The following is a 230686-nucleotide window of genomic DNA, read 5'->3' as shown; positions in this document are numbered from 1 at the left end:
CTGTTCAGTGGAAACAAACTGTTTTTCATTTTGCAAACCATCACGTGGACCTACTTCTCTTATAAAAGCCGATTGAGGTAGCTTCATCACTAATAGCTCCTAACCTAGTTTTTCAACTTGAATTAAAGAGTCGCCCTCGTTTACAAAATCTCCTTCGTTAACGAAAACATTTACGACTTTACATTTATAAGGAGCAGTATGCGGAATTTCCATTTTCATAGATTCTAAGATTACATAATCTTGATCACTACTAATTTCGTCTCCTACAGATACAAGACATTTCCATACGCTTCCAGCCATCATTGCAGTTAAGTTTTCCATTTTTAATTACCTCATTTCACTTTTTGATATTCACTAATAAAACTTGTTGTATAGTCGCCTTCTTGGAATGCATCCGTTGATAGAATATCAATCAAAAACGGCAGATTTGTTTTAATACCTTCAATTTCTACCTTTTTAAGATAATTGTGCAGTTGAATTACAGCTTCTTTTCTTGTATTAGCCGTAACAATCACTTTCGCTAATAGTGGATCATAAAACGGTGATACAACCCATCCATCATAAAGATGTGTATCAATACGTACACCAATCTCCTCTGGGAAGTTACAGTGTTGAACTGTTCCTGGCGATGGGAAGAAAGTTTTAGGATCCTCAGCATACACCCTTACTTCGATAGAGTGACCATTCATTTCTACATGAGTTGGACGAATTGGAAGTGTTTCACCAAATGTGATACGGAACTGCCATTCAACTAGATCAATTCCTGTAATTCCTTCCGTTACACCGTGCTCAACTTGTAATCTAGTATTCATTTCTAAGAAGTAAATATTTTCTTTTTCATCAACTAAAAATTCAATTGTTCCCACGTTTACATATTTCATTTGATTAGCTATTGTTAGGGCATATTCTTCAAGTTTCTTTCTACCTTGTGGAGAAAGGAATGGTGATGGTGCTTCCTCAACAACTTTTTGGTTTCTTCTTTGAATAGAACAATCTCTTTCAAATAAGAAAACAGCGTTACCATGAGAATCAGCAGCGATTTGTGCTTCAATATGTCTCGGTTTAATAATCGCTTTTTCAATGAATACATCATCATTCGCAAAAAATTGAAGTGCTCTCGTTTGTGTTGTTAAAAATTCTTTTTCTAGCTGTGCTTCGTTTTCGATTAACTTCATACCGATTCCGCCGCCACCACTAGAAGCTTTTAACATAACAGGATAACCAATTTGCTCTGCTATTTCTCTCGCTTCTTCAACTGATTGAATTGGGTGAGAGTTTCCTTTAATTAATGGAATGTTTAATTGCTCCATTATTTGTCTAGCTCTAATTTTTTCGCCCATCATCTCTAAATGCTCTGGCTTAGGACCTACAAATAAAATACCTGCTTCTTTACATTTTCTAGCAAAATCACTATTTTCTGATAAGAAACCATAACCAGGATGAATAGCTGTTACATTATTTTCTTTTGCAATTTTTATAATTAAATCTGCGTTTAAATACGTATCTTTTGTATGATTACCTTTTAAAGAAAATGCTTCATCACTTAACTTAACATGCAAACTTTCCTTATCAGCATCTGAATAAACTGCTACAGTTTGATAACGAAGCTTTTTACATGTTTCAATAATTCTACATGCGATTTCCCCGCGGTTTGCAATAAGTATTTTGATCATATTCTCTCTCCTTATCGGCATCCTAATTGACGTGCAATTACCATACGTTGAATTTCTGACGTACCTTCACCAATTTCAAGTAACTTAGCATCACGCACTAAACGTTCGATGCCATACTCTTTCATGTAACCATATCCACCATGAATTTGTAATGATTCATTCGCAATTTTGGAAGCGATTTCAGATGCGTATAACTTAGCGAATGCCGCTTCTTTCGTAAACGGTTTTCCATTGTCTTTTAACCATGCAGCTTTATGCACCATATTTCTTGCTAACTCAATTCCCATAGCCATATCAGCTAATTTAAATTGAATAGCTTGGAAACTAGATAAAGGTTGTTTAAATTGTTTACGTTCTTTTGCATATACTAATGCTTTATCAAAAGCCTTCTGTGCAATACCTACAGCAAGTGCTGCAATTGAAATTCTACCACCATCTAATGTATATAAGAATTGGCCAAAACCTTTATCAGGATTGCCAAGAATGTTTTCTTTTGGAACACGTACTCCATCTAAAACAATTTGAGTCGTATTAGAAGCACGAACACCCATCTTGTCATAAGGATCTGTAATTGTTAATCCTTCTGAGTCAGTTGGTACGATAAACGCACAAATATTTTTCTTTCCTCTTTCATCAATAGAAGTATAAGCAGTTACGATAATTGTGTTAGAATACTGAGCATTTGTAATCCAGCATTTTTCACCAGTAATCACATACTCATCACCGTCTAAAACCGCTTTTGTTTGTGTTCCACCAGCATCAGAACCCGCATTTGGCTCAGTTAAACCGAAAGCTCCAAGTGTTTTTCCTTGCGCCATTGGAACTAAGAATTTTTGCTTTTGCTCCTCTGTACCGAAATAATAAATTGGAGAAGCACCTAATGAACATGTTGCAGCAAAGCTTAAACCTGTTCCTCCACATGCACGCCCTATTTCTTCTACAGCTAACGCATAACTAATCGTATCGCCACCGCTACCGCCGTATTCTTCAGGGAACGGAATTCCTAATAAACCTAATTCACCCATTTTTTTGAACGTTTCAATCGGGAATTTGCTATCACGATCAAGTTCCTCTGCAAAAGGCTCAATTTCCTTCGCTGCGAAATCTCGTACCATTTCTTGAATCATTTGCTGTTCTTTAGATAATAAAAAATCCATGTGTTAGTCACTCTCCTTTTAATATTTAGGTACGTTTTTAAAAACGTAAGAATGTCTCCAACTGCAGCAAATAGCAGTGGAGTCCCATATTTCGTGTATAAGAAATAAATATTTTAGTCTTACAATTGATAATATTCGATATTTTCTACCATTTTCCTTTAATCTATGTTCGACAAATTGAGACAAAAGAGGAAAGGTTAGGAAAAGTGGGAGGAGTGGTGGAGAGATAGTTTGAAGTGCTACTAGTCCATGACAATCAAGTTTTCCTCTTAAAAAAACAAAAATCACTTCATTTATTAATGACGTGACTTATTTCTAGTTAGTAATTATTCCTTTAATGGAACAATAACAGAACCCATTAAATACTCTTGTCCACTACTATTCTTCTGAACTACTAAAACTTCATAGGAACCAGCCTCTTTGGTTGAACTAGTTGCAGAGTATTTAAAGAATAAAGTATTACTCTTTTCTTTAATCGTGGGAATTTCTACCACACTAAATCCTTTTAACTTTTTATATGCAGAATTTAACTCATACTTTGTTTTTTGAGAATTTTTCCTGCTAAAATTAGCATCCATTTCAAATTTAAAATTACCTTCACCTGTGTTATAACTTTCTAAGTACCACCTGTAATCATTTTCTATATTATTTGCCAGATTGACCAATTCAAAATGATAATCGCCTGTTTTTAATTTTAAAAGTCTACCATTATGATTACTTAATTCGATACTATTAAAGAAAGGTATATACTCACGCAATTCAAATGTAAATATACCATTATCATGAATTGATGTATCAATTACTTTCGTTTTTTTACTAACTAATACATTATCACGAAATAATCTAACATTTGTAATTGGTGCTTTATTGTAATTATCGTAGAAATATAAAGTTATTCTTTTCGTATAATCATTTTTATTAAAGAATAAATAATTTTTTTCTTTTTTAATTTCTCCTTCTAATTTAGCAACAGCAGAAAGCATGGGATGCGTAGGGTGATTATTTTTTTGGGAGTTGCATGCTGTAAATATAGCAATGAGTGTAGCGGTTAGTATAAATAAACAAAGCTGTTTTTTCAATAATATTCCTCACTTCTTTTTTTCCTAATTTAAATTTCAAAAAGAATAAACTATTTGCGAGGATATCTGAAAAACCATTTATACGTTCCGTCACGATCATTCGCCCTGCTGTACAAAGTCTTTTTTGAGCCAAGTAAAGGTTTGTAAGTGTATTTGTACTTTTCTACCTTAATTTTATTAGCACTCCATAATTCATAGATATAACCTTTTTGTGCAGTAAATTCTACAGTTGATGTTTTTCCCCAACTCTTACCAAATGTTCCCCCTAGATTTGCTTCGGCAATTTTTTTAATTCCAAATTCAGTAGAACCGGAAAGGGTATAAGTAGAATTTGAAGTAGAAGATAATGTAACTGTCGCTTGTGCATTTACAGCTTCAAATGCATCTTTATCCCATCCATTATATTTATAAGAATAGGCGTAATAATTCCACTTTTTATCTTTCCAGGGACCTAAAAGTTCAGAACTGCCAAATTCATTAGTCGATCTATAAGTAACACTAGGACGACTATTTGAAGGGACAACTGCTGCCAGTGCAGATAATGGGTCGAAGATAGAAAAAATAATTCCATATGACAAAATTAATCCAAGTCTTTTTTTCTTAAATTGTTTCACTAAAATTCTACCTCCTTTTATATTTATTTCGGTATGTTTCAACAAAAATACACAATAATTTTTGTATATAAGTGGATACTTTATGAATGTTTTCCAAATATCATTTTAATTTTAGACTAATGCCTTACTATTAAGTTATTAATCCTAAGGAGGTCTAGCTATGAGAAAGAAAATAGTAGTTATATTTGTAGTTATTGCATTTGAAGTGATCAGTTCTTATTTGTATATAAATATTAAATTAGATTTAACTAAGGATACTGTAGAAGATTATCTTGTGACAGAAAAAGGGGTTGCTAAAAAAGATATTAAAGTGAGTAAACCCGTCTATGATTGGATTAAAGCAAAAGGAGACAAAAAGTGGTTTGTTTGTGTTGAAATACTGGGTGATCAGGGAACTTATTATTATTATAAAGACCACCAAAAAAATAAAGTAAAATTGGATTATTATATTTTACATGGGGTTGAATATAGTGCTAGAGAATATGAAAAAATAAAAGGTAAAACCCCTTAAAAAAAGGAGGCGACCTCCTTTTTACCAATTAAATGTTTTTACAATATGAAAGTTATTATACGATAAAGCTAAGTTATTTAAGAAGTCGTATGGTTTGATAATTGAAGGACGCTGCCAAACTGTTTTAAAAACTCCACCTCCCATTGATAAAGTACTAGGCTTTTTATATTCAAAACCTGCTTTGTAATACGAATACCATACTAATTCACTACAATAAGTTTTTTTAATATTAGTTGGATTTGGAGTAAAGTTTAAATCATAAGGTATATTTTTATTATTTTGTTCGGTCCAGCAATATGCAACACAGTTTTAGAATCAATCACGATCCCTGCATGACCTACTATCCCCTTTCCACTTACCCCAGGAGCTGTACTCTTTGAAAGATTTTACCTGAAAACATCGTTACAAGGCTGGGATATAATTGAATAATTTGTGAATTTTTTCACATTTTAATATATCTCCCCATAATACATACTTTTATATAAAAAAGGGCACCTATCCATCAAATAACGATGTAATAGATACCCAGATACAAATTTATTTTTTATTAACCAACATACTCAAATGCTCAGCAGCCGATTTTATATCTTCTTTCCCTAAGATCGCAGAAACAATTGCAACACCATCAATATCTGTTTCCATTAATTCAGAAACGTTTTTTTCATTAATTCCACCGATGCCTACGATTGGAATTTTTACTGCCTCACGTATTCTTCGTAACTCATCTCGTGCTAAATATTTTGCATCTAGTTTTGTACTCGTCGGATACACTGAACCAATTCCAACATAATCCGCACCTTGTTCCTGTGCAATCATTGCTTCTTCTAATGTTGATGCAGATACACCAATAATCATATCTTCTCCAACAATCTGTCTAGCTACAGTTAAAGGTAAGTCTTCTTGACCGATATGCAATCCATCAGCCTGTATCGCCAAAGCGATATCTAAACGGTCATTAATAATCAATGGAACATTATATTTTGAAGTTACTTCTTTTACTTGCAAAGCAATTTTGTAAAAATCTAGACTACTACAATTTTTTTCTCTTATTTGTACGATTGTTGTTCCACCTTTAATTGCTTCCTCAATAGATTGAACTAAATCTCTTGATCCTAATACATCTCTGTCAGTTACTAAATAAAGCTTATAATCTATTTTACTTTTTGTTATAGCCATTCGATTTTTCCTCCCGTTAGAAGTGTATCAACAGAAGCTTTAGATACTTCATCAAATAAGTTTATTTTAAATGTACCGATTCCTTGCCCTTCAGTTAGGCGAGCCTTAGCAAGCTCTCCACATAGTCCCATCGTAGTAATACCGGAAACAGCTGCAAGGAAATAATCAGTCGTTGCACCAGCATAAGTTCCAATTAGTGATGTACTCATACATCCAGTTCCAGTTACATCAGCTAGCATTTTATCTCCATTTGAAATGGTACATACTCGGTCCTGTTCTGCAATAATATCTACTGCACCTGTAATTGCAACTACTGAGCCTAATTTCGCTGATAGAGATTTCGCAATTTCAACGCCGTCTTCTTCACCAGCTACAGAATCCACACCTTTAATTTGAACATTTAAGCCAGCAATCATTTTAATTTCTGACATATTTCCACGAACTACTGCAAAACGTACTTCTTTCAATAATTTAGCAGTCGTTTCTGTACGTAAAGTAGTTGCTCCTACACCAACAGGATCTAATATAACTGGTACGCCTAATTGATTAGCTTTTTTACCAGCTTTAATCATTGATTGGATTGTTCTTTCATTTAATGTTCCAATATTAATAACAAGAGCTGATGCAAAAGATACCATTTCTTCTACTTCGGCTAAATCATCTGCCATAACTGGTGATCCACCTAGAGCTAACACCATATTTGCACAATCATTTACAGTTACATAATTTGTAATGTGATGAACTAAAGGCTTTTTCTCTTTCACGCTTTCAAGAATTTGACTCATTTCATTCATAGTTAACATTTTTTTCTCCCCCGATTTGCTTTGGAACAAGCTTATTAATAACAAACTGAACAACTATATAAATGACACAAATTAAAATCATACTTGGTACAGTAGCCCCAAGGAAGAAATCTAATTGTACAAACTTACGATAAATAAAAACTCCTAAAATCCATGTAATAACCGCAATCCAATCAATTTTCAACGATTTACTTATACTTGTTCTTTTTAGGATAAAATAGTCCGTTAATAAAATTGCATATAGCGGCGCAAAAAATGAACCAATTGTATATAAAAATCCTTCATACTTTTCAATTGGGAAAATAACGGCTAATAATGTTCCTATAGCTGTAACGATAAGGGCTATATGTTTTCCATTTAGTTTTGGAAAAATGGTTGTAACTGATATTCCGGCAGAATAAGCATCCATGAATGTTGTTGTAACAGTCGCTAGGACGACGATACCAACCGCAAATAATCCCAGATTTGCACTCATTAAAACAGCAACCGGGTCTACTTCATTAAATGCCAGTGCTGCGCCTAGCCCAATAATATACATCCAAGAGCTTCCAAACATATAACCTATAAAACTACCAATTGCTCCATCCTTTGTTGTCTTTGCAAATCGAGTATAATCACTAATTAATGGAATCCACGATAGTGGCATTATGACCGATAATTCAACTGCTTCTCCAAAAGATAATCCAGTAGTGCTTGGTTGAGTTAAGATTTTATCACTTTTAAAAATAACAAAACACAGTACAATTGTTAGAACAAATAATAAACAAACGGCTAAACTATTAAGTTTTTTTGAAGCATTTTGTCCAAAGTACAACCAGATCGCGATTAATACTCCAATTACTAAACACCAAACCCATAAGTGATCGAATTTATAATCTTTTATTGTAACTAAATTGATAGAGCGAGCCCCTGTTAAAATCATAATTGCCGTCCAGCCTAGTAACTGTAAAACATTTAAAATCGAAAACAAATAGCTACCGTAACTACCAAATGAAATTTTTGTAGATTCCATTGCTGACAATCTTTGCTGAGAACCAATGACTCCACCTAAAATGAGCAATAATGTTCCAAGTAAATGCCCTACTAAAATGGCCGTTAAACCTTTCTTAAAACCTAGTGGTGCTACTAGGGCACCAGTCATAATTTCCGCTACAGAAACTGCCGCACCAAACCAAAGTGTTGTAAAGTTCCACTTCGTCATTTTTGCATTTTGCTTAGACATGTTGAACGCCTGCCTTTTCATACAATGAGTAGAAATGATGGACAGGACCTACTCCTTTTCCAATTGAAAAGGAATGTTGGATTGCTAATGTTATATAGTTTTTCGCCTCTCTAATTGCCTCATTTAATTCAAGTTCATTTGCTAAATTAGATGTGATCGCTGAAGATAAAGTACAACCTGTACCGTGGGTATTAATTGTATTAATTCTAACGCTGTTAAAGCTTGTAAACTCCTCACCATTAAAACAAATATCGGTCGCTTCACCTTCTAGATGACCACCCTTTACAAGGACGTTCTTTGCACCTAATGAGTGAATTTGAATAGCAGCTTCTTTCATCTCTTCAATCGTTGTAATTTTACTTCCAGTAATCACTTCTGCTTCAGGAAGATTTGGCGTAATTACAGTTGCTAAAGGAATGAGTTCTTGAATTAAAGCTTCCTTTGCATCTGGACTTAATAAGTCAAATCCACTTTTTGAAACCATAACTGGATCAACTACGATTTGCTTTGGTTTATATTGCTTAAGTTTCTCAGCAATTACTTTAATCGTCTCTATTTGAGATACCATTCCAATTTTTACAGCATCTACTTCTATATCAGTAAAAATTGCATCTAACTGACTAGCAATAATCTCTGGTGTCATATCTTGTACAGCGAACACTCCTTGCGTATTTTGAGCTGTTACAGCTGTAATTACACTCATTCCAAAAACATGATGAGCTGAAAATGTCTTTAAATCCGCTTGAATACCTGCACCACCACTTGAATCAGAGCCGGCTATCGTTAATACTTTTTTCAATTTTCTTCCCCCTATTTCATGAATAGAACTCTTTGATCTTACAGATAGAAGATGAAACTTGATTTTAAATACAAAAAAGCACAAATCCCATAAGGACTTGTGCTCGAACAAATCAATGTTATGAATACAAAAAATGTATTCTACCGTTCACTTTCCTACGCTGGCATTATCCAGATCAGGTTAAAGGGTCAAAGACTACCTGTGTCTTAATCTCAGCCGACCATTTACGGCACCCCTAGTACTATTCAATTATTTACTTTAATTACTTTATCATCTTAATTAATCCTCTAAATTTATTCAAGTATTTAGACTGATTCCTTTAAATTTTGTCTTTAAAGAAAACCATATTGCTATTTTGAATAATTAACTGTATCACAATTTGAACTACAAGTTTTTGCGATCGAGCAAGAGCCACATTTACCTTTTTTCGTTTTCTTTATATATCGTAAAAGTGTCCACCCTGCATATCCAAAAATAAGAGCTCCTATTATAATATTGACAATCATAAGTAGATACCCCTTTCTCTAGTAGCCTAAGAGACTTCCAATTTGATAGATAATTAATGCTAATATATATGCAATAACTAATGCATATCCAACTGAGAAATATGTCCATTTAGCTGAACCTGTCTCTTTACGAATTGTCGCAACTGTTGCTAGACATGGTACATACAATAAGACAAAAACCATAAAGCTAAATGCGGAAAGTGCAGAAAACTGTGTTGACAGTATTCCTTGTAAAGAATGTGCATTTGGCACGTGATAGATAATATTCATAGCAGATACGACAACCTCTTTAGCTAAAAACCCTGTTAGTAAAGAAGCACCTGCTTGCCATGTACCAAATCCTAAAGGTGCAAGTATTGGTGTAAGTATACCCCCAATCATTGCTAAAAAGCTATCATCCATCGAAACACCGAAACCACTTGGTCCCATATAAGATAATAACCATATAGCTACAGAACCACCAAAAATAAACGTACCAGCTTTTCGAATAAAGCCCTTCCCTTTGTCCCATGTGCTTCTAAACAAAGCTTTACCTTGTGGCATACGGTATGGTGGAAGTTCTACGACAAATAATGAAAACTCACCTTTTAATATAGTAGATGAAAAAACCTTAGCTAATATTAATGCAACTACGATTCCAAGTATATACAGTGAAAAAACAACTATTGCTTGATTTTTCGCAAAAAACGCTCCAACGAATAGTGCGTATACTGGTAATCGCGCCGAACAAGACATTAATGGTGTTAACAAAATCGTGAGTAGTCTCTCTCTAGGCTGTTCTATTGTTCTAGCGGCCATAACCCCAGGTACATTACAACCAAATCCTATAATCATTGGAATAAATGCCTTTCCGGTTAAACCAACCATCTCCATCGAACGATCCATTACTAAAGCTGCGCGAGACATATATCCAAAATCTTCAAGGAATGATATTAGTAAAAACAAAATAAAAATTTGTGGAACAAAGACTAAAACTCCACCAACACCGGCAACAATTCCATCAAGAATAACTGCTTTGATAAAATCAGATGCATGAATTGCATTTAAGCCGTTAGTAAGCCAGTCTGTTACAGGTCCTGATAAAAAACCATCTAATGCGTCGGATAAGGGTAACCCTAACCAATCGAAAGTAAGCTTAAACATTAAAAACATTGTTACTAAGAAAATAGGAATACCCAAAATTGGGTGTGTCACAAATCGATCAATGCGATCAGTTAATGTAACTGCTTCATTCGATTCTTTCTCTACCGAACTACCAATTAAATTTGAAATCATTTCTTTTCTTACAGAATAAATCCATTTTGAAGGTGCTACACCTTGTTCACTGTTTAATTGTTCCGCTGTTATTTTAATTACTTGGTCAATTTTACTAAAATCGTAGGATGAAGCTATAAATTCGATTACCTCTTTATTCCCCTCTAAGATTTGTATTGCAGTCCATCTTTTAGGAATAGATAAAGTTGTAGGTAATAATGTCATAATATTTTTAATACCATCTTCAACAATTTTTCCATAATCAATTTCAAACTCAACTTCAGATTGAGGAATTGTCGCTAATACTTCATTTACTTCGTCTGTTCCCTTACCCGACCTAGCATCAATTGGAATAACTGGTACTTTTAATATCTTTGAGATACTAGAAGGATCAATTGAAATTCCTCTCCTTTTAGCAACATCAACCATATTTAGACCAATAATCATTGATTTATTAAACTCTAGAAGTTGAAGAGTGAGCATTAAATTTCTCTCTAATTGAGCAGCGTCAACAATATTAATCATCCCATCAAATGTTTCATTTACAAAAAAATGTGAAACAACGGCCTCATCTTTTGAAAGAGGGCTCAGAGAATAGATACCTGGTAAATCAATTAGATTTCCAAGTTTATTTTTTATAGTCCCTACCTTTTTTTCAACGGTAACCCCACTCCAATTTCCTACATATTGGTATGTACCTGTTAAATTATTAAATAGAGAAGTTTTTCCTGTATTTGGATTTCCAATAAGCGCTATATTTAACATATTTTTTCTACCTTTATCCCAGATGCATCATGAAATCGAATGCCAAGTGATTGTCCGCAATTTTCAATCATACAAGGCCCTTTGAACGGCATTGTACATTGTAAGCAGACCATAGCCCCTTCACTTATCCCTAGATCTAAAAGACGTCTCTTCACTGCCTCACCTAGTGATGACAAGTCCGTTATTTTTGCTTTTTCGCCTTTTTTTAATTCTGAAAGTAACATAAGTGATTCCCCCGGATCGAAACTTATTATATATAAACAATTAATAATGATAATCCTTATCAATATCTTTATCTTAAATTAAGTCAAGTTAATTGTCTACCTACTTTTATGAAAAGGTTTACCTAAGAAAAAATTCCCAAAATCGAGCAAAAAAAGCAAGAAAAAACCCACAAAGAAAATTCGATGTAGGCTTTTTAGAAAACAATGAGTGATTATATCTTTATTATTTTAGATCTTTAACTTCTTTTAATACACTTTCCAACTCGTCACCAGCCTGGTTAAGTGTATCTGCATTCAATGGAGATACCTTTACTCCTGCTTCAATAATATGGAGTGGCGTTTCAACTTTTTCATAAAGTGATTTGTCTTTATCTTTTACTGAGTCTTCGAATTTTTCCCATGATTTTTCAAGAGATTCTCCGCTATCTTTTGCCTTTGCTTCATCATTATTCGAAATTTGTGTTTTTAATTCTGAAATCGTTTTGATCATATCATCAGAACCAGTTTTAATGGCATCGTCTGTTTTCGTTCCACATGCAGATAAAGTTAAAGATAGTCCTAAAGCCATTGCTGCGACTAGTTTTTTATTAGATAACATTTTTCGTTCCCCCTGAATTTTTACTACTTTTTTTATTGTTTTTATTTGAGAATCTATTATAAATTACAGCAATACAAGCTATTAATAACAAGATTATTTGAGGTATAAAGCTCTCCCAAGTTGAATATATCGCAAAGAAATCAATTGTTGGAATAGGAGCTTGCGTCGCTGGAAGTAATCCTGATAGTTGTAAACCATGAATTCCCATACCTGCAAACTTAAAACATAAGTAGAACATTAAAATACTTGAGACAAGGAAAAACGGTCTCATTGGAATTTTTAGACCAACCTTTAAGATTAAATAGCTCAGTATTGCTAAAATTGCAAATCCTAATCCGATTCCTATTAATAAAGTTGATAATTTAATTGATGATGCCATTCCAATAAAGAATAATACGGTTTCAGTTCCTTCACGAAATACTGCTAAAAATGCAAGTATTGATAAAGATAATAGGCTACCAGTATTTAACGCCTTATCACTCTTAGTTTTAATATATTGTTGCCATTGCTTCGTATTAGATTTGCTATGTAACCAGTAACTCATATATAAGAGCATGACAGCAGCAAATACCCCAGTCCAGCCTGCAATTAAGAAGTTATTACTTCCAAAAGCACCTGCTGAGAATAAAATGTTTACGATAACACCTAGAATGATACTGACACCTAATCCAGTTCCAACACCAAACCAGATCCACTTACTTTTCTTTTCTTGTCCTGACTTTTTAATAAATCCTAGTAATGCAACAACTACTAGTAATGCTTCTAAGCCTTCTCTAAGTAAAATTGTAATAGCATCTAGCATTGTATAACTAGTTTTAGACGCTAATGGTAATAGATAATCACGCATATCTGTAATTGTTTTTGTAGCCGCTTTCACATCAGGCGTTTTAGCAGTTAGCATTGCATAAGAAGTAACCATATCTCTTTCAGCGTCAGTGTAAACTGATTGAGATTGTGTTAATACAACACCTTCAATATTGATCCAAGATTTTCTAAATTGATCAATCTCCGAAGTTGCTCCTGATACATTGTTATCTTTTAATTCTGCTAATGCTTTGTTTAATATTTCAATTAAATCTTCAACACTACCTGTACTTTTTGAATTTAATTTTGAACTAGCAAATTGATGAGAAATAAACTTTTCATTTACTCCTTCTAATTCTTTAAGTGCAGTAACGAGTGCACTTTGATTCACTGTTTTTTGAGCTAGGTTGTACTGTACCATTCCCATAGCTTCCTCGATTTTGCCATACGCATCAATCGACTTATTTTTTATTCCATCCTCTTTATCAAGCCATTCGTCGTTGAATTTTTTATATTCCTGCTCGGCAGATTTAAAATCTCCATTTTGTGCAGATTGGATTGCACTTTCTACAAACGAATTTGCATGTGTTAAATCCTCTTCAGGGCTTGCCGCAAAGGTTTTAAATGGTAAAACTAGTAATAGTAAAGCTGTTAAAGTTACTTTAATAAGAGTCTGCTTCATTTTTGATTTTCCCCTTAAATATAAATGATAATCATTATCACTTCTTGATAATAAAGCTATTTCAGATTTTAGTCAATTATATTTTTATTAACTATTTTTAATGTTTGTATCAATATTCGGCAAAATAAAAAAGCAAAAAGGATAAAACTTTTTGCTTCAGTGTGTAATAAAGTTTAAAAATCATATTCAGACTGTTTGAAAACCTTGCCTTTTAAGAGGTCATTAGTTAGATGAGGTAACCAAAACCTTTTGTTCAATATTTAAGATGTTATAAAGTTCATCAAGTTTTTGTATCTCATAAGTAGGAATTAAATCTGAGTCATTTGAAAGCATTTTTGAATTGACCCAGCAAGTGTCGATTCCTGCCCCTGCCCCACCAATTATATCCGCGCTAAATGAATCTCCAATAATCAATGTCTGATCTAATTCAATATTTGGAATTCGATCAAACACGTAATGAAAGTATTCTTTCATCGGTTTTTGATAACCAGTATCCTCGGAAACGAAAATATCTTTAAAGAAAGAATAAATATGAGCTGCATTCAATCGTTTATATTGTGTTTTAGAAACCCCATTTGTAACAATATATAAGTCGAACTCATTCTGAAGACTTGTCAGTAATTCAAACGCACCTTCAACTAATTGATTTCCCTCACCTAAATAGTTTTGATAAGACTGTTCCAGCATAAAACCATCAACTTCAATACCAAACTCTTTAAATAAAGTTGAAAAACGTGTATTCACTATATCATCTCGAATTATTTTACCTTCTTCAAAAGCCTTCCAAAGTCCATGATTAATTTCTTTGTATCGTGACTTAACTTCATCTGTTAATGGTAAATTTTGATCTTTAAATAGAGATTGTAATGCTACTTTTTCTGCTGCACCAAAATCTAATAATGTATCATCTACATCAAATAATAATGTTTTGTATGTTTTCATAACATTTCCCCATCTCTATTTATTTAATTCATATTTTACTAGATTGATTTTTAACTAGCTTAATACGTTTCAAACTTATCCCGCTTAATTTAAAAATTAATATACCACTTATAATAAGCAAAACACCAATTAGATGCTTAGAAGAAAATGGAACTTTCTCAAGACCTAGCCATCCCATAGAATCAAATAACATTGCAAACAATAATTGAGATGTGAGAACAATTGAGATCGCATAAGTTGGTCCAAGAATTTTAGTACTATTCGTTAAGCAGAAAACAACACCTACACCGACTATTCCGCTAATCCAATACCAATTTTTCATATTATGCAAAACAAATAATTCCTTACCTTCAAATAAAAGCCCCATTCCTAAAGAAGCTAAAAAGCCCATTCCTAATACAAATGTAGTAGTTACCCATATTCCTGCCCGTTCATTAACTTTACTATTGAATATGTTTTGTAAACCAATTAGTGATCCTGCTATTAAAGATAATATTAATCCATAAAGCATAAATTACACCTCCAAAAAATTTCTGTATGAGTCCTAAAATTATCATTCGTATATATTATTTCTTGCAAGAATACTCAAACCGGCTCGATTTTTAATAAGGATACCCCCATTTTTTCGCTCTACCAGGTCATCCTTACAGAACTGTTGAATAACTCGATTAACATGTCGATAACTCGTTCCGATTAAATTTGCTGCGTCTTTAAGATTGATCGGATTTAAATTATCGTTTTGTAAAAAATCCGCTTCGTGGTATGAAACCGATAATAAGTAACTTGCTAGTCGAACTTCTACTGGATACATTAAATTAAAGCTCATTGAATTCGACTTAATAAGAAACTTTTCCGTTATGATTTCTAATAAGAATTGAAGAAACGGTGCATAGTCTTTACCAAATTTTTTTAACCAGCGATAATCTACAGCAATCATCTCAACTGCAGATATAGCTTGAACCGTATTTATATAGTTAGAGCCTCTTACATATTCAACATCTCCAATTATTTCAAGAGGCGTTTTAAATGATAGAATTAATGTTTTACCTTCCGCTGAAGAAGTATAAACTTTGATTTTCCCTTTTACTAAAATAAACAAAGTTTTTGGTGAGTCTCCTTGAGAACAAATAAGTTCTCCTTGCATGAATCGTTTAAGCGTTAAATGAGCTTTTAAATCTTCATTAAAGACTGCTTCAATATTATGTTCAGCTAAAAAATGATTAATTTGTTCAATATCACTAGAGATTTTCAAGTTAACTTCACCTCCTGTAAATTTACTTTTAAGATCCTAACACAATCACACCGATTATCATCATACCAATTCCAATAAATTGTGACGGACTAATAGTAAGCTTTTTGACTCCGAACCAGCCTCTACTATCAATGATAAATGTTAAACTTAGCTGTGCGATTAAAAGAACAGAAATTGAAAATGTCACACCAATAATATGAATTGATGTCACATTACAAAAGATAACAAATGCTCCAAGTGCCCCACTTAATAAATAAATTGGATTCACTTTCTTAACTTCAGCTAATTTTTTATCTTTTATTAATAGTAGGACGCATAAAGCCACAATAAAACCTGTAAACTGTGTAATTGTAGCTGCTTGCCAAGTACCTATATCACTACTTATTTGAGAATTAGCAACACCTTGTAGTGTAATGAATGCTCCACCAACAATTGCTAATAAAATTCCTTTCATATTTTTCTCTCCTGTCATATTGATTTCTTCATTATTAAACGATATTTGAAGGTTGTTTGGGAAGGACATATGTCCTAAAGAGAAAATTAATCAATCTCTGCAATTGTGGAAAAATTTTCAGATTATGTAAATTTCTGTGGATAGTTTGTAGATATAGTTTTGGGAGTGTGGGAATTCTGTGGATACTCTGCTATTATGTGGAAAACCTCAAATAAAAATGTGGAATATTGTAACTATTAGTGGATAAATTGGTGTTGTATTTCTTTGAGGCGTGTCTAGTTTTGTGGATATCTTGTTGTTATATAGTTGAAGTCCAGATACTATATGAAGAAATACACTCTGATCTAGTGAAAAAACTACAAATAAAGTATATTGGTTCGCAATTAAATTCCTAGAGTCTGCAATAATTTGAGGAACTGCAAGTAAATTTCGATAACCGCAATTAAAATGATCAAATCTGCAATTAAATTTCTGGAATCGCAAATAAAAATAGTAAATCTGCAATTAAAATTATGAAAATCGCAAATAAACGTTTATTATCCCATACCGCTTACCGTATTTCACGTGTAATTTCACTAGAATCAGATGATAATACCTATCCTAATCAATCTTTTTGATCTAAAAAGGTTAACACAGTCCAATTATTACCTAGTTTCAGCTATTTATTAGAGCTAAGCATAGCTAGGCTCGAAAGAATACTCCTAAATACATAAAAAAATCAGGCCACTGATCTAGCCTGATTCACTTTTTATTTACTTACTTCCTCGCTTACTAAACTTGATTCCATTAAAAGTTTAATTTCATTTATCTTATTTTGATTAAATAAATCAACAATTTTACTTCCAACAATGACTCCATCACAATCATGGCTTAATTCATTTACTTGTTCTGGGGTAGATACACCGAATCCAGCTATTACAGGTTTATTACTAATTTCTTTAACAGTTTTTAAAAAGGATGATAGGCTGGCGTCTAACTCATTTCGAACACCAGTAATCCCTTTTACTGTTACTGTGTATAAGAAACCTCTTCCTTTTTTAGCAATTTTAATGATTCGTTCTTTTGGTGTAGCCATTGTGACTAATCGAATTAGTTCTACACCAAATTCTTCAAGTTTATGAATGATAATTTCTTCTTCTTCGATTGGTAGGTCAGGAATAATACAGCCGTCTACTCCTGCTTGTTGAAGGTCAGATACGAACTTGTCAATTCCATAAGCTAAAATAGGATTCATATATGTCATAACGATTAAAGGGACAGAAATTATTTTACGAACTTCTTTTATCTTTTCAAGTACAGCTCTTAAAGTTGTACCAGCTTGTAATGCTCGAATTCCCGCTTGTTGAATTACTGGTCCGTCTGCTACTGGATCTGAAAACGGAATACCAACTTCAATCGCTGATGCACCAAATTTTTCTAGTAAAGCTAGCCTTCCTCCTAATACTTCAAGACCACCATCTCCTGCCATTACATAAGGAATAAATAGTTTTTCCCCTTTTTTAAGTCGTTCAGAAAATTGGGATTCAATTCGATTCATCATTATTTTTCCTCCTTTAATCGCTCACGAACGGTATGAACATCTTTATCGCCTCTGCCAGATAAACAAATGACTAAATTTTCATCTTTCTTCATCGTTGCTGCTAGCTTGATTGCATATGCTACTGCATGTGCGCTTTCTAATGCTGGAATTATTCCTTCTAATCTTGCTAATAATTGGAATGCTTCAAGTGCTTCTTCATCTGTGATTGATTCATATTTTACTCGTTCAACATCTTTCAAATAACAATGCTCAGGACCTACCCCTGGGTAGTCAAGCCCTGCAGAAATTGAATGGGCTTCTTGTATTTGACCATCTTCATCTTGAAGTAAATACATTAATGCACCGTGTAATACACCTGGTACACCTTTAGTTAAAGATGCTGCTTGCTTATCTGTATTGATTCCATGACCAGCCGCTTCTACTCCAAATAACTTTACACTTTCATCCGTTATAAATGGATGGAACATACCAATTGCATTACTTCCTCCGCCAATACAAGCTACTACTGCATCAGGAAGTTTACCGTTCTTCGCTAAAAATTGTTGTCTTGTTTCTTTTCCGATTACACTTTGGAAATCTCGTACCATCATAGGGAAAGGATGTGGCCCCATTACTGAACCTAATAAATAGTGAGTGTCATCTACATTTGCAACCCAGTAACGAAGGGCTTCATTTACTGCATCCTTTAATGTCGCACTTCCTGATTCGACACTAATCACTTTTGCGCCTAGTAATTCCATTCGGAAAACGTTCAGTTCTTGTCTTCGAACATCCTCAGCACCCATGAAAATAACACATTCTAAATTTAAAAGGGCACAAACTGTTGCAGTTGCTACACCATGTTGTCCCGCCCCTGTTTCAGCAACGATTTTTCGTTTACCCATTCGAATCGCAAGCAATGCCTGACCAATCGCGTTATTAATTTTGTGAGCACCTGTATGATTTAAGTCCTCACGTTTTAAATAAATATTAGCTCCGTTTGCATGCTTAGTTAAATTTTCGGCGAAATAAAGTGGTGTTTGGCGGCCTACATAATCCTTTGACAATCTTTCAATTTCCTCGTTAAATGCTGGATCATCTTTAATTTTTGAATAAGCTTCTTCTAATTCAGTTATGGCTTGAACTAGCGTTTCAGGTATATATTTCCCTCCATACATACCGAAATGACCTTTCACATCTGGAAGTGTGTACGTAGACATTTAAATTCCTCCTAATTTTACTTTTTTTATAAAACTTTTTATTTTTTCTTGATCTTTTTTACCGTTCGTTTCAACTCCACTACTTACATCAACCATTTTTGGTTTTACGACGCTACTAGCAGGTATTACATTCTCAATCGTCAGCCCACCGGCTAAAATCAAGTTATCTATTTTTTTTGAACCCATAAGCTCCCAGTTAAATGTTGTTCCATTACCACCACGATATTTGCCACTCGGGCTATCTACTAAAATATAATCACAATCATATTCTGCGATTTTTTCAACGTCCTTTTCCGATTGAACTCGTAATGCTTTGATTACTGGAAAGGATAATGAGCGACAAAATTCTGGTGTTTCATCTCCATGTAACTGAATATGTGTTAAACCAACTTCCTGGTAGATGGATTCTAATGTTTCCTTTGTTTCATTTACAAAAACGCCAATCTTCAATATCGAATCTGGCAGTGATTCGATAATCTTTTTTGCTTCAGAAATTTCAATACGACGTTTACTTTCTGCAAATACAAATCCAACTGCATCAGCTCCTGCATTTATTGCACTTTGAGCTGTTTTTAAATCGGTAATGCCACAAATTTTTACTTTCACTGCTTAGCCTCCTTTAGAATAGGAACCATAAGCTCTCTCATGTTGGATGATAATTCATTACTCCTCATTAATGCCTCTCCAACCAAAATTCCATTTGCTCCAGCATTTCTTACTCGTTTTGCATCATACTCATTGAAAATGCCACTTTCACTAATAATGAAACCCCCAGTTGCTTGAATAAGTGGTGCTAGACTTTCTGTTACTCCTAGGTTCACTTCAAAGGTTTTTAAGTTTCGGTTATTGATGCCATATAGTCGGGGGCCAATTTTTAGTGCTTTTTCTAAATCTTCCTCGTCATGTACTTCCATCAATACTTCAAGATTTTGCTGTTTAGCATATTGATATAAATGATTTAGTTTTGTATAAGGTAATGCAGCAGCAATGAGTAAAATAATGTTTGCTCCATGCTCTTTTGCGATATCTATTTGAACTGGATCAATAATAAAATCCTTGCATAATATCGGAATATTAACGGAATCACGTACGATTTTCAGATCTTTAAAGGAACCTTTGAAGAAAGTTGTATCTGTTAAAACAGATATTGCGGCTGCTCCATTTTCTTCGTATTTCTTTGCTTGTTCTGCGGGATTAAGATTTGTATTAATATCCCCTTTTGATGGTGACGCTCGTTTAAACTCCGCAATGATCGATAAATGGTCTGCAGCTTTTAACTTTTCAATTAATGATAAATTCTTTTTTTGATCCGCTATTTTCCGACTAATCGCTCTTAAACTTTTGATTTCGATTTGTTTTTGAGAAATAATACGATCTAAAATGGTTTCCATTTATATAACCTCTCTTTTCAGTTTGCTAGTTTTTTCGACTAGTTTTTGTAATTTCTCATAAGCTGCGCCAGAATCAATGCTCTCTTCAGCCTTCTTAATACCATCTGTTATTTGATTGACAATACCTGAAGTATAGATTGCTAAACCAGCATTTAATAAAACCGTATCTCTAAAAGCTCCTTTTTCTCCTTTTAATACTCGAAGAAGAATATCTGCATTCCTTTTTGCATCTCCACCTTTGATTTCTGTATTTGGGTAATAAGTTAATCCAACTTCTTCCGGATGAAGGGTCATCTTTTTCAGCTCATTATTTTCTAGTAGGACGATATGATTTTCACCAGCTAACGATGCTTCATCTAAATGACCTGCACCGTTTAATACAATCGCTCGTTTACGTCCTAATTTATTTAGCACTTCAGCAAATACTTCTAAATAATCTCTTCTGTAAATTCCTAATAGTTGGGTCTCTAATTCAACTGGATTTGTTAAAGGTCCAATTAAGTTAAAAATGGTCGGAATTTGCAATTCACGTCTAACCTTCATAACTTTTTTCAATCTTGGATGAACATATGGTGCAAATAAAAAGGTAATTCCTATTTCGTCTATAAGCTCCTCGGAAGCTTGTGTTGGAATCGATAGCTCCACACCTAACTGCTCTAATACATCAGCGCTACCTGTTTTGCTGGACATGCTACGATTTCCATGTTTCGCAATTGGAATTCCACTTCCCGCAATAACAAATGCCGAAGTTGTACTCACATTAAAGCTCGATGAGTTATCTCCACCCGTCCCGCAATTATCAATGACATTATGAAACTTCCTAGTAAATCCTACCGTATGATTTCGAATTGCGTTTACTAGTCCTGCGATTTCGTTTACTGTTTCACCTTTTGTTTTTAAAGCAACTAAAAATGCTGCGATTTCACTATCTGATATTTGATCATCCTGTAGAATCCGACCGACAGCTACTTGCATTTCTTCTGCTGTAAACGACTCACGATTAGCTAAGCGTTGAAGGTACTCTTTCATCTTTTAATTCCTCCTTTATTTCATTTAAAAAGTTTAATAAAAGCTGTTTTCCCAATTCTGTTCCAATAGATTCCGGATGAAATTGCATACCGTAAATTGGATATTTTCGGTGTTTAATAGCCATAATTTCTTGATCGTCCATAGCAAATGCTAAAATTTCAAATAATGGCGGTATCGTTTCCTTTTCAATTACCAGCGAATGGTATCGCATAACTTCTAACGGTTGGGACATGTAGGCAAATAAATTGCTACCATCATGCCTAATTTTGGATGTTTTTCCATGTTTGATTTGTCTAGCTTTACTAATTTTTGCGCCGAATGCATAACCGATTGCTTGATGCCCTAAGCAAATGCCTAGTATTGGGACAGTCTTATGAAAAGTTTCAATTAGTTCAATCGTTTCCTGCTTCTCTTCGGGCTTACCTGGTCCCGGAGAAAGAATAATTGCCTTTGGATTTATTTCTTTTATTTCATCAATTGAAATTTTGTCATATCTAGCGATTTTCATTTCTTCGCCAAGCTCTCCTAAAAATTGATAAAGATTGTAAGTAAAAGAATCATAGTGATCAATTATTAAAATCATGATTTTCCTCCAAAAAAGCTTTTAGTTTATTAATGGTTTCTTCATATTCGTGTTCGGGTTTGCTGTCATAAACAATACCTGCTCCTGCTTGAATATAGGCCATTTGATTTTTTATAATCATCGTTCGAATAGCTAATGCAAAATCAAGATTTCCATTAACGGATACATAACCGACTGCACCGGAGTATACCCCTCGCTTTGAACGCTCTAATTCATTAATGATTTCCATTGCTCTAATCTTAGGTGCACCAGAAACGGTTCCAGCTGGTAAGCAAGCAATAAGAGCATCAAGTGAAGTATGTGGTTTTTTTATTTCCCCACTAACTTCTGAAACGATATGCATTACATATTTATATCTCTCAACGTTCATATATTTTTCTAATTTGATTGTTCCAAACTCGCAAACTTTGCCCAGATCATTTCTTCCTAAATCAACAAGCATTTTATGTTCGGCAAGCTCCTTCTCATCCTGTAATAAATCCCTTTCAATTTTTAAGTCTTGTTCATCTGTTTCCCCTCTTCGTTTCGTACCAGCAATTGGATTCGTTATGACCTGATTACCTTTAACTTTTATTAAGCTTTCAGGGGAAGTACCAGCAACAACGCTATCACCAAAATCGATATAATACATATATGGTGAAGGGTTTTGGATTCGTAATTTTCGATAATAGTCAAATGGATTTCCTTCAAATTTTGCTCCCATTCGATGAGATAGAACGACTTGAAAAATATCTCCTTTTTGAATAAATGACTTTGCCTTTTCTACTTTGGACATGTAGTCAGCTTTACTAACTTCAGACTCGAAAGTAGAAAATACAACTGGCTTTACTTCCTCCTCTTGATTTGAGTTAGCTACAATTACTTGCTTATACTTCTGAATTTCGCTCTTCAAATCTTCTAATGTTGTTTCATCGGAAAGCTTTGTTCCAACCAAATGAATTTTCTGTTCCAAATGATCAAATACAATAATGACTTCAAAAAACATTAAATGGAGATCTGGCATTCCAATCACGTCTTCCAACTCATCACCAATTTCTTCAAATTGGCGAATCATATCGTACCCAACATATCCAATTCCTCCGCCAATGAAAGGAAGTTCAAGTGCTTCCAAGTAATCCTGCTTTGGTATTAGCTCTTTCAGTTTTAAAAGAGGATTTCCAATAAACTCTTCTTTTTGACCGTTGTTATGGATGATTTGGCCACCTTGATTCGTTCCAATTAATTCAAAAGCAGGTTTTGAACCGACAAATGAATAACGACCAGAATCTTGATGCTTAAACGAACTTTCAAATAAAAACTTTTTGCTATCGGTCAATTTCTTAAATAATGAAATCGGTGTAAACAAATCCCCCATTATCGTTTCAATGATTATTTCTGCTTTGTTTTGTACTGACAATTTGTTCGACCTCCAGGAATTTAATGATGAGTATAAAAAAAGTCCCCTATACGCACAAAGATTGTGCATATAGAGGACGATTAGTTGCTACCGCGGTACCACCTCAGATTGGATCAGATTTAACTGAATCCCACTTTTCGGATACGAGAATTAGTTGCATATAATTCCGATACCCTATCCTTTTAACGGTGGAAATCCGTGCATCCCTACTTTACTGTTCAAGATGCCTCTCGTAAGCCCATTCGATAAAGGTTCCTGTATTAGACTCCCACCATTGTCTAACTCTCTGTGACATTCACCAATATTTACTCTTCTTACTCATCGATTTATGTTTATATAATTTAAAAGAAATACAAAAAGGGCCCCCCGTCTTAAAAAGGACGAGAGACCCGTGGTGCCACCTTCATTAGCTGATTAACAGCTCGCTTTGTCGGTATCCAATCAACTTTTCATTGAATACCCGTCTTTTGTAACGAGAAGACTACTCGCCAAAGCCTACTACTTATTTAAGGTTCGGTTTGAATGCTCAGAAGTCCATTCGCGATTACTTTCACACTGATTCGCACCAACCATCAGCTCTCTTTAGTTTCCGTAATCGTTACTACTCTTCGTCAACGCAAAGTAAATATGGATGTTTATTTAAATTAATTGTCCTTATATTATTATGCAAAAAATAAAAAGTCAACAAGTTTATTTCTACAAGATTCGATTTTTTAACTTTTTAGAAAACTAATATCATACGTTTTTATTAATCGCATACACAACCTAATTTTGGAAAGAATAAACCTAATTAGACCTTCCATCAAAGAGGTATCAACATGAGAACTAATACAACAACAATGAAGTCAAATAAAGAAGAAGTTTTATCAAATAATCTTAAAAATAATATTGAAATGATTCAAGAATATTTAAGTCATACAGAAGATTTGGTTGTTAAGATTATCCATAAAAACACTCAAATTTTTGCTATTTTGTTTCTTGAATCGATGATAAAAATTGAGGCACTTCAATCATTTATTATTGAACCTATTTTAAGAGAAACAAAGGATGAAACAGGCAATATTGTCAAATCATATGAGATTAAAAACTCAACAAATATCTCAGAATTAGGAGATAGTTTATTAGACGGATTTTGTCTTATTTTAGAAGAAAATAATTCATTCGGAACTCTAGCAGCAGCCCCAGATGATAAAGGACGAGCAATTCAAGAACCCGCTAATGAACAAAATATTAATGGTGCCCATGATGGTTTTGTCGAAAGTATAAATACAAATATACAATTACTAAGAAAACGAATCCGTACACCCGAGCTAAAAGTTAAATATTTTACGATTGGTAAGATTACGAATACTAGAGTTGCTATGGTTTATATCGATTCAATTGCAAATCAAAAACTTGTTGAGGTCATAGAAGAAAGAATTTCAGGTGTTGAGTTAGACAGTCTTCAATCAACGGGGCATTTAGAAGAGTTAATTGAGGATAATACTTTTTCACCATTTCCACAAGTATTAAATACAGAAAGACCAGACCGGGCTGTATCCTATCTTTTGGATGGAAAAATAAATTTACTTGTAGATGGGAATCCTACCGTATCAATTGTACCAATAACCTTTTTTGCTTTTTATCAAGCTCCTGATGATTATACTCATAGATGGCTGATTGGATCGTTTTTTCGAATTATAAGAGTTTTTAGCTTTATTATTGCAATCTGTCTACCTGCAATCTATATCGCGATTGTATCTTTCCATTCTGAAATACTACCAATCGGAATTCTTTATTCAATTAGAGTCTCTTTAGAGTTTGTACCATTTCTTCCTCTTGCAGAGGCATTTATGATGCAAATCATATTGGAGCTGTTGAAAGAAGCAGCTATTAGACTACCATCTCCTATCGCTCAAACAATTGGAATAGTAGGTGGATTAGTAATTGGTACGGCTATTGTTGAAGCGCATTTAGTATCAAATACCATGATTGTTGTGATTGGTTTTACAGCGATTGCATCATTTGTAGCCCCGGTCAGTGAAATGGGAACTAGTATGAGATTATTAGGATTCCCAACTATGATTATGGCGTCGGTACTAGGTTTTTTTGGGATTACTTTATCATTAATGTTAATCTTTATGCACATGTGTAAATTAAAATCTTTTGGTATGCCGTACTTTTCACCAATGGCACCTTTTAGAAAGGAAGATATTAAGGATACATTTATGAGACTCCCTATATGGAAACAAAATACAAGACCAACTGATGCACTTCCCCAAAAACTTGAACGGCAAAGAATGTTTAGGGTGTGGAAGAAAAAATGATAACGAATAGTAATTCGATTTCTAAATTACAGCTTTATTTTTTTATTGTCCAAAGTCAAATAGGTATTGGATTACTCTCCTTGCCAAATGTGGTTGAAAGTACAGCTAAAGGTGATGGCTGGATTTCCACGCTAGTAGCAGGATTAGCAGTTCAAATTACAATATTCATCTACTGGCTATTACTAAGAAAATATCCAAATGAAATCTATACGGAAATAACAAAAAAAATTTTAGGTAAATATGTGGGGAAGTTATGCAATTTATTTATCTATATTTATTTTATTATGATTGGAAGTTTGGCTTGTATTCTTTTTATAAGAACCATAAATCTCTGGTTACTCCCACTTACTCCTATGTGGGTATTATCGCTTATTATTGTTTTATCGAGTATTTATTTAACAATTAGCGACTTAAGAATCATTTCAAGATTTTTTGTTATATCTTCCGTCTTAATTATCTTACTGTTTTTTCTTTCCTTTTTTACCTTTTATTTACCAAAAGAAGTTCGCTTTATTCTACCAGTTGGACATTCTGGTGTGAAAAATATACTACTGGGAAGCCATAAATCATTACTCTCAATGTTAGGATTTGAAAGCCTTTTACTAATATTTCCTTTTATTCTTGATTCAGAAAAAGGAATTTTTAAAACTGCGAGTTTTGCCAATATTACGGTGACACTATTCTATACATATTTCACCATCCTTTGTCTATTAAGCTTTAGTCCAACACAGCTTTTGCAAATTCGGGAACCTGTTTTATATCTATTTAAAGTACTTTCATTTGAAATGATCGACCGTTTAGATTTGATTTTTTTATCAGTCTGGATCGTGCCTATGACAACATCGGTAATAATTTACATGTTTTTATCAGCGAAAAGTATTAGCAATGAAAATTCATTCAAAAAAATTGTTATATTAAATGGAATCCTTATTTTTATCATTACAATTTTGCCAATCGGTGAAGAACAACTAGCTCTTTTTAACAAATATGTAACTTATTTGAGTTATGTAATAGTATTTGGGCTTCCGTTCATTCTCTTTTGCCTATCCTTCATCATCTCTAAGACTGAAAGGAGTGAGCAATTATAAGAAAATCCTTCTTAATCACCTTATGTTTGTTTACCTTTTTTTTAGCTAGTTGTTGGGATCAGAATCTATTAGTAGATAAAAAAATGGTGAATGGGATCAGTTTGGACTTAGACAAAGACAATACTATATTAGCCACAGTTAGAGCATTAAATATCGAAAATAAAGGTGGCGGCCAATTTGAAGTGAAAGACGAACTTGTCAAAATAAAGAATTCTAATGTAGCTGGAATGGCAATTGATATTAATAATAAACTACCTGGTCAAATTGATGTAAGTAAAGCTCATATTATCTTAATTGGAAGTGAACTTGCAAAAAAAGGAATTTACCCTTTTTTAGAGGTTTTTTATCGACCTAGGCAAGCCTCCCCTTCTACTAGAATTGTTATTGCAGAAGATAAAGCATCTGACATTATTTCACTCGATCCTGGAACTAGTCCAATTGCATTCGAAATCTTAAAAGGATTAGAAGCTGCTGAAGAAACGACAAAAATTCCGAAAGAGACTGTTTTTTCAGCTTGGAATCAGATTACTGATGAGGGTCGTGATATGGTTTTACCTTATGTAAAAAAAGATGAGAATGATAAAATTACAATTGGTGGAATAGACTTATTTGATGGGGATCGGTTCTCAGGAATTAGTTTGCCTGATGAAAAGGGAAGCCTGTTATTATTGATGATGGACCAAATAACTAAGTATAGTGAAATGGCTATAAATTTAGGGAAAAATCGTTCAATCTCATTTAGGGCAAAAGATATTAAGAGGAATTTAGATTTAAAAATAGATAAAAAAACGTCAAAAATTACTTGTAAACTAAATCTAAATCTTGATTTAACAATTACTAGCTACTCGGGTAAGGTGGGAGAAAAACTTAACAAGGACAAGTTAAATAAAGAAATTTCACAATTCCTTACTAAACGGGCAAATGAAATCACTAATTCATTGCTAGAAGCTAATTGTGATGCATTTGGGATTGGAAGAAGAATTTCAAGCTCTCATCAAACTTTATGGAAAAAATTAAATTGGAAGAAAGATTATAAGGATGTTAAGTTCAAAACTTCCGTTAAGGCAAAAATTGATCGAACTGGACCTGTTTTTTAATGGATAATATTTATAATAGATTAATTTCTTGAGCAACATAATGTAAGGATTTGAAATAAATCTGTTTTTAGGAGGAATCATACTTTGAGACTAGGTAAAAAAAATGATACATTCTTTGAAATGCTCTTAAATATCGCAAATAATGTAAATGAATGTTCGATTTATTTTGATGACTTTAAAATAAAAAATGCTACTGATTTAAAAACATTCTCTGCAGAAATGAAGGCTTATGAAACAAAAGGTGATACATATATTCATCAAATTATTGTTGAATTAAACAAAACATTTATTACACCAATTGAACGTGAAGATATACTAGAACTTGCTAATAAAATGGATGATGTACTAGATGGAATGGAGCAATGTTCAGCAACATTCGAAATGTACTCCATCGTTCAAATCGATGAATTCATGGTGAAGTTTGTTAAAAATATCCGTAGTGCTGCAAACGAAATTTTAAAAGCAATTCAATTACTTTCAAGGAAGAAATTATTAGAAATGCGCGTACATGCAATCCAAGTAAAGGATTATGAGTCACAATGTGATGCGTTATTACGCACTTCCATTAAAGAGTTATTTAAAAATGAAAAAGATCCAATCAAAATAATTCAGTTCAAAGAGATATATGAAATGTTAGAATCTGTTTCTGATAGTGCACAAGATGTAGCAAATACACTTGAACAGATTATTATGGGTAATGCGTAATTAAATTGTTACTAAAAAATACAGCCTGTTGACTGTATTTTTTTATTTTTCTTCCAATAGTTTTATTGCAAGTTTTCTAATGATCGATCTTGGAATGAATCGAACAGATTGCGCTAAAATTTTATTCTTAATACCTGTAATAACAATGGTTTTCTTCTTACTAACTGCCTCATAAGTCAACTTCGCAACTTTTTTGGGGGTCATAATTTTACCTTTAAATAGCTTTGAATTATTTCCACCGGATGAATTTATAATTCCCGTTTTAGTTGGTCCTGGGCAAACAGCTGTTACAGTAACTCCTGTATGTCTTAATTCCTCTGAAAGAGCTTCACTAAATGATAGTACGTAAGCCTTTGAAGCTGCATAGACGGACATTTTTGGCCCTGGTTGAAAAGCTGAAGTAGATGCAATATTAATAATTTGACCTGACTTTTTTTGAAGCATATTTGGTAGGAAGTATTTTACTAACGCTGTTAAAGTAACAATATTTAGCTGAATCATCTTTAATTCTTTATTTAAATCAGTCCGACCAAAGTCTCCGTATAGAGCAACTCCAGCATTATTTACTAGAATATCAATCTCCAGTTGTGACTTTGAAACTTGATCAAAAATGGACTTAGCAGAATTTACTTTAGAAAGGTCTTCAGCAATAACCATTACTTTTATATTGAATTGCTTCATCAATGAATTAGCCATTTCTTCTAATTTAATTTTATTCCTAGCTACTAAAACTAAGTTGAAATGATCTTTTGCAAATAATTTAGTTAACTCGTAGCCTATTCCTTCCGTTGGTCCGGTAATTAATACTGTTTTACCCTTTTGTTTTTTGAAAGTCATTATGATTATCCTTTATCTTTTTATCGTAAGAACACTTTGTTTTACTATATGTTCAACTAAATAAAAAAAGGATTCCTACTTTATTTCTCGTAATATTTCTTCACTAACTCAATAAATAGTTCCATCGATTTCGTTTGAAGTTCGATTTTATCTGTGATAATTGAAAAATTCCGTTGAATCGGTGTCCCCTCTACTTTAAGGTAATCAATGGTATTTAACTGCTTTTCTTTTTTTATTGCTAGTTCAGAAAGATAGGTAATTCCCATACCAGCTTCTACAGCCTCTTTAATTAATTGTGTACTACCAAATTCAATTATGTTTTTAGGACGTATCTTTAATAATTCAAATAATCGTTCAGTCGCTTCCCTTGTTCCAGATCCTTCTTCCCTAACAATCCATGTTTCATTTTCAATTTGATTCAATGTCACAGCTTCAATAGCATAAATTTCGCTTTTAGTTCCAGCAATAATATACATTTCATCATTTGCAAAAGGTTGCATATTTAAATTTGTATGCGTCGCTTCTCCCTCAACTATACCAATATCAATTTGATAACTAAGTGCAGCCTGAACAATTTCTCGAGTATTCCCTATTTGCACCGATGGGATGACATTCGGGAAAAGTCTCTTCATTTCCGCTAAAATTTGCGGTAATACATATTCACCAAATGTATAACTTGCACCTATTTTAAGATGACCACTAGCCTCATTCATCAGATCATTCACAAGTGTCGACATACGTTTGTATAAACTAGTTATTTCCTTTGCATGCAAATAAACGATTTCTCCAGCTTTCGTTAACTGAACATACTTATTCGTTCTAATCAAAAGCTTTGCACCGATATGCTTCTCAAGTAATTGAATTTGCTGACTAACGGATGGTTGAGTCATATGTAACTCCTCAGCCGCTCTTGAAAAGTTTCTTTTTTCAGCGACCGCCATAAAAACTAAAAGAATTTGATCCATTTTCTATCTCCTAGTATCAGATTTACTTATTATCAATATTAACATCATTTATTTTTCTTATAATAAGTAATTTGATAAAACAGGTAAATAAAAAAGACTGATTCAAAATGAATCAGTCTCACGCTGTTGAAAAACAACCTTGTCAATTAACTTACCAAATTTTCGTAAAGAAGTAGAGTGATGTTGATTTCCACTACAGGATGCTCGCTTTCCATGGGGCGAGACCTGAGCCTCCTCGGCAAGCCTGCGGGGTCTCAGCCTTCCCGCATATCCCATAGGAGTCGAGCACCCCTCCGTTCCAATCAACTTATTCATTAAAAAAAGTCTGCAATAAAACCTAAACAAATAGCCTTTACTAAGAGTATCCTAACAGATGTTTATTAATCAGTTTGTAGATCAATAAGAATCGAACATTAATTAATAAACAAATCAAATGAAATTGTTTTTCTAAAAATTAGTTCATAATATTTTTAACTTCTGAAAAAACCCTCATTAGTGTTATTGGAATCATAAAATTCCTCAAACATATTAAAATTAAAACCAGTAATAGATAGATCATCCAAAAATGATAATTTCATTATTAATAAATGTTTATTTAATGTCCGCTTTCTCTATTGACCGTTTTATATTTCAACACTCTTAGACTGATTCAAAATGAATCAGTCTTCTTTGATGACTTAACTTTTCGTATGAAATTAATTGCTAAGTATGCTAAAACCATAAAGACAAGATAGATTATTGCATAAAACCAGTACTCTTTATTGGTAAGTTTATTACTTAGAAGACTTAAAATGAAGAATGTTGTCAATGAACCTAATAATAGCCCAATTAATGATTTTAACTTCATTACAATGCACTCCCATTAAAGTAATTATAAGTACTTTATAGAAACCTTTTTACAGTCTATATAGTTCATTATTGATAAGAATATTCCATTCTAACCTTTTTAAAGTGCAAAAATTAAGCTCTTTCTAAACGATCACTCCTATAAAAAAGGACTGATTGCAAACACTTGTCAACAATCTGATTCTCTATTACTAGATTGAACTCCGACATCAATTAGATCACTTATAAACTCTCTAATATTTCCTACTAGGACACCGCCATGTCCAGTACACATTACACTACTATCAAACTGATTTACTTTTTTTAGTCCACCTAGAAAATGATCTAAGTGTTCTGTTGAGACTCCGCCATCTCTCAAATATTTTACCCACTCATTTCTAAGGTCATCTCCTTTAGAGACCAAACCATCCTTTGATAATGGATCACCGAAGAAACATAAGAAATCACCCGTAAAAACTATTTTTGATGGACGATGATAAAAAACGACCGAACCTGGAGTATGGTACCCTACTAAATCATGCTCAAACTCCTTTATTACTTCAAAAGCTTCAAGGTCATTACTAAACTGAGTTAATTCAAGTGAATCAATCAAATCATTATCATTTGAATGGATAAATTTCTTAGCATTTTTAAAAATACTAGAACCTTCAATATGGTCCTTATGTCCATGTGTAGCTAAAAAGAGATGGACGTCTTCTGGCGTTTTCCCCAATTTAACTAGAGCTTTCCTAAGATACTTAGAGTGTATCCCTTTTCCTGAATCAATGAGAGTAACTCCATTATCTTGAATTATAAAATAGCAATTATTATATGACTTCCATTCGGTATCCCATATCGCTAAAGCATATATGTTATGTACCACACGTTCAAAAGAAACCTCCACGTCTTCACCTCCAAAATAGTTAGCATTCCATGATTAACTAAAAATCGGTCTGAAATACCTACATTATAGTGTTCTATATTTAAGACTATTAACCTTTTATAAATATGTTATCTAGTCATAATGAATAAATAGCATGAAAGATTTATTAGAATTAATAGGTCTTATCCGCTATATCAAAAATACATAAGACATAAATTTAACTTTTCAGAAAAAAATAGTTTAGAAAATTAATATGCTATAATCTTTCTAATTTTATAAATATAGTCCTGGAAGGAGCGTATAATGTGGAAAAAGAAGTAAATTTAAAGAAAAATATTGGCTTTTTCGTATCAACGTCTTTAGTAATCGGTACAGTAATTGGTTCTGGAATCTTTATGAAACCTGGGATCGTGCTGTCTTCAACTGCTAACTCCACTATGGCTCTTTTAGCCTGGATTATCGGTGGCGTTATTACACTAGCAAGTGGATTAACGATCGCTGAAGTAAGTGTAAAAATCCCGAGAACTGGTGGATTATATGCATACATAGAAGAGGTTTATGGTGAGAAGTGGGGATTTTTATGCGGTTGGGTACAAACCCTTGTCTATGGACCAGCTGTTATGGGTGCTCTTAGTCTTTATTTTGGCTCTTTATTGGCAGATTTTTTCGGTTTTCAGGGAAGTAGCAAAATTATTGGTATTATCACGATTATATTACTTGGTGGTCTAAACATACTAGGCACTCAGCTTGGTGGATTCATTCAAACAATCTCAACTGCTGGAAAACTAGTCCCTATTATTTTAATTGCTGTTTTTGGTATTCTTCAAGGGGACGTATCAGTTTTTAATGCAGAGAGTGGTAGTTCTACTCAAGCACTTAGTATGGGCGCAGCAGTATTAGCGACTTTATGGGCATATGACGGTTGGATGAATGTAGGCTTTATGGCAGGAGAAATGAAGAATCCTTCAAAGACTCTTCCTAGAGCAATTATTTCTGGTATTGTGATTGTTATTTTAGCTTATCTTTCTGTTAATATCGCAATGCTACATGTTTTATCTGCAAGTAAAATTGTTGAATTAGGTCCTAATGCAGCTACAGCAGCAGCTTCTTCACTATTTGGTAATATTGGCGGAAAAATTCTTGCCATTGGAATTTTAATTTCTATTTTTGGCTGTTTAAATGGAAAAATTCTTACTTTCCCAAGGGTTACATTTGCAATGGCAGAACGAAACTTCCTACCTGGTTCAAAAGTATTATCTAGTATTCATCCTAAATTTAATACACCAGTAGGCTCAACTGTTTTTCAAATTGTTTTAGCATTAGCAATGATGATATTCTGGAATCCTGATCGACTTTCTGATATGGCTATATTTGCAGTCTTCTTATTTTATGGACTAGCATTTAATGCAATCTTCATATTACGTAAAAAAGATAAAGGTGGAAAGAAATTATATAAAGTGCCTTTATATCCGATCACTCCGATTGTAGCAATTATAGGTACACTTTACATCGTTGGTAGTACGATTATAAATGCACCAATAGATGCACTTGTATCAATTGGTATTGCAATTATTGGTTTGCCTGTTTATTGGAAACTAAAGTCGACTAATAGATTCGATGAAAAATATAAAGCAAGTTGATAGATAGGTATGAATCAAGGTTTATAAAAAGCAGGTAAAAGATTTCAATATCTTTTACCTGCTTTTTCTGTTCACTATTACTTATGTGCAAAAAATACTAATTGAACTAGGAATAATACTGCAAATAAATAAACAAATGGGTGCACATCTTTAAATTTACGTTTTACGATTTTCATGATTGGGTAAGAAATGAAGCCTAAAGCAATACCGTTTGCAATGCTTGATGTTAATGGCATAGTAACGATGACTAAAAATGCCGGGAATGCTTCTTCAAAATCATCCCATTTAATCTCCGAAATACTCTTTATCATAAAACAGCCAACAATAATTAAACTTGGCGCCGTAATTGCGGCCACTTCTGATACAGAACCAATCATTGGGCTAAAAAATGCTGCGATTACAAATAAGACCACAACAGTTAATGACGTTAAACCAGTTTTTCCACCAGCACCAACACCAGCAGAGGATTCTACTGTTGCTGCAGTCGGGCTTGTTCCTAACATTGCACCAACAATTGTTCCAATTGAATCAGCAGAGAATGCACTTCCACCCTTTTCTAACTTACCATTTTTGATAAGACCTGCTTGTTTAACGATTGCTAGTAAAGCGCCTGTTGTATCGAATAACATGACGAGTAAGAATGAAAAAATTACACTATAAAGTCCATATTCAATAATGTCTTTGATGGAATCAATTGGGTTGTATACTAAAATTCCTTTTGGTAAATGAGGCATCGCAACAAAACCATTTGCAAAATTTAACTGACCTGTAAAATATGCAATTAAACCTGTCGTAATCATCCCTAGAAATAATGCGCCATTTAAGTTAAGTGCCATAAATACAATTGTTATTAATAAACCGATCAATGTAAGTGCGACCTTAGGAGAACTAAAATCACCAATTTGAACTAGATTAGTAGGATGATCTGCGACAATACCTGATAAACGTAAACCAATAAAAGTAATAAACAAACCAATTCCAGCAGCGATTGCATGCTTTAAGTTAGCAGGAATGGCTTGTATTAATTTTGTTCGGAAGGATGTTAAAGAAAGTAGTAAAAATAAAATTCCGGTAATAAAAACAGCAGAAAAACCGACTGAATAAGGAAGATTATGTCCTCCAATTACAGAATAAGTAAAATAGGCATTTAATCCCATTGCAGGTGCAATAACGATTGGATAATTTGCTATTAATGACATTGTTAAAGTACCAATAATCGTCGCTAAAATAGTAGCTAAAAATGCCTGGTTAAACGGTACACCTGCATCCTTTAAAATCATAGGGTTGACAATAATGATGTACGCCAAAGTTAAAAATGTAGTTAAACCAGCTAATACTTCAATTTTAACTGAAGTATTTCGTTCTTTAAGTTGAAACATGTGATGACTCCTTTATTATATTAAAATAAAAAAAACTGCCCGCTTTTCATGAGAAAAAGCAGGCAGTTTTACAATGTAAAGAAAACAAAAATCCAGAGCTCTTCCTCATAGTCTAGCAGTTTACGGGCGCTAGGTAGAAACTCTTGAACCTTATTTTCAAGTTTATATGAGAAAATATTAATATATTTTTTCTATCATACGACCTGACCTACAGTCTGTCAATAAAAAACATTTTTGTTATATAATTTAGAAAATAATACAAAGAATGTGGATAAAATAGTAGTAAACAACAATTATTTAAAAGTACTTTTTAGTAATAGTCGAATGGTATTCTCATTAAAAAGCTATCTATGTTATTCTGAAAGTATAATTTAGAATTTAAGGAGTTGTTTAACATTCGTTTAAATAAATTTATTAGTGAGTCTGGAAAGGCTTCGAGACGTGGAGCTGACAAATTAATTAGTGAAGGTAGAGTAAAATTAAATGGTAGAGTAGCCAAAGTCGGTGACCAAGTTGAACCTGGCGATGAGGTAATTGTAAATGGTGAACATATTAGATTAGCTCGAAACCATGTTTATATAGCCTTAAACAAGCCAGTTGGTATAACGAGTACAACTGAAAAAGGTGTTAAAGGCAATATTGTTGATCTCGTAAACCACCCATTACGTATCTTTAATATTGGAAGACTTGATAAAGACTCTGAGGGTTTGATTCTCCTTACAAATGATGGAGATATTGTAAATGAAATTTTACGAGCTGAAAATAGGCATGAAAAAGAATATATTGTATCAGTAGATAAACCAATAACTCCTGACTTTTTAACCAAAATGTCTGAAGGGGTAAAAATATTAGGTACAAAAACATTACCATGTGAGGTAAAACAGCTTTCAAAATTTGATTTCCAAATCATTTTAACACAAGGCTTAAACCGTCAAATTCGTCGCATGTGTGAGGCACTTGGATATGAAGTATACCGATTGCAAAGAACTCGAATTATGAATATTAATCTAGGCAATCTACCAATGGGTCAATGGAGAGACTTATCTAAGAAAGAAAAAACTCAGTTGTTTAGAGAATTAAATTATGAACCAAATGAATGGTGAATTTAAAAAAGACTGATTCAATTTAATTGAATTAGTCTTTTTTTGTTTTTTAAAAAAAAAAAAATTTAAATTAATTAAAAAAAAAAAAAAAAAAACTACTATTAAGTAATATTAATAGCAGCTTCTTTGGGTTTTAAGATTATAAGCCTAATTGACTCTTAATCGTTTCTAACGTTTGGTTTTTATAGATCGTTTTCGGTGTTGGTGCATTTTGTACTGATGGATTTTTCTGCAAGTAATTTTTCTCAATAAAAGCGAAATCTTTTGCGTCTACAGTACCATCAAAATTGATATCAGCACTTCGTTTGTTTGTTCCCCAGTAAGTTTGAACATAAAGTGCATCTTGTACATCGATTACGTTATCTTGGTTAACATCTCCACCAACTAAATTAATGTTAGTTGTTTCTGATTTCCCATATAATACGCTGTTGTATTCAAAACCGAATTTTTGAGATTTCTTCGTAATAAAGTGACCTGGAACATTTATTTCAAATGTATAGGCATCTTTGCTTAATGCAAGTGGTTCAAGATTAAATTTACCTCTACTAATCAAATTAGTAGCATCTAAACTATAAGCACCATTTGTTACTTTTAATGTTGCTCCTACTTTTGTCCAGTCACGAGATCCTAAATAAGGTACTTGACCCTCTACTTGCACTAGATACCCTTCAGGAATTATATTTCCTTGAACACGGTTAAATTTTGGTTTTAATTGGAATCGTTTACCTGCGTTTAATAACCTCACGGTTTGACCATTAGCATCTACGATAGTAGCTGATGGGTTAATATATCCGATTGGATAAAAAACTTGATCTTGTACTTTTACTTTTACGTTTATTACTTCAGAGCGATCGAATACCATTGCTTCTTTAAACTTCACTTTAACTTTATTACCAGTTACTTGAATTTCTGCTTTATCCTTAAATTTATTAGTTAAAGACGCCTCTACAAGATTTACGAAAGGAATACCTACAGCCCCAGCATCATCAAAATTCCAGGTTGCTTCTTTTACACCTTGTACGTTGTCTAGAACTAAAGATGCAGATAGAATATCTCCTGATCTAGCTAGTTGTACGTTATGCTTAGCATATGCAACTGGTGTACCTTCTTTAACAAAGTAGTATTCTTTCCAATTTGCTTGATTTCCAGCAGCATCATACCCAATTAAGTTGAATGACAGTGATTGTGTACTTTCATCCATTTGTACTTCATCAACCCACTTGCCGTTCTTGTCCATATGGATTGGACCGTTAGGAATAGGAAATCCATACGTATATACTGCAAAGTTTGATGTTTCGTCTACATCAATACCAGCTTGTTGCATATCTGTTAAAGCAGCATCTTTTACCTCCATTTCAAAAGGGTAAGTCTCTTGTCCTGGCTTATACTCAATAAAAGGTGAATCTCCATCTAGGGAACTTTTTACTGTTGGTGTGTCAATATCAATAAAGATATCGTCATAATTAACTTTCTGTTTACCATTTGGTAATGTTGTAATAAATTTCAGTTTATAATGTCCAGGTTTAGCCTGACTCATCTCTGATGATACAGGTTGTTTTTTATCACCTGTAAACTTGTAATATGATCCAGTAAATGCTTGTTGTATAAAGTAGTCGACATCTGACGTTGCACTTTTCATATTAAGCGTGCCAACAAGTCCTAAGTCTTCATTTGTATTACCGTCTTGTAATACAACATCTAACGTGTTAACTGGAGAACCTAAATTGAACTTTAACGATGTTGCTGATGTTTTAAACGCGTCATATGTTCCATAAAATAATGGAGAGATCGCATGCGATGATATGCTAAGCGTGTCAAAGCCTTCATCTGATTTTTTGAAACTAAATGGGATACGGTATTGTTCTGATTTATTTGAGCTATTAGTGATTAAAATGTACCCTTCATAAAAACCTTTTTTAGCTGTAGAAGGCACAGTTAGTGTTGCTTTTACTGTTTTAGCAGAATTTGGATTAATTTTAATTGAGTCACCTAAATCTACTACTACGCCATTCTCTTCTAATCCGTTTGCTCCTTGTGCGTTATCTACAACCTTGACATCGAATGTTTGCTTTTTATTACTATTGTTTGTAAATTCAATATCTTTCTTTAATTTCAATTGAGAATTATCTTTAATAAATTGTCTACCGAAACTTAACCCACCTGTTTCATTCTCTGCTTTTAATAATTTATCACCAACTGGAATTAATGTTTCATCTTGTACCTTTATTTCTGTTTGAGTGTGAAGAGCTTGATATGGATCTACGCGACCTGCTCCTACTTCAAAAACGCTATAGTCTCCATTAAGTTGATCAGCAGTGTTCATCAGAATTGATTTAACGTCTGCTGGCTCAAGGTTTGGATTTTGTCCGATTAATAAGGCCGCCACACCAGCTGCAAATGGTGATGCCATAGATGTTCCATCCATTCTTTGATATGCGTATTTATAGTCTTCTGGTGTATCATGATTTGCAATATAAGAAGGAACTGTAGATAGAACACTCACACCAGGTGATGTGATTTCAGGCTTCATTTGGTAGTTTCCATTAACTGGTCCTCTTGAGCTGAAGTCTGCTAGCTTATCACCTTCAGTAGACTTTTCCTTTAAATTTGTAAAAGTGAACGTTGTATTTCCATTTGCAATTTTGGCCTTTAATTCTTCTCCTGCTTTCTTTGTCATTGAGAATGCAGGAATATATTCCATTGATTCACCTAAGTTATATCCAACATGGCCATCAACATTGTTGTACATAATGACAGCTTTTGCTCCATTTTGTTTTGCAAACTTCACTTTATCTACTAGAGCAAAGTTTCCACGCTGAACGAAAGCAATTTTTCCTGCTACATTTTTATTTTTGTAATCATCTAATGTTCCTAATCCAACATCTACTAGTTCAAGAGATTTTCCTTCTAAACTATTAAAGTTATCAGCGAAGCTCCTAGCCATACTTATAAGATCAGTTGACCATCCGCCTTCTACTTTTCCTTCAAATGTTGAAATTGTCGTTGGTACATCACTCGCTCCTACTGTTAAAGCAAATGCTGCCGTACCTGGTGATCCTAAAGTATAAGCATTAGGTCCACTGTTACCTGCTGAAACCACCGCTGTTACGCCATTTAGTACAGCATAATTTATTGCCGTACTAGTTGGATAATACGGATCGTTAATTCCCGCCCCTAATGAAAGGTTAATAACATCCATACCATCTTGAACTGCTTTATCAATACCTGCAATTACATTTTCAGATGATCCGCTTCCGTATGGACCAAGCACACGGTACATATATAGATCCGCATCTGGAGCAACTCCTTCTACCGAAACTTCACTATCATTTTTATTTTGTCCAACAATTGTTCCCGATACATGCGTACCATGCTCTGTATAGTAAGTGCCATTACCATTACTTTCAGGTTGGTTTGAAGCCTGCCAGTCTTTGTAAGTAGCTTCCATTGGATCATTATCATTATCTACAAAATCGTATCCGCCTTTAAAAGCGTCTTTTAAATCAGGGTGATTATAGTCAATACCAGTATCTAGAACCCCTACTTTAACACCTTTACCTGTTATTCCTTCTTTATGTAGCTTGTCCACTTTTAAATATGGAATACTATCTACTGATGTAGTTGTTTTACTAGCAACATCTGTTGGAACATCCTCTTTAATTGGATCTACATTAAAAGCTATATCTTTATATATCGTTTTAACAGCATCTGATTTTAAAAGTTCTTTTACTTGGTTTGCAGGAAGTGTAATCGCTGCACCATTAAATGCTGTTTTATACGTTTTTGTAATAACAGGAGCGTTTTTCTTTTCCTTACCCTTAACAAATTTGCCTACATCTTCTTTAAAAACTTTGTGCTCTTTGTCAACTTGTGCTTGTGCTGATGATTTTGTTAATGACTTTCCATCAACTGCTGCCTCTAATACTGCAACATTACTTGGATCTGAATTAAACTGAACGATGACAGAGATGTTTTTATCAGAATTCAGTTCACTTTCTTGAAAGCCTTGAAGCCCCTCTTGATTGTTCAATTCTAGTTGTTTTAATGCTTCTCTTTGCTCTTTAGTAATTGAAGCTAAAATTTCTTCTGCTTTAGAAGTTGCTGCTTTTGCCGTTATGTATGACTTTGCACTAAAAGGTGCAATAAGCAGACTCGTTGAAAGGGCAAGTACTGCCGAGTGCTTTGCTAATGTTGTTACCTTCATAGACTTCATCCCCCATTTTTATCTTTATAGTTAAAAAATTCTTACTATTTCAATAGTAATAGCATTTAGGAAAAAAGCATATTGTGTTAATTTTTATCGAAATTTTGGTCATTTTGTAGGTTTTTTTTCCTAAAAACTATTGAAATTTGAAAGGAAATTTCATTAAATATTAAAAAAGCATGAAATTTTGCTATGAAATTTGTGTTATTTTTAATTTGAATTGAAAGTATTTGACTTTAAAAAATTCTAGTTATAATAAATTAGTAGGTATTTCAAAGTCTTTGTACTTTCTAGTTTCTTAGATTTATGCTCGCAAAAAACTTCATAGTAAGGCAACTGGGATTTGAAAAGGAGAGAACATATGCTTGAAGGAGAAATCATTAAATTTTATCGTAAAAAAGCAGGACTAACCCAAGAGGAATTAGGAAAAGACATTTGTACCGCTACCCATGTAAGTAGAATAGAAAGAGGGGAAACCCGTTATTCTGAAGAAATTATTCAACTGTTCTCTCAACGTCTTCAGATTGACATTAAAAATGAGATAGCCACTGTTCAAGATATCGAAAAGAAATTACAAAAATGGCATAATGCAATCATATTAGAGCGAATGAAGGATGTCATAATAATTAAAGAAGAATTAGAAAGTATTCACTATATTAACGCATCCAACTATGCTACCTATTATCAGCTATTATTAGCCCGCTACTTTATTTTAAGTAAAAATACAGATAAAGCAGATCGCATTATTAAACAGATCAAAAAAGATTCTCCTCCTATGTCGGCATATGAAAGGAACCTATTCCATCACGTTAGAGGGATCTATTATTTAAATCAATATACACGACTTGGAAATCTAAATAGACAAATTGCACTACAAGAATTAAAGAAGGTCAATATAGAGGAATATGGAAATAAAGAATATTACTATCATCTCGGTTCAGCCTATCATTGGACTCGGTCTAAAGTAATGGCATATTTCTACGGTGAAAAGGCATTTAGATATTTTAATAAAACAAATAATTACGCAAGAGCAATTTTGGCAGAATCATTAATGCTAGTACAATTAAAAGACAGCGCACAACTAGATTTTGAAGAGATTGTAAATAGGTATGAAAGTTTAATTGAGCATAGCGAAGCTTTAGGACTTTTGGATAAGAGTGGAATGATCTTACATAATTTAGGTCTAATGTATTTTTGGAAGCAAGACTTTAAAAATGCACATATCTTTTATAAAAAATCCATTGAAGAAGCTGATAAACAATCATTGCCATATTTGAATCGTTTATACAACTATTTAGATAATGCTGGGGAAGGAAAGCTCCTATCTACAAATGAATTGCTAGAAGAAGCATATGAAGGACTTGCTCTTTCAGAAAAAGCTACAAATGATTTATATAGAATTCTCTTTAAGCTTTTAATTTTACGTTTTAACGAAAATTTTGATGAATATTATAATTTCATGGAACAAACTGCATTTCCTTTCTTTAAGGAACACCATCATGTCACACACTCAAGTAAGTATGCTAAGTTGCTCTACTCGTACTATGTTAAGACTAAGCAATATGAGAGAGCAGTTCAAGCTGGAGAAATGTTTATTAATGGTAATTAGTTAAAACGGGTAAGACAGAATAGATTAAGGGACTGATTCTATTGAATCTGTCCCTTACAATGAATTTTAGTTAGTCTATCATTCTAGTAAAATTAATGTACAAGTAAGTCCTTCTCTAACTGATTGAATTCATCAACAATTAAATTAATTAACCCTATGAAATCTGATAATTCCGAATATTTAACAAGCAACTCTTCCACAGTGTGCTCTTGGAGGAAGCTTTGTAGTTCAACTGCTTCATGATCATCATTATTTTTATAGAATAGAGCAACTGCAATTGCTTTAACTAAATAGTTAGGTGTTATTCCAAAGTTTATTAACTCTCTTGCTGGCTTAATAAAACGGTCATTTGCTCCTAATTTACGTATTGGAGAACGAGCAACACGGGATAATTCATCTGAAATATATTCATTATCGAATCTACCTATTATTTTTTTAATATAGGCGTTATGTTGTTCTAAGTCAAAGTTATATTTTTTAACTAATAACTTTCCTGTTTCATCTAAAATAGAATTAACAATACTTCTAATATTCTCATCAGAAATTGCTTCCTTAATCGTTTTATATCCGTAGAAATTGCCTAAATATGCAGTCGCCGCGTGACCAGTGTTTACGGTAAATAGTTTTCTTTCAATATATGGAAGTAAATCCTCTACATAAGTTACACCATCAATTGTTGGAACTTCACCTATCATATTTGATTGGTCAATTACCCACTCATAAAATGGTTCTACTGCTACTAATAATTTATCTTCATGACTTTGAATCGGTACGATTCGATCTACTGCAGCATCTGGAAAACTGACCGACTGTTCAGTTTTTTTCTTCTGAGATAATGTCATGTTTAAATAAACTTCTTCTCTTAAAAAAGTACTTCCACCTATCATATTTTCACATGCAATGATATTTAACGCTTTATCTGAATTCTTAGCCCTTTCAACTAATCCATCTGCAATTAGCTTTGCTATTTTAGGAAGAATTGATGGACCTACCGCTGTTGTTACAATGTCAGCCTGTGCGATTACTTTTGCTACTTCCAGAGGATCTTTCAGACTATTAATACCTCTTACATTTGTTATCTTTATTTTTTCTTGGGTACGATCTGCTAACATGACAGCATACGATTTCTTTTCATTCAGCTCATTAATAATCTCTTCGTTTACATCAACGAAGCAAATCTCATATCCTGCCTTGTGTAATAATTGTCCGATAAATCCTCTTCCAATATTTCCTGCGCCAAAGTGTACAGCTAACATCTTACTCCTCCTCGCTAAACATTAAAATTAGTTCCTCTTTTGATGTGGCTGCGACTAATTTATGTACATTTTCTTCCTCTGAACAAAGAATCGCAATTTGAGATAAAAGCTCAAGATGCTCATTATCTTTTCCGGCAATACCGAATACTACCTTTACAATATTTCCGTTCCCAAAGTCTACTCCGTTAGGAATTTGAAGAATCGAAATACCAGATGAGATTACCTCTTGTTTTGACTCCTCAGTTCCGTGTGGAATCGCGATAAAGTTCCCCATATAAGTTGTTAAAGACTCTTCTCTTTCAATCATCTTTTCAATATAATTTTCTTTTACATAACCGTTTTTTACTAAAAGATTTCCTGCTAAACAAATAGCTTCAACCTTTGTTTTTACATCTACATTTAATAAAACATTATCTGTTGGTAATACTGTCTGAATCATTTATTAATCCCTCAATTCTTAAATCTTTTTTGTAAATTTTCATATAATGCATAGCTTAATTTGTTATATATATTTGTATAGTTATTAGATGTAAAGATCCGAGTTGATTCTTCATCTTCAATAATTGTTGAACTAATAGTGCTCAACACCTCTAACTGACCTGTCTGCATTTCAACTGGAGCTAGTAATAATAATAATGTATTAATTTTTATTGACTTGTGGTCCATTGCCTTGACTACCATTGGCTCATGAAGCAAAAAGGATAAAAACACTGGTTGCATAACATATTCTGACCGACAATGATACAATGCTATGCTAGTACCTGGTATCCCTAGGCCACCCTTCTTTTCTCTTTCTGCGAGTTGATTAGTCACCTCAAAATAATCACCTATTAATCCTCTAACATTTGCTTGTTTGCATACTTCCAATAATAAAATAGAAGAAGTTGGAATAAACGGTAATGAAATTGTCTCAAAAGTATTCAAAATATGAAGTACAGTTTCAGAGTACTGATGAACTACTTCAATATTTTGTTTAATTAATTCTGGCGTTTCTAGCTTGATCTGCTTTTGAAACTTTTTGCTATGGAGCTTTCTTAGTAATGTTGCTTCTGTAGTAAGAGAGTTGCGTTTTATTTCATCACGAATCTGCTCAGCCTCTTTCTTTGGCAATAAAGGATTAACGGTAATATATTTTTTGGAAAATCCCGGCATCTCAACTGTAGATAAAATAATGTCATATTGTTCAATTTGAATATTTCTTAAGTTTGCTAAAGACGATACTTCGATATCTGTTATTTCTTTTATCTCTTTTTTGATTCGACTCGCTAACATTTTAGAAGAACCAATCCCACTTGAACATAATACAAGCGCTCTAACTTCTTTACTGTTATCATAGATTACTTGAGATGAACCAAAATGTAGGACAAGATAAGCGATTTCCTCAGTTGGAAAAACAATCGATGGAAAAGCTTCTTTTAATCCTTCTTGAATGATCTTAAACATTGCAGGATAATCCTCTTGAATTTGGCCTGCTAAAGGATTATTTGCATCTAGTTTTTTTTGAATTCGATAGATTGCTGGTTCAATATGAGTAATTAGTCCCTCAAATAATGCTTGGTCTTCTTCAAAATTTATTTCAAGTTCTTTAGATACATAATTGATTAACTTTTTTGAGCCTACAACGATTTCCGTACTGCTCTCTTCTAGCCAATCATTTTTCTCTTTACGTTGCCTTGCACCTAATAAATGCATCGTAATATACCCTTTTTCAACATTTGGAATATTAACTTTGAACACTTCTTCTAATTCATTAACAATCTGACCTGCGATATTAAATTCTTTAGAGGTACTTAATTCCTCGAGAACCTGTTGATCCATTTGTACTACTTCGCCTTCAATAATTCTTTCAATCGCTAAAGATAAGTGAATTGTAAATGTCATAAATGCACTATCAGCTAGAGAATAAGGTAATTGTTGCTCAATATCCCGAATCATTTTTCCAATCATGGTGAGTTTTTCTAGTTTTATTATTTCTAATAATCCATTTGAGAAACTATTCGTTGACTCATGCTCATCTTCTACTACAGATAAAAACTCATATTCATTTAATTGCTGTGCAATTAGATGTCCTAGGGCTTTTCTTTTTTTTCGTTCTGAACCTAGTAAAGCAATGCCGTACCCTTTCTTTCTCATTAGCTCCAAATTGAAGTCTTTTAACCATTCTTCTACTTTATTAAGATCGTTACTAACTGTTGCAACGGTAACATGCAAATCATTTGCTAGTGAGCTTAGTTTAATAGACTCCGGTTCTTTTAATAAGGAACATAGAATTAACTCCTGTCTTTCTTTTTGAGTAAACTCTTGCCCACTTTTTAATATTGCAATTTGAAGCTCATTTTTTTGCTCAGGTTTCCCTTCAATATACATTCCGACACCCAATATCTTTTTTAAGAAAAGACTATGAGCCAAGGCAATGCTTTCGACTCCTTTTAGTTCCCGTTGCACAGTTCGGCTGCTAACATTTAAGTTCTCTGCAATTTCTTGAACATTGATTCCATTTGGATGATCCAACAACAAATTAATGATTTCTCTTTCTCTTGCTGATATATACATATATACCTCTTTAAATTTTTATTATTTTAATAAAGAATTCACTAATTCATCATACTTTGGACTGTTTAAGAAGTTCTCTACGGAGATATGAACTGCATTCGGTACTTTTGCCTTTGCTCGATCAGTTAAATCTTTATGAGTTATTACAACATCTACATCATTTGGCAAATTATTAATTGCTACATTCGTAATCTCTAATTCTATTCCCGCTGTTTTTACTTTTTTGCGTAATATTGATGCTCCCATGGCACTAGATCCCATACCGGCATCACATGCAAAAATAATCTTCTTTACTTCTTTATCAATACCAAGAGAACTAGCTACTTCTTTTTCAGTCTGTAATAGACTAGCTACTTTACTTTCTTTACCTTTTAAATCTTGTGTTTTTTGGGCTGCTCTCTCTAAATCATCATCCGATGCAACTGACTTAGATGATTTTAGAACTACAGCTGAAACAATAAATGAAACGGCTGTTGCAACAAATACTCCTGCAAGAATCGGTAAGTATCCTCCTTTTGGAGCCATTGCTAATATTGCAATAATACTTCCTGGAGAGGCTGCTGCTACTAGACCTGCGCCTAATATATTGAAAGTAAATGTACCGGCCACACCGCCAGCAATAACTGAAAGGATTAATAAAGGTCTCATTAGGATGTATGGGAAATAAATCTCGTGAATCCCACCTAAGAAATGGATAATCACAGCTCCTGGTGCTGTTTGTTTAGCTGTACCTTTTCCGAAGATTGTATATGCTAATAGTACACCTAAACCTGGTCCTGGATTGGCTTCTAGTAAGAATAAAAGTGACTTTCCAGCTGATTTTGCTTGTTCAAGACCAATTGGACTTAAAATTCCGTGGTTGATCGCATTGTTTAAAAATAAGATTTTTGCTGGTTCAATAAATATGTTTGCCAATGGAATGACATTTGCTTTTACCATCATATCTACACCGTTAGCTAACACTTCTGTTAGTGTCGATACAACTGGATTAACGCCTATTAAACCAATTATTGCTAAAATTGCTCCTAAAATACCCGCTGAGAAATTATTAACTAACATCTCAAATCCTGACTTAACTTTTCCTTGTATAGCTTGGTCAAATTTCTTAATAGCCAAACCACCAAGTGGTCCCATAATCATAGCGCCTAGGAACATCGGCATCTCTGCACCAACAATTACCCCCATTGTTGCAATAGCACCAACAACTCCACCTCGAATATCATGGACCATTCTTCCGCCAGTAAAACCAATTAGCAATGGTAATAAATAAGTAATCATTGGACTTACTAATACCGCCAACTTTGCATTAGGTAACCATCCAGTAGGTATAAACAGTGCTGTTATTAATCCCCATGCAATAAACGCACCAATGTTTGGCATTACCATACCGCTTAGAAAACTACCAAAGCTTTGTATTTTTACTTTTATGTTATTTTTTTCTGTATTCAATATTTTACCTCCCCTGTGAAGCTTATATATAAATGATAAAACGCTTACAGTATCAATACAATGAAATGAATATTCGTATTTGTCGCCTACTAATGTGACAAAATTTAAAAGGGCTAAATAAGATTTAGAAAAGGAAACAACCTTTTTCTTTAATGGCTACTTTTATAGAATGCTAGATTCCATTCACACGAGCAATAGGTCTCTTAACATAATCAAAAACATGACATGATACCTATAAAAATACCACTACATAAGGCCCACAAACCGGAATAAAGAATAGAAATAAAAAAGGAACATATTCAAGATATGAATATGTTCCTTTTGATTTTATATTGTGGAAATGAAAGCTTTTATCCTACTACTCTTATCCGACCTGTCCACTATATTTAGATTCTTCTTCTGGGAATAAAAACCCCAACTCATGGTGTTCACCTTCATAGACTGAAGATTGAGTTATACGAATTTCAGAATTGAAATCAACTACTTCTAATTTACAGTACGCGCGGTTAATTTGTAGTGCTTCATAAAACTCATTAACAGTAGAGACATTTTGTCCATTTACTTTTGTAATGCTTTCGCCTACTTTAATGTTCATTTTATCTGCTACAGAATTTGGTAAAATCCCTAAAACAATTAGGCCAGTTGATTTAACTGTAAAGTATGATGGTGTATTAATATCTCTATTTTTATGAATATAGTTTATAGCTTCTCGTCCCACTACTGCGATAGCTACAGCTATGAATGCTACAAATCCAATAAAATAACTTAATATTCCACCTACACAAACTATAATTGCTAAAGCTACTATTTGTTTACCCACAGTTTTAACTGATTCCTTTGGTAGCATTCCTTGAATTAACTGGTAAAATCCAATCCCAAATGGTACAAAAAGAATTGAATAACCACTATCACCTAAAGCAAGTGTCGGCCACCATGAATAGTCACTAACGATCGAACCACTTGGTATTAGTAAAAATAATGGTACCATCCATAATCTATTTGCCTCATGTGCCCCTACTCTTTTACCACGTTTACTCTCAATAAATAAAGGAGTTGTATGATTTGCGGCATTACGTTGAACTAAAATTCCTTCAGCCAATAAAAGTAAAGCCAATAGAATTGTTATAGCAGGAAGCATGGCATTCAAATCATTTGGTATAAAGTTTTTCAAAAAAGGTAATGAATCTTGCCCTCTATTAAGAAACGGAAGAGCAACTAATGCTAGTCCAAAAAGATAAGCAGGAGACATCCATCTGAATTGTAAAATTAGTGCACAAATAATCGTTAACACACTTAGTAAATAAACCATTTCAATCGGAATACTAATTCCAACTACCAATGTTATAACTGAAAGAATTAATCCGATCAATAATCCATTCCAAAGTGAAGTTTTCCACTCGAACGTTACATTAAAATTTCGAACTGAAAAATGCTTACGTTCTCGTTTTACACGTAAATTACCACAGAAAATTGATGCGATGAAAAATATATAAGTAAATGGATTTAAAAATAGCTTACCTAATCCAACTAAGAGTTCAGATAATAAATTTGACCACATAACATTCACCACCTTTTTTATATAATAGATTGATATTCTTATGTTATCGGTTTATTGATATTTTTTCAAAGAGAATATGCTGCAAAACAATAAAAAAAGCACACTTCTCCATAAAGTGTACTTTCGACATACTAAACTAAAACTCCTGCATGGATTGTAATTTCAAATCTATTTCCCGGGAATTATGTCAAATGAGGGCGAAATAAATTTCCTTCTCTCAGATTGACCACCAAATCTTAGAACTCTGTCTATACAAAGAGGACAATTCAAAATTGTCCTCTCTGTGTATTATTATTGAGCTACCATATCTAAAGCTTTTTCTAACTGTAGATCATTCTTTTCATCTTTAATTTTATCAATTAATGATGATTCAAGTTTTTCTGAAGTTAGAGGATCAATTTTACCGTTAACAGTAATCCCAACAGCTTTTTGGAAGTTCTTAACAACTGTCTCTGTTTGCTTGCTGAAATATCCATCTTTACGGCCTGGGTCGTATCCTAATCCTTTTAACATGATTTGCGCTTGTTTAATATTTTCATCATTGTCATCGAATTTAAATGTTTTCTTTTTATCAATTGGTGTTGCGTAGAAATAATCAGGTTGTTTCACAGCAACATCTGGTTTAATACCTTTTTTGTGAATCCAAGTACCATCTGGAGTTAACCATTTAAATTGCGTTAACTTAATATTACTACCATCTTTGAAATCTAATGTGGATTGTACAGTACCTTTACCATAAGATTTTTCACCAATTAATTCATAATGTCCTGCTTCACTTAATGCCGCTGCTAAAATTTCAGCCGCAGATGCACTTCCTTTATCAATTAATACATCAATTGGATATGGTTTCGCTTTATTTAATTTAGTATAATACTTCTCACGTTGGCCATTTCTATTTTCAACTTGTAAATATGGCTCACTTTTTACAACTAATTCTCCTAAAACGCCTTCTACAGCTTGTAGGTACCCGCCAGGATTTCCTCGAACGTCAATTGTTAAACCTTGGATATTTTGATCCTCTAGTTTTTTCAATTCTTTCTTAAACTCGTCAGCCGTTTTTTCATTAAATGAAGTGATATGAATATAACCGATTTTTTCGTTGTTTACGTCTTTCACCGAACTAAACACTGTATACATTGGAATATCATCACGTTTAATTGTAAATTTAATTGGGTCCGGAACTCCTGGACGTTGTATTTCAATCGTAACATTTGTTCCTTTTTTACCACGGATTTTTAACACCGCATCATATTGAGATAAACCTTTTACGCTCTTACCATCAACTGATAAAATTTCATCCTTTGGTTTCAGGCCAGCCTTTTCCGCAGGAGAGTTCTTAATTGGAGATACAATTATTAGTTTGTCACCATCTTTAGAAACTTCTGCCCCAATTCCTTGGAAAGATGAACCTAATGATTCATGGAACTGTTTGGCTGTCCTTCCATTCATATAAGTAGAGAACGGATCATCTAAAGTTGTTACCATCCCTTGGATTGCACCTTCAGTTAATTTATCGGGATCAATTTTTTTCACATATTGATTTGCAATAATTTCGTAAGCTTTTTGTATTTTAGCAATATTTTCATCTTCAGAAGCTTTTACTTCTTTACTCTCAGAGAATTTAGAAACGATTGTACTTGTACCATCATCAAATGTAAATTTTCCTACCCCCAAACCAACAACAAATGTTGCTGTCGCAAGTAGAGCCGTTGTTTTACGATTCATGCAGAACCTCCTATTTTTCGTTCCTTAAGAACGTACCAATCTATTAAATAGTGTATGTACCTGAAAAAGCATCACACAGACGTGCGATGCTATTTCTGTTCTATTATATGATAAGCCTGTATCACTTATGTTTGCAAGTAGAACACGATTTAATAAATTTTTATTAGAAGAGTTTAATTTATTTTGGTAGATGTTGTAAGTATGGCGTTAGATTAATACCGATCTTGCTCGCAAGTCTCTCACCTAGTTTTGCATCTGCACGATAGAAGTTACAAACTGCACGAAGCTTAATTTTTTCATCTACATCTGCTAGATCAGCACTAATATTTTTAATTACAGCATCCTGCTCCGCTCTACTATATCTATTCCATACTTCTCCTGCTTGGCCGAAGTCATTTGTTTTTTCTATTTTTTTGCGCTCAGAAACACCACTTAATGGCTGAGCTACTTCAACATAATCCGTATCCTCTTTTGGCGTATCCGAGTAGCTATTTGGCTCAAAGTTAATTTGATGTGTTTGCTGACCAAAAGGCATATGTCCATCACGTTGACCATTCGCTACTTTCGCAAAAGGACAGTTAATTGGAAGTTGTAAATAATTTGCCCCAATACGATATCTTTGGGTATCTGAATAAGAGAATAATCTTCCTTGTAGTAACTTGTCCTCAGATGGTAATATACCAGGAACTAACACGCCTGGATTAAATCCAACTGATTCAGTTTCCGCAAATATATTTTCAGGGTTTCGATTAAGGACCATCGTTCCAACAAATTGTCGAGGAATCACATCTTCAAACCAATCTTTTGTTGGGTCTAAAGGATCAAAGTCGAAATCATCCATATCTGCTGGATTTAATACTTGAACATATAAGTCCCATTCTGGAAAATCCCCGTCTTCAATTGAATCATATAAATCTCGACTTGCATGGTTAAAATCTTTACCTTGAACTTCACTGGCTTCTTCCATTGAAAGATTTTCAATTCCTTGCTTTGGTACCCAACGAAGTTTTACATAAACAGTATTACCATATTCATTTATCCATTTATATGCGTGAACACTTGAACCTCTCATTTGACGATAGTTCGCTGGAATACCTTCATCAGAAAATACATGTAATAACATATTTGTTGACTCGGGTGTTAGAGACATAAAATCCCAGTATCTGTTAGGTGTTTGTAGATTGGTCCTAGGATCTGGCTTTAATGAATGAACCATATCAGGGAATTTCATTGCATCGCGAATAAAGAATATAGGAAGATTGTTACCCACAAAATCATAGTTACCATCTTCGGTATAAAATTTTACAGCAAATCCTCGAGGATCACGTAATGTTTCAGGAGAATGTAATCCATGAATAACTGTTGAGAAACGAGCAAATACTGGTGTTTCTGTTCCGGCATCTTGTAAAAACTTAGCTTTCGTATATTTTTTCATACTATTTTTAGTAATGAAAACACCGTGTGCTCCAGCTCCACGTGCATGCACAACACGCTCAGGTACTCTTTCACGATCAAAATGAGCTAGTTTTTCAATTAATTGATAATCCTCTAATAAAGTTGGACCTCTACGTCCCGCTGTAAGTGAATTTTGATTATCTCCAATTGGCACGCCTTGATTTGTTGTTAATCGGTTATTTGTCATATCATTTCTCCTTAATTAGAATAATTATAATCTAGTAATAATTATATAATAAGCTGACTTATAATGAAAATCAATATCAAATTATAATTATTATAAACTATTAATTGATTTAATTAATTCTTCACTATGTAGGTATGACTTGCCGTTCTTATATTAAAAAAGGTGCTGATTTAATAAATTCAACGTAAAAGAGCCATATAAATACTAAAATTCATCTATAACTCAACATTAAGCATTCCAAATCGAACCATTTTATTAGTTTTTTATGATAATATGTGTTCTTTTTAATAGTTTAGTTGGCTTTATTTGCGTTTTGGAAATTTTAATTGCGATTCTCCATTTTTATTTGCCATTCCACAGTTTTATTTGCGACTATTCATCTGTTTTATTTGTATTCAATAATCACAAAAAACAAAGAAAAAAACCTATCCTAATAATTTAGGATAGGTTTTTAGTAAATTAAAAATTAATATATTTCATAGGATCTACTGCATTTGATTTAGCATAATTCCATTCACCTTTATGTAATTCAAAGTGTAAATGCTGTCCCGTAGAATGACCAGAATTTCCCATATAACCAATTTGCATACCTTTTGAAACAGTTTGTCCAGTTGATACATTAAAACTATCCAAGTGAGCATATACAGTTGTCCATACTTGTCCATCAATATTATGCGTTATAAATACACAATTTCCATAAGAAGATGAGACATAAGCACGAATTACAACTCCATCAGCTGCCGCTACAACTGGTACACTTCCCGCTGAAGCAATATCAACACCTTCATGGAACTCTCCACCCTCAAATGAACGCTGTCCAAATCCAGAAGAGATATAACCGTTTGCTGGTCTTGTAAAGTTACCACTAGACACGGTTGGTGTATTATCAGAACTACCAGTACTATCTGAATTACTAGCATTAGTTGAACTACTAGAGCTTTCAGATCCACTTGAATGGTTTGTACTAGTAGATGATTTTTTACTTTTTGCAGCAGCTTCTGCTTTACGTTTAGCCTCCGCTTTACGTTTAGCTTCTGCGGCAGCTCTTTCAGCAGCTTGTTTCTTAGCGATTTCAAGCGCTTTTTGCATTGCAGCCTGCTGACTTGCTAGTAATTCATCTTGTTCCTTTAAATCTAAAACATCTGCATGAGCTTCGCTTTCTTTAGCTTTTAATGAAGCCATTAATTTGTTCTTTTCGCTAACCTGACTTGCTAGTTGATTATTTAGACTCTTTAAGTTCGTTAAATCTCTTTCGATTTTTTCTTGCTTTATAGTCAAATCATCTTTTTTAGCACTAACTTCTTTTAAGTCCAAGTTTTGCTTGTTAATAATGTCCTCGTCAGCCTTCATAATAATTTGTACGGCAGTCATTCGTTGAATTAAATCTCCGAAACTATTAGCACCTAAAATGACATCAATATAGGATACCATTCCACCGGACTTTTGAAGAGAACGCATACGGTTTTTCAATAATTCTTCACGAGATTTAATACGTTCTTCAATAAACTTAATTTCTTCCTTTAGTTTTGAAATTTGCTTTTTCCCATCACTAACTGCATCTTCAGTTTGGTTAACTTTTTGTTTAGTCAGTTTCATTTGAGCATCAAGTTTTTCAAGCTCCGCAACAACTTCATGCTGGTCATGCTTTATATCAGCAATTTTGTTGTTTGTTGCGTCCGTCTTATCCTTAACCTCACTACGCTTCTTTTTAATGCGGTCAATTTCAGTTTGGTATTTACTTTCAGCAAAAGAAACGGATGGGATAGCACCGATGATGAAAGTACTGCATAACATAATCGTTATTACTTTCGTTGATTTTCTCTTATTCATCTAAGATCCCTCCTTATGTATATAGAAAAGCCCTAGTACCTGTATCAACTCAGACAGACGTTAAATTGGGAACTAGAGCTTATCAATCGTATTACTCTATTAAAACTATAAATGAAAAATTTAATCTTATTTACGTAAAAACTTACGAATTGACATAACAGAACCCCACATCCCGATTACTGCACCAATACCTATTAAAATCGCAGATAGCTGGTACACAAACGGTGAAAATGGTAATAATGTAAACATTGTTCCTGCTAATTTTGGCATTAGCATATTATAAATGACTTTATAGCCTGTTAATAGTAAAACAATTGGAATAACGGATCCTAACACACCTAACAGTAAACCTTCTAATAAGAATGGCCAACGAATAAAGTTATTAGTTGCCCCTACCAATCTCATAATCTCAATTTCACGTCGTCTTGCCATGATTGTTATTTTGATAGTATTAGAGATTAAGAACATCGCAGTAAATAATAGACCGAAAATCAGTACTAAACCGATATTACGCCCTACCGAAACGGCATTAAATAATTTTTGAACTTGTTTTTTACCATAAATTACTTCATCAATATATTTTAAGCCTTCAATTTTTTTGGCTACTGGTGCGATTTGTTCTGGAGAATCTGTTTTAACAATATACGTATCATTTAATGGATTTTGCTGTTCAAACAGTTGGAATGCTTTCCCATCTTCTCCCATACTTTTAATTAGATTGTTTAGTTCTTGATCTTTCGACGAAAACTTAACAGTCGTTACATGATCTAATTTTTTGATTTCTTCTTTTAAAGTAGCTTGTTGCTCTTTGTTTGCTGTTAAATCCACTAAAACACGTACTTCTACATCTTTTTCTAGAGTTGTACCAATATGGTTAACATTCATAATTACAGTTAAAAATACACCAACAAGCATTAAAGTAACTGCTACAGCACTTATCGATGCAAACGTCATCCAACCATTTCGTTTTAAACTACGTAGTCCCTCACGAACATGTCTTTTTGCAGTTCTAGCTTTCATAACCGTACACTCCTCTCGCTTGGTCGCGTACAATTTTTCCAGCTTCAATTGCAATTACACGTCGCTTAATCGTATTTACAATATCTTTATTATGAGTTGCCATTACAACAGTTGTTCCACTATCATTGATTTCTTTAAATATGTCCATAATCTCCCATGTAGTTTCAGGGTCTAAGTTACCCGTTGGCTCATCGGCGATCACTACTTGTGGTTTATTTACAATAGAACGGGCAATCGAAACACGTTGCTGTTCACCACCAGAAAGCTCTGTTGGTAAGAATCGCGCTTTATGTTTTAATTTAACAAGTTCAAGTACTTCCATAACTCTTTTCTTGATTGTTTTCGGATTTTCTTCAATAACTTCAAGTGCAAATGCAATATTTTCATAAACTGATAAAGTCGGTAACAATTTATAGTCTTGGAAAACTACCCCAATATTTCTACGTAATAAAGGAACTTTTTTATCCTTCATATGGCTTAAATCCATTCCATTAATTAAGATCGCACCCTTTGATGGTTTTTCTTCACGGTACATCATTTTAATGAATGTCGACTTCCCGGCACCACTTGGTCCCACGACATACACAAATTCACCTTGGCGAATTTTTACATTAATACCATCTACCGCAAGAACACCATTAGGATAAGTCTTATAAACATCTTTTAACTCAATCATGACATTCTCCTTAATTTTTTGTTCCGTTTTCTTCTATCAAACTATATAAGATCCACTCTGGATGAAATTATACTTAACTTTACTTGATCTTATTATTTCGCCTGCTATTTACATATTTCGATAAATTCAGCTAAGCTCCTCTATTATACCACTTAAAAAATGTCAAAATTGATAAATTTATGTTACATTTTAATAATAGACAGGATTATTTCCGAACGTTTCACGAGCTTGTTTAACAAATTATGGAAAAATGTAACTAAAATGAAAAGAAACAGACCTTTTCTAATTAACAGAAAATTGTCCGTTTCTTTAATTTTTTTCTATAGAATTTAAAACATTTTATTTTTTAGTTGCAAGCCATTTCGCTACACTTTTCGCGTCATTTCCTTGAACAACTCCACTAGGCATTGAACCTCTACCATCATGAATGATATTTTCTATTTCTTTTTCAGAGTATTTCGCTCCGACCTTTTTTAAGCTTGGTCCAATTACACCTTCAAGTTCTCCACCATGGCAGCTAGCACAGCTTTGTTTAAACAACTTTTCCCCACTTGCAACCGATACCGGCTCACCTGAATCATTCTTTTTACTTGTATTATTATTTGAACCACACGCTGTAATCGTTAACAGCATACCACCAGTTATAAAAGCAAGAAGTAGCTTTTTCACAAAAATCATCGCCCCTTTAAAAATCCCATAACTATAGTCTACTACTAATAAAAATATTTATTTTACCTTTTTATGTCAAATTTGTGAAACCTTCTCCAAGAACTTCTGTTGCATCTACGACTGTAATGAAAGCATTTCGATCAACTGACCGAACGATATCACGAAGAGAAGAAAATTCAGATTGATCAAGTACACACATTAATACTAAACGGTCTTCATTTGTATATCCACCAACACCAGTTAGCTTTGTTACTCCACGATCTAATTCGTGAACTATTGCTGTTGTTACAGGCTCCACTTCTGAAGTAATGATTAGTGCCATTTTTGATCTAGCAAGGCCAATTTGAACTAAATCGATTGTTTTACTCGTAACAAAAAGTGCAATCAGTGCATACATACCGCTTTCAAGATTAAAAACAATTGCAGATGTAAGAACAATTAATCCGTCAATAAATGCTACACAAATCCCAAGTGATAAACCAGTATATTTATGAACAATTTGAGCTGCTAAATCTGTTCCACCAGTAGAAGCTTTCCCTCGGAACACGATTCCTAGACCTAAACCAATAAATAGTCCACCAAAAATTGATGCTAAAAGTGGATTATCAGTTGCTGGTTTAATATTGTATAAATCAACTAAATAAACAACAAGTGGAATAAAAATAGTTCCAACTAATGTTTTAGCCCCAAATTGTCTACCTAAGAAAAATACCCCTGCAATAAATAAAGGTATATTAAATGCCCATTGTACAAATGCAGGATTAAATCCCATCGTACTCTTTAAAATCGTCGAAATACCACTTACTCCACCAGAAGCAATATGATTTGGTAATAAAAACACACAAAACGCGATAGCAATAATTGCAGAACCAACTAATACAAAAAAGTACTCAAAAAACGTTTTTCCCCACCCTACAGTTAGAGCAGTAGAATATCTGATCTTTTTCAAACTTATCCCCCTCAAATATTTCTCACTAACAGACAACTTTTCTATTTTATATCCTTTTTATCGGATACTCTCTCTATTTTTTATTATGAAAAAAACAATAAGATTTAATTACATATAAACAAAATTTACTTTCTTCCATTTGTAAAACACCTTAAAAATAAATATGATTCATGTAACTCCCTCACATTAGTAGGGTAAAATCCTTACTAACCCCCTAAGGAAAAAAGCTCAAAAGAATAACATTTCCTAATTTAGAAGATGTCCGTTTAGACAAAGTCCAAAAAAATTGATGTTCAGACTAATTGCAAGCGTTTGGCGGGCAGTCTGATAGAAGATGGTTTAGGTTAAAAGATGGATTTACAGACTAACTAAATGATTAAATATACCTCTTTTGTCCTCAAAGATTAGGGCTGGTAAGAAAGAAGTTTCCCCCAATCTTATCAGCCCATTTTTCAACATTAAATCTTAGAACGTAAGTAAGCATCAATAAATGGATCAAGATCTCCATCCATTACTGCATGTACATTACCAACCTCTGTGTTTGTTCGGTGGTCTTTAACCATTGAGTATGGGTGGAAAACATATGAACGAATTTGACTTCCCCAGCCAATTTCTTTTTGTTCTCCACGAATTTCATCTAATTGAGCTTGTTGCTCTTCTATTTTACGTTGATATAGTTTTGCTTTTAACATTTTCATTGCATGTTCACGGTTCTTAATTTGTGAACGCTCTGTTTGACATGTTACTACTGTGTTAGTTGGTACGTGTGTAATACGTACTGCTGAGTCAGTTGTATTAATATGCTGACCACCCGCTCCACTTGCACGATACGTATCAATTTTTAAATCCTCTGTACGAATATCGATTTCAATTTCTTCATTAAACTCAGGCATTATTTCACAAGAAACGAAAGAAGTATGACGGCGACCTGATGAATCGAATGGTGATATACGCACTAAACGATGAACGCCTTTTTCTGCTTTTAAATAGCCATATGCATTATGACCTTTAATCGCTAAAGTTACACTCTTAATACCAGCCTCATCACCAGGTAGATAATCTAAAGTTTCGACTTTAAATCCACGTTTTTCAGCCCATCTAGTATACATACGTAATAACATTGAACCCCAATCTTGAGACTCGGTTCCACCTGCTCCTGGGTGAAGCTCAAGAATTGCATTATTTTTATCATATGGCTCGCTTAATAATAATTGAAGTTCGAAATCATTTAGTTTTCCAGTTAAAGATTTTACTTCAGTTATTAGTTCTTCAAATAGTTCATCGTCATTTTCTTCTTTAACTAACTCATATGTTACTTCAAGATTCTCATATCCATCATTTAAATCATTGAATTCATTAATAACCTCTTTTAAACCATTTACTTCACTAATTACTACTTGTGCAGCTTTTTGATCATCCCAAAAATCTGGCTCTGACATAAATGCTTCAAGCTCATCTAGTCTTGCCTGTTTTGTTTCGACGTCAAAGAGACCCCCTAAATGCTTGAAGGCGTTTCGCCATCTTTTCTAGTTCTTGCTTTACTTCTACTAATTCCATTACATAACACCTCGTTTAAATTTTACGAACAATAAAAAGCAGGTAAAGACAAGTAGTAAAGTGAGAATAACCTTTGAAAGTTACTCTTCTCTTTTAATAACTACTTGCCCTTGCCCCTTTTCATATAGTTTCTATTTTATTAGATTCCTTTACCGTGGCAGTTTTTATACTTCTTACCTGATCCACAAGGACAATCTTCATTACGACCAGTCTCTTCGCCTTTTACGATTGGTTTTTTCTTTACTTCACCATCACCATCATTACTTACATGAATTGCATCGCCTTGTACAGCTTCACGCTCTACGTCAGCTTCAATTTCAGCTTTCATAATAATGCGAGATACTTCTTCTTCAATAGAAGCAATCATCTCTTCAAACATTGCGAAGCCTTCCATTTGATATTCACGTAGTGGATCAATTTGTGCATATGCACGTAAATGGATTCCTTCACGAAGTTGATCCATTGAATCGATATGAGCCATCCATTTGTTATCAACTGTACGTAATAATACAACTTTTTCAAACTCACGCATTTGTTCAATTGGTAAAGCTACCTGTTTTTCTTCGTAACGTTCGAATACTGTTTTTTGAATTAATTCAACCATTTCATCTGGTTCAATTACACGTAATTGTTCAACTGTAATTTCATCTTCATTTAATAAGTTTGCTTCTAAGAAATCAATGATTCCTTCTACATTCCACTCTTCTTGAAGCTGCTCGTTTGGAGTATGAGCTTGAACTACTCTGTTAATAGTACCTTCAATCATATTTTTAACAATTGGTTGTAAATCATCTGAATCAATAACTTCAGAACGTTGAGCATAAATAACTTCACGTTGTTGACGTAATACATCATCGTATTGAAGTAATTGTTTACGAGCATCAAAGTTATTACCTTCTACTCGTTTTTGTGCGGATTCAACTGCACGAGAAACCATTTTACTTTCAATCGGTTGAGAATCATCTAAACCTAAACGGTCCATCATAACTGATAAATTTTCTGAACCGAAACGACGCATTAATTCATCTTCCATTGATAAATAGAAAGTTGTCACACCAGGGTCTCCTTGACGACCAGAACGACCACGTAACTGATTATCAATACGACGGCTTTCATGTCGCTCAGTACCAATAACAGCTAATCCACCAAGCTCACGAATACCTTCACCTAATTTAATATCTGTACCACGACCAGCCATGTTTGTCGCAATAGTAACTGCGCCACGGTGACCAGCCAATGCGATAATATCAGCCTCACGTTCATGGTTCTTCGCATTTAATACTTCGTGTTTAACACCTTTACGTTTTAACAATTGAGATATTAACTCTGAAGTCTCGATCGCTACTGTACCAACTAGAACTGGTTGTCCAGCTTTGTGACGCTCAACGATTTCATCAACTACAGCATTAAATTTTCCACCCATTGTTTTATATACTAAATCTGGTTTATCCATACGAGCGATTGGGCGGTTCGTAGGAATAACTAGAACATTCATATTATAAATATTACGGAACTCTTCTTCCTCAGTTTTTGCTGTACCAGTCATACCAGAAAGCTTTTTATACATACGGAAGTAGTTTTGGAAAGTAATTGTCGCAAGCGTCATACTTTCGTTTTGGATTTTTAATCCTTCTTTCGCTTCAATCGCTTGGTGAAGACCTTCACTGTATCGGCGACCTTTCATCAAACGACCAGTAAATTGGTCAACGATCACAATTTCACCATCTTGAACTACATAATCTACATCATGAGTCATCGTAACATGAGCACGTAATGCCTGAGTAATATGATGGTTTAAGTTAACATTTTTCAAATCAAATAGGTTATCTACGCCAAAAGCTTTCTCTGCACGAGAAATACCATCTTCAGTTAATAAAACAGATTTCGTTTTTACATCGTACGTATAATCTTTGTCTAGTTTAAGCATTCCAACAAATGCATTCGCTGCAATATAAGATTGTGCAGACTGTTTTGCTTGTCCAGAAATAATTAACGGAGTACGTGCTTCGTCAATTAAAATTGAGTCAACCTCATCGATAATAGCATAGTTTAGTGGACGTTGTACTCGTTGTTCAGCGTATACAACCATGTTATCACGTAAATAGTCAAATCCTAATTCATTATTTGTACTATACGTAATATCACAAGCATATGCCTCACGCTTTTCATCTGGTTCCATACTATTTAGATTTAGACCAACAGTAAGTCCTAAGAACTCATACAATTGACCCATTTCACGCGCATCACGACTAGCTAAGTATTCATTGACCGTAACAACGTGAACACCTTCGCTACTTAAAGCATTTAAGTAAACAGGTAAAGTAGAAGTTAAAGTTTTACCTTCCCCTGTTTTCATTTCTGAGATATTACCTTCATGTAAAGAAATTCCACCTAATAACTGTACAGGATATGGAGTCATACCAAGCACACGAGTAGCACCTTCACGAACAACGGCAAACGCTTCAACTAAAATATCATCAAGAGTTTCACCTTTTTGAATACGCTCTTTAAATTCAAATGTTTTACCTCTAAGTTCATCATCAGATAATTTTGTATACTGATCCTGTAAAGATAAAACTTGATCAACTTGTTTTTGCATTTTATTTAATTGTCGCTGATTAAGATCAAAAACCTTTTTTATCATTCCAAGCATTCGTAACGCTCCTCTATTATAAAGTCATAAACTAAAATGTCATTAAGTTAGTAGATACTATTTCTAATTTTATCATTAAATGAAGATAAGTGACAACCTTATGTCGAGATTGTTCTATTAGAATTAATTAATTTTTTTGAAAATAAGTAAATAAGACCAAAAAAGGACTAAGCTAATTCTTCAGCTCAGTCCTTTTATTATTATTTTTATTAATTTTATTTGGCTTCAATTAAACCGTAACGACCATCTTTTCTAGCGTAAACGATGTTCGTTTTATTCGTTTCACCGTTTAAGAATACAAAGAAGTTATGACCTAACATATTCATTTGTAGCACTGCTTCTTCTGCATCCATAGGTTTTAAATCAAATTGCTTTGTTCGAACTAACTCAATATCATTTTCGTGCTCTTCTACTGCAACAGCTGATTCAGTAGTAGATGGTGCAAACATGAATTTTAATGAACCTTTTTCTCTTAACTTACGATTTACTTTCGTTTTATGTTTTCTAATTTGACGATCTAGTTTATCAATAACTAAATCGACAGCTGCATACAAATCTGCATGCTCTTCTTCTGCACGTAATAACATATACGTTCCAGGAATAGTTACTTCAATTCTTTGCTTGTCGTGGAATACTTTAGCATTAACTCTCGCCGTTAACTCTTCGTCAAAATAACGATCAAATCGCGATAATTTTTTATCTACGTAATCACGAATCGCTGGAGTAATTTCAATATTTTCGCCTCGGATGTTTAGCATCATATGGGTTTCCTCCTTCATCAAGCTCCAAATAATGAAAGCTGTCATATTTATATTCTACACTTCTATCTCAATTTCCTCCTTGAAATTTTTGTCAAATATGAGAAATCTCTGTGTCCATTTATTGAACTTTTTTGGTTTAGATCAGATTATTTTTTATAATAATTTAAAACAAACAAAGGCTTACTCAAATGAGTAAGCCTTTGTGTTCCGAATCTATATAAGCAAATATTTACTTATTAACGGATAAATTAGATTTTAGTAACATTAGCAGCTTGAGGTCCACGGTTACCTTCAACGATTTCGAAGCTAACTGCTTGGCCTTCTTCTAAAGATTTGTATCCTTCTGCGTTGATAGCTGAGAAATGTACGAATACATCGTCTCCATCTTCACGCTCGATAAATCCAAAACCTTTTTCTGCATTAAACCATTTTACTTTACCTTGCATTCAAATCCATTCCCTTCAGTCGAAAACTTGTGAATCTTCTCCACAATTCAACTATACATCATAAAACTAGGACAAGTCAAAAGTAGCTTATCGCCTTTTTTTTCACGAATTCGACAAATAACGAAAAATTCTAACTATTCCCTTACCTATCATATTCGCTTACCTTCTGACCTGCCCTATTATTATTTTCCTGTTTTATGAAACGAAAATTTATATCATTTTTCCTACTAAAGTTTTTCCTTCTTCATAACCTCTGACCCTACACCTTAAATCTATATGGTACAGTAGTTACAATAACGCTTCGTTTATGAAGTAAATACGCTCGTAGTAACAAGCTTGATTGATTATGTAAAACATTATGCCAATTTTTTCTCGTAATAAACTGTGGTATTAAAACTGTAATTTCAAAGCCTTGCTCATGAGCTTTAGCTTCCATTTCATCTATTACTTTTAAAAGTGGTCTAGTAATTTCTCGATACTCTGAGTGAGCAACAATGAGTTTTACGTTAGGATTCCAAGCTTCCCATTTTTCTCTCATTTGCTCTTCACTTTCTTTATCAAAAGAAATGTAAACAGCATAAACTTCATCCGCAATACCTTGAGCATATTGCATTGTACGTTCAACTACTTTTGTGATCCCAGCAACGGGAACAACCATAATATTTCCACTAATTTTTTCAGGAATATCATTATTTAATCTTAATTGGTCACCTACTGCTTCATAGTGCTTACGAATTCTTAAGAAAAGAATAACAATTATAGGTAAAAAAACAAATATTGACCAAACTTGATTTAACTTAGTCGTTAAGAAAATAATCGAAACTGTTGCTGAGATAAATGCCCCAACAAAGTTGGCAGTTAATTTCGGCAACCAGCCAGCCGGTTTTTCTCTAATCCATTTAATTACCATACCTGTTTGAGAAAGTGTAAATGGTACAAATACACCAACAGCATATAATGGAATTAACGCTTCTGTTTTACCTTGGAAAGCAATAATTAATAAAATTGAAGCTACACCAAGTGTAATAATACCATTTGAATATCCTAGACGATCTCCTCGAAGTAAGTACATTCTTGGCATAAATTTATCACTTGCTAAGTTATAAGCTAGTAATGGGAATGCAGAAAATCCTGTATTAGCTGCTAATACAAGGATTAGCGCCGTTGTCCCTTGTATAAAGAAATAGATTATATTTCGTCCGAAAATATCGGAACCTAATTGGGACATAACTGTTTCTTCTGCATTTGGTACAATTCCATACCAGTAAGCTAAAAACATAACTCCCGAAAATAGTACTGCTAAAATCGAACCCATCAACAATAGTGTTTTTGCCGCATTTTTATCTGAAGGTACTTTAAAGTTCGGAATTGCATTTGAAATTGCTTCTACACCAGTTAAGGCTGAGCAACCAGATGAAAATGCTTTTAAAAGAATAAAGAGCGAAATCCCTGGAACAACCGTACCAATAGCTGAATGCGCTGTTTGTGGCGCATGGCCTGTAAAGACATTATATAAACCTACGATAATGATAATAACAAGTGCTACAACGAATAAATAAACTGGATATGCTAAGATCGAAGCAGATTCAGTTAGTCCACGTAAGTTTAAAATTGTAATACATATAACTAGAATAACAGCAATAAAGACTGTATGAGCGTGCAAAACTGGAAAGGCGGACGTAATCGCGTCCGTTCCTGCTGACACACTAACCGCTACTGTCAAGATATAGTCAACTAGCAAAGATCCACCGGCAACTAAACCTGGAATAACACCAAGGTTTTGTTTAGATACGACATAAGCGCCTCCACCATGTGGATAACTAAAAATAATTTGGCGATAAGATAAAATTAATGCTAATAATAAAATCAGAACGCCTATACCAATCGGAACCGAATACCAATACGCTACCGCTCCAACCGTAGTTAAAACGATCAGAATCTGCTCTGGACCGTATGCTACTGAAGAAAGCGCATCTGACGATAGGATCGCCAAGGCCTTCGTATTCGATAACTTTTGTTCACTTAACTCTGTTGACTTAAGTGGTTTACCAATTAAGTATCGTTTTAAAATCGATAACATATGTGCACCTCTACATAAAAAGTTAAAAACTAAACCATTTGAGTTTATCACATTATTAGAAAAAATTGTGTGATATATTAAGAAAATCTTTCCATAAATTTATTAAGGTTTTGACAAAATAATTAATATTAACTTTCCTCCAAATCAATTTAAAATACAATAAAATGAAAAGCCACTTTAAAAACTTTACAACTCAAATAATAGAAGCTTTCGTTTTGTATGAAAATCCTTTTTAATTTCCTTACCAACATACAGAAAGAACTTAACCTATCTGCTAAGTTCTTCCCTATTTTCTTCTTATATAGTTAACCATTTTAGTACAGCCCGATTCGATTGTTGGCCTTGATCCAACTAGTTTAATGCTTAACTTCTTAATTTATCTCTTTTTTTAGTCTTTTGTTTTATCTTTATTTCTTATTAAAATAACTAAGCATTTTTTCAGCCACTTTCATTGGTTGAACTTTGTATGTTCCCTCGTCAATTTGTTTTTTTAATTGCTGTATACGTTCATCACGTTTTGCGATTATCTGATTGGCGATTAGATTATCCTTCGCTTGAGGGGAGATTTCTATTTTTCCTTCTTGTTCTCGTTTATTTAGTTCGATTTTTTCTATGTTGTATTGATGTAAATGAACTTTATCCTCATCAGATGCATTACCCTTCACTTTTCTCACCTCATCGCTAATCGTTTTATACCTCGTCACTTTATTATTAATTATATTTTTGTTTTATTCTGCCCAATGACCACTATTTATATCGGTAAAACTAGTGGTAAAATTAAGTCCTTTTATACATGACAAGTTACCTAGTTTTATGCCCGAATCAAAGTGAGTGAATGTACTTCCGTGGCACCATTTTGTAACAATATTGTTGCGGCATCTTGTACCGTTTTACCAGTTGTATACACATCATCAAGTATTACGATCGATTCGTTATCGAAATTTTCCTCACCACAATAAGAAAAAACTTGTTCTCGGCTTAGTCTCTCATAACGGTTTAACTTACTTTGTTTTTCAGTATGAATTCTTTCTAAACAATTTGTTAAGTTTAAACCTGCGTATTGTGCGAGTACTTCAACTTGATTAAAACCTCTTTCCTTTAGTCTCGCATCACTTAGAGGTATTGGAACTATTTTATAATTTTCGTAAGAATTTTCATAGTATTCCCTCAAATCACTTGCAAATATAGATGCTAATTGAACATCACCAAAAAATTTAAAATTATTGAGCCATTCTTTTATTTCATTTGTGTAATGAAATATCGACTTATTAATAATTAACGGCATATCTGGCTTTAACCTCATATACTCTATACAATTTTTACAATGCTTTTGATTCTCCATAATATAACCACAACAAATTTCACAAACAGGACCAATAATTCTTTTAAATTTCGCTAGACATTGTGAACAAACTGATTCATTGCTTTGAAAAAACAATTTATGCAAGGAGAACTTCTCAATAAATCGAACACCACAATATACACAAATCACTTATGATCCAACCAACCTTTCTCGAAACCTAAATGATTCATTAGAAGTATCTGCTTTTTAGCTTTGACCATTTCTTCGCTAATTCCATTGTGAAAAAAGATAACTTCTCCATTTGCATATTTAATATGCCTACCAGCACGCCCTGCAATTTGAACTAGTGCACTTTCAGTAAAGATCTCTTCATCAGCGCCTATTACCGCAATTTGGCTATTCGAAATCGTAACGCCTCTCTCTAAAATTGTCGTTGTGATTAAAACTTGAGTATCACCATTTCGAAAAGCACTTACTTTTTCATGTCTTTGAGGATCTTGACTATTAACTGATGCTGATTTAATTGTTATCTTTTTAACAGCCTCTTCTATAAAAATACATTCATTAATTGTAGGGACAAACAAAAAGATTGGGCAGCTTTTTTGAATAAATAATTTTATCCATTTTTCTAAAGAAGTTGGAAGTTCTTGTGATTTGCGGATCGTTTTACGCCAGTTACCAATCCATTCAAAGCTCGGTACTGGTAGGGGTTGCCTATGGTATCTTGCGGGGACCATTACATTTTTGATTTTATCTTTAAGTGCAAGTAGTTGTTGTTCACTAGAGGGGGTAGCAGTCATTTGTACTGTAGAACCTTTAATTGTTCTTGATTCATTTGCAACCCAGTGCAAATGTGTTTCAATATTATAAGGAAAAGCATCAACTTCATCGATAATTAATAAGTGGAAGGTACGCCTAAATTTCATTAACTGATGTACTGTACAAATTGTTATCCTATTTCCATCCCATATCTCTTCACTACCTCCATAAAGTACTGAAAGTGAAATAGTAGGAAAGGCTTGTCTGAATCTAGTCGCTAGCTCTAAAACAACGTCAACTCTAGGAGTTGTAATACAAACGAATTTACCTTGCTGAAGTGCAGCTTCAATCCCTTCAAACAACATTTCTGTTTTTCCTGCACCACAAACTGCCCAAAGTAGCAAATTCTGATTTTCGTTCACAGCTTCAACTACTTTAATAGATGCTTCTTTTTGCTGAGGTGAAAGTTTTCCATCCCATTCGAGTCCAGTAATTGATGAATCTAATTTCATATCAACTTCATTAATGACTAGCTCTATACATGTCGACATTTTTCCCATAATGATACATTTTCGACAATATGTACACAGTGATGAACATTTTGCACAAAAGTGAGTAGAGAAAAAGTGTTGATTTTGATTACCACAACGGAAGCATTGATAACGAGTTTTAACTTTTTGAACCGCTTGAATGACTAGACTGGTTGGAGGGATATCCTGATGATTTGTTGAGGGGAGAAGTTGGAGTTTTCTACCGTAAAATTTGTCCATTTATTAACCTACTTTCTTTTAGTAATTGCCCAATATGGGCATCTTTCAATATTACATTCAATCAGTCACTAATAGCATGAACACTAGTGAAAATTTCTTGTCAGCTATATAAATAATTTGTGTCTTTTACATTTGTTAAGCATACCAAAATCATTACGATAACAAATTTTCACAGCACAAAACAAAAAAAGCCCCTAATCAAAGGAGCTCCTTCTCAAACAACATACCAACCCAACCCTAAGGCACCTTCACCAAGATGCGTTCCAATTACTGGGCCAAAATATGAAGTTTCTAATTCAACATTCGGATATGTTTCACTAAGTTGTTGGGCTAATTTTTTTGCATCTTCTTCACGATTTGAGTGAATAACGACTGCTTTCATTTTTTCGCCTTTTGATGCAACTTCGCCAAATAAATCTGTAATTCGTTTCATTGCCTTTTTTTCAGTTCGGATTTTTTCAAAGGCTACAATTTTTTTGTCTACAAATGTTAGAATTGGCTTTACTTGAAGCAAACTTCCTACAAATGCTTGTGCACTAGAAAGTCTTCCACCGCGTTGTAGGTGATCTAAATCAAAAACCATGAAGTAAGCATTTGCAGATTTTTTTATTTCATCTAAACGCTCAATGATTTCAGTTGGTCCAGCACCCTCCTTTGCCATTTTTACAGCCTCAATGACATAAAACCCTTGGACCATGCAGCTAATTTCTGAATCATAAGCGACTACTTCTAAGTTATCAATCATTGAACCAGCTGATACAATACTCTGATATGTTCCACTAATTCCACTTGATAAAGTGATTGCAACAACAGCCTCATATTCTTTTGATAGCTGTTCAAATTTTTCAATTATCGTGCCGTATGCAGGCTGTGAAGTTTTTGGAAGCTCCTTTTGTTCACGGACCTTGAGGAAAAATTGTTCGGCTGTAATTTCTACTTCTTCTTGGTAGGACGCATCTCCGAAGATTACATTAAGGGGCAACATATGTATATCTAAAGAATCTCTTACTTCCTTTGGGATATAAGATGTACTATCTGTAACAATTGCAGTTCTCATTGTCATATCCTTTCTTATTATATATAGTAACGTTTATCTATGTATTTAATGGTTTAATTTTACACAACTAATTAAGTAAAATCATTGTATTTCATTCTCTTTACTCTGAGCCAATTCGACAATTCAGTTAGACTTAGAAAGACTTATTATACTTAAAAGCCTCTTTATTGAAAAGAAAAAGTGGGCATTATTTTATTGATTCCATGTTTCAGACTAAAAGTGTAAAATCAAATTAATTGCACTTTGTCTAAAAAATAAAACAGAGTACCGATCTTCCGATACTCTGTTTTTGCACCTTACTATTTCACTTCAACCCAAGCGTTACGAATTGCCGTTACTACAGCGTGAGTACGATCATTTACTTCTAACTTTTGCAGAATATTACTTACATGGTTTTTGACAGTTTTTTCACTAATGAAGAGAGCTTCACCTATAGCACGGTTACTTTTACCATCTGCTAACATTTGAAGTACTTCACATTCTCTTCTAGTAAGTAAATGTAATGGACGGCGTACTTCTACTTCGCGAGATTTAAATAACTGTTCCTTAAGTGATAGTCTTCTAAATTCTTCTACTAGATTGTGAGTAATCTTCGGATGTAAATAACATCCACCTTTTGTAACGACTTTAATCGCTTCAATTAGTGTATCTGAGTCCATTTCTTTTAATAAATAGCCTCTTGCACCCACCTTTAAGACATGAGTTACATATGATTCATCATCATGAATTGACAAAATGATTACTTTTGCATCAGGATATTTTTCTAGTAATGCTTTTGTAGCAGTTACTCCGTTCATTGTCGGCATGTTTATATCAACAATTAATACATCTACTTGATGTTGATCCATGATACCTACGACCTCTGTACCGTCTGAACCTTCAGCAACAACATCAAAACTCTCTTCAAAATCTAGGATTCTCTTAATTCCTTCACGAAACAGTTTATGATCATCTACAATTGCAATTCTAGTTTTCATTTCATTACTCCTCTGTTTATTTGTTCTAGTTTGCTAATCTATCGAAATTTGTATAAATTGGTATTTTTTTCTAAATTATAGTATATTCTAACATGTTTTACGGGTGGTTTGGACGCAAATATCCAAAAACATGAAATAAAATTTTACTTTTAAAAATTTTCAGACGTTTCATTTTGAAATACCATTTCTAACTCATTCTCTATTTCTACATCTAAAGTAATGCTAATTGTCGTACCTACTTCTAGTATTGATTCGATTTTAAAATCACCATTTAGTAACTCAACGCGTTCTTTCATTCCTATTAATCCAAAAGAGTTTTCGCTTTGGCCATCTTCAACAGGAAAACCAACTCCATCATCCTGTACTAAAACATTAATTTTATTTCTTAAAAACTCTAATCTAACAAAAATTGTTGATGGATTAGCATGCTTACATGCGTTTTGAACTGCCTCTTGGACGATTCTAAAGATCGCAACTTCTATTTTTGAATTAAGTCTTTTTTTGCTTTGACCGCAATATTCAAATTTAATTTCAATATGCTTATACGACTCAAGCGATTTTAAATATTTATTAAGGGCTGGAACTAATCCTAAATTATCTAATGCCACTGGGCGTAGATCGTATATAATTCTTCTTACTTCCCCTAGCGCACAACGGACTTGTTCCTTTATATCACCTAATTCCTTTCTTGCATCCTCTTCTGGTCTTTGGCGATATGTTTTAATTAAAAAATCTGATTGCATTAATATACTAGCCAACGTTTGGGCAGGCCCATCATGTATTTCACGTGATAACTTTATGCGCTCTTCTTCCTGAGCTTGTATCAATTGAAATCCAAATTCTTGTTTTTGTTTTACATCTTCAAGTAAATGACTAACTTGCTTAAAGTCTGTATTAAGGTAGTTTAAAACAATTGAAATACGGGCAACTAACAATTCGGCTTTTTGTAGTTTCTCTAACAAAATCTGAAGTTTATATTCTAATTCTTTTCTACGATGGTTTAGAACTTTTTCTTCTTTTAATGAAAGAAAATGCTGTTCCTGGATATTTTGGGCTGTTTCATATACTGCCTTTACTTGAAATTCAGTATATCTAGTATAATCCCCATCTACTTCAGTTAATTTTTGGCGTGCCGCTCGTGCTAATAAGTCTAATCTAACCGTATTTTCAATCTTCTCTACTACTTGTAATTTTACTTCTTCAAGCTCTACTCTTAATGTCTCGTATTCAGAGCGAGTATCTTCAACAATTCCAAACACATGGGACTTACTATCTATAACAGATGAGAGCATATTATCCATGATTTCGTCTAGTGTCTGATTGTCCATTTTCCTAGCTGTCATTCACCTTTTCCCCCATTAGTCTATTACTAAATGACTAATAAATTTATGTATATTTAATATTATAATGTAATTAGGATTATAATTGTACAAAAATTTGAAATAAGCAAAAATTTTTATATTTTCCGATTCAACCCTTATTTTTCCAATACATATTGGTATTTTATTATATTTTTTAAAAAATACATACCCTTCTATAACATCCTTAACACAATGTTAACAAGTGTTACAAATATATTACGATTGACCCAATAAAAAAGCTGATTCCCGTAAAAGAATCAGCTTTTTGCCTATTTATTGATTGGTACTATTTTCATTTTCAGAACTACTATCTGAATTAATTGTATTAGTTGTATTTTTTGCAGGTGGTTTTTCTAAACCTAAGTGAACACGGAATTTGCTAGTAATTTCGCTTACACTCTCCTCTTCAGGAACATAATAGTAAATACCGTGAATCGTATCGTCGTGACCTTTTAGTTTTATTGTTTCTAAGTCATTTTCAGAGATATTAGGTAAATGCTTCGCAAGTGAAATACCACCGCTCATTTTCATGTTCGTACTAATATTTTTGCTGAACACTTTCGCATATTGATCCATTTTCATGATTGTTTCAGGTGATTTTATTTCATTTAAGATCGCTTTAATTACTTGCTGTTGTCTTTCTTCACGCCCAAAATCACCACGAGGATCACGTTTACGCATACGTGAATACGCTAATGCCTGTTGTCCATCTAAATGCATCATACCTTTTGTAAAGTAAACCTTTTTCCTTGGTGTAGTATCTGTATTTTCCCAGAAGTCAAAAGGTACATCAACATCTATTCCACCAACAGCGTCAACTATGTTTTTAAATCCATTAAAGTCGACAGTAACGTAATAATCAATTGGTACATTTAAGAATTGCTCAACAGTATCAACTGTTAATTGTAAACCGCCATATGAATATGCATGGTTTATTTTAGTTTTATCTGCATGTCCAGGGATACTTACATATGTATCACGAGGAATACTCATTGTTTTAATTGTCTCTTCTTTTGGATTAAAGGTAGCAAGAATCATCGAGTCAGTTCGTCCACCCTTTCCACCAGTTGAATAGTTCTCAATCCCTAAGAAGAGAATCGATATTGGATCTTTCGATATTGCAACTTTTTCATTTCTTAAGTTTGAAGAAATGTCTTCTCCTTTTGTTGCTTTATTTAATTCTAGATATGTTCTAACGCCTTTATATCCTACAAACACTAAGGCTACTACAATGACAAGTAATAATAGCCTACCAATTAAGCCTCTCTTTTTCTTTCTTCTTTTCTTGGCCATTTTTCGAGAATGATTCTGATTCATACGTTCGAAGAGACCTCCTTTAAAGTTAGTATGATTGTTCTATTTGAAATTAGTCAAAAATTCACTATTTATAATAGCTAAACTACTACATGTATTTAACAATACTTTCATTTATATGGCAACTACCATTTGTTAACTCAATCATCCAGTTTTTGAAGATATCTACTTCATCAATCTTAATCCAAAGTTCAAAGCTTACATCTTCCATGTGGTTAACATTTTCTAAATGATAATGTGAGTTACGTAAAGCGAACTCTACTTTACCTAACAATTTATAATTAATCTTTATGTTCATTACTTTTACTAATGAGCGCTCAACAATTCCAACAGCGTTTAACCCTTCACTGACTGCCTGTCCATATGCACGAATTAATCCTCCTGCTCCAAGCTTTTTACCGCCAAAATACCTTGTTACAACAACAACAGTATCTTTTAATCCTCTCTTTTTCAAAACTTCTAACATTGGAACCCCAGCCGTACCACTCGGTTCACCATCATCATTGGCTTTTTGAATTTCATCGTTTTCACCGATTAAATAAGCTGAGCAATTATGGGATGCATCAAAATGCTTTTTTTTAATTTCTGAAATGAATCGTTGCGCATCAACTTCAGTTTTCGCTTCATTTATGTAACAAATAAATTTCGATTTTTCAATCTCAATCTCATGACTACCAAAGCCACAAACCGTGAAATAATTCGCTAGCATTTAACACCTAACCTTTCGACTAAATTAAACAAAAATTTCGACTCACTTCAATATATTACTACAATTATTCATTCCATTCCTTAAAAAACACTAACATTCTTCAAAAGTAAGTATTTACTGACAAGATTTTATACAGTAACATTAGTAATAATGCTTAATTATCTAGTAGGAAACTTTAAGCAACTACAATATGATCAGCCGATTTGATCTAATCATTTCATACAGAAGTATAGTTTTCTTATTCATACGAATTTCAAACTGTCTATCCGCTATGCATAAAAAAATTTATATCATCTACTGCTTCCACATCAAGAGATTTCTACTCAATTTAAATTAAATTTAACCATATTGAAAACTAAGTGATATCCATTTCATCTTTAATCATATCTAGTCATGTCCCCACTAATATTTGTTTTTTCATTTACTATTTAAAGTTTTATACAAAAGTTTATTCGGCTTACGCTTTTTTCGAGGAAGAAGATTATCTAAACGTTCAAAAAATATTAGAATCATATTTCTTCTGCGGTAATAAGTTTAATAATGCGGTGATTAAAACTGCGGTTAATAAGAGCATTTTATTTACCATCATAAAATTAAAAGGGACACTCCACTCTGAAAATTATATATAGTCCTTTATGAGACTTTATAAATTATAAATTGCGTTAACTTAATTCAAAGCCAAATAGAACAGCGATGAAAAGTGCTAAACGAATGTTTGACATAAGTTTAAAAATTTTGGGCAATTACAAAAGAGGGAGTTGATTTTTGGAAGAAAATAAAAATAGGATTACTTATGATTTAAAGTAAGGATAAAAAACCTAAATTTATTCATAATAAATTATAAGGAGAATCATCAAAATATTGTTATTACATACCCAATTACAAAACAAAGGTAATTAAAAGGTAGTAAAATCCTCTTTTGTTCTTATATCAGATGCTTTTATTTAGTTATTTTCTTACAATAACGTATGATAGTGCATTTAAGTATGGAGATATCTATATGGGGTTTTGATTTCTTTGGAAAAGTGCTATTCAAAGCGACGTATTTTTCCACTTACTTTATGCTAAAATAATAATAACTAAAAAGTCGACCTGGACAAAAACTTGATCTATTACTAATTAATGTAATGCCGATTAATAAATCATTCTTGCACACACTACAAGTGTAAGGTACCCTTGTGAACTTTTTATGTGGAGTAATAAGCCTGTAACATAAAATTAATTTGATTTTTTTCTGCGAACATTTATAATTGTTATGATGTTATACAACGTAAACGTTATACATTAGGACATGTTGCAATGCACTTGCAAGGATGGGCCTAAATTATAAACTGGGGTGTTTAAATGGCCTTACAGAATACTCAACAAAAGGTTGAAAGCCGATATTCCATTCAACAACTTGAGTCATTAAAAAAGAAAAGTATTTTTTATTCATTTATAAAAAGAACATTGGATATTGTCTTTGCGTCGCTCGCGTTTGTTATTTCTTTACCATTTGTATTGTTCTTTATTGCTTTAATAAAAATTGATTCTCCTGGCCCTGCTCTTTTCATACAAGAACGAGTTGGATTAAATGGGAAGATTTTTAATATTTATAAGTTAAGAACAATGCGTATGGATGCAGAGATAAATGGACCACAATGGGCTAGTACGGATGATCCTCGCATTACAAAACTTGGTCACTTCCTTCGAAAAACTCGTATCGACGAATTACCGCAGTTTGTCAATGTCTTACGTGGAGATATGAGTCTTGTTGGTCCTAGACCTGAAAGAGCGTTTTTTTTAGTCAAATTTAATCACGAAGTACCAGGCTTCACTAATCGCTTAACAGTCAAACCAGGGTTAACTGGTTGGGCACAAGTGAATGGCGGGTATGAATTAACACCGAAAGAGAAGTTAGTCTTGGATTTACATTATATAGAACATCGATCAATCATTTTGGACATTCGAATTATGTTTAAAACAATTAAAGTTGTCTTGACTGGTGAAGGTGCTCGTTAAGTAATATAAGACAAGTTCAGAATTCTCTTAATTAAAAATAAGAATAATTTAACAAAAGGCCTTTTCTCATTTGGGAAAAGGCCTTTTAATTTCTTTAATAATAAGTTGTATTAATCATTAAATAATTGTTAAGGTAAAAAAACACTTTAAATTCCGAAAATTACCCACAATTTCTGAAGTTTATTAACAATTTGTGGATAACATATAATACTTATCCACAAACCACTTGTTTATAAATTAATACAAGCAGCTAAGAAATATTAAGATACGACAAAATTCTTTCAAAATAAAAAATGTTAAACATTTCTTCCTGTCGATAAATACTAATTTTATTAACAAGTTATCCACATATTAAAAACAAATTGCATTCATCCTAAATAGATTATGAAAAAGCAGATGCTCGTCTCTAATTTATCGAGCATTAGAAATGAAACAATTAATTCAAAGTTTGTAACAAATATATTTACTCTTTCCATAAGAACTTGAAAAATCAAAAAAAAAAACAATGCAATAAGAAAAAACCTTATTGCATCGCTTTTTGCTATTTTATAACTTTAATCGTACGAACACTTTTGTTTCCTGATTTATCAATGACATAAACCTTTAAATACGTGTTTGCTTTCTGTACTTTTATTGACACAGAAAATTTACCACTAGAATTAACGGAGCTTTGACCTATTAATGTACTTCCTCGATAAACCTTCACTGAAGCATTTTTCTCAGCACTTCCTGTTACAGTTTTTGATTTTGAAGTAACATTATTAACAACTGGAAGAGCTGGTGGTGTTTTATCTAATACTTTTAAAGACTTTGTTGCACTTACATTTCCAGCTTTATCCGTAGCAGTTACACTAACTGTCGAACCACTTTTTTGCTTTGAAATTGTAAACTTATAGCTTTTATTTGATGCGGCTGTTGTGCTTTTTTGAAACTTACCATTAATGTATAGTTTAACTGTAGAACCTGCTTCTGCCGTTCCCGTAACAGTAGTTGATTGATCTGAAACTGTACTCATTGTTGGTGTTGTAGGTTTTGTTTTATCAATTGTAAAGGTGATTGTAGTTGTGTTACTTTCCTCATCTTTCACAACTAAAGTGTATTTGCCTTGTTTACTAACTATTTGACCATTTTTAAATCCTGCACCATTTAATAAAGCAGTACCTTCATCAAAGGTAATTTTTACGTCTTTATTATATGAAATATTATTTTTTACCCCAGTTACGATTGGAGCTACAAAATCTTTCTTTTTGGCAATATATGAAGAAGCGATATAACCTGATTTTTTCCCATCAGTTGATTTTACTGGGAACCATACAAAATGATTTAAGCTACTATTTGGTTCAGTGTATTTAAATTCTCCATTAATAACAAATACCTGATTTAAAGGTTGATCTGTATATGAAGATGAAGTATTCGGTTGAGTTCTTAGCTTTGTGCCAGCCATTGTTACTTTAACGATATCGCCTTTTTTCAATAAATAAGCAGACTCATGTAATCCACTTGTCATCGTATAAACCGGCTTATTAAATTTTATACTTTCGTTTAGTTTTGGATCATAAGTAAAATCATCATATGCAAATGGATATTGAGCAAGTTTTGTACTTCCTAATAAACTTTGGTCTTCAATGATGTTAAATACTTTATCTTGATAAGTTTCCAAGTTCCTTATGATTAAATGGTCATCATTTCTTTTTAACGGACTATTCACAGGCATTGTGCCGTTATACGCCATTACAGGAAAATACCAGTTTTCAATAATTTCTCTTCCTGCATCTTTTATTTTTGGTAATGACGATAATTTGTACTTCTGGTCTAAAATATTAACACCAGTTTCAATATTATATACGATGTCACTTTTCAATTTCTCTGTATCAATGTTTGAATCCGTCACTTGCATAATTCCAAATCCATTATCTGTAGAAACAACCGGTTGTCCTTTTTCATCAAATTGTCTCCATGATGATTCTTTCATTGCAATTGATTTTACAACCTCAGGTGGAATATTCTTACTTAATGCTGCATTCGTTAATAAACAGTTAATTTGTTGATTAGATGGATTTACATTTTGTTTAATTGCGCCCATTGGTAAACATTTCGTGGACCAATCCGTTGCTGCTGATGCTTTTCCAGCAACTAAGCCAATGGAAAGCGTCGTTAATAAACCTACTTTTAACATTGTTGATTTCAAAATTTTACTCCTCCCCAATCTAGTTAAATAATTTTCTATTTTTCATTGTAACATATAAACATATTTATCTTAAAAATTGTTACTCAATTAAACTAGTAAAAAAGTGACTCACGAGGAGTCACTTTTTTATTTTAATTCTTGTCTAACATAACTTGAAGATACCCATCCAAAGCTTCCGTCCGCTAATTGGATTTTATACCATTTTTTTGTACTATCCATTGTTAAAGTACCATCTGTATTTGTAACAATACTTACATAAGTATTAAGGTTCAACGTACTAATTATATTGCTTACAGCTGTAGTTGCAGATGAGCGCACGTTTAAAGCATCTGTTGTTCTACCTAAGTTTTTAACAGATAAAGTTTGACTATAGGCATTTAACTTGATACTGTTTGTCCAAAAAACATTTCCATCAATTGATAATTTAATCCAATAATCATTTGTTTTTTCAAGAAGAAGGAAGGCGGTACCAGCTGAGATCGATTTCACTTTAGCCGCATCTCCCTTTGCAGTGTATAGATCAATGTTTCCTTTTGCAACTGCTTGGATATTAGCAGGGAATACATCACTACCAACAGGGGTAGATGGACTGCCCGGAATCGTAGTATTCGGTTGAGCTTTATCATAATACGCTTTATCAAACGGTAGAATTTTTTGCATATGTTGCGCAATCAAATTACCCCAGTTTGGATCAGTCGCGTAATAAAAATTCATCCCTTCACTCGCTGCATCTATTCTTACATTACTCATATCTTTAGTACTAAATCCAAGATATGCACCATGATATTTCCAGTTACTTGGATTTAAATAGGTAGACTTAATTGAGCGTGCAATATACTCTATATTTTCTTGTACACTCATAAATTTGTATGATGCTATGTATGGTGTTGCATCATATGAACCAAAGCCAAATAAGTTATTTTTTCCTAATGAAATTTGAGAAGTACCAAATCCACTTTCATGAATGGCATGTGCTGCTAAATAAAGTGCATTTACACCATATTTATTTCCAGCATTAATAAATAATTGTCCTTGATTAGTCAGTATACTCTTAGCTCCGCTTTTCACATTACTAGCAATATAGGTATTAATTTGCGCAGCAGTTACAGGCGAAGGTGTACGCAGATCGATAAACTGGTAGCTATCTCTTGATGTCATTGGGTCACCAGTCTTTACTTGCTTGATATATGATCCAGATACATATCCCGTTTTACCATTGTAACTAACTTTATACCAATTGTTAGAAGCTTTATCAGTCGCAATTAAAACCATATTAACCGGTATTACTGTAAGTAATGATGAAGAAGCATCATACGTTTGACGCATATTTAATTCTGAAGTCGTAATATACGTCGTATCTGTTATATTAGTTATTGTCACGACATCACTTTTTCCGAAATCCACTGCTTTTACATATCCACTTACACCGTTATAAGTCACACTATACCAATTACCAATTTTTTTGCTAATCGGAATAACTGTATCTTTTGGAATTTGAATAAGCTGTTTTGATGTATTGCCGAACAATTCATATAAATATGTTGCATTAAGTGCTTTATAATTCGTAGTAGTAAGCGTTGTAAAACTATTTGCAGCTACATCTTCACTCTTAACATAAAGATTTTGTCCATTGTAATTAATTCGATACCAGAGCTTCCCTACTACATCTGTTGCTTTTTGAGTTGAGGCAAAGCCATTATCTCCACTAACTGTAGTTACTACAGGTTTAGTTGCATCTGGAGTTGAGTATAAGTTCGTGACTGCTTTTGTAAAATAGTATGCAGTACTTGTTGTTTCATATTTTATTTCATTTACTTTTGTAAAGTTGCTAATATGAACATATCCACTTACACCGTTATAAGTCACACTATACCAATTACCAATTTTTTTGCTAATCAGGATAACTGTATCTTTTGGAATTTGAATAAGCTGTTTTGATGCATTACCGAACGAATCATATAAATATGTTGCATTAAGTGCTTTATATTTCGTAGTGGTAAACGTTGTAAAGCTATTTGCAGTTACATCTTCACTCTTAACATAAAGATTTTGTCCTTTGTAATTAATTCGATACCAGAGCTTCCCTACTACATCTGTTGCTTTTTGAGTTGAAGCAAAGCCATTATCTCCACTAACTGTAGTTACTACAGGTTTAGTTGCATCTGGAGTTGCGTATAAGTTCGTGACTGCTTTCGTAAAATAATATGCAGTACTTGTTGTTTCATATTTTATTTCATTTACTTTTGTAAAGTTATTAATATAAACATATCCCGTTTTACCATTAAGCGTGACGATATACCAGTTACCAACACGTTTTGATGATGAAATAACCGTACCAGCCGGAATACTTGATAGCGCTTTAGATGATATACCATATGTTTGATATAAACTTGTATTTTTAATTGCTTTATATTTTGTTTGGGCAAATGTAGCTACAGCACTTTTCGTAACATCTGCGCTATTTACATACAATGTTTTGCCATTGTAACTAACGCGGAACCATGTTTGGCCAATGCTATTTACAATATTTTGAGTACTATAAAACCCATTATTAACAACTACAGAATATACTGCAGCTTTTTTGGTATCAGGCGTTGGATATAGTTTAGTAGTTTTATTTGTAAAATAATATGCAGTCGCTTGAGTAGTATATTTATAATATTCCTTTAAATAAGTACCACTTACCCAACCAGTTTTTGAACTATAAGTCACTTTGTACCATTTACCATTTCTTTGAGTAGCAGTAATTACTTTTCCTTTTGGAATAGTCAAAATGGACTTATAAGTTGTACCTGCCCCCTGTCTTAAATTTAGATTTGCTGTCGTTTGATACTTCGTTTTAATATTTACGATCGCTGCACTCGCTTTTGATGTTTCCAAACCAATATTAGGACAGGAAATGCTGGAGGTGCCTACTAAGATGCCTGTTGATACCAAAAGTACTCTTCCCATTTTTTTCATGTATCTAACTTTCCTTTCCTACCATTTTTACATTTAAACCGTAGAATAAAACAATCCAATTCTATTAAGCTAGTAAAATTAATAAATTATAAATGTTTTTAAAATGAAATTAACAAAAATTAACACTAAAGTTAAGTATAAGTCATAAAATGTCGGAATTTGAATTGTTTTGTTCAATAATTATATCGGTAAAAAAAGGAAATTGTTTTGTTTTATCGAAACGACAACCATTTTGTAATTAAATTGACACAATTCTAAAAAAAAAGTTAAAAAGTCCATATAGAAGACATTTACTCTTCTCCATGGACTATGGTTTTCCTACAATATTATGTTTAAGTGGGACTAAAATCTCAAAGTACTTTGTTTTTTTCATTACTTTTTGACTATATGTGAAGTCTCCATAACAATATGGATATCTGAAATTTTTCTTATTATTATTACACGTATAAAGCTCAGGATTCGTCTCCACCATCGATAGTGAATACGTTTTAGCAAGTTGATCTGAATGTTTACCACCATGTTTTTTTACAAAATCAATATAGGCAATTCCCATATTGTAACTTTGTATTATGGTTTGTAAATCAACGCCTTGTTTTTTACCATAGGAATATACGTCTTTAAAGTGTGAGACCCCTTGTTGTATGCTTTTTGAAGTATCTTGAATACTATCCTTTGCAAGTCCTAGTGATTCTGAAGCCTGCATTGGATCTTTTCCTTTCCCCTTCGTTTCTTGCATCATTAGACCTAGTAATAAAGGAGTGTATTCTTCTAAATCAGACGCCTTTAATTCAGTATAAACTTGTGTTTCATACTTCAACACGCCTTGGAAATAGTAACGATAGATCGCAAATAACCCAATAATTGACATCAGAAGTGTAAATAAAAGAAGTTTTTTAATAAATTTCCACATTCTATTCTTTTTCATTACCTCCAAACATTTCTCTTTAATACATTATAACGAATATTCCTATTTAAAAAAGCAATGTGCTAAAACTACATATATTTGACATTAAAATGTGAAAAAAGAAATATTTCTTTTAATAAAAACTTAATAAGAATGTCGCCCTTTTAACCCCAGCTTAATATTTGCGGGCTCCTCCAACTCTGAATCTACAAAAAAAGAGTCCAATCTTAATTGGGCTCTTTTCAAGTAATTATCAAATTTTCGTAAAGGGAGTTTAGTGATGTTGATTTCCACTACAGGGTGCACGCTTTCCATGGGGCGAGATTCTTTAGCCTCCTCGGCCAGCCTGCGGGGTCTCAGCCTTCCCGCATATCCCATAGGAGTCGAGCACCCCTTCGTTCCAATCAACTCTTTCATCAAAAAAATGATTATACTAAAAAACTACTCTAATAACTTTTACTAGAGTAACACAATAGCTTGTTAATCAGTTTGTATGTCAATTAAGACCAAACATAACTTATTATAATAATCATTTATACTTGTTTTTATAAAAATTTGTTCTTAAAAATTTTTAACTTCTCAAGAGTAAACAATTACTAGAGTTTGTTGTTATTCTAAAACCGCTCAAACATATTAACATTTAAAACCATTAATGGATCATCAAAGAATGAATTGTATTATCAATAATGTTCACTTAACTTACGTTTGACCATTTTTATTTCATTACCCTAAAAAGAGTCCAACCTAAGGTGGACTCTTTTACTACACTTTACTTTATCTCTTTTACTTCTACTATTCGATCCATTTTCAATTCATCATTTTCTCTTGAGAAGTGGTAAGTAATTTCAAATGATTTCACTTTAGTTTTTCCATTTTTTTCAGTTATCTCATACGTCTCATTTGTTGTAATGATCATACCTGAATCATCTTGCTTTGAATTTTTCATAGAAAAGCTTGTGAGTTTTTGTGTTGTATCTTTTTTCTTAATTTTGTCTTGATATTCCTTAGACTGTAAGAATGCTTGGCCATTTTGATTAAACAATCCGTTAATTAATTGCTTTTCTTCCAAATCAGAAGAAGGCTTAGGACTTGGTAAATACTTATCAAAAAATCGTTTAAGTCCTGCAAAGAATCCATCTTTTTGACCAGTATCGTCCTGCTTTTCAACTGGCGTATCAAACATTAAATCCACATATTTTCCTGTAACTGGAATATCATCTGTTTTAAATAACTCACCATCTTTTTCAATTTCAGCGTGAACTACTGTTTTACCATTTAATAAAAACGGACCAAATCGATCTAGGTCACTTACTTTTTCCCCAGTGTCTTTTCCATTTACAAAAAGTTCTGCATCAGGTTCGTTGGAGTAAATTTGAACATAACTAACATTAAAGGTTAATTCCTGTGATAATTTATTTTTTGTAGCAGAAGAAAAATCTATATCAACTGCATCCTTAACATCACTATAAACACCTTTATATGAAACAGCCAAAGTGTACTTTCCAGGTAAAATTTTGTGATATGTTGTTTCGTATTCGTCTGTTTTCAAGTGTGTAATATGATTATTTAATTTTAAGTCAATGTCGTCAATTGGCGAAGAAATCGTTAACTCGAATGGTTGGGCACTTATTAAATAAGTTTGATAAATCCCTAAAAATTTACTACCCTTTTTAATTGAAAGCACATAATTTCCACGACTATCTATTAATTTACTATTAACCACTTTATTATTTTGAATCATATCGTCTAAATTATCTAATACATCATAGCTATTCAAGTAATCCATAAATGCGATTACTGAGTCTTCATCTAGGGATGCCCCCGTACCGCCTTTTTGTAGCATATGTGTGACTTCTTTAAAATTATTATCTGACACAGCTTTATCAAAAATCTTCACTAATCTTTTAGGCGAATTTAAGTAATTTAATGTTAAATGTGTAATTAATATGACGATTATCGGTATTAAAATAAACATCCATTTTCTATTAAAACTAGGTATTCGTTTATTTCTCATTGTTCGTATACCCGCTCTTGACAAGGAATTTTGTTCTCTAAACTGAGTTTCCATTTATTTTTAACTTCCCCTTAAATTTTCATTCTAAATCATGCTTGTTTTTACTATATAAATTGAATCTAAATAAATACTTAAAAAAGTAAACTATAGTCTATCATACTATTTTTTATTTAAAGGGTAAAAAGAAATTTTTTTAATATTTAGTGGAAGTAATTGGTTTCATTTCTCTTAAATATATGTATGACATCCTCTCTATTTACTTGTTAAACTATAAGGACTGAGAGATAGGAGGAGAAAAAGTGAAGCCGTTAGTTAATCGGAAAGAATCGTTTTATTTTATATTACTTTTAATTATTAGTATTCCAATTTATTTATTACTAATTTTAAGTGTTGTTGGTCTTATTATTTTAGGAATATTAATCGTTTTACCACTCTTTGCCCATTTAATTTACACCGCCCACATACGTATAAATGGTGTTAAGATTACTGAAAAACAATTTCCAGAAGTATATTTGAGAACAAGAGAAATTTCAAAGGAAATGGGCTTTTATTTTCTACCAGATTTTTATGTAATCCAATCTGGAGGATTATTAAATGCTTTTGCTACGCGTTTCTTTGGACGGAATATGATTGTTTTATATTCAGATCTATTCGAAGAGATTGAATCAAACCCAAAAGTAGTTGATTTTGTGATTGCACACGAACTTGCACATATTAAACGAAATCATATTCTGAAACAAGCTTTAGTATTACCTGCAAATTGGGTTCCTTTTTTAGGTTCGGCTTATTCACGTGCATGTGAGTATACAAGTGATCGAATGGCTAGTTATTATATAAATGATTTTGAAGCATCGACTCAAGCACTTACGATGTTAGCAGTTGGACGCAAATATTATCAACGAATTGATCAACGTGAATATTTATTAAATAGTAGCAATGAAAAAGGTTTTTTAATTTGGTTAAGTGAACGATTAATGTCGCATCCAACTTTACCAAAACGTATTAACGCTTTGCATCATTTTAATAATGTAGAAAGCGATATTCTATTTAAAACTCCAAAACGCGTATACGGGATTGCTATAACTGTTTTTGCATTGTCGTTCGGAGTTTTAGTCGGTGCAGGCTTATTAGTAGAAAAAGCGATTCCACTAGCACAATCATTCGTTGATGGTTATTTATCTAAGGAAACACCATTAACGCAAGCAGTACTTGATAACGATGTTGAACAAGTTAAAGAGTTAATTGACGAAGGTGCAGACGTAAATGAATTGAATGATGACTACGAGTCTCCACTTCTCGTAACTTCATATACTGATGAAGACCATCTTAACTTAGAGATGTTAAAATTATTACTTGATAACGGAGCTGATCCTTCTATAGGAGATGCAGATGATTGGACACTCTTACATGCCGCTTCTTCTTTGGGAGACAAGCAAGCAATTGACTTACTACTAAAATACGGAGCAAATATTAACCAGCAAGACAGTTCTGGGGAAACACCTATTTTTGATACAACATATGATGTAGATGATGTAAAAACATTCCAATACCTAATTAAAAAAGGTGCAGACTTATCAATAAAGAACGTGGATGGAATGACAGTAAAAGAAGTAGCAAAGGAAAATGGAGCAACGAAAATCATAAAATGGTTAGCTAATCAAGGAAGCGAGATTAACCTTTAAGACATACTCCTGTAGCTATTTTCTTTTCAAACGCATTGTATTATAACAAATGAAAAAAGCAAAGTTCATTAATCACTGAACTTTGCTTTTTTTAATAGCTTATTAAAAGGAACTGTAGTTATTTTTCTTAAGATTTTTTGTATATCCAACTATTCCCTTGATTTAATTAAATTTAAATTATATTGTTCTACATCATTAAGCTGTCCGCCATATGCTGGATTAGGTTTATACCAAGACTTCGAGCTAAAATAAATCGTCAAATCACTAGATTTAAATACTAAACCGTGCCTAGCATAGATTTCATTTCTGGCTAAACGTAAATCATTTGGAGCTAATTTAATTAGATCTGCATTCGTTAGTTTTCTACTATTACTACCTGGTAAAATATAATCTTTTGATTGCTTTTCTACATCGGTAACTTTTGTTTCCTTAGTAGTTGTTTCTTTAGCTACTTCCTTAGTTTTTGTTTCAGCCGTCTTTTCACTTTTTGTTTCTTTTTTTACATCCTTATCCGCCACTGACTCTGTAGAAGCATTTTTTGGATGAATATTACCTTCGTTCATTATTTTTGGGTAAACATAAAAAATTGCTGTAGCGCCTATTATTAGTACTCCAGCTATTGCGAGTATTAACGAAAAGTATCGTTTACTACTAAAACCATCATCCTTATTCTTAAGTTTTCTATGTTCTGAACGACTTTCAACTTCATTTTCTCCCTTATTAGCCAAATCCTTTCACTCCCCTAATACAGTAATAAATAGATACACTTATCATATTATCTAATCTATTTGCTTAAAATCCAATTATTTTAATAGAAGTTTAATACGTTATTAACACAATTGAAAAGAGCGTTTTTAAAAAAATTATACAAATAAACAAAAAATCCCTAGCTCCTCAAACGGAGTTAGGGATCATTCACCACTATATTTATTGGATATTGACGCTTATATATTTACCACCTCTAGTTCCAACAATCACTTGTTGGCCAACTACAACTGGAGACGCCTCAATATTCGCACCTAGATTAATCTTATTGATAATTTTTCCGCTACCACTAATTAAGTACATGTTACCAACAGAATCACCTTGAATTAAGTAAGCTTTATTGTCTTTTGTATAAACCGCTACTGTAGAAGACCACGCATAGTTTGGTAAATCTAAATGCCATTTTTCTTTCCCAGTAACTGTATCATAACTAATTAATAAGCCACCATTCATCGTTTTATACCTTGAAATATTAAAAATAACCTGTCCTTTTAATGGTCCAGTTCCAACAATTGGTGTCCCCAGTAGTCCACCATTAACTGGATGATTACCTTTTATCGAATAACCTGGTATTTTCTTCTCCCAAATTACTTTACCAGTAACTCCATTTAACTTTTGAATGCGTGCATAGCCTTTAGTTCCTTGTTTATCAATTTCAGAACCTGTGTATAAAAACGGTGTACCATTAGAATTCTCAATGACAATTGACGCATCCGTATCGTCATATGCATTATTTGCCCAAATTGGCCTTTTCTTAATAATATCTAGCGCTTGAATACTGCCACCATTATCGGCGAAATATGCAATGTTTTTGAATACTGCTACTGAATTTTCAATACCTTGGTAAGAATTATTTTTAAGTTTATATCGATATTTTGAAATGACTGGAGAAATTTTTATCTTTTTAGCCTTTGGATCATATTTAGTATTTAGTTTTATAAAATAAACTAGTCCATTTTCCCCACCAACTAACATAGCATCATCATCTCGGTTAAATAACGCAGATCCATCAAAAGCACCCCAACCACGGAAAGAATAAGAATCTATTCCAGGAATAAATGCTAATTGAGAGCCATCAATTAGACTAAAAATCCTCATGCCTATTTTCCCGGTTTGCGGTATACCTTGTCCAACGTATAAAAGAGGATATCCACGTGGATCAAGAGCCACGCTACCCTTAATTGGATTTTGAATATTAATTGGATTTCTCGTTTTCTTACCTGTTGCCAAGTCTAAAAAGTAAACTCTCCCATCTAAAGACCCATAAACTACTTCTTTAAAATTTGACTTTGTTTTAAATTGAGAATATAAATTCATAATTTTTTGTTCTTGTGGTTTCCATTCAATTACGCTAGGTTGACCAGTCCATCCTGAGCCCCCGCCCCATCCAGCTGAAGAAGAAGTTTGAAAAGACCAGCTCTTAACTAACTTTTGCTTTGAAATAACTGTCGTTCCCATCGAACCATTATTTCGGAAAGGTCCGCCTCGAAAGCTCAGTATTCCATTAACGGTTTGATACTGCTCTGGGAAAGGCTTTGTAAAAACTTTTGTGCTATTACTGAAACTATAAGTTAGGTTTTTACTACTTGGGAGTGGATTCAGTTGAAGTGCTTCCCACTTTTTTTGTTGATTCGTCTCAACCTTTTGAATTGTTGACTGTTCACTGCTCTCTTGATTTATTGCAGCTTTTACTTCATTACTACTTATTAAATTTGTCTCATGTTTAGTGCCTCTGTGTATCAACGATGGTGAACTAAATATACTTGTTAAAAGTATTGCAGCAGAAAAGATTATACCGATCTTTGTCTTCAATTAAGCTCTCTCCCTCATATCTTAGTAGACTATTAATATGAAACTACTAAGATTATATAGAATAGGAAGTAAGCAATTTGTCACATTTTGAAATTATCTAGTTATTTTTACTTAAAGATCGCTCACTACATATTGAATGCTAATAATTCTTACTCTAGTATTAACAGTATAATTTTCATTCTTTTCAATAAATTCCCACTATTTACACCTTGAGTCCCCTAAAACTTATGTTACATTTAAAGAAGAGAATTGATAGATTACCAGCTCAGGAGGGAACATCCTTGATCCAGACTTTGCAAAAAATTATTGGCAATCGGAAATTAAAAGAGTATGAAAAAGTTGTTCAAGAGATAAATTCAAAGGAGCCGTTCTTTGAAAGTCTAACCGATGAAGCATTACGTAAATTTACTTATCAATTAAAGCAAAAATTTTCTAATAACGAAGCTGTTATTCATGAAATTACAATAGATGCTTTTGCTCTAGTGCGCGAAGCATCCAAACGCGTTTTAGGGATGCGCCCCTATGATGTCCAATTGGTCGGCGGACTTGCATTACTTGATGGAAATATTGCTGAAATGCCAACTGGGGAAGGAAAAACATTGGTTTCCTCATTACCTGCCTATACTCGTGCGCTTGAAGGAAAAGGCGTTCATATTATTACTACAAACGAATATTTAGCCGGACGAGATGCGGACCAAATTGGGCAAATTCACGAATTTTTAGGTCTTACAGTAGGTTTGAACATTCCCAACTTAACTTTTGAGGCTAAAAAATCTGCATACAATGCAGATATTACTTATGGAATCGGAACAGAGTTTGGTTTTGATTATTTACGCGATAATATGGTCACTTCTTTAGTTGAACAAGTTCAACGCCCATATCATTATGCAATTATTGATGAAGTTGACTCAATATTAATAGATGAAGCAAAAACACCACTAATTATTGCTGGAAAAAAACCAACAAATACACACTTATACTCGCTATGTGCGCGCTTTATTCGTACGTTTCTAAAAGATCGCGATTATTCTTTAGATGAAGAAACTAAAGCAATTACTTTAACTGAAGAAGGTATTTCAAGGATTGAAAAGGCATTTATGATTGATAATTTATATGACCTAGAACATACAACGCTTTTCCACTATGTTCATAATGCATTGCAAGCTGATTTAACATTTCAACGCGATGTTGATTATATTGTTCAAGAAGGCGAGATTCAACTAATTGATTTATTTACTGGCCGAATTATGGAAGGACGATCGTTAAGTAACGGTCTCCATCAAGCAATTGAGGCAAAAGAAGGATTAATAACAACTGAAGAAAACCATACCGTTGCGTCTGTAACAATACAAAATTATTTCCGTATGTACCCAATTCTTTCTGGCATGACTGGAACTGCAAAGACGGAAGAAAAAGAACTCCTACATGTTTATAACATGGAAGTTATTCGAATTCCTACAAATAAACCGGTAATCCGTATTGACCACGAGGATATTGTGTTTGAAAAAACAGAAGAAAAACTCAGAGCAGTTCTGGCTGATGTAAAATTACGACATAACAAGGGACAACCAATTCTAATTGGGACAACCTCCATTCGTCAATCTGAAATTTTAGCGGAATTATTAGAAAAAGAATCGATAAAGTTTCAGCTCCTTAATGCAAAAAATGTTGAAGAAGAAGCAAAGATGATTGCTCTAGCTGGTCGGAAGGGCATGATTACCATTTCAACCAACATGGCAGGTAGGGGGACTGATATCTTATTAGGTGAAGGGGTATCAGATTTAGGTGGTCTTCATGTAATTGGAACCGAACGTCATGAAAGTGAGCGTATTGATTTACAATTAAAAGGGCGTGCAGGGCGACAAGGAGATACTGGTTCATCTCAATTCTATCTTTCATTAGAAGATGAATTATTTGTAAAATATAATCCAGAAAAGCTAGAGAAATTATATAAGAATCTACAAGCCGATCAATTTGGTAAGGTACTAAATTCCACCATACATGACTTTGTTTCATCTACACAAAAGTTTTGCGAAGAAAAACAGTCCTCAATTCGTGATTGGCAGCTTAAATTAGATGGTGTTGCGAATGAACATCGCCGTATTATTTATCAATTAAGAAATAATTTTTTGCAAAATGAAATTGGGATAGATTGGCTTATTGGTCAAGTTGAAGAAACTGTTGACCACTTATTAATGCAATTCTATCCTAAAGATAGTTCACCTGAAGATTGGGATCTATTTGAAGGAAAAACAGCACTTGAACAACTTATACCACCACTTCGAATAGATATTGAACATTTTAATACTGAACAAGAGATTTGGCATAACGTAAAAGAAGCTTTTTCAGTATATAAAGATGTATTAAGTGGGATAGAGGAAGAGAAAAAAGTAAAACTTATTAGTATTTTAAAAAGCACGGCATTAAGTACTATAGATTTATATTGGACTGAACATTTAGAGCATTTACAACAATTGATTGAAGGGATACACTTAAGACAGTATCAACAAGAAGATCCAATTCGACTATATGAATTTGAAGGATTTACTCTGTTTAAACATACTTATAACTCAATACAACAAGAAATATCAACAAATCTTGCTTCAACATTCCAAGAATTATCTTGTCCACAGGGGGTAGTAAAACAAAATGTTATCATCGATTAAGCGTTTATTACAAAAGGGTAAAGATTCAACAGTTTCATCGAGTGATTTATTGCAACAAACATCTACTGATCAAGCAGTTCAAGTTGAAGAAAACGAAGTGGTTGAAATTTTTCCTAAAGTTTCATTCCATCCATTAATGCATATTGAAGATGAAAAGCGTTATGTATATCAATTTTTAAATAATGAGCTTTCTCCTTTAAAACCAAATCAATTGTCATTATCTGCAATCGAACTTGAAACTAATGATGACGGAAGTGCAACTGTTACAGCATTCGTTCGTAATAGTTTAGAAAAATTAGTTCGTTTAGAAGATGCTATTCTTTTATTGATTAGTGAAGAAGGAGAACTATTAGCTAAAAAAGGATTTAGATTGGAAGAGCTTGGCGAAATGCCTCCTTGCAGTAGCCGCCCATGGCGCTTTGTATTTGAACGAGAGTATTTACTAAAAGAGGATTTACCTGAAACAGGATTTGAGTTAGCATTTGATTTATCGAAAACTATCCACAGATTAGATATAGATCCATCATGGGAAGGACGACTTTCTGAAGAACAAATTACAGAATTAAGCAATCTTGTAAATTCCTTACCTAAATTACGCATAAATGAAGTGAGCTTACATGCTTTACGAGCAAGCTATAATGAAGAAGGAAACTTAGGCGTTAATATTTTAGTTCGAAATGGATCAACACAAGCTGTTAATTTAGAATTACTACCACTAGAAATGTTAAATGAGAATGGCGAAATAATTGCGAAAGGATTATTCACACTACCTCCATTAACAATCCTGGCAAATACGAGTAAACCATGGACATTTATCTTCCCTAAAGAACTAGTAGAAATAAATGCGTTCTCACAATGGACAATCAGAATACCTGATCAAGAAGTTATTTAAGGAATAATTAAAGTATAGATTCAAAAAGTTAAAAGCAGGATTTTTGATCAAATAAGATCTTAAAGCCTGCTTTTTTGTATTTCCTGCCCCTACTCTCTCCAAAGAAACTTGCCTCTATCTACCCATCAGAAGAATATCCTTCTATTAACTCCTTAATCATCATTAACTTTTCTTCATCTGATTTTAGCTTATATTCTACTTTCTGACTTAAATACATACTAATAATCTTTGTAGCTTTACTAATTTGTTTATCAAAGATGTAATAAGAAATTGGTAATGTCCTCTCTTCTCCATTCCTAAACTGTATTTTTGTTTTTCTTTTCTCTTTTATATATTTATTTATTTGGATAAAATTTAGCCATTTACAAGATATGTTATTTTGCGAAGATGTAGGAATCATAATAATTGATAATGTGGGATTAATCATAAGAGGAATCTTTTTCATAGTTGGATATTTACTTTTTACGACTTCGAGATGACCTTTAATAGATTGATTATGGTAGAGGGCGGATTCTTTTAAGATTGCTTTCATTGGCCGTTTTGAATAGATTACCCCTTTGTTTTTATCTGTTATTTTGGTTAAATACTCTGCATGATCTGCAGCTTCAATCAGCATTGTTTCATACGTTACAACATAATCTAATTTCGACATATATGCCTCCTTTGAGGATTTTATACATATCGATTATATCAAAATTATCTTTCCGTATTTTTGAAACTTCTATGACCGTCTAGCCAGTGTTTTAGTAAACTTTACTTCTTTTAAAAATAGTAATATATAAAATTTCAATTGATTATTTCTGGCAAATTTAAAGTTTTAAATTCAATACTCAACTTTCACTCTATTTTCTTATTCTTAATTGATGTTTCCAAATATGATATATTTCTTATTTTTTTATATAGTTACTTCACCGCGGAATAAACATAAGGGCATGCCTTTTAGGAAGGCAGTAAGCATGAAAAGTAGTGAAGAACATATAAATTATGAAGTTTTTTCAGGAAAATTGAGGCCAAGTACATTCGAGGAATGCTTAAACCAGTATTCCCGAATGATAAAAGCAACTATGAAGAAGCTACATATATACAAAAACTTAGATGAATATTATCAAATTGGTCAAATAGCATTATGGAAGGCTTATCAACACTATCAAAGTGATAAAGGGAGCTTTTCAAATTATGCATTTGTTACAGTAAGGGGCTATTTACTAAATGAGCTAACAAAGGCAATTAAATATGATGAGCGAAATGTAGTCGTAGAACAAAACCACGGGGATGTAATATATTGCGACGAGACATTTTCACTAGATCATTTTATAAGTTTTCTAGATGGTATTTCTCCCCTACAAAAGCAAATTCTAATTAGGCGTTTCTATTACGATCATGAGTTTCCACAAATCGCATATAACCTAAATATGAATGAATCAAGTGTTCGATCTAGTTATCGTTATGCATTAAAAAGACTAAGAGAACCAAAATAAAACTAAAAGAATAAAGTAATCTAATTAATGATTACTTTATTTTTTTACTTAACTAATGTAGTTTCATTATCTTCCAATTATCCCATTACTTTTTTCCTACTTATGTTTCCAGATAGACTATGTCACTGTGACTAGAAATTCAATTCTTATTATCATTTTTTTCTGATTTGACCTAAGGTAAGAAAATTATCCTAAAATTACTAAATTTTCCCAACCAATTATTAGTGTTTCGACATTTTTTAATCTAATGTCGAAATCTATTTTCTCAAAATTTTTCCAATTGTTGCAAATATAAAAAAACACCTTGATTTATCTAATGCGTTTAATATAATTGAAATATTAGTAATATTATTGTTTTTTTTGAAACTACAAATTCCTACAAACTACGTATTGGATTCATTATATAATTGTTTTATAAACTTTTTAAAAATTGTAATTAATAAACTAGAACTCCCACTAGAAAAAGGCAAACCAATTGAGAGATTGGGACGCAAAGCCACTGATCTTAGTTGTGAACATAGGAAAAAAGCACTAATTCACTGTATTTTTTAACTATTAAACGAACTAAGATAGCAGGGTTACCTAGGTATTTTATACCTTAATTTTAGGAGGCCATTATCCATGTACAGTGAATTGGAAAAACATTCTGCCGAATTAAACTGGATCGACTTACTACTAGAATGCATTGAAGTAGGCATAAGTCCTGATGAAGTGCGATCATTTCTTTACAATTGCGTTAAAGATTCGTGTCAAAACTAGGAGAACTACTCACTACTATGATATACTTTTTGTAATAGTCAAAAAGATATGGAGTAGCTTATATGATTGGAGAACGAATTAAAAAACTACGTTTACAACATGGAATGTCACTTACAGAGCTTGCAGAACGTGCTGGTATCGCAAAATCCTACATAAGTTCGATTGAACGAAATCTACAAAGCAATCCTTCAATTCAAGTACTTGAAAAAATTGCTGGCGTCTTCAATACAACGGCAGAAAGCCTCCTGAAAGATGATATTGATCCAACAAAAATTATTGATTCTGAATGGATGGATATCCTTCAAGAAGCAATTAATTCAGGTATACCAAAAGATGAATTATTAAAATTTATTGAGTTTAACAAGTATAAGCAAGGCAAATAAACCTTCAAATTAAAATGTTTCCATTTTAATTTGAAGATTTTTTTCTAACAAAAATAAGAAGGGCACTCTTCAAACGAAAGAGTGCCCTTCTTATCATTTATTTACGTAAATCATACTTTAAAGAAATGTTATCGATATATCCAGCATCCTTGCCTGCGCTTCCAGATTTATCTTTAGCATATGTAAGCTTTAACACATGATTACCTGGTTTGATTCCAAGATTTACATTAGACCAGTGGTTATCTGTTCCTGACGCATTGACAAGAACATTGCCATCTAATGAAATCGTTAAGATATCCTTATCTAGTTGTGATAGAACTAAATAATCAAAAGATAAGAATGCGTTGTATCCGTTATTTGGTACATTAATTGTCACTTCAGCAGTAGAAGAACTATTATTAGAAATGTTATTGCTAATTAAATAATAGTCAGTTTTCCCATCTACTTTTGAATTAATTCTTTGCCAATCACCAGCAATTGAAAATGGTGAACTAGCACTTTCAAAGTCTGCTAGATAACTCTTTTGCGGCTCATATAATCCACTAGCTAAAGAATCTAAATCATTAAGTGTATCATTTTTAATAGTTGTAGCTTTAGTAGCTAACGCTTTTGATTTCTTAAATTCTAAGTCATTTGTTGCAGTATTGATAACATCTGTTATTCTAGCAATTTCACCTGATAAATAATCTTTTAGTTTTGCATCACTAGTGTTTTTTTGTACTTTAATTAAATCTGCTAAACTTGCTTTAGCTTTATCTAATTCATCCTCTAAAGCATCAAGCGCTTTTGCTTGCTCAGCAGAAATTGATAGTTTGCCATTTGCAACTTGTGAACTGAAATCTGGTTTTAATCCCTTTACTTCAGCTTCAACACCACTAGTCGTTTGCCCATTTAGTTGGTTTACTAATTGGGTAAATTCGTTTGGCGTATTTTGTTTAATGCCAGTTAAAGCATTGTTAATCGCTTCAACGTGTTCACTTGACTGACCATTAATTGTATTAGCTCCAGCTTGAGATAATTCACCTTGTTTATTATTTACCCCATCTTCTGAGTTAGATAACAAAGAATTTAATCGATCCTTCATCGCACCAATTGCATCTGAAGTTTTTGTACCCAGTGTACTACTTACAGTAGATTGCGCATCATTTAAAAGTCGAGAGGCAAAATTTGTAAATAACGCTCCAGCATTTGTAGATGCGAATGCAGTACCTGTTGTTAAAATTCCTGCAGCCAATACGCCGACTGCAACTTTCTTTTTAATTGATTTCTTCTCCATTTTCCTTCGTGCCTCCATTAGACAGATTACACTTTTAGTGGTTTTGCAATTTTATGAATTGGTAAAATTGAAATAAGTACGTAACCCTTAATATCTTTAATAGGTATAAACCCAAAATCTTTACTTCTACTATCGTAGCTAATTCCCGGCTCTCGATTATCGCCCATAACAAATAATTCATTTTTAGGTACCGTTATTTTTTCCATATCTTCCGAAGTCCCATTTGTAGAGATTTCAGGGACTGGTTCGTTATTTACATAAATAATTCCCTTTTTAATAAAAACTGTGTCCCCAGGAACGCCAATTATTCGTTTTACAACATCAAATCCTTCAGATTCTAATCTCATAATCGCGACATCACCCAACTCTGGATCATGTGTAAAACGAGCTAATTTATTCACAAAGACTAAATCCCCATCATTTAAAGTAGGGTACATTGAAAATCCGCTCACCTTTGTTAGCCCAACTGTATTTAGCAAGATTACTAAAAGAACACTTAAAATCAGGAAGAATTTTAGCCATTCAGTTAATGATTGACTAAAAGTTTTTGTACTCTTTTCTTCTAATGTATTTTGTTCTTCAATTTTAGTAGCACCCATTACTGTTGACCTACCTCGCTTGACTGTTCTTGGCTGTTTCTATTTTGTGAATCATCTTTTTTTGAGTTAGATGTTTCATTTTCATTATTTGAGTTCACCATAGGAACCTGCTGATCCATTTCTTCTTCAGCTCGTTTCTGAGCGTTTTGTATAATTTTATCAATTTTTGCTTTTGCTTCTTGTACATCTTTTTCGTTCTTACTATCTATTTGCTTGATTAGTTGATCTCCATACTTTTGTAGCTCTTCTTGCGATTCTAAGCTTTTTTGCGTTGCATATTTTTGAATTTCTTCGGCAGATTCATTAGACTTTTCTTGCACCTCTTTAACTAAGCGTGCTTTTTGCTTAATTGTTTCTGCTTCTGTCATACCAATAATATAATCACTTGCTTCCTGAGTTTGTTTTTTTGTCCACGCAGTCATTGCTGCTGGTAAATTCGTATCGGCAAATGAAAATGTTGTTGCGATAAGTAATCCACCACTTAACGTAACAGATCCAATTAAAAGCTTATTTATTTTTTTGGAGATCCATGTTTGTTTTTCTGTTTTTTCTGTATTATTCTGCATAATTTACCTCCCAATGACTACAATGAAAAAACAAACCTTTAGAGAATTTACTTCTTACTTATTAATTGCATCTACTAAATCTTGTAGCTGTTTAGTTGCATCGCTAACAGTTTGTTTTTGCGTATCTTCTAAAGTTTTGATAGAATCAGCTTTTTGTGTATCAATCTCATTTTTTAGTGAAGCCTCAATGCGAGCAATTTCAGATGATAAGTGATCTAAAACAGCTTTTTCTGAATCAGACGCTTGTCCATTAATTAAAGTAGAGATTTCAGTTTTGGCATCATTAATTTTTTGCGTTAAAGTGTTCACAGCTGTTGTGCGAGAAGAATTTAAATTAGTTTGAAGTTTTGTATCCGCACTTTTAGCAACTGCTGAAAGCTGAGTGTTAAAGCTACTATTTAGCGTATCTGATAATGCATTTAAATCAGAAGTTGTTTTGCCGTTTGTTGTTGAAACATAGTTAGCAAAATCGGTAGGAATACTCATATTTAAAGCTGCCATAGCTTCAGAAATTGCCGCAATATGCTCATTTAAAGCCGCACTAATTTGTTGATTTGCCAACTTTGTTTGAGCGTCTCCAACTGATTCGATTGTGTTTGCAGCATCAACTTTGTAATTATTTACGTTAGTTTTCATATCTGCAACAGAAGAATCATATTTTGGTTGGTATGATGAAGAAAGCTCAGTTTTTGCATCAGAAGTTTTCGAATTAGCCCAGTTTGTTAATAACTCCCCTGCATTAGTACTTGCGAATGCAATCCCTCCAGAAATAACTAAACCAGCAGATACAATACCTATTACAACTTTACTCTTAACCTTTTTCATTTCTTTCTCTCTCCCTAAATTGTATATATTTTGTATTCTGTTCTCCAGTGAGAACGTATACAATTTAACTATACAAAAGACTAAATAATCTAACAATTACCCTAAATTTTTAAAAACAGCTCTATCTACAAACTTCGACATAATTATTTGTCTATTTTAAGAATTAATTGACTAATTTTAAGTTTTTATGTTGTTTTATGTAGCCAAAACAAATCTATTTGTCTATAAGACTATAAACTAGTACTTCATACCTAATTCAAATAGTTATTTACACCCGCTTTTTAGTACTACTTATTATAGAAAATATCGAAATTATCACTAATTTGACGAGAAATTAAGTATAAAATTTATTAATGAATCTGAAGACATAGGAAAATTTTCTTATCTCTGAGAGACAAAAATTCCCTGCTCCTTTCTACTTTTAAGCCTCGATTTTAGTCATTATTATTGGATTTCAATAAAAAAACACAGGATGATTGTTAATTTCCCTGTGTTTTTTTATTGATTTAGTCACATTTATTTTAAAAAATAACCTAACTAGTTATAAGAAGGTCATTGAGATTGAATAATAGTCTATTAATCCGTTAATCCTATTAATATAGTTTCAAATTAGCTATAACCCCTCAATTAAATAATTTCCACTAATCTACTATCACCATAATAGATTAGGACCATACTATATTACATAAATCAAAAGTAATTGGAGATGTTAAATTCTTGAAAAGTACATTATTTCTGTTTATTAGTGCAATTTTATTGCTTGCTATAGTAATAGGAAATGTTGTTGCAATTAAAAATCCACAGAAATCGACTTCAGGAACCGCTAAAACACAACAAGCAAAAGTTGTTAGTCTTAAGTCTCTATCATTTAATTCATCAAACTATACATTTACAAAAGTTAATCAAACTCAACAAGTTAAAGTAACAGCAACTTATTCAAATCAAACAAACAAAGACGTTACAAACTCAGTTAAATATACAGTTTCAAACAAATTAGTAGCATCAATTAGTAGTTCGGGTTTAATAAAGTCTAAAAGTAATGGTACTACGACTTTAACGGCAAGTCTGAATGGCGTAGTTGCGACTACTACAATTACAGTTAATACTACAGTCCCTCCTATCAAGACGTTAGTATCATTAACTATCGTTCCAAGTAGTCTTGATCTAACGACAAACCAATCTAAAACACTCGTCGTCCAAGCAATCTATTCAGATCAATCAGTCATAAATGTTACCTCTCAAAGTGTATTTTCTTCTTCTAACCAAAACGTAGCAACCGTCAACACTTCGGGTGTTGTAACGACTACTAATCAAGGGTCAGCTACAATCAGCGCTAGTTTTGGTGGCTTAACTCAGTCAATTCTAGTAAACGTCTCAGCTCCGAACGGACAAGTTAATGTTAAAAATTTTGGTGCAGTTGGTAACGGTACAACAGATGACACTGCCGCTTTTCAATCAGCGATTGATTATCTTGGCGCAAGAGGTGGAGGTACTGTATTCGTTCCCGCAGGCACTTATAGTTTGAATCCAATCTTTTTAAAACCATTTGTTAACATAGAAGGTGAGAGCCGTGATACTGTTACTCTAAAACTGTCCGATACAAGTGGGTCTGGTTATTATCGTGTCATTACAATGGCAAATGATACAAAAATACAAAATATTACGTGTGATGGAAATGCATCAAAACATCCGGATGGCATTGAGCACATGCATTGTATTTTTGCATATGATGCGGATCGAATCGTAATAGATAACAATCGATTAATAAATGCTGTCGGTGATGGAGTCTCTATTTCAGGCTCAACACTTGCTAGTGACGATGTAACAATTTCTAATAATATTCTAGAAAATAATGGTCGTTCAAATATAGTCGTTGAACAAGCAAATCATTTAAAAATCTTCAATAATATTAGTACAAGCACAATCGGACGTCCTGTGTTACACTTTGAACCGTGGGAAGAAATGAATTTTGATGATGCAAAAATATACAATAATACTTTTACCTCTAATGCATCCGATGGAGCATACTGTATTCAGCTTGAGGGTGGAAAGAATGATAATAACTATTTCAATCATGTTGAATTCAACAATAACACAGTAACATGTACTACTGGTGGATTTTTAGTAATGGAAACAAATGGTGCAAAAATTCATGATAATACTATTAATGTAGAACAGTTTTTTATTTGGATAAAAAACAAGGATCTAGAAATTTACAATAATACAATTCATACAGAGGAAGGTTTTAGGGTAGAAGGTACTTGGGGAATCAATTCTGTAAATACTCAAGTTTACGATAACATCGTTTCTACAAACCAAAACGCAGTTACAGTCGTGGCAGGCTCAGAGGGTACAAAATTTATGAGAAATGACTTTACTGGAAATGGTACTGGTACAGCTGTTTATACTTTTGCATCCGTGACAGATATAAAAAATACTTCCTTCATTGATAATACGTTTACGAATTTTGATACCGGAATTGTCACAGATTATAATGTTTATGATGTTCTAAAAATAGATGGACTCACAATTCAAGGGAATACGTTTAAAAAGATTAACTCTTTCGGGGTAAATATCAAGGGAACTACAAAAAATGTAACAGTAGATCAAAATACTTTTACTGGGGTTTCAGGGGTTTCAATAATTGTTCAAGATGGACCTATGACAAACATAAATATTACAAATAACTCGATTTCCTCTGGTAAAAATGGTATTTACCAAACAGCGAGTGGAAAAAAAGGTTCTTTATCAGGATTAATTATTTCAGGGAACCTCATTTCTTACACTACAGATAAAGGTGATGCATGGCACACTGGCGCTGCAATTGAATTAGACCAAAACACTACTCCGCCAACAAATGTTTCCATTACAACTAATACCTTAACTGGTAATGCCGTCAATAAGATTACTGTTCCAAAAGTATTGCTTCCTTTCGTTCAAAATAATATCTTCAACTAATATATAAATTGGACAAGCTAAAAAAAAGCGAGATCAAATGATCTCGCTTTTTTTCTAATCATACTTTTACTTTAATTCTAGTTGTGTACGTAATTCATTTGAGAGTGCTAGGCGGTTCTTTTCAGGGACCTGATAATAGTAAATCCCTTTAATCATTTCTCCGCTTCCCTGCAACTGTTCTTGTTCAACATTCCCACCTGCTTGGCGGTAGTCTTTTTGAATTTTATACATTTCCTGTAATGTAAAGTTTGTTACTAAATTATTTTGAATCGATTTTAAAATATCATTATAAGCAATTAAATTTTCAATTCTTGCCCCTTGATGGATAACGGCTTCAATAATTTGTCTTTGTCTTTCTTCCCTACCAAAGTCACCTCTAGGGTCATCGTGGCGCATACGTGTAAAACTAAGCGCATCTTCCCCATCCAGTGAAATTGATCCCTTTTTGAAATGCACTCCATCATTCCAAAAGTCCAATCCGTTATCAACCTTTACACCGCCAATTGCATCTACAACATCCTTAAAACCTTCCATATTCACTTCCATATAATAGTCTATTGGAATATTTAAGAATTTTTCTACTGTATTAATTGACATTTGTACTCCACCAAAGGCATAGGCATGATTAATTTTATCTACTTTATTTTTTCCATCAATTAATGTACGGGTATCTCGAGGAATACTAATAATTTTCGTTGTATTAGTATTTGGGTTAACGGTTAGTACCATCAATGAGTCAGATCGCCCTCGATCACCTTCACGTTTATCAACACCCAGTAACAAAATAGAAAATGGATCTTTTTTAACGACACTTACTGGCTCAGATCTTTTAGTAGTTTTTTTAATCGGTTGATAAATTACTTTACCCGTACTTTCTACTTGATGATATATGAACAAACCAGTTAACCCGGCTACTACTACTAAACCCATTAATGTTAAACCAAATCTTAAAAGGATCTTTTTCCACGTCACGATTACTTGCTCCTTTTTCACTATAAATCCTTAAATAAGAACGGCTCTATTACTAACGGATTATTCTTTATTAAGAACAAAACTTAATTATTACAGCTTATTAGAAAATGGACCTTCATCAAAGGAATTTAAATAGATTAGAAAATAACCTATAAATCTAAAAACTTTATTATATCTTTGACATTTTCCGCTATAAAAACATTTTTACTTTCTATAACTTCTTCCTTACTTTTAAAACCGTATCCATACGTTACAGCAATAAAGTCAACGCCGGCGTGTTCAGCTCCAATTGCATCATGTATGCTATCACCTATTAAAACAACTTCTGATAAATCATTCTGTTGCAAATCTTTTAGACACATTTGAATGATGTCCGCTTTACTCAGCGTATCCATCTCATCAATCCCATTCACCGAATCAAAGTATGACTTTAACTTAAAATTTAATAGGATTTCCTTTGCCAAATCGTCCCTTTTAAGAGTAGCTACTGCAATTTTATACTCTTTCTCCTTTAATGTAATTAGTAGTTCATGAATAAATTCATAATGTTTTGCTTCAAATTGACCTTTTTCCCTATATCTTTCCCTATAGATTTCTACAGCTTCTCTCGCTTCGCTTTCATTATAACCACATTCTCGCATAAAGGAGTAAAAAGGTGATGGGCCAATAAAGTTCTTTTGTTGAGCTAAAGTTAAGTTTGGTCCCCCCATCTTATTTGCTGTATAACTAGCGCCTACCATAATTCCTTCTGAGGTGTCTAGTAATGTTCCATCTAAGTCAAATATAACAGTAGAATATTTCATTTTACCTCCAGTTATTTAAAGATTAAGCCTTACTAATTAGGTTGAGATCACAATACATTGTGGTCGTTACAAAGTTTATTTTCATTGCTTGCTCAAGTGACTCCAATTGCTCTCTCATATCCTCATTCTTCTTTACAAGCTCTTCCATCTCTATATTGTTAATCAAATCAGTAGAGAAGTAATTTGTCATTTTATCTAGCGTAAAACCGTCAAAGCCAGCAAGATAGACTGTATCTACCGACAAACGATTTAATAAATTTAATAACATTAAACCAGCATTATCAGAGATTGTTACCTTGTCTACGAGTAAGTCAGAGTAATTGACTACAAGTGAATCAGATTCTAGTGTATTAGGAATATTTGATGTAGTTATAATTGAGATAGAATTTTTTATCTCTTTGATTGAATCGAACATACTATTGAATCTTTTGATATTACTCATAAATATCGCATCAATTTGATATTGTTCTGGTATAAAATTCACACTAAAGACATAAGGATTTTGATCTTTAATAAAGTTGGAAATCTTATCTCCTTCTGTTTCAATTGATTTACCTGGAGCGATTATTAGTATCTTTTTATTGGATATTCTTTCTGTTAAGGCTTCTAGATCTTCTGAATCGTCAACCAAATGAATTTGATGATTAATATATAAGTCTTCTATATATAATTCATCGTAAATATCCCTTTTCTTAATTGGGAGTTGTTTTAAAATTGTATTAATAGATTTTACTGAAATGGTTTGTTTATTTATTAAGAATGAAGCATAGTTCGGATGGCAATTGTTTATAGCTGCGATATAGTAAGGGACCGAGTATCCCCAATTAGATTCATTTGAAAACTTACTTAAATACTCATCTACAATTTCCAGTAAAGGAACAACATTGTACTTTTTCTCTATATTTTCATTAATATATTGAGTTACAAGCTCAGTACATAGATTGCCCGCTCCTCTCCCCATCCCAAATACTGAGGAATCAATAATGATATTTCGCTTTGTATGAAGTGATAGGAGTTCCTGAGCATTTGAAAATGATAATTGGAGATTATTATGTGAATGAAATCCAATACTAATTGATTCATCTAAATTATGATCAATTAGGTGATACATTCTTAACAAATTATTTTTATACATAATACCAAGTGTATCGACTAAATAAAATGCAAATGGCTTTAACTTATTTACTTTTTTAATCAACTCAAGAAGCTTTTCATCAGAATAGCTTGTAGTACCAACTGGTTGTATAAAAACTTTGTATCCCTTATCCATTAACATTTGACCATAAGCTAAGGCTTCTTCAATTTCTTTTTCGTTCTCATGAAATGTTATTCGAAAACCGTCTATGGATGTACCATCATTGTCTTTAATTTTATCGATTGAAATATAAGGTTGATCGATCATTCCTACATAGGTAATGTTTTTATTCTTTGGGCTTATAAATTCTTTAATCCTTTCAACATTATTAAAAATTGACTTATGATTATCAAAATCAACATCTCTAACAAAACCACATTCTATAATATCAATATTTGATTTTGTTAATTTTTCAATTATTTTCTTAATGCTCTTTTGCCCAAAGTTCCAATTATTAATATAGCCACCGTCGCGTAATGTGCAGTCGAGTAACCTAATATTATTCATATTTACACCACGCATTCCAATCGATCTTTAATGATCAATCTCACTTTATCTAGATCCTTAGGGGTATCAACGGATAACGTAGTAACTTCAGCTTCGATAAATTTGATTTTTTGTCCGTTTTCTAAAAATCTAAATTCATCGATATCTTCCGCCTCTTCAATAGGTCCCCTTTTAGCGTTATAGCAAAACTCTAAAGCACTTTTAGTAAAACATTGAACGCCGACAAATTTTTTAAAATTAAACTCATAAGTACCTTTTGGATATGGAATTGGACTTCTAGCCATATACAGTCCATTTCCGTATATATCTGTTGTAACCTTTATTTTCGAAAAGTCGACAGCCTCTAACGGATTTTTTAAAACCGTCATAAGATTCGCTACATAAATTGAACTTGAATCAACATCTTTCGGTAATATTTTAGATATTGCTTCAGACTCGATTAATGGTTCGTCTCCATTTACATTTACATAAAAGTCAGCATCTACCTTAGTAGAGACCTCATAAAGTCTATCTAAGTGTGTTTTATGACTCTCAGATGTCATTACTGTTTTAATACCATATTCCTCGCAAACAGATTGAATCCTTAGATCATCTGTCGCTACATAAACTTCACTAAGTTCCTCTACCATCTTTACTTGTTGATGAACCCACCATATCATTGGTTTCCCACATATATCAGCCAAAGGTTTACCTTTAAATCTTGATGAATTAAATCTAGCCGGAATAACTCCAATCATTTTCATAGAATTCTCCTCCTAATTTCCTGAATATACGTTTCTTATAACGAACAAAATCATATAAAAAGTTTGTTAATGATTCACTAAAGTTAATAATAAAACTAGTTTGTTCACAATAAAGAACAATAGATAAAGTTAAATTATCACTTAATTATATTAGTGTCAATTGCTAAAGATAAAATATTCCGAATTTAACTCTATACTTAAAATCCAAATTTTAGTGATCCAAATTTTGTATCTAAATAGTCTTTTTACTTAATAATTGTTGGTTATCATTCTTATTTAGAATATCTTCTAGGTTTACCCTTTCAAACACCTCGAGCATTCCTCCTCTTGTAGCATTGTAGATTTTGATTTGATTACGATCTGCAAATTTCTTTGCTTCTTTATAAGCATTAATCATTCTAATAACTGCCTCTGATGAAGTTTCTCTATATCCATAGTCCTTAAAATGTTGTGGACTATTAAGAGAATAGTTGCAATCTACACCTATCAAATAGATTTCACTAAACCCCATATAGACTGCTAATTGGATCATTGAATATGTAATAGAATATCCATCATATATTACCTTAAAAGCGTCATCACTAAATTTAGTTTTATATTTTTTATGAGGAATCATATGATCTAACAAATTTAATGGAAAAACATAATATCCTTCAGACACTTGCTTTTGTTTCGCAATTGTGTGGCTAATAAATTTATATTGTAATCCTGAATTTTCTATGGAAGGTTGCAGTAGATTAAATACTCCTACATCTTGAATACCATAATATGTTGGTCTCCAGTCTGTCTCATCAAAAGCTAAACAAATTGAATTCATACTAATCGTTACTTCTTCTTTTAAAAGCTGTAAATCTGCAGCAGTTAAACTAGGGCCTGTAGCTACGATAAAGCATCTTTGACCTTTGTGTTTACTTTGAAGTATTTTTAGTTGTTCATATTGACTAGTTTTATTCACTTTGATTACTCTAAAGAGTTTGTTTAGATTAAATACACTTCTAGGAATTATATGTTTAAGTAAGGCTCTTTTTGATTTACTAATATGGGAAATAAAAAAATATGTAAATTTATTTTTACACAGAGCTTCTTTAAGCGCCATGTTCATTCACCCCTTAATTTAAATTCGTTAAACTTTATTAGCTTTTTAAAATTTTTTTAGAGTAGGATTGGTCCCCACTTACTGGGTTGTTACTAATATTTAACTTGTTTAATTTAGGGAGTTTGTCTAGGAGTCTAAAATCAGAAATATTATTATTGCTCAAATCTAGCCTTTCTAAATTTAGAAAATATTGTATTCCGTCTAAATTGCTAATATTTTTTCCACTTAGGTCTAATTCTGTCATCTTGATTAGTTCTAAAATCGAAATCCACTTTTCAAAGGGATTTGAAATCTTCTCTCTTATAGCTTTTTCCATATTGCGATCAATAAAACTAGCCACCCCGGCGATTTCAGACGTAGTATAAAATTCCAAATCGAGTTTTTTGGCTTCATTAATGATTGTTTGCATTGTTTTTGTTGAGACTCTCCACTTTCCACTTTCTTCAGACTTCTCATCCCAACCAAAATCATTCCAATCTACTTCGTCTGGTAAAATCGAATGACACATAAAGATTATATTTTTCCCAGCATCTTTTGCTATTTTAAGTATCTCTTTAATTGAATTTGCACCATCTAACTTTATATTATCTATACAAATAGACTCAACAAAGCCAGTATGATTAAATGATACTAGTTTATTATTTCTTAAATCTCCTCTAACGACCTTAAAATATTTAGGTGTAATTTCTGAAACAATACTTTCATTGTAACTGGAATATGGAAAAGCAAAGGAAACTGTTTTTTTAAATTTTTCTTTTGTTTTAGAATGAGCCTGATTTTCAATCCAACTAAATAATGCTTTTATTTCATTCTCAATCCATGTACTTAAACCATTTTCATTGACGTAATTAGCTGCGTTTTGATGATTGAAACCATGATGAGCTATTTCGTGACCCATTGACTGTAGCTCAATAATCTTATCGATTTCTTCTTGAGTATGTTCTCGTTTACCTTCGTGATGATGGAAAGCGTTTATATTAAAGGTAACTTTCACATCATAATATCCAAACATATCTTTTCCATATTTATACCAATCATTAACCCTAAAGCTATCATCAAATGAAAATGCTATACCAGGTTTATTGATAAACGGTATGGATCTTTTGTCACTAAGCTCTTTACTAGAATCTGTGTTGTTATTTTTAATATCTATTGTTAACCTTCTCCAATATTTTCTTTTATAATAATTTGTTATAAGTTTCTTTAGAGTTTCTTTTATTAATTTTTTCATTTGATACCCCACAATCCTTTATTTAATGTACAAATCTATATCACTGACATTCCAAGCTTATTCTCTATCGAAACTAATCTACCGTTACTCATTTTAAAAACTGTATCACAATTTTTAATTGTACTTAATCTATGTGCAATAATAATTAAAGTCTTTTCACCTTTTAAACCATCAATTGCAGTCATGATATCCTTTTCGGTGTCAGTATCCAATGCTGAAGTTGCTTCATCCATAAATATAATTTCTGGATTATGATATAGAGCTCTAGCAATTCCAATCCGTTGACGTTGCCCTCCTGAAAGCCTGATTCCGCGTTCTCCCACTGGTGTGTCCAATCCACTTGGTAGACTTTTAACGAAACCTTTTAGCTGAGCTTGCTCTAATGCTTTCCAAACAGCATGTTCATCAATCTGATCTTTTGGAATTCCAAATGCTACATTTTCTCTAATCGAATCATCTGTTAAGAATATTGTTTGTGGGATATAACCAATCTTCTTTTGCCATACAGATTTCAATTCACTTATATTTTTACCATCCACTAAAATACTGCCTTTTTCTGGTTCGAATAACCCCAAAATCATATCTACTAATGTCGTTTTACCTGCACCTGACTCACCGATGAATGCCACTGAATGCCCTATTGGGATCGATAATGAAATATCTTTTAAAGAGTATTCTTGTTGATTTAGATAACGAAATGAAACATTGATTAACTCAATAGAATCTGTAAATGCTCTATTCTCATTTTTAATTGAATCAGATTCACCGTCTATTTGAGTTGGATACGTTTCATTATTAGTAAATAAATCCTCGTAAACTACAGATAAAGAAGGTTTACTAAAGCGAATGCTTGTTACTGCTGCCATAACACGATTAATTGAAGGCATTAATCGGAATGCCGCCATAGCAAAAAGTGCCATTGTAGATACTATATTTGATGTATTTTTACCTTGTAAAATAATGATTAGAACCATCACCAATACAATCATTACTAAAATCGTTTCAATAAAAAGACGAGGAGATTGTTCTAACATTATTCTATAACGTTTGATATTTGCATTAATTTGACTTTTACTTGTATATGCATTAACGAAAAAGCTTTCTTTACCTGATACTTTTACTTCCTTACTTGCTCCTAAACCTTGATTAACCCATTTAATCATCGTTCCGTTAACAGCCTGTTGCTCTTTTGCAAATTCGTTCACTTTTTTTCGAAAAACTTTAAAAAACAAATATACGCTTCCCCCTAATAAAATTGAAGCCACAAGGGTTGAAAGAGTATTTGTATAAAGTAGCAGCCCTATAATACTAGCAATTACAAGCAATTCCGTTAATAACAGAAATGCCGACATAATAATTCCTTGAAATAGATTCTGCACTTCTATATTTACATTTCGAAGTAAATCTGAGGTATTTCTTTGAATATGGAATATGTAGGGCTTTGATAAATACTCCTTAAATAGTCTCCTAGATAGTTTAACTTGTTGATTTAAAATAACTCGGTTTTGAGCATATTGGAAAAGGAGTATATATAAATTTTTAACAATGAAAATTATTAGTAATATACATACCGAAAATATTAAAAAAGATGTTGTCGATTGGAAATTAAACAGTTTATATAAAAAATTGATGCTAGAATGTTCTTTAATAATGGAAGGGTTTGTTACAATTCCTACGAATGGTACAATAACTCCTATTCCAAAAGTTTCAAAAAGCGCTGCAATTATCATCATAAAAAATAATAAAAGTAATTTTTTCTTTTCCCCTTTCTCAAATAAGAGAAGTAATTTTTTCGTAGTTTCTACCAATTCATTCACACCTTTTCTTTCATAGATTAATAGCTAGAAAAAGTTACCTTTTACTAAAAATTAATCTTTGTATTTTTCCATTTCACAAATTCAAAAACCGTTTTATATTCACGAAGATCATCAAGTCCAATTCCAGATTCTTTTAACTCCTTTGCCAATTCAAGCCACTCAATTTCCGGAGAAAGTGTAGTTTCAGATTTTTCATTTAACAAATTTTTCAAATCTACACCTAATACTGTCGAGATTTTTCCCATTACATGAATTGAAGGATTGTCATTAATTTCACGTTCAATATTACTTAAGTAAGATTTAGATATATTGGCCTGTTCAGCTAATTGAGTTAAAGTAAGTCCTCTCTTTTTACGGATTTTATGAATATTTCTCCCAATCACTATCTGTCACCTCTTTATTTCAGTTATTTCATGCTTAGCTTTTTCACGCTCTTATCAATATTTTTCTTGATACAACTGATAATCCTGTTTTGTTCCTCATCTGTAAGACTCGAACCAGATGGAAGACACATACCTTTTTCAAATAATTGCTCAGCTATATTTTCTTGCTTTGTGTGGGAGTAGTATTTATTATTCTTAAAGATTGGTTGTAAATGAAGTGGTTTCCAAACATGGCGCGATTCGATATTGTCGTTATTTAGTATTTTAATTAATGATTTAGAGGAAATTCCTGTGTCCTTTTCATTAACCGTCAATGTAGTTAGCCAGCGATTGCTTTGCGTATTTGCTAACTCAGGCATAAAACTGATCCCAGGTATACGAGACAGTTCCTCAAAGTATCGGTTGAATATTTGTCTTCTACTATTAACTCTGTCATCTAACACTTGAAGTTGCGCCCTTCCAACTCCAGCTAATAGATTACTCATTCGATAATTAAATCCGCTCTCCGAATGCTGATAATATGGTGCTGGATCACGAGCTTGTGTAGCCAAAAAACGTGCTTTCTGTATCAACTCTTCATTATCTGATACTAAAGCTCCTCCTCCAGAGGTTGTAATAATTTTGTTTCCATTAAAAGAATAAATACCAAAATATCCAAACGTACCACTTGCTCTTCCCTTATATGTAGAACCTAGTGATTCAGCTGCATCTTCAACAATTGGAACTTCATACTGATTACACAAAGAGACAATTTCATCCATCTTTGCGCTTTGACCGTATAAATTTACAACAATTACTGCTTTTGGTAGTTTGTTCTCTATGTATGCATCACGTAATGCTTTTTCAAGGGCTCTCGGTGACATATTCCATGTTTCCCGTTCGGAATCGATAAAGACCGGCTCAGCACCTTGATAAAGAATTGGATTCGCACTTGCTATAAACGTAAGACTTGAACAAAATACTATATCTCCTCTTGTTACGTTTAATAAAGAAAGAGCCAAATGAATCGCTGCCGTACCTGAACTTACGACCATTGCTTCACTGGCTCCTACATAAGATGCAATCTCTTTTTCAAATGCATCCACATTTGGTCCAAGAGGTGCAATCCAGTTTGAATCAAATGCTTCCTGTATATATTTTTGCTCATTCCCACTCATATGAGGTGGTGATAAATAAATCCTTGTTGACGTCACAAAAATTACCCCCTTTTTATAAAAATTTTAACTCTTAATCTTTTTAATAATTCTCGTTGGAGTTCCTACAGCTTTACTGTATGAAGGGATATTTTTTATAACTGTCGATCCTGCCCCAACAACGGACCATTCCCCAATGCTAATTCCAGGAATTATTGTTGCTGATGCACCAATATGAACACCTTCACCTAATGTAACATTTCCGGTTAATGTGGAATTAGGCGAAACATGTGAAAAGTCACCAATATTATTATCATGCTCTACAATTGAGCCGGTATTAATAATACAATGATTACCAATAAAAGCTTCTGCGTTAATAACTGATTTTGGCATTACAACTGTACCATTTCCTATAATAGCTGACTTACTTATAACTGCGGTTGGATGAAAAATTGAAATATATTGATCATCTCGTAGTTTTAATGTACAAACAATTTTTTTTCTGGAAAAATTGTCACCTACCGCAATGACAGCTCTAGTGTCTTTACTCATTAGCCTTTTAATTGAAGAAAAAGGTGCATAAATCATTCCATTTTCTTGTCTTTCAAATTCATACCTATCATCTAAAATGGCAGTAATTTTATGGATTTTTAATGAATTAACCATTTCTTGAACGACCTTACTATGGCCACCATTTCCCAATATAATGATCTTCATAATTACATTACTTCATTTGAGCCTTTAAATTTTTCCATCGTTACATGGCCTTGCTGACTAATACCTTCCCTTTTAATAACCTTAAAAAAAGTTAAGAAGAGAATTTTCAAATCTAGAAGCGTATTTTGATTTTTTACATACCAAATATCCAATTTAAATTTCTCCTCCCATGTAATTTCATTTCTACCATTCACTTGAGCCCAACCAGTTATTCCAGGCCTAACATTATGTCTCAACATCTGAACGTTAGTATAAAGAGATAAATACTCCATTAAGAATGGTCTTGGGCCAACTAGACTCATCTCGCCTTTTATAATATTTAGTAACTGGGGAAACTCATCTAAACTATATTTTCTTAAAAACTTTCCTAGGCCTGATAATCTTTTGTCGTCTGGGAGTAAATTACCTTGCTCATCATATAAATTACTCATTGTACGAAATTTATAAAGAGAAAATGGCTTCCCGAATAGGCCAGGTCTTTGTTGGGTAAATAATATAGGTGAGCCCATTTTTAACCTTATTGCTATGGCTACTAAAATTAAAATTGGAAATAATAAGATTAATAGAGTTAGTGAAATAATTAAATCGATTACTCTTTTCATATTCCTTATCTCCTATAATGAATAATTTATTTTTTGTCTCCAGAATTTGTAGCACAAACAGTGAGTATGCTTTGCTTTATTTCATTTACTGCATCTTTTGTTTCCAATTCATTACCCTTTTTAAAAATATTCTCCATAATCTCAAATAGTTGCCCTTGTGTCAGATTAATTGAAATCAAGATTACCCCTCTCTTACTAAAAAATACTCAGTAAAAAATATTCAAATATACTAAAATAAGTTAATTTTTAGACCTACTATTCTTCCTAGCTTGGAGTTCTATTCTTAGGTTGATTTTAAATAAAACAAAATAAAAAAATCCGTCCATTATTCGGTACGGAAATCTAAGATTTTTATGACATTAAAGTTTATTCAAAAAATAAATTTTTTAGTTTAAACACTAAATAAAAAATAAAGCTTTGTTTATATTTTAAACAAAAAACAACAAAATTGTTGAAAGTAGAAAAATCTAGAGAACCTGTAAAAAGTGCCCTCGTCTCTTTACTACTCATACACTTTTTAATTTCTTTTAGCTTTTTAAAAAAGTTTCTCTTATACCCCCGCCTAGTTGCCTCATACATTGCACGAATTAAGCCTGTTGCAAATTCTGTATGAATTTTATTGATATACTCTACCTCTTTAATACTATACTTGCTCAATAATCCTAAAGACTCTTTATATACAGCTAACGCAATATCAAATTTATTATAAAAAACCTTAGTTGAAATACTATTATTATGTCTAACATAATAATACAAGGGTGTTTTTATACTAAGACCTTTCCTAGCAGCATCAATATATGCCATGTTGAATAAATAATCTTCTGCTATACAAAACTCCTCATTGAATAAAATATTATTATTTTTAATAATCTCCGTTTTATATATTTTATTAACTGGTGAAGCTAATAAACCAGATTTCAGCCAAACTTCTTTTAAGAAACCTTTTTTGCTTTCTTTGTCATCAAAATAACTCTCAGCAATATTATATATTTGAATGACTTCTCCCTTTTTTTCAAATATAGGGAACACTACTATATCTGCACCAAATCTTTCCGCCTCAAAATTTACTATTTTAAAAGTGTCTTGATCTATATAGTCATCGGCATCAATAAACATTATATATTCCCCTAGAGCCTTTTGAATCCCAAAATTTCTAGCACTACTAGGTCCGGAATTCATTTTATGATAGACCTTTACTCTGTTATCTTTATTTGAATACTGGTCACAAATATCTGCTGATCCATCAGTTGAGCCATCATTAATGAGCAATACTTCAAAATTAATCATCGATTGTGTTAGGACTGAATCTAAACAAGTGCTTAAATATTTTTCAACATTATACACTGGGATTATTACCGAAATAAGTGGCATTTAAATTTTTACCTCCAATTATATTTTTTGCTCGATTTATAAAGGTAATGGCTTTTTATTGAATCTGTTATGGCAGTATAAAAATAACATGAGTAAAGACTCACACTTCATATTTAAAAGCAATAGCATTACTCGCTGCAAAGAACTGTAAAAATAACTATTTTTAGTCACTGCTTTAAATTCTGGGCGATTAATAAACTTTTTAGTATCTTTAACTTTGTTAAAAAAATCACCTATACTTTTTATTCCAATGCTATTTTGATAGATGATAAAACTGAATTCCATAAGATAATACGCATTTAGTTCTCTTAACGTATCGAATGTCGAATCATTATCTAAAAATTCCGTCAGCTTTTGATATAACAAAATTTGTGCCATTTCTTTTTCATGAAAAATCCTTTTCGTTAAACTTCCTTCTCTTTGATGATAAATGTATAACGGTTTATCATATATAAAAACTTTACTGCATTTCGAAAAATAGTTGATATTAAATAATGCATCTTCTCCAATTGATAACTCGTCATTAAATTTGATGTTATACTCATCAATAATAGACTTCCTATACATCTTATTGACAGGTGAATAAGCCAGCCCTAATTTAAGAAGATGGACAAAGTCATTTTTTATTTCGTTATCCAGTGAAAGCTTTGTAGGATGGGAACTAATAGTCACTCGATTTGACGAGTCTAAATTTTTCATTCCACAGACTACTACTTCAGCCATCTCACTCGTCATGCATTTAACTAATTCCTCAACCATGTTTAATTCAATTGAATCATCACTATCAACGAATTGTATATAGTTTCCTTTTGCTAAGGAAATACCAAGATTTCTTGCATTTCCAGGTCCATTATTAGAGATGTGAAGAACTTGGATTCTATGATCAATCTTAGCGAAAGCACCACATATTTTAGCACTTGAATCAGTTGAGCCGTCATTGATTAATAGTAATTCAAAATTTTCATAAGTCTGATTCAAAACGCTCTCTATTGTATTGTTGAGAAACTTTTCCGAATTAAAAATAGGAATTATGATACTAACCATAGGATTATTAGGCATTTTCAAATAACACCTCAATTTTAGAAATCATGGAATCCAAACTAAAATCTTTGCTTCTTTCCGAACTTTTTTTAGTATAAGTTTCTTTAAGTAATCGTTTCTTTTGAATAAACTGCCTAAGTCCATCATAAATGCCCTCTTGGCTATTCTCTACCAACATACCAAACTCGGAATCTCCAATTATTTCAGTAACTCCACCACAATTCGTAGCTATAACCGGAAGTTCTAATGCCATCGACTCAATCACAGAAATACATAGTGCTTCACTTCTTGACGATAATATAAATGCATCACTTCCATTTATGTACTTAAATGGGTTACCTTTTGGGCCAAGAAGCGTAATATAGTCATTTAAGCTTCTTTCATTAATCATATCCTGAAGATTATTTTTTAAGATTCCACCACCAACAATATAAATGTGGAAGTCTAATATTTTTTCAATAACAAGTTTTTCAACAGCAAGAATTAAACGATCAATACCTTTTTCATAATTAAGTCTAGAAATACTAGAAAAAATAACTTTGTCGGGAGAATAGTCAATCTCTTTTTGCTCATTGGATAACAGTCTTACTTTAGCTAGATCTACACCATTATATATAACTCTAAATTTATTAAAATCTCCGACAACTTCCCTAAATCCTTCGATACAATTTTCCGATACAAACGCTATGCGATCAAACTTTGAATAACAATCTAACTGTTTCTTCTTTGATCTATGACTTTCAAGTCCATAATTTTGATAAGTCATATCGCCGTGTATCCAAGCTATTTTTAATGATTTGTTATTAGGTGAAGCAGCTACTATCTTCTCTGGCATACCCGTTTTAAAGGAGATTTCGATATCATATTCTTCTTTAATATTGTCCGTATATATTTTTTTAGGGTTCATATACTTGATGATCCTGTAAATTCCTTTATATTGTCTATTAAACCAACTAATTCTTTTTACACTATTATGTATTTGGTTACTCAGTTCACCCCCATCAAATAGTGTAAAAATGGTTATTTCATATTTATCTTTTGGTAGATTTTTTATAATATCTACTAATACTTTCTCAGCTCCTCCTAAGACCATCTTATCCACTACAAATAATACTTTTTTCATAAAAAGTCTCGCTCCTATAACAGCTTTAATGATCTTTGATGAACATAATTTTTAACAATAGTAGTTTTAAACAACATTCTCATAAATGGATAACCACCGTAACTAAACGGAGCTAATATTCTAAATGTGGTTGGTATATTATTACCTCTTATAAAAAACAAGCTATTTTTCCTTACCTCTTTTGTAAGTCTTGATCCAATCTCATTAAACTCACAATTTCCATAAAGAGATTCAGACTTTAGCATATCCATTAATGAATTCATTTTTGACAAATTTAAACGCCATAATAATTTCCTACTAAGTTCCGGGAAATCTAGATCGACATAGTCTTTAAATTCACTAAAGGCTTCAATACAATCTAATTTTCTTACGTTATATTTTGACCTTAAAATACTTCCTTCTCTTTGAATATAGTAATAGCCTATTTTATTGGAGTATACTACTTGATTCGCACAAGCAATTAGCTTATAAGTTGTAAAAATATCTTCGTATAGCTTGCCTTCTGGATATCTTATATCATGAAATAGAGTAGCTTTATACAGTTTATTAACTGCGTAATGTTTAATATATTTTTCCTCAATTAAAGCACTCAAAGCTTCTGCCGTTTTTAGAACCACTAAGTGATCCATTAGACTATCTTGTTCAGTAAAATCGTTATAAACCTTTAATACAGCACACATAGCAATCTCGCACTCATGTTTATTCATTTCTTCTAAAAGGCCTTCGTACATATCTGTTGCAACATAATCATCACCATCAACAAAGCCTACATAATTTCCCGTGACTAGATCTAGTCCTGCGTTCCTAGCAGAGCTAAGACCCCCATTTGACTTGTTCACAATAACAATTCTTTTATCAGTCTCAGATATCCTTTGAATGACCTCAAGTGTACGATCTGTTGAACCATCATTGACTACTATGATTTCAAGGTGTTTATATGTTTGTTCGATAATCGATTTAAGACATTTTTCAATATAATGCTCAACGTTATATGCCGCTACTATAATACTAATTTTCATCTCATCGCTCGCCTTGTATTAAAAATTTTCGCTGAAAACAATATAAACATACTATTATTTGTTCTAAGTATTAGTTTAATTAGATTTGTAGCAAAATCCTTAATCTCATTTTTGACCACTATTTCTTTAATTTCATTTCGATTAATAACTTCATTAATTCGTTCAAGCTTTTCACTATAAGAGAGTTTGCAGCTGGTCTTATAAAAGTCCATAAAATAACCCATCGTATCCCTAATTAACATTTGGTCTACCATGGGTTTATGTTCGGAATATATTTCCCAATAAGTTAATAATTCCTTTATTTCATTGATAATGTTATATCGAATATCAAACCGATTTATTCTAAATCGTGATACAAGCCCTTCACCTTTTTTTACACAATAATTTATTAAGGCCTTGTTTATTATAGTTACATATTTAATATCGCGTATTACGGATAAATTAAACTTTAAATCTTCACCAATATTTAGATTTGGATCAAACAAAATTTTATTTTCTTTTAAATAACTAGTTAAATAAACCTTATTCCATGGAGCATTAATCAGTTCATTCTGTATTAACGTTACTACATAGCTTCTGAATTGCTTCTTATTCGAGAATTGGAGCGATTCTTTATTTGTTGTTCTATTTGAAGAAATTTTTTGATCTGACTCTACATTGTATCCAAATATGATTAGTTGGGTCTTTTCATCGAGAACTCTTAAGATTTCATCAAATGCATTTTCTATATAGTAATCATCAGCATCTAAAAATGTAGTATATTTTCCTTTTGCATGCTCAAGACCATAGTTCCTCGCATTACTTGCACCCGAATTTGGTATATCATAAACCGTTATACGCGAATCACTTATTGCTATTTCGTTCATTCTTTGTAGACTATTATCTTTTGAACCGTCATTTATAAGAATTAACTCAAAATCCTTAAACGATTGTTTTATAATGCTGTTGATTGCACGAACAATTGTTTTTTCAGCGTTGTATACCGGTACAATTATGGTTAATAACGGTGGCTTCATGACTTTTACCTCCCTTACTTTTTAAACTTAGAAAATAAAACAAGATAAAGTAAAACCATAAAACCGTTCTTCGTAAATCATTTATACCTAATCCATAAGCAAGTAACGATACTACTGCACACAAAATATAAATATTTACGGATGCCATTTTAGTTAACTTTTTTACTAAAACGATATAAGCAATCCCTCCCATAATACCTCCTTGTGTTAATATTTGAAGAAAAGTATTATGCGCTTCATAGCCAAAGAATACCTCTTGCCCACTAAATGCTCCAGGCCCTAATCCAAAAATCGGAGAGTGCTTCCAAGCTTTTATAGCATTACTCCATATGGTCAGCCTATTCTCGCCATTTGAATCTCCTTTAAAGAAATCATTAATAAACAAGATTATGCTTTCATAATTAATGATTAACATTAAAATGACGAAACAAAAGAATGCGATAATAATACTCCTAGATTTATTTAGTCCTTTTAAAACTTCCAAAACCTTCAATACGCAAAACAATAATGTTGTAATAACCCAAGATGATTCTAATGTAGAAGATGTTGTTGCCATCCCGATTTTTATACATAAAACTATTCCTAGTAATACTACAATCTTATAAAAAAGATTACGCTCTTTGCCAATCATATATAATCCAATAAACGGTAAAGGAGCTACAAAGTAAGCAAACTGATGATAGTCATTTGCAAATGGCGAAAAAATACTTGAGCCTGCATATGTTAAAGGAAAACCAAATAGGGTATAAATTCCTTTTAAATAAATAAAGTACAAAGATCCAATTACAAAAATCCCTCCGAAATAAATAAAACGGAGTAACTTAAATAAACTTGAAAAACTACTTTTCTTAAAAGCCGATTCAAACGTAAAACATAAAAATAAAATTACAGTATAAGACATAAGGTCAAATTTTATAAATTGTGGATTGATTGCTAAAAATGTATTTACTGTATAGCCTATAGTAATGACTCCAATATAATAAACCCAAAATATCGTAAATAAATGCTTTTCTGTTGATATATAAATGTCCCGTTGACTCGTTATTTGGGTGATGCAAAAAAATAATAAAATTGCTTCACCAATTCCAAACATACCGATCCTTAGTGTCGTAAAACCGAAAAATAGGATCATTATTAAAATTAAAATATATTGTACATTAAAGGTAATATCTTTTTGCAGCTTTATAGTATTTTTCATAAGAACACCTATAACATCGTATTTTTTATTACCCATAAACTTCGAGAAGATCTTCTATAACATGCTCCACATGATAATCTAAGATAAACTGATACGCATTAGAGCCCATATCGTTTAAAAGGTCCCTTTTATTAAACAAAACTTCAATTCTTTTTGCAGTTTCATCAGAATCATTAACGTTAACTAAAAATCCATTTACTGAATCGATTACTAAGTCCCTCACCCCACGAATATTTGTTCCAATGACTGGCTTTTTACAAGCCATTAATTCCATAATATTTCTTGGGAGCCCTTCCCTAATTGATGTAAGGATACCTATATCACACGCCACAATAAGTTCATTAATATCATTTCTAAAACCCAGCAATTGAATATTTTCTTTTAATCCTCTTTCAGCGATATCTTTCTCTAAATTTAAAAGTAATGGTCCATCTCCTGCACAAATTAATTTAATATTAATCCCTTTATTTTTAAGAATCTCAATCGCATTAATGACTTGTTTGTGATTTTTATTTTGATTAATTTCAGCAATCATAAGAACTACAAAATCATCTTTATCTAAATTTAATCTGCTTCTAATTTCATTCTTTTCTACTAAATCAGGATTGTACAAATCTAAATCAAGACCTACTCCATTTAACTTATATGTTTCCTTCACCTTAAATTTTTGAGCTCTTTCATAATCTTCCGAGTTCATCGTGATCATCTTATCAGTGAAATTCCCCATAATCCTTTCGATAGGATAGTAAAGACCCCAATTAAAAATTGGGGCCCCTTTATAAAAGTGGAAACCATGTACAGTATAAATTGTTTTTAGATTAGGAAATTTTACTTTTAAAAGTCTTCCATATAATGCAGCTATTGGAGTATGTACATGAACAATATCATAGTCAAACTCCTCCTGAATTTTAATAAGCTCCATTAAAGCTTTAATATTTATAGGATGAAACGGATTTCTTTTAAAAGGTATGTCAAAAAACTTAACTCCCATGTTCTTAAGCTTCTGATTAACTGCTAGATCAATCGAACAAGCACAATCGACAGTGCTACCATCATTTATAAGCTTTTCGATATGTGGTACTAAAAATGCATTAATCGTTCTACTTAAAGTTGTAATATATAGGATTTTAATAATGATCCCCCGTTTCACTTAACTAAGAAATTGGAACCAATTCCTTTGGCTCCATTCGATTATTTGCAATTTGTAACAATTTATCTCTTAAAAACTCTTTTTCATATGTAGGATAAGTTAACATTATTTCATTAATCTCATCGATTAATAGATTCGATGTTTTACCGATATAAATTTTAGGATGTACCTGCTTTTCGTAAATTTCTTCTTCATTTAAAAGTTCTTCAAACAGTTTTTCCCCAGGTCTGATTCCTGTAAATTCTATTCCGATTTCTTCTACTGTGTTTCCTGAAAGCTTAATTAAATTTTTAGCAAGGTCCACAATTTTTACTGGCTCACCCATGTCGAGAACAAATATTTCTCCACCTTCCGCTAATGCCCCAGCTTGGATCACCAGCCTTGAAGCTTCGGGAATCGTCATGAAATATCTAACCATTTCTGGATGAGTTACAGTAACGGGCCCCCCTTTTTCAATTTGTTTTTTGAAAAGGGGAATGACACTTCCTCGGCTGCCTAATACATTACCAAAACGTACTGCAACAAATTTTGTCATACTATTTTTATTCATATTTTGAACCATCATTTCCGCAAGTCTTTTCGATGCACCCATCACACTTGTTGGGTTTACTGCCTTGTCAGTCGAAATCATAACAAAGGTTTCAACTCCGAATAGATTTGCCGCATTTGCAACATTTACAGTTCCGATAATGTTGTTTTTAACTGCTTCTTCAGGATTTCGCTCCATTAAAGGTACATGTTTATGTGCAGCAGTATGATATACCACATTCGGACTGTATTTCTTCATCACTAATTTCATTTTAGCTTCATCTTGTAAATCCGCAATTTCTGTAACAAAATCTATCTGGTCTGTTCCAAATTGCTCTTTCAATTCCATTTCAATATTATAAATACTATTTTCACCGTGTCCTAACAGTACTAACGTTTTAGGTTTGAATCTTGAAACTTGGCGACATATTTCAGATCCAATTGAACCACCAGCTCCGGTTACTAACACAACATTATTTGTTATTGAACTTGAAATTCTCTCAATATCTAAAATTATTGCTTCTCGCCCTAAAAGGTCATCAACCTCTACTTCACGGAATTGATTGACGGATACTTTCCCAGTCACCAAATCTTCTAACATAGGTAAAATTTGTGTTTTAGCTTTAGTTTTAGTACACTCCTGGAAAATCTTATTTAATTCTTTTCTATGGAGGGAAGGAATAGCAATTATGATATTGTCTATGTTTAATTCTTTTACAAAAGATTCAATTTTGTTAACTCCGCCTACAACTGGAATACCTAAAATATGTAGATTTTGTTTTTTTAAACTATCATCTATAAATGCTACAGGTAGTAATTCTGAATCCGAATGTTTTATTAACTGTTTTGCGACCATTGTTCCAGCTGCACCGGCCCCAATAATAAGCGTGCGTTTTTTATTTTCAGCCTTCTTATATGATAAATCTCGATAAACTCTCCAAAACAAACGCGCTCCACCAATTAATAAAATATGTAAAAACCAAGTTACAAATAAAAGGCGAAAATACGTATCTTTAACCAGGATTGCTTGCACTATTGCGGTACAAACGATTGAATAGGTTATCGATTTTGTAATAATAATTAATTCTCCTATACTTGCGTACTCCCACGCCTTCTTATACAGCTTGAATAAAAAGGAAAAGAAATGATGGCTTGCCAATAATGTAATGGAACTAATGACGATTGGAAGTGTAATAACATCAATCGTCGCGTTTACTAAAAACCGACTAAAGAAAACAGTTGTTAATACAATAAAAGAATCTACAAAAATAATAAAAGAAACTCTCTGTCTATAAGTCATAACGCCATTTCCTTCCCTTCTATCCTTTTGTCAGCTAAGTACAACTTATGTATTTGATGTAACTACTATAAAAAACGTTGAATTGCTAAATTCTATACTTTTTATATGACTTCATTTTTAGTAAATAAATATCTATCAGAGTCAAAATTTAAATTCCTTAACTATACTGTTTATGAAAAACAACATAGCTAAAGATATTAAAAAAGTAGGCATCTAACCTGTCCTCACACTACACTTTCGACGACTTGCGTCTAAGGTTTATTCAACCCACAGCATAACCGAGTGCCTTCGTTGATAAAGGTTAGAAGACATCACCTACAAGCTTTTGTTTGTTAAGTCCTGTTCACTATAACGAACACCATACTATATTAATTAACTACTAACTCTTAATTCTCATTATTTTTTTTCATTCATTACTACACCTAATATTTTTATACTGTTTGATAATTTTTTTTGAGCAAATGCTATTTCTTTATTTTTCGTTTTACCCCAATGGGCAACTAGTATTAGTCCATCGCAATTACTAGCTATAATTTTTGTATCTGCAAATTCAAGTGCAGGTGGGGTATCTATTAGGACCACATCATATTCTTCGGTCACCTTATTAATTAAGTCTTTCAATGTTTCTAATCCTAATAAATCGGCTGGACTATATGGAACTGGACCGCATGGCAATAAATTCAAACCATTAACTTCTGTTTTTACAATGACTTCTTCAAGGTCTGTTTTGCCTAATAGAATATTACTTAACCCTACAAAATTACTTGTATTAAAAGATATATGTAATGTTGGTCTTCTAAGATTTGCATCTATTAAAAGAACCTTCTTTCCTAATTGCGCTAATGATATTGCAAAGTTCGCAACTGTTGTCGACTTGCCTTCCCCCTGATTCGGAGAAGTTACAATTATAGCCTTATTTTCTTGTAACTCTATGGAAGTAAGAAAGTTAGTACGAACCGTTCGGTATTCCTCTGATATTTTGCTATTCTTATACGTCGTTGTTACTATATTTAAATTAGTTAAGTGAGATAACTTTCTGTTCACTATTCCCATATGTTTCTCCCCTATCATCAAGTCTTAGCTTTTCGTTCTTCTCAAAAGTTGTATTTCTTTTATTAAACTTTGAAATAGTCCCAAAGACTGGTATACCTAATAATAGTTCAGTGTCCTCCTCAGATTTTACTGTATCGTCGAAAAAGTCTATTAAAAATATAATGCCAATCCCTGCAATAATTCCCAATACAAAGCCAAGTAGGGCTTTCTTTATATAATCATTGTTTGTAGGCTGTTCATTAATTTGAGCATATGAATAAATTTTTGAGTCTTTAAATCCTAAAATTTTTGGTATTTGACTTAAGAATACATCCGCTGTTGAATTCGCAATTTGCGCCGCTAAACTAGGATCTGTATTAACAACTTTTATTTCTACAAGCTGTGATCCTGATACATTTTCAGGTGTTATACTATTACTTAGTTCTTCTGGAGATATACTTAAATCAAGTTCTCTAACAACGCTCTCTAATAATGTTGGCTCTTTGATCATTACCAAAAGAGTATTCATCATCTCAGGAGAAGTTGCATTTACAATTAGTTTAGAAGATGTTTCATATTGCGTCTTTGTAAAATAATAACTATAAACTCCCCCTATTGCAGAAAAGAGGATAGAAAAGATAACCAATATCCAAATGCGTTGTTTAATGAGTTCAAATATCCTTTTTACACTTAACTCGTTTTCCATGTTTTCCCCACTTTCAAATTTTTGTTCTTATTAAAGAACACTACAGTAAAAATTTCCCACTACCTTATTAAATTAGTGCATTTTTCATACATTAATATTATATGTAAACATGATAATTCTTTATAACGAACAAGTCAATCACCCCTTCTCTATTATTATTTAAATTTTAAAAAATTTACAAAAACGTATAAATTTATTTACTTTTCATCCTTTAATCTAACAATTAAATATATTAAAAATTACTTAATCTAATTCCATTTTTCTTACCTGTAACCTTCAAAATAAATTAAAAATCTCTAACAAAATTTAATTTAAGAGGAAGTGAATTCTCAGTAAAGAATATATTTGAGGAAAACCATTTGATTTTAGGGGAGATTACTATGAAAAATCGAATTGAACAATTAGACTCGATTCGTGGAATGGCAGCTTTTTGTGTTTTAGTAAGTCACGCAATTTCATTAATACCACTATCTGTAATGATTGACAAAGTGCTAAAGGCAACAGGCATAACCAATGCCCATGGCGCAGTAATGTTATTTTTTGTATTAAGTGGCTTTGTTTTATCTATACCTCTCTTTACAAAAAATAAAATAGAGTATCCTTCATTTCTCATAAAAAGATTATTTAGAATCTATGTTCCATACCTTTTATCAATTACACTTGCAATTATTTTATCTCAACTATTTATAACGAAAAATATAGGAAGTATTAGTGGGTATATTGATAGCCAGTGGAAATCTCATCTAACAGGCAAACTAATTATTGAACAGATCTACTTAATTGGAAATATACATGCTGATGCATTTAATGGCGTAATCTGGACATTAATTCATGAACTAAGAATCGCTTTAATTTTCCCATTTATCGTTCTACTAATTAAACGTGTTAACTGGAAAATAAGTATACTAATTTGTATTGCTTTAACTAGTATGAAAGCACTGGATATCGTCTTTAATATAGAACAATCAAATGGATTTCATATCTCATACATTGATACTTTATCATATCTTTCAATCTTTATTATGGGTATTCTATTGGCTAAACATAGAATGGAACTTGTTGATTTCTTCCAAAAACTAAAATTAAAATATAAAATTATGTTCTTTCTATTTTCTATATTACTATTTAATTTTTCGGGCCTAGCTCTGTATGATATATATGAGGTAACTAAGCTACATGCATTCACGGAGTTTTCGTTAATTATACAAGAATATGGAATGGGCTTAGGTGCAACTGGTCTCTTTATAATAGCAATTGGATCGTCAAAAATTGAAAAGATACTAATGTATAAACCTATTCAATTTGTTGGAAAAATTTCGTTTAGCTTATACTTATACCACCCATTAGTTCTACTAAGTTTTGTTCATCTCTTCTATAACATACTTCCTTTATGGGTTGTATTCATAATGACAATTGTCTTTTCTATAGCAATCGCTTATATTGCATGGAGATACGTAGAGGTTCCAAGTATGCAATTAGGTAGAAGATTGGCAAATCGAGGAAATTCGTTTCAATCCAATCAATTTTTGACGAGGAATCAATAAACAAATATACAGTAAAGTTAAAAACTAAAAGAGTAAAAACCGCTTGAAAGGTGAAGTGGTTTTTACTCTTTTTTATTAATCAGCTTTAACCCATATGATATAAGAATTAACCCTAAAATAGTTAATAATAAAAATATACTAAAGCTCTTATGAATCTCTTTATAAAGATATCCTACTATCGGAAGCTTAACACCGCTATATACCGAAACAATACTATCTCTCTCAATGATCCAAGGGTCTTGAACTGGGTTTGCATCACCTTTTGTTCGATATACTAATTGCCCGTTTTCATTAATAACCTCATTTATTCGATGTGTTACTAGAATATCTTCATTATATGGCATTTTGAAAGTAATAATATCTCCTAAACTAAGTTTAGTTTCACTAGTAAAATCTTTTGCAATTATGATTGATCCCGTTGGAAGCGTTGGTTCCATTGAGCCAGATAACACATAGTAAACTTGGTGGTCAAAAAATGTTGGAGGTTTTCCTTCTAACTTACTTTGCATTATTTTAAAACCCAAAATTAGCAGTATGATAATTAATGGAATATTTATAAACCTACTAAATACTCTCATTATCCTTCTTCTTTCTACTAAAGCACGCATTCTTAATGCAGCTATTTAATTTAATCACTTCCTGTCCTATCATCCTATGCTATGACTAGCAACTTGTTCCCTCCAAAAAATAAAAAAAGTGTTCAGCAAATACTAGCTAAACACTTTTTCTATTCTATCTTATATGTAATATCTAAAATAATTCTAGTGGATTTACTATCACTATTAAACGGTGCTAAACCTTTACTATATTCGCCGTTAAGAACAAACTCTTTACCTCTTCCTTTAATTAAACTTCCTAATGGAAAGGGTCTCTTTGAAAATTCATCCAATGAAATTTTGCCATCTTTATTTAAATCCAAACTATCAAATTTTTTGGAGTTTAACGTATAAATTTTGTTTCCATACTTAATTGTTTGGAGACAAATAAATTGCCCCTCATTTCGATCACCTTTTTGTAGAAGGTTAATTTCTAAAGTGATACTAGTTATATCTTTATTCCCTGAATTTTTTAAGCTATGTTTAATTTCAACCGGAAAGCCGTTTTTTTCATTGTGCTTTAAATAAATTAAATCAGTTGTTTTTTTCGTTCCCTTGTTGGACAAATCTAACTGTACATTTGTGAAGGGATCTGTACTAACGGTGGAAGAAAATTTAAAGTAGGCCAACATACTAACTAATAAGACCAATACACCAGAAATAACAAAGAATACCCCTAGTTGTCTTTGGTTTTTATATCCCAATTTCTCACACCCTGCGAATTTATTGGCGATTATATCTTCACTATTAATTTATTAGCCAATATTCAATATATGTCTAGTAGGCTGGCAATAAACTAGAAATAGATAGTGCTTATTTACTTACTTCCATGAACCACAAACAAACTTCCTATACAGCTATTACCAATAAACTTTTTTTAATAAAGTTCATTCATAAATCAAGTTATATTTTACCATTTTAAGGGGATTCTACTTATATCTTATATTGAAAGGAAACTATTATATGGAACAAACTCTTTATGAAAAATATGGTGGAGAAGAAACAGTTGGAAAAGTAGTTGATTATTTTTATGATGAATTAGTACTAAAAGATGAAACAGTTAATCATTTCTTTGATAAAACGGATATGGACACACAACGCCGTCATCAAACGAAATTTATTAGCTTCGCTTTAGGTGGACCTAAGAAATATACTGGTAAATCCATGTCAAAAGCTCATGAAGGAATGAATATCCAACCCGAACATTTTAATGCAATTGCTACACATCTCCATGATGCACTTGCTCACTTTGGGGTAAGCAAGACAGACATTGATCAAGCCTTAACAACAGTAGAATCACTAAGAGATGACATACAATATAAATAAAACGTATAAAAGCTACTATCTGATGATAGTAGCTTTTATACTTCTGGCGTATTATTTCCAAAACACTCCCTCAAACTCAACTAAATCGTGATAAGGGTACAAAGGTTTCAATAATCTTGCTTTTGTCCATAAATCTGTTGTTTTTTCTAAAGCAGTTAAAGATGCTTTATATTTTTCATCAACTGTAATATATTTTACATTACCTAGATGCTGGAGTGAGTACCCAGTTATTTGTTTAAAGAAGGTTTTATTGGCGTAATCCAATGGGTCACCATTTACAATGTAATTAGTAAACAGCGGTTTAAAAGTTTTTTGGACTTTTTGTGACTTTGCATGAAGTTTTTTCGAACCATCATCTAATAGTACACCTAATGAGTTAAATGTAACTCCCTGTACAAATAGATGATTTTTCAATTTTTTATCATTTTTAAGCTGATAGCCTACAAATTGGGCCAAATAACCTCCAAAGGAATGACCTGTAACATATACACTTGAATGATTGTTCTCTTTTTTATTTAATATTGATGTAACCCAGGCATATGCTTGCTGAGCTTGTTGATCTACGACAACTGGTGAACCATTCTCTGGAGTTTCAAATTCAACTAGTCTTTGATAAATATCTTGTAAATTGATTTTCTTTAATCCACTAAACGCAAATAACAAACTATTATTTTTTTTGTTTTTTAATGCTATTGCTGAAAATCCAATATTACCAGATGTAATAGAAACAAGCTGATAATCACTAAGATTCTTATGAACTTGAGTAAGTAATGGATCAGCAATCCCTTTATGTTCTCTTAAGCTTTTGCCTAATTCTTTATCTAGAAATGCTTCATAAGAAAGCTCAGATGCTGCTAGTAATACGCCATTGGGAAGCTTCTCTAGCTCTCTTTGCTCTTGTTGGCTACATCCAGTGGTCGTTGTAAAAAAAGTAAGTACTGTAACGATAAAAATAACTACACGAAAATTCATTAGTAACCTAGCCTCCTTTCGACAGTCTCTTTCTTCATATTATGTCCACGACCATATGACATGTTCATCTTTTCCCCAAAAAAGCAAAAAAATATACATAAAATTATTGACAGTTTTATTTTACAAATGTTATCATATAAATTTTGTTATTTCATTTATTAATGTTATACTTAAGTTATAAGAATTTTCGGAGGTGGGTACATTGTTCAAAATTGGCGATCAAATTATTTACCCAATGCAGGGAGCTGCAGTAATTGATTCCATCGAAGAGAAAGTTATACAAGGTGTAACACAACAGTACTACATAATCAACATACCATCCAGCAATTTAAAATTGATGGTTCCTCAAGGGAATGTTTCAAACACGAAAATTCGTTTAGTCGAAGACAATGAACATTTAAGTAATGTATTAGATGACTTTTCAAATGGTCTTCCCGACGATTCCTTATCTTGGAAACAGAAATATGATTTAAACATGAAAAAATTAAAGTCTGGCGAATTACTCGCTGGTGCTCAAGTGGTACGTGATCTAACACTTCAAAGTAGAGAGAAACCTTTAAATCCTAGTGAAAGAGAAATGCTAGACACGGCTAAACGCATGTTTGTTGGTGAACTTAGCTTAATTAAAGGCATATCGCAACTTGAAGCAACCGAATTAATTGATTCTGCATTAAAATAAAGTTTTGTTTAAGAAAAGGAGCTTACTTTAAGCTCTTTTTTTTGTTGATTTTTTAACTATTTAGCTTCAAGAATACCTAGGACACTACTTGATTAAACAAGGTATGTATGTATGTAAGTTACGAGTCCGCATTTTTTTTAATAAAATTTATTATTGTTTTTCCACCAGTTTTTAAACCACTTTTAGTTGATTTAGTACAATTATAATAGAGAAGCCAGCAGATATTTGCAGTTTTAGAATTTTTTTCAAATTTACTTTTAATTAATTTGCAGATTTGGCTGTTTTTTATGGTTGCAGATATTTTATTTGCAATCGACGCCATTACCACTTCACTTCTCCAAACAAAATAAAAAAGACTGCTAACAAAAATGCTAGCAGCCTTTTACTCACTCAAAAGTGAAAATTATAATTTAACTACGTTTTCAGCTTGAGCGCCACGGTTACCTTGAGTGATCTCAAAGCTTACTTTTTGGCCTTCTTCAAGAGATTTGAAACCTTCGCCTTGGATAGCTGAGAAATGTACGAATACATCGTCTCCACCTTCAACAGCGATGAATCCGAAACCTTTTTCTGCGTTAAACCATTTTACTGTACCTGTGTTCATTGTACGAACCTCCATTATACCTGTTTTTTTACACTTAATGAGTATTGTTAAGAAAAAATACACACATTAGAACAGGATGAAAATTCGTCCCTTTTAACACATGAATTGAATTAACCAATTTCTTATTAAGTATGTCCCTATCGTAACATAAAATGAAATGAAAAACAAATTGTGCACGAAGAATAATTAAAAATTAATAATTTTTATAAAAAATGACCTTATTTTTTACTTTTCGTTAGCAAGTATTAAACCAACTGGTAAGTTCTTCTTCATAATACTACTAAAGTAACTATTAGGAACTGGTTTGTTCCCTACATAAGGAGAAATTTCAATAGTAAATCCAGGTCGTTTTTTTGCAGCGACATACCAGTCCTTATATCCACCGCCTCCACCTTTTGCGGGAGCGACCAAACTATAGCCTGTTTGTTTTGATAATTTTGTAGCAATTGCCTTATCTCTAGCCATTTGAGTTCCTGATTGGTTATAATGCCAGAAAATAATATTTCCTGATGAGTGATATGCAACTGTATTTTTGAATGAATGTTTATTTGTGAAATCATATAAAGCTTTAGCTTCTGGTTCACTTAGAGCCTTTGTACCTTTATAGTTATCAGGGCCAGGCTTTGACTTATTACCAGAAATTGTATTCCACCCAGCTGGATATTGACGATTTAAATCTACGCCACGTACATTTGCCTTCCAAGCTTTAAAATTCTTGCTACCATTATTTAATTTAATGGCCTGATTTGGATTCTTTGCACTGCTCGCACCTTTTTGTACAAGCATTACACCATCAGGATTAACCATTGGTACAAAATAAATAGACGTTTGGGATAATGTTTTCCTTACATCAAAACCAGATATTTTTGTATTTTTTTCATACGCACTAGCGTATTGATCAAGCATTTCCATTATGACATTTGTCGTCATGTGCTCACGTGCATGATGCGAACCGTTTATACTAATTTCAGATTTACCAGTCCCTAACTTAATCGCATATAAATTTCTACCATCTACAGATTTACCAATTGTTTCAACTTTAGTAAATCCAGGGTACCAAGCATTCAGCTCCTGTAAATCCGCTGTCAACTCGTCATATGAGTAGTCACCATTTGGGTCAACGTAGTTATAAGTTTTTAACGAAATATCTGCTTTAGGGATTAGCCCCTTAAGCCCTCCAACTTTAACGACATAATAAGATGAATAAGCTGAATCAATTACTATTTTTTGTTTAGCAGGTATACTAACCATCGTTGGTTTCGGATCCCGTGGGAAAACGATTTTTGTATTTCGTACTGCAACACCCGCCGTAATTTTAACAGGCTGCGTCACAATACTGATTACAGGCAATGTCTCATTTGGTAAAGGGGTTGTTTTATTTTTATCAATATAAGCAGTTTGATTAGAATATTGGATCATTAAATACTGATTCTTCTCACCTGTTTTACTAAAAACCGTATTTGCTTTAACTGTTCCCCTATTCACTAATTTACCATTTTCATTTAATAATAGAGGTGTATCGCTAGTTACCTTAAAAACTTTCGCCGTTGGGTAGATTTCCCATGGCGTTGCATTTCGGACCGCACTTTTCAAAATAGTCCCAGCATTCCCATTATAAGTAACATAGTAAAGGTCATTCTCCTCTTTATCTACTTTTAACTTAACGTTTGCTGGTATTGTTATAGTAGTTGTTGTTACGTTTGTTGCTGCACCAGTCTTTCCTCCGGTTGTTTCACCTGTTGTTCCTCCAGTTGTTCCCCCGGTTGCTTCACCTGTTGTTCCTCCGGTTGCTCCTCCAGTTGCTTCACCTGTTGTTCCTCCGGTTGCTTCACCTGTTGTTCCTCCGGTTGCTCCTCCAGTTGTTGCTCCAGTTGTTGTTCCTCCGGTTGCTCCTCCAGTTGTTCCTCCAGTTGTTGCTCCGCCGGTCGTTCCTCCAGTTGCTTCACCTGTTGTTCCTCCGGNTCCTCCAGTTGCTTCACCTGTTGTTCCTCCGGTTGCTTCACCTGTTGTTCCTCCGGTTGCTCCTCCAGTTGTTGCTCCGCCGGTTGTTCCTCCAGTTGTTGCTCCAGTTGTTGCTCCGCCGGTCGTTCCTCCAGTTGTTGCTCCGCCGGTCGTTCCTCCAGTTGTTGCTCCAGTTGTTGCTCCGCCGGTCGTTCCTCCAGTTGTTGCTCCAGTTGTTGCTCCGCCGGTCGTTCCTCCAGTTGTTGCTCCAGTTGTTGCTCCGCCGGTCGTTCCTCCAGTTGTTGCTCCGCCGGTCGTTCCTCCAGTTGTTGCTCCGCCGGTCGTTCCTCCAGTTTCATTATTCTGAATCGTCAAATCTGTAGGTTTTAGCGTTACAACCCATTTTTCTGAATTTGCATTTGTTGTTGATTCTGCAAATACATCTTTAAACATACTAAACATAAGTACTAAAACAACTAAACTAATAAAACCTTTTTTCAAACCCTTCACCTCTCTAATTAATCAAAAACAATTGTGTATATGTAAGTAATTGTTTTTATATAATAATCTCATAACAGACGAAAAGCTCCCTATTTAGGGAGCTTATTTTAATTGTCTAATATATTATTAGTTTATAATATTAGCATTTTCATTGCATATTAAAATTGTATTACACACCTGTCTATTCCTGTTACGTTTTTTACTTTAAAATAGGTATGTTTTTATAGATTTTAGTTGAAACTATGAGGATTTTACAATATAAATACGATTTTTTTTTGAATTTATTTGATTCGATGCTTTTTATTTGCCATTCCCGGATTTTAATTGCGATTTAAACTTTTTATTTGCGTTCCCGGATTTTAATTGCGGTTCACACTTTTTATTTGCGATTCCTGAATTTTAATTGCGTTTCACACTTTTTATTTGCGATTCCTGAATTTTAATTGCGATTTGCACTTTTTATTTGCGCTCCTGGAATTTAATTGCGTTTCACACTTTTATTTGCTGTTTCCGAGTTACCAACTTTCATTTTTTCCCTTTTCGGCTATGTGTATCGTATTTGTTTAGGGTATAATTACCAATAAGAATGTTTCGAGTAAGGAGGCATCGAATGCTTCAGCGTGATTTAAGTAAAGATATTATTTATGAACTTTCATATTCACTTTTTTCAAAGCTTTCTCCTCAAAATACGAGGGACGCAGAGCTTGTTGAAACTGGCCTGCAGTTGTATAGGCTAGGTCAAGTATACAATGTATCGGTTCGCGAAGGTCGCCTAGTCGGGGTTGTCGAAGAGGGCGACCAAATTCATTTACCAATTCTACATATTGAAAACCATGATCAAAATGGATGTGATTGCTACGAAGCTCCTCCATGCCAACATCAAATTGCACTACTTTGCTATGCTGCCGCTTCATTTTCTTTAGTCGGAGATATTATGAGGAAGTTTAAACAGTCTTCTTTAAAAAGTATCCCGAATATCATGACCGGTCGCCAACTGCTGGATCAAATGAATATGTTTGAACAGGATCAACCTAAAGAGACAGTGGCGTTGTTTGAGCAAAAGTATAAGGAGTACATAGAACAGCAAAGGACGTCATTTTACCAAGATGTTTATTTTGTTTATCCATTATATGAACGGTTTTATCATGGATTATTGAACCAACAACCACGTCAAGAAAAGGAAAAGCTACAATATCAGTTACTTGCGTCAATTTTTACAATGAATAAAATGGTCGGACAAATAGAAATTCAAAGTACAGTTTACGACAATGCTCATTTACCACGTGAAATGACAATGCTAGAAAATCAAATTGACGCAGTTAGTAGGCAATTACATAATTTAACTGGAGGTTCTGTTTCTACTCAGTACGAAGAGGTTCTTCGTGAGCAGTTGCAATCTCTTTTATTAGAAAGAAACCTTTGTTTAGTTCCTCGATATAACTCTTTTCGTCATGTATATAAAGAGCTATTAAATAGTCCAAAGATTTTATATAAGGATTTAGAAACTTTATCAAAGGTTGAGGACAATTATTATGCAGATTTAGGAAAAGCTCATCTATACTTTTTATTAAAAGAAGATGAATCAATGCTGTCCATTATAAAGCAATACAGCAATAATGAACGTACTCTCTATTGCTTTACTTACTGGATTGAAAGTCTTCGAAAAAACAATGAAACAGATCGACTAACATTGTTTTTGCCATTATATTACGAGATGCTTTTACACTTTTTAAAAAATGGCGATGATGAATATGCAAAAACTACTTTTGCGAAACATTTCCTTACTAATTATGAGTACAATAGTTTTTACACTAATGAAACGGCTGGGTTAGAAGTAGTTTATCAAGCATTACTACCATATAGTGTGATGCAGTACACTGATTATTTAATGCATAATCGTGAATACAAACGATGGGCTGAGCTACAAATGCACTTATATTCTTACAATCCTGATTACATTGATAAACATGACCTTCAGGAAGTACATAAGTACTCACCTCAATCAGTATTGCCTATTTACCATCACTTGGTTCTTTATTACATTGAGTTAAAAGGTCGAGCAAACTATAAAATAGCTGTACGATATTTAAAAAAACTAAGAACAAATTATAAAAAATTAAAGCGTATGAATGAGTGGGATGACTATATTCAGTATGTTGAATCTCAATTTATTCGTTTACGTGCACTTCAAGAGGAATTAAAGAAAGGAAAATTAGTCAATGAAGCGACTAGCAAATCTTAGTATTGCCGTAAAATGGGTCGAGCGAAAAGGCTTACTCATTTATGGAATGCAAAGTCACGGTGTCATTTTACCGGTAACCGCATGGAAGCATCTAGTGTTTCAATGGCATGAACCTTCATATTATGGGACATTATTGCAGCCGACCCGAGTCGGTCAGATTGAAGGAATTCTTTTAACTCCCATCGAAGCACTTACTTTTTTTAGAGAACATCAAGAAAACTCACTAGTAGAGATTACTTATTTAGATGAAGCAAACGAGTTTCATTCGGTCATCTCACGTTTATACGATGATTTTAACGAAGGCCACGTTTCGCCAAGTTTTGCTCATTATCAGAATGGCGAAGAGCTATGGAAAATTGATGGATTTGAACAATTAGAACCAACTTTACAGGAATTGGTTTCTTCTACAATTAAACAGCAGTTTGAAATCGAAACATTACAGTCTAAACGTTGGGATATTGCTAGGGGCTTGTATCACAATCCAAGTTATATAAAACAGCAACTCACACATAGTATTGATGAAGATGATTGGCATGTGAAAATCGGTTTAAGAGACGATGATGTTCCATTTTCAATTCGATTAGTACTTGAAGAGCCATTGAGTGAACATGATGACTGGAATTTACGTACATATTTAATTGATGAACGAAAAACGATAAAACCTTATGAATATAACGGACATGAATCATTACATAAAAAGCATTCATCTTATGCTGAGTATTTAGATCGAACGTTCCAAGGAGTAGGCTTATTAGCACCAAACTTAATCGATGATCATAAGCCAAAAGAAGTTTTAAGTGAACAAGAAGCTTGGACTTTTTTAACAGAGGATAGTGAAAAAGTACTTTCCGCAAATATTCAGGTTCTTTTACCAAGCTGGTGGCAAGCTTTAAAACAAAATAAGATGACTTTAAAAGCAAGCGTAAAAGGTAAACCTGCTGGAAATTCATTTTTCAATATGGAAACATTGGTTGACTTCAACTGGCGAATTTCTACAAATGGGATGGAGCTTTCAGAACAACAATTCCAGCAATTCGTTGAAAATCAAAGACGCTTAATTCAATTTAACGGTCAATGGATTGCACTTGACCCTGCTTTTATTGCACGTATGAAGAAAATGATGGCAAAGGCTGAAAAACAGGGACTTAGATTTCACGAAGTTCTTCAACATGAGCTACTACAGGGGACTGAAAAACCTGAGGACGATCACTCACCTTTTGCCGAAGTTGAAATCGAAGTAGATGATGTATTCCGAGAACTAACTAAACGATTAACATCCATTTCAGAAGTTCCTGAGCTTAATGTTCCTCATGGTCTGCAAGCAACTTTACGTGCATATCAACAAAAAGGATTCGAATGGCTAGTTCATTTGAAAAATATGGGATTTGGTGCATTACTTGCTGACGATATGGGGCTTGGTAAAACAATTCAATCGATCTCTTATTTAGCTTATCGTAAAGAAAACGAAGAAAAACAAGGGGCATCATTGATTGTCTGCCCTACTTCTGTTATCAACAACTGGAAACGTGAAATTGAATTATTTTATCCTGATTTAACTGTTCATGTTCACTATGGAGGAAATCGATTAAAAGGTGAAGATTTATTTTCAGTAATCAGAGATGTTGATATTGTCATTACTTCCTATGCTTTAAGCGTTTTAGATTATGAGGACCTTACGCAATATATTTGGAAAAGTATCATTCTTGATGAAGCTCAAAATATAAAAAATCCAACAACAAAGCAGTCTCGTGCAGTTCGTGGGTTAAAAGCTGAGCATCGCATTGCTCTTACCGGTACCCCAATGGAAAACCGCTTAACGGAGCTTTGGACAATATTTGATTTTATAAATAGAGGATATCTTGGATCGCTAAACCGTTTCGCTAGCAATTATGTAAACCCTATTGAAAAGGACCGAGATGAAGAAAAGATAAATGCTGTTCATCGTTTAATTTCGCCTTTCTTACTAAGACGGACAAAGCAAGACGAAGATGTTGCTTTAAATCTTCCACCGAAACAAGAACAAAAGATGCTCTGTCCTTTATCGGTTGAACAAGCGGCATTATACGAACAAGTTGTTCAAGACAGCTTAAAACAAATCGATACATTAACTGGTATCGAACGTCGTGGCCGTATTTTATGGATGCTAAATAAATTAAAACAAATCTGTGATCACCCTTCTTTATTCTTAAAGGAATCACAGCTTGTTGAATTCGAAGAGAGATCAAGCAAAGTTGAACGACTATTCGAATTAATAGACCCAATCCTTGAACAAAGCGAAAGCTGTCTAATCTTTACTCAATATGTGAGAATGGGCGATATGCTTAAAGAGGCAATCCAAGCAAAATTTGGTGAAGAAGTATTATTCTTAAACGGTAGTGTTCCTAAAACTGCCCGTGATAATATGATTTCTCGCTTTCAAAACGGCGATGTAAAAGTGTTTATTCTGTCACTCAAAGCTGGCGGAACAGGACTAAACTTAACAGCAGCAAATCACGTAATGCACTTTGACCGTTGGTGGAACCCAGCTGTTGAAAATCAAGCGACTGACCGTGCATACCGAATCGGACAAACAAAATTCGTTCAAGTCCATAAATTTGTAACGATTGGGACACTAGAAGAAAAAATTGATGAAATGCTACAACGGAAACAATCACTTAACGATACAATCATAACGAGCGAACAATGGATTACAGAATTGTCTATGGATGAGCTTGTTGATTTGTTAGGAGTTTAATATGCAAGGCAAATGGGATTATTGTATTTAAGATAATCCCATTTTCTTTTAAATGGAGGTTGTAATATGGGCACAAAAAATGGAATGAACGTAATTGTCAAAAACCATGATAGAAATTGGAATAACTTATTTCAAGAAGAAGCAAATCGTATTCGTAAAATCCTAAAAGATGAGCTTATTGAAATTCATCATATTGGTAGTACATCAGTTCCAAATTTAAAAGCTAAACCGATTATCGATATGTTGCCTGTCGTTAAAAACATAGAAAACATAGACAAGTATAACAGTCAATTGGCTGAGATTGGTTATGAGGGGCTTGGTGAGTTCGGTCTAACAGGTAGAAGATACTACCGAAAAGGTGGAGAAAATCGTACCCATCAAATGCATATGTATCAGTTTGATAATGAAAAAGAAATTGAGCGCCATTTAGCAGTTCCTGCTTATTTATGGGCACATGAGGATGAGATGAAAGCTTATGGGGAACTAAAAGCACAACTAGCTGAAAAATTTTCAAATGATATTTATGGATACATGGATGGAAAAGATGCTTTTGTGAAGGAAATAGAGCGAAAAGCTATAGAGTGGAGAAAAACGAATAAAGCTCACTACACATTTAATCATGATAACTAATTGGGCATTTAAATTCTCTAGACTAGTGTATGAACCACTTTTTTTACATAATTATACGGGCACAACCTTTTAATTGCAGATTCAGCTTCTTTGTTTGCAGCTCATCCATCTCACTGGTAGCTTTACAATATTCAATAATAAAAAAATCCTATTTTTTTCAAATAGGATTTTTTCTAATTTAATTCGATTTATTTAAGTGCAAATGTAAGTTCAGCTTCACAAGCGATTTGTCCGTCTACAGTTGCTACTGCCTTACCTTTACCGATTGGTCCACGCATTTTCACTAGTTCAACCTCTAGTCTTAGCTGGTCGCCTGGTACTACTTGTCTTTTAAAACGGCAATTATCGATACCAGCAAATAATGCTAGCTTTCCTTTGTTTTGTTCTAAGCTTAAAGCTGCTACTCCACCAACTTGTGCTAGGGCTTCTACAATTAGTACTCCCGGCATTACAGGATAATCAGGGAAATGACCATTAAAAAACTCTTCGTTAGCTGTAACATTTTTAATACCAATCGCACGTTTACCTTCTTCATGCTCAATGATACGATCTACTAATAAAAATGGGTAACGATGAGGAAGAATTTCTTTAATTGCTTTAATATCTAACATTTTATGTAGTCCTCCAATTGAAAAGATTCTATATGTTAATAAAAAAGAAGCAAGTCTTAAGACCAGCTTCTATGCGTTATAAATATAATACTATCTTATTTTGCAAGTTAACGCAAACCAATAATGAACTGTCTATTTTATCTCCCATCGCTCGATGATATATTCATTTGGGAGTTTTTATATTATCAATTTATACTTCAGCCATTTGAGGTCACCCCGATTAAGGGATTTATTTATTCTAGTAGCCTATAGATTTTATAATCTAAAATTAGTATCTATTTTATTTATGGAAAATTTAAAAAAATCAGATATTTTGTAAAGTATTTGACAGATTTAGGCGAAAGAATTTCTTAAGATTAAGTTACTAAACGAAAGCGTTAACGCTCTTAGGCTAGTAATGTATAGCGGCCATTTTGTTTCTCGATAATTCCTTTTTCACATAATTCATTCATTACATAGGACACGCTTACACGTGAAGAACCAACTACATAAGCAAGTTCCTGATGAGTGAATGGAATCGTAATTGTTATCCCCTTAGGTGTTTCCTTACCATATGAGGATGCTAATTGGCGCAACATAGTTAGAACCCGCTCACCTATATCTGAAAAACTCATTAACTTCGTTTGAAGTAATAAAGCTGATTGTTTGTTGCTCAATGATCTTAGTACTTTTTGAATAAGCATCGGGTCTCTCATAACAATATCATGAAATGCTGGTTTGGGTATTCGAAGGACTCGTGCACTTGATGAAGTAGATGCGTTGTAACCATATACTTCTTCTGCCCATACGTTTGATTCTCCAATAATATTACCAGGTCCAACGATATATAAATGGCGTTCAGACCCATTAGGCGATAACAAATAAATTCGAATTCGCCCTTCAAGGACGAGATACACAAAAGGATGTTTCTCATCTTGTTGAATTAATACATTTTCACGCGAAAATGAAAGTTCTTTACCTATTTCAAGAAAAGGAATTGCTGCCCATTCACCTTGTTCAAACCATAAGGACTGATGATTCATATGTCACCTCATATTAATTAAATATCAAAAATGAAAACGCTACCAAATTAGTGGAAGGATGATTTAAAATGATAAACCCATTTATAGAAAAACGTTCTCTTTTTCCGACCTTATCTGAAACAATTCATTTATCAAGTTGTTCCCAAAGTGCAATCTCATCACCGGTGAAGGCAAGTATTCAATCTTACCTAACAAGCTGGACCGAAAAAGGTATGGACTGGGAAGGATGGATGGACAAAGTCTATGAAGCAAAAGTTGCTTTTGCTACTTTAATAAATGCTTCTCCAGATGAGATTGCGGTGCTATCTAGTGTATCGGATGCCGCTTCTTCATTTGCAGCCTCGTTAGATTTTACTGGAAGTCGAAATAAAGTTGTTACTACGGATATTGATTTTCCTTGCATTGGTCATGTTTGGTTATCACAAGTACCACGCGGCGCAAACGTCACGTTTTTAAAAGAAAACAGTCATCAAATTCAAATCGACCAATACGAAGAAACAGTGGATTCAAGCACACTTGTAACTTCTGTTCCACATGTTTCTTATTATAATGGCTTTATTCAGGATATCAAAGCTATATCAAACATTACCAAAGCGAATGGATCACTACTATTTGTCGATGCCTATCAATCTGCCGGAAGTGTTCCAATCGATGTAAAGGAAATGGGAGTCGATGCACTCGCAACAGGTGCACAAAAGTTTTTACTTGGTATACCTGGGATTAGCTTTTTATATGTAAGAAAAGAATTAGCAGAGTCTCTACACCCCCCAACGACTGGTTGGTTTAGTCGAGTAAATCCATTTGCATTTGATCAGCATCTTCTTGATTATGCAGAAGGGACAAGGAGATTTGATACTGGAACTCCTATGATGATCAACGCTTATGCAGCTGAAGCAGGTATTTCTTTATTAAATCAAATTGGTGTTCCTGCCATTCAGGAGTATCTATCTCACTTATCAACTGTTGCAATTGAAACCGCTCATTCACGCGGTTTGACCGTTGTTAGCCCAACAGATTTATCTATAAAAGGTAGTAACACTGCTATTCGAGTGGAACAAGCTACAGCCGTTGAGCGTTACTTGAAAACGAAAAAAATAATTGTCTCTGCTCGAAATGACGTCTTACGTGTAGCTCCTCATTTTTACAATACAGAAGACGAAGTTGTACGTGCAATTGAGGAAATTGCTTATGCAATTATTAAAATCTAACAAAAAATTGTATTTCCAAAAAGTAATTATGGTAATTGTCGGAACAATCTTGGTCGCACTTACCTATTACTTTTTCCAAGTACCAAACGGAATTGTGGCTCCTGGACTAGGTGGTATTTGTATGATGCTAGTTAAATTAATACCTATTCCACTAGGGCTCCTATATTTTCTATTAAATATTCCACTATTTTTAATTGGATACCGAGCAGTCGGTGTACCATTTGCACTGTTAAGTTTACTCGGTATGTTTAGTTTATCACTCTTCTTAACGTTATTTACCTCAATACCAGGACCGCACCTACCTTTAATAGGGTGCCTCCTTAGTGGTATTTTGTCAGGAGTCGGGATTGGGATCGTGATATTAGCAGGTGGTACAACTGGAGGGCTTGATATAGCAAGTGTAGTAATCAATAGAAAATTCTCGAATTTTTCTATTGGTAAAACGATGATGGTTATAAACGGAATTGTCCTTTTGTGTTCTTTAATCGGAGAAGGATTACAGCGAACTTTCCTTACGTTTTTTAGTATGCTGATTGCCGGGAAAAGTGTTGATTGGACGTTATCTTATCGTAAACAATTCAAGAAAGGTGGCGAAACAGTATGAAGGAAAATAAAACAGTAATTGAACGAGAAGGAGGACTAAGTCGTTCACTTACGAGTAAACAGCTGACCATGATTGGAATTGGTGGAGCAATTGGCACCGGTTTATTTATGGGAAGTGGTATTGCAATCGGATACGCTGGACCTGGGGTTATTCTAAGTTATATTATTGCTGCATTTATAGCAGTCATTATGATGTTTAGTTTATCTGAAATGGCTGTTGTGCATCCAACTGCCGGGTCATTCGGTACTTATGCAGAGATGTATTTAAACCCTTGGGCAGGTTTCCTAATCCGCTATACGTATTGGGCGGCACAAGTAATCGCAATTGGTGGAGAAGCTGTCGCAGTTGGACTATATATGCAGTATTGGTTTCCTAGTATTCCTGTTTGGTTATGGACACTTGGTTTTGGTATAGCTTTAGTTCTTGTGAACAGTAGGTCTGTTGCTAACTTTGGCCAAATCGAGTATTGGTTTGCAATGATTAAAGTCGTGGCTATTGTACTGTTCATAGTTTTTGGTGTTTCGCTCCTATTCGGAATTGGGCATTCGCATTCTGTAGGATTTCATCATTATACCGATCAGCACGGATTCCTACCTAATGGATTTAAAGGAGTTTGGATGGCAGTGCTTATGGCAATCTTTAGTTTTTATGGTGTAGAGATTGTCGCAGTTACAGCTGGGGAATCTAAAGATCCAAAAAAAGCAATTCCTAAAGCAATGAAGAGCATGGTTCTACGTTTGTTTTTATTCTATATTCTATCGTTAGGAATCATCGTTGCCGTTATACCTTGGATGCAAGCAGGTGCCCATGAAGTATCAGGGTCACCGTTTGTCAAAGTCTTCGAGAGTTCAGGTGTGAGATATGCGGCTGGCATTATGAATTTTGTTATCTTAACAGCTGCACTATCTAGTATGAATACTAATTTATACTTAACATCACGTATGTTATTCTCCTTATCTCGTGGAGATTATGCCCCAAAATCATTCGGTCAATTATCAAAAAATGGTACGCCTGTAACGGCAATTTTCATTTCAAGTGCAGGAGTATTAATCGCAACTGTATTGTCTATGTACTACCCAGATACATTTAATAAATTATTTGGTATTTCAATCTTTGGTGGAATTTTAGTATGGCTTATGATTTTAATTAGTCATCTTCGCTTTAGAAAAACCGTTCACCTTCATTATAAAGAGCCATTACCAGTTAAAGCACCGCTCTTTCCATTTCTTCAATGGATCGGAATACTTCTTCTTAGTGGTATATTAATTACAATGGCATTTTCACCAGATTGGAATTCAGCATGGAAAATTGGTGTACCGTGGGTCATTTTAGTAACAATTGGCTATTGGATCCAGAAAAATCGCAAATCGATTTCACATAAACATAATACAAATAATAAATCAGCGCTTTAATTATTAAGTTCAAACTAGATTATTAGATAAATTCACTAATGTTCTTTAAACTAATTATAATGAATTTCACTTGAGTCAAGGTTCTCAAATCCAAATAAAGAGACAGATATAAAATAGGTAATCGCCTTTTATATCTGTCTCTTTTTTATTCCATCATTTATTGATTTTTCAACCTCTACGGTTTTAATAGACTCAGCTTTAGGTAGGGTATACATTAGTTCGGTTTTCATTGCATAATATGGCTGACTTAAAAATTTTCTTAATAAGTACAACATAAATGCTGTCATCCTTACTACAGATCAATTAGCTCTCCCCTTTTACACTTCTTATATTACATACAAAATTTTTAGATAGATTTTTTTGGACTTTTGTTGAAGTTTCCCTAACTTCCCGTATAATCACTGCCATCATATACCAAAATAATTGTAATTAGTTATTGTAAGTGGGGTGCTGATATTGAAGGTGTTTTGGGTATTTCTATGTTTATTTATACTAGAGATGTGCTTATTGGAAGGGATTGACTTATATAATGGTGATCAATTTCCTCATCTACTAACGAATATAAAACTTAGCAAAACAGAACTAGTAGGTGAGGATTATGTATTAATTTTCTTTTTTACTGTACCATTCGGCGTTGCCAAAGTCGTCCTATCGTATATGAAAAAACTAAAAAAGAAACGAAATCAAGAACAAAATCAAAATACTTCTAATTAAAACGAAAGAGAATGCAGTTAGAGTTTCTATGCTGCATTCTCTTTTGTTTTTGCTTTCTTTTGGATCATTGCAATGATCAACAGAACCGCAGGAATAATGATTTGTAAAGGTATGTGTAAATAGTAAGGAACAATGTCAAATCCTTCTTTATAATGCTCTAAATAGTCAGGTGCCATCCAGACGGAACAAATTAAGATAATTACTGCAATTGGATAAGTAAGTGTATCTGATTTTTTTACTTTAAATAAATCTGCCGCTCCAACAATCGCACAAAAGAAAAAAATCGTTATCTTAATAAATCCTCCAACAGCAATAACAATGACAACGACTGAATCCAGTCTTTGAATAAAATCAGCAATGTTGATGTAACTAATTGCCGTTAAGATAGGATAAGTAGCTCTCACCACCGTGTTTGCACCTAAAACACAAATATTAAGCATTGTTACTAATGTTAAAACCAGACCCGCAAAAATTAATCCAGGAATACCGACCTTCCATGCATATTCTGGTTTCTTTAAATAAGGTAAAATCATTGTAAATACAATCATTTCGCCAAATGGAAATGTAACGGTCAAAGGGTATGCTTCTTTTATTACTTTTTTCCAGCCTGTCTCTAATACGGGTCTTAAATTATCAGTCTTTATTAGCCCTGCAATTACTTCAAAACCAATTATTGATACCATTATGAAGATGATTACGATAAACAAAAACTCACATACTCTACCGAAACTTTCAAAGCCTTTAAAGATTGCATACATACATAAGAACATAAATAAAATACCGATTGAAATAAGTGAGGACGCATTGTAAAGTGTAATCACTAGTAATTCTTCAAAGTCTCTAAGAACCCTTGCTCCAATATAAATAAAATAGAGTATATAAACCATTGCTAGTATTTTGCCAGCAAACTTCCCTAAAATAGATTGAACATATCTCGTTAATGGTAGCTCGGGATACAGATCAAATAATTTAATGTAAACACAAAACAGTAAGCATCCAGTAACCAGAGCTATTAAAACACTAATCCAAGCATCCTGCATTGCACCAGATGCAAGTCCTACTAATGTAGAGCTCCCCATTTCAAATAAATATATAATACTAAAGAATTGGTAGGCACCAATTGATAATTTTCGATTCATTAGCATTCCCTTCTTTTCTAAAATGGATAAGCTTTTTTTCTCATACCTACATTATTTATTTGGACATCAACATCAATTTTCACTTTAGCTTTTTGAAATTGTTCATCCCAATTTTTCTCATATTTTTTAAAAGCCTTTGGATCTGATAAATGTAGTTTATCGCCAAACCCAAAAATATCTGCCCCATATCCTTGTGCTTTCTTAATTCCTTCATCTATAGTTTTCTTGATCGCTTTCTCACTCAATACTTCATATTTTTTTAGCGTGTTTGCTTTATCAAAATTGTCATTGCAAAGTACTTCATCAATAATGGCGATCGATTTTACCTTTATGTGAATTATCGGTGTTTTATTTTTCATTTTAATCTTCGTGTCCGTTTTCACACGTGTGAGCTCCATCGAATCATATTCTTTTTTGCTGCATTTTATTTGTATATTTGTTTCTTTTATTGCATTATCAACTATTTGTACCGATTTGGCCGGTGAGCCGTCTAACCAGCCCACTAGCTTTCCTTTTTTAAAAACGCCTAACCCCTCAATCTTGTTATAGGATGATTTCACACTTGAAAAATTATCAAGTGTTTCAGAAGTCTTCGTTGCATGTTCTAAAACTGCACCATTAATAACTGGTTCTCTACCAGTACTTGAAAGGGCTGATATTACTTGGCGCATTTGTATTTCTTGATTTTCTCCTAAAAGAGATGACGTATTTTTAATTTTTCCCACGATTGACTTAGCCGGTAATTTATCAAGTGCTGGTAAATTATTCATTACTCGATAAACACTGTCGTTTCTTGCAACAATGACTGGAATATTAACACGTATTTTGGAATCCCTCTCAAACACGTCAAATATATAGTTCAACGTTTTTTCCTTTGCTAAGTTTTCACCAATGACAACGAGTGCTACATGAGAATATATATTTGATCGAGAAACACTTTTTGTAATATTTCGAGCCGCTTCCGAAATCGTTCTACCTTTTTCTTCTAGGGAAATAACTGGTGTACCTATTGAACCGGTAACGCTAGCAATTGCACTCGGATTTATGATTTGAAGAACCATATTGTATTGATTATCTTTAGGTATATAATCAACACCCATAGCTACCACGATTGATACACTGTTTAGTTCTTTATAATTAGAACAACTCACCAAAAGTAAACTTGTCATTAGAATTAAGATCATACATTTTCTTTTCATACTTATTCTCCAGATCTTTGTTCTTTAACGGTTTTTGTGTTTCCTTGACTAGGTACAACTAAAATAGTATCTTTTTGACTTTTTATACGGAATGGTCCAAATGGTGCAAAATATGGTTCTCCAAAAGATCGTAAGCTACACATATGTAATAATATAATTAAACCACCAATTAACATTCCAAATAAACCAATATAAGCCGCTGCCAATAATAATATGAACCTAAGAATCCTAGCGGCAATTGACATATTATAATAAGGGATCGTAAAGCTAGCAATCGCAGTAATTGATACGATGATAACCATTGATGCAGATACAAATCCTGCCTGTACAGCTGCTTGCCCCAAGATTAAGGCTCCAACAATTGAAAGTGCCTGCCCAACCGCTCTTGGCATTCGAATTCCGGCTTCACGTAATACTTCAAAAATTAGCTCCATACCAAGAGCTTCAACAATCGCTGGCAAAGGTACACCTTCACGCTGGGCAGCTAAACTTACTAATAAAACGGTAGGAACTACAGCCTGATGAAATGAAGTAATTGCAATGAAAATTCCAGGTGCAAATAAGGCTGTCCAAAACGACATATAACGCAGCAATCTTAAAAAAGTTCCAATATATGAGCTTTGATAATAATCCTCTGGAGATTGAAAAAACTGCGTAAATGTAGCTGGTAAAATTAAGACAAATGGTGTACCAGCTACAAAAATTGCAACACGTCCTTCCAGTAAATTACCTACTACAGCATCAGGTCTCTCTGAATTAATCATTGTAGGAAAAATGGTCTTTTGGTCGTTTTGAATATAGTTTTCAATATAGCTGGATTCTAAGATTTCATCTGCATTAATAGCCTCTAAACGATGTTTTACTTCCCTTAATAACTCTTCATCTACAACTCCTTTTATATACATTATTTCTACATCAGTTCTCGTTACTTCGCCTATTTTCATTGACTCAATCCGCAACGCTGGGTGTTGAATTCTATTACGAATTAGAGAAGTATTTGTACGTAAGCTTTCTGTGAAGCTATCCTTTGGTCCTCTGATTACAGTTTGCGTTGAAGGCTCTGAAATACTTCTAGATTGCACCATTTTTGTACATGCAACTAAGAAGTTACTGTCATGATCTAAAAGAACAACGGTGTCTCCAATCAGTAATGCTGATAGGAGATTTGTATAGCTTGATTGTGATTTTAAACTTGAAACGGCGATTACGCTTTTTAAGCCATTCTCTAAATCCGTTAATGACAGCGTTGTTTCTTTTTCTGCATTAATTTTAACGATTTTATTTATGATTCCATCATTCACTAGTTTCTCGTTTGAAATTCCGTCAATATGAATGACTGCAAAAGAATACTGCATACCTTCCCCAAGTGTTTCATGACGAATCACAAGGTCAGAGCTATCTCCAAAATCATCTTTTATTCTTTTTATATTCTCTAAAATGTCCTTACTTAAAGAACGAGATATATTATTTTGAAATGGAATTTTTTTATTTGTAGCTGCACTATTGGTTTCTTTGTAGTTAAACACTTTTTTCCACCGCCCCATAATCATGGCTTATTATTCTTATACTTTTTCCAAAATATTTCATTTAATGTATTGTTTTCTAAGTGGTTTATTTTGCACACAAAAAAAGGCTGTCTCATAGAGACATCCCATTTCACTTATATTATAAGAATCGTTTATTTGCCCCTATATGGTGCCCGATCTTCGCGGTGGCGTTTCTTATCCTCACAACTTAGAGACGAAATCCTAAGAATGAGTCACAGAATTTTCGTTCATACGAGTCTAATTATTTATTAATAAGCTGTGGGATTGGATTCACTGGCTTTCGACCGATTGAGTAATAGTGGATGTTCTTCTTTTGCATTTTAGTTAATTCAAAACAATTACGTCCATCAATTACTAACGGAACCTTCATTAGCTTCTCATACAATTGGAGGTCAGTTTCTACGATTTCTCTCCATTCAGTCAAAATAAATGCGGCCTCTTTCTTATGAATAGCATCCTTCACATTAACTGAATAATTTATGGAATCTCCAAATACTTTTCTTAATTCAGGTAAGGCATATGGATCATATACTGTAATTTTAGTACCTTCTCTTATGAACTGATTAATTAAATCGATAGATGGTGCATGTCGAATATCATTTGTATTTGGTTTAAAGCTTGCTCCTAGAATTGCAATTTCTATATTGTTTAAATTTCCAAAAAGGGATTTTGCTAATTCTGATAGTTTTATTTTCTGTTGATTATTAATTGTAATAACGGATTTTAATAGTTTTAGGTCTACACCTACTAACTCAGCTTCTTTTACTAAAGCAGTCGTATCTTTTGGGAAACAAGACCCTCCAAATCCAATACCGGCTTTTAAAAACTTTGAACCGATTCTATGATCTAGCCCAATACCATGAGCAACATGATCAACATCAGCATTTAATTTTTCACAGATCATGGCAATTTCGTTAATAAACTTATTTTAGTAGCTAAAAAAGCATTAGATGCATACTTAATCAATTCCGCACTTCTTGCATCTGTTGTATAAATAGGCGTATTAAATGGTTTATATAATTCCTTTATTAAGTCCGTTGCATTTTGACTTTCGGAACCAATGACAATTCGATCGCCATTAAATAAATCGTATAGCGCAGAACCTTCCCTTAAAAATTCAGGATTGGATACTATTTCAATCGTTAAATGCGGAGGGGCATTTTCCAACATGATCTTCTTAACTGCCTCATTCGTTCCAACTGGAACAGTACTTTTAATGACAATTATTAGATTTTTTTTAGCATGAATTGCGATCTCTTTCGCAACAGCTTTCAAATATTGCAAATTGGCTGTTCCATCTGGAAGTTCTGGTGTGCCGACCGCAATGAATATGATATCTGCCTGGCTATATGCTGCTTTGAAGTTTGTTGTAAACTCAATTTTGTTAAAGGAACTATTTTCTAATAAGGATTCTTTCAAACCCGGTTCAAAAATAGGGCAAATTCCTTTTTGTAGTAATTCAATTTTTTCAGCATCAATGTCAACACATGTTACATTGTAACCAACTGTAGCAAATGAAACTCCTGTAGTAAGACCAACATATCCCGTACCAGCAACAACTATATGTGTCATGGTTCATCCCCATCCTATCCAATTAATCAGTAAAGATAAAAAACTCTTTCTCAATGCTTAAAGTGAAGAATAATTTAAGTTTTAAAATTTACTATTTAATTGCAAATTCAGTTTTGATTTCTATAGGTCTACTTTTAAGTAATAATAAAATCTCTACTTTCTTGAAGTTCGATCATCATTTGCACCGGTTAAATTAAAACTCTACCCATCAATCCTTTTCCGATTTTTTTAAGATTAAATCTGAAATTAAGCTAGTAGAGCTATTTCACATAATTTTTAAATTGGCAGAGTTTTAAGTATTAAATCATATGTACCGGTTACCTAGATCATCCTCGTTTTACAATTACTTAATTTAAACTTTAAATGAAGCCTTTTAAACTTTGATACTTTCCTTTTCTCTATTCAGACTTTGACTACCTTCTTGTTCATCTTAACTTTACAAAACCTAAACACTTTTCTAACAAAGATAACTGCTACTAATAAATTCCAAACAAAAAAATCCCAAGCTCTATGCTTGAGATTTCAGTGTGTAGTCAAGCTACAAAGCTTGAGATTTTTATTTTAAATAGCGACTTGGAATCTTATCAATGTTTTCTAACATAATTCCAGTACCTTCTGCAACACATTGCATAGGATCTTCAGCAATGAAAACAGGTACTTTTAATTCTTCAGCAAGTAAAATATCTATTCCATGAAGTAATGCTCCGCCACCAGTTAGAATAACTCCACGATCAATAATATCAGCTGATAATTCAGGTGGTGTACGTTCTAATACTGTTTTTGCAGCTTGTACGATTAAGTAAACTGGTTCACTTAATGCTCTTTGAATTTCATCAGATTGTACAGTAATTGTACGAGGTAATCCAGTTACCATATCACGGCCACGGATATCGATTGATTCATTTCTTGCACCAGGGAAAACAGTACCTACTTCAATTTTAATTTGCTCTGCAGTACGCTCTCCAATTAGCAGTTTGTATTCACGCTTGATATAGTTTAGAATCTCCATATCAAACTTGTCCCCTGCCATTTTAATTGAAGAGGCGGTGACGATATCTCCCATCGATAAAACAGCGACATCGGTTGTCCCACCGCCAATATCAATTACCATGTTACCACTTGGTTGGAATATATCCATTCCAGCACCGATTGCAGCAACCTTTGGCTCTTCTTCAAGATAAACTTGTTTACCGCCGCTCTTTTCAGCAGCTTCACGAATTGCTTTTTGTTCAACAGATGTGATGTTTGTTGGACAACAAATCAAAATACGCGGCTTTGACATGAATCCCTTTACATCTAATTTATTTATAAAATGACGTAGCATTGCCTCAGTAATATCAAAGTCAGCAATTACACCGTCCTTAAGTGGACGAATTGCTACGATATTACCAGGTGTACGACCTACCATGCGGCTTGCTTCTTCCCCTACTGCTAATACTTTACCGCTACTACGCTCTATTGCAACTACAGAAGGTTCGTTTAATACGATTCCCTTACCTTTAACATGTATTAAGACATTGGCTGTACCAAGATCTATTCCGATATCCTTAGAAAACATTCCTTTTGGCTCCTCCTTATTCACTATACTCATGAGCAGTTCCCCGAATACGTTCCATACCAAAATATAATTTTACCATAAAGAACTACTTTTAGTAATTAATATTTGTGAACAGGAGGTTAAATATTTTTAATTTTGTTTTCAAGGCTCAGAAACCCTATTTAGTTACTTTCTCAACGTCTTCTTTTTGATACTTTTGTTTTGTAGCCTCTCCACCGCGTAAGTGACGAATTGATTTGTGATAATCCAAAATTTCTTTTACTTCATTTGCCAAATCTGGATTGATTTCCGGTAAGCGTTCTGTTAAGTCTTTGTGTACTGTACTTTTTGACACGCCAAACTCCTTAGCAATTACGCGTACTGTTTTCTTCGTCTCCACGATATATTTCCCAATCTTGATCGTTCTCTCTTTGATGTAATCGTGCACACTACTCTCCTCCTCTAAATGGATGTGAGAAGCGTGAAATGAGACTCGTTTTGACTGACTAAGCTGCTCTTTTTCCTGCTCTGACTGACCTGCTGAGGTACATTTATTTTGACTAGGTAGAAAATCCACGATTCCTCACCTCAAACACCTCTTTGATGGGTTTATAACATTGTATTAGCAAAGGTGTCTAACTATGCACAATTATCAGAAAAAAACAAGTGCCCAACACATATGGGGTATGATTCCCACGTGTTAGGCACTTTGTGAATTGCTTAATTATTATTGTTGAATTTTATTTCCACCTGAATAAGTATTAGAAGAACCTTCTTCTTTGTCATCTGATACATTACCAGAAGTATTCATTGTATTAGAATCTTTTGTTTCGCTTTTTGTATTTTCAGAACTAATAATTGATGAAACATCTTGTCCTTGGTATTTCTCTGGATTAATTGCTACACCATCTTTACGTAATTCATAATGAACATGAATGCCATTTTCTTTACCAATTAAACCTGTTCCAGCTACACCAAGAACTTGTCCTTGTGAAACTTTTGTTCCTGGTTCAACACTTACAGATTTTAAGCTTTGGTAATATGAAACTAATCCGTTACCACTTTCTACTACAACTACATATCCTAGCTCAGCATCTTTTTGAGCCTTTGTAACAGTACCACTAAGAGCTGCTGTTACATCAAATTCTTTTCCACTTTTATCAACTAAATCCATACCAGTGTTGATCGTGAAAGTATTATTATCCATTTGAATTAATGATGCTTGTTGCTCATCTTTTGAAGCAGTGTCATCATAATAATGACTTTTAACTTGAACTGTTGCATCCTTTGAAACTGGGTAAGTTAATTTTTCTTCTGGCTTTGAAGCTGGAATTGCTTCAGGCTCTCTCGTATCAACTGTAGTTCCAGTTTTTGTTGGAGTTGGAGCATTACTGTATTGATACCATAACGCACCTGTCAAAATTACTGCCGCACTCACTAAATAAATTGCTGGTACTACCCAACGCTTTCTTAACATTTTAATAACCTTTTGAGAAGTTTTTTTGTTTTGTTCCTCTCTCATCCTTATCACCTCTGCAATCATTGTCAACAGATTTCTGGAATTATATACGCAATTTAGAAAATTTTAGTTCGACAAAATTCTTATTTTTCCACACAATTTCAAACTAATTCACATTAATCCACAAAATACTAGAAAAATATTAACAAATGAAAGCGATTTATCCACAATTCCACAGAGTTTATACACAATATTTGTGGATAAGTTAATAAGTCTCATTATGAAGTTTATAAAATATTTTTCTTGCATTTTTCTTTTTTACAAAATATAATCACACTACAAGCTTGTACGATGTAATAAAAACTTAAACTTAAAAAATTATTTCAGTCATTATATATTTTTTGCGATGATGAAGAAGAGTAGATTATATGAAAGTTTCAGAGAGCTGACGGTTGGTGCAAGTCAGTACGGACATATTTTTGAATGGGCTTCTGAGCACCCAAACCGAACCATTTATTTATGCAGTAGGCTTTGGCGGACGTCTCACCGATAAAAGAGACAGGTATTCAAACTAGTGTTTCGATACTGCTTTTTGTCACAAGGTAGTTCAATTCATTTGTTTTGATACTGCAAAGTGAGTCTAAACGGTTTTAGGCTAATTAAGGTGGCACCACGGGAGTCCTCGTCCTTTTTATAAGGCGGGGACTCTTTTTTTGTACCCAAAAATAAGGAGAGAAAAAATAAAATGATATTTACTAAGAAAAAATTCGTATCAATTACTTTATTACTCACATTGGCACTAGCAGGCTGTGGACAACAATCAAATCAGACAGCTTCGAAGTCAAACGATCACACGCTACATTTAATGGATACTTCAGATATTGTAAGTCTTGATAGTTCACTAGCTTTAGATGGACCATCATTAAACGCACTTAATAGTGTAATGGAAGGTCTTTATATGCCAAATGAAAAAGGAGAATACGTTCCTGCGGCTGCTTTATCACATAAAGTTAGTACGGATGGTAAGGTTTATACATTTACTTTAAGAGATGCTAAATATTCAAATGGAGACCCAGTAACGGCAAAAGATTTTGTTTTTGCAATGAAACGAGCAGTTGATCCAAATACTAAAGCTCAGTTTGCATACGATTTATATGATATTGAGAATGCAAAAGAAATTAACCAAGGAAAGTTATCTGTGGATAAACTCGGGGTAACTGCACTAGACGATAAAACATTACAAATTAAACTTGAACGCCCTATTCCATATTTCATTCAACTAACTAGTTTACCAATGTTCTTCCCGTTAAATGAAAAATTCGTTAAGGAGCAAGGTAGCAAATATGGTTTAGAAGCAAATACAACTTTATATAATGGTCCTTACGTTGTAAGTAAATGGAATCATGAAGCTGGATTTACAATGACAAAAAATCCACAATACTATGATAAAAAGAATGTCCAAGTAAATAAAATTGACGTTAAAATCATGAAAGAAACAACAACTGCAGTTAATCTCTATGAAACTGGCGAACTTGACCAAGCAATTATTGATTCTAATGTTATCGATCGTTATAAAGGGAATAAAGAATTAAACAAATTAGCTATGCCAATTGTCTCTTACATCAGCTTTAATCAAAAAAATCCACTTTTAGCAAATCTAAAAGTGCGTAAGGCAATCGCAAACGGCTTTAATAAAGAGGACATTAGTACAACACTATTAAACGATGGTTCGATTCCTACTGATCGAATTATTCCTAAAGGTTTAGTAAAAAACACTAAAGGTGTGGACTTTGTTAGCTCAACATCTCATCCTTCTACAGTAAGTTTAGAAAAGGCTAAATCACTTTTTAAAGAAGCTTTAACTGAGAGTGGTAAATCAAATGCGACAATTTCACTACTAGTAAGTGATAATAATACATCGCGTAAAATCGGTGAATATTTAAAATCACAATTAGAAACAAATTTAAAAGGTCTAACAGTTAATATTGTCGTACAACCAGCACAACAAAAATTCGAATTACGCCAGCAAGGAAACTATGATCTCTCTCTAGATACATGGGGTGCAGATTATCCAGATCCAACGACTTATTTAGAGCTATTTACATCTAAATCAGCTTTAAATGTATTAAATTATAAAAACGCTCAATATGACGAATTTGTACAAAAGGCAAACACAATCAGCTTACAAAACGAATCAGAACGTACTCAGCTCCTTCATAATGCTGAAGACCTTTTACTAGATGATGCTGCGATTGCTCCCGTTTACCAAGCTGGATATGTGTACTTACAAAAATCAAATGTAAAAAACATAAAAGTACGTCCATTTGTTGGATACTTTTATTATAAATATGCTCAAAAGCAATAAGAGTCGAGAAAAGAAGTAGAATTGTAGAGTAATCTTAAGGAACGTAAGAAACTGACTTTCTTAACTGAATTTGAACCTGAGTGATTTAAATTACGCTAGAATCTCTGTAATTAAGCTCCTTGGCTTCCCAAAATAAATAACTCTATTAATCAAAAAACACTCTAAACGGACGAATCCTAGTTCGTTTTAGAGTGTTTTTTAAGTTACTTTCTTCTTTTCATAAAAAAAAAACGATCTAAGCGATTATACAAAAAAACAGACCTCTATGTGGTCTGCCTTTTGTCTTTCCGAATGAAAATTTCTTAAAGCTTCTTCAATACATCATAATCCTTCTTACTAAGCTTCTTTATGTCGATACCCTTATAATAATACTTAACGATCTCATCGTATGTTTTTCCTTGCTTAGCAAGCTCATTTGCTCCGTATTGACTCATACCTACTCCATGGCCAAAACCTTTTGTTGTAATGATGATTTCATTACCTGTACGCTCCCACGAAAAATCTGTTGAACGCAGGTTTAGTTTCTCTCTGATTTCTTTGCCTGAGAGAGTTTTTTTACCAAACGCCACTTGTTCTACACGTTTACCTTGTGTTCTCGACGTGACTTTCCCTATGTCTGCCTTATTAATTTTTACATTAAGTTTCTTTTCGAAATCACTTATTGTAAATGATTTTTTTGATATATAGTTTGGAGCAACGGAATCCCAAGGACTCGGTACACTCTTCAAATATGGTACACTATTTTTCCAATATTCTTCGGAGTTTTCAGTGTATCCATTGCTTGTGGAGAAGAATGAAGCAGTTATAGGTTGTCCATTGTATGTTAATATTTGTCCTTCAGTGGCTTTTACAGCTTTTTCAATTTTGGCTATACTTTTATCGTATTCAGCGCCATATCTTTTCTTGAGGTCGTCGCGATCCTGAAAGACTTGAAAATTAACTGAATCATCGACAATTCCACCTTCTTGAAGTGGTTTTCCTTCTTTCAATCGTTTGATGATAAATGTTCTTGCACTTAAACTTTGTGCTTTTAGTGCTTCTGTTTCAAATTTTGCTGGCATTTCTGATGCGACTACTCCTAATACGTATTCCTCAATTGGTAGCTTTTCAACTTTTTGTGTTTTTGTTCTAAAGACTTCAATACTTAGATTGTCATTTTTGTTCGCTGCTGCGACTTGGTTTGCTTTTTTCTGTAGCTGATCAACCAATCTACCATCTGTATGGCTATGAAATGGTAGAACAAGCAATGTAGGGATAATAATAACGACTGAGCAAGTAGTTAATCCTGCAGTGATTAATGTTTTAAATGACTTCATATTTTCCTCCTATCCATTTCAAAACAACTTTAAATGACAATTTTCAACTAATTGCCCTTTCTAAAGATAATTTATGTATATGGACAAGCATTTAGAACAAATATAGATTGATTTCAAATTAGTTTCTTTTAACAAATAGTATTATTTTTTTATTATTTTTAGAATATTTTATAAGGTTTCTGTCTATAACTGATAGTAGAAAGTTGCATGAAAATGCAAAAATGCCCGACTCTATGTGGGGTAACACAAAGTGCCAGGCATTAGAATTAGTTTTTAGTTTACGCTTGTAAATCTTTTAGTGTTTCTTCCTCTACAGCTGTGCTTGGTTCGTTTACACGTTCAATGTCCGCTCCAAGTGCAGCAAGCTTTTCATGGAAATTTACATAACCACGATCTAAATGTTTTAATTCAGTAACACGAGTATATCCATCAACAACTAGACCAGCAAGGATAAGTGATGCAGCAGCACGTAAATCCGTAGCAGCTACTTCTGCTCCTTGAAGATCATTTGGTCCATGAATAATAGTTGATCGACCTTCAATTTTAATATTTGCATTCATGCGACGGAATTCTTCCACGTGCATAAAACGATTTTCGAAGACTGTTTCAGTAATCATGCCTGTTCCATTAGCTTTTAATAGAAGTGCCATCATTTGTGATTGCATATCTGTTGGGAAGCCTGGGTGAGGCATTGTTTTGATGTCTACAGGTTTTAAATTGTCTGTACCAATTACACGAAGTCCTTCTTCCTCTTCGATAATTGTTACGCCCATTTCACGCATTTTCGCTACAACTGAGCTTAAGTGCTCTGGAACTGCATTTTCAATTAATACATTACCATTCGTAATCGCTGCTGCTACCATAAACGTTCCAGCTTCAATACGGTCAGGAATAATGTGATGAGTTGTACCAAATAATGTTGGTACACCTTCAATTCGAATAGTGCCTGTTCCAGCACCACGAACTTTACCACCCATTGCATTAATGAAGTTTGCTAAGTCAACAATTTCAGGTTCTTTCGCAGCATTTTCAAGAATTGTTGTTCCTTCTGCAAGTGCTGCTGCAGACATAATATTTTCTGTTGCTCCTACGCTTGGGAAATCTAAATAGATTTTTGCCCCTTTTAAACGACCGTTTGATTTTGCCTCTACAAAACCATTACCAACCGTAATTTGAGCTCCCATTGCTTCAAATCCTTTTAAGTGTTGTTCAATTGGTCTAGATCCAATCGCACATCCACCTGGCAACGCTACACGTGCATGACCATTTCTTGCTAAAAGTGGCCCCATTACAAGAATAGATGCTCGCATTTTACGAACATATTCAAATGGTGCTTCAACATGTAAATCCTTTGAAGCATCAACTGTTACTGTATTATTTTTGAACCCAACCTCTGTATTTAAATTACGAAGAACTTCGTTAATCGTGTAAACGTCAGATAGAGTTGGTACGTCATGAATTATATTTTTTCCTTCACTAGCTAGTAGCGCTGCAGCAAGAACTGGTAAGACAGCATTTTTTGCACCCTCTACACGAACTGTGCCTTGAAGCTGTTTCCCGCCACGGACAATGATTTTATCCAAACTTTTCCCCTCCGTGTCCTAAAATAGATCTATCAATATTCTACTGTTATAATCGGTGTGCCAATAATAATTGTCGTTGATTTATCAACATTGTTTTCACGTATTGCAATTTGTAAATTAATTTTTTTGCCATTTGCAACCAGAGCGTCATTCCACTGTTCAGTATATGCTGAAACAGAGACGAATGCCCCTTCTTTTATTTCTTCAATTTTTGTTGCTTTAAAAGTCCCCAAAAAATCATTTTTTATACCCTGCAAAACACCTTCAAGTTTACCACCCATTGTCCCCTTTATACAAGTAAAAAAAGTAGGTTCTTTACTAAAAATATTTTCCAGTGAGTTCTTAATAAGTTTATTTGTTTCTTTTTCAGCCTGCTGGTCCCATTTAGTCCCACTAAGTTCATAAATTACATAGCTACTGTTATTGCCAGTAGATGTAACAACGATTCTTTCTGTGACCAAATTATGGTTAAATGTACCAATTATTTTATTACCATTATTAGATTTCGTCCACTTAAATTTTTTAAAATCCGCTTTATATTTACCGACTATTTTGGACACCGAAGTATTCATTTTAGCTTCTCTTGCGTATAAATTCCAACTTGTAACCGAAATGTCTTTTTTATTTAATACGTCTGCAAAACGGTTCAATTGACCTATACCTGTGTCTGCCATACCGATTTTACCCCAATTATAAAATAATGCAGAAGCAAAAGTAATTGTAATTAAAAATATGTACACAGTCTTTTTCATAAATAATCCCCTCTCTTACTTCCATTTTTCACAGGTAGAGAGGGGTTTATACGATACATCGTAACATACTTTTTGACAAATTATTTCAATAAATATGTAATGTTTTTTGTATATTGTAGATAGTCTAAGAAAAAACTACTTACAGCAGAGGAAATTGTAATCGTCAATAGCACCATAAAAAGTCGAATTTGGGCGACATGACCTTTTTTCATAATACTCTCCCACTTAATTGCGGTTAAAGCCCACCAAGTTAAAATAATGAAAAATAAATGGACAATTATTGCTAATAACGCTTCTGTCCCAACTAAAGCTTCCATTTTTCACGTCCTCTTTTCGATCGATTTTTATAGAAAAACTTTCAGATTGCTGTTCTTAAGTGCATGCAATTTCAAACAGTCTGAAAACCAAATAGTATACTTTCTCTACAAATTAAAAAGTGTAGGAATCATCCTACACTTTTAATTTAAATATATTTTACGCCATAAAGAAGTCTTTCACAATGTCTAGCTTATGAAATACATCTAATGCTAAAGACGGTTTAATACCTAATAGAATTGTTATGACAGCACAAACCAATACAACGAATATATGTGTCTTAGGAAGTACAATTTTACGCTCTTCACCACTTCTAAAGAAAATATTTTGAAGGATGCCGAAATAGTAAAAATAAGATACTACTGTAGTTAAAAGTAGAATTCCACCTAATACATAATATCCTTTAACTTGGACAAAGGCTCCCAAGAAAATATTTAACTTTCCTATAAACCCTGCCGTTAATGGAATACCCGCTAGCGATAAAACAAATATTGTCATTGTAATCGCTAAAAATGGATTCGTTTTAATTAGTCCTGCAAATGATGATAATGAATCAGATCCCCTTTGTTGTTGTACATTATAGACAATTGTTAAAATACCGATTGTCATGAATGTATAAGCTAATAAATAGAACCAGATCCCCTCAAACATGAATGGTGAAATACTTACAAATGCAACTAGAACATAACCTCCGTGTGCAATCCCTGAGTATGCAAGTATGCGCTTTAGACTGTTTTGTTTTAAAGCAATTGTATTACCTATAATCATCGATAACGCAGCCAATGTTGCAACAACTGGTTGCATTACTTCAAATACAGATTTTTGTTCCTTCAACAATAATGCACCAGTGAAAATTGCTAAGAAGATGCGAAGTACGATAATAAACCCACCTGTTTTTGAAACTGTTGCTAAGAATGCTGTTACAGGTGTTGGAGCACCTTCATATACATCTGGAGCCCACATATGGAACGGAACAGATGCTAGTTTAAATGATAATCCAACAAATACTAGTACAAATGCTAGGATCATTAGAAACCCATTACTGCTTGGTATTCCTTGTTGAAGTGCCAAATTCATTTCAGTAATGTTTGTTGTACCTGTTAAGCCATAAGTATAGCTTAATCCGAATAGTGTGATTGCAGTTGAAATACCGCCGTTAATTACATACTTAAGTGCTGCCTCAGAAGAGCCCTCTCTTCTCTTTTGAATTCCAACTAGAATATAAGATGAAATCGAAAGTAGCTCTAATCCAACAAATAAGGTAATTAAATCGCTACTTGAAGCCATATACATTGTTCCAATTAACGCCGTAATAAACAATGTGTAGTATTCTGAGCGTTCTGCGATTGATTTATCTCCTAGTGCAAGTAATAAAACTAAGATTGCTCCAATTAATAAAATCAGTTTAAATAAAAACCCAAACGAATCAAATTTAAACGATCCCGCTAATAGACTTATTGGTTTATGTGAGTGAAGTGTGATTAACCATACAAGCGATCCAACTACACTTAACAAGCCAATCCAACCGACTATTTTACGACTCGCATTTTTAGGTAATAAGAGTTCAAGAGTTAATAGAAGAAGCGCAGCAACTACTAGAATGATCTCAGGACCCATTGTTCCCCATTGAAATTCAGATAATGCTTTCCAAGTCATCTTCTATACACCTCTAATCCCTTGAATGATAAAATCCACTGATGACACAATCATATCATTTACGAAAGCTGGGTATACACCAAGCAGAACAATCGCAAATACTAAAATAACTGAAGCGATTGCTTCGCGTTTTGATAAATCAGTGAATGATGAAATAAATTCACTACTTTTACCGAAGCTTAATTGTAAAATCGCTCTTAAAATATAAGCTGCAGTTAAGATGATTCCTAACGTACCGACAGTTGCAATTGCTTTATGAGATTGGAAAAGGCCAACAAATGATAACCATTCCCCTACGAACCCTGATAGACCTGGTAAACCTAATGATGCCATACCGCCAAAAAGTAGTAAGCCGGCTAGTCTTGGAGTTGATTTTGAAAGACCAGAAATACGGTCAAAGCTAGTAGTATCACCTCGGTTTTCTAACATTCCAACTATTAAAAATAGAAGTGCTGCAATTAAACCGTGAGATACTGATTGTAAAATCGCTCCTTGAATTCCAGCGCTATTCATTGCTGCTAATCCAATAATAACAATTCCCATGTGGGAGAAACTTGAATATGCCAATACAGAACGTAACTCTTTTTGAATTAAAGCAATATAAGCTCCGTAAAGTAAATTAATTACACCGATAATCGCAAGAGCTACCGACATTTTTTCAAATTGCTCTGGGAAAATACCTAAAGCAAAACGAATTAAACCGTAAGTTCCAATTTTTAATAGGATACCAGCATGAATGATCACTACAGCAGGATTTGCTTGTGTATGAACATTCACCATCCATCGATGGAACGGGAATAATGGTAGTTTGATTGCAAATGCAATTAATAAACAAATTAATAGAGCCATTTTTAAATGCTCTGAAATTGGACTAACTGTTTGTTGTCCCGCTGGAATGATGTTAGCTAAAACTTCATAATTTGTTGTGCCTGTGCGAGCAAATAGGACAGCAATAACAAATAATAAGAATGCAGATCCTAACCCGTTATAAATTAAGAATTGGTATCCAGCACGTTCACTATCAAAGCGGCCCCATTTACCAATTAAGAAGAACATTGGAATTAGTGTTAATTCAAAGAATAAGAAGAATAACACTAAGTTCTGAGCTGCAAATACACCGAACATACCTACTTGTAAAATAAATAATAGTTGATAGAAGCCTTTTGAACCTTTATTAATAGAGTAACCTGCTATTACAGCAATCAATGAGATAATACCAGTAAGTAAAATCATCACTAATGATAGACCGTCTACTCCAAGTTCAAACTTAACTTGAAACAATCTAGTTGATCCAGCGAAAAATTTTCCAAATGAAAACCAATCATATGAAATATTCCAATCTTTTAAACTAGAATGATTCTGACCTGCTATATAAGCTAGTATAGTAACCGCAAATGATAAAACCGAAGTCAATAATGCCCAAAGCTTATAAGAATTCTTTGGAGCAAAAGAAACTAGTAATAATCCCAATAAAGGTGAGAAAACAACCCATAATAAGAAATGAGACATCATAAGTTGTACCCCCCTGTCACAACGATTGCTAATAAGATTAGCGCAAGACCAAGTAATGTAATAAATCCATAAGTTTGGACTTGGCCACTTTGAAGCCTTGAACCAATTCCACCGATAGTACTTACAATTCCTTTTACTAGAACTGCAAGCCCTTCAATGACAAAACGCTCAATTGCAAACATTACATGCCCGATTGCAAACATACCTTTTACGATTGAACCGTTATATATTTCGTCAATATAGTATTTATTAAGAAGAATTTCATAGAATAATCCATTTTCTTCTTGTTTAGTTTGTTTCACTTTTCTGCCATACATATTGTAAGCAAGCGTAATTCCAGCTAAAGAAACAAGTGTTGCTACGATCATAATCCAAACCGGCTCATGACTATGCTCAGCAATTGTAAATGGAGCTCCGTCTAATAAAAAATCATTTAAGTGACGACCAAAGAATGGTGAATTAATATAACCTGCAAAGATAGCAAGGATCCCTAATAATGACATTGGAAGAACCATTGACATCGGTGACTCGTGCGCACCTTTTGTCTTTTCTTCTCCAGTGAAAACCAAGAAAAATAATCGGAACATATAGAATGAAGTAAAGAATGCCGCAGTTAAAGCAACTACGAATAAAACGTAATTTCCGTTTTCCCAAGTTGCAGCTAAAATCTCATCTTTACTAAAGAAACCAGATAGTAATGGTACACCTGTAATAGCTAATGTACCAATTAAGAATAGTGTAGATGTCCATTTCATTTTCTGACGTAATCCACCCATTTTAAAGATGTCTTGAGTGTGTACGGCATGAATAACACTACCTGCAGCTAAGAATAACAATGCTTTAAAAAATGCATGAGTAGTTAAGTGGAAAATACTTGCTGTATAACCACCTACACCTAATGAAAGCATCATATAGCCCAATTGACTGACCGTAGAGTATGCTAGTACTCGTTTAATATCTCTTTGCACAAGACCAATACTTGCTGCAAAGATCGCAGTAAATCCTCCGACAATCGCAACTACAGTTAAAGCAGTTCCACTTGCAATAAAGATTGGATAAGTCGTTGCTACTAAGTAAACACCGGCTGCTACCATTGTTGCTGCGTGAATTAATGCTGAAACAGGTGTTGGACCTTCCATCGCATCAGGAAGCCATGTGTGAAGTGGGAACTGACCTGATTTACCCATTGCTCCTACGAAAATCAAGATCGCAATAAGAGTTAACATACCGGTACTCACATGTCCACCTTGGATTACATTGAAAATTTGATCGAAATCAAAGCTCTTTGTTTTCCAAAATAAAAGTACCATCCCGATAAATAAACCAACGTCCCCTATTCTAGTCATAATGAACGCTTTTTTAGCCGCTGCTTTTGCTTCCTCTTTATAAAAGTAGAAACCAACAAGTAAAAATGAACCTAAACCTACTAACTCCCAGAATACATAAAGTTGTAGAATGCTAGGTGAAATGACAAGTGCTAACATCGCAAATGTAAATAAGCCTAAATATGCGAAGAACACTGTAATTCGGTCATCCTCTTCCATATATGCTGTTGAATAAATATGTACTAATGTACTAACGAACGTAACGATTACTAGCATTAACGAATTTAGTGCATTTACTACATATCCAACGTGAATATCGATATTTCCAATTGTTAACCAAGTGTATAATTTCTGCACTGTATCCCCTTGTAGACGGTCAAATAAGACGAACAAGGAGATGATGAATGAGATTCCTGTTAAAGTTGCTCCTAAAATCCCACTACCTTTCTTTCCTCTTGTACCAGCTAATATTAGGATTAGAAAGGAAATTAGCGGAAGTACCGGAACAAGCCAAGCATACTGCATCATCAAATTCCACCTCCTATTTATCTTTTCAATGAATCAGCTTCATCAATATTGACTGTCTGACGATGACGATACCATGCAATTAAAATTGCCACGCCCACTGCAGCTTCAGCAGCTGCAACTGAAATCGTAAATAATGAAAAAATTTGTCCTGTTAACGACGGTGCTACACCAAGTTTACTAAATGCCACTAAATTAATATTTGCGGCATTTAACATTAACTCAATACAAATTAAAACGATTACTGTGTTTCGTTTTGTTAATGCACCATATAATCCGATACAAAATAAAATTAGCGCTAAAAGAAGATAAGCATTAATTGGAACTGAACTCATTCCTTCGTACCCTCCTCTTTTGAATCATCTGATTTTGCTAATATGATCGCACCTACTAAAGCAATTAGTAATAATACGGACATTACTTCAAATGGCACGATATGATTTGTAAATAATTGTAATCCGATATTCTTCGTATTATTTGTTGCTAAATCAACATCTGGTGCATCAATTGAAAGTCCATTTACACCTAAAAACATAACGACTCCAAATGCAACAATACCGATAAATGCAGCAATGTTTCTCCAATTTCTTTTTGGCTTTTCACTTTCAATATCATGTTTCGTTAACATGATTCCAAAAATCATTAAGATTGTTACTGCACCGGAATAAATAAGAATTTGAACAACAGCTACGAATTCAGCTGATAGTAGGACATAAATCCCTGCAATACTAATGAATGTTAAAACAAGTGAAAGCATCATATGCATAACTTTCGTTGAGTTTAACATCATTACGCCACCTAAAATGGCTGATAAAGAAAGAAGAAAGAAAGCAACTACAAAACCACTCATGCTTTATTCTCCTTTCGAATGTTTTGATCATTTTCATCAAGCCATTGAAGGTCTTTAAATAATTCATCACGTGAATATTCAGCAAGTTCAAAGTTATTAGTCATAATAATCGCTTCTGTTGGACAAACTTCTGTACATAAATCACATAAAATACAAATCTCGAAATTAATATCATATGTGTCGATAATTTTTCCTTTTTTCGTAGGATCAGGATGTTTTTTCCCAGTTAATGTAATACAGTCTGTTGGACAGATTGCTGAACACTGATTACAAACAATACATTTTTCTGGATAAAACTTTTGAATTCCACGAAAACGATCTGGTAACGGAATCGGCTGATTTGGATAATCATACGTCACTTTCTCGCGCGTTAAATTTTGAAGAGTATATTTTAAACCTTTTACTAACCCAATCATGACTCACACCCCTTTAGATTGGTCTATTTGTTTAGAAGAACAAGCTTTTTACTAATGCAGTTATTAAAATATTAGCTAATGAAACTGGTAACAATACTTTCCAACCGAACTCCATTAATTGATCAGCACGTAAACGTGGGAATGTTACACGGAACCAAATTAATAAATATAAAATTACACTAAATTTTAAAGAGAACCAAACAGCTCCAGGAATAAAGTCTAGACCCGCAATTGGTTTCCATCCGCCTAAAAATAGAATCGTAATTAACGAACACATTGCAAAAAAGTAAACATACTCTGAAAGCATAAAGAATGCCCAACGGAATCCTGAAAACTCTGTATGATAACCTGCTACTAGTTCTGACTCAGCCTCAGGTAAGTCAAAAGGTGTACGGTTTAATTCTGCTACGGCTGCGATTAAGAAAACGATAAAAGCAATCGGCTGAGTTACAATGAACCATACATTCCCTTGTGCATTAACAATATCATTTAAATTTAAGCTTCCAGTTAATAAAATAACACCTAATACGCTCATTACTAACGGAATTTCGTATGAAATCATCTGTGCTGCAGCACGCATACCACCAATAAGTGAGTACTTGTTATTTGAAGCCCACCCCGCTGTAACAACACCAACTGTTGTTAATCCTGAAACAGCAATATAGTAAAGTAATCCAACACCAATATCAGCAAACTGTAAGTTATCTGTAAAAGGTAGAGTTGCTAATACCATAAACGCTGGTGCAAATGCAATGATCGGTGCAAGTATAAATAATGGTTTATCTGCCGCTTTTGGAATTGTATCTTCTTTTAAAAGTAGTTTTAATACGTCAGCAACAGTTTGAAGTAAACCATAACGTCCACCAACTTGGTTAGGTCCAATACGACCTTGCATGAAACCCATTACTTTACGTTCTGATAGGATTCCAAACGTAACGAAACCTAAAACTACAAATAGAAAAATAACGCCTAAGCCTAAATAGATGAGAAAATTAATCCAAGACGGTGTACTTTGTAGAAGATTTTCTATCATTATCCGTCTACCTCCCCAAGTACAATATCAATACCACCTAAAATAGTAATTAAGTTCGCGATGTTTTCGCCTTTTAATAACTTTGGAAGAATTTGCAGGTTATAAAACGATGGTCGTCTAAATTTCAAACGATACGGCTCTTTTTTTCCATCACTTGCAATATAGCAACCGATTTCTCCACGTGGTGACTCGATTCTAACGTATCCTTCACCTTTAGGAGCTTTGATGATTTTAGGAACTTTTGCTAAAATATCACCTTCAGCAGGGAATTGTTCAACAGCTTGTTCTAAAATCTTTAATGACTCTTCAATTTCTAGCATTCTGCACATATAACGATCCCATGCATCGCCAACTGTCCCTACTGGTACATCAAAATCAAAGCGATCGTAAATAGAATAAGGAGCATCTTTTCGTAGATCATATTTAACACCAGTACAACGAAGATTTGCACCACTTAATGAAAAATTAATTGCATCTTCTTGTGAATATGCACCAATACCTTTTACACGATTAATAAAGATTTCATTACCAGAAACTAAATCGTGATATCCTTTTAATTGCTCTCTCATATAAGGAATAAATTCTTTTACTTTTTCAATCCAACCTTCAGGAGCATCCCACTTAACCCCACCTACACGCATGTAGTTAAAAGTCAACCTCGCTCCACAAAGCTCATTTAATAGATTGATAATCATTTCACGCTCACGGAAAGCATAAAGGAATGGACTCACTGCTCCAATATCTAGAAGGTTTGTACCCCACCAAACTAAGTGACTAGCAACGCGCCCTAATTCCATTGAAATAACGCGTAAATACTCCGCGCGTTCTGGAACTTTAATATCCATCATTGTTTCAACAGCATGGCAGATAACATAGTTATTGGTCATTGCTGATAGATAATCCATACGATCTGTATATGGAATAATCTGTGTATATTGAAGATTTTCAGCGATTTTCTCTGTACCACGGTGTAGATAACCGATGACAGGTGTCGCCTCTTTAATGATCTCTCCATCAATCTTTAACACAAGACGAAATACACCGTGTGTACTTGGATGCTGAGGTCCGACATTTAATAGCATTTCTTCCGTACGAATCATGGCTTATCCTACACCCCCTCGTCAAATTGAACGTAATCTTTTCTTAGTGGATAGCCAACCCAATTATCTGGCAGTAATATACGCTCTAACTTTGGATGTCCTTCAAACTGAATTCCAAGTAAGTCGTAAGTCTCACGCTCTGGCCAGTTTGCACCTTCCCAAATTGGAGTAATACTATCAACTATAGGTTGTTCACGGTCTGCTCTTACTTTTAAAGCGATTCCATGTTTACGTTTATATGAATATATGTAAGAGTAAACTTCCATGTACTCTACAAAATCAGTTCCATGTAATCCAGATAAATAAGTAAATTGTAGCTGTTCATTATTCTTTAAGAACTGTGCTACCTTAAAATAAGCATCTCTTTTAATTGTAAAAGTTGGATCATGTTTAGATAGCGTATTAATAATTGCTTCCTCAAAAACTTCCGCTCCAAACTCTTTTTCAATTAATGCCTTTACCTCATCTAATAATGGTTGGTTATGAGAAGCTTTCACTTCTTCAATTGGAGCCTCTTTACCACCATCTGTTTTACCTTTCGCTTTTGCTGCTGCTGCTGCTTTTGCCTTCGCAACTGCAATGGCCTTCGCTTTTGCTTTTGCCGCTTCATCGTCCGATCCAGCAGTTGCAGTGTCTTCTCCACCTGCTGCTTTTTGTTTCGCCAATGCCGCTGCCTTTGCTTTTGCTGCCGCTACTGCTTTTGCCTTTGCTGCTGCAAGTGCTTTCGCTTTTTCATCATCTGCACCATCTGCCGGAGCTTCTCCACCCTCTGATGCTTTTTGCTTCGCTAATGCCGCTGCCTTTGCTTTTGCTGCCGCTACTGCTTTTGCCTTCGCCGCTGCTAAGGCCTTTGCCTTATCATCGTCTGAAGTCACCTCTGGCTCTTCTGCTTCAGCCTGTTCGCCCGCTTCCGCTGCTTTTTGTTTCGCAATTGCTGCTGCCTTTGCTTTTGCTGCCGCTACAGCTTTTGCCTTCGCCGCTGCTAAGGCCTTTGCTTTATCATCATCAGAAGTCGGCTCTGGCTCTTCTGCTTCAGCTTGTTCGCTAGCTTCAGCAGCTTTTTGTTTTGCGATTGCTGCCGCCTTTGCCTTCGCTGCTGCTACTGCTTTTGCTTTAGCCAGTGCAAGTGCTTTCGCTTTTTCATCTTCTGAAGCTGGTTCCTCTTGTTTAACTTCATTTTCAACAGTTGGTTCCTCAACTACAGGAACTTCTTCTTTTTGAACTTCAGTATTTTTTGCAGCTTCCTTTTCAGCCTTCAACTGTTCCATCTTACGTCGAGCTGCTTCTTTTGCCTTCTCGGCTGCTTCTTTCTTTAACTGTTCTTTTGACTTATCTTCACTCACTTATTCGTCACCTGCTTTCCAGTTTTAGCTTCGTAACGAATCTTCTCTTTCAATTTGTTAATTCCATAAATTAATGCTGCTGGATTCGGAGGACATCCAGGGATATACACATCTACAGGAACGATCTGGTCCACTCCTTTAACAACTGCATACGAGTTAACATATGGTCCACCAGCAGTTGCACATGAGCCCATCGCAATTACCCATTTTGGTTCAGGCATTTGATCATATAAGCGTTTAACAATCGGCGCCATCTTTTTCGTAACAGTTCCAGAAACAATCATACAGTCAGATTGACGAGGAGAAGTACGGAAAAATGATCCAAATCGGTCTAAGTCATAATGAGATGAACCTACACCCATCATTTCAATTGCACAACAAGCTAACCCGAATGTTAATGGCCATAACGAGTTACTTCTTGCCCATGCCTTCACTTCTTCCAAAGTCGTGAAAAAAATATTCTTTTGGAGTTCTTCCATTTCAGCAACAGAAATTCCATCTAACTTCATAACCATTTCAACACCTTCTTCTTCCAAGCATAAATAAGTCCAAGTAGTAGCATAAGAATAAAAATAATCATCTCTACAAAAGCAAAAAGGCCTAATTGATCATATGCAACCGCCCACGGATATAAGAAAACAGTTTCAACATCGAAAATAACGAATAATAGTGCAAAAATGTAATATCCAGCGTGGAAACGAACCTTCGCATCATGAAATGGTTCAATACCACTTTCATAGGTCGTTGCTTTTGCTTCAGTTGGTACATTCGGTCTTAAAATTTTACCTATTACCGAGAGTGCGACAACTGGAAGCGCAATTCCTATAACTAGAAACACAACTACGATCACATAATTATTTAAATAAGCATTCACGAAACTTGTCCCTCCTCTAACTACAGAGCTCTACATTATATACTTATTATAAATATAATGTATTTTTCATTAATTTTTACTATTCAGTTTTGTAATCGTATCCATTATAACAAATGTGACAAAAACGTGTCGATATTTATTGCCATTAATCTGAAAATTGAATGATATAGTTGGAAAATAAATTCCATTATTCTTTATTTATCTTATATGTATGTCGTTCTAATAAAATTCTAATATTTTGATCATTGTAATCACTAACTATAACTTTATATTAGTATAAGAGTTATCCACAAATCCACAGAAAGTTATTCACAATTCCCACAAGTTAAAATATAGTGATAATTGTCGAAAAAAAAACCAGTTCAATACATGAACTGGTTCATTTTTAAGATGCAATCGTTTCTGAAGATTGCTGCTTATTTTGATTTTTAGATTTAGATTTAGGTTGTGCAACCTTTCTGCTCTTTGTACTTCCCATAAAGAATGAAAGCACTAATGCGATACCTGATAATACAGTTGCAAAAATAAATGCATCATTGATTCCATTGATAGATGCTAATTTAGATGCCTGACTATAAAGCGTTGTAACTGCTAAAGCTCCGCCTTGGGAAGGTGTTACTCCAGCTGCAGCGGCTAACTGTGCGCCTGTTTGATGAACCCAATCCATAATGAAAGAATTCGTTGAAGTCACTTCATTTGAAAAGTCAGCCAAATGATTTGTCGTTTGAGTCGTCATAATTGTAACGAGCACCGCTGTACCGACCGAACCTGCAACTTGTCGTAGTGTATTTTGTGTTGCAGTACCGTGAGAAATCATCTTAACAGGCAATTTATTTAAACCAGCCGTCATAATTGGCATCATAATAAATGACATACCGAATGAACGTAAAGTATAGAAAAACATAATTTTTAAATATGGTGTATCAATAGACAACTTAGTGAACTCATAAGTTGTATAAGTCATAATAAGTAGACCAAAAATAGCTAAAGGACGGATACCATATTTATCAAACAATTTACCCGTAAGTGGTCCGAGCGCACCCATTATCAATGAACCAGGAAGTAATAATAATCCTGCTCTAATTGGTGTAAACCCACGAATGTTTTGTAAATAAAGAGGTAGTAAAATCATCCCCCCATATAATGCTGTTGTAACGATTAAGTTAATTAATAATGTGTAAGTAAATGAAAAAGATTTAAATACTTTTAAATTTATTAACGGTTGTTTAGCAGTTAATTCTCTCCACACAAATAAACCTAAACTGATACATGCAATTACCAAAGAAAGAACTACTTCAGTGCTACCCCAACCTTTATTACCGGCTTCACTGAATCCATATAATAAACTTCCGAATCCAAGTGACGAACTGATTACTCCCCAAATATCTAATGTTGGGAATGAACGTTTACGTGATATATGAAACCAAGCGTTAGACAAAATGATTGAAATGACACCTAACACAGCCATTCCGTAAAATAAGAAATGCCAAGAATAATCTTGAACTACATAACCAGTTATTGTAGGGCCAATAGCTGGCGCTAGAATCATTGCGATCCCCATTAATCCCATTGCTGCACCACGTTTTTCAGGTGGGAAGATCGTCATAAAGATATTCATACCAAGTGGCATTAAAATACCAGCTCCGACAGCTTGAACTACACGACCTACCATCATAATTGGGAAGTTACCTGATAAAGCACAAATAATTGAACCAATCGTAAAAGCAATCATCGAAAAGATAAATAATTTACGATACGTAAATGTATCAACTAAATAAGCACTGACTGGAATTAAAATACCGTTCACTAACATAAAACCAGTAGATAACCATTGTGCAGTCGAAGTTGTTACATTAAAATCTGCCATTAACTTCGGTAAAGCAACATTTATTAACGTCTGATTTAAAATCGATATGAACATACCTAGTAATAGTACTGTCAAAACTTTTCCCATGCTAAAGCTCTGTTTTTCACTTGACTCAGATGGAATTGATTTCTTTTGAGTTTCTTCAGTTTTTTCTATTTTATTTGGTTCTTCAGATTGGACCATTTCATCTCTTTTATCTATTTTTAGGTCATTTTCTTTATTCCTTAATACAATTCGATTAATAATAAAGAAAACAATTAAGCAAAACCCTCCATATGCTATGATCATTCCTGTAGACATAGAAATTCCTCCTTACTTATGGATACGAACAGAAGCATTCATTCCTGGAACAATTTCAAATGACTTATTATGATCTAAAGCAATTCTTACAGGTACAACCTGCTCTACTTTCGTATAGTTTGCATTAGAGTTTCCAGAAGGTAATAAACTAAATGTATTTGCAGTTGTTAATCCAACAAATTCTACAGTACCTGTTAAAGTTGTATCTGGATATGCGTCAACATATACATCAACCACTTGACCTTTTTTCACATCTTCCACTTCAGTTTCTTTAATGTTTGCAGTAACCCAAAGATTATCTAAGTTATATGCATAACCAAGAGTTGAACCTGTACCAACCAATTGATCTTTAATTGCATTTGCTTGAACAATCGTAGCATTTGTAGGTACTGAAACTGATACTTCATGTGCAGTATCTCCAGCTGCTTGAGGTGCAGTTAAAACTTTACCAATTGATTCATTTGGTGAAAATGTTTTTCCGAATGAACCTGACCATGACTCAAGCTTACCAGCAGCAGGAGATGAAATGACAATTTGTTGCCCATCTATTTTAGCATTATCCGTTTTTATATAATTTGTTGATTGATCATAATAGTAATAACCAGCAAATCCACCAGCAACTAATATGATTAAAGTAATTATGTTAACAAACACCATTTTCTTCATGTTCCCCATAAATAAAATTCCTCCTAAATTTTTAATCGTTTCTCTATATAGGTAACAAAAGTAAAGCAACACATTGTCGTTTTACTTCTCATAGTTTTTAATTATAATTGATTTATAAACGTACTCAACCGTTAATAATTTAAAATTTGTTGTTTAAGCAACACTACTATTATTAATTGTTTAATTTCTTAAAGTTATTTAATAAAGGAGTTTTAAAATGAGCATAAAAAATAATCATGACCCTCGTGTCATTCGAACTAGACAACTTTTACAAGATGCATTAATTACACTATTAGCAGATAAAGAATTCGAAGCGATCAGTGTACAAGATATAACTAAAAAAGCAAACGTCAATAGAGCAACCTTTTATAGCCACTACGAAGACAAGTACCAAATGGTCCGCCAAATCGTTAAAGAAAAACTAGTTGATTTAGACAGCGCCATGAAGAATGTAGATTTTAGCATGTATGACGGAAATCCAAACTCACTCGATGGAATGGCCTTACAATCCTACTACCATCTATTCGAACACATCGAAAAAAACAGTTACTTCTACAAAGTCCTCCTAAAACGACAAGGACCAAATATTTTTAGAAGAAGACTTTACGAAGTATTATCAACAACATTCGAAAGAGGCATTGCATTCATACAGCCAAAAAAGAATAAATACCTTGTCCCAGGTGACCTACTAGTAAGTTATATTTCAGGCTCAACGCTCAGCGTAATTTCATTTTGGGTTGAAAATGACATGCCATACACAAAAAAACACATGGCAGAATACCTTTTAAAAATCTCAAGAAATGGAATTTTAACAACAGCGGGATTGGAATTAAACTAAAAAGAGGATTGCTGTGACAACTCGTCGTTGTTCCCGATGATGGTAGGTTTAGTTTGCGGAGGAGTCTTGAAGCGTTGTAGATAGAGGGTATATGGAGAAAGTCTCTAACTTGTTTATTATTTATTGAGTTTCCAATTAACAAAAAGTAATCAACTAAAGCACTAATATGTGCTAGTTTTGAAACATGTAAGCAATTCTTGCATATCCAATTCCCTTTATCTCGTACCATTGAAAAATGATGACAATTAGTGCAAATTACTCCAGTTAAAAGTTCAATGTTACCAATATTGTACTTATCTAATATATTTTGATCTAAAAGCTGATGTTGCTTTATTAATAATTTAGCTAATCTCCTTATTTCTTTATGTGTATAAAAATCGCTTTTAAATTTCAATTCTAGCTCCTCAACTTTTTTATAAAGTAACTCAGAATGAAAAACTTTTTTAGCAATCTCACTTTGATTTGATGAAGCTTTTATGATTGTTTTTGGGCTACTTACAACCACATAAGGAATGACACTTAAATTTATAAAATTATGTTTTCGTAGCCACTGTGAAAGTTGTCTTTTTTGCCTATCAACTTGAAGAATGGGGTTTATAAAAGACTCTTCTTTCCCATCAATTGATCGAATAAGTTGATTAAAGTGTTGATCAAAATACAAAGTACCAATTAAATTCTTTACCTCAATAATGATTAGTACACGTGGGGTTATTATGATCGTATCGATTTGAAAAAAGTGCTGAAAATCATCGACTAACCTTACATCATGCAAAATGAAACTACGCTCTTTTGGAAAAAAACTAAGATGATAATCTAAAGACTTTTCACCTTGATAACCTGCTTTGTACTTAAATAGATCTTCCTCAATTCTTGACCATTGGGGATGATCACTAGGTAATCTCCTTAATAGAGCATCCAATTTTTTAATAACTAACGGAACTGTTCGTTCTTTTAATATCATTAAAAAGTCACCTCTCTTAGATTTCTTTTTATATTCAAGATTTTCTGTACAGATACCTTCTAATACAAACTATAAAAATTGAGCAGATAACCGTCGCTTTTTCTGTAATTTAGTTAAATTTGGTCTATTACTAAACTATTTTTTGATGAAACTAACAAATTTTATATAAAGCTGATCATAAATTCGATATTTTATTATGATGTGTCTGTTTTATTTGCATTTATGGTAGATTAAATTGCAGTTTTCTCAGTTTTAATTGTAGTTCTGCAAAATTTAATTGCAGTAACCTGATTATATTTGCACTTTCATTAATTTAATTTGCAGTTTTACAATTTTTAATTGCAGTTTCTTCGATTTTATTTGCACCTAACAGTTTATTTGCTTCTCATTTAAATTTATTTGCACACTCAAACTGTTTATTTGCACTTTCCTATTACTTAATTGCAGTATCTTCTAGTCTAATTGCACCCACCGGTTTACTAAACACCCCCACCCCACATACTCAAACAAAAAAAGAGCCCCAACCAAGGGCTCTTTTTTTAATTACTTATATTGTGCTACGTTTAAACGGTTCATTGCTTTGTGTAAAGCAAGTTCTGCACGTTTGATATCTGTGTCAGGGCGTCTTTCTTGTAGACGTTTTTCTGCACGTTTTTTTGCTTCTACTGCACGCTCAACGTCGATTTCAGTTGATGCTTCAGCAGATTGAGCCAATATTGTAACGGCTTCAGGTCGAATTTCAATGAATCCGCCACTAACTGCAACGTAATCAGTTCCAGCTGGTGATTTAATTTTAACAGGTGCTGTTGCTAACGGTGCCACAGTTGAAATGTGTCCAGGTAAAATACCTAGCTCACCGCTAGTTGCTTTCGTGCTAACGAATTCTGTTTCGCCTTCATAAGCCGGTCCATTAGGAGTGACGATACTGACTTTCATTGTCTTCATAGTGAACTCCTCCTGTCTAGCTTCGTGAGCTAATCAAGTTCATTCAAATAGAATGATGAACAAGCCTTTCGATTAGACAATTATTATACTAATGTTTTTGCTTTTTCTACTACTTCTTCAATGCGTCCAACTAGACGGAATGCATCTTCAGGAAGAGTATCATATTTACCTTCTAAGATCTCTTTGAATCCACTAACAGTTTCTTTAACTGGTACGTAAGAACCTTTTTGTCCTGTGAATTGCTCCGCAACGTGGAAGTTTTGAGATAAGAAGAATTGAATACGACGAGCACGAGCTACGACTAATTTATCTTCTTCTGATAACTCATCCATACCTAAGATTGCGATGATATCTTGAAGTTCTCTATAACGTTGTAAAGTTGATTGTACTTGACGAGCTACTTCATAGTGCTCTTCACCAACGATTTCAGGGTTTAATGCACGAGATGTAGATGCTAATGGATCTACCGCTGGGTAAATACCCATCTCAGATAAACGACGCTCTAAGTTAGTTGTTGCATCTAAGTGAGCGAACGCTGTAGCTGGTGCTGGATCCGTATAGTCATCGGCAGGAACGTAAATCGCTTGAATCGAAGTTACAGAACCTTTGTTTGTTGAAGTGATACGCTCTTGTAATTGACCCATTTCAGTAGCAAGAGTTGGTTGGTAACCTACCGCAGAAGGCATACGACCTAATAGGGCAGAAACCTCAGAACCTGCTTGAGTGAAACGGAAGATGTTATCGATGAAGAATAACACGTCTTGTCCTTGCTCATCACGGAAATATTCAGCCATTGTTAAACCAGTTAAGGCAACACGTTGACGTGCACCAGGTGGCTCGTTCATTTGTCCGAATACCATCGCTGTTTTCTTGATAACGCCAGAGTCGCTCATTTCGTGGTATAAGTCGTTACCTTCACGAGTACGTTCACCTACACCAGCGAATACTGAGATACCGCCGTGCTCTTGTGCGATGTTGTTAATTAATTCTTGAATTAATACAGTTTTACCTACACCCGCACCACCGAATAGACCGATTTTACCACCTTTGATGTAAGGAGCTAATAAGTCTACTACTTTGATACCAGTTTCAAGGATTTCTACTTTTGTAGTTAATTCTTCAAATTTAGGTGCTTGACGGTGAATTGGGTCACGACGTACGTCTTCTCCAAGTTCTTCGTCTAAGTCAATGTTGTCACCTAACACATTGAATACGCGTCCTAATGTAGCGTCACCAACTGGAACCGAAATTGGTTTCCCTGTGTTAACTGCTTCCATTCCACGTACTAATCCATCAGTTGAAGCCATTGCAACTGTACGAACAGTATCGTCACCTAAGTGAAGAGCAACTTCTAATGTTAAATCAATGTTTACTTCGTTTGCGTCGCCCGCTTCTTTACGAACACGTAACGCATTATATATTTGTGGTAATTGGCCGTTTTCGAACTTTACGTCTACTACTGGACCTAATACCTGAGTAATAATACCATTGCTCATCGCTTTTCCTCCTAGCATTGTTTCATTAAAAGCCGTTCAATTTATATAGCCGATGTAAGCAGATTAGCCAAGTGCTGCTGCTCCACCGACGATTTCAGTAATTTCTTGTGTAATAGCTGCTTGACGCGCACGGTTATAGTGAAGAGTAAGCTTACTAATAACTTCTTTCGCATTATCAGTTGCACTTTTCATCGCTGTCATACGTGAAGCGTGTTCACTAGCTTTACTGTCTAATAATGCACCAAAGATTAAACTTTCTGCATATTGAGGCAGTAAAACTTCTAAGATTTCATCATCAGATGGTTCAAATTCGTAGTTAGTTGTTGCCTTACCTGTGTCAATATCTGTTAAAGGTAATAGCTTTTTCTCAGTAACTTCTTGAGAAATCTTACTTACGAAATGGTTATATGATAAGTAAAGCTCATCAAAAATGCCGTCTGTATACATTTGAACTGTACGATTAGCAAATTGTTGAATATCATCGAATGAAGGTTGATCTGGAAGCCCAAGAACCTCTTCAACGATTGGGTAACCTAAACGCTTAAAGTAGTCACGTCCAACTCGACCTAGTACAATAATTGCAAATTCATCATTCGATTTATGACGCTCTTTAATTGTATTAGTTACCGCACGTAATACGTTACTATTAAATGCACCCGCTAAACCACGGTCAGAAGTGATGACAATGTAACCAGTCTTTTTAACTGGACGAGTTACTAGCATCGGATGTCTACTGTTTACGCCTTTTGCCACGCTACCAACTACCTCTTGCATTTTTTCCATGTAAGGAACGAATTGCTTAGAGTTTTGCTCAGCACGGTTTAATTTCGCAGCAGATACCATCTCCATCGCTTTTGTGATTTGGCTTGTCTTCTTTGTTGAATTAATTTTTGTTTTTATATCGCGTAATGATGCCACAGGTTTTCACCACCTTTTGGTAAACAGTTAAATGAAGGACGAGCTATGAGCCCGATCCTTCAAATCCAGATATTTAAATCGCCTTCTTATTTAGAAGCAATAAAGTTCTTTTTAAAGCTTGTGATTGCAGCGTCAAGGTCAGCTTCGTTTGGTAATTTACCAGTATCACGAATAGCATCTAAAAGACCTTTTGCGTTAGCGTCCATCCAAGCTAACATTTCTTCTTCAAAACGAGTAATGTCTTCAACTGCTACGCTGTCTAAGTGACCACGTGTTAACGCATATAAAGATGTTACTTGTTTTTCTACTTTTAACGGTTTGTGTAAACCTTGTTTAAGGATTTCAACTGTACGAGCACCACGGTTAAGTTTAGCTTGAGTTGCTTTATCTAAGTCAGAACCGAACGCAGCAAATGCTTCAAGCTCACGGAATGACGCTAAGTCAAGACGTAGAGTACCTGCTACTGATTTCATCGCCTTAGTTTGCGCTGAACCACCAACACGTGATACAGAAAGACCTGCATTGATCGCTGGACGTACGCCAGAGAAGAATAAGTCAGACTGTAAGAAGATTTGTCCGTCAGTAATCGAGATTACGTTTGTTGGAATATAAGCTGAGATATCACCAGCTTGTGTTTCGATGAATGGTAATGCAGTTAAAGAACCGCCACCTAACTCATCATTTAACTTAGCTGCACGCTCTAATAAGCGAGAGTGTAAGTAGAATACATCCCCTGGATATGCTTCACGACCTGGAGGACGTTTTAATAGTAATGAAAGCTCACGGTAAGCTACCGCTTGTTTTGATAAATCATCGTATACTACTAATACGTGTTTACCATTGTACATAAACTCTTCACCCATAGTTACACCAGCAAAAGGAGCTAAGTATAACATTGGAGCTGGAGATGAAGCAGGTGCAGTTACAACGATTGTGTAATCTAATGCGCCGTGCTTACGTAAAGTTTCAACAAGTCCACGAACTGTTGATTCTTTTTGACCGATTGCAACATAGATACAGATCATGTTTTGGTCAGCTTGGTTAAGGATTGTATCAATAGCAACAGCTGTTTTACCAGTTTGACGGTCACCGATGATTAACTCACGTTGTCCACGTCCGATTGGTACAAGAGCGTCGATCGCTTTGATACCTGTTTGTAATGGTTCATGTACTGATTTACGTGCCATTACGCCTGGAGCAGCATTTTCGATTGGACGAGATTTAGTCGTTTCGATTGGGCCTAAACCATCAACTGGTTGACCTAATGAGTTTACTACACGTCCTACTAATGCTTCACCAACTGGAACTTGCATGATGCGTCCAGTACGACGAACTTCGTCGCCTTCTTTAATGCCTGTGTAAGGCCCTAAGATGATAATACCTACGTTGTTTTCTTCTAAGTTTTGTGCTAGTCCCATAACGCCGTTAGAGAACTCAACTAGCTCTCCAGACATACATTGGTCAAGACCATGAGCACGAGCGATACCGTCACCAACTTGGATAACTGTACCAACATCACTAACTTCTATTTCAGTTTGGTAATTTTCGATTTGCTTTTTAATCAGCGCACTGATTTCTTCAGCTTTGATGCTCATGCATTTCACCCCTATCTACAAACTATTTTGCGATTAATTCACGTTCAATTCGAACAAGTTTATTTTTTAAACTGCCGTCAAAAATACGGTTTCCAACACGAACTTTATAACCACCAATTAAAGATGGGTCAATTTCGTTTTTCAAACGTATTGAGTTTTTACCTAATTTAGAAGCGAATAACGCTCCAATTTTATCTAGTTCTTCAGAAGACATTGCCGTTACAGAGTAAACTGTTGCATCTGCAATATTACGAGTTTCATTCGCAATTTTTACATATTCAGTTACTAAGTTAGAAATAGTGCTCATTCGCCCACGATCAACTAATAAGCATACTAGATTTAATACCGTTTCAGAGATTGAAGCAAACGTGTCATTTAAGACAGACTTTTTGCTTTCTTTTGTGATACCAGGGTGTTGTAAAAACTTATTTAATTCTAAGTTTTCTACATACTCCTTTTTCACTACTTGTAAGTCATGTTCAACAGTTTCTACTAAATTTTGTTCAGTCGCTAATTCAAAAAGAGCGTTTGCGTAGCGTTTTGCAACTAATTCGTTACTCATTTAGCTTCGCCTACTTCTTTAAGATATTGATCAAAAATAGCAGATTGGTCTTCAGACTTCACTTCTTTTTCAAGTACTTTAGAAGCAATTAATACAGATAATGAAGCAACTTGTTGTTGAACTGATTGTACTGCAAGCTCTTTTTCACGAGTAATTTCACGTTTAGCGCTTTCTTTCAAGTTTTCAGCTTCTGCTTTTGCTGCGGCAACGATTTCTTCACGTTGTACATCAGCTTGCTTTCTAGCTTTCTCAAGAAGCTCACGAGCTTCAGTTCGAGCAGCAACTAACTCTTGCTTTTGCTCTTCAACTAGTTTCATTGCATCAGCGTTGTTTTTCTCAGCTGAGTCTAATTGATTAGCGATGTGATCTTCACGTTGTTTCATAATTCCCATTACTGGTCCTAATGCATACTTACGTAATAAAGCAAGTAGGATTAAGAAGATTACTAATTGAAACGCTACATCGCCCCAAGGTATACCATGTCCGTTTGCTTCACCGATTACGAATAATGAACCGTTTAACACAAGCCTTCACTCCCTTCGAGGGTATCATTTAATAATTTTTCTTTTTTATAACATAGCCTAGGTCTCTTACCGACTTTAGCTTTACTTTCAAAATTCAATCTTTACAACAAAAGTGTCATAAAGGAATGGCGAAGTAAATGTGAACACAAACTTCGCCATTTTTTAACTACTTGTATAAATCTTACGCTTTACCAAATGCCATGAATGCGATAACTACCGCGATGATTGGAAGTGCCTCAACTAATGCAACCCCGATGAACATTAAAGTTTGAAGAGTTGAACGTAATTCTGGTTGACGAGCAACACCTTCTACTGTACGTGATACAATTAAACCGTTACCAATACCTGCACCTAGTGCACCTAAACCTATTGCGATTGCCGCTGCGATTAAAGCCATTTTAAATTTCCTCCTTCTTAATCATAAGAAATATATTTTTTTTTATAATTTTTATCTAACTACCAAATTCAATGAGCCGATTAATGCTCGTCCGCCACTTTATGTGACAAGTAAACCATTGTTAACATTACGAAGATAAACGCTTGGATTGAACCAACGAATACAGAGAATCCCTGCCATACGATCATTGGTATTGCCGCTGCGATTGTCCAAAGAATACCTCCGCCTGTGCTTGTTGCATAAGCATGTGTACCCATTGTTGCAAGTAAACCTAGTAAGATTTCCCCCGCATAAATGTTACCGTAAAGTCGAAGACCTAGCGTTAATGTGTTTGCTAATTCCTCAATAATTTTTAATGGGAATAAGAATGGCATTGGTTGGAAGAATGTTTTACCATACGCTCCAAAACCGCGCATCTTGATACCATAATAATGTGATAAACCAACTATAAAGATTGCTAATGATAAAGTAATGACTGGGTCTGATGTAGGTGATTTCCAAACTGAGTTTCCATCGAATGAGATATCGAATGGTAGACCTAACATATTTGAAACAAATATGTACATAAGTAATGTCACACCTAGTGTAAGGAAGCGACCACCAGTTTCCCAATCCATTGTACTATTGATAATGCCTTTAACGAAATCTACAACCCACTCTAAAAAGTTTTGCTTTCCTGTTGGGCGTATTTGTAGACTTCTTGCGCATGTAACTGCGATGATAAAGACGATTACTGCAGCAATGGTAGTCATTAGAACATTTGTTAACGTAAAATCTAAACCAATAAATTTAAAACCATAAGTGCCGTGTTCCAATTTATTCACCTCTCTTCCTTGCAAAAGACGTTTGTTGTAATGCAAAATGTATCATAATGACAAGATGTCCTGTCATTAGTCCCGCAGTTAGTGCCGGTATGCTCACAAAATTTTCATACCGAAGCGCGATGACCATAGCTAGAGCCACCGCTGAAAGACAAATTACAGTACCTAAAGATCGAACTTTTTGTTGCTTTAAAACTCGGTCAAAGAAGGTATTTATCTTTCTGTGTAGAATCCATATACAATAAAAGCTAGTTACTGTTCCGAGAATATAGCCTGTGAATATTGTTTTATAGTCGGTAAATGCCCAACCCAAAACAGCTAAAGAAATGATATACAACATATCTCGTGTGAATCGTCTAAAATTATCTTTTTGCATGTAACTAGTCCCCTGGTGTGAATTGCTTAACTAATTTAAGCGTGCCGTAGATTCCAGTAAATAATCCTAACAGTAAAAAGATGATCATAAATACTGGTACTGGCCAATTAAAAAATGAATCAATCCATCTTCCTAGAAAGATGCCTATGAGAATAGAACCGACAAGCTGAGCTAGAATGGAAGACATGAGTGCCATTGCTTTAAGAGGATGTTGATTGTTGTTTTTCATACAAAATCCCTCCATGTCAATTGTCATTCTCCAAAAAATTGCCAAAAGTCTTATCATGGTTAATTCTACAACAAATATTTGCTAAAATCTCTAAACATTGAAAACGTTCACAAATTGTTCACAAAACGTTCAAAAAATTTTAATAACATAGTATTTACATACATTGAAAACCCTTTTAAACATTCATGTTAAGCATACAATATGTTACAAAAATGTGTCAATTACCTAAATTAAAAAACTATTAAAAATTACTTACCAATTTTTAGTCTTCTACATAAATTTTTGCGACATTTACGTAAGATTCCGTTGCACTTTCATACTGTTTACGTTTATAAAAAATCACAAATTTATAAATTCCACTTTTAGGAAAGTCTTTTAAAACTAGTTCTTTCTTGATAATCCCCCTTTTACTATTTTCCTGTTCATCAATCACACCTAACAAACGGAATGTTTCAGATTCAAAAACAGCGATTTTGTATTCCTCAACCTTACTTGGTAAATAAAGCTCATATTTATAGCGATTTTTACCTTTTACCCTTCCAAAGTGAAATCCCATTACTGACGGAAAGTTCGGTTCTCCTTGTAGTAATAAAAACGGCATTCTTAGATTTTCATCATCATTTGTACTAAACGTAATTGCCCCATCATAAAATCCATCTCTTAATACTTTCGTATCAACTGTTGCAGTAAGGCTAATTTTTTTGCTAGTGTTCGCTGGAATTGTAAAAGGCTTAGGTAATACCCATTGTATTCCAGTGGCTGGCTGATTATTTATTGCTGTAACTTGTTTTGGCATATTTGATTTATTAGATATTCTTACGACAAAATCTTTCTTAATTTGCAAATCGGTTTTTCTAGTTACTCCTAAAGATAAAGAAGTTGGAAATAATGTTGTCTCAGTCTCAAGTGCCTTTTCAATATCTAATCTTCCAGCACCTTGTTCGTACGCATGATACATCTTTTTATTATTCTTATATAATGGTGTTGCTGTATTGACTAGCACACTTTTTAAATCGTCCATACTCCAATCTGGGTGCAGTTGTCTTACAAGAGCAGCTGCTCCGGCAACATGTGGACTTGCCATACTCGTTCCTTGAAGCGCTAAATACCCACCCGGAATTGTACTTTTTATTTGTACACCTGGAGCTAATAAATCCGGCTTCATTTGCCAAGTACCTGTTACCGGCCCTCTAGAGCTGAAATCTGCAAGTATATCAACCTTCTTTTCATGGCCAGTCTTAGCTTCTACTTTACTTTTTTCAATGATTTTCTTAATTAATAAACCTTCTTTTCTTGAAATAGTCGCTGCTGGAACAGTAAATTTCCCTTTAATTTGTCCAATGAAATTTCCATCGATATTATTAAAGACAATAACCGCCTTTGCACCAGCGTCTTGAGCATTTTTTACTTTATCTGTGAACGTGATTTTTCCTCTTTCAAGCAAGACAATTTTGTCTTTTACTCTTTTTAAATCACGCTTTTCGCCGTATTTCTTAAATACCAATCGCCCATTTAAACCTTTATCCCATTTAGCAGATCCAATCATAGGACTAATAATTGTCTCTTTATTTTTCACGTGGATAGATGGGAAAAGAACAGGTGGATAGCTTGCACCAACTGTTAAAGCCTTTGATGCCGTAGCGGGAGAACCAACAGTCCATAGCCCTGGTCCAGAGTTTCCAGCAGCCGTAATTGCAAGTACACCCTTTTCTACTGCCTTATCTAACGCAATACTTGTCGGCCAGTCTGGTCCGTTCACATCATTTCCTAGCGATAAATTAATAATATCTACTTTATCCTTCACTGCTCGCTCAATTGCAGCCATAACAGTTTCTGATGTACCAACACCACCAGGACCAAGAGCACGGTATGCATAGATTGTAGCTTTAGGGGCTACACCTTTTCTTTTTCCATTTGCCGCTATTACACCAGCTACATGGGTACCATGAAATGTACTTTTTTCTTCAAGCTTAGTCTCCATTGGATCTTTATCTAAATCAATCGTATCGTAACCGCCACCATAATTTGATTTCAAATCAGGATGCCTGTAATCAACACCAGTATCGATTACTCCTACCTTTACGCCTTCACCAGTAATCTTTCTTCCCCTTTGATCCTTATATAATTGAGCTTCGTCCGCTCCAATAAAAGGGATGCTATCTTCTAAATGAGCTCTATAAGTTGTAACAAAGTGCATATCCTTTACTAACGGCATTTTAGCTAACTGTGATAACTCTTCAAGAGAACCCGATACAGAAAAACCATAGTACGTCTCAGTGTATTGTTGTCTTACGGTTACATTAGGGAAACGTTCAGCAATATTTTTTATCGCCTGTGTAATCATTCCGTCTTTAACTGAAATTAAAGCTACTTGTTTTTGTTGTTCATGTGCATTTACATAAACATCTTTAAATGGAACTAGTAAAAAAACTAAACAAATAATTATTTTAAGAAAGTAATTTTTCATTCAATGCAGGTTCTCCTTTATATAAGATATTTTCTTTTTAGCTTTCTCACTAATCGTTCATTCATGTATAAAAAGGTAATTTTCTCTAGAACCTACAAAGTTTTCAAAATAAAAAAAGACTAACTCTAGGTAAAGCATAAAGCTTACCTAAAAAGTTAGTCTTTTTGTATTATGATTAATTTTTTAATTCAGGTTGGTTAAACAACTGGAATCTTTTATTTGTAACATACGCTTTAATCTCATGTATGATAAAATACAAAATCGAAGCTCCTAAAACTACGATCCATGCATTTGAAATGACTGTCTCCTGCCAAATCCCTAAAAGCATAAAAAATGCAGGAAGAGTAATTGTAGTCCAAGATTGTATCATTGCAACAATTCCTGTGTATCGCTCTATTTTCTTACCTAATACAAGGCCAGCAAAGAATAGATACCATAAATATGCCCACATAACCCATAATAGTCCGTTCACAACATCATGAATAATAGCGAAGTTCACGAAAGCCCAAAGTACAGACATGATTGATACCCAAAGTGAGAACCAACCTAAGCCAGTTCCATTAAAACCTTTAAGATTTGTAAATCCATTATATAAATAAGTAATACCAAAAAAGAAAATACTTGCCGTATTAAATAATTCCCACTTACCAGCACCTAAATGCATTAATAAATAGAAAGGAATAACGATTTGTAATGTACCAACAAATAAGTTTAATAAAGCTGCACTTTTAGCATTCGCTTTGTTTAATAAAACAAGACTATTTAAAAACAGAGTTGCACCAGATAAAAGTAAACCTACAGATCCCATAGTGACTTGTTAAAAAGAAAATTGTTAGAAATTCACTTTTTAACTCAACCCTCCTACTTTAAGATTAGAAAAAAAAATACAAGCGCCTGATCTAAGTCAAACGCTTGGATTAAATTATTTTAAAACGATACCTACGATAATTGCCGTTAAAACACTTACTAATGTTGCACCAAATAATAATTTTAAACCGAAACGGGCTACAACATTACCTTGCTTTTCATGTAAACCTTTAACTGCACCTGCAATAATACCAATTGATGAGAAGTTAGCAAATGACACAAGGAATACTGACACAATTCCTAATGTACGAGTTGAGAACTCTTTACCATGTTTTGCTAAATCCATCATTGCAACGAACTCATTTGAAACAAGTTTTGTTGCCATAATACTACCTGCATCAACCGCTTCTTTAAATGGTACACCCATAATGAATGCGAATGGAGCAAAAACATAACCTAAAATCCCTTGGAATGAGATTCCAAAAATCATATCAAAAATATTATTAATTGCACCAATTAATGCAACAAAACCGATTAACATTGCTGCAACGATGATTGCTACTTTGAAACCATCTAAAATATACTCACCAAGCATCTCGAAGAATGTTTGTTTTTCTTCTTCTTGTATCGTTAAGATATCTTCTTCAGGTGTAACAGTGTAAGGATTAATAATTGAAGAAATAATAAATCCACCAAATAAGTTTAATACAATTGCCGTTACTACATATTTTGGTTCAACCATCGTCATATATGCACCTACGATTGACATAGATACTGTTGACATTGCTGATGCACAAAGAGTATATAAACGATTTTTTGGTAAATGACCTAATTGTTTTTTTACTGAAATAAATACTTCAGATTGTCCTAAAATTGCAGATGCTACTGCATTATAAGACTCTAATTTACCCATACCATTGATTTTGCTTAAAATTAAACCAATGTATTTAATAAAAAACGGTAAAATCTTTGTGAATTGTAAAATACCAATTAATGCAGAAATAAATACGATTGGTAATAATACTCCTGTGAAGAATGGGAAAGCACCTTCATTTGCCATACCACCAAATACGAAATTAACACCTTCACCAGCGTATTCTAATAACTTTCCAAATCCGTTAGAAATTCCTTTAATTAAAATTAAACCTACTTCTGTATTTAATAATAAGAACGCTAAAATGATTTGAACAACGACCATGATAACAACTGGACGATATTTAATTTTTTTACGATCACTACTAGCGATGAATGCTAGACCGAAAACAACTAGTAATCCAACAAGAGCTATAATATATTTCATGTTTCTCCCCCGAAAATCCAATAAATTTGTTTTTAATTAATCTAAGCGCTTTCAAAACGAACACAACTTTTTTATTTGTTGGATGTCAGACATCATTTAGAAGTTAGATGTCAGACAAGGATTAACCTTGTAAATCTTTTGAACTAAATGATCCAGGAAGTAATTCCTTAACAGTTGTTTCAGTGATGTCACCTTTTAAGTTAGTTAAGTATACTTTTGTATTTTCATCACTAAATTCTGCGATTACTTGTCTACATGCACCACATGGTGAAATTGGACCTTCAGTGTCTCCTACTATTGCAATTGATTCGATTTTTGCTGAACCGTTACCCGCAGCGACCGCACTAAATATAGCAGTTCTTTCTGCACAATTTGTTAGTCCATAAGAAGCATTTTCAACGTTACAACCTGTGTAGACCGTTTGGTTATTCAATAAAATTGCTGCACCTACTTTAAACTTCGAGTAAGGAACGTATGCGTTTTCACGAACTTTTAAAGCTTCATTGATTAATGATTGTGTATTCATATTTATCACCCTTTAACGAATTGTTAGGTAATTCTTAATTAAAGTGTGTGAGTTTTGTCTTCGCTTTACCATATTACCAACGTAAGAGCTAAAGAGCAATAACTCACTCACTTTTTTTTATTTTAAAATTATTTTGAAATTAATAAGCTGTGTTTGCTTCTTCACCTTGAACGAGCTTAACACCTGAACTTGTTCCGATACGGTTTGCACCAGCAGCTACTACATTTTCTACGTCTTTTAAGCTACGAACACCGCCAGAAGCCTTAACGCCTACGTTTTCTCCAACAGTTTTACGCATTAATGCAACGTCTTCTACTGTTGCTCCACCAGTTGAAAATCCTGTTGAAGTTTTTACAAAGTCAGCGCCAGCTTTAACTGATAATTCACACGCTCTAACTTTTTCTTCGTCAGTTAAAAGACAAGTCTCAATAATTACTTTTACTAAAGCTTTACCTTTAGCAGCATCAACAACTGCACGTACATCTCTTTCAACTAATTCGTCATTTTTTTCTTTCAATGCAGAAATATTGATAACCATATCAACTTCCTCAGCACCATTTTCAATTGCGTTTGTAGTTTCGAATGCTTTTACTTCTGGAGTGTTTGCTCCTAGAGGGAAACCAATTACCGTACAAACCTTTACAGAAGAATCCTTTAATAATTCACTTGCATAAGAAACCCAAGTAGGATTGATACAAACTGATGCAAAGCTAAATTCTTTTGCTTCTTCAGCTAATTTTGCAATTTCCTCTCTTTTTGCGTCAGCTCGTAATAATGTGTGATCTACTAAACTTGCGTAATTCATATATAGTCGCTCCCTTATTGGTTTTATTATAAAAAATGTTTATTTACTAAGTTACTTTGAATATGTCTTTACTATAACACCGCTATGAAATTTTGTAAAATACAAATTGAACTTATGTTCAAGGATAATTTTACCTTTTATATATATAGAAAAGGGGCTGTCTCCAAAGTCAGGTTACCTGACAAAAAAGACGCCTCCTTTTTAAATGTAAAAATATCTAATTTTGGGGATATCCACTCTTAAGACACCCTCTTTTTAAAATTTGTCTAATAGAGAACATGACAAAGGGAAGGAATAGCTTTACCTCTTCCTTTCCTATCCTTGCTCTAACAATCTTTTTGCAGTAAATTGATCGGTTATTAATATGCTTGCATATTTACCCATTAAAGCACCGTGAATAGCATTTATTTTCCTTTCTCCACCCGCGACTAAAATAGATTTTTCTTTACTTCTTAGCTCATCTAACTCAATTCCAATCGTTCGTCGATCAAGGAGTTCAGAATAAATATTTCCGTCTTTATCAAAAAAGCGAGAGCAAATGTCTCCTACAGCGAATGTTTGTAAATCCGTCTCTTCCTTCTCGTTTAAGTAGCCAACTTTAAATAACAAGGCATCCTTTTTAACAGTTCCTACAGTGAAAATTGCTACGTTTGATTGTTTTCCCAAATCAATTAATCGACCAATATGGCGATCTTCTTCAACCATTTGTTTTACTTGTGGATTATCAAATATAACTGGTAGTGGTAAATATCTTGGTACGGTGTTAAATGCTTCAGCAAACAAATTTACCGTTTCAGATGCATATGTATTCGTTTTAGAGTAACTTACTCCACCGTTCAGCTGAATTACTTCTACACCCTTTACTTGTTTATTGCTTAACTTTGTTGCAATATGATACATCGTAGTTCCCCAAGTTACTCCAACAACGTCACCATCATGGACTATATCTACTAATACATCTGCAGCTTTTTTAGTGATTGTTTGCAAAACTTCATTGTAGTCATCAATTGGTGAATAGCAAACTTCAACAGATTGTAAATTATATTTCTTCTTTAACTCTCGGGCTAAATCTTGATTGCCTTCAAGGGGGTCAATAATTTCAATGCGTACATATCCCAATTCCTTTGCTTGTTGGAGTAATCTTGATACAGTTGGACGAGAGATTCCTAATTGTGTCGCGATCTCTTGTTGACTAAAGTCAGAATCATAATATAGTCTTGCTGCATCTATTATTAACCTTTGTTTTTCGAGTGACATTCCCTAATCCCCTTTAACTTACCCATCCTTATTTCACGTTCAAATTTTTAATTATTGTACCCCTTTTAATTTAAAGAAAACTCGTCGATTGACCAGCCTTAAACAAAGGTAGAGGCGTAGTTGCACTTATACTTAATTCCTAAAATTAACGACTTCGTCGAGTAAGCTACCTAGCTGCCAATTTATACTTTCTTAATGTGAAAAAAGCTCTCCTATGCTAGGAAAGCTTTAAAAATGTAATTACTTTGTACCAAATAAACGATCTCCAGCGTCGCCAAGACCAGGTACAATATAACCATGATCGTTTAATTTTTCATCAAGGGCAGCAATGTAAATGTCCACATCTGGGTGTGCTTTTTGTAAAACTTCAACACCTTCTGGAGCTGCAATTAAGCACATAAACTTAATGTTTTTAGCACCGCGTGTTTTTAAAGAGTTGATTGCTTCAACCGCTGATCCACCTGTCGCAAGCATTGGATCAATCACAATGAAGTCACGCTCTTCAACATCTGTAGGAAGTTTAACGTAATATTCAACCGGTTTTAATGTCTCAGGATCGCGGTATAATCCAACATGTCCAACTTTAGCTGCAGGAACTAATTGAAGGAATCCATCAACCATCCCTAAACCTGCACGTAAAATTGGTACAATCCCTAACTTTTTACCAGCAATAACTTTTGACTTTGCAATTGCTACTGGTGTTTCGATTTCCACTTCTTGTAGTGGTAGATCGCGTGTGATTTCGAATGCCATTAAACCTGCAACCTCATCAACTAGTGCACGAAATTCTTTTGTTCCAGTGTCTTTTTTACGAATTAAAGAAACTTTATGCTGAATTAACGGATGATCAAAAACGTATACTTTACTCACTTTTATCGCTCCTTGCAAATACTTATTAATTTATTATTCTTAAAAAGAATACCGAAAGCGGTTAAATAATTCAAGCCACATTATACAATCACTTAGAATTAATTTAGATCTTTTTTACATATAAACTTCAATATTGCCTTTTTTTATTAATCTAATTGCTATTTTGACCCATTTTGAATAAAAAACTCCTCTTCCTCATTAATATAAGTCAGAGAAGTTTTTATCTTAAACAAAAAGAGAGAACCTATTGGTTCCCTCTTTGCACCTTGTTAAAAAACAACCTTGTCAATTAACTTACCAAATTTTCGTAATGGAGTAGAGCGATGTTGATTTCCACTTCAGGATGCTCGCTTTCCATGGGGCGAGACCTGAGCCTCCTCGGCGAGCCTGCGGGGTCTCAGCCTTCCCGCTTATCCCATAGGAGTCGAGCACCCCTCCGTTCCAATCAACTTATTCATCAATAAGAAGTCTGCAATATAAACTAATCAAATAACCTTTACTTAGCGTATCCTATCAGTTGTTTATTAATCAAATTGTAGGTCAATTAAGATCGAACATTAATTTATTAAACTAATCAACTGAATTTATAGCTTTGTAATATTTTTAACTTCTGAAAAAAACTTACTAGCGTTATTGGAATCATAAAATTGTTAAACATATTAAAATTTAAAACCATTAATAGATAGCTCAACCAAAAATGATCATCTCATCATTAATAAATGTTCATTTAAAATCCGTTTTTTCTATTGACCATTTTATATTTCAACACTCTGAAAAGAGAGAACCTATTGATTCCCTCTTTGATTACATAGTTAAGATGCGTTTCTTAAATTATGATCTTGTACTTTTGGAGCGAAAGAAGTTTTTCTATTAATAAACTTGCTAACATAGTGATCTAATCCAATACGTCCTGCATTAGAACCAGCAATTATTATAAAGATTCCTAATAATACCATTTGTGGATTTGTACTAGTTGTACCACTAAACATAAATGCGAAGTTCATCATTAAACCAAAGAACATTGCTGTTTTTGTAAAACATCCAAGAATAAGTCCAAGTCCGATTGCGAATTCTCCAATAGGAACTAATATATTAAATAAATCGATGTTTGGTATTGCAAAGTTTGTTAGAAAATCTGCCCACCACTTTTGAACTGCTGGGTGATCACCTGTGGCACTTCTAACTGCAAATCCTAAAAATCCTGAAGCATCGAATCCTCCAGTTGATAACTTACCCCAACCTGCATGGATCCACTCATAACCTAAATAAAGACGAATAATCGTTAAGAAACCAGATGCAATTTTATTAGTTCTTAAAAAATTAATAAACATAAGTTTTTGCCTCCGTTTATATAAATTTTTAATTACTGTTTACATGAGTTATTGTAATCCATTTCCGATTAATAATGTGAAGTTTTCCACAAGTTTAAATGAACTTTTTGTGAACTTTATCACAAAGTTTTAAAAAATTAAAGCTATCTTTAGTATAATTGCACCTTCAATGCTATTTGCAATTGAAAATACAGTTCTAAAGATAGCTTACTTTATACTTTATTTATTAAAATGTAGGATATAATTCGTATTTGCTTGATAAAGCATTAACTCGATTACGAGATGCTTCTAGTACTTCTTGGTTTTCGTGATTTTTTAATGTATCAGCAATGATTGATGCAATTTCATCCATATCTTCTAAAGTAAACCCTCTTGAAGTTACAGCAGCTGTACCGATACGGATACCACTTGTTACAAACGGACTTGCTGGATCAAATGGGATTGTATTTTTATTACATGTAATACCAACCTCATCTAATACGTGCTCAGCAACTTTACCAGTTAACTCTAATGAACGAACATCAATTAAAATTAAGTGATTATCTGTGCCACCAGATACTAAATTTAAGCCGTTAGATTTTAAGCCTTCTGCTAAACGAGCAGCGTTATCGATGACCGCTTGTGCATACTTTTTAAAATCTTCTTGTAGTGCTTCACCAAATGCTACAGCTTTAGCTGCAATTACGTGCATTAATGGTCCACCTTGAATTCCAGGGAAGATTGATTTATCAATCGCTTTTGCGAATTCTTCTTTACATAAAATCATACCACCACGTGGTCCACGTAATGTTTTATGAGTAGTTGTTGTAACAAAATCAGCAAATGGAACTGGATTTTGATGAAGACCTGTTGCTACTAAACCAGCGATATGTGCCATATCGACCATTAAGTAAGCTCCAACTTCATCTGCAATTTCTCTGAATTTTTTAAAGTCAATTGCTCTTGGATAAGCACTTGCACCAGCTACAATTAATTTAGGCTTATGCGCTTTAGCCTTTTCTAATACATCTTCATAGTTAATTACTTGAGTTTCTGGATCTACTCCATACTCAACGAAATTATATTGTACCCCACTGAAGTTTACTGGGCTTCCGTGAGTTAAATGACCACCATGTGATAAATTCATACCTAATACTGTATCACCATGTTTTAAAATAGTGAAATAAACTGCCATATTCGCTTGAGCACCTGAATGAGGTTGAACATTTACGTGTTCTGCTCCGAAAATTTCTTTTGCACGGTCTCTTGCAATGTTTTCTGTGATATCAACATATTCACAACCGCCATAGTATCGTTTGCTTGGATATCCTTCAGCATATTTATTTGTTAATACTGAACCTTGGGCTTCCATTACTGCTTCGCTTACAAAGTTTTCAGAAGCAATTAACTCGATTTTAGTACGTTGTCTACCTAACTCTAACTGTATTGCCTCATACAATGATGGATCTTGCTTTTTTAAATTTTCCACAGTTATATCCCCCTTTTTGTAAAACACGAACATTACTAGTATAAATTTACTATATTATTCGATAAAACGACCGAATTCCTTTCTATTTTACCATGTTTTATATTGAAAATGAAAGATATATCTTTCAAATAACTAACATTTAACTATTCTATTATAATAAAAAACACATTATTTAACGTCTTCATCTATTGCGTAAACTGCACGCGCTCCACCAATTAACTTTGGACGAGTTTTTGCCACCGTAATATGGGCTTGTCCAACATGTTTAATACTTGTTCTTAAAGGAACTGCCACGTGCTTTAAATGCATACCGATTAAAGTATCGCCAATATCAATCCCTGCATCCGCTTTAATGTGCTCAACAATTACAGCATGATCTAAATGTCTATATGCGAATGAGGCAAGTGCTCCTCCTGCAGTACGAACTGGTATCACAGTTACCTCATCTAATTGTAAACTTTTTGCCGTTTTTCTTTGAACAACCAATGCCCTGTTCAAATGTTCACAGCATTGAAATGCTAATTGTACTCCTGTTTCATCTTGAAAAGCCTTAATCTCATTAAATAAGACTTCCGCTACTTCGATTGTTCCTGAAGTTCCAATTCTTTGTCCGCTAACCTCACTAGTGCTACATCCAATGACTAAAACATGCTCACTTGTAAAATTCACATGATCATTTAGCTCGTGTAATAATGATTTTATTTGCCCGGCTACTAACCTTAATTCTTCATTCACTTGTTTTGCCCCTTTCGTAGAATCATTCTTTAAATTGACTAACATTCTATTATTCATTATTAAAAAAGCCGATAATCTTCACATTATGTTTTGGATTAACGGCTTCTCATTTAGGTTTTATAATTGGTGATTCTTTTCGTAGTCTTTAATTTTATTTACTCGATTTTCATGTCGACCGCCTTCAAACTCAGTCGTTAACCATATTTTTGCAATGTCTCTTGCTAAACCAGGTCCGATTACTCGTTCCCCCATAGCTAGAATATTCGTATCATTATGTTCACGAGTTGCTTTCGCACTAAAAGTATCATGCACTAAAGCACATCGAATTCCTTCAACTTTATTTGCGGCAATTGACATACCAATTCCTGTTCCACAAATTAATATTCCACGGTCTACTTCTCCATTTGCAACTTTTTGTGCAACTGGGAATGCATAATCTGGGTAGTCTACAGATGTACCACACTCACAACCATAATCTTCGTATTCAATGCCCATTTCATCCATTAAATTCATGATTTCTTGACGTATATTTAATCCACCATGATCAGACGCTATTGCTACTTTCATTAGATAACCCCCGTATTGATATCTTTGAATTAATTTTCTATCGTATTGAATTGACTTCAATTTCTATCTTACACTATTATGTTCAGATTTAGGGCATCTAATTAACATCTAATCACTGATTAAATTAATATTCGTTTGGTTTCTGTACAATCTGTTTTACCAACTCTTCTAATTCGCTCAAAGTATTTTCATAAGTTGTTAATGACCCTCCATAAGGGTCAGAAATATCTTTAGCTTGACCGTTTATATATTCATAAAATGTAAATATTCTATCCTTATACTGAGGAAACTTAGAAACTAACATTTGTTTATGGCTCAATGTCATTGATAAGACTTTAGAAGACCATTCCAATAGATCTTCATTTATTGGCTGCGAGGAATGATTTGTATCTATCCCTTTATTTTTCAGTGCCAATATTGCATTTTGAGAAGCAGGGTCACCTGACATAGCAAATACTCCAGCAGACTTGACCTGATAGAACTCATTACCATGATGTCTTAATAGCGCTTCTGCCATTGGGCTTCTACATGTATTTCCGGTACAAACAAATAATATATTTTTCATCTTAATACCTCACCCTCATTTATCTGAACGTTTTATTTAATCTATTTTACTAAAAAATAAAAGGATGGGGCAATTGTCTCCAATTTTCTCCATCCTTAGCTCTTATTCACCTTATGTATCTGTTAAGAAAAAAATAATAGTTTTATTCCAAAAATCAATAAGAACGAACCACCTAATAGTTCTCCAAATTTACCAAGTTCCTGTTCTACTCTTCTTCCTAAAAGTAATCCAGCCCAGGTTAAAATTGTACTGATAATACCAAATAGTAGAATTGTTAGCCATGTTTTAGCACCGAATGTTCCTAAGCTAATTCCAACCGAAAAACTGTCCACACTTACACTAAATGCAAAAAGAAGTAACCCTACTCCTGTCGGTGAATATTTATTTTCTTCTTTTCCAAATAAAGTTGAGTAGATCATGTGAAAGCCTATCCCCATTAATAAGAATCCACCGAGTAATACAGCAAATCGTCCCAGATTCTCGGATAACTCATATCCAATGATCATTCCTAACAAGGGCATTATTACATGAAAGAGTCCGATTACAATACCGATATTGATGATCTGTTTAAATTTAAGTTGTATAACTCCCATTCCTAATCCAACTGAGAATGCATCTAAACCTAGCGCAGATCCCATAATAGTTAATGTAATTAGTTCATTGATTAATGAGCTATTCATGCTTTCCCCCCTAGGACTTGCTATTAAAAGATATGCACGTCCTATAAATGATATGAGGGAAATTAATAAAATTTTTTAGACTGTTGACAAACGCTTGCAATCAGTCTGAAAATCAAGTTTTATGAGCTTTGTCTAAATATGAATATAATAATGGACCGAACCTTAGCATCTATTATTTTTCCTGAATAACTGAATGTCCACAGGCTTTCCACAGACGATTCATAATCGCAATTCCAATGCCTTCATAAGGGAAGGTTTCACAATAAATGATATCAACATGTTCTTCATTAAATTTACGAATGCAATCATATAATGCTGCAGCTACGGTTGATAAGTCACTACGTTTTCCACATGTAAGAATTACATCTGCATCATATTTCGTTGCATTTTCTTCAGTTGTTAATATCCCTACTCTTTTTCCTTCTGTTTTGGAATTGTGTATAAGTTTGTGTATAAACTCAATACTTCCATTTACAAGATGCATTTGAGCATCTGGTGCATAATGTTTATATTTCATACCAGGTGATTTTGGTGCTTCGTTTTCCTTCATAGTTGCTGGATCTACTTCAACAGTAGGAATTATTTCTTTTATCATTTCTGGCGTAATACTACCTGGTCTTAATATTGTAAAAATAGCTTGAGAACAGTCAATAACTGTTGATTCAACCCCGACCCCTGTACTACCACCATCTACAATTCCTACAATTCGTCCATTTAGATCTTCAAATACATGCTTAGCAGAAGTTGGACTAGGTTTCCCTGATGTATTTGCACTTGGTGCTGCTATTGGCAAATTACAAGCTTCAATTAATGCTAGAGCAACTGGATGATCAGGCATTCTTATTCCTACAGTGGATAACCCTGCCGTTACATATTTTGAAACATTTTTCTTACTTTTTAAAATTAACGTTAATGGCCCTGGCCAAAAAGCATCCATTAGTTTTTTTGCATCTAATGGAATTTCTTCAACTAGATGATCTAACTGTTCTTTGTTGGCAATATGTACAATAAGGGGATTATCACTTGGTCTACCTTTTGCTTGGAAGATTCGTTGAACCGCTTCATCTGAAAGAGCATTCGCCCCTAACCCATAAACGGTTTCTGTTGGAAAAGCGACAACTTGTCCTAACTGTAAATTTTTTGCTGCATCCACAATCTGTGGGTAAACTTCTTCTTTATTCACAGGATTATCCACATACCATATTTTCGTTTCCATACGTAGCACCTCTCTCTAGAGTGAATAATAGTGTATATTTTACAAATTTAGACATTATCCAAAGAATGAAAAGCAAGTTTTATCCACAAATTGTGGACAAAACTTGCTAATTTGTGGATAACTTTGTGTATAGTTCTTTTTGATAAACTAATACTTCTTCATTCGTAATAGTAGTTTGGTAATGCTTCATTTCTTTAATACTATTCGAAACATTTTCCTGTTCGACTTGACCAAAACCTAGTAAAAGGAATAAGTCTTGAACTACATGCTGTCTTGTTAATAAATATACTTTACTAATCATTTCTTCTTTTAGTTTTTCAAGAACACTTTGTAAAAAGAGTACCATATGCTGTGAGTAAATGGTAGGTGCAACTACTAGTGATCTTAATAACGCTTCTTCTCCATCTTGCTCATATCCTATTACAGCTTGTGCTTTCCCAAACTCATCTTCCATTATGAAAAATGATTCTTGTTGCTCCTCAAGTCCGTTTGTAGATAATCCTGCTTGTCCCAAGAATGAAAAAATTGTTTCAAAATCTTCCTGAACTGCTGAACGTATTTTCATAAAAAAACCTCCCTAGTATGCTTGTAATACTTTATGCACATAGGGAGATTGCTAGAACTAAAATAATTGCTTTAACATTTGTACAAAGAAGCTCTCTACCTTAATATCATCTTTTGGTTCATCGCTAGATAAAGTAGAAGCCATAACCGCATCGTCACTGCTCTTGATCTCATTATCATCTTGCAAAGATGGTTCATTGTTTTGTTTTGTTGCAGTATTAGTATCATCATCGCTTAAACGTAATGCTTCTTGTTTATTAAATTCTTTCTTTGGTTCTTTTTCGATTTTTGGTTCTTTTTCGATTTTTGTTTCTTGATCAACCTTTTGTTGAGATTGTAGTGATTCTTTACTTAAAGTTGCATCACCGTTTGAAAAATCTAGGAAGCATAATGGCGGGAACAATACGCACCACCAGTTTGCCCCTTGACCAGCACCAAGTTTAATTAAAACTGCTTCGTAATCACCTGCAGGATATAGGAAACTTCCATATAACTTTGTAGGGAATTTAACTTTTTTAGAGTAAGTAATTGTAAATGATTGATTTGAGCCTTCTTCTTTAATAACACGCGCAACTGTTTTTTGTAAATCTGGAATATGACTTTTAATAACCTTTTGTCCCTCTTCAAAGGTAGTTAAATCTTTTACCCAAGTATTAATTTGAGCATTAACTTCATCTCTAACTTTACGTTTAAGAGCTTGGTCTTCACTAGAATCGCTATTTGCTAGAATTCTTAGTCGTACAGCCTTCTTAGGAATTATAACCATTTCATTACCTTTAGCGTTTGTATCTCGAAGTGGCATTAACACTGATGAACTAATTAATAATATGATAAATAAAGAAATAATTTTATATGTTATTTTATTTTTATTTTTAGTTTTCATTCTCTCCACCATCCCTCTAGGAACAGTGTAGACAATTTGATTATTTCTTAAACACTAGTATTCTATTTTTTTATAGTTTCTTTTTGGACAAGGAAGTAAACGATGATTTCCAGTTTTAGATAGCCGTTTTCCGTTGTAGAGATGTTGAGCCTTTCATTACTTCAGGATCCTTGCCGTCCCAGTCTCCATTGCCGCCGAGCATCTTACGTTGAGATTTACTCATAGATTTCCCCTAACTGACTAACAATCTATTAAAAAGGAACGTATGAAATACACAGTTTAGAAATTCCTTTTATCTCTAACAATTTATCTGCTTTTTAATATAATCCATATATAACGAAACAATATCTATGTTTGAAACAGTATAAAGTGTTCTACTCCCTACTACGTCCTCAATTTCATTAAAGATTAGTTGGTTGTTTGCATCAAACATGAAGTCAATTCCAACGAAGTCAAAATCAAAGTGATCTACTATTTTTTGAATGAGTTCTTTTTCATTTTTGGAAAGTTCGTATAGTATTGCGCCTCCGCCTAGAGAAAAATTCGCTCGAAAATCTTTTTCTGAATATCTTAAAACGGCTGCAACAATTTCTTTACCGATGATAAAAACTCTTAAGTCCTTACCTAATTGCTCTGCAACGTTTTGAATTAATACTTCATCGAAGTTTGCGTTCTGTACGGTCTCCAGTAACTCTTCTTGATTATTTATAAAATATACTTCACTTCCGCCTCTTCCTGTGCAATTTTTAAGCACACAAGGGAAAATGATTGTATCTAAAGATTTTGTAATTGTATTTTTTTGATAATAAAATGTGTCTAGCATTGGAATTCCTAGACTAGAAAGCTTCTGGTGTGTTAGAAACTTATGGTTGGCCATTGTTGAAATCGCCTGGTTATTAAAAGTTCTGATTCCCATTTCTTCAAAGTGGGAAGATAATAATTGTGATATCGTCCTCATAATTACAAAGGCCGGTTTACTTAACTCTTCACCTTGATAGCAAAGTATATTAACACCGCTTCGAATACCTATTACAATATCTTCTGTATATAATAACTTTAACTCAAATCCATTTTCCAATGCTCCGCTTACTAACCAGTCAATATACGTTCTATTTCTTTCTGCATCTGAATCGGAATAGATTAGCCAACCAATCATACGTTTTTCTCCAAGTCCCAGGTAATATAATCAATAATATATTTCGTTGTATCCACGTCTGTACATAGATAAATATTTTTGAAATGTGCGTTTGAGTTAACTTCGCATATATACGTTTTTCCATCTTCGCCGAACAATAAGTCAATTCCTGCAAAATCAGCTCCCAATATTTCAGAACATTTAAGCGCTAAATTGATTTGCTCTTCTGTTGGCTCATACTTATACATCTTTCCACCGTTTGTAACATTTGCACGAAAATCTGATTCTGATTTTCTTAACACTGCTGTTACTACTTGTTTACCTACTACTTGGATGCGAATATCAGTCCCTCTGCTTGATTCTATAAACTCTTGATAAATGTGAGGTTTGTGCTTTAGTTCATCTACCTTTTTATAAAAATCTTCTCTATTCTCAACTAAATAAACTTGTCTACCAAATGAACCGAATGACTCTTTTATAATTAAAGGAAAACCTAATTCCTGTATAACTCCATCGTAAAAATCATAGTTTGTTAAATCACAATTAGGGAACAGCAGCGGAGCCGTAATTGTTTTTGGCATGGGAATATCGTAGTTCGATAACGCTTGAAAAGTTAAAGCCTTATCATCACAGACTTCAATCGTTCTCGCGGAATTATATAATTTTAGCCCCATATTTTCTAAATGCCTTGCTAAATGAACATCCTTGTCCCAAAAAATTACAAAATCAGGTTTCTCATTCGCGAATTTCCCTTTTAAAATCGCTTGACCCTTTTCGATTACTGGGATTAGTTCATAATGTTTAACTAAAGTAACATCTATTCCTTTTGAGATTGCTGTATCACGTAACCATTCAAAAAGTTCAGTAAATTTTGTAGCTGTAATATGACCATTAAATACAATCCAACCTTTAAACTTTTTCATTCTAACTATCTTCTTTCGTAATGTTTTTGTTTTTTCTTGATTAAAATTTTCCTCATCTTTTACAACTTTAACACAAAAAAAAGAATCGTAATACATAGACTTTTTCTAGTCAATATCATTACGATTCATTATTTAAATTAGCCATTTACCATATAAACCATACGGTCTTTTCCATTAATATCGAGAACAACTTCAACCTTCGAATTCGGGTAAGCTTCCCTTAAAATGTCTGCAACCTGTTCACCTTGATTGACTCCTACTTCAAATGCAACCAGTGATTTTTCTTTTAATACTTTAGGTAGGTCATTTGCAAAACGACGATAAAAATCTAGACCATCTTCGCCACCTACTAAAGCACGGTATGGTTCATGTTCCTTAACTACTTCATCTAACCCCAACCAGTCCTCATGCGGAATATACGGCGGATTTGATACTACAATATCAACTCTCTTGTTTTCTTCAATAAAGTAATTCAGTAAATCATTGTGTATAAAGTGGACATTTGCCTTTAACTCTTGTGCATTTCGTTTTGCAACTTGAATAGATTCTGCTGCAATATCAACTGTATGAACTGTTAGTTGATTACTTTCAAGCGCAAGCGAGATTGCAATCGCCCCACTACCTGTACCTACATCTACTAGTTCAAGTTGTGCTGTATTCTTCCAATGCTTTTGAATACGATGCAGAACACCTTCCACTAACTCCTCTGTTTCTGGTCTTGGAATTAGTACTTCTTCATTAACGAAGAACTTTCGGCCATAAAAGTATTCATATCCTATTAAATACTGGATTGGTTGGCCCTTTACGTGCTTATGAACCAATTCTTGAAACTGCATCCAATCATTCTCTTTTAAGTCTTCTCTCATATTCAGCAATAATTCTGTTCGATTATAGTCCAAAAGATGTTTTAATACAATTTCACCCACATTTTCATCACGACCGTGTTCTTGTAAAAAAGAAGAAGCCCATTTTAGGGCTTCATATATCTTTGTTGTCATTATTGACTTTGTTCCATTCGTTTTGCTTGATCATCCATAATTAAAGCATTAATGATTTCGTCGATTTTACCTTCAACGATTTGATCAAGCTTTTGAATTGTTAATCCAATTCGGTGGTCAGTTACACGGTTTTGTGGGTAGTTATAAGTACGGATACGTTCAGAACGGTCACCTGTACCTACAGCTTGCTTACGGTTTTGATCATATTCTGCTTGTACTTCTCTTTGGAATTTATCATAAACCCTAGCGCGAAGAACCTTCATCGCTTTTTCTTTATTCTTAATTTGTGATTTTTCATCCTGACATGATACAACTGTATTTGTTGGAATATGAGTTAAACGCACCGCAGACATCGTTGTATTTACTGATTGACCACCAGGACCACTTGAAGCAAATGTATCTACACGAATATCTTTTTCATGAATTTCAATTTCTACTTCTTCAGCTTCTGGTAAAACTGCTACAGTTGCAGTTGAAGTATGAATTCGTCCACCTGATTCTGTTTCAGGAACACGTTGAACACGGTGTGCACCATTTTCAAATTTTAGTTTTGAGTATGCACCTTTACCATTTATCATAAAGATAACCTCTTTAAAGCCACCTAGCTCTGTATAGTTACCTTCAATGATTTCTGTTTTCCATCCGTTAACCTCAGCAAAACGGCTGTACATACGGTATAACGTAGCAGCAAATAATGCAGCCTCGTCTCCTCCAGCAGCACCACGAATCTCAACAATAACGTTTTTATCATCGTTAGGATCTTTTGGAATTAAAAGTATTTTTAGACGTTCTTCTAAATCCTTTGATTCGTTTTCTAAATCATTTAATTCTTCTTTAACCATTTCGCGCATATCAGCATCAAGCTTTTCTTCAAGCATAGCTTTTGCATCTTTAATTTGCTCTTTAGCTGATTTGTATTGACGGTATACATCAACTGTTTCTTGTATGTCTGATTGTTCTTTTGAGTATTCACGTAACTTTTTTGAATCGTTTATAATTTCCGGGTCACTAAGTAAATCGTTTAATCTATCATAGCGATCCTCTACAGCTTGTAATCGATCAAACATAATTTTCACCTCGACATTTTCGTCTTAAATAGTTTCTAAATATATATCGAAAAAAAGCGATTCTAAATCGCTTCTTTAATTCTAAGGTAAAAGCGCCAATAACACTTTATCCACAATTATTATTGTCCAGTTCCGAAAGCTAGCTCTCCGATAATAATCCATTCAGAGCTGGGCGAGCTTTCTCCACATTTATTAGTATATGGTCTTAATAGCTAATTTTCAACCTACTGTCTAATTAATCGTTCTGACTTTGAAGTGCTGGTTGAATTGTTTTCGTTGGTACTTCGTGACAGTGTCTACATCTTGGTTCATACGATTCAGATGCACCTACTAAAATAATAGGGTCTTCAAATAAAGCTGGTTTACCATTTATTAATCTTTGAGTTCTACTTGCAGGCGAACCGCATGAAGCACAAACTGCGTTTAATTTCGTTACATGTTCTGCGATTGATAATATCTCAGGTACTTTACCAAATGGTAATCCTCTAAAATCCTGGTCTAAACCTGCACAAATCACACGTTTTCCAGAGTTCGCAAGTTCTTGAACTACCATAACTATTTCATCGTCAAAGAATTGAATCTCGTCAATTGCAACTACTTCAACTTCTTCTGTAACATATTTAAGAATATGTGATGAGTGTGTTACTGCATAAGCAGGTACTTTCATACCTGTGTGAGACACCACTTCTACTTCACTGTATCGATTATCAATTGATGGCTTGAATGTAACACAGCTTTGCTTAGCAAACTGCGTACGACGAACACGGCGAATCAGTTCCTCTGATTTTCCAGAAAACATACTTCCGCAAATCATTTCAATCCAACCATTTTTTTTCATCATAAAGAACATTATGTGTCTCACCTTTCTATATCAGTACAAAGACTATTTTATTTATTTTTAACGATGGTTAATTCATCAGTATTTATAATTCGTGTAAGTATCTTGATTATTTATATAAAAATTCACTAAATTGAATTTAACTTATATGTTATTTGACTATAAATGCGTAAAAAAAGCAGGCAAAGTAGCAATAACTCGCCTGCTTTTCATCAATATTACTTAAGGCCGTATTTCTTGTTGAAACGTTCAACACGTCCTGCAGCGTTAGCAAATTTCTGACGTCCAGTGTAGAATGGGTGTGAATCAGAAGAAACCTCAACTTTGATTAGAGGGTAAGTTTCGCCATCTTCCCATTCGATTGTTTCGTTAGAATATTTTGTTGATCCGCTTAAGAATTTGAAACCAGTGTTAATATCCATAAACACTACTTTCTTGTAATTAGGATGAATATTCGCTTTCATGTCTTTCATCTCCTTCCGCCCTGAAATCCTTGAAATCAGAGTTATAAGAAACCATGTGTTTAACACATAATTTACATTTCACATACAAATGAAATTATAGCAACTAACCCGGGAGAATGCAACCCACTATTTCTCTTTCAGATTGCTTATATCTTCCAACTATTTATTAGAGACAGGCGTTTTTCTACTTTCTTCAGTCATCGTATTGAAGAAATCTTCATTTGTTTTCGTTTGACGAAGCATTCTGAAATAACGTTCAACAAAGTCTGGAATATCTGACATTGTTTTTCTCATTAACCATAGCTTGTCCAGATGATCTTTTGGTATTAATAAATCTTCTTTACGTGTTCCAGAACGACGAATGTCAATTGCTGGGAAGATACGACGTTCAGCTAATGAACGATCTAAGTGAAGCTCCATATTACCAGTACCTTTGAATTCTTCATAAATAACATCGTCCATACGTGAGCCAGTGTCGATTAGAGCTGTTGCTAAAATCGTTAAACTTCCACCTTCTTCGATATTACGTGCAGCACCGAAGAATCGTTTTGGTCTATGGAATGCAGCAGGATCAATACCACCTGATAACGTACGACCACTTGGTGGAATAACTAAATTATACGCACGAGCTAGCCTAGTAATACTATCCATTAAAATAATTACATCTTTCTTGTGCTCTACTAGTCTCATAGCGCGCTCTAATACTAATTCGGCAACCTTGATATGACTATCAGGAGTTTCATCGAAAGTCGAACTTACAACGTCTCCTTTTACAGAACGTTCAATGTCCGTTACCTCTTCTGGTCGCTCATCAATTAGCAATACAATTAGTTCAGCTTCTGGGTGATTTGTTGTGATGCTATTTGCAATTTCTTTTAATAACTCAGTCTTACCGGCTTTTGGAGGGGCAACAATTAAACCACGTTGACCAAATCCTACTGGGGCGATCATATCAATAATTCTTGTTGAAAACTTTGCAGGAGATGTTTCAAGCTTCATTTGTCTATTAGGATATAAAGCAGTTAATCCTGGGAAGTGAACTCGTTCTTTAGCATTCTCAGGATCATCTCCATTGACTGCTTCTACTTGAAGTAGACCAAAGTATCTTTCATTTTCCTTCGGTGGACGTACCTTTCCAGAAACCTTATCACCATTTCGCATATCAAAACGACGAATTTGAGATGCAGAAATATAAATATCTTCTGAACTAGGTGAATAATTAATTGGACGTAAGAATCCATATCCTTCTGAAGGGATAATTTCTAGTACACCTTCCATGAACATTAATCCGTCTTTTTCCGCTTGCGCTTTAAGGATTGCAAAAATAAGTTCTTTTTTCGATAATTTGCTGTAATACGAAATTTTCATTACCTTCGCGTGTTCATACAAATCTTTTAATTTCATATTTTCTAATGCAGAGATTGTTAAACTCATATAACACCACTCTTTACTTTTATTCGTTCAAATTAGGGTTTTCTTAATTCGGAAGGTTATTTAGAAGGTTTTTTGAAGGAAACTTACATAAAGTATTACTCTTTAGTGTAACCTTTTCCCCTAAAAATATTCTAAGTAATTAGAATTAATAGGTTTACTATCTATTGAGATTATAATTCGAAAGAGTTTTTTATGCCAACTATTTTTCGACTAAACTATTTAATGACTCTCCCCTTCGGTAAATAAAGGAAAGAGTCATTATTCTACTAAATTAATATCTAGATTTCGATTTCGATAACAAAGAATTTTGATTCATTATTAACGAACATCATAACCAAGTTTTTAAATGATTAAATTATTTAATAACTAGGTTTGGTTTTTTGTTTAGGCTGTGACGTCCATCTACAAAACGAACAGTTCCTGATTTAGCACGCATAACTAACGATTGCGTAGATCCTACATTCCCTTTGTATTGTACACCTTTTAGCAATTCTCCATCAGTTACACCAGTAGCAGCAAAAATTGCGTCGTCACCTTTAACTAAATCGTCCATATATAAAATACGGTTTGGATCTTCTATACCCATGCGTTTGCAACGTTCAATCTCTTCTTCATTTTGAGGTAATAATTTACCTTGAAGTTCTCCACCTAAGCATTTTAAAGCAACTGCAGCGATAACTCCTTCTGGCGCTCCACCGCTTCCAAATAAAATATCAACACCTGTATGATCAAAAGCTGTGTTAATTGCTCCCGCTACGTCACCATCGTTGATTAGTTTAATTCGAGCTCCTGCTGAGCGAATTTCTTCAATTAACTTCGCATGACGTTCTCTATTTAATACTGTTGCAACAACTTCATTAATATTTTTTCCTTTTGCTTTTGCTACAGCTGTTAAGTTTTCAAGAACAGATGCATTGATATCAACTTTACCAACCGCTTCAGGTCCAACTGCAAGTTTCTCCATGTACATATCAGGAGCATGTAATAAATTACCATGGTCAGCAATTGCAATAACTGCTAAAGCATTCCAACCACCAGATGCAACGATATTAGTACCTTCAAGTGGATCAACTGCTACGTCCACTCTTGGACCATATCCATTACCAAGTTTCTCACCGATATATAGCATTGGAGCCTCGTCCATTTCGCCTTCTCCAATTACAACTGTTCCCTTCATAGGAATCGTATCAAATACATCACGCATTGCTGTTGTAGCAGCATCATCTGCTTCATCCTTTTTACCTAAACCCATCCATTTTGCAGATGCTAGTGCTGCTGCCTCAGTAACACGAACTAACTCCATTGATAAACTTCTTTCCATTCAAAACTCCCCCTTTGATGTAAATGAAAACTATCTTTAATATGTTAATGAGTATATAGACACCCAATTTTACGCATTTTTTAATTGTTCAACTTCTTGCTTGGTTAGTTGAACACGCCATACATTTGCTCCTAATCCTAAAAGCTTTTCAACTAAATCCTCATATCCTCTGTCAACATGTTCTAAACCTGTTAGTTCTGTTTTACCTTCCGCAATTAGGCCTGCTATAACCAACGCTGCGCCAGCACGTAAATCACTTGCTTTTACACGACCGCCTTGTAACTGCGAAGGACCGGAAATAATAGCCGTACTACCTTCGACTTTAATGGTTGCACTCATTCTTCTAAGCTCATCAATATGCTTAAATCTTGCACCATAAATTGTATCAGTTATAACGGCTGTCCCATTTGCCTTCGTTAACAACACAGAAAACGGCTGTTGTAAGTCAGTCGGGAAACCTGGATAAACTAAAGTTTTAATATCTACTGATCTTAGTTCTTTATTTGATCCAGAAACGATAATTTGATCGTCATTCGTATCAATATCTATATTCATTTCTCTCATTTTCGCTATAAGTGATTCCAAATGGTGAGGAATAACATTATCAACAATAACCTTGTCCCCATCTTGCACAGTTGCAGCAGCTAATATTGTATATGTTCCTGCTTCAATGCGATCAGGGATAATTGTATGTGTGCAGCCAGATAGAGATTCTACTCCATCAATTCGAATTACATCAGTACCTGCACCTTTAATTTTAGCACCCATACTAGTTAATAAGGTAGCTACATCTACAATCTCAGGCTCTTTTGCAGCGTTTTCAATAACAGTTCTACCATTTGCTAAAACCGCTGCTAACATGATATTAATCGTTGCACCAACACTAACTACATCCAAGTATATACGTGCACCTTTTAGTTCTTCTGCCCTTAAATAGATTGCACCTTGCTCATTCGTTACTTTTGCACCTAATGCTTCAAAACCTTTTATATGTTGATCAATAGGTCTTGGTCCAAGATAACATCCCCCTGGTAAGCCTATAACCGCTTGCTTAAATCTACCTAACATTGCACCCATTAAATAATAAGACGCTCGCAATTTTTTTACCTTCCCACTTGGAAGTGGCATTGCAACCATATTTGTTGGATCAATCATTATTTTTTCATCAGATACTTCTACTTGACCACCTATTTCCTCTAAAAGGTCACAAAGTGTTTGAACATCTGAAATAGAAGGAACTCCTTCAAGTGTTACAGGTGAGCTTGCTAAAATAGTTGCTGGGATTAGAGCCACTGCACTATTTTTGGCACCGCTAACACGAATTGTCCCTTTTAAAGGTATACCGCCTTCTAATACAAGCTTTTCCATAGCATACTCCCTTCTAAATGAGCAGAAGAAAATAGTAGAGAAGTAAAGTATTTAATCTTCTCAACTGTCGAATAGTTTTTACCTATTTTCTCCAAAATTCTACTTCTCTAATCTTAGTTTATACGAGAGCTACAGTCTAATGTAAAGACTTTTGCTTTTGTTTGGTTAATTACAATATCATGAATTTTAATAAAAATTGAGATTGAGTAGAACCTTTAAATAAATTTTGATTAGTTAATTAAGTAGAATTAGATATTTGGTAATTTCTTAACTAGAACTAAACTAATTCTAATCATTATTATCTTATATCTTCAAGTCTAAATGAAAAAACATATAAATTTATTGCTAAAAAATGGATTTGTTAAACAAGAAAACCGTCTAAACATGATTTAGACGGCTTAATTTATTATAATATATCATATTTCAAGCTAAAAAACTTAAAATATTATGCTTTGTTGCTAGTACCGAACTCACGGATTTTGCCAGCTACTGTTGCGATAATTGCTTCGCGACCTGGTCCAAGAACTTTACGTGGGTCATATTGTTTTTCATCATTTGCAACAAATTCACGAACAGCTTTATTGAAAGCAATTTGGTTCTCAGTGTTTACGTTAATTTTTGCAGTTCCACGAGCGATTGCTTTTTGAATTTGTTCAGTTGGGATTCCAGTTCCACCGTGTAAAACTAATGGTACATTAGTTTCGTTACCGATTTGTTCCATTTCGTCGAAACCTAATTTTGGTTCACCTTTGTATGGTCCATGAACAGATCCTAAAGCTGGAGCTAAGCAATCAATGCCAGTACGCTCAACTAGGTCTTTACACTCTGCTGGGTTAGCATAAATAATATCTCCAACAACGTGATCTTCTTGTCCACCAACAGTTCCTAATTCAGCTTCAACAGATACACCATGAGAATGAGCGTAGTCTACTACTTTTTTAGTTGTTTCAACGTTTTGTTCAAATGGATCATGAGAAGCATCAATCATAACTGAAGTAAATCCAGCGTCAATTGCAGCTTTACATGCTTCAAAGCTTGAACCGTGATCAAGATGAATTGCTACAGGTACAGTAATTTTTAAATCAATTAATAAACCTTCTACCATTTTTACAACAGTGTTAAATCCACCCATGTATTTAGCTGCACCTTCAGAAACACCAAGAATTACAGGTGATTTTTCTTTTTCAGCTGCAGTAAGAATAGCAAAAGTCCACTCTAAGTTATTAATATTGTATTGACCAACAGCGTATTTACCTTCTTTTGCTTTATTAAGCATTTCAGTCATAGATACTAAAGGCATTTTAAGCCCTCCTTATATACTCTTTTATGAAAATTAATCTGCACCCATAATTTTACTAACAAGAATAGAATGCTACAAATCGTTCTTTATTATGTAAATTATTAGGTATTTATATCACAACATAAGAATACAAAAAATGAAATGAAAACACAACAAATATCATCAAATGTTCGTATTATCGTAACATTTTGGATAATTAAACGCAATTTCAACCGGATTTATTCGGTATTTCCGAAAACGCTTTCAATTTCAAGATAAAAATAAAAGCAGATGGTCCGCTACCCATCTGCTACTTTACTGCTGAGATTGTGGTTGTGAAGTATGCTCTCTAACAACCTTTTTAATTTCATCAATATCAAATGGTTTTGGAAAATATTGTAGTGCGCCTAATTTTTTAGCTTCTTCAATAATATCGAGTTCACCATAAGCCGTCATCAATATAACTTTAATATCTTTATTAATTTCTTTGATTCGTTTTAGAATCTCCACTCCGTCCATACCTGGTATTTTCATATCAAGAATAACTAAGTCGGGACAATCCTTCACTACAATATCAATAGCTTGAAAACCATTAGCTGCCTGAAATACCTCATAGCCTTCTTTTTTGAAAATTTCGTGTAAAAGCAAACGAATTCCGTACTGATCGTCTACTATAAGTAATTTACTTCCCAAAAATAGTACCACCTTTCTTAACCAGATAACGTTCTTAAAAAACACAAAATCCCCTAAATTTTTACATTCTACTTAAAAACCTTTTTTCCTGCATTAGTTTGAAAATTTTACAAAAAACTACTTTTTTAAATTTTTTTTGTATCTATCTAAATTACAGTATAATGGTTAGAACATACTTTTATAAGAGGGAGTATCATTTAATGTTAAAAATTTTTTCGACACAATTGAATGGCGTTTTTCAAAAAATAGTAAAGCAAGAGGAAGTATTTGAAGATGCTTCACGCTTCTTAGCACAGGCAGTTATTGGAGAAGGATGCGTTTATGTTCATGGTACAAAAGAATTTGCTGGTATTGTTTCAGAAATAACTGATGGCGCAGAACAAAACGACTCAATTAAACCTTTAATGATTAACGGTGAATTCCAGTCATTATCACCAGTAGATCGAGTGCTTTTATTTACAAGACAGACGGATGATCAAGAAGCTATTCTTCTTGCGAATAAACTATCAGAATCAAATATTGGATTAGTGATCGTCTCTACCATAATCAATGGAGAAGACCATTTATCAGAACTAGCTGATGTATTTATTAACTATGAATTAACAAGAAAGCTTGTTCCAACTGATGAGGGAGATCGAATCTGTTTACCTACCCTACTCACAGGATTATTCATTTATCATTGCCTACTACTTACAATGAGTGAAATCCTATCAGATTTTGACTGAAAAATAATTCTAAAATAACAAAAACACCCAACATGATTATAATAAAATCTGTTGGGTGTTTTTTTATTGCCTTAACCTCGATTTTGTAGTGATGCTCCTACAAAATCTCTGAATAATGGTTGTGGTCTATTTGGACGAGAAATAAACTCTGGGTGGAATTGAGAAGCTACAAACCAAGGGTGATTTGGCAACTCAATAATTTCTACTAAACGACCATCAGGGCTAGTACCTGAGAAGATAAATCCTTCTTGTTCCATTTGTTGACGGTATTCATTATTGAACTCATAACGATGACGGTGACGTTCGTAAACAACTTCTTCTCCGTAAGCTTCGTGTGCTTTTGAACCTTCAACTAATTTACATGGATATAAACCTAAACGTAATGTACCACCTAGATCTTCTACATCTTTTTGTTCTGGTAATAAATCGATAATTGGATAGTTAGTAGTAGGATCGATTTCAGCCGAGTGAGCACCTTTCAATCCTAAAACATTTCTAGCAAATTCAATTGAAGCAATTTGCATACCTAGACAAATTCCTAAGAATGGTACGTTATTTTCACGAGCAAATTGTGCAGTTAAGATTTTGCCTTCTATACCACGGTCTCCGAATCCACCTGGTACAAGAATTCCATCTACGTCACTTAAAAGTTCGTTTACATTAGCTGTTGTAACTTCTTCTGCATTAATCCATTTGATTTCAATTTCACTATCAAAAGCAAATCCTGCGTGCTTTAATGCTTCTGCTACTGAAATATAAGCATCTTGTAATTCTACATATTTACCAACTAGAGCGATTTTTGTTGATTTAGTTAGGTTTTTAACTTTATCTACTAAAGAAATCCACTCTGTCATATCTGCTTCATTTGTTTGAAGTTTTAAATGATTACATGCGATGCTATCTAATCCTTGAGCTTGTAAAGCTAATGGGATTTCGTAAAGAGTATCTGCGTCTACACATTCGATTACATCTTTCGCATCCACATCACAGAATTGAGCAATTTTATCTTTCATTTCTTGAGGTACAGATGTTTCTGAACGTAATACGATCACATTTGGTTGAATACCAATGCTACGAAGTTCTTTTACACTGTGCTGAGTTGGTTTTGTTTTTAACTCACCAGCTGCTTTAATATAAGGAACAAGCGTACAGTGAACATACATTACGTTGTCGCGGCCTACATCGCTTTTAATTTGACGAATAGCTTCCATAAATGGTAATGATTCGATATCACCAACAGTTCCACCGATTTCAGTGATAACAACATCCGCATTCGTTTCGCGACCCGCACGGAAAACTTTATCTTTAATCTCATTTGTAATATGTGGGATAACTTGTACAGTTCCTCCTAAGTAATCTCCACGACGTTCTTTTTGTAAAACTGTAGAATAAACTTTACCACTAGTTATATTGTTGAATTTAGTAACATTAATATCAACAAATCTTTCATAATGCCCTAAGTCTAAGTCTGTTTCTGCACCGTCATCTGTTACGAAAACTTCACCATGTTGATAAGGACTCATTGTTCCTGGGTCTAAGTTAATGTAAGGATCGAACTTTTGAATTGTTACATTTAATCCTCTGTTTTTTAGTAGTCGTCCTAAAGATGCTGCTACAATCCCTTTACCAAGAGAAGAAACTACGCCACCTGTTACAAAAATATACTTTGTCATAATTGAGCCCCTTTCATTTTTAGCATTCGTATTTTATTTTCCTTACAAGAAATTACAAAGCTAAACCTTTATAAAAAATTATTTAATAACATTTTGTATGCATGCTTTATTGTCATCCAAAATTGGGTTTTTTCATGCAAATTTTTAATATTTGAATCTAAATCAAACATTTCATTTATTGTTTTATTACATTAAGTATTTGTAAAAAAACAAAGACGCCCCCTATTTAAAATAGGGAGCGTCAAAATATATTTCGTTCTTTTTAAAGAGCCCAATAAGAATTCTACTCATTCAGTACTTAAAAGTCAAGAACTTATCGTTCTTCTTCCTCTTCAAATTCATCTAATTCTTCATCGTCTTCATCTTCTAGTTCTAAATCTTCATCATCAATTTCAATGTCTTCATCGTCTTCATCGATTTCTTCGTCATCAAACTCATCAGTTTCATCATCATCAACTAGATCTTCATCTATCTCGTCTAATTCAAGTTCTTCCTCTTCAAACTCATCTTCATCAGAATTGTCATAATCTTCGAACTCTTCATCTTCTTCAACCTGTTTACGTTTCTTCTTAGGTTTTGCAACAGGTAATACTTCTTCTTCAGCTTGATCATATGGATACCAAGCGCGTAATCCCCAACGATTTTCACCTAAACATACGAAACGTCCATCAATATTTAGTTCTGTATAAAATTGAGGAAGTTTTTCTAATAGTGCCTCTCTAGTTACACCTAAAACTGTTGCCATTTGGTCAACTAAATCATAAAAAGAAATAGGTTCCTTTGTTTCTGAAAAAAGTTCATATGCTAATTCAATAAGCGATAATTCTTTTAATTGCTCTTCCGAGTATTGCTTTAAACTCAAGGTAAGCACTCCTTTAAAAATAATATTTTCACCATAATTCAATAACATTATGTATAAATTTTACTAGTTAGTTATAAAATACATATCTTTCATTATAAACAAAACTAAGTTAAATATGCTAGCACCTTGTCTATATTTTTCAATATTAGATTAATTTTTCGCGAAAATAGTAAAATGAGCGTCTAAAAAGACGCCCATTCTATCTAGCTCCAGTCACATGCCCCTTTTGCTGTCTTAAAGCGGACAAGTGGCTTTTCGCAATTCTTTTTTACATATTTCTACGGTATTGTCCGCCTACTTCATATAATGCTTGAGTGATTTGCCCTAAACTAGCAACGCGAACAGTATTCATTAGCTCTTCGAATAGATTGCCATTTTGACGAGCAACTTGTTTTAATTGTTCTAGAGCGACTTGTGCTTCTGATTTATGTTTCACTTGGAATTGCTCTACATGATCAATTTGCGATTGTTTTTCTTCGTAGCTTGATCTAGCGATTTCCATTGTATTGATTGATTCCATTTGTTCGTTAGGATTGATGTAAGAATTTACCCCTATGATAGGAAGGTCACCATTATGTTTAAGTGTTTCATAATAAAGTGATTCTTCTTGAATTTTACCGCGTTGATATTGAAGCTCCATCGCACCTAATACGCCACCACGGTCACTGATTCTCTCAAACTCTTTTAATACTGCTTCTTCTACTAAGTCTGTTAACTGCTCAATGATAAATGATCCTTGGATTGGATTTTCATTTTTCGATAGACCATTTTCCTTTTGAATAATAAGCTGAATCGCCATTGCACGACGTACAGATTCCTCAGTAGGAGTTGTAACAGCCTCATCATATGCATTTGTATGAAGTGAGTTACAGTTATCATATAAAGCCAGTAATGCTTGTAACGTTGTACGTATATCATTAAATGCCATCTCTTGAGCATGTAATGAGCGACCTGATGTTTGAACATGGTATTTAAGTTTTTGGCTACGTTCAGATGCACCATATTTTTCTTTCATCGTAACAGCCCAAATTCTTCTCGCTACACGTCCTATTACTGAGTACTCTGCATCAAGTCCATTACTAAAGAAGAACGATAAATTATGTGCAAAATCATCAATTTTCATGCCTCGACTTAAATAATATTCAACGTAAGTGAATCCATTTGATAAAGTGAATGCAAGTTGTGAAATTGGATTTGCTCCAGCTTCAGCAATATGGTATCCAGAAATAGAAACTGAATAATAATTACGAACACTATTATCAATGAAATACTGTTGAATATCGCCCATCATTTTTAAAGCGAATTCTGTTGAGAAAATACATGTATTTTGCCCTTGATCCTCTTTTAAAATATCAGCTTGAACAGTACCACGAACTTTTTGTAAAGTTACTCTCTTGATTTCAGTGAATTCTTCAACTGTTAAAATTCGGCCTAATTCTTTTTCTTTTAATTTAACTTGTTGATGGATAGCAGTGTTTAAGAACATAGCTAAAATAATTGGTGCTGGACCATTAATTGTCATAGAAACAGATGTTGATGGACTACATAAATCAAAACCATTATAAAGCTCAATCATATTATCTAAAGTACATACATTTACACCACTCTCACCAATTTTCCCAAAAATATCAGGACGAATTGCTGGGTCTTCTCCGTATAGAGTTACTGAATCAAATGCTGTACTTAAACGTTTAGCTGGGTCATTCTCACATAGATAGTGGAATCGTTTATTTGTTCTGCTTGGAGGTCCCTCACCAGCAAATTGTCTCTTCGGATCTTCATCTTGGCGCTTGAATGGGAAAACTCCAGCTGTAAATGGGAAATATCCTGGCACGTTTTCTTTCGCTACCCATCTTAATAAATCTCCATAATCTCGATAAGTAGGTACAGATACTTTCGGTATTTTTGTGCCCGATAAAGTTGTAGTTGTTAACTCAACTTTAATTTCTTTATCTCTAATTTTTTGAATTAATTGATCTTGTGAATATGCTTCTTTAATTAATTTAAAATGATTTAGAGCTTGTTTTGTAGAAGGAGCAAGAGATTCTTCAAATTTATTTTTCAAATCTACTAATGTAGGTTTTGCATCTTCAATATTTTGTGACTCTATTTCAGACAGTGTTCCTTCAATTTGATAAAGCTTTGAAGCTTTTGCTGCCTCAAGTTCAGTGTTTTCGTGATAGTTTCTTATAGTTTCTGCAATTTCTCTTAAATAAAAACGACGATTACTTGGAATAATGACATGTTGTTTCTCAACATTACCCGGCTTAATATATGTCGTATTCCATTCATTAGCAGTGTGTTTTTCAATTGATTTTGTTAAAGCTAAAAATAAATTATTTGTACCTGCATCGTTGAACTGGCTAGCTATTGTTCCGTATACAGGCATTGTAGCTATATCATCATGGAAAAGATGGCGACTACGTTGATATTGTTTTTGAACAAGACGTAATGCATCTTCTGAGCCTTGACGTTCAAATTTATTAATTGCAATCAAATCTGCAAAGTCAATCATATCAATCTTTTCTAATTGAGAAGGTGCTCCAAATTCACTTGTCATAACATACAGATGAATATCACTGTACTGTGTAATTGCAGCATCACCTTGACCTATACCACTTGTCTCAACAAAAATAACATCAAAATCAGCTGTTTTTAAGATTGAAATAGTATCCTCTAATGCATTTGAGATTTCAGATTGACTATCTCGAGTAGCTAAACTTCTCATATATACATTTGGATGGTGAATTGAATTCATACGAATACGATCACCTAATAATGCCCCACCTGTTTTACGTTTTGTTGGATCAATTGAAACAATACCGATAGTTTTTTCTGGAAACTCTTGAATAAAACGGCGCACTAGCTCATCTGTTAATGAACTCTTACCAGCTCCACCAGTACCAGTCATACCAATTACTACACTTTTACTAGTTTCTGATTTGTCTAATGTTGCAGCCATCTCTAAGCTTGAATCTAGAGAACCTTTATTTTCAGCTAGAGTAATAAATCTAGCAATTTCTTTATGATTTGTAGCAGATAGTTTTTGAACGTTTTCTAAGTCCTTCAAAGGCGGAAGAAAATCTGTGCTTTGTAACATATGATTGATCATTCCTTGAAGTCCCATTATACGGCCATCTTCAGGTGAATAGATTTTAGTGATTCCGTATCCTTCTAGCTCCTCTTGCTCTTTAGGCAAAATTACGCCACCACCGCCACCAAATAACTTGATGTGGGATGCGCCTCTTTCTTGAAGCAAATCGTACATATATTTAAAGTACTCCATATGTCCACCTTGGTAGGAAGAAATTGAAATACCTTGTACATCCTCTTGAATTGCTGCGTTAATAATTTCTTCAACAGAGCGGTTATGGCCTAAGTGAACAACTTCAACACCATTTTCTTGCAATAATCTTCTAATCATATTGATTGACACGTCATGGCCATCAAATAAGCTTGATGCAGTTACGAAACGAATCTTGTGCTTAGCTTGATACTTTTCTACCATACTAATCATCCCCCGAAATTATAATTACCTTTTTTTGTAAAAGAAAACTTGGTAAAGGGCAATCAATATTCCTTGTACCAAGTGATCCTAATCATTCGTAAAGCGAAAAGAAGAATAAAAATTAACTTTTATAGCATTCTTGAGATTACTAGTTTTTGAATTTCTTGTGTTCCCTCATAGATTTGAGTGATTTTAGCATCTCGCATAAAGCGTTCTACCGGATAGTCCTTCGTATATCCATATCCACCGAATACTTGTACTGCCTCTGTTGTAACTTTCATTGCAGTATCTCCAGCAAGTAATTTTGACATTGCAGATTCCTTACCATATGGAAGTCCATTAGATTCCAACCAAGCAGCTTGGTATGTTAATAGACGAGAGGCTTCGATACTTGTAGCCATATCAGCAAGTTTAAATGAGATACCTTGTTGAGCAATAATTGGTTTTCCAAATTGAACACGCTCTTTAGCATAATCAACTGACGCATCTAAAGCACCTTGTGCAATACCTACCGCTTGAGCTGCAATACCATTTCTGCCCCCGTCAAGGGTTTGCATTGCAACTTTAAATCCTTTACCTTCTTCACCTAATAGGTTTTCAGCCGGAATACGACATTCTTCAAAGATAATTTCAGTTGTTGGCGATGAACGAATACCTAATTTACTTTCTTTCTTACCAACTGAAAAACCTGGTGTATCACTTTCAACGATAAATGCAGAAACCCCGTGTTTATTTGTCGGATCAGTCACTGCAAATACTACGTAAATTTCCGCTTCCCCACCATTAGTAATAAATATTTTTGAACCATTTAAAATATATTCGTTTCCTTCTTTTTTAGCAGTCGTTCTCATACCACCAGCATCTGATCCAGATCCTGGTTCAGTTAACCCATAAGCACCAATTTTTGTTCCTTGTGCTAACGGTTTTAAGAATTTTTGTTTTTGTTCTTCAGTACCAAATTTATATATCGGCCAACTAGCTAATGAAGTGTGTGCTGATAAAGTTACACCCGTTGAAGCGCAAACTCTTGAAAGCTCTTCAACCGCGATAACGTAAGCTAAATAATCACTACCGATTCCACCATATTCTTCTGGGAATGGAATGCCTGTTAATCCCAACTCAGCCATTTGATCAAATATTGAACGATCAAATTTTTCATGCTCATCACGCTCAGCAGCTGACGGAGCAACCTCATTTCTAGCAAAATCTCTTACCATTTTACGAATCATTTCATGTTCTTCACTTAAACGAAATTGCATAGATCATTTCCCCCGATTTTTGCTAGGACAAGGATCACAATCAAATGAAAGGTTTTAATTAAAGATCATTATTTTATATCCTATTCCCCTTAACTTAATTGCTTCCTTATCACTGCCATGTTGTTTTTGTCGATTTTTGTAAGCGTTAACAAAATATTTTCTACTTTGACTAAAAAGATAGTCTACTTCGTATAATATTAGACAAAAATCTGAAAATTCCTGTTATTTTTTGTAGAAAAATTTTTAAGCCTGGAAGGAAGGAAAAACAGGATCAAGTTAATAGGCAATAATAGAAAAGCAAAAAAAATAACAGCTTAAGGGAGGCAGTACTTAGGTAGAAAGAAATATTTCCCTCCATACCTTTCCTGCTCCTCCCATACCCTGCTTTTCTTGCTTTTCTCTCTTATCGTACCTCTACTAAAACAGCGTCACCTTGACCACCACCGCTACAAATTGCAGCAATTCCAAGGCCTCCGCCTCTTGCTTTTAGTGCATTAATTAAAGTTACGATGATTCTTGCACCACTTGCTCCAATTGGATGTCCTAGTGCAATAGCTCCACCATTTACATTTATTTTTTCTAAAGGTATATCCGCAATTTTCGCACTTGCTAAAACTACTGCTGCGAATGCTTCGTTAATTTCAAATAAGTCAATATCTGAAATCTTTTTATTTGTTTTTTGTAATAATTTTTGAATGACATATCCCGGAGTTCTAGGGAAGTCCTTTGCTTCTACAGCCATTGATTCTGTTGCAACAATTGTAGCTAAAGGTAAGTAGCCATTTAGTTTTGCTTCTTCCTCACTCATTAACAATAGTGCTGCACCTGCGTCATTTAATCCAGGTGCATTTCCAGCTGTGATCGTTCCGTCGCGATCAAATGCTGGAGATAGCTTAGCTAGTTTTTCAATCGTAGTATCTTCCCTTGGACACTCGTCTACTTCTATTTTTGTTACGACTCCTTTTTTGCCAACTGACTCAATCGTTACAATCTCTTCTTCAAATTTACCTGTTTTAATCGATTCAACCGCAAGTTGTTGACTACGAAGTGCCCACTCATCTTGTTGTTCACGAGATATGTCTTCGAGTTTAGCAACTTCACTTCCATATGTACCCATATGAACTCCAGTAAATGAACAAGTTAAGCCATCTACTAGAAGGCCATCCTTTAATTCTGTGTTCCCCATTTTATTTCCCCATCTAATAGAGGTTTGATAATAAGGAGTATTGCTCATGGATTCCATTCCACCTGCAACAATACGTTTACTTTCGCCAGAACGAATCAATAAATCAGAAAGCATAACACTACGCATACCAGATGCACATACTTTATTAATTGTTTCTGATCTTGTTTCCCAAGGTAATCCTGCATTACGAAGTGCTTGTCTTGAAGGTAATTGTCCTTGTCCACCTTGTAAAACCGTACCCATTATTACATCATCAATCATTTCTAATGGATGGTTAACACGGTTCAATGTCTCTTTAATTGCGATACCACCTAACTGAGCAGCACTAAAGCCCTTTAAGGCGCCTCCAAAACGTCCGATTGGTGTACGAACTGCACTTACTATAACTGTTTTACTCATCCCATTTTCCCCCTTAAAATATTATCTATTTCTCCTCTATAATAAAATTCTATAATCAATCAATTCACCAAATAAAAAACGCCAGCAGGCAGTCTGAAAGGTGTACAAGTTGCACACCTTTCATTGTTATTTTATGAAGAGTGAAAAGTTATAGAACTTTTATGAAGCTTGGTTTTGTTTGTCACCAAAAATCGATAACTCTAAAAGCTCTGCTATATCAAGTGTTTTAACAGCTTCTTCTACTTCTTTTGCTTTTGTTCCATCTGATAACATTGTTAAGCAATAAGGACAACCTGTTCCAATTACATTCGGACTAACTGCAAGTGCTTGTTCAGTACGCGTTACATTAATGCGATTACCAACATGCTCTTCCATCCACATTAATCCTCCACCCGCTCCACAGCACATACCTGTTTCACGTTTACGCTCCATTTCAACTAGTTTGACGCCAGGAATTGCACGAAGAATATCCCTAGGAGCTTCATAAACTTCATTGTATCGGCCTAAATAGCATGAATCATGGTAAGTAATTACTTCATTTACTTGATGAACCGGCTTTAACTTACCTTCTTTAACCAATTGAGATAATAATTCTGTATGATGATAAACTTCTATTGATAAACCAAAATCAGGATATTCATTTTTAAATGTGTTATAAGCATGCGGGTCAATTGTGACTAATTTGCTTACTCCCGATTTTTCAATTTCTGCGATATTATTACTTGCTAACTCTTGGAATAAGAATTCTTGACCTAAACGTCTAGGTGTATCACCAGAGTTTTTCTCCTTATTACCTAAAATAGCAAACTTAATTCCAGCTTCATTCATTAGTTTCGCAAATGCTAATGCGATTTTTTGACTACGGTTATCATATGAACCCATTGCACCAACCCAGAATAAGTACTCAATTTCTTCTCCAGCTTTCTGAGCTTCTTTTACTGTTGGGATATGGATACTTTCATCAAGTTCTCTCCAGTTTTCACGGTCTTTACGATTTAATCCCCATGGATTTCCTTGACGTTCGATATTTGTCATTGCACGTTGAGCATCTGGCTGCATCTTACCTTCTGTTAAAACTAAATAACGACGTAAATCAATAACCTTTTCAACATGTTCATTCATTACTGGACATTGATCTTCACAGTTACGACAAGTTGTACATGCCCAAATCTCTTCCTCAGTAATTACATCGCCAATTAAACTTGGACTATATTCCAATGTTGCCGCTGATTCTTGTTTTCCTTGTGAAGCAAATGCTAATTGATTTCCTTTTGTTTTAGAAAACGCAACAGTTGGAACCCAAGGTGCACGAGACGTTACAACTGCCCCTGTTTCAGTTAAATGATCACGAAGTTTTAGAATTAAATCCATTGGTGACAGCATTTTTCCAGTTGCAGTAGCAGGACATACATTTGTACAACGACCACATTCTACACATGCATATAAGTCAATTAATTGCGACTGACGGAAGTCGCTTATTTTTCCAACACCAAATGTCTCTTGCGTTTCATCTTCAAAATCTATTTTTTCTAATTTTCCTGCCTTCGATAAGCGATTAAAATACACGTTCGCTGGACCTGCAAGTAAATGTGCGTGCTTTGATTGTGGTACATATACTAAGAAAGTTAAAAGTGAAATTAAGTGAATCCACCAAGCAACGTAAAAGAATGAAATTGCTAAAGGTTCACTAATACCATTAAAAATTGTTGCAACTAAAGATGCGATTGGTTCGTGGAAGCTCGTTCCATCTCCACTCCAAATGATTCCCATTCCATTACCAAACAGAGTTGATAACATTAATAAACCAATGAAAATTAAGACTAACCCGCTTTTCCAACCTCTTTTTAATCGAACTAATTTTTCAATATATCGTCTATGGAAGGCCCAAACAACTGCCACCAATATTAGTAACGCAACGATTTCTTCAAAAAATGTAAATGCACCATATAAAGGTCCAAGTGGTAAATGTACTCCAGGAACAAGACCTCTTAAAATAAAGTCTAAAGCTCCAGCTTGAACTAAAATGAATCCATAAAAGAATAACAAATGAATAAATCCACTTTTCTTATCCTTCAATAGCTTTTTTTGCCCAAAAACATTGACCCAAATTTTTTGAAAGCGATCTTTCAAATTTCTTTCAAATTCTTCTTTTTTACCAAGTTTAATGTAGGCAATTCTTGTTTTAATTAGGTAAATGAATAAATAAATTGCATAAACTGTAATTGCCACAAACCCTAGTGCGTTCAAATACAAAAGTGCATGATCCATGATGTATTCCTCCCCCAATTTTCCCGGCTATAAAGAAAACGCTTACTGTTTAAAAATTTATAACCATAATAATATTCAGAAAATATATACTTTAATTATATTATGAATGACTATTCAGTCAAATACTTTTTCATATTAAGTTGGCTCTTTTTCATATTCTTCAATTTATATGGTCATACTATCAACACGTAAAAGGTAAAGGAGTTTAATTATATGATTCTTTGCATTTGCTTAATTGCTCTACTCTTTCTTATACTCCTTGCTAGCTTAGATCTTTATTTTGGTTATAAAGCTTTTCATAAATATGATAAAACTTGTCCATTTAAAAAAAGATATAGTGAAACAATGTTAATAACAGAAGGTAATGAATTGTACAAGCATCTTCTAGACGATATAACAGGAGCAAGTAGTAGCATATCTATGCTTTTTTATATTGTTCGAAACGATGATACATCCGAAAAATTTTTATCACTGCTCGAAAGGAAAGCTCGGGAAGGATTACAAGTACGCTTACTTGTTGATTGGATCGGAAGCTTTAGACTAAAGCGTGAACGAATAAAAAAACTAAAAGAAAATGGCGTGGAAGTACTTTTTAATCGGCGAACCGGATTTCCATATACTCTCTATCGGTTTCAACACCGAAACCATCGTAAGATTACAGTAATAGATCAAAAAACCGGCTATTTTGGCGGTTTTAATATTGGCAAAGAATATATTGGTTTTGATGAAGACTTAGGATATTGGAGAGATTATCATATTCGAATGACTGGTGAAGGTGTAAAAGATTTGCACGTTCAATTTTTAATTGACTGGGTTAGAAGTGGCGGAGAATCCTTTACGCTAATTAATGACGGTGAATTAGCAAAAGGAAAAATTGAGCATCACTTCTATTCGTCGGACTTTGTACGCATTGAGAACCTATATAAAGATTTAATTGATCAAGCAAAAAAACATATTTATATTGGTACACCTTATTTTATTCCAACAAAAAAACTGATGAACGCACTTCTTGCCGCTCTTAATCGAGGCGTCCAAATATGCGTAATGATCCCAGAAAAAGAAGACCACAGACTAGTTAAAGAGGCCAGTTTTCCACATCTCCTTTTAATTTTAGAAGGTGGCGGGGAAGTTTTTCATTATCAGAAGGGTTTTTTTCATGCAAAAGTACTACTCATCGATGATTGTTGCTGTGATGTAGGATCCGTTAACTTTGATCGTAGAAGTCTTTGCATTAATGATGAATGGAGTTGTATTTTTTCAAGTGAGTCTTTCATATTGAAGATCAAGGAAATATTTATTAAGGACTTAGAGCACTCAAAATCATATCCTACCCAGCATTATAAAAATACAACATTCTTATGGAAGTGTCGCAAGCTTTTATCTAAGCTTCTTTCTCCATTAATGTAGTTTTTTTAGGTATACAAAAACCAAGTTAGAGGTGAACAAAATATGATCATTCGATTCGGATATGTATCACATGCATTATCTTTATATAATTGTTCACCTGCAAAAACTCTTACATTTACACGTTATAAGGCTCTTGACCGAGAAGAGCGTTTAGAGAAATTAATTTATGTTACCTCGCAAAATATCGAAAATACGTATAGAGCACTTCATTATAATGTGGGACAACAAATCCCCTTATATAGAATGTCCTCTTCAATGGTCCCTTTGGCGACTCATCCAGATGTAGAATTTGATTATATAAATATTTTTCACAAACAATTTAAAGAAATTGGTGATTTTATCAAGAAGCATGAATTAAGAGTTAGTTTTCATCCTAACCAATTCACGCTTTTTACAAGTGATAAACCTCATATAACTGATAATGCTGTGATTGATATGGAATATCATTATAAAGTTCTTGAAGCAATGGGTATTTCAGACGAAAGCGTCATTAATATACATATTGGAGGAGCCTATGGAAATAAAGAGCTTGCTATCCAACGCTTTTATGAAAATATAAAAAAGCTCCCTACACACATTAAAAAACAAATGACTTTAGAAAATGACGATAAAACGTATAATACCACTGAAACACTAATGGTTTGCAAAAACGAAGGCATTCCGCTCGTATTTGACTATCATCATCATATGGCAAACTTATGTGAAGAGCCGTTAGAGAACTTATTACCCCTTATATTCTCTACTTGGGATCATACAGATTTGAAGCCTAAAATTCATATTTCATCTCCGAAATCCGATAAAGAGTTTAGAGCGCATTCAGATCTAATTGACCCTGATTTTATTAAGCCTTTTTTTGACATTGTCAGATCAATTGGAAGTGATATCGATATAATGATTGAATCGAAAAAAAAGGATTTAGCTCTATTGCAGTTAATGGAAGATCTGTCGAAATGGAGAGGTTATAAGCGAATAAGTGGTGGAATAATCGAAGTTACTTAAGAAGAGTAACGAAATGATAACAACAGGAAATAAAGGGGTCAAGAAAGCATTTAAAAAGCTCATTTATACATGCGTAGCCCTTAAGGAAGTTTTAACTCACCTTGAGGGTTTCTTTCATTTGGCAATATCTTTAAAACAACTGATTAATTATGGATGGCAATGATATGATGGTTTATAGATATTCACCTACAGGTCTTACTTCAATTCTACTATAAAGGTGGTTTGTAAATGAACTATCAAAGTGCGCTACAACAATACATAAAAGCGACAAATACACATGATTTTAATCAAGCAAAAAAATATATTCATAAGGACGCCATTTATTGGTTTTCAGACAAAACCTGTACTTCTTTACTAGAAAATTCAGCAGTATTTTGAGAATGCCTGGAATGTAATTCAAGATGAAGTTTATACAGCTACGAATGTAAGATGGTTAACTATCGATCAAAATTCTGCTTCATGTGTTTATCAATTTCAATATGAAGACTATATGAACGGGAAGTTTGTACTTGGACATGGCAGGGCTACTAATTTATTTACTAAGAATGAACATGGTGAATGGAAGGTTATTCATGAGCATTTGAGCGGCATTTCCTAAGCCTTTATTCTTTCATGAGTTTAAAGTATATTATTTGTATAAAAAACGCTCAGATTATTAATCTGAGCGTTTTTCACTACCATTATGCCAGCCGTTATCGTTCTCGTTCTCGTTCTCGTTTTCATTGTTTTTATAACGATTATTGCACCCATGACATCCTTCGTTATGTTCATTTCTGCCTTGATCATTATCACTTCTTCTTAATTTGCGGTTATCATTATAGTCATTTTTTTTTTTGTCTTGATGCTTTTCATTGTTGTTGTATTGTTTCTTTTGATTTTGCTTCGATGATTCATGATGTTCATCTTGGTTTCTATGATTCCATTGACGCTGCTTATTTCCCCAGTGCTCTTCTTGATGTCTATTATTTTGAACTTCTTTTGGATGACCATTATCATTTTCTTTATCTTTTATGATTGTAGGTGACTTTATAATAGATTTATCCTTGTAATTATTTTCGCCTTTTATGACTTTCGTTGAATTAGAATTAAAACTTTTTTCTTGTTTATTTTGATTTTGACTTTGATTTTGTTTATGATTTTGAATTTTAATCTTTGGCTGATCAAGTTCCTTAGAATTTGGGATATTAAAATGATTATCACTTTCTTGAATATCCTTCAATTCGTGATTTAGCACACTTTGTTTATTTTCAAATTCTTTATTCATCTCACCAGTTAATTTGATTTTTTCATTTGGTTCAATTACTTTAGACTTCTCCATTTCACCAACTAAATCATCCATAACTAAATGTAGGGGCTCCTGTTTCCAGTTATCCATTTTATTGATCACTTTTTTACCTTGTTCATTGTGAGCTTTTAAATCAATAACATTTAACTGTTTGTCCAAAATTAATGACACTTTTGCCCCAGAATCAATTGTAACCTTTCCTGCTGCTAATGCTTCTTCTCTGTTCAAGTTTACAAATGTAAAAGAGAAAAGTATTAACCCACAAACAATTACGACAGGTAACAACTTAGGAAAACTTATTTTTATTTTATTATTATTTAAAATAATTGCATTGCTGGGAAACTGAATTTCTTCACCAATTGAATAGGATGACAATAGTTTTTTACATTTTAAATACTCTCCGTTCGCAGTTAGTACAACTACGGATGAGCGATTTACTTTTAATACAATACCATTGTTCATCTTCAGTTCCCCCTTTTTAAATAGTTTTGTAAATAAATATACTCATTGACGCTTATAATACTCATGGCAATAATATATTTTCTATGTTTTTCAAGCGTTTTTCGGCTTATATTCACTTTAGTTTCTAGTTTGTTCATCGGTAATTTTTTCTTATTATATAGAAAAGTTAACATTTCTTCATCAGATGTAATAAGGTCTACAACTGAAAAAATATGCTCCCTTGTGTCTTCATGTTTAGGTGAAACCTCTACTAAACTTTCTAATGAAATTCCAAATTGTTTAAGCATCTCACTGAAATGAATAATTTCCTCTTTACGATTTATTTCATCAAAATTTTTTATATAAGTGCTATATACATGGTCGTCGTATTGTTTATGCAGATCCTCGGACCCAGTTTGTTCTGAAGTTAATAATTGATACTTAGATTCCTTGCGAAAGTGATCGATTAATTCTCGCTTTATGATCAACTTTGCAAAAGATAGAAATGACGCACCTTTTTTATATGAATATAGTTTAATAGCTTCATGAAATGCATTTAAACCGATACTAAATTCATCTTCTTGATTTGTAATAAATCTTCCACAAATAGTAGAAACAGTTTTGTTTATAAAAGGGGTATATTGAACTATAAAATCATCTAGTTCTTTTGATGAAGACTGTTGTATTGTTAATACAATATCTTCAATTTTTTCTTTTCTTTTATAAAGCGTTTGAAAAATTGTAAGTAACAAGACCCCATCTCCTTTCAAAAGAGGATTGCTTGGCTATTAAAACTTAAAGGCGCCTCCACTCATTATATAATCAATGAATATCAGAGGCACCATTTTAATTTAACCGTTTGCAATTAAGCATATCGCATCTTATGAAATGTTTCATGTGATTTTATTGAAAGGCGAATGGAAATATTTACTTATTAGTCTTCATGATGTCCATTTCCGTGGTTTTCACCTTGATCATTTGAATCCTCATTTTTTTTCCATTCGTGCTTTTCATTTTCCTTATGTTTCCCACGATTTTCATGTTCACCTTGGTTTCCTTGGTGTTCTTGATTTCTATGGTTTGTACCATTTTCGTGTTTTACTACATGTTTTTCTACGTGCTTTTCTACGTGTTTTTCTTCTTTTTCAACTTTTACTTTTTTTACTTTAACTGGTTTTACTTCTTTTGACTTATGTTCAACTTTATGTTGATCTTCCTTATGCTCTACTTTTACAGGTTTTGTAGCAACTTCAGTAGCGTCATCTTTGTCTTCATTTTCACCTTGATTATCTTCATTATCATTTTTCACGTCTGTGTCATTTTTCACGTCTTTGTCATTTACGTCTTCAATTTTCGTTACAGTTGTAATAACTTCTGGTGTAGCTGATTGATCTGTAGTTGCATCAGGGTATTGAACTGTAATAACAGGTTTTAAAGTAGTTGAATCCTGTTCTGTATTCTTTAAGACTTTTTCTAATCTTTCAGAAATTTTGTTAAAGCTCTTTTCAATATTTTTAGCAATCGCAGCTTTTGCTTTTGGATTTTTAACTTGATCTAAAACGTTTGCTAAAACTAGTAAATTGTTATTTAAATGGTGTTGAATTTTTGCAATTTCTTTTTGCTCTTTTGTTAATTTTTGTTTTTCATCTTTTTCAACATGTTCTTTTTCAGTTTCTTGTTTGTCCGAGTCTTGTTTGTCTGTCTCAGCTTTTTCTTGTTTATCAGTATCTTGTTTATCCGTTTCAGCTTTTTCTTGATCTTCTTTTTCAGTTTCTTGTTTGTCTGTATCTTGTTTATCTGTCTCAACTTTTTCTTGATCTTCTTTATCTACTTCTGTAGTTGTTTTTTCTGAAGTCGTTGGTACAGTAACAGTTGGTAACTTAACATCGAGTTGGCCTTGAGCATTTTCCATCTGACCTAAAGCTTCTTTTATTGTTTCTTTTGCTAAATCTTCTTTGCCATCTTTTATTAATTCTCTTGCTTCATGAATACGTTCTTGTGCAAATTCTGCTAAAAGTTCTGCTTCTTTAACTTTGTCTGTTGTTAGTAATAGTTGGATTTTTTCTACAGTTGTTTTTACAAAGTAAAAGAAATCACCTTTAACTAATGCAGGTGCTTCTTCCTTTTGATCAGTTGGTGAAACTGTATCATTTTCAGCAGCCAGTACTGAACTAGAAAATCCTAACTGAGATAATAATAATGCTGTTGCAGTTGTATGTACTAATAACTTTTTCATGAATTTTTCCCCTTTGTAAAAATTTCTTTATTTATTCTCACTATAACTATTCGTAGAGGGTTTCATTTTTTAGGGGGTCGTTTTAAAAAATATTTAAAAAATTAATAAAAAAATGGTGAAACTTGTTATCTTTCCCTATTTACCGACAAATTTTTATAAATTAACAAACTAAAATATTATAAAATCATACTTTTTAAAAATTTAGTTGTATGTAGTTTATTTAATAAAAAAGTACCATATCCCAAATTGGGATATGGTACTTTCATTAATTACTTACATTTTTTCTGGTGCAGAAACTCCAACTAAAGCTAATGCATTTTGTAATGTAACTTGAACTGATTTCATTAAAGCCAGTCTAGCTTTTGATTTTTCAAAATTTTCAGCATCTAACACTTTTTCTGCATTATAGAAGCTGTGGAAAGTCCCCGCTAATTCAAACACATAGTTTGTAATGTGATGAGGAGTACGTTTTGAAGCAGCTAATGAAACCGCTGCTGGGAATTCTCCTAATTTCTTTAATAACTCATATTCTTTTTCAGATGAAACAAGGCTGTAATCAGCTTCCCCATTGTAAACAATACCCATTTCTTCTCCTTGACGAAGAATACTACAAACTCGAGCGTGAGCGTATTGTGAATAATAAACAGGGTTTTCATTTGATTTAGAAACAGCTAAGTCCATATCAAAGTCTAAATGTGAGTCACAACCGCGCATTGCAAAGAAGTAACGTGTAGCATCAGTACCTACTTCTTCCATTAAATCACGTAACGTAACAGCTTTACCTGTACGTTTACTCATTTTAACTTTTTCACCATCTTGATATAACTGAACCATTTGGATAATTTCTACCTCAAGCGTATCAGCATTATATCCTAATGCTTGAATTGCTGCTTTCATACGAGGAATGTATCCGTGATGGTCAGCTCCAAGAATATCAATTAATTTATCTGCTCCACGACTAAGTTTGTCACGGTGATAAGCGATATCCGGAGTTAAATAAGTATAAGAACCATCGCTTTTAATTAGTACACGGTTTTTATCATCTCCATATGTTGTAGAACGGAACCAAGTCGCTCCTTCTTCTTCATATGTTTCACCGCGTTGTTTTAAATCATCAAGAGCCTCTAACACTTTGCCATTTTTATATAATGAAGTTTCTGAATACCATACATCAAATTCTACTCTGAAATTACGTAGATCACGTTGTAGTTTTTCCATTTCTAACTTTAAACCGTACTCACGGAAGAACTTGTAACGAGCTTCTTCTGGTTCATTTATATAACGGTCACCAAATTCAGCAGCTAATGTTTTACCAATCTCAATGATATCTGCTCCATGGTAGCCATCTGCAGGCATTTCTTTATCCATTCCAAGTGCTTGCATATAACGAGCTTCTACTGAAAGTGTTAAATTATTAATTTGGTTTCCAGCATCATTAATATAATATTCACGAGTTACTTCATAACCTGCTTTGTCTAAAATATTACATAGTGAATCTCCAAATGCTGCTCCACGGGCATGACCTAAATGTAAATCGCCAGTCGGATTCGCTGAAACAAACTCAACTAAAATCTTTTCACCGTTACCAAAGTTAGTTTGGCCATATTCATTTCCAGATTTAATAATTGCTGGGATTAAATCAGTTAGGTAACTATTATCCATATAAAAATTGATGAATCCTGGTCCAGCAATTTCTACTTTTCGAATGCTTGCCTTACTTTGGTCAAAAGAATTAATTAGCTCTTCTGCAATCATTCTAGGAGCCTTTTTAGCAACTCGTGCTAATTGCATCGCCATATTTGTTGAAAAATCTCCGTGCGCTTTATCTTTTGGTGTTTCTAATACAACTTGTGGTAATTGTTCCTCCGTTGCTAATCCTGCTTTTAATACCGCAGCTTCGATTTCATTTTTTAAACGACTTTTTACTTGTTCTAATGTATTCATATCGTTGCCTCCTTAATTGATACTGTAATGTTATACGACCCAGCATTTTCATCACCTACGAATAACTTATACCCTAATTGAAGTACCCCTTTTAAAGGTCCTTCAGATACTAGAAATTGTAGTTTTTTCGTATATGCTTTCGTTTGGAATACGCCTAATTCATTTGAGAAAGTACCTTCAGTTGTTTCATTTACTCGGTATTGGTGACGCATCATAACCCCGCCATTACGAATAATTGTTACTTCCCCTTTGCCTATTTTCATTGTAGCCTTTACTTTTCGGTCCTCGTGATTTTCATCAAATAATAAATATGAGACATCATCTTTTTTATAGTATAGGCCATTTGCTTGAAAACTGACTTTATCACGCCCGTGTGGATCTTTTATCAAAGTCTCAAAGTCAATTGAGACAGGTATGCCTTGTTGTCCTTTCACTTTTACACGTCCTTTTCTCCCAATGAACGTAACGAATCACATCCAAAAATCATCTTTTCCCATTTTAGCATAATCTAATAAAAAAAATAAAATAGGTAAGAAAAAAATTGTGAAAAATATTCATTAAAGTGAACGAAATAATAGGACAATCTGAAAAATTAGAGTACTTTCTTATTTCTAAAAAAATTCATAGAGCTTTTTCACATAATTTCCGTAGCTTCGTTCTTTATAATGATGAATTTCATTTAGTTATTTCGACTCCCTAAATCTAAAACTGCAGACACTATTACTCATTAAACGGCCACGGATTTCAATCGCATCAACCTACTAACAAACAATCTTGCCATGAATGTAAGGAGGATTTTTGTTTTCAATTGAAAACAGTTTATGAGACAATAAAGAACATATGATGAATAAAAGGGGTTTTTATGAAAACAATCGCACAACAATCATCTAGCAAACTATTTTTCATCGGACTAGGTATAGGAATCATTTCGTTATCGAGCATTTTTCTCATTTATTTGTACTCATTTTTCGTCCCATTCGTTGTGGGAATCATCTTGTGGTTCATTCTCAAACGAAAAGCGATCATGTTCGGCAGTTTTACAGCTGCAATAATCGGAGTACTCGCACTCATCGGCTTTATTGTTTATCTGATGTTTTTCGGTCATTTTGGACCATGATAAACAGCTTGTAAAGGGCTGTTTTTTGTTTGTTTATATTCAAAAAAACACAAAAACCCGCCAGGAAACGTAATTCCTAGCGGGTTTTCACCAATTATCGAGAAATACTCGATAAAATTAATGTGCAGATTCTGCTTTATCAATATGAATTAAATGCTTTTTATTAATAAACAAGAAAAGTACCGATAATAATACAAAACATCCACCTACATAGAAAGGTACGTGTGGATTATACCATTCAGCAAGTTTACCTGCTAAATATGGAGCAATTGCCCCACCAAGGAAACGTAAAAAGCTATATGCAGCTGATGCTGTTGAACGTTCGACTGGTGCTGCTTGCATTACTGCTGTTGTTATTAATGTGTTGTTATTACCTAAAAATGCACCAGCTATAATTACACAAACGATAACAACACTATTCGTATTTGTTCCTACTCCCATGATAAGAAGCGTAATTGCGAAAAGAGTTAACATTGCATACATCGATTTAAGTGTACCGAATTTTCTTTGAAGTTTTGGTGCCATAAATACAGATGTGATTGCTAGTAAAAGTCCCCAACCTAAGAATACGAATCCTAAACCGCGTTCCTTTAATCCCATATAGAATGGAGAGAATGCTAATAGAGTAAAGAATCCAAAGTTATATAAAAATGCTGTAATCCCTAATGTTAATAATGATCTATGTTTAAGAGCACGGAATGGATCAAGAAACGATGCTTTTTTCGTATTTTGTGTAATAGGTGTTTTTGGCATCATTAAGGATAGAGATAAAAATGCAATAACCATTAAACAAGCAACACCAAAAAATGGACCTCTCCAAGAGATTGAACCTAATTCCCCACCTAATAATGGACCAACTGATATCCCAAGACCAATTGCAGTTTCGTATAAAATAATTGATTGTGCAACACCTGATCTAGATAATGAAACAATAGCAGATAATGCAGTCGCAACGAATAGTGCGTTACCTAGACCCCAACCTCCGCGTAACCATACTAATTCCCATATACCGCTTGAATTTCCTCCAAGTCCCGCGAAGACTGCAATAATTAGTATACCTAAAAGCAGTGTCCATTTAATTCCGATACGTGAAGAGATAAAACCTGTTATTAACATCGCGAATGCCATTACTAAATTGTAACTTGTAAAAAGAAGCGTTACATCACTTTTAGAAGCATGCATTTTTTCAGCGATTGCTGGTAAAATTGGGTCAACTAATCCAATCCCCATGAATGCGATAATACAAGCAAAACCAACAGCCCAAATTGCTTTTGGCTGATTCAAAAGACCAGATTTTTGATTTGCAGTTTGCTTCTTACGATCTGCCAAGTTTGACATATTTCATCCATCTCCCATATTATTTATTGTTCTAAAGCTTTTTGCACCCTCTGATACATCGCATTCATTTCATCTCGAATATCGTTCATTTTTTTAAGCTTTTCATCAATCATTTTTAATTGTTGAGCAAGTATTACTTCCGCCCCTAATAGCTTTTCTTTTCTTTCATCTTCATTCATTTTTTCCTTGTTTTCTCTATAATGTAATCGGAATTCTTCATACGCCTCACTAATTTCCATATATTCCTGTACCTCCTGCAAAGAAAAACCAAGAACATCACGAACATTCATTATTTTCTTTAGCCGTTCTATATGCAGATCAGAATAAAGTCGAAATCCTCCTTCACTTCTTTCAGGCGGAGAGATCAAACCGATTTCTTCGTAATAACGAATCGAGCGCTTTGTTAATCCACATTCTTTCGCTACATCATCTATTTTGTATAGCAAATCATTTCCTCCTTTCGAAATGAATTTAAATTATTTATATCACTTATCTATCTTACTCC

At 33.6% G+C, this 230686-nt stretch carries 203 protein-coding genes, 3 pseudogenes, 3 riboswitches and 3 other annotated features (1 of these 212 running past the window's edge); of the genes and pseudogenes, 32 read left to right on the top strand and 174 right to left on the bottom strand.

The annotated features are described in order from the left end of the window. The 6 genes from AN960_RS08670 to AN960_RS08645 form a co-directional block, all read right to left on the bottom strand. Nucleotides 1-87: the beginning of a hydroxymethylglutaryl-CoA lyase gene (locus AN960_RS08670; RefSeq protein ID WP_056469681.1), read on the bottom strand. Its footprint begins 825 nt before the window's first position; 87 of the gene's 912 nt are visible here — the first part of the coding sequence; its start codon is at nt 85-87; its stop codon lies beyond the left edge, outside the window. A gap of 12 nt (nt 88-99) precedes the next feature. Continuing rightward, nucleotides 100-321 carry an acetyl-CoA carboxylase biotin carboxyl carrier protein subunit gene (locus tag AN960_RS08665; RefSeq protein WP_056469678.1) on the bottom strand — a complete coding sequence of 74 codons (222 nt, stop codon included), beginning with the start codon at nt 319-321 and terminating at the stop codon, nt 100-102. Between the two features lie 11 nt (nt 322-332). Beyond that, complete coding sequence (locus AN960_RS08660; RefSeq protein ID WP_056469672.1) at nt 333-1673, bottom strand: acetyl-CoA carboxylase biotin carboxylase subunit; 1341 nt, start codon at nt 1671-1673, stop codon at nt 333-335. 11 nt (nt 1674-1684) lie between these two features. Next, on the bottom strand, nt 1685-2830 hold the full coding sequence (locus AN960_RS08655; RefSeq protein ID WP_056469671.1) for an acyl-CoA dehydrogenase family protein: 1146 nt from the start codon (nt 2828-2830) through the stop codon (nt 1685-1687). Nucleotides 2831-3156: 326 nt separating this feature from the next. Next, nucleotides 3157-3909 (bottom strand): hypothetical protein, encoded by a 753-nt coding sequence (locus tag AN960_RS08650; RefSeq protein ID WP_056469670.1) that lies wholly within the window; start codon nt 3907-3909, stop codon nt 3157-3159. A 50-nt stretch (nt 3910-3959) separates the two neighbouring features. After that, nucleotides 3960-4523 (bottom strand): hypothetical protein, encoded by a 564-nt coding sequence (locus tag AN960_RS08645; protein WP_056469669.1) that lies wholly within the window; start codon nt 4521-4523, stop codon nt 3960-3962. A gap of 160 nt (nt 4524-4683) precedes the next feature. Between AN960_RS08645 and AN960_RS08640 the strand changes: the two genes are divergently transcribed. Beyond that, nucleotides 4684-5034, top strand: coding sequence for a DUF3139 domain-containing protein (locus AN960_RS08640; RefSeq protein ID WP_056469668.1), 351 nt, complete (start codon nt 4684-4686; stop codon nt 5032-5034). A gap of 537 nt (nt 5035-5571) precedes the next feature. On the opposite strand, the gene thiE is transcribed toward AN960_RS08640, so the two are convergent. From thiE to trpE, 20 genes are all read right to left on the bottom strand, one after another. Continuing rightward, nucleotides 5572-6210 (bottom strand): thiamine phosphate synthase, encoded by a 639-nt coding sequence (thiE, locus tag AN960_RS08635; protein ID WP_056469661.1) that lies wholly within the window; start codon nt 6208-6210, stop codon nt 5572-5574. After that, nucleotides 6201-7013 carry a hydroxyethylthiazole kinase gene (thiM, locus tag AN960_RS08630; protein WP_056469658.1) on the bottom strand — a complete coding sequence of 271 codons (813 nt, stop codon included), beginning with the start codon at nt 7011-7013 and terminating at the stop codon, nt 6201-6203. Before thiM ends, thiE begins: the two co-directional genes overlap by 10 nt. Next, entirely contained in the window at nt 6997-8235 is a 1239-nt protein-coding gene (gene cytX / locus AN960_RS08625) for a putative hydroxymethylpyrimidine transporter CytX (protein WP_056469657.1), read from the bottom strand. Before cytX ends, thiM begins: the two co-directional genes overlap by 17 nt. After that, nucleotides 8228-9034 (bottom strand): bifunctional hydroxymethylpyrimidine kinase/phosphomethylpyrimidine kinase, encoded by an 807-nt coding sequence (gene thiD, locus AN960_RS08620; protein WP_056469656.1) that lies wholly within the window; start codon nt 9032-9034, stop codon nt 8228-8230. Before thiD ends, cytX begins: the two co-directional genes overlap by 8 nt. 135 nt (nt 9035-9169) lie before the next feature. Further along, a riboswitch (TPP riboswitch) is annotated at nt 9170-9281 on the bottom strand. A gap of 103 nt (nt 9282-9384) precedes the next feature. After that, nucleotides 9385-9540 carry a FeoB-associated Cys-rich membrane protein gene (locus AN960_RS08615; protein ID WP_056469655.1) on the bottom strand — a complete coding sequence of 52 codons (156 nt, stop codon included), beginning with the start codon at nt 9538-9540 and terminating at the stop codon, nt 9385-9387. Nucleotides 9541-9558: 18 nt separating this feature from the next. Then, on the bottom strand, nt 9559-11559 hold the full coding sequence (gene feoB / locus AN960_RS08610; RefSeq protein ID WP_056469653.1) for a ferrous iron transport protein B: 2001 nt from the start codon (nt 11557-11559) through the stop codon (nt 9559-9561). Continuing rightward, nucleotides 11553-11783 (bottom strand): FeoA family protein, encoded by a 231-nt coding sequence (locus AN960_RS08605; RefSeq protein WP_056469652.1) that lies wholly within the window; start codon nt 11781-11783, stop codon nt 11553-11555. Before AN960_RS08605 ends, feoB begins: the two co-directional genes overlap by 7 nt. 223 nt (nt 11784-12006) lie before the next feature. Beyond that, entirely contained in the window at nt 12007-12381 is a 375-nt protein-coding gene (locus AN960_RS08600; protein ID WP_056469651.1) for a hypothetical protein, read from the bottom strand. Continuing rightward, a complete protein-coding gene (locus tag AN960_RS08595) occupies nt 12371-13867 on the bottom strand; it encodes an FTR1 family iron permease (RefSeq protein WP_056469649.1) in 1497 nt (498 codons plus the stop codon). Before AN960_RS08595 ends, AN960_RS08600 begins: the two co-directional genes overlap by 11 nt. Before the next feature lie 222 nt (nt 13868-14089). Then, the gene (locus AN960_RS08590; protein ID WP_056469643.1) at nt 14090-14809 is read right to left on the bottom strand and encodes a YjjG family noncanonical pyrimidine nucleotidase; all 720 of its coding nucleotides are present in this window, start codon (nt 14807-14809) and stop codon (nt 14090-14092) included. 28 nt (nt 14810-14837) lie between these two features. Then, complete coding sequence (locus AN960_RS08585) at nt 14838-15320, bottom strand: DMT family transporter (RefSeq protein WP_056469641.1); 483 nt, start codon at nt 15318-15320, stop codon at nt 14838-14840. Between the two features lie 42 nt (nt 15321-15362). After that, the gene (locus tag AN960_RS08580) at nt 15363-16061 is read right to left on the bottom strand and encodes a Crp/Fnr family transcriptional regulator (RefSeq protein WP_056469635.1); all 699 of its coding nucleotides are present in this window, start codon (nt 16059-16061) and stop codon (nt 15363-15365) included. Between the two features lie 28 nt (nt 16062-16089). After that, nucleotides 16090-16515: a DMT family transporter gene (locus tag AN960_RS08575; RefSeq protein ID WP_056469624.1), complete on the bottom strand. Its 426-nt coding sequence runs from the start codon at nt 16513-16515 to the stop codon at nt 16090-16092. A gap of 748 nt (nt 16516-17263) precedes the next feature. Next, the gene (gene trpA, locus AN960_RS08570) at nt 17264-18052 is read right to left on the bottom strand and encodes a tryptophan synthase subunit alpha (protein ID WP_056469974.1); all 789 of its coding nucleotides are present in this window, start codon (nt 18050-18052) and stop codon (nt 17264-17266) included. 2 nt (nt 18053-18054) lie between these two features. Further along, on the bottom strand, nt 18055-19254 hold the full coding sequence (gene trpB, locus AN960_RS08565) for a tryptophan synthase subunit beta (RefSeq protein ID WP_056469614.1): 1200 nt from the start codon (nt 19252-19254) through the stop codon (nt 18055-18057). Next, nucleotides 19255-19860 carry a phosphoribosylanthranilate isomerase gene (locus AN960_RS08560; protein ID WP_056469613.1) on the bottom strand — a complete coding sequence of 202 codons (606 nt, stop codon included), beginning with the start codon at nt 19858-19860 and terminating at the stop codon, nt 19255-19257. After that, on the bottom strand, nt 19857-20645 hold the full coding sequence (gene trpC / locus AN960_RS08555) for an indole-3-glycerol phosphate synthase TrpC (RefSeq protein ID WP_056469612.1): 789 nt from the start codon (nt 20643-20645) through the stop codon (nt 19857-19859). Before trpC ends, AN960_RS08560 begins: the two co-directional genes overlap by 4 nt. Next, nucleotides 20646-21674: an anthranilate phosphoribosyltransferase gene (gene trpD / locus AN960_RS08550; RefSeq protein ID WP_056469610.1), complete on the bottom strand. Its 1029-nt coding sequence runs from the start codon at nt 21672-21674 to the stop codon at nt 20646-20648. Further along, on the bottom strand, nt 21646-22257 hold the full coding sequence (locus AN960_RS08545) for an anthranilate synthase component II (protein WP_056469607.1): 612 nt from the start codon (nt 22255-22257) through the stop codon (nt 21646-21648). Before AN960_RS08545 ends, trpD begins: the two co-directional genes overlap by 29 nt. After that, nucleotides 22241-23611 (bottom strand): anthranilate synthase component I, encoded by a 1371-nt coding sequence (trpE, locus tag AN960_RS08540; protein WP_056469971.1) that lies wholly within the window; start codon nt 23609-23611, stop codon nt 22241-22243. Before trpE ends, AN960_RS08545 begins: the two co-directional genes overlap by 17 nt. A 111-nt stretch (nt 23612-23722) precedes the next feature. Then, nucleotides 23723-23984: a binding site (T-box leader), on the bottom strand. Nucleotides 23985-24026: 42 nt separating this feature from the next. Beyond that, nucleotides 24027-24277 (bottom strand) — a binding site (T-box leader). Nucleotides 24278-24471: 194 nt separating this feature from the next. Here trpE and AN960_RS08535 point away from each other — a divergent pair. The 4 genes from AN960_RS08535 to AN960_RS08520 all read left to right on the top strand — a co-directional run bounded on the left by AN960_RS08535 (nt 24472) and on the right by AN960_RS08520 (nt 28849). Next, nucleotides 24472-25959 (top strand): spore germination protein, encoded by a 1488-nt coding sequence (locus AN960_RS08535; RefSeq protein ID WP_056469604.1) that lies wholly within the window; start codon nt 24472-24474, stop codon nt 25957-25959. Next, on the top strand, nt 25956-27047 hold the full coding sequence (locus tag AN960_RS08530) for a GerAB/ArcD/ProY family transporter (RefSeq protein ID WP_056469601.1): 1092 nt from the start codon (nt 25956-25958) through the stop codon (nt 27045-27047). The genes AN960_RS08535 and AN960_RS08530 overlap by 4 nt, the downstream gene beginning before the upstream one ends. Beyond that, a complete protein-coding gene (locus AN960_RS08525; protein ID WP_082459439.1) occupies nt 27041-28144 on the top strand; it encodes a Ger(x)C family spore germination protein in 1104 nt (367 codons plus the stop codon). The genes AN960_RS08530 and AN960_RS08525 overlap by 7 nt, the downstream gene beginning before the upstream one ends. Before the next feature lie 84 nt (nt 28145-28228). After that, entirely contained in the window at nt 28229-28849 is a 621-nt protein-coding gene (locus AN960_RS08520) for a DUF47 domain-containing protein (RefSeq protein WP_156339646.1), read from the top strand. 42 nt (nt 28850-28891) lie between these two features. On the opposite strand, the gene AN960_RS08515 is transcribed toward AN960_RS08520, so the two are convergent. The 4 genes from AN960_RS08515 to AN960_RS08500 all read right to left on the bottom strand — a co-directional run bounded on the left by AN960_RS08515 (nt 28892) and on the right by AN960_RS08500 (nt 32380). Then, complete coding sequence (locus AN960_RS08515; RefSeq protein ID WP_056469595.1) at nt 28892-29686, bottom strand: SDR family NAD(P)-dependent oxidoreductase; 795 nt, start codon at nt 29684-29686, stop codon at nt 28892-28894. Between the two features lie 80 nt (nt 29687-29766). Continuing rightward, the gene (locus AN960_RS08510) at nt 29767-30651 is read right to left on the bottom strand and encodes a LysR family transcriptional regulator (RefSeq protein ID WP_056469594.1); all 885 of its coding nucleotides are present in this window, start codon (nt 30649-30651) and stop codon (nt 29767-29769) included. 649 nt (nt 30652-31300) lie between these two features. Then, nucleotides 31301-31498 (bottom strand): hypothetical protein, encoded by a 198-nt coding sequence (locus AN960_RS08505; RefSeq protein WP_056469593.1) that lies wholly within the window; start codon nt 31496-31498, stop codon nt 31301-31303. Between the two features lie 168 nt (nt 31499-31666). Then, nucleotides 31667-32380, bottom strand: a complete 714-nt coding sequence (locus AN960_RS08500) for an MBL fold metallo-hydrolase (protein ID WP_056469588.1) — start codon at nt 32378-32380, stop codon at nt 31667-31669. Nucleotides 32381-32664: 284 nt separating this feature from the next. On the opposite strand from AN960_RS08500, the gene AN960_RS08495 reads away from it, so the two are divergent. Beyond that, a complete protein-coding gene (locus tag AN960_RS08495) occupies nt 32665-33999 on the top strand; it encodes an APC family permease (RefSeq protein ID WP_056469585.1) in 1335 nt (444 codons plus the stop codon). 77 nt (nt 34000-34076) lie between these two features. On the opposite strand, the gene AN960_RS08490 is transcribed toward AN960_RS08495, so the two are convergent. Then, on the bottom strand, nt 34077-35378 hold the full coding sequence (locus AN960_RS08490; protein WP_056469582.1) for an NCS2 family permease: 1302 nt from the start codon (nt 35376-35378) through the stop codon (nt 34077-34079). Nucleotides 35379-35466: 88 nt separating this feature from the next. After that, nucleotides 35467-35568, bottom strand: a riboswitch (purine riboswitch). 196 nt (nt 35569-35764) lie between these two features. Between AN960_RS08490 and rluF the strand changes: the two genes are divergently transcribed. Beyond that, nucleotides 35765-36481, top strand: a complete 717-nt coding sequence (gene rluF / locus AN960_RS08485) for a 23S rRNA pseudouridine(2604) synthase RluF (RefSeq protein ID WP_172795404.1) — start codon at nt 35765-35767, stop codon at nt 36479-36481. 139 nt (nt 36482-36620) lie between these two features. Here rluF and AN960_RS08480 read toward each other — a convergent pair whose 3' ends face one another. Beyond that, nucleotides 36621-40685, bottom strand: coding sequence for a S8 family serine peptidase (locus AN960_RS08480; RefSeq protein ID WP_056469581.1), 4065 nt, complete (start codon nt 40683-40685; stop codon nt 36621-36623). A gap of 361 nt (nt 40686-41046) precedes the next feature. Between AN960_RS08480 and AN960_RS08475 the strand changes: the two genes are divergently transcribed. Then, nucleotides 41047-42294 (top strand): helix-turn-helix domain-containing protein, encoded by a 1248-nt coding sequence (locus AN960_RS08475; RefSeq protein WP_056469578.1) that lies wholly within the window; start codon nt 41047-41049, stop codon nt 42292-42294. A gap of 92 nt (nt 42295-42386) precedes the next feature. On the opposite strand, the gene AN960_RS08470 is transcribed toward AN960_RS08475, so the two are convergent. From AN960_RS08470 to AN960_RS08350, 25 genes are all read right to left on the bottom strand, one after another. Further along, nucleotides 42387-43550, bottom strand: coding sequence for a mannitol-1-phosphate 5-dehydrogenase (locus tag AN960_RS08470; protein WP_056469575.1), 1164 nt, complete (start codon nt 43548-43550; stop codon nt 42387-42389). 1 nt (nt 43551) lies between these two features. Beyond that, nucleotides 43552-43989 carry a PTS mannitol transporter subunit IIA gene (locus tag AN960_RS08465; protein ID WP_056469571.1) on the bottom strand — a complete coding sequence of 146 codons (438 nt, stop codon included), beginning with the start codon at nt 43987-43989 and terminating at the stop codon, nt 43552-43554. An 11-nt stretch (nt 43990-44000) separates the two neighbouring features. Further along, on the bottom strand, nt 44001-46103 hold the full coding sequence (locus tag AN960_RS08460) for a BglG family transcription antiterminator (protein ID WP_056469568.1): 2103 nt from the start codon (nt 46101-46103) through the stop codon (nt 44001-44003). Nucleotides 46104-46124: 21 nt separating this feature from the next. Beyond that, nucleotides 46125-47555, bottom strand: a complete 1431-nt coding sequence (locus AN960_RS08455; protein ID WP_056469565.1) for a PTS mannitol transporter subunit IIBC — start codon at nt 47553-47555, stop codon at nt 46125-46127. 361 nt (nt 47556-47916) lie between these two features. After that, entirely contained in the window at nt 47917-49110 is a 1194-nt protein-coding gene (locus AN960_RS08450; RefSeq protein ID WP_056469562.1) for a PDZ domain-containing protein, read from the bottom strand. Nucleotides 49111-49401: 291 nt separating this feature from the next. Beyond that, nucleotides 49402-50835, bottom strand: coding sequence for a S41 family peptidase (locus AN960_RS08445; protein ID WP_056469559.1), 1434 nt, complete (start codon nt 50833-50835; stop codon nt 49402-49404). Nucleotides 50836-51013: 178 nt separating this feature from the next. Next, on the bottom strand, nt 51014-52477 hold the full coding sequence (locus AN960_RS08440) for a catalase (RefSeq protein ID WP_056469556.1): 1464 nt from the start codon (nt 52475-52477) through the stop codon (nt 51014-51016). A 459-nt stretch (nt 52478-52936) separates the two neighbouring features. Then, complete coding sequence (locus tag AN960_RS08435) at nt 52937-54307, bottom strand: murein hydrolase activator EnvC family protein (protein WP_056469552.1); 1371 nt, start codon at nt 54305-54307, stop codon at nt 52937-52939. 126 nt (nt 54308-54433) lie between these two features. Further along, on the bottom strand, nt 54434-55327 hold the full coding sequence (ftsX, locus tag AN960_RS08430) for a permease-like cell division protein FtsX (protein WP_056469549.1): 894 nt from the start codon (nt 55325-55327) through the stop codon (nt 54434-54436). Then, entirely contained in the window at nt 55317-56003 is a 687-nt protein-coding gene (ftsE, locus tag AN960_RS08425) for a cell division ATP-binding protein FtsE (RefSeq protein ID WP_056469546.1), read from the bottom strand. Before ftsE ends, ftsX begins: the two co-directional genes overlap by 11 nt. 339 nt (nt 56004-56342) lie before the next feature. After that, the gene (gene cccB / locus AN960_RS08420; protein WP_056469543.1) at nt 56343-56681 is read right to left on the bottom strand and encodes a cytochrome c551; all 339 of its coding nucleotides are present in this window, start codon (nt 56679-56681) and stop codon (nt 56343-56345) included. 61 nt (nt 56682-56742) lie between these two features. Further along, nucleotides 56743-57612, bottom strand: coding sequence for a YitT family protein (locus AN960_RS08415; protein WP_056469962.1), 870 nt, complete (start codon nt 57610-57612; stop codon nt 56743-56745). 467 nt (nt 57613-58079) lie between these two features. Next, nucleotides 58080-59178, bottom strand: a protein-coding gene (prfB, locus tag AN960_RS08410) for a peptide chain release factor 2 (RefSeq protein ID WP_286131654.1) whose coding sequence is annotated in 2 segments (ribosomal slippage) — nt 58080-59114 and nt 59116-59178 — 1098 coding nt in all. Because the reading frame shifts where the segments join, the coding sequence is not laid out codon by codon here. Nucleotides 59179-59317: 139 nt separating this feature from the next. Beyond that, complete coding sequence (secA, locus tag AN960_RS08405) at nt 59318-61831, bottom strand: preprotein translocase subunit SecA (RefSeq protein ID WP_056469537.1); 2514 nt, start codon at nt 61829-61831, stop codon at nt 59318-59320. A 215-nt stretch (nt 61832-62046) separates the two neighbouring features. Next, the gene (gene hpf / locus AN960_RS08400; RefSeq protein WP_056469534.1) at nt 62047-62592 is read right to left on the bottom strand and encodes a ribosome hibernation-promoting factor, HPF/YfiA family; all 546 of its coding nucleotides are present in this window, start codon (nt 62590-62592) and stop codon (nt 62047-62049) included. Between the two features lie 248 nt (nt 62593-62840). Continuing rightward, on the bottom strand, nt 62841-63038 hold the full coding sequence (gene cspD / locus AN960_RS08395; protein WP_056469532.1) for a cold-shock protein CspD: 198 nt from the start codon (nt 63036-63038) through the stop codon (nt 62841-62843). A 259-nt stretch (nt 63039-63297) separates the two neighbouring features. After that, a complete protein-coding gene (gene kimA / locus AN960_RS08390) occupies nt 63298-65118 on the bottom strand; it encodes a potassium transporter KimA (protein ID WP_056469530.1) in 1821 nt (606 codons plus the stop codon). Nucleotides 65119-65525: 407 nt separating this feature from the next. Further along, on the bottom strand, nt 65526-65783 hold the full coding sequence (locus AN960_RS08385) for a flagellar biosynthesis anti-sigma factor FlgM (protein WP_056469527.1): 258 nt from the start codon (nt 65781-65783) through the stop codon (nt 65526-65528). A 146-nt stretch (nt 65784-65929) separates the two neighbouring features. Further along, nucleotides 65930-66460 carry a ComF family protein gene (locus AN960_RS08380; protein ID WP_156339644.1) on the bottom strand — a complete coding sequence of 177 codons (531 nt, stop codon included), beginning with the start codon at nt 66458-66460 and terminating at the stop codon, nt 65930-65932. A 146-nt stretch (nt 66461-66606) separates the two neighbouring features. Beyond that, complete coding sequence (locus AN960_RS08375; protein ID WP_082459436.1) at nt 66607-67950, bottom strand: ATP-dependent helicase ComFA; 1344 nt, start codon at nt 67948-67950, stop codon at nt 66607-66609. A gap of 214 nt (nt 67951-68164) precedes the next feature. Next, nucleotides 68165-69007, bottom strand: a complete 843-nt coding sequence (locus AN960_RS08370) for a DegV family protein (RefSeq protein ID WP_056469518.1) — start codon at nt 69005-69007, stop codon at nt 68165-68167. Nucleotides 69008-69306: 299 nt separating this feature from the next. After that, on the bottom strand, nt 69307-69984 hold the full coding sequence (locus tag AN960_RS08365; RefSeq protein ID WP_056469515.1) for a response regulator: 678 nt from the start codon (nt 69982-69984) through the stop codon (nt 69307-69309). 149 nt (nt 69985-70133) lie between these two features. Next, entirely contained in the window at nt 70134-71327 is a 1194-nt protein-coding gene (locus AN960_RS08360) for a sensor histidine kinase (protein WP_056469513.1), read from the bottom strand. A 291-nt stretch (nt 71328-71618) separates the two neighbouring features. Further along, nucleotides 71619-72662 (bottom strand): LCP family protein, encoded by a 1044-nt coding sequence (locus AN960_RS08355; RefSeq protein WP_056469511.1) that lies wholly within the window; start codon nt 72660-72662, stop codon nt 71619-71621. Nucleotides 72663-72747: 85 nt separating this feature from the next. Further along, nucleotides 72748-73368 carry a YigZ family protein gene (locus AN960_RS08350; RefSeq protein ID WP_056469508.1) on the bottom strand — a complete coding sequence of 207 codons (621 nt, stop codon included), beginning with the start codon at nt 73366-73368 and terminating at the stop codon, nt 72748-72750. A gap of 1344 nt (nt 73369-74712) precedes the next feature. On the opposite strand from AN960_RS08350, the gene AN960_RS08345 reads away from it, so the two are divergent. Further along, nucleotides 74713-75369 carry a sugar transferase gene (locus tag AN960_RS08345; RefSeq protein WP_056469505.1) on the top strand — a complete coding sequence of 219 codons (657 nt, stop codon included), beginning with the start codon at nt 74713-74715 and terminating at the stop codon, nt 75367-75369. 541 nt (nt 75370-75910) lie between these two features. Here the strand turns inward: AN960_RS08345 and AN960_RS23965 are convergent. The 4 genes from AN960_RS23965 to AN960_RS08320 form a co-directional block, all read right to left on the bottom strand. Next, on the bottom strand, nt 75911-77557 hold the full coding sequence (locus AN960_RS23965; protein WP_082459435.1) for an Ig-like domain-containing protein: 1647 nt from the start codon (nt 77555-77557) through the stop codon (nt 75911-75913). 126 nt (nt 77558-77683) lie between these two features. Continuing rightward, the gene (locus tag AN960_RS08335; RefSeq protein WP_056469502.1) at nt 77684-80518 is read right to left on the bottom strand and encodes an SH3 domain-containing protein; all 2835 of its coding nucleotides are present in this window, start codon (nt 80516-80518) and stop codon (nt 77684-77686) included. Nucleotides 80519-80825: 307 nt separating this feature from the next. Beyond that, on the bottom strand, nt 80826-81443 hold the full coding sequence (locus tag AN960_RS08330) for a lysozyme family protein (protein WP_056469499.1): 618 nt from the start codon (nt 81441-81443) through the stop codon (nt 80826-80828). Nucleotides 81444-82191: 748 nt separating this feature from the next. Beyond that, nucleotides 82192-83490: a TcaA 3rd/4th domain-containing protein gene (locus tag AN960_RS08320; RefSeq protein ID WP_056469494.1), complete on the bottom strand. Its 1299-nt coding sequence runs from the start codon at nt 83488-83490 to the stop codon at nt 82192-82194. A 245-nt stretch (nt 83491-83735) separates the two neighbouring features. On the opposite strand from AN960_RS08320, the gene AN960_RS08315 reads away from it, so the two are divergent. Next, nucleotides 83736-85118 carry a M48 family metallopeptidase gene (locus AN960_RS08315; RefSeq protein WP_056469491.1) on the top strand — a complete coding sequence of 461 codons (1383 nt, stop codon included), beginning with the start codon at nt 83736-83738 and terminating at the stop codon, nt 85116-85118. Between the two features lie 149 nt (nt 85119-85267). Here the strand turns inward: AN960_RS08315 and AN960_RS08310 are convergent, their stop codons facing one another. Beyond that, entirely contained in the window at nt 85268-85846 is a 579-nt protein-coding gene (locus AN960_RS08310) for a YARHG domain-containing protein (protein ID WP_056469488.1), read from the bottom strand. A 199-nt stretch (nt 85847-86045) separates the two neighbouring features. Beyond that, nucleotides 86046-87695, bottom strand: coding sequence for a PQQ-binding-like beta-propeller repeat protein (locus AN960_RS08305; RefSeq protein ID WP_056469485.1), 1650 nt, complete (start codon nt 87693-87695; stop codon nt 86046-86048). 281 nt (nt 87696-87976) lie between these two features. On the opposite strand from AN960_RS08305, the gene secA2 reads away from it, so the two are divergent. Continuing rightward, on the top strand, nt 87977-90361 hold the full coding sequence (gene secA2, locus AN960_RS08300; RefSeq protein WP_056469481.1) for an accessory Sec system translocase SecA2: 2385 nt from the start codon (nt 87977-87979) through the stop codon (nt 90359-90361). Further along, entirely contained in the window at nt 90345-91253 is a 909-nt protein-coding gene (locus AN960_RS08295) for an accessory Sec system S-layer assembly protein (RefSeq protein ID WP_056469476.1), read from the top strand. Before secA2 ends, AN960_RS08295 begins: the two co-directional genes overlap by 17 nt. A gap of 118 nt (nt 91254-91371) precedes the next feature. Here the strand turns inward: AN960_RS08295 and AN960_RS08290 are convergent, their stop codons facing one another. Then, nucleotides 91372-91905: a competence protein ComK gene (locus tag AN960_RS08290; RefSeq protein ID WP_056469474.1), complete on the bottom strand. Its 534-nt coding sequence runs from the start codon at nt 91903-91905 to the stop codon at nt 91372-91374. A 304-nt stretch (nt 91906-92209) separates the two neighbouring features. Between AN960_RS08290 and AN960_RS08285 the strand changes: the two genes are divergently transcribed. The 3 genes from AN960_RS08285 (at nt 92210) to AN960_RS08280 (ending at nt 93873) form a co-directional block, all read left to right on the top strand. After that, nucleotides 92210-92731 (top strand): sigma-70 family RNA polymerase sigma factor, encoded by a 522-nt coding sequence (locus AN960_RS08285; RefSeq protein ID WP_056469471.1) that lies wholly within the window; start codon nt 92210-92212, stop codon nt 92729-92731. 455 nt (nt 92732-93186) lie between these two features. Continuing rightward, nucleotides 93187-93317, top strand: a riboswitch (cyclic di-GMP riboswitch). Between the two features lie 35 nt (nt 93318-93352). Beyond that, nucleotides 93353-93490, top strand: coding sequence for a hypothetical protein (locus tag AN960_RS24405; RefSeq protein WP_156339643.1), 138 nt, complete (start codon nt 93353-93355; stop codon nt 93488-93490). A gap of 62 nt (nt 93491-93552) precedes the next feature. Beyond that, on the top strand, nt 93553-93873 hold the full coding sequence (locus tag AN960_RS08280) for a helix-turn-helix domain-containing protein (RefSeq protein WP_025671315.1): 321 nt from the start codon (nt 93553-93555) through the stop codon (nt 93871-93873). A gap of 97 nt (nt 93874-93970) precedes the next feature. Here AN960_RS08280 and AN960_RS08275 read toward each other — a convergent pair whose 3' ends face one another. The 4 genes from AN960_RS08275 to AN960_RS08260 are packed head-to-tail and all read right to left on the bottom strand — an operon-like array spanning nt 93971 to nt 97139. Next, nucleotides 93971-95149, bottom strand: a complete 1179-nt coding sequence (locus AN960_RS08275) for a hypothetical protein (protein ID WP_056469468.1) — start codon at nt 95147-95149, stop codon at nt 93971-93973. Between the two features lie 26 nt (nt 95150-95175). Then, nucleotides 95176-95748, bottom strand: a complete 573-nt coding sequence (lepB, locus tag AN960_RS08270; RefSeq protein ID WP_056469466.1) for a signal peptidase I — start codon at nt 95746-95748, stop codon at nt 95176-95178. After that, nucleotides 95748-96314 (bottom strand): hypothetical protein, encoded by a 567-nt coding sequence (locus AN960_RS08265; protein WP_056469462.1) that lies wholly within the window; start codon nt 96312-96314, stop codon nt 95748-95750. The genes lepB and AN960_RS08265 overlap by 1 nt, the downstream gene beginning before the upstream one ends. A gap of 54 nt (nt 96315-96368) precedes the next feature. Continuing rightward, the gene (locus tag AN960_RS08260) at nt 96369-97139 is read right to left on the bottom strand and encodes a hypothetical protein (protein ID WP_056469460.1); all 771 of its coding nucleotides are present in this window, start codon (nt 97137-97139) and stop codon (nt 96369-96371) included. Between the two features lie 717 nt (nt 97140-97856). Between AN960_RS08260 and AN960_RS08255 the strand changes: the two genes are divergently transcribed. Beyond that, nucleotides 97857-100097, top strand: coding sequence for a right-handed parallel beta-helix repeat-containing protein (locus AN960_RS08255; RefSeq protein WP_056469457.1), 2241 nt, complete (start codon nt 97857-97859; stop codon nt 100095-100097). Between the two features lie 66 nt (nt 100098-100163). Here the strand turns inward: AN960_RS08255 and AN960_RS08250 are convergent, their stop codons facing one another. From AN960_RS08250 to AN960_RS08150, 22 genes are all read right to left on the bottom strand, one after another. Continuing rightward, nucleotides 100164-101069 (bottom strand): LCP family glycopolymer transferase, encoded by a 906-nt coding sequence (locus AN960_RS08250; protein ID WP_286131653.1) that lies wholly within the window; start codon nt 101067-101069, stop codon nt 100164-100166. 149 nt (nt 101070-101218) lie between these two features. After that, nucleotides 101219-101872 (bottom strand): HAD-IA family hydrolase, encoded by a 654-nt coding sequence (locus tag AN960_RS08245; protein ID WP_056469451.1) that lies wholly within the window; start codon nt 101870-101872, stop codon nt 101219-101221. Nucleotides 101873-101894: 22 nt separating this feature from the next. Next, nucleotides 101895-103514 (bottom strand): aldolase catalytic domain-containing protein, encoded by a 1620-nt coding sequence (locus AN960_RS08240; RefSeq protein WP_056469450.1) that lies wholly within the window; start codon nt 103512-103514, stop codon nt 101895-101897. A gap of 2 nt (nt 103515-103516) precedes the next feature. Then, nucleotides 103517-104257 carry a 3-deoxy-manno-octulosonate cytidylyltransferase gene (locus AN960_RS08235; RefSeq protein WP_056469447.1) on the bottom strand — a complete coding sequence of 247 codons (741 nt, stop codon included), beginning with the start codon at nt 104255-104257 and terminating at the stop codon, nt 103517-103519. Between the two features lie 232 nt (nt 104258-104489). Next, the gene (locus AN960_RS08230; protein ID WP_286131652.1) at nt 104490-105212 is read right to left on the bottom strand and encodes a 6-hydroxymethylpterin diphosphokinase MptE-like protein; all 723 of its coding nucleotides are present in this window, start codon (nt 105210-105212) and stop codon (nt 104490-104492) included. A gap of 178 nt (nt 105213-105390) precedes the next feature. Next, nucleotides 105391-106584: a polysaccharide deacetylase family protein gene (locus AN960_RS08225; protein WP_056469442.1), complete on the bottom strand. Its 1194-nt coding sequence runs from the start codon at nt 106582-106584 to the stop codon at nt 105391-105393. A 35-nt stretch (nt 106585-106619) separates the two neighbouring features. Then, on the bottom strand, nt 106620-108401 hold the full coding sequence (locus AN960_RS08220; protein WP_502692531.1) for an ABC transporter ATP-binding protein: 1782 nt from the start codon (nt 108399-108401) through the stop codon (nt 106620-106622). A 44-nt stretch (nt 108402-108445) separates the two neighbouring features. Continuing rightward, nucleotides 108446-108784, bottom strand: a complete 339-nt coding sequence (locus tag AN960_RS08215) for a helix-turn-helix domain-containing protein (RefSeq protein ID WP_056469435.1) — start codon at nt 108782-108784, stop codon at nt 108446-108448. A 23-nt stretch (nt 108785-108807) separates the two neighbouring features. After that, on the bottom strand, nt 108808-109941 hold the full coding sequence (locus AN960_RS08210) for an aminotransferase class I/II-fold pyridoxal phosphate-dependent enzyme (RefSeq protein ID WP_056469960.1): 1134 nt from the start codon (nt 109939-109941) through the stop codon (nt 108808-108810). Between the two features lie 63 nt (nt 109942-110004). Next, nucleotides 110005-110634 (bottom strand): acetyltransferase, encoded by a 630-nt coding sequence (locus AN960_RS08205; protein WP_056469433.1) that lies wholly within the window; start codon nt 110632-110634, stop codon nt 110005-110007. Nucleotides 110635-110636: 2 nt separating this feature from the next. Next, nucleotides 110637-111236, bottom strand: a complete 600-nt coding sequence (locus AN960_RS08200; RefSeq protein ID WP_056469431.1) for a sugar transferase — start codon at nt 111234-111236, stop codon at nt 110637-110639. Between the two features lie 26 nt (nt 111237-111262). Further along, the gene (locus AN960_RS24400; protein WP_156339642.1) at nt 111263-111415 is read right to left on the bottom strand and encodes a YwzD family small protein; all 153 of its coding nucleotides are present in this window, start codon (nt 111413-111415) and stop codon (nt 111263-111265) included. Nucleotides 111416-111602: 187 nt separating this feature from the next. After that, the gene (locus AN960_RS08195; RefSeq protein WP_056469428.1) at nt 111603-112607 is read right to left on the bottom strand and encodes a glycosyltransferase family 2 protein; all 1005 of its coding nucleotides are present in this window, start codon (nt 112605-112607) and stop codon (nt 111603-111605) included. Nucleotides 112608-112643: 36 nt separating this feature from the next. Beyond that, on the bottom strand, nt 112644-113651 hold the full coding sequence (locus tag AN960_RS08190; protein ID WP_286131661.1) for a glycosyltransferase family 2 protein: 1008 nt from the start codon (nt 113649-113651) through the stop codon (nt 112644-112646). Between the two features lie 7 nt (nt 113652-113658). Continuing rightward, nucleotides 113659-114771: a glycosyltransferase gene (locus AN960_RS08185; protein ID WP_056469422.1), complete on the bottom strand. Its 1113-nt coding sequence runs from the start codon at nt 114769-114771 to the stop codon at nt 113659-113661. Nucleotides 114772-114785: 14 nt separating this feature from the next. Further along, nucleotides 114786-115790, bottom strand: a complete 1005-nt coding sequence (locus AN960_RS08180; protein WP_056469419.1) for a glycosyltransferase family 2 protein — start codon at nt 115788-115790, stop codon at nt 114786-114788. After that, on the bottom strand, nt 115787-116806 hold the full coding sequence (locus tag AN960_RS08175) for a glycosyltransferase family 2 protein (protein WP_056469416.1): 1020 nt from the start codon (nt 116804-116806) through the stop codon (nt 115787-115789). Before AN960_RS08175 ends, AN960_RS08180 begins: the two co-directional genes overlap by 4 nt. Beyond that, complete coding sequence (locus tag AN960_RS08170; RefSeq protein WP_172795403.1) at nt 116760-118004, bottom strand: O-antigen ligase family protein; 1245 nt, start codon at nt 118002-118004, stop codon at nt 116760-116762. The genes AN960_RS08175 and AN960_RS08170 overlap by 47 nt, the downstream gene beginning before the upstream one ends. 28 nt (nt 118005-118032) lie before the next feature. Then, nucleotides 118033-119154 carry a glycosyltransferase family 4 protein gene (locus AN960_RS08165; RefSeq protein ID WP_082459431.1) on the bottom strand — a complete coding sequence of 374 codons (1122 nt, stop codon included), beginning with the start codon at nt 119152-119154 and terminating at the stop codon, nt 118033-118035. A gap of 4 nt (nt 119155-119158) precedes the next feature. Further along, a complete protein-coding gene (locus AN960_RS08160) occupies nt 119159-120982 on the bottom strand; it encodes a polysaccharide biosynthesis protein (protein ID WP_056469411.1) in 1824 nt (607 codons plus the stop codon). A gap of 396 nt (nt 120983-121378) precedes the next feature. Then, on the bottom strand, nt 121379-122035 hold the full coding sequence (locus tag AN960_RS08155) for a CpsD/CapB family tyrosine-protein kinase (RefSeq protein WP_082459430.1): 657 nt from the start codon (nt 122033-122035) through the stop codon (nt 121379-121381). After that, on the bottom strand, nt 121998-122720 hold the full coding sequence (locus AN960_RS08150) for a YveK family protein (protein WP_056469405.1): 723 nt from the start codon (nt 122718-122720) through the stop codon (nt 121998-122000). The genes AN960_RS08155 and AN960_RS08150 overlap by 38 nt, the downstream gene beginning before the upstream one ends. A 380-nt stretch (nt 122721-123100) precedes the next feature. Here AN960_RS08150 and AN960_RS08145 point away from each other — a divergent pair, with 380 nt between their 5' ends. Further along, nucleotides 123101-124264 carry an acyltransferase family protein gene (locus tag AN960_RS08145; RefSeq protein WP_056469404.1) on the top strand — a complete coding sequence of 388 codons (1164 nt, stop codon included), beginning with the start codon at nt 123101-123103 and terminating at the stop codon, nt 124262-124264. Nucleotides 124265-124326: 62 nt separating this feature from the next. On the opposite strand, the gene AN960_RS08140 is transcribed toward AN960_RS08145, so the two are convergent. Both AN960_RS08140 and AN960_RS08135 read right to left on the bottom strand, forming a co-directional pair. Continuing rightward, on the bottom strand, nt 124327-124842 hold the full coding sequence (locus tag AN960_RS08140) for a signal peptidase I (protein ID WP_172795402.1): 516 nt from the start codon (nt 124840-124842) through the stop codon (nt 124327-124329). A gap of 149 nt (nt 124843-124991) precedes the next feature. Further along, on the bottom strand, nt 124992-125564 hold the full coding sequence (locus AN960_RS08135; protein WP_056469400.1) for an EF-hand domain-containing protein: 573 nt from the start codon (nt 125562-125564) through the stop codon (nt 124992-124994). A 259-nt stretch (nt 125565-125823) separates the two neighbouring features. On the opposite strand from AN960_RS08135, the gene AN960_RS08130 reads away from it, so the two are divergent. Then, nucleotides 125824-126186 carry a group I truncated hemoglobin gene (locus AN960_RS08130; RefSeq protein WP_056469398.1) on the top strand — a complete coding sequence of 121 codons (363 nt, stop codon included), beginning with the start codon at nt 125824-125826 and terminating at the stop codon, nt 126184-126186. Nucleotides 126187-126237: 51 nt separating this feature from the next. On the opposite strand, the gene AN960_RS08125 is transcribed toward AN960_RS08130, so the two are convergent. Next, entirely contained in the window at nt 126238-127158 is a 921-nt protein-coding gene (locus tag AN960_RS08125; protein WP_056469396.1) for a lipase family protein, read from the bottom strand. A gap of 193 nt (nt 127159-127351) precedes the next feature. Here AN960_RS08125 and AN960_RS08120 point away from each other — a divergent pair, with 193 nt between their 5' ends. Then, complete coding sequence (locus AN960_RS08120) at nt 127352-127837, top strand: CarD family transcriptional regulator (protein ID WP_286131649.1); 486 nt, start codon at nt 127352-127354, stop codon at nt 127835-127837. Between the two features lie 403 nt (nt 127838-128240). Here the strand turns inward: AN960_RS08120 and AN960_RS08110 are convergent, their stop codons facing one another. From AN960_RS08110 to AN960_RS24905, 3 genes are all read right to left on the bottom strand, one after another. Beyond that, a complete protein-coding gene (locus tag AN960_RS08110) occupies nt 128241-128441 on the bottom strand; it encodes a cold-shock protein (RefSeq protein ID WP_056469390.1) in 201 nt (66 codons plus the stop codon). A 225-nt stretch (nt 128442-128666) separates the two neighbouring features. Next, nucleotides 128667-129692: a M14 family metallopeptidase gene (locus AN960_RS25325; protein ID WP_353611579.1), complete on the bottom strand. Its 1026-nt coding sequence runs from the start codon at nt 129690-129692 to the stop codon at nt 128667-128669. Nucleotides 129693-130403: 711 nt separating this feature from the next. After that, nucleotides 130404-130883 (bottom strand): hypothetical protein (locus AN960_RS24905; protein ID WP_216600071.1); only part of this gene is annotated, 480 nt, incomplete at its 3' end. 610 nt (nt 130884-131493) lie between these two features. Between AN960_RS24905 and AN960_RS08100 the strand changes: the two genes are divergently transcribed. The 3 genes from AN960_RS08100 (at nt 131494) to AN960_RS08090 (ending at nt 136489) form a co-directional block, all read left to right on the top strand. Next, nucleotides 131494-133125: a hypothetical protein gene (locus AN960_RS08100; RefSeq protein WP_056469383.1), complete on the top strand. Its 1632-nt coding sequence runs from the start codon at nt 131494-131496 to the stop codon at nt 133123-133125. Further along, nucleotides 133103-135859: a DEAD/DEAH box helicase gene (locus AN960_RS08095; protein WP_056469379.1), complete on the top strand. Its 2757-nt coding sequence runs from the start codon at nt 133103-133105 to the stop codon at nt 135857-135859. The genes AN960_RS08100 and AN960_RS08095 overlap by 23 nt, the downstream gene beginning before the upstream one ends. A 66-nt stretch (nt 135860-135925) precedes the next feature. Further along, nucleotides 135926-136489: a GrpB family protein gene (locus AN960_RS08090; protein ID WP_286131648.1), complete on the top strand. Its 564-nt coding sequence runs from the start codon at nt 135926-135928 to the stop codon at nt 136487-136489. A gap of 188 nt (nt 136490-136677) precedes the next feature. Here AN960_RS08090 and fabZ read toward each other — a convergent pair whose 3' ends face one another. Together fabZ and AN960_RS08080 are read right to left on the bottom strand one after the other, a co-directional pair. Further along, complete coding sequence (fabZ, locus tag AN960_RS08085) at nt 136678-137100, bottom strand: 3-hydroxyacyl-ACP dehydratase FabZ (RefSeq protein WP_056469377.1); 423 nt, start codon at nt 137098-137100, stop codon at nt 136678-136680. A gap of 386 nt (nt 137101-137486) precedes the next feature. Further along, the gene (locus AN960_RS08080) at nt 137487-138122 is read right to left on the bottom strand and encodes a Crp/Fnr family transcriptional regulator (protein ID WP_056469374.1); all 636 of its coding nucleotides are present in this window, start codon (nt 138120-138122) and stop codon (nt 137487-137489) included. 68 nt (nt 138123-138190) lie between these two features. Between AN960_RS08080 and AN960_RS08075 the strand changes: the two genes are divergently transcribed. From AN960_RS08075 to AN960_RS08060, 4 genes are all read left to right on the top strand, one after another. Continuing rightward, nucleotides 138191-139330 carry an aminotransferase class V-fold PLP-dependent enzyme gene (locus AN960_RS08075; protein ID WP_056469371.1) on the top strand — a complete coding sequence of 380 codons (1140 nt, stop codon included), beginning with the start codon at nt 138191-138193 and terminating at the stop codon, nt 139328-139330. Beyond that, nucleotides 139311-139934, top strand: a complete 624-nt coding sequence (locus AN960_RS08070; RefSeq protein ID WP_056469368.1) for a YitT family protein — start codon at nt 139311-139313, stop codon at nt 139932-139934. The genes AN960_RS08075 and AN960_RS08070 overlap by 20 nt, the downstream gene beginning before the upstream one ends. After that, entirely contained in the window at nt 139931-141346 is a 1416-nt protein-coding gene (locus AN960_RS08065; RefSeq protein ID WP_056469365.1) for an amino acid permease, read from the top strand. The genes AN960_RS08070 and AN960_RS08065 overlap by 4 nt, the downstream gene beginning before the upstream one ends. 456 nt (nt 141347-141802) lie before the next feature. After that, nucleotides 141803-142060, top strand: a complete 258-nt coding sequence (locus AN960_RS08060; RefSeq protein WP_056469362.1) for a hypothetical protein — start codon at nt 141803-141805, stop codon at nt 142058-142060. 26 nt (nt 142061-142086) lie between these two features. Here the strand turns inward: AN960_RS08060 and AN960_RS08055 are convergent, their stop codons facing one another. From AN960_RS08055 to spoIIQ, 8 genes are all read right to left on the bottom strand, one after another. Beyond that, the gene (locus AN960_RS08055) at nt 142087-143199 is read right to left on the bottom strand and encodes a GerAB/ArcD/ProY family transporter (protein ID WP_056469360.1); all 1113 of its coding nucleotides are present in this window, start codon (nt 143197-143199) and stop codon (nt 142087-142089) included. A 17-nt stretch (nt 143200-143216) separates the two neighbouring features. Then, nucleotides 143217-144398 carry a Ger(x)C family spore germination protein gene (locus AN960_RS08050; RefSeq protein ID WP_056469357.1) on the bottom strand — a complete coding sequence of 394 codons (1182 nt, stop codon included), beginning with the start codon at nt 144396-144398 and terminating at the stop codon, nt 143217-143219. 2 nt (nt 144399-144400) lie between these two features. Next, the gene (locus AN960_RS08045; RefSeq protein ID WP_286131646.1) at nt 144401-145924 is read right to left on the bottom strand and encodes a spore germination protein; all 1524 of its coding nucleotides are present in this window, start codon (nt 145922-145924) and stop codon (nt 144401-144403) included. Between the two features lie 262 nt (nt 145925-146186). Further along, on the bottom strand, nt 146187-146849 hold the full coding sequence (locus AN960_RS25320; protein WP_353611578.1) for a UDP binding domain-containing protein: 663 nt from the start codon (nt 146847-146849) through the stop codon (nt 146187-146189). Next, on the bottom strand, nt 146846-147517 hold the full coding sequence (locus tag AN960_RS25315) for a nucleotide sugar dehydrogenase (protein WP_353611577.1): 672 nt from the start codon (nt 147515-147517) through the stop codon (nt 146846-146848). Before AN960_RS25315 ends, AN960_RS25320 begins: the two co-directional genes overlap by 4 nt. A 556-nt stretch (nt 147518-148073) precedes the next feature. Next, nucleotides 148074-149075 (bottom strand): rod shape-determining protein, encoded by a 1002-nt coding sequence (locus AN960_RS08035; protein WP_056469946.1) that lies wholly within the window; start codon nt 149073-149075, stop codon nt 148074-148076. Between the two features lie 157 nt (nt 149076-149232). Further along, nucleotides 149233-149502 (bottom strand): sporulation transcriptional regulator SpoIIID, encoded by a 270-nt coding sequence (spoIIID, locus tag AN960_RS08030; protein WP_025569002.1) that lies wholly within the window; start codon nt 149500-149502, stop codon nt 149233-149235. Nucleotides 149503-149781: 279 nt separating this feature from the next. Next, nucleotides 149782-150576, bottom strand: coding sequence for a stage II sporulation protein SpoIIQ (gene spoIIQ, locus AN960_RS08025; RefSeq protein WP_056469355.1), 795 nt, complete (start codon nt 150574-150576; stop codon nt 149782-149784). A gap of 334 nt (nt 150577-150910) precedes the next feature. After that, nucleotides 150911-151206 (top strand) — a binding site (T-box leader). Between the two features lie 52 nt (nt 151207-151258). Here spoIIQ and AN960_RS08020 point away from each other — a divergent pair. Continuing rightward, on the top strand, nt 151259-152878 hold the full coding sequence (locus AN960_RS08020; protein WP_056469352.1) for a peptide ABC transporter substrate-binding protein: 1620 nt from the start codon (nt 151259-151261) through the stop codon (nt 152876-152878). A gap of 302 nt (nt 152879-153180) precedes the next feature. On the opposite strand, the gene spoIID is transcribed toward AN960_RS08020, so the two are convergent. The 17 genes and pseudogenes from spoIID to AN960_RS07935 all read right to left on the bottom strand — a co-directional run bounded on the left by spoIID (nt 153181) and on the right by AN960_RS07935 (nt 170302). Then, a complete protein-coding gene (spoIID, locus tag AN960_RS08015) occupies nt 153181-154194 on the bottom strand; it encodes a stage II sporulation protein D (RefSeq protein WP_056469349.1) in 1014 nt (337 codons plus the stop codon). Nucleotides 154195-154472: 278 nt separating this feature from the next. Beyond that, a complete protein-coding gene (murA, locus tag AN960_RS08010) occupies nt 154473-155777 on the bottom strand; it encodes a UDP-N-acetylglucosamine 1-carboxyvinyltransferase (RefSeq protein WP_025568969.1) in 1305 nt (434 codons plus the stop codon). 32 nt (nt 155778-155809) lie between these two features. Beyond that, a complete protein-coding gene (locus AN960_RS08005; RefSeq protein ID WP_056469346.1) occupies nt 155810-156529 on the bottom strand; it encodes a YwmB family TATA-box binding protein in 720 nt (239 codons plus the stop codon). An 80-nt stretch (nt 156530-156609) separates the two neighbouring features. Further along, nucleotides 156610-156846 carry a DUF1146 family protein gene (locus AN960_RS08000; RefSeq protein WP_025568971.1) on the bottom strand — a complete coding sequence of 79 codons (237 nt, stop codon included), beginning with the start codon at nt 156844-156846 and terminating at the stop codon, nt 156610-156612. Between the two features lie 157 nt (nt 156847-157003). After that, complete coding sequence (gene nuoN, locus AN960_RS07995; protein ID WP_056469343.1) at nt 157004-158500, bottom strand: NADH-quinone oxidoreductase subunit NuoN; 1497 nt, start codon at nt 158498-158500, stop codon at nt 157004-157006. Between the two features lie 3 nt (nt 158501-158503). Then, nucleotides 158504-160012 (bottom strand): complex I subunit 4 family protein, encoded by a 1509-nt coding sequence (locus tag AN960_RS07990; protein WP_056469340.1) that lies wholly within the window; start codon nt 160010-160012, stop codon nt 158504-158506. After that, nucleotides 160009-161865, bottom strand: a complete 1857-nt coding sequence (gene nuoL / locus AN960_RS07985) for an NADH-quinone oxidoreductase subunit L (protein ID WP_056469337.1) — start codon at nt 161863-161865, stop codon at nt 160009-160011. Before nuoL ends, AN960_RS07990 begins: the two co-directional genes overlap by 4 nt. A 17-nt stretch (nt 161866-161882) precedes the next feature. Next, complete coding sequence (nuoK, locus tag AN960_RS07980; protein ID WP_025568976.1) at nt 161883-162197, bottom strand: NADH-quinone oxidoreductase subunit NuoK; 315 nt, start codon at nt 162195-162197, stop codon at nt 161883-161885. Then, nucleotides 162194-162712, bottom strand: a complete 519-nt coding sequence (locus AN960_RS07975; RefSeq protein WP_056469334.1) for an NADH-quinone oxidoreductase subunit J — start codon at nt 162710-162712, stop codon at nt 162194-162196. Before AN960_RS07975 ends, nuoK begins: the two co-directional genes overlap by 4 nt. After that, the gene (nuoI, locus tag AN960_RS07970) at nt 162709-163128 is read right to left on the bottom strand and encodes an NADH-quinone oxidoreductase subunit NuoI (RefSeq protein WP_025568978.1); all 420 of its coding nucleotides are present in this window, start codon (nt 163126-163128) and stop codon (nt 162709-162711) included. The genes AN960_RS07975 and nuoI overlap by 4 nt, the downstream gene beginning before the upstream one ends. A gap of 31 nt (nt 163129-163159) precedes the next feature. Beyond that, the gene (nuoH, locus tag AN960_RS07965; protein ID WP_056469331.1) at nt 163160-164161 is read right to left on the bottom strand and encodes an NADH-quinone oxidoreductase subunit NuoH; all 1002 of its coding nucleotides are present in this window, start codon (nt 164159-164161) and stop codon (nt 163160-163162) included. Beyond that, a complete protein-coding gene (locus AN960_RS07960; RefSeq protein WP_056469327.1) occupies nt 164161-165261 on the bottom strand; it encodes an NADH-quinone oxidoreductase subunit D in 1101 nt (366 codons plus the stop codon). Before AN960_RS07960 ends, nuoH begins: the two co-directional genes overlap by 1 nt. Nucleotides 165262-165269: 8 nt before the next feature. Continuing rightward, nucleotides 165270-166604 carry an NADH-quinone oxidoreductase subunit C gene (locus AN960_RS07955; protein WP_056469325.1) on the bottom strand — a complete coding sequence of 445 codons (1335 nt, stop codon included), beginning with the start codon at nt 166602-166604 and terminating at the stop codon, nt 165270-165272. Further along, nucleotides 166601-167119 (bottom strand): NuoB/complex I 20 kDa subunit family protein, encoded by a 519-nt coding sequence (locus tag AN960_RS07950; protein WP_056469321.1) that lies wholly within the window; start codon nt 167117-167119, stop codon nt 166601-166603. The genes AN960_RS07955 and AN960_RS07950 overlap by 4 nt, the downstream gene beginning before the upstream one ends. Continuing rightward, nucleotides 167110-167478, bottom strand: coding sequence for an NADH-quinone oxidoreductase subunit A (locus AN960_RS07945; protein WP_056469320.1), 369 nt, complete (start codon nt 167476-167478; stop codon nt 167110-167112). The genes AN960_RS07950 and AN960_RS07945 overlap by 10 nt, the downstream gene beginning before the upstream one ends. Nucleotides 167479-167932: 454 nt before the next feature. After that, nucleotides 167933-169645: pseudogene (locus AN960_RS07940) on the bottom strand (DHA2 family efflux MFS transporter permease subunit); the annotation flags it as partial. Nucleotides 169646-169657: 12 nt separating this feature from the next. Then, nucleotides 169658-170302, bottom strand: coding sequence for an HlyD family secretion protein (locus AN960_RS07935; RefSeq protein ID WP_390310842.1), 645 nt, complete (start codon nt 170300-170302; stop codon nt 169658-169660). Nucleotides 170303-170528: 226 nt separating this feature from the next. On the opposite strand from AN960_RS07935, the gene AN960_RS23960 reads away from it, so the two are divergent. Next, entirely contained in the window at nt 170529-171149 is a 621-nt protein-coding gene (locus AN960_RS23960) for a TetR/AcrR family transcriptional regulator (RefSeq protein WP_082459427.1), read from the top strand. A 508-nt stretch (nt 171150-171657) separates the two neighbouring features. On the opposite strand, the pseudogene AN960_RS25025 reads toward AN960_RS23960, so the two are convergent. The 38 genes and pseudogenes from AN960_RS25025 to AN960_RS07745 all read right to left on the bottom strand — a co-directional run. Continuing rightward, nucleotides 171658-172110, bottom strand: a pseudogene (locus AN960_RS25025) (nuclease-related domain-containing protein); the annotation flags it as partial. A gap of 543 nt (nt 172111-172653) precedes the next feature. After that, nucleotides 172654-173055, bottom strand: coding sequence for a F0F1 ATP synthase subunit epsilon (locus AN960_RS07925; RefSeq protein ID WP_025568605.1), 402 nt, complete (start codon nt 173053-173055; stop codon nt 172654-172656). Nucleotides 173056-173138: 83 nt separating this feature from the next. Then, nucleotides 173139-174551, bottom strand: coding sequence for a F0F1 ATP synthase subunit beta (atpD, locus tag AN960_RS07920; protein ID WP_025568604.1), 1413 nt, complete (start codon nt 174549-174551; stop codon nt 173139-173141). A gap of 63 nt (nt 174552-174614) precedes the next feature. Next, entirely contained in the window at nt 174615-175469 is an 855-nt protein-coding gene (locus tag AN960_RS07915) for a F0F1 ATP synthase subunit gamma (protein WP_056469310.1), read from the bottom strand. Nucleotides 175470-175555: 86 nt separating this feature from the next. Then, nucleotides 175556-177064 (bottom strand): F0F1 ATP synthase subunit alpha, encoded by a 1509-nt coding sequence (gene atpA, locus AN960_RS07910; protein WP_056469307.1) that lies wholly within the window; start codon nt 177062-177064, stop codon nt 175556-175558. 22 nt (nt 177065-177086) lie between these two features. Further along, nucleotides 177087-177626: a F0F1 ATP synthase subunit delta gene (locus tag AN960_RS07905; protein WP_056469304.1), complete on the bottom strand. Its 540-nt coding sequence runs from the start codon at nt 177624-177626 to the stop codon at nt 177087-177089. Next, nucleotides 177623-178126, bottom strand: a complete 504-nt coding sequence (atpF, locus tag AN960_RS07900; RefSeq protein WP_029715296.1) for a F0F1 ATP synthase subunit B — start codon at nt 178124-178126, stop codon at nt 177623-177625. Before atpF ends, AN960_RS07905 begins: the two co-directional genes overlap by 4 nt. A 205-nt stretch (nt 178127-178331) precedes the next feature. Further along, nucleotides 178332-178547 carry a F0F1 ATP synthase subunit C gene (gene atpE, locus AN960_RS07895; RefSeq protein ID WP_025568599.1) on the bottom strand — a complete coding sequence of 72 codons (216 nt, stop codon included), beginning with the start codon at nt 178545-178547 and terminating at the stop codon, nt 178332-178334. 80 nt (nt 178548-178627) lie between these two features. Beyond that, nucleotides 178628-179299 (bottom strand): F0F1 ATP synthase subunit A, encoded by a 672-nt coding sequence (gene atpB / locus AN960_RS07890; protein ID WP_429901074.1) that lies wholly within the window; start codon nt 179297-179299, stop codon nt 178628-178630. A 64-nt stretch (nt 179300-179363) separates the two neighbouring features. Then, nucleotides 179364-179744, bottom strand: coding sequence for an ATP synthase subunit I (locus AN960_RS07885; protein WP_056469298.1), 381 nt, complete (start codon nt 179742-179744; stop codon nt 179364-179366). Nucleotides 179745-179748: 4 nt separating this feature from the next. Continuing rightward, entirely contained in the window at nt 179749-179973 is a 225-nt protein-coding gene (locus tag AN960_RS07880; RefSeq protein ID WP_025568596.1) for an AtpZ/AtpI family protein, read from the bottom strand. A 262-nt stretch (nt 179974-180235) separates the two neighbouring features. Then, the gene (locus AN960_RS07875; RefSeq protein WP_056469295.1) at nt 180236-182440 is read right to left on the bottom strand and encodes a S8 family serine peptidase; all 2205 of its coding nucleotides are present in this window, start codon (nt 182438-182440) and stop codon (nt 180236-180238) included. Between the two features lie 175 nt (nt 182441-182615). Beyond that, the gene (locus tag AN960_RS07870; RefSeq protein ID WP_056469288.1) at nt 182616-183248 is read right to left on the bottom strand and encodes an AmiS/UreI family transporter; all 633 of its coding nucleotides are present in this window, start codon (nt 183246-183248) and stop codon (nt 182616-182618) included. Nucleotides 183249-183362: 114 nt separating this feature from the next. Further along, entirely contained in the window at nt 183363-184547 is a 1185-nt protein-coding gene (locus tag AN960_RS07865) for a NupC/NupG family nucleoside CNT transporter (RefSeq protein ID WP_056469285.1), read from the bottom strand. Nucleotides 184548-184668: 121 nt separating this feature from the next. Beyond that, nucleotides 184669-185073: a cytidine deaminase gene (locus AN960_RS07860; RefSeq protein WP_056469282.1), complete on the bottom strand. Its 405-nt coding sequence runs from the start codon at nt 185071-185073 to the stop codon at nt 184669-184671. Between the two features lie 139 nt (nt 185074-185212). Then, nucleotides 185213-185878: a deoxyribose-phosphate aldolase gene (gene deoC, locus AN960_RS07855; protein ID WP_056469279.1), complete on the bottom strand. Its 666-nt coding sequence runs from the start codon at nt 185876-185878 to the stop codon at nt 185213-185215. Nucleotides 185879-186193: 315 nt separating this feature from the next. Further along, on the bottom strand, nt 186194-187135 hold the full coding sequence (gene deoR, locus AN960_RS07850; RefSeq protein ID WP_056469276.1) for a DNA-binding transcriptional repressor DeoR: 942 nt from the start codon (nt 187133-187135) through the stop codon (nt 186194-186196). 240 nt (nt 187136-187375) lie between these two features. Then, nucleotides 187376-188005, bottom strand: a complete 630-nt coding sequence (gene upp / locus AN960_RS07845; protein ID WP_025568588.1) for a uracil phosphoribosyltransferase — start codon at nt 188003-188005, stop codon at nt 187376-187378. Nucleotides 188006-188817: 812 nt separating this feature from the next. Beyond that, nucleotides 188818-189336 carry a DoxX family protein gene (locus AN960_RS07840; protein WP_056469273.1) on the bottom strand — a complete coding sequence of 173 codons (519 nt, stop codon included), beginning with the start codon at nt 189334-189336 and terminating at the stop codon, nt 188818-188820. A 226-nt stretch (nt 189337-189562) separates the two neighbouring features. Next, the gene (glyA, locus tag AN960_RS07835) at nt 189563-190804 is read right to left on the bottom strand and encodes a serine hydroxymethyltransferase (protein ID WP_056469271.1); all 1242 of its coding nucleotides are present in this window, start codon (nt 190802-190804) and stop codon (nt 189563-189565) included. A gap of 168 nt (nt 190805-190972) precedes the next feature. Then, nucleotides 190973-191584, bottom strand: a complete 612-nt coding sequence (locus tag AN960_RS07830) for a TIGR01440 family protein (protein WP_082459426.1) — start codon at nt 191582-191584, stop codon at nt 190973-190975. A 72-nt stretch (nt 191585-191656) separates the two neighbouring features. Then, the gene (gene rpiB / locus AN960_RS07825) at nt 191657-192106 is read right to left on the bottom strand and encodes a ribose 5-phosphate isomerase B (RefSeq protein WP_025568584.1); all 450 of its coding nucleotides are present in this window, start codon (nt 192104-192106) and stop codon (nt 191657-191659) included. 124 nt (nt 192107-192230) lie between these two features. After that, the gene (locus AN960_RS07820) at nt 192231-192671 is read right to left on the bottom strand and encodes a low molecular weight protein arginine phosphatase (RefSeq protein WP_056469266.1); all 441 of its coding nucleotides are present in this window, start codon (nt 192669-192671) and stop codon (nt 192231-192233) included. Nucleotides 192672-192793: 122 nt separating this feature from the next. Continuing rightward, on the bottom strand, nt 192794-193351 hold the full coding sequence (locus AN960_RS07815) for a manganese efflux pump MntP (RefSeq protein WP_056469263.1): 558 nt from the start codon (nt 193349-193351) through the stop codon (nt 192794-192796). 172 nt (nt 193352-193523) lie between these two features. Then, nucleotides 193524-194567, bottom strand: a complete 1044-nt coding sequence (locus AN960_RS07810) for an L-threonylcarbamoyladenylate synthase (RefSeq protein ID WP_056469260.1) — start codon at nt 194565-194567, stop codon at nt 193524-193526. Between the two features lie 106 nt (nt 194568-194673). Further along, nucleotides 194674-195132 (bottom strand): GNAT family N-acetyltransferase, encoded by a 459-nt coding sequence (locus AN960_RS07805; protein ID WP_056469258.1) that lies wholly within the window; start codon nt 195130-195132, stop codon nt 194674-194676. A gap of 57 nt (nt 195133-195189) precedes the next feature. Then, entirely contained in the window at nt 195190-195933 is a 744-nt protein-coding gene (spoIIR, locus tag AN960_RS07800; protein ID WP_429901072.1) for a stage II sporulation protein R, read from the bottom strand. A 379-nt stretch (nt 195934-196312) separates the two neighbouring features. Next, the gene (locus AN960_RS07795) at nt 196313-197170 is read right to left on the bottom strand and encodes an ATP-grasp domain-containing protein (RefSeq protein ID WP_056469255.1); all 858 of its coding nucleotides are present in this window, start codon (nt 197168-197170) and stop codon (nt 196313-196315) included. Beyond that, nucleotides 197167-198072, bottom strand: coding sequence for an ATP-grasp domain-containing protein (locus AN960_RS07790; protein ID WP_056469943.1), 906 nt, complete (start codon nt 198070-198072; stop codon nt 197167-197169). Before AN960_RS07790 ends, AN960_RS07795 begins: the two co-directional genes overlap by 4 nt. Nucleotides 198073-198209: 137 nt before the next feature. Continuing rightward, nucleotides 198210-199070 carry a peptide chain release factor N(5)-glutamine methyltransferase gene (gene prmC / locus AN960_RS07785; RefSeq protein WP_056469252.1) on the bottom strand — a complete coding sequence of 287 codons (861 nt, stop codon included), beginning with the start codon at nt 199068-199070 and terminating at the stop codon, nt 198210-198212. Continuing rightward, entirely contained in the window at nt 199070-200137 is a 1068-nt protein-coding gene (gene prfA, locus AN960_RS07780; RefSeq protein ID WP_056469249.1) for a peptide chain release factor 1, read from the bottom strand. The genes prmC and prfA overlap by 1 nt, the downstream gene beginning before the upstream one ends. 235 nt (nt 200138-200372) lie before the next feature. After that, a complete protein-coding gene (locus tag AN960_RS07775; protein WP_056469245.1) occupies nt 200373-200987 on the bottom strand; it encodes a thymidine kinase in 615 nt (204 codons plus the stop codon). A 206-nt stretch (nt 200988-201193) separates the two neighbouring features. Beyond that, nucleotides 201194-201439 carry a type B 50S ribosomal protein L31 gene (locus AN960_RS07770; RefSeq protein ID WP_025671035.1) on the bottom strand — a complete coding sequence of 82 codons (246 nt, stop codon included), beginning with the start codon at nt 201437-201439 and terminating at the stop codon, nt 201194-201196. Between the two features lie 159 nt (nt 201440-201598). Further along, nucleotides 201599-202873 (bottom strand): transcription termination factor Rho, encoded by a 1275-nt coding sequence (gene rho, locus AN960_RS07765; RefSeq protein ID WP_056469242.1) that lies wholly within the window; start codon nt 202871-202873, stop codon nt 201599-201601. 355 nt (nt 202874-203228) lie between these two features. Beyond that, complete coding sequence (glpX, locus tag AN960_RS07760) at nt 203229-204194, bottom strand: class II fructose-bisphosphatase (RefSeq protein ID WP_056469239.1); 966 nt, start codon at nt 204192-204194, stop codon at nt 203229-203231. Nucleotides 204195-204263: 69 nt separating this feature from the next. Then, the gene (gene murA, locus AN960_RS07755; RefSeq protein ID WP_056469236.1) at nt 204264-205562 is read right to left on the bottom strand and encodes a UDP-N-acetylglucosamine 1-carboxyvinyltransferase; all 1299 of its coding nucleotides are present in this window, start codon (nt 205560-205562) and stop codon (nt 204264-204266) included. A 445-nt stretch (nt 205563-206007) separates the two neighbouring features. Further along, nucleotides 206008-206862, bottom strand: a complete 855-nt coding sequence (locus AN960_RS07750; protein WP_056469233.1) for a class II fructose-bisphosphate aldolase — start codon at nt 206860-206862, stop codon at nt 206008-206010. 294 nt (nt 206863-207156) lie between these two features. Then, nucleotides 207157-207534 carry a response regulator gene (locus AN960_RS07745; protein ID WP_025671030.1) on the bottom strand — a complete coding sequence of 126 codons (378 nt, stop codon included), beginning with the start codon at nt 207532-207534 and terminating at the stop codon, nt 207157-207159. A 200-nt stretch (nt 207535-207734) separates the two neighbouring features. Between AN960_RS07745 and AN960_RS07740 the strand changes: the two genes are divergently transcribed. After that, nucleotides 207735-208259: a DUF2529 family protein gene (locus AN960_RS07740; RefSeq protein WP_056469230.1), complete on the top strand. Its 525-nt coding sequence runs from the start codon at nt 207735-207737 to the stop codon at nt 208257-208259. Between the two features lie 71 nt (nt 208260-208330). Here the strand turns inward: AN960_RS07740 and pyrG are convergent, their stop codons facing one another. From pyrG to AN960_RS07710, 6 genes are all read right to left on the bottom strand, one after another. Then, nucleotides 208331-209932 carry a CTP synthase gene (gene pyrG, locus AN960_RS07735; protein ID WP_056469227.1) on the bottom strand — a complete coding sequence of 534 codons (1602 nt, stop codon included), beginning with the start codon at nt 209930-209932 and terminating at the stop codon, nt 208331-208333. Nucleotides 209933-210245: 313 nt separating this feature from the next. Continuing rightward, nucleotides 210246-210794: a DNA-directed RNA polymerase subunit delta gene (rpoE, locus tag AN960_RS07730; protein WP_056469225.1), complete on the bottom strand. Its 549-nt coding sequence runs from the start codon at nt 210792-210794 to the stop codon at nt 210246-210248. Nucleotides 210795-211062: 268 nt separating this feature from the next. Then, nucleotides 211063-214302 carry a fused isobutyryl-CoA mutase/GTPase IcmF gene (gene icmF, locus AN960_RS07725; RefSeq protein WP_056469223.1) on the bottom strand — a complete coding sequence of 1080 codons (3240 nt, stop codon included), beginning with the start codon at nt 214300-214302 and terminating at the stop codon, nt 211063-211065. A gap of 128 nt (nt 214303-214430) precedes the next feature. Continuing rightward, nucleotides 214431-215561, bottom strand: coding sequence for an acyl-CoA dehydrogenase (locus AN960_RS07720; protein ID WP_056469221.1), 1131 nt, complete (start codon nt 215559-215561; stop codon nt 214431-214433). Between the two features lie 403 nt (nt 215562-215964). Then, nucleotides 215965-217146 carry an acetyl-CoA C-acetyltransferase gene (locus AN960_RS07715; protein WP_056469219.1) on the bottom strand — a complete coding sequence of 394 codons (1182 nt, stop codon included), beginning with the start codon at nt 217144-217146 and terminating at the stop codon, nt 215965-215967. A gap of 159 nt (nt 217147-217305) precedes the next feature. Next, nucleotides 217306-219414: a heterodisulfide reductase-related iron-sulfur binding cluster gene (locus tag AN960_RS07710; protein ID WP_056469216.1), complete on the bottom strand. Its 2109-nt coding sequence runs from the start codon at nt 219412-219414 to the stop codon at nt 217306-217308. A gap of 213 nt (nt 219415-219627) precedes the next feature. On the opposite strand from AN960_RS07710, the gene cls reads away from it, so the two are divergent. The 3 genes and pseudogenes from cls to AN960_RS07695 all read left to right on the top strand — a co-directional run bounded on the left by cls (nt 219628) and on the right by AN960_RS07695 (nt 222418). After that, a complete protein-coding gene (cls, locus tag AN960_RS07705; RefSeq protein ID WP_056469213.1) occupies nt 219628-220821 on the top strand; it encodes a cardiolipin synthase in 1194 nt (397 codons plus the stop codon). A 42-nt stretch (nt 220822-220863) separates the two neighbouring features. Continuing rightward, nucleotides 220864-221820, top strand: a complete 957-nt coding sequence (gene uvsE, locus AN960_RS07700) for a UV DNA damage repair endonuclease UvsE (RefSeq protein ID WP_056469211.1) — start codon at nt 220864-220866, stop codon at nt 221818-221820. A gap of 228 nt (nt 221821-222048) precedes the next feature. Beyond that, nucleotides 222049-222418 (top strand): annotated as a pseudogene (locus AN960_RS07695) (YybH family protein). A 57-nt stretch (nt 222419-222475) separates the two neighbouring features. Here AN960_RS07695 and AN960_RS07690 read toward each other — a convergent pair. The 7 genes from AN960_RS07690 to AN960_RS07655 all read right to left on the bottom strand — a co-directional run bounded on the left by AN960_RS07690 (nt 222476) and on the right by AN960_RS07655 (nt 230627). Then, entirely contained in the window at nt 222476-223567 is a 1092-nt protein-coding gene (locus tag AN960_RS07690; protein WP_056469210.1) for an anti-sigma factor domain-containing protein, read from the bottom strand. 2 nt (nt 223568-223569) lie between these two features. Further along, nucleotides 223570-224298: an RNA polymerase sigma-I factor gene (gene sigI / locus AN960_RS07685; RefSeq protein WP_082459423.1), complete on the bottom strand. Its 729-nt coding sequence runs from the start codon at nt 224296-224298 to the stop codon at nt 223570-223572. Nucleotides 224299-224480: 182 nt separating this feature from the next. After that, nucleotides 224481-225782 (bottom strand): DUF5667 domain-containing protein, encoded by a 1302-nt coding sequence (locus AN960_RS24395; protein WP_056469208.1) that lies wholly within the window; start codon nt 225780-225782, stop codon nt 224481-224483. Nucleotides 225783-226055: 273 nt separating this feature from the next. Beyond that, nucleotides 226056-227726: an arginine--tRNA ligase gene (gene argS / locus AN960_RS07675; RefSeq protein ID WP_056469206.1), complete on the bottom strand. Its 1671-nt coding sequence runs from the start codon at nt 227724-227726 to the stop codon at nt 226056-226058. Continuing rightward, nucleotides 227723-228160 carry a YwiB family protein gene (locus AN960_RS07670; RefSeq protein WP_056469204.1) on the bottom strand — a complete coding sequence of 146 codons (438 nt, stop codon included), beginning with the start codon at nt 228158-228160 and terminating at the stop codon, nt 227723-227725. Before AN960_RS07670 ends, argS begins: the two co-directional genes overlap by 4 nt. A gap of 800 nt (nt 228161-228960) precedes the next feature. Further along, complete coding sequence (locus AN960_RS07660) at nt 228961-230181, bottom strand: MFS transporter (protein WP_056469198.1); 1221 nt, start codon at nt 230179-230181, stop codon at nt 228961-228963. 23 nt (nt 230182-230204) lie between these two features. Next, the gene (locus AN960_RS07655) at nt 230205-230627 is read right to left on the bottom strand and encodes a MerR family transcriptional regulator (RefSeq protein ID WP_082459421.1); all 423 of its coding nucleotides are present in this window, start codon (nt 230625-230627) and stop codon (nt 230205-230207) included. Nucleotides 230628-230686 lie beyond the last annotated feature (59 nt).

Source organism: Bacillus sp. FJAT-25509 (assembly GCF_001420605.1).
Taxonomy (GTDB): Bacteria; Bacillota; Bacilli; order Bacillales; family Bacillaceae_G; genus Gottfriedia.
The sequence above is the reverse complement of the archived record's forward strand: the minus strand, read 5'-3'. Positions and strand labels throughout refer to the sequence as shown.

Coding starts and splice junctions, on each gene's coding strand:
- AN960_RS08665 (WP_056469678.1), bottom strand. CDS start 321: ATGGAAAACTTAACTGCAATGATGGCTGGAAGCGTATGGAAATGTCTT.
- AN960_RS08660 (WP_056469672.1), bottom strand. CDS start 1,673: ATGATCAAAATACTTATTGCAAACCGCGGGGAAATCGCATGTAGAATT.
- AN960_RS08655 (WP_056469671.1), bottom strand. CDS start 2,830: ATGGATTTTTTATTATCTAAAGAACAGCAAATGATTCAAGAAATGGTA.
- AN960_RS08640 (WP_056469668.1), top strand. CDS start 4,684: ATGAGAAAGAAAATAGTAGTTATATTTGTAGTTATTGCATTTGAAGTG.
- thiE (WP_056469661.1), bottom strand. CDS start 6,210: ATGGCTATAACAAAAAGTAAAATAGATTATAAGCTTTATTTAGTAACT.
- thiM (WP_056469658.1), bottom strand. CDS start 7,013: ATGTTAACTATGAATGAAATGAGTCAAATTCTTGAAAGCGTGAAAGAG.
- cytX (WP_056469657.1), bottom strand. CDS start 8,235: ATGTCTAAGCAAAATGCAAAAATGACGAAGTGGAACTTTACAACACTT.
- AN960_RS08615 (WP_056469655.1), bottom strand. CDS start 9,540: ATGATTGTCAATATTATAATAGGAGCTCTTATTTTTGGATATGCAGGG.
- feoB (WP_056469653.1), bottom strand. CDS start 11,559: ATGTTAAATATAGCGCTTATTGGAAATCCAAATACAGGAAAAACTTCT.
- AN960_RS08605 (WP_056469652.1), bottom strand. CDS start 11,783: ATGTTACTTTCAGAATTAAAAAAAGGCGAAAAAGCAAAAATAACGGAC.
- AN960_RS08600 (WP_056469651.1), bottom strand. CDS start 12,381: ATGTTATCTAATAAAAAACTAGTCGCAGCAATGGCTTTAGGACTATCT.
- AN960_RS08595 (WP_056469649.1), bottom strand. CDS start 13,867: ATGAAGCAGACTCTTATTAAAGTAACTTTAACAGCTTTACTATTACTA.
- AN960_RS08590 (WP_056469643.1), bottom strand. CDS start 14,809: ATGAAAACATACAAAACATTATTATTTGATGTAGATGATACATTATTA.
- AN960_RS08585 (WP_056469641.1), bottom strand. CDS start 15,320: ATGCTTTATGGATTAATATTATCTTTAATAGCAGGATCACTAATTGGT.
- AN960_RS08575 (WP_056469624.1), bottom strand. CDS start 16,515: ATGAAAGGAATTTTATTAGCAATTGTTGGTGGAGCATTCATTACACTA.
- trpA (WP_056469974.1), bottom strand. CDS start 18,052: ATGAATCGAATTGAATCCCAATTTTCTGAACGACTTAAAAAAGGGGAA.
- trpB (WP_056469614.1), bottom strand. CDS start 19,254: ATGTCTACGTACACACTTCCAGATGTGAAAGGTCATTTCGGTATGTAT.
- trpC (WP_056469612.1), bottom strand. CDS start 20,645: ATGGAAACCATTTTAGATCGTATTATTTCTCAAAAACAAATCGAAATC.
- trpD (WP_056469610.1), bottom strand. CDS start 21,674: ATGAAAGAGTACCTTCAACGCTTAGCTAATCGTGAGTCGTTTACAGCA.
- AN960_RS08545 (WP_056469607.1), bottom strand. CDS start 22,257: ATGATTTTAATAATTGATCACTATGATTCTTTTACTTACAATCTTTAT.
- trpE (WP_056469971.1), bottom strand. CDS start 23,611: ATGGGGGATTTGTTTACACCGATTTCATTATTTAAGAAATTGACCGAT.
- AN960_RS08535 (WP_056469604.1), top strand. CDS start 24,472: ATGAGAACTAATACAACAACAATGAAGTCAAATAAAGAAGAAGTTTTA.
- AN960_RS08530 (WP_056469601.1), top strand. CDS start 25,956: ATGATAACGAATAGTAATTCGATTTCTAAATTACAGCTTTATTTTTTT.
- AN960_RS08515 (WP_056469595.1), bottom strand. CDS start 29,686: ATGACTTTCAAAAAACAAAAGGGTAAAACAGTATTAATTACCGGACCA.
- AN960_RS08510 (WP_056469594.1), bottom strand. CDS start 30,651: ATGGATCAAATTCTTTTAGTTTTTATGGCGGTCGCTGAAAAAAGAAAC.
- AN960_RS08505 (WP_056469593.1), bottom strand. CDS start 31,498: ATGAAGTTAAAATCATTAATTGGGCTATTATTAGGTTCATTGACAACA.
- AN960_RS08490 (WP_056469582.1), bottom strand. CDS start 35,378: ATGTTTCAACTTAAAGAACGAAATACTTCAGTTAAAATTGAAGTATTA.
- AN960_RS08480 (WP_056469581.1), bottom strand. CDS start 40,685: ATGAAGGTAACAACATTAGCAAAGCACTCGGCAGTACTTGCCCTTTCA.
- AN960_RS08475 (WP_056469578.1), top strand. CDS start 41,047: ATGCTTGAAGGAGAAATCATTAAATTTTATCGTAAAAAAGCAGGACTA.
- AN960_RS08470 (WP_056469575.1), bottom strand. CDS start 43,550: ATGTTAGCTGTACACTTTGGCGCAGGAAATATTGGAAGAGGATTTATC.
- AN960_RS08465 (WP_056469571.1), bottom strand. CDS start 43,989: ATGATTCAGACAGTATTACCAACAGATAATGTTTTATTAAATGTAGAT.
- AN960_RS08460 (WP_056469568.1), bottom strand. CDS start 46,103: ATGTATATATCAGCAAGAGAAAGAGAAATCATTAATTTGTTGTTGGAT.
- AN960_RS08450 (WP_056469562.1), bottom strand. CDS start 49,110: ATGTGGTCAAATTTATTATCTGAACTCTTAGTTGGATTAGGTAAGCTA.
- AN960_RS08445 (WP_056469559.1), bottom strand. CDS start 50,835: ATGAATCGTAAAACAACGGCTCTACTTGCGACAGCAACATTTGTTGTT.
- AN960_RS08440 (WP_056469556.1), bottom strand. CDS start 52,477: ATGACAAATAACCGATTAACAACAAATCAAGGCGTGCCAATTGGAGAT.
- AN960_RS08435 (WP_056469552.1), bottom strand. CDS start 54,307: ATGAATAAGAGAAAATCAACGAAAGTAATAACGATTATGTTATGCAGT.
- ftsX (WP_056469549.1), bottom strand. CDS start 55,327: ATGAAAGCTAGAACTGCAAAAAGACATGTTCGTGAGGGACTACGTAGT.
- ftsE (WP_056469546.1), bottom strand. CDS start 56,003: ATGATTGAGTTAAAAGATGTTTATAAGACTTATCCTAATGGTGTTCTT.
- cccB (WP_056469543.1), bottom strand. CDS start 56,681: ATGATTTTTGTGAAAAAGCTACTTCTTGCTTTTATAACTGGTGGTATG.
- secA (WP_056469537.1), bottom strand. CDS start 61,831: ATGCTTGGAATGATAAAAAAGGTTTTTGATCTTAATCAGCGACAATTA.
- hpf (WP_056469534.1), bottom strand. CDS start 62,592: ATGATGCTAAACATCCGAGGCGAAAATATTGAAATTACTCCAGCGATT.
- cspD (WP_056469532.1), bottom strand. CDS start 63,038: ATGCAAGGTAAAGTAAAATGGTTTAATGCAGAAAAAGGTTTTGGATTT.
- kimA (WP_056469530.1), bottom strand. CDS start 65,118: ATGTTATCGATTTTAAAACGATACTTAATTGGTAAACCACTTAAGTCA.
- AN960_RS08380 (WP_156339644.1), bottom strand. CDS start 66,460: ATGGAGAATCAAAAGCATTGTAAAAATTGTATAGAGTATATGAGGTTA.
- AN960_RS08375 (WP_082459436.1), bottom strand. CDS start 67,950: ATGGACAAATTTTACGGTAGAAAACTCCAACTTCTCCCCTCAACAAAT.
- AN960_RS08370 (WP_056469518.1), bottom strand. CDS start 69,007: ATGAGAACTGCAATTGTTACAGATAGTACATCTTATATCCCAAAGGAA.
- AN960_RS08365 (WP_056469515.1), bottom strand. CDS start 69,984: ATGAAAACTAGAATTGCAATTGTAGATGATCATAAACTGTTTCGTGAA.
- AN960_RS08360 (WP_056469513.1), bottom strand. CDS start 71,327: ATGACAGCTAGGAAAATGGACAATCAGACACTAGACGAAATCATGGAT.
- AN960_RS08355 (WP_056469511.1), bottom strand. CDS start 72,662: ATGAATCAGAATCATTCTCGAAAAATGGCCAAGAAAAGAAGAAAGAAA.
- AN960_RS08350 (WP_056469508.1), bottom strand. CDS start 73,368: ATGCTAGCGAATTATTTCACGGTTTGTGGCTTTGGTAGTCATGAGATT.
- AN960_RS08345 (WP_056469505.1), top strand. CDS start 74,713: ATGGCCTTACAGAATACTCAACAAAAGGTTGAAAGCCGATATTCCATT.
- AN960_RS08335 (WP_056469502.1), bottom strand. CDS start 80,518: ATGAAAAAAATGGGAAGAGTACTTTTGGTATCAACAGGCATCTTAGTA.
- AN960_RS08330 (WP_056469499.1), bottom strand. CDS start 81,443: ATGAAAAAGAATAGAATGTGGAAATTTATTAAAAAACTTCTTTTATTT.
- AN960_RS08320 (WP_056469494.1), bottom strand. CDS start 83,490: ATGGAAACTCAGTTTAGAGAACAAAATTCCTTGTCAAGAGCGGGTATA.
- AN960_RS08295 (WP_056469476.1), top strand. CDS start 90,345: ATGTTATCATCGATTAAGCGTTTATTACAAAAGGGTAAAGATTCAACA.
- AN960_RS08290 (WP_056469474.1), bottom strand. CDS start 91,905: ATGTCGAAATTAGATTATGTTGTAACGTATGAAACAATGCTGATTGAA.
- AN960_RS08285 (WP_056469471.1), top strand. CDS start 92,210: ATGAAAAGTAGTGAAGAACATATAAATTATGAAGTTTTTTCAGGAAAA.
- AN960_RS24405 (WP_156339643.1), top strand. CDS start 93,353: ATGTACAGTGAATTGGAAAAACATTCTGCCGAATTAAACTGGATCGAC.
- AN960_RS08280 (WP_025671315.1), top strand. CDS start 93,553: ATGATTGGAGAACGAATTAAAAAACTACGTTTACAACATGGAATGTCA.
- AN960_RS08275 (WP_056469468.1), bottom strand. CDS start 95,149: ATGGAGAAGAAATCAATTAAAAAGAAAGTTGCAGTCGGCGTATTGGCT.
- lepB (WP_056469466.1), bottom strand. CDS start 95,748: ATGGGTGCTACTAAAATTGAAGAACAAAATACATTAGAAGAAAAGAGT.
- AN960_RS08265 (WP_056469462.1), bottom strand. CDS start 96,314: ATGCAGAATAATACAGAAAAAACAGAAAAACAAACATGGATCTCCAAA.
- AN960_RS08260 (WP_056469460.1), bottom strand. CDS start 97,139: ATGAAAAAGGTTAAGAGTAAAGTTGTAATAGGTATTGTATCTGCTGGT.
- AN960_RS08245 (WP_056469451.1), bottom strand. CDS start 101,872: ATGAAATATTCTACTGTTATATTTGACTTAGATGGAACATTACTAGAC.
- AN960_RS08240 (WP_056469450.1), bottom strand. CDS start 103,514: ATGAATAATATTAGGTTACTCGACTGCACATTACGCGACGGTGGCTAT.
- AN960_RS08235 (WP_056469447.1), bottom strand. CDS start 104,257: ATGAAAATGATTGGAGTTATTCCGGCTAGATTTAATTCATCAAGATTT.
- AN960_RS08225 (WP_056469442.1), bottom strand. CDS start 106,584: ATGAAAAAATTAATAAAAGAAACTCTAAAGAAACTTATAACAAATTAT.
- AN960_RS08210 (WP_056469960.1), bottom strand. CDS start 109,941: ATGAGTGGGAATGAGCAAAAATATATACAGGAAGCATTTGATTCAAAC.
- AN960_RS08205 (WP_056469433.1), bottom strand. CDS start 110,634: ATGAAGATCATTATATTGGGAAATGGTGGCCATAGTAAGGTCGTTCAA.
- AN960_RS08200 (WP_056469431.1), bottom strand. CDS start 111,236: ATGAAAAGAGTAATCGATTTAATTATTTCACTAACTCTATTAATCTTA.
- AN960_RS08195 (WP_056469428.1), bottom strand. CDS start 112,607: ATGCCACTTATTTCGGTAATAATCCCAGTGTATAATGTTGAAAAATAT.
- AN960_RS08190 (WP_286131661.1), bottom strand. CDS start 113,651: ATGGTTAGTATCATAATTCCTATTTTTAATTCGGAAAAGTTTCTCAAC.
- AN960_RS08185 (WP_056469422.1), bottom strand. CDS start 114,771: ATGAAAAAAGTATTATTTGTAGTGGATAAGATGGTCTTAGGAGGAGCT.
- AN960_RS08180 (WP_056469419.1), bottom strand. CDS start 115,790: ATGAAAATTAGTATTATAGTAGCGGCATATAACGTTGAGCATTATATT.
- AN960_RS08175 (WP_056469416.1), bottom strand. CDS start 116,806: ATGAAGCCACCGTTATTAACCATAATTGTACCGGTATACAACGCTGAA.
- AN960_RS08170 (WP_172795403.1), bottom strand. CDS start 118,004: ATGAAAAATACTATAAAGCTGCAAAAAGATATTACCTTTAATGTACAA.
- AN960_RS08160 (WP_056469411.1), bottom strand. CDS start 120,982: ATGACTTATAGACAGAGAGTTTCTTTTATTATTTTTGTAGATTCTTTT.
- AN960_RS08155 (WP_082459430.1), bottom strand. CDS start 122,035: ATGGGAATAGTGAACAGAAAGTTATCTCACTTAACTAATTTAAATATA.
- AN960_RS08150 (WP_056469405.1), bottom strand. CDS start 122,720: ATGGAAAACGAGTTAAGTGTAAAAAGGATATTTGAACTCATTAAACAA.
- AN960_RS08145 (WP_056469404.1), top strand. CDS start 123,101: ATGAAAAATCGAATTGAACAATTAGACTCGATTCGTGGAATGGCAGCT.
- AN960_RS08140 (WP_172795402.1), bottom strand. CDS start 124,842: ATGAGAGTATTTAGTAGGTTTATAAATATTCCATTAATTATCATACTG.
- AN960_RS08130 (WP_056469398.1), top strand. CDS start 125,824: ATGGAACAAACTCTTTATGAAAAATATGGTGGAGAAGAAACAGTTGGA.
- AN960_RS08125 (WP_056469396.1), bottom strand. CDS start 127,158: ATGAATTTTCGTGTAGTTATTTTTATCGTTACAGTACTTACTTTTTTT.
- AN960_RS08110 (WP_056469390.1), bottom strand. CDS start 128,441: ATGAACACAGGTACAGTAAAATGGTTTAACGCAGAAAAAGGTTTCGGA.
- AN960_RS25325 (WP_353611579.1), bottom strand. CDS start 129,692: ATGGTTAGTATACCTGCTAAACAAAAAATAGTAATTGATTCAGCTTAT.
- AN960_RS08100 (WP_056469383.1), top strand. CDS start 131,494: ATGCTTCAGCGTGATTTAAGTAAAGATATTATTTATGAACTTTCATAT.
- AN960_RS08095 (WP_056469379.1), top strand. CDS start 133,103: ATGAAGCGACTAGCAAATCTTAGTATTGCCGTAAAATGGGTCGAGCGA.
- AN960_RS08090 (WP_286131648.1), top strand. CDS start 135,926: ATGGGCACAAAAAATGGAATGAACGTAATTGTCAAAAACCATGATAGA.
- fabZ (WP_056469377.1), bottom strand. CDS start 137,100: ATGTTAGATATTAAAGCAATTAAAGAAATTCTTCCTCATCGTTACCCA.
- AN960_RS08080 (WP_056469374.1), bottom strand. CDS start 138,122: ATGAATCATCAGTCCTTATGGTTTGAACAAGGTGAATGGGCAGCAATT.
- AN960_RS08075 (WP_056469371.1), top strand. CDS start 138,191: ATGATAAACCCATTTATAGAAAAACGTTCTCTTTTTCCGACCTTATCT.
- AN960_RS08070 (WP_056469368.1), top strand. CDS start 139,311: ATGCAATTATTAAAATCTAACAAAAAATTGTATTTCCAAAAAGTAATT.
- AN960_RS08065 (WP_056469365.1), top strand. CDS start 139,931: ATGAAGGAAAATAAAACAGTAATTGAACGAGAAGGAGGACTAAGTCGT.
- AN960_RS08055 (WP_056469360.1), bottom strand. CDS start 143,199: ATGAATCGAAAATTATCAATTGGTGCCTACCAATTCTTTAGTATTATA.
- AN960_RS08050 (WP_056469357.1), bottom strand. CDS start 144,398: ATGAAAAGAAAATGTATGATCTTAATTCTAATGACAAGTTTACTTTTG.
- AN960_RS25320 (WP_353611578.1), bottom strand. CDS start 146,849: ATGATCTGTGAAAAATTAAATGCTGATGTTGATCATGTTGCTCATGGT.
- AN960_RS25315 (WP_353611577.1), bottom strand. CDS start 147,517: ATGACACATATAGTTGTTGCTGGTACGGGATATGTTGGTCTTACTACA.
- AN960_RS08035 (WP_056469946.1), bottom strand. CDS start 149,075: ATGTTTTCTAAGGATATCGGAATAGATCTTGGTACAGCCAATGTCTTA.
- spoIIQ (WP_056469355.1), bottom strand. CDS start 150,576: ATGAGAGAGGAACAAAACAAAAAAACTTCTCAAAAGGTTATTAAAATG.
- AN960_RS08020 (WP_056469352.1), top strand. CDS start 151,259: ATGATATTTACTAAGAAAAAATTCGTATCAATTACTTTATTACTCACA.
- spoIID (WP_056469349.1), bottom strand. CDS start 154,194: ATGAAGTCATTTAAAACATTAATCACTGCAGGATTAACTACTTGCTCA.
- AN960_RS08005 (WP_056469346.1), bottom strand. CDS start 156,529: ATGAAAAAGACTGTGTACATATTTTTAATTACAATTACTTTTGCTTCT.
- AN960_RS08000 (WP_025568971.1), bottom strand. CDS start 156,846: ATGGAAGCTTTAGTTGGGACAGAAGCGTTATTAGCAATAATTGTCCAT.
- nuoN (WP_056469343.1), bottom strand. CDS start 158,500: ATGACTTGGAAAGCATTATCTGAATTTCAATGGGGAACAATGGGTCCT.
- AN960_RS07990 (WP_056469340.1), bottom strand. CDS start 160,012: ATGATGTCTCATTTCTTATTATGGGTTGTTTTCTCACCTTTATTGGGA.
- nuoL (WP_056469337.1), bottom strand. CDS start 161,865: ATGATGCAGTATGCTTGGCTTGTTCCGGTACTTCCGCTAATTTCCTTT.
- nuoK (WP_025568976.1), bottom strand. CDS start 162,197: ATGAGTTCAGTTCCAATTAATGCTTATCTTCTTTTAGCGCTAATTTTA.
- AN960_RS07975 (WP_056469334.1), bottom strand. CDS start 162,712: ATGAGTGGTTTTGTAGTTGCTTTCTTTCTTCTTTCTTTATCAGCCATT.
- nuoI (WP_025568978.1), bottom strand. CDS start 163,128: ATGATTGGGTTAGTAAAAGGTTTAAAATATACTCTTCAAAATTTAACG.
- nuoH (WP_056469331.1), bottom strand. CDS start 164,161: ATGATAGAAAATCTTCTACAAAGTACACCGTCTTGGATTAATTTTCTC.
- AN960_RS07960 (WP_056469327.1), bottom strand. CDS start 165,261: ATGATTCGTACGGAAGAAATGCTATTAAATGTCGGACCTCAGCATCCA.
- AN960_RS07950 (WP_056469321.1), bottom strand. CDS start 167,119: ATGGTTATGAAGTTAGATGGAATTTCTGTTGCTGAAATGGAAGAACTC.
- AN960_RS07935 (WP_390310842.1), bottom strand. CDS start 170,302: ATGGTGTTTGTTAACATAATTACTTTAATCATATTAGTTGCTGGTGGA.
- AN960_RS23960 (WP_082459427.1), top strand. CDS start 170,529: ATGAGCATAAAAAATAATCATGACCCTCGTGTCATTCGAACTAGACAA.
- AN960_RS07925 (WP_025568605.1), bottom strand. CDS start 173,055: ATGAAGACAATGAAAGTCAGTATCGTCACTCCTAATGGACCGGCTTAT.
- atpD (WP_025568604.1), bottom strand. CDS start 174,551: ATGAGCAATGGTATTATTACTCAGGTATTAGGTCCAGTAGTAGACGTA.
- atpA (WP_056469307.1), bottom strand. CDS start 177,064: ATGAGCATCAAAGCTGAAGAAATCAGTGCGCTGATTAAAAAGCAAATC.
- AN960_RS07905 (WP_056469304.1), bottom strand. CDS start 177,626: ATGAGTAACGAATTAGTTGCAAAACGCTACGCAAACGCTCTTTTTGAA.
- atpE (WP_025568599.1), bottom strand. CDS start 178,547: ATGGCTTTAATCGCAGCGGCAATCGCAATAGGTTTAGGTGCACTAGGT.
- atpB (WP_429901074.1), bottom strand. CDS start 179,299: ATGACTACCATTGCTGCAGTAATCGTCTTTATCATCGCAGTTACATGC.
- AN960_RS07885 (WP_056469298.1), bottom strand. CDS start 179,744: ATGCAAAAAGATAATTTTAGACGATTCACACGAGATATGTTGTATATC.
- AN960_RS07880 (WP_025568596.1), bottom strand. CDS start 179,973: ATGAAAAACAACAATCAACATCCTCTTAAAGCAATGGCACTCATGTCT.
- AN960_RS07875 (WP_056469295.1), bottom strand. CDS start 182,440: ATGAAAAATTACTTTCTTAAAATAATTATTTGTTTAGTTTTTTTACTA.
- AN960_RS07870 (WP_056469288.1), bottom strand. CDS start 183,248: ATGGGATCTGTAGGTTTACTTTTATCTGGTGCAACTCTGTTTTTAAAT.
- AN960_RS07865 (WP_056469285.1), bottom strand. CDS start 184,547: ATGAAATATATTATAGCTCTTGTTGGATTACTAGTTGTTTTCGGTCTA.
- AN960_RS07860 (WP_056469282.1), bottom strand. CDS start 185,073: ATGAATACACAATCATTAATCAATGAAGCTTTAAAAGTTCGTGAAAAC.
- deoC (WP_056469279.1), bottom strand. CDS start 185,878: ATGAATTACGCAAGTTTAGTAGATCACACATTATTACGAGCTGACGCA.
- deoR (WP_056469276.1), bottom strand. CDS start 187,135: ATGTCACTCGAAAAACAAAGGTTAATAATAGATGCAGCAAGACTATAT.
- AN960_RS07840 (WP_056469273.1), bottom strand. CDS start 189,336: ATGTTTATTAATTTTTTAAGAACTAATAAAATTGCATCTGGTTTCTTA.
- AN960_RS07830 (WP_082459426.1), bottom strand. CDS start 191,584: ATGTTAGTCAATTTAAAGAATGATTCTACGAAAGGGGCAAAACAAGTG.
- rpiB (WP_025568584.1), bottom strand. CDS start 192,106: ATGAAAGTAGCAATAGCGTCTGATCATGGTGGATTAAATATACGTCAA.
- AN960_RS07820 (WP_056469266.1), bottom strand. CDS start 192,671: ATGAAAAATATATTATTTGTTTGTACCGGAAATACATGTAGAAGCCCA.
- AN960_RS07815 (WP_056469263.1), bottom strand. CDS start 193,351: ATGAATAGCTCATTAATCAATGAACTAATTACATTAACTATTATGGGA.
- AN960_RS07810 (WP_056469260.1), bottom strand. CDS start 194,567: ATGGAAACGAAAATATGGTATGTGGATAATCCTGTGAATAAAGAAGAA.
- AN960_RS07805 (WP_056469258.1), bottom strand. CDS start 195,132: ATGAAAATACGTTCAGCAGTTCAGGAAGATTTTGAAACAATTTTTTCA.
- spoIIR (WP_429901072.1), bottom strand. CDS start 195,933: ATGCCACTTCGAGATACAAACGCTAAAGGTAATGAAATGGTTATAATT.
- AN960_RS07795 (WP_056469255.1), bottom strand. CDS start 197,170: ATGATTGGTTGGCTAATCTATTCCGATTCAGATGCAGAAAGAAATAGA.
- AN960_RS07790 (WP_056469943.1), bottom strand. CDS start 198,072: ATGAAAAAGTTTAAAGGTTGGATTGTATTTAATGGTCATATTACAGCT.
- prmC (WP_056469252.1), bottom strand. CDS start 199,070: ATGACAACAAAGATATATGAAGCCCTAAAATGGGCTTCTTCTTTTTTA.
- prfA (WP_056469249.1), bottom strand. CDS start 200,137: ATGTTTGATCGATTACAAGCTGTAGAGGATCGCTATGATAGATTAAAC.
- AN960_RS07775 (WP_056469245.1), bottom strand. CDS start 200,987: ATGTTCTTTATGATGAAAAAAAATGGTTGGATTGAAATGATTTGCGGA.
- AN960_RS07770 (WP_025671035.1), bottom strand. CDS start 201,439: ATGAAAGCGAATATTCATCCTAATTACAAGAAAGTAGTGTTTATGGAT.
- rho (WP_056469242.1), bottom strand. CDS start 202,873: ATGAGTTTAACAATCTCTGCATTAGAAAATATGAAATTAAAAGATTTG.
- glpX (WP_056469239.1), bottom strand. CDS start 204,194: ATGGAAAGAAGTTTATCAATGGAGTTAGTTCGTGTTACTGAGGCAGCA.
- murA (WP_056469236.1), bottom strand. CDS start 205,562: ATGGAAAAGCTTGTATTAGAAGGCGGTATACCTTTAAAAGGGACAATT.
- AN960_RS07750 (WP_056469233.1), bottom strand. CDS start 206,862: ATGCCTTTAGTATCTATGACTGAAATGCTTAATAAAGCAAAAGAAGGT.
- AN960_RS07740 (WP_056469230.1), top strand. CDS start 207,735: ATGTTAAAAATTTTTTCGACACAATTGAATGGCGTTTTTCAAAAAATA.
- pyrG (WP_056469227.1), bottom strand. CDS start 209,932: ATGACAAAGTATATTTTTGTAACAGGTGGCGTAGTTTCTTCTCTTGGT.
- icmF (WP_056469223.1), bottom strand. CDS start 214,302: ATGGTAGAAAAGTATCAAGCTAAGCACAAGATTCGTTTCGTAACTGCA.
- AN960_RS07720 (WP_056469221.1), bottom strand. CDS start 215,561: ATGCAATTTCGTTTAAGTGAAGAACATGAAATGATTCGTAAAATGGTA.
- AN960_RS07715 (WP_056469219.1), bottom strand. CDS start 217,146: ATGAGTAAAACAGTTATAGTAAGTGCAGTTCGTACACCAATCGGACGT.
- AN960_RS07710 (WP_056469216.1), bottom strand. CDS start 219,414: ATGGATCATGCACTTTTGTATTTGAACGCACTAGGGTTTGTGGCAATT.
- cls (WP_056469213.1), top strand. CDS start 219,628: ATGATTCTTTGCATTTGCTTAATTGCTCTACTCTTTCTTATACTCCTT.
- uvsE (WP_056469211.1), top strand. CDS start 220,864: ATGATCATTCGATTCGGATATGTATCACATGCATTATCTTTATATAAT.
- AN960_RS07690 (WP_056469210.1), bottom strand. CDS start 223,567: ATGAACAATGGTATTGTATTAAAAGTAAATCGCTCATCCGTAGTTGTA.
- AN960_RS24395 (WP_056469208.1), bottom strand. CDS start 225,782: ATGAAAAAGTTATTAGTACATACAACTGCAACAGCATTATTATTATCT.
- argS (WP_056469206.1), bottom strand. CDS start 227,726: ATGAATACATTAGAACAAGTAAAAAGTCGTTTAAAAAATGAAATCGAA.
- AN960_RS07660 (WP_056469198.1), bottom strand. CDS start 230,181: ATGTCAAACTTGGCAGATCGTAAGAAGCAAACTGCAAATCAAAAATCT.